The 230,686-nt window shown below is 67.2% G+C and carries 197 protein-coding genes, 1 tRNA gene, 1 other RNA gene and 1 riboswitch (2 of these 200 only partly in view); of the genes, 95 read left to right on the top strand and 104 right to left on the bottom strand.

Going from position 1 to position 230,686, the window contains the following annotated elements; all coding sequences use genetic code 11:
* From recG to gmk, 5 genes are all read right to left on the bottom strand, one after another.
* Positions 1-137: the start of an ATP-dependent DNA helicase RecG gene (gene recG, locus E5790_RS14015; protein ID WP_111206033.1), read on the bottom strand. It extends 1,975 nt beyond the left edge of the window; the window shows 137 of its 2,112 coding nt (coding positions 1-137); it begins with the start codon at positions 135-137; the stop codon falls past the left edge of the window.
* Positions 138-144: 7 nt separating this feature from the next.
* Positions 145-531 carry a RidA family protein gene (locus tag E5790_RS14010; protein WP_005418954.1) on the bottom strand — a complete coding sequence of 129 codons (387 nt, stop codon included), beginning with the start codon at positions 529-531 and terminating at the stop codon, positions 145-147.
* A gap of 149 nt (positions 532-680) precedes the next feature.
* Positions 681-2,843: a bifunctional (p)ppGpp synthetase/guanosine-3',5'-bis(diphosphate) 3'-pyrophosphohydrolase gene (locus E5790_RS14005; protein ID WP_005418955.1), complete on the bottom strand. Its 2,163-nt coding sequence runs from the start codon at positions 2,841-2,843 to the stop codon at positions 681-683.
* A gap of 106 nt (positions 2,844-2,949) precedes the next feature.
* The gene (gene rpoZ, locus E5790_RS14000) at positions 2,950-3,249 is read right to left on the bottom strand and encodes a DNA-directed RNA polymerase subunit omega (protein ID WP_005410877.1); all 300 of its coding nucleotides are present in this window, start codon (positions 3,247-3,249) and stop codon (positions 2,950-2,952) included.
* A 110-nt stretch (positions 3,250-3,359) separates the two neighbouring features.
* Positions 3,360-4,025, bottom strand: coding sequence for a guanylate kinase (gmk, locus tag E5790_RS13995; RefSeq protein WP_014648271.1), 666 nt, complete (start codon positions 4,023-4,025; stop codon positions 3,360-3,362).
* A gap of 290 nt (positions 4,026-4,315) precedes the next feature.
* On the opposite strand from gmk, the gene fdnG reads away from it, so the two are divergent.
* From fdnG to selD, 8 genes are all read left to right on the top strand, one after another.
* Positions 4,316-7,384 carry a formate dehydrogenase-N subunit alpha gene (gene fdnG / locus E5790_RS13990; RefSeq protein WP_136191769.1) on the top strand — a complete coding sequence of 1,023 codons (3,069 nt, stop codon included), beginning with the start codon at positions 4,316-4,318 and terminating at the stop codon, positions 7,382-7,384.
* A gap of 10 nt (positions 7,385-7,394) precedes the next feature.
* Positions 7,395-8,312, top strand: a complete 918-nt coding sequence (gene fdxH, locus E5790_RS13985) for a formate dehydrogenase subunit beta (RefSeq protein ID WP_014648273.1) — start codon at positions 7,395-7,397, stop codon at positions 8,310-8,312.
* Positions 8,309-8,956: a formate dehydrogenase subunit gamma gene (locus tag E5790_RS13980; protein WP_049440476.1), complete on the top strand. Its 648-nt coding sequence runs from the start codon at positions 8,309-8,311 to the stop codon at positions 8,954-8,956. Before fdxH ends, E5790_RS13980 begins: the two co-directional genes overlap by 4 nt.
* A 231-nt stretch (positions 8,957-9,187) precedes the next feature.
* Entirely contained in the window at positions 9,188-10,171 is a 984-nt protein-coding gene (fdhE, locus tag E5790_RS13975) for a formate dehydrogenase accessory protein FdhE (RefSeq protein ID WP_032956068.1), read from the top strand.
* A gap of 4 nt (positions 10,172-10,175) precedes the next feature.
* On the top strand, positions 10,176-11,600 hold the full coding sequence (gene selA / locus E5790_RS13970; RefSeq protein WP_111206031.1) for an L-seryl-tRNA(Sec) selenium transferase: 1,425 nt from the start codon (positions 10,176-10,178) through the stop codon (positions 11,598-11,600).
* On the top strand, positions 11,597-13,528 hold the full coding sequence (gene selB / locus E5790_RS13965; protein ID WP_111206030.1) for a selenocysteine-specific translation elongation factor: 1,932 nt from the start codon (positions 11,597-11,599) through the stop codon (positions 13,526-13,528). Before selA ends, selB begins: the two co-directional genes overlap by 4 nt.
* Positions 13,529-13,552: 24 nt before the next feature.
* Positions 13,553-13,648, top strand: a tRNA-Sec gene (locus E5790_RS13960).
* A 26-nt stretch (positions 13,649-13,674) separates the two neighbouring features.
* Positions 13,675-14,754, top strand: coding sequence for a selenide, water dikinase SelD (gene selD, locus E5790_RS13955; RefSeq protein ID WP_014648278.1), 1,080 nt, complete (start codon positions 13,675-13,677; stop codon positions 14,752-14,754).
* 57 nt (positions 14,755-14,811) lie between these two features.
* On the opposite strand, the gene E5790_RS13950 is transcribed toward selD, so the two are convergent.
* Positions 14,812-15,672, bottom strand: coding sequence for a YicC/YloC family endoribonuclease (locus E5790_RS13950; RefSeq protein WP_005410888.1), 861 nt, complete (start codon positions 15,670-15,672; stop codon positions 14,812-14,814).
* A 124-nt stretch (positions 15,673-15,796) separates the two neighbouring features.
* Here E5790_RS13950 and rph point away from each other — a divergent pair, with 124 nt between their 5' ends.
* From rph to pepQ, 7 genes are all read left to right on the top strand, one after another.
* On the top strand, positions 15,797-16,522 hold the full coding sequence (rph, locus tag E5790_RS13945; protein ID WP_014648280.1) for a ribonuclease PH: 726 nt from the start codon (positions 15,797-15,799) through the stop codon (positions 16,520-16,522).
* A complete protein-coding gene (locus E5790_RS13940) occupies positions 16,519-16,908 on the top strand; it encodes a VOC family protein (protein ID WP_111206029.1) in 390 nt (129 codons plus the stop codon). The genes rph and E5790_RS13940 overlap by 4 nt, the downstream gene beginning before the upstream one ends.
* A complete protein-coding gene (gene rdgB / locus E5790_RS13935) occupies positions 16,905-17,501 on the top strand; it encodes an RdgB/HAM1 family non-canonical purine NTP pyrophosphatase (RefSeq protein ID WP_032956061.1) in 597 nt (198 codons plus the stop codon). Before E5790_RS13940 ends, rdgB begins: the two co-directional genes overlap by 4 nt.
* A gap of 58 nt (positions 17,502-17,559) precedes the next feature.
* A complete protein-coding gene (gene hemW / locus E5790_RS13930) occupies positions 17,560-18,786 on the top strand; it encodes a radical SAM family heme chaperone HemW (RefSeq protein ID WP_014648283.1) in 1,227 nt (408 codons plus the stop codon).
* Positions 18,787-18,987: 201 nt separating this feature from the next.
* Complete coding sequence (locus E5790_RS13925) at positions 18,988-21,267, top strand: DUF1631 family protein (RefSeq protein WP_046432332.1); 2,280 nt, start codon at positions 18,988-18,990, stop codon at positions 21,265-21,267.
* Positions 21,264-21,638 carry a PilZ domain-containing protein gene (locus E5790_RS13920; protein ID WP_111206028.1) on the top strand — a complete coding sequence of 125 codons (375 nt, stop codon included), beginning with the start codon at positions 21,264-21,266 and terminating at the stop codon, positions 21,636-21,638. Before E5790_RS13925 ends, E5790_RS13920 begins: the two co-directional genes overlap by 4 nt.
* A 75-nt stretch (positions 21,639-21,713) precedes the next feature.
* Positions 21,714-23,045 carry a Xaa-Pro dipeptidase gene (pepQ, locus tag E5790_RS13915; protein ID WP_111206027.1) on the top strand — a complete coding sequence of 444 codons (1,332 nt, stop codon included), beginning with the start codon at positions 21,714-21,716 and terminating at the stop codon, positions 23,043-23,045.
* Between the two features lie 497 nt (positions 23,046-23,542).
* On the opposite strand, the gene E5790_RS13910 is transcribed toward pepQ, so the two are convergent.
* Together E5790_RS13910 and E5790_RS13905 are read right to left on the bottom strand one after the other, a co-directional pair.
* Positions 23,543-24,865, bottom strand: coding sequence for an aminopeptidase P N-terminal domain-containing protein (locus tag E5790_RS13910; RefSeq protein WP_087786593.1), 1,323 nt, complete (start codon positions 24,863-24,865; stop codon positions 23,543-23,545).
* Positions 24,866-24,870: 5 nt separating this feature from the next.
* The gene (locus E5790_RS13905; RefSeq protein WP_014648288.1) at positions 24,871-25,419 is read right to left on the bottom strand and encodes a YecA family protein; all 549 of its coding nucleotides are present in this window, start codon (positions 25,417-25,419) and stop codon (positions 24,871-24,873) included.
* Positions 25,420-25,573: 154 nt separating this feature from the next.
* On the opposite strand from E5790_RS13905, the gene E5790_RS13900 reads away from it, so the two are divergent.
* The 8 genes from E5790_RS13900 to E5790_RS13865 all read left to right on the top strand — a co-directional run bounded on the left by E5790_RS13900 (position 25,574) and on the right by E5790_RS13865 (position 29,722).
* Positions 25,574-25,795 (top strand): TIGR02449 family protein, encoded by a 222-nt coding sequence (locus tag E5790_RS13900; RefSeq protein ID WP_005410898.1) that lies wholly within the window; start codon positions 25,574-25,576, stop codon positions 25,793-25,795.
* Positions 25,792-26,088: a cell division protein ZapA gene (locus E5790_RS13895; RefSeq protein WP_005410899.1), complete on the top strand. Its 297-nt coding sequence runs from the start codon at positions 25,792-25,794 to the stop codon at positions 26,086-26,088. The genes E5790_RS13900 and E5790_RS13895 overlap by 4 nt, the downstream gene beginning before the upstream one ends.
* A 153-nt stretch (positions 26,089-26,241) precedes the next feature.
* Positions 26,242-26,427, top strand: a non-coding RNA gene (gene ssrS / locus E5790_RS13890) — 6S RNA.
* An 83-nt stretch (positions 26,428-26,510) separates the two neighbouring features.
* A complete protein-coding gene (locus E5790_RS13885; RefSeq protein WP_014648289.1) occupies positions 26,511-27,104 on the top strand; it encodes a 5-formyltetrahydrofolate cyclo-ligase in 594 nt (197 codons plus the stop codon).
* A complete protein-coding gene (locus E5790_RS13880; RefSeq protein WP_014648290.1) occupies positions 27,101-27,580 on the top strand; it encodes an EVE domain-containing protein in 480 nt (159 codons plus the stop codon). Before E5790_RS13885 ends, E5790_RS13880 begins: the two co-directional genes overlap by 4 nt.
* A gap of 22 nt (positions 27,581-27,602) precedes the next feature.
* Positions 27,603-28,250: a ribose-5-phosphate isomerase RpiA gene (gene rpiA, locus E5790_RS13875; RefSeq protein WP_014648291.1), complete on the top strand. Its 648-nt coding sequence runs from the start codon at positions 27,603-27,605 to the stop codon at positions 28,248-28,250.
* Positions 28,251-28,271: 21 nt separating this feature from the next.
* Positions 28,272-28,718 (top strand): DUF192 domain-containing protein, encoded by a 447-nt coding sequence (locus E5790_RS13870; RefSeq protein WP_014648292.1) that lies wholly within the window; start codon positions 28,272-28,274, stop codon positions 28,716-28,718.
* A gap of 158 nt (positions 28,719-28,876) precedes the next feature.
* The gene (locus E5790_RS13865) at positions 28,877-29,722 is read left to right on the top strand and encodes a SirB1 family protein (RefSeq protein ID WP_024957828.1); all 846 of its coding nucleotides are present in this window, start codon (positions 28,877-28,879) and stop codon (positions 29,720-29,722) included.
* Positions 29,723-29,762: 40 nt separating this feature from the next.
* On the opposite strand, the gene E5790_RS13860 is transcribed toward E5790_RS13865, so the two are convergent.
* On the bottom strand, positions 29,763-29,987 hold the full coding sequence (locus E5790_RS13860; RefSeq protein WP_075076014.1) for a rubredoxin: 225 nt from the start codon (positions 29,985-29,987) through the stop codon (positions 29,763-29,765).
* Between the two features lie 34 nt (positions 29,988-30,021).
* Between E5790_RS13860 and thiE the strand changes: the two genes are divergently transcribed.
* Positions 30,022-30,648, top strand: a complete 627-nt coding sequence (gene thiE, locus E5790_RS13855; protein WP_014648295.1) for a thiamine phosphate synthase — start codon at positions 30,022-30,024, stop codon at positions 30,646-30,648.
* 16 nt (positions 30,649-30,664) lie between these two features.
* The gene (gene hemL, locus E5790_RS13850; protein WP_049407023.1) at positions 30,665-31,954 is read left to right on the top strand and encodes a glutamate-1-semialdehyde 2,1-aminomutase; all 1,290 of its coding nucleotides are present in this window, start codon (positions 30,665-30,667) and stop codon (positions 31,952-31,954) included.
* Between the two features lie 72 nt (positions 31,955-32,026).
* On the opposite strand, the gene azu is transcribed toward hemL, so the two are convergent.
* Positions 32,027-32,476, bottom strand: a complete 450-nt coding sequence (gene azu, locus E5790_RS13845) for an azurin (protein ID WP_032956045.1) — start codon at positions 32,474-32,476, stop codon at positions 32,027-32,029.
* A gap of 123 nt (positions 32,477-32,599) precedes the next feature.
* On the opposite strand from azu, the gene E5790_RS13840 reads away from it, so the two are divergent.
* Positions 32,600-33,202 carry an HAD-IA family hydrolase gene (locus E5790_RS13840; protein WP_014648298.1) on the top strand — a complete coding sequence of 201 codons (603 nt, stop codon included), beginning with the start codon at positions 32,600-32,602 and terminating at the stop codon, positions 33,200-33,202.
* 144 nt (positions 33,203-33,346) lie between these two features.
* Here E5790_RS13840 and E5790_RS13835 read toward each other — a convergent pair whose 3' ends face one another.
* On the bottom strand, positions 33,347-34,573 hold the full coding sequence (locus E5790_RS13835) for an acetylornithine transaminase (RefSeq protein ID WP_049440495.1): 1,227 nt from the start codon (positions 34,571-34,573) through the stop codon (positions 33,347-33,349).
* Between the two features lie 63 nt (positions 34,574-34,636).
* On the opposite strand from E5790_RS13835, the gene E5790_RS13830 reads away from it, so the two are divergent.
* Entirely contained in the window at positions 34,637-35,509 is an 873-nt protein-coding gene (locus tag E5790_RS13830) for an ion transporter (RefSeq protein WP_014648300.1), read from the top strand.
* 102 nt (positions 35,510-35,611) lie between these two features.
* On the opposite strand, the gene E5790_RS13825 is transcribed toward E5790_RS13830, so the two are convergent.
* From E5790_RS13825 to E5790_RS13815, 3 genes are all read right to left on the bottom strand, one after another.
* Entirely contained in the window at positions 35,612-36,553 is a 942-nt protein-coding gene (locus E5790_RS13825; RefSeq protein ID WP_111206092.1) for a YiiG family protein, read from the bottom strand.
* A gap of 155 nt (positions 36,554-36,708) precedes the next feature.
* On the bottom strand, positions 36,709-37,701 hold the full coding sequence (locus tag E5790_RS13820) for a YiiG family protein (protein WP_014648302.1): 993 nt from the start codon (positions 37,699-37,701) through the stop codon (positions 36,709-36,711).
* Between the two features lie 93 nt (positions 37,702-37,794).
* A complete protein-coding gene (locus tag E5790_RS13815; protein WP_088375448.1) occupies positions 37,795-38,613 on the bottom strand; it encodes an NAD(P)-dependent oxidoreductase in 819 nt (272 codons plus the stop codon).
* 108 nt (positions 38,614-38,721) lie between these two features.
* Here E5790_RS13815 and E5790_RS13810 point away from each other — a divergent pair, with 108 nt between their 5' ends.
* Complete coding sequence (locus tag E5790_RS13810; protein WP_032956036.1) at positions 38,722-39,405, top strand: hypothetical protein; 684 nt, start codon at positions 38,722-38,724, stop codon at positions 39,403-39,405.
* Between the two features lie 155 nt (positions 39,406-39,560).
* On the opposite strand, the gene E5790_RS13805 is transcribed toward E5790_RS13810, so the two are convergent.
* The 5 genes from E5790_RS13805 to E5790_RS13785 all read right to left on the bottom strand — a co-directional run bounded on the left by E5790_RS13805 (position 39,561) and on the right by E5790_RS13785 (position 47,671).
* Positions 39,561-40,067: a hypothetical protein gene (locus E5790_RS13805; protein ID WP_041863781.1), complete on the bottom strand. Its 507-nt coding sequence runs from the start codon at positions 40,065-40,067 to the stop codon at positions 39,561-39,563.
* Positions 40,064-41,080: an RHS repeat-associated core domain-containing protein gene (locus tag E5790_RS13800; RefSeq protein ID WP_080053011.1), complete on the bottom strand. Its 1,017-nt coding sequence runs from the start codon at positions 41,078-41,080 to the stop codon at positions 40,064-40,066. Before E5790_RS13800 ends, E5790_RS13805 begins: the two co-directional genes overlap by 4 nt.
* Before the next feature lie 7 nt (positions 41,081-41,087).
* Positions 41,088-46,322 (bottom strand): RHS repeat domain-containing protein, encoded by a 5,235-nt coding sequence (locus E5790_RS13795; RefSeq protein WP_136191768.1) that lies wholly within the window; start codon positions 46,320-46,322, stop codon positions 41,088-41,090.
* Positions 46,323-46,505: 183 nt separating this feature from the next.
* The gene (locus E5790_RS13790) at positions 46,506-47,012 is read right to left on the bottom strand and encodes a DUF2867 domain-containing protein (RefSeq protein ID WP_041863783.1); all 507 of its coding nucleotides are present in this window, start codon (positions 47,010-47,012) and stop codon (positions 46,506-46,508) included.
* Positions 47,009-47,671, bottom strand: coding sequence for a serine/threonine-protein kinase (locus tag E5790_RS13785; RefSeq protein ID WP_014648307.1), 663 nt, complete (start codon positions 47,669-47,671; stop codon positions 47,009-47,011). The genes E5790_RS13790 and E5790_RS13785 overlap by 4 nt, the downstream gene beginning before the upstream one ends.
* Positions 47,672-47,756: 85 nt before the next feature.
* Between E5790_RS13785 and E5790_RS13780 the strand changes: the two genes are divergently transcribed.
* Positions 47,757-49,754 (top strand): bifunctional DedA family/phosphatase PAP2 family protein, encoded by a 1,998-nt coding sequence (locus E5790_RS13780; protein ID WP_046432354.1) that lies wholly within the window; start codon positions 47,757-47,759, stop codon positions 49,752-49,754.
* 185 nt (positions 49,755-49,939) lie between these two features.
* On the opposite strand, the gene E5790_RS13775 is transcribed toward E5790_RS13780, so the two are convergent.
* The 3 genes from E5790_RS13775 to E5790_RS13765 form a co-directional block, all read right to left on the bottom strand.
* Complete coding sequence (locus tag E5790_RS13775) at positions 49,940-50,518, bottom strand: LON peptidase substrate-binding domain-containing protein (protein WP_111206094.1); 579 nt, start codon at positions 50,516-50,518, stop codon at positions 49,940-49,942.
* Positions 50,515-51,879 (bottom strand): UDP-N-acetylmuramate:L-alanyl-gamma-D-glutamyl-meso-diaminopimelate ligase, encoded by a 1,365-nt coding sequence (gene mpl, locus E5790_RS13770; RefSeq protein WP_049440504.1) that lies wholly within the window; start codon positions 51,877-51,879, stop codon positions 50,515-50,517. Before mpl ends, E5790_RS13775 begins: the two co-directional genes overlap by 4 nt.
* Before the next feature lie 331 nt (positions 51,880-52,210).
* Entirely contained in the window at positions 52,211-52,774 is a 564-nt protein-coding gene (locus E5790_RS13765; protein WP_032956019.1) for an adenylate kinase, read from the bottom strand.
* A gap of 136 nt (positions 52,775-52,910) precedes the next feature.
* Here E5790_RS13765 and E5790_RS13760 point away from each other — a divergent pair, with 136 nt between their 5' ends.
* From E5790_RS13760 to E5790_RS13750, 3 genes are all read left to right on the top strand, one after another.
* A complete protein-coding gene (locus E5790_RS13760; RefSeq protein ID WP_014648312.1) occupies positions 52,911-54,167 on the top strand; it encodes a 6-phosphofructokinase in 1,257 nt (418 codons plus the stop codon).
* Positions 54,168-54,332: 165 nt separating this feature from the next.
* Complete coding sequence (locus tag E5790_RS13755) at positions 54,333-55,127, top strand: hypothetical protein (protein WP_046432358.1); 795 nt, start codon at positions 54,333-54,335, stop codon at positions 55,125-55,127.
* A 120-nt stretch (positions 55,128-55,247) separates the two neighbouring features.
* Positions 55,248-55,637: a DUF488 family protein gene (locus tag E5790_RS13750; RefSeq protein ID WP_014648313.1), complete on the top strand. Its 390-nt coding sequence runs from the start codon at positions 55,248-55,250 to the stop codon at positions 55,635-55,637.
* 74 nt (positions 55,638-55,711) lie between these two features.
* Here the strand turns inward: E5790_RS13750 and E5790_RS13745 are convergent, their stop codons facing one another.
* Positions 55,712-56,215, bottom strand: a complete 504-nt coding sequence (locus tag E5790_RS13745) for a hypothetical protein (RefSeq protein ID WP_111206095.1) — start codon at positions 56,213-56,215, stop codon at positions 55,712-55,714.
* 355 nt (positions 56,216-56,570) lie between these two features.
* Between E5790_RS13745 and E5790_RS13740 the strand changes: the two genes are divergently transcribed.
* Positions 56,571-58,598, top strand: a complete 2,028-nt coding sequence (locus E5790_RS13740; RefSeq protein ID WP_111206096.1) for a sodium-translocating pyrophosphatase — start codon at positions 56,571-56,573, stop codon at positions 58,596-58,598.
* 21 nt (positions 58,599-58,619) lie between these two features.
* Here E5790_RS13740 and E5790_RS13735 read toward each other — a convergent pair whose 3' ends face one another.
* The 3 genes from E5790_RS13735 to E5790_RS13725 all read right to left on the bottom strand — a co-directional run bounded on the left by E5790_RS13735 (position 58,620) and on the right by E5790_RS13725 (position 60,343).
* Positions 58,620-59,111, bottom strand: a complete 492-nt coding sequence (locus E5790_RS13735) for a hypothetical protein (protein ID WP_136191767.1) — start codon at positions 59,109-59,111, stop codon at positions 58,620-58,622.
* Entirely contained in the window at positions 59,108-59,593 is a 486-nt protein-coding gene (locus tag E5790_RS13730) for a hypothetical protein (RefSeq protein ID WP_136191766.1), read from the bottom strand. The genes E5790_RS13735 and E5790_RS13730 overlap by 4 nt, the downstream gene beginning before the upstream one ends.
* Positions 59,594-59,755: 162 nt before the next feature.
* Complete coding sequence (locus E5790_RS13725; RefSeq protein WP_111206098.1) at positions 59,756-60,343, bottom strand: biliverdin-producing heme oxygenase; 588 nt, start codon at positions 60,341-60,343, stop codon at positions 59,756-59,758.
* A 108-nt stretch (positions 60,344-60,451) separates the two neighbouring features.
* On the opposite strand from E5790_RS13725, the gene E5790_RS13720 reads away from it, so the two are divergent.
* Positions 60,452-60,709, top strand: a complete 258-nt coding sequence (locus E5790_RS13720; RefSeq protein ID WP_049440608.1) for a DUF2789 domain-containing protein — start codon at positions 60,452-60,454, stop codon at positions 60,707-60,709.
* A 294-nt stretch (positions 60,710-61,003) separates the two neighbouring features.
* Here the strand turns inward: E5790_RS13720 and E5790_RS13715 are convergent, their stop codons facing one another.
* From E5790_RS13715 to E5790_RS13705, 3 genes are read right to left on the bottom strand one after another with little or no spacing between them, the layout of a single operon-like run.
* Entirely contained in the window at positions 61,004-61,483 is a 480-nt protein-coding gene (locus E5790_RS13715; protein WP_049440576.1) for a hypothetical protein, read from the bottom strand.
* Positions 61,480-61,971: a hypothetical protein gene (locus E5790_RS13710; RefSeq protein WP_049440578.1), complete on the bottom strand. Its 492-nt coding sequence runs from the start codon at positions 61,969-61,971 to the stop codon at positions 61,480-61,482. The genes E5790_RS13715 and E5790_RS13710 overlap by 4 nt, the downstream gene beginning before the upstream one ends.
* Positions 61,968-62,471 carry a hypothetical protein gene (locus E5790_RS13705; protein ID WP_049440579.1) on the bottom strand — a complete coding sequence of 168 codons (504 nt, stop codon included), beginning with the start codon at positions 62,469-62,471 and terminating at the stop codon, positions 61,968-61,970. Before E5790_RS13705 ends, E5790_RS13710 begins: the two co-directional genes overlap by 4 nt.
* A gap of 186 nt (positions 62,472-62,657) precedes the next feature.
* Between E5790_RS13705 and ppa the strand changes: the two genes are divergently transcribed.
* Positions 62,658-63,194 (top strand): inorganic diphosphatase, encoded by a 537-nt coding sequence (ppa, locus tag E5790_RS13700; protein WP_005410935.1) that lies wholly within the window; start codon positions 62,658-62,660, stop codon positions 63,192-63,194.
* Between the two features lie 152 nt (positions 63,195-63,346).
* Positions 63,347-64,468 (top strand): HDOD domain-containing protein, encoded by a 1,122-nt coding sequence (locus E5790_RS13695; RefSeq protein ID WP_014038392.1) that lies wholly within the window; start codon positions 63,347-63,349, stop codon positions 64,466-64,468.
* A gap of 59 nt (positions 64,469-64,527) precedes the next feature.
* On the opposite strand, the gene E5790_RS13690 is transcribed toward E5790_RS13695, so the two are convergent.
* From E5790_RS13690 to thiC, 6 genes are all read right to left on the bottom strand, one after another.
* Complete coding sequence (locus E5790_RS13690; protein ID WP_014648325.1) at positions 64,528-64,737, bottom strand: hypothetical protein; 210 nt, start codon at positions 64,735-64,737, stop codon at positions 64,528-64,530.
* A gap of 169 nt (positions 64,738-64,906) precedes the next feature.
* Complete coding sequence (locus tag E5790_RS13685) at positions 64,907-67,756, bottom strand: TonB-dependent receptor (RefSeq protein ID WP_014648326.1); 2,850 nt, start codon at positions 67,754-67,756, stop codon at positions 64,907-64,909.
* A 49-nt stretch (positions 67,757-67,805) separates the two neighbouring features.
* Entirely contained in the window at positions 67,806-68,705 is a 900-nt protein-coding gene (locus tag E5790_RS13680) for a helix-turn-helix transcriptional regulator (RefSeq protein ID WP_032955994.1), read from the bottom strand.
* A 115-nt stretch (positions 68,706-68,820) separates the two neighbouring features.
* Positions 68,821-71,145, bottom strand: coding sequence for a winged helix-turn-helix domain-containing protein (locus E5790_RS13675; protein ID WP_111206099.1), 2,325 nt, complete (start codon positions 71,143-71,145; stop codon positions 68,821-68,823).
* A 259-nt stretch (positions 71,146-71,404) separates the two neighbouring features.
* Positions 71,405-72,076 (bottom strand): ion channel, encoded by a 672-nt coding sequence (locus tag E5790_RS13670; protein ID WP_111206100.1) that lies wholly within the window; start codon positions 72,074-72,076, stop codon positions 71,405-71,407.
* A gap of 93 nt (positions 72,077-72,169) precedes the next feature.
* On the bottom strand, positions 72,170-74,014 hold the full coding sequence (thiC, locus tag E5790_RS13665) for a phosphomethylpyrimidine synthase ThiC (protein WP_032955989.1): 1,845 nt from the start codon (positions 74,012-74,014) through the stop codon (positions 72,170-72,172).
* Positions 74,015-74,096: 82 nt separating this feature from the next.
* Positions 74,097-74,198: riboswitch (TPP riboswitch) on the bottom strand.
* Positions 74,199-74,463: 265 nt separating this feature from the next.
* Between thiC and E5790_RS13660 the strand changes: the two genes are divergently transcribed.
* Positions 74,464-76,041, top strand: a complete 1,578-nt coding sequence (locus tag E5790_RS13660; RefSeq protein WP_075076028.1) for a BCCT family transporter — start codon at positions 74,464-74,466, stop codon at positions 76,039-76,041.
* A gap of 549 nt (positions 76,042-76,590) precedes the next feature.
* On the opposite strand, the gene ggt is transcribed toward E5790_RS13660, so the two are convergent.
* Positions 76,591-78,309, bottom strand: coding sequence for a gamma-glutamyltransferase (ggt, locus tag E5790_RS13655; protein ID WP_111206946.1), 1,719 nt, complete (start codon positions 78,307-78,309; stop codon positions 76,591-76,593).
* A 688-nt stretch (positions 78,310-78,997) separates the two neighbouring features.
* Here ggt and ilvC point away from each other — a divergent pair.
* The 9 genes from ilvC (at position 78,998) to leuB (ending at position 88,652) form a co-directional block, all read left to right on the top strand.
* Complete coding sequence (gene ilvC / locus E5790_RS13650) at positions 78,998-79,972, top strand: ketol-acid reductoisomerase (protein WP_014648333.1); 975 nt, start codon at positions 78,998-79,000, stop codon at positions 79,970-79,972.
* Between the two features lie 39 nt (positions 79,973-80,011).
* On the top strand, positions 80,012-81,748 hold the full coding sequence (gene ilvG / locus E5790_RS13645) for an acetolactate synthase 2 catalytic subunit (RefSeq protein WP_014648334.1): 1,737 nt from the start codon (positions 80,012-80,014) through the stop codon (positions 81,746-81,748).
* Positions 81,732-81,983 (top strand): ACT domain-containing protein, encoded by a 252-nt coding sequence (locus tag E5790_RS13640; RefSeq protein ID WP_111206939.1) that lies wholly within the window; start codon positions 81,732-81,734, stop codon positions 81,981-81,983. Before ilvG ends, E5790_RS13640 begins: the two co-directional genes overlap by 17 nt.
* Positions 81,984-82,079: 96 nt before the next feature.
* Positions 82,080-83,171 carry a threonine dehydratase gene (locus E5790_RS13635; RefSeq protein ID WP_049420878.1) on the top strand — a complete coding sequence of 364 codons (1,092 nt, stop codon included), beginning with the start codon at positions 82,080-82,082 and terminating at the stop codon, positions 83,169-83,171.
* On the top strand, positions 83,168-84,754 hold the full coding sequence (locus E5790_RS13630) for a 2-isopropylmalate synthase (RefSeq protein WP_111206940.1): 1,587 nt from the start codon (positions 83,168-83,170) through the stop codon (positions 84,752-84,754). Before E5790_RS13635 ends, E5790_RS13630 begins: the two co-directional genes overlap by 4 nt.
* Before the next feature lie 10 nt (positions 84,755-84,764).
* A complete protein-coding gene (locus E5790_RS13625) occupies positions 84,765-85,544 on the top strand; it encodes a class I SAM-dependent methyltransferase (protein ID WP_032958187.1) in 780 nt (259 codons plus the stop codon).
* Between the two features lie 60 nt (positions 85,545-85,604).
* Positions 85,605-87,023, top strand: a complete 1,419-nt coding sequence (gene leuC / locus E5790_RS13620) for a 3-isopropylmalate dehydratase large subunit (RefSeq protein WP_111206941.1) — start codon at positions 85,605-85,607, stop codon at positions 87,021-87,023.
* Positions 87,023-87,601 carry a 3-isopropylmalate dehydratase small subunit gene (gene leuD, locus E5790_RS13615; protein ID WP_005410953.1) on the top strand — a complete coding sequence of 193 codons (579 nt, stop codon included), beginning with the start codon at positions 87,023-87,025 and terminating at the stop codon, positions 87,599-87,601. The genes leuC and leuD overlap by 1 nt, the downstream gene beginning before the upstream one ends.
* Entirely contained in the window at positions 87,591-88,652 is a 1,062-nt protein-coding gene (leuB, locus tag E5790_RS13610) for a 3-isopropylmalate dehydrogenase (RefSeq protein ID WP_111206942.1), read from the top strand. The genes leuD and leuB overlap by 11 nt, the downstream gene beginning before the upstream one ends.
* Before the next feature lie 141 nt (positions 88,653-88,793).
* Here the strand turns inward: leuB and E5790_RS13605 are convergent, their stop codons facing one another.
* A complete protein-coding gene (locus tag E5790_RS13605) occupies positions 88,794-89,567 on the bottom strand; it encodes an SDR family oxidoreductase (protein WP_111206943.1) in 774 nt (257 codons plus the stop codon).
* Positions 89,568-89,684: 117 nt separating this feature from the next.
* Here E5790_RS13605 and E5790_RS13600 point away from each other — a divergent pair, with 117 nt between their 5' ends.
* Positions 89,685-90,590, top strand: a complete 906-nt coding sequence (locus E5790_RS13600; protein ID WP_014648342.1) for a LysR family transcriptional regulator — start codon at positions 89,685-89,687, stop codon at positions 90,588-90,590.
* Positions 90,591-90,965: 375 nt separating this feature from the next.
* Here the strand turns inward: E5790_RS13600 and E5790_RS13595 are convergent, their stop codons facing one another.
* The gene (locus tag E5790_RS13595) at positions 90,966-94,127 is read right to left on the bottom strand and encodes an efflux RND transporter permease subunit (RefSeq protein WP_111206944.1); all 3,162 of its coding nucleotides are present in this window, start codon (positions 94,125-94,127) and stop codon (positions 90,966-90,968) included.
* A gap of 4 nt (positions 94,128-94,131) precedes the next feature.
* The gene (locus E5790_RS13590) at positions 94,132-95,262 is read right to left on the bottom strand and encodes an efflux RND transporter periplasmic adaptor subunit (protein ID WP_032958176.1); all 1,131 of its coding nucleotides are present in this window, start codon (positions 95,260-95,262) and stop codon (positions 94,132-94,134) included.
* A 119-nt stretch (positions 95,263-95,381) separates the two neighbouring features.
* Here E5790_RS13590 and E5790_RS13585 point away from each other — a divergent pair, with 119 nt between their 5' ends.
* The 3 genes from E5790_RS13585 to E5790_RS13575 all read left to right on the top strand — a co-directional run bounded on the left by E5790_RS13585 (position 95,382) and on the right by E5790_RS13575 (position 98,221).
* On the top strand, positions 95,382-96,062 hold the full coding sequence (locus tag E5790_RS13585; protein WP_111206945.1) for a TetR/AcrR family transcriptional regulator: 681 nt from the start codon (positions 95,382-95,384) through the stop codon (positions 96,060-96,062).
* A gap of 136 nt (positions 96,063-96,198) precedes the next feature.
* Complete coding sequence (locus E5790_RS13580) at positions 96,199-96,846, top strand: protein-L-isoaspartate O-methyltransferase (RefSeq protein WP_014648346.1); 648 nt, start codon at positions 96,199-96,201, stop codon at positions 96,844-96,846.
* Between the two features lie 16 nt (positions 96,847-96,862).
* The gene (locus E5790_RS13575; protein WP_014648347.1) at positions 96,863-98,221 is read left to right on the top strand and encodes a TolC family outer membrane protein; all 1,359 of its coding nucleotides are present in this window, start codon (positions 96,863-96,865) and stop codon (positions 98,219-98,221) included.
* A gap of 100 nt (positions 98,222-98,321) precedes the next feature.
* On the opposite strand, the gene E5790_RS13570 is transcribed toward E5790_RS13575, so the two are convergent.
* Together E5790_RS13570 and waaA are read right to left on the bottom strand one after the other, a co-directional pair.
* A complete protein-coding gene (locus tag E5790_RS13570) occupies positions 98,322-99,566 on the bottom strand; it encodes an amino acid transporter (protein ID WP_136191765.1) in 1,245 nt (414 codons plus the stop codon).
* Between the two features lie 223 nt (positions 99,567-99,789).
* Entirely contained in the window at positions 99,790-101,088 is a 1,299-nt protein-coding gene (gene waaA, locus E5790_RS13565; protein WP_014648349.1) for a lipid IV(A) 3-deoxy-D-manno-octulosonic acid transferase, read from the bottom strand.
* 60 nt (positions 101,089-101,148) lie between these two features.
* On the opposite strand from waaA, the gene E5790_RS13560 reads away from it, so the two are divergent.
* The gene (locus E5790_RS13560; protein WP_014648350.1) at positions 101,149-102,066 is read left to right on the top strand and encodes an LpxL/LpxP family Kdo(2)-lipid IV(A) lauroyl/palmitoleoyl acyltransferase; all 918 of its coding nucleotides are present in this window, start codon (positions 101,149-101,151) and stop codon (positions 102,064-102,066) included.
* A 97-nt stretch (positions 102,067-102,163) separates the two neighbouring features.
* Here E5790_RS13560 and E5790_RS13555 read toward each other — a convergent pair whose 3' ends face one another.
* Genes E5790_RS13555 through E5790_RS13545 form a run of 3 tightly spaced genes read right to left on the bottom strand, consistent with a single transcriptional unit; the run spans position 102,164 to position 104,804 of the window.
* A complete protein-coding gene (locus E5790_RS13555) occupies positions 102,164-103,495 on the bottom strand; it encodes an O-antigen ligase family protein (RefSeq protein ID WP_111205472.1) in 1,332 nt (443 codons plus the stop codon).
* Complete coding sequence (locus E5790_RS13550) at positions 103,476-104,591, bottom strand: glycosyltransferase (protein ID WP_014648352.1); 1,116 nt, start codon at positions 104,589-104,591, stop codon at positions 103,476-103,478. The genes E5790_RS13555 and E5790_RS13550 overlap by 20 nt, the downstream gene beginning before the upstream one ends.
* 15 nt (positions 104,592-104,606) lie before the next feature.
* Positions 104,607-104,804 (bottom strand): zinc-finger domain-containing protein, encoded by a 198-nt coding sequence (locus E5790_RS13545; protein WP_005410967.1) that lies wholly within the window; start codon positions 104,802-104,804, stop codon positions 104,607-104,609.
* A gap of 420 nt (positions 104,805-105,224) precedes the next feature.
* Here E5790_RS13545 and E5790_RS13540 point away from each other — a divergent pair, with 420 nt between their 5' ends.
* Entirely contained in the window at positions 105,225-108,569 is a 3,345-nt protein-coding gene (locus E5790_RS13540) for a GH92 family glycosyl hydrolase (RefSeq protein ID WP_111205471.1), read from the top strand.
* Positions 108,566-109,309: a basic secretory protein-like protein gene (locus E5790_RS13535; protein WP_032959489.1), complete on the top strand. Its 744-nt coding sequence runs from the start codon at positions 108,566-108,568 to the stop codon at positions 109,307-109,309. Before E5790_RS13540 ends, E5790_RS13535 begins: the two co-directional genes overlap by 4 nt.
* A 531-nt stretch (positions 109,310-109,840) precedes the next feature.
* On the opposite strand, the gene E5790_RS13530 is transcribed toward E5790_RS13535, so the two are convergent.
* Both E5790_RS13530 and E5790_RS13525 read right to left on the bottom strand, forming a co-directional pair.
* Positions 109,841-112,132, bottom strand: coding sequence for an NADP-dependent malic enzyme (locus E5790_RS13530; protein ID WP_014648356.1), 2,292 nt, complete (start codon positions 112,130-112,132; stop codon positions 109,841-109,843).
* Positions 112,133-112,362: 230 nt separating this feature from the next.
* Entirely contained in the window at positions 112,363-113,706 is a 1,344-nt protein-coding gene (locus tag E5790_RS13525) for a dicarboxylate/amino acid:cation symporter (protein ID WP_014648357.1), read from the bottom strand.
* A 332-nt stretch (positions 113,707-114,038) separates the two neighbouring features.
* Between E5790_RS13525 and E5790_RS13520 the strand changes: the two genes are divergently transcribed.
* Entirely contained in the window at positions 114,039-115,208 is a 1,170-nt protein-coding gene (locus tag E5790_RS13520) for a porin (protein WP_111205470.1), read from the top strand.
* Between the two features lie 66 nt (positions 115,209-115,274).
* Positions 115,275-117,917: a PAS-domain containing protein gene (locus tag E5790_RS13515; RefSeq protein ID WP_049408085.1), complete on the top strand. Its 2,643-nt coding sequence runs from the start codon at positions 115,275-115,277 to the stop codon at positions 117,915-117,917.
* A 636-nt stretch (positions 117,918-118,553) separates the two neighbouring features.
* On the opposite strand, the gene E5790_RS13510 is transcribed toward E5790_RS13515, so the two are convergent.
* From E5790_RS13510 to E5790_RS13495, 4 genes are read right to left on the bottom strand one after another with little or no spacing between them, the layout of a single operon-like run.
* On the bottom strand, positions 118,554-119,204 hold the full coding sequence (locus E5790_RS13510) for a response regulator transcription factor (RefSeq protein WP_014648360.1): 651 nt from the start codon (positions 119,202-119,204) through the stop codon (positions 118,554-118,556).
* Between the two features lie 28 nt (positions 119,205-119,232).
* Complete coding sequence (locus E5790_RS13505) at positions 119,233-120,288, bottom strand: ABC transporter substrate-binding protein (RefSeq protein ID WP_014648361.1); 1,056 nt, start codon at positions 120,286-120,288, stop codon at positions 119,233-119,235.
* Positions 120,285-121,676 (bottom strand): sensor histidine kinase, encoded by a 1,392-nt coding sequence (locus E5790_RS13500; protein WP_014648362.1) that lies wholly within the window; start codon positions 121,674-121,676, stop codon positions 120,285-120,287. Before E5790_RS13500 ends, E5790_RS13505 begins: the two co-directional genes overlap by 4 nt.
* Positions 121,669-122,358, bottom strand: coding sequence for a response regulator transcription factor (locus tag E5790_RS13495; RefSeq protein ID WP_005419188.1), 690 nt, complete (start codon positions 122,356-122,358; stop codon positions 121,669-121,671). Before E5790_RS13495 ends, E5790_RS13500 begins: the two co-directional genes overlap by 8 nt.
* 244 nt (positions 122,359-122,602) lie before the next feature.
* Between E5790_RS13495 and E5790_RS13490 the strand changes: the two genes are divergently transcribed.
* The 4 genes from E5790_RS13490 to E5790_RS13475 all read left to right on the top strand — a co-directional run bounded on the left by E5790_RS13490 (position 122,603) and on the right by E5790_RS13475 (position 128,440).
* Positions 122,603-123,742, top strand: a complete 1,140-nt coding sequence (locus tag E5790_RS13490) for a porin (protein ID WP_053496099.1) — start codon at positions 122,603-122,605, stop codon at positions 123,740-123,742.
* A gap of 75 nt (positions 123,743-123,817) precedes the next feature.
* Complete coding sequence (locus tag E5790_RS13485) at positions 123,818-125,146, top strand: CitMHS family transporter (RefSeq protein WP_005419191.1); 1,329 nt, start codon at positions 123,818-123,820, stop codon at positions 125,144-125,146.
* Between the two features lie 24 nt (positions 125,147-125,170).
* Positions 125,171-125,911, top strand: a complete 741-nt coding sequence (phbB, locus tag E5790_RS13480) for an acetoacetyl-CoA reductase (RefSeq protein ID WP_005419193.1) — start codon at positions 125,171-125,173, stop codon at positions 125,909-125,911.
* Between the two features lie 228 nt (positions 125,912-126,139).
* Positions 126,140-128,440 (top strand): TonB-dependent receptor, encoded by a 2,301-nt coding sequence (locus E5790_RS13475; RefSeq protein WP_111205469.1) that lies wholly within the window; start codon positions 126,140-126,142, stop codon positions 128,438-128,440.
* Between the two features lie 524 nt (positions 128,441-128,964).
* On the opposite strand, the gene E5790_RS13470 is transcribed toward E5790_RS13475, so the two are convergent.
* Together E5790_RS13470 and rsgA are read right to left on the bottom strand one after the other, a co-directional pair.
* Positions 128,965-130,218, bottom strand: a complete 1,254-nt coding sequence (locus E5790_RS13470) for a flavohemoglobin expression-modulating QEGLA motif protein (RefSeq protein WP_014648365.1) — start codon at positions 130,216-130,218, stop codon at positions 128,965-128,967.
* Between the two features lie 126 nt (positions 130,219-130,344).
* The gene (rsgA, locus tag E5790_RS13465; RefSeq protein ID WP_075076346.1) at positions 130,345-131,454 is read right to left on the bottom strand and encodes a ribosome small subunit-dependent GTPase A; all 1,110 of its coding nucleotides are present in this window, start codon (positions 131,452-131,454) and stop codon (positions 130,345-130,347) included.
* A gap of 114 nt (positions 131,455-131,568) precedes the next feature.
* Here rsgA and E5790_RS13460 point away from each other — a divergent pair, with 114 nt between their 5' ends.
* The 3 genes from E5790_RS13460 to E5790_RS13450 are packed head-to-tail and all read left to right on the top strand — an operon-like array spanning position 131,569 to position 134,188.
* Positions 131,569-132,843, top strand: a complete 1,275-nt coding sequence (locus E5790_RS13460; protein WP_046432453.1) for a pyridoxal phosphate-dependent aminotransferase — start codon at positions 131,569-131,571, stop codon at positions 132,841-132,843.
* Positions 132,844-132,846: 3 nt separating this feature from the next.
* On the top strand, positions 132,847-133,464 hold the full coding sequence (locus tag E5790_RS13455; protein ID WP_136191764.1) for an SGNH/GDSL hydrolase family protein: 618 nt from the start codon (positions 132,847-132,849) through the stop codon (positions 133,462-133,464).
* A gap of 4 nt (positions 133,465-133,468) precedes the next feature.
* Positions 133,469-134,188, top strand: a complete 720-nt coding sequence (locus tag E5790_RS13450; protein WP_111205467.1) for a class I SAM-dependent methyltransferase — start codon at positions 133,469-133,471, stop codon at positions 134,186-134,188.
* A 100-nt stretch (positions 134,189-134,288) separates the two neighbouring features.
* Here the strand turns inward: E5790_RS13450 and E5790_RS13445 are convergent, their stop codons facing one another.
* Entirely contained in the window at positions 134,289-135,068 is a 780-nt protein-coding gene (locus tag E5790_RS13445) for a polysaccharide deacetylase family protein (protein ID WP_049440647.1), read from the bottom strand.
* A gap of 59 nt (positions 135,069-135,127) precedes the next feature.
* Here E5790_RS13445 and grxD point away from each other — a divergent pair, with 59 nt between their 5' ends.
* Positions 135,128-136,054, top strand: a complete 927-nt coding sequence (gene grxD / locus E5790_RS13440) for a Grx4 family monothiol glutaredoxin (RefSeq protein WP_049440649.1) — start codon at positions 135,128-135,130, stop codon at positions 136,052-136,054.
* A gap of 119 nt (positions 136,055-136,173) precedes the next feature.
* On the opposite strand, the gene E5790_RS13435 is transcribed toward grxD, so the two are convergent.
* From E5790_RS13435 to E5790_RS13425, 3 genes are all read right to left on the bottom strand, one after another.
* Positions 136,174-136,713, bottom strand: a complete 540-nt coding sequence (locus E5790_RS13435) for a DUF924 family protein (protein ID WP_014648372.1) — start codon at positions 136,711-136,713, stop codon at positions 136,174-136,176.
* 43 nt (positions 136,714-136,756) lie between these two features.
* Entirely contained in the window at positions 136,757-137,533 is a 777-nt protein-coding gene (locus E5790_RS13430) for an AMP nucleosidase (RefSeq protein WP_005419211.1), read from the bottom strand.
* A gap of 117 nt (positions 137,534-137,650) precedes the next feature.
* On the bottom strand, positions 137,651-141,037 hold the full coding sequence (locus E5790_RS13425; protein WP_111205466.1) for an autotransporter serine protease: 3,387 nt from the start codon (positions 141,035-141,037) through the stop codon (positions 137,651-137,653).
* Between the two features lie 255 nt (positions 141,038-141,292).
* Here E5790_RS13425 and E5790_RS13420 point away from each other — a divergent pair, with 255 nt between their 5' ends.
* The 5 genes from E5790_RS13420 to E5790_RS13400 all read left to right on the top strand — a co-directional run bounded on the left by E5790_RS13420 (position 141,293) and on the right by E5790_RS13400 (position 146,070).
* Positions 141,293-142,702 (top strand): amidohydrolase, encoded by a 1,410-nt coding sequence (locus tag E5790_RS13420; RefSeq protein WP_111205465.1) that lies wholly within the window; start codon positions 141,293-141,295, stop codon positions 142,700-142,702.
* Positions 142,702-143,964, top strand: a complete 1,263-nt coding sequence (locus E5790_RS13415) for an amidohydrolase family protein (RefSeq protein ID WP_111205464.1) — start codon at positions 142,702-142,704, stop codon at positions 143,962-143,964. The genes E5790_RS13420 and E5790_RS13415 overlap by 1 nt, the downstream gene beginning before the upstream one ends.
* Before the next feature lie 20 nt (positions 143,965-143,984).
* Positions 143,985-144,617, top strand: coding sequence for a 2-hydroxychromene-2-carboxylate isomerase (locus tag E5790_RS13410; RefSeq protein ID WP_032956588.1), 633 nt, complete (start codon positions 143,985-143,987; stop codon positions 144,615-144,617).
* A 95-nt stretch (positions 144,618-144,712) separates the two neighbouring features.
* Positions 144,713-145,654: a DegV family protein gene (locus E5790_RS13405; RefSeq protein WP_032956590.1), complete on the top strand. Its 942-nt coding sequence runs from the start codon at positions 144,713-144,715 to the stop codon at positions 145,652-145,654.
* 77 nt (positions 145,655-145,731) lie between these two features.
* Complete coding sequence (locus E5790_RS13400) at positions 145,732-146,070, top strand: hypothetical protein (protein WP_005410998.1); 339 nt, start codon at positions 145,732-145,734, stop codon at positions 146,068-146,070.
* A gap of 175 nt (positions 146,071-146,245) precedes the next feature.
* Here the strand turns inward: E5790_RS13400 and E5790_RS13395 are convergent, their stop codons facing one another.
* From E5790_RS13395 to E5790_RS13380, 4 genes are all read right to left on the bottom strand, one after another.
* The gene (locus E5790_RS13395; protein WP_111205463.1) at positions 146,246-147,658 is read right to left on the bottom strand and encodes an efflux transporter outer membrane subunit; all 1,413 of its coding nucleotides are present in this window, start codon (positions 147,656-147,658) and stop codon (positions 146,246-146,248) included.
* Positions 147,655-148,737: an HlyD family secretion protein gene (locus tag E5790_RS13390; RefSeq protein WP_049440654.1), complete on the bottom strand. Its 1,083-nt coding sequence runs from the start codon at positions 148,735-148,737 to the stop codon at positions 147,655-147,657. Before E5790_RS13390 ends, E5790_RS13395 begins: the two co-directional genes overlap by 4 nt.
* Positions 148,738-148,757: 20 nt before the next feature.
* Complete coding sequence (locus E5790_RS13385) at positions 148,758-150,287, bottom strand: MFS transporter (RefSeq protein WP_111205462.1); 1,530 nt, start codon at positions 150,285-150,287, stop codon at positions 148,758-148,760.
* A 153-nt stretch (positions 150,288-150,440) separates the two neighbouring features.
* Entirely contained in the window at positions 150,441-151,358 is a 918-nt protein-coding gene (locus E5790_RS13380) for a LysR family transcriptional regulator (RefSeq protein ID WP_014648381.1), read from the bottom strand.
* Between the two features lie 141 nt (positions 151,359-151,499).
* Between E5790_RS13380 and E5790_RS13375 the strand changes: the two genes are divergently transcribed.
* Together E5790_RS13375 and E5790_RS13370 are read left to right on the top strand one after the other, a co-directional pair.
* Positions 151,500-151,946: a universal stress protein gene (locus E5790_RS13375; RefSeq protein ID WP_046432504.1), complete on the top strand. Its 447-nt coding sequence runs from the start codon at positions 151,500-151,502 to the stop codon at positions 151,944-151,946.
* A 5-nt stretch (positions 151,947-151,951) separates the two neighbouring features.
* Entirely contained in the window at positions 151,952-152,422 is a 471-nt protein-coding gene (locus tag E5790_RS13370; RefSeq protein ID WP_111205461.1) for a hypothetical protein, read from the top strand.
* A 39-nt stretch (positions 152,423-152,461) separates the two neighbouring features.
* On the opposite strand, the gene E5790_RS13365 is transcribed toward E5790_RS13370, so the two are convergent.
* From E5790_RS13365 to E5790_RS13340, 6 genes are all read right to left on the bottom strand, one after another.
* On the bottom strand, positions 152,462-153,907 hold the full coding sequence (locus tag E5790_RS13365; protein WP_049408786.1) for a GGDEF domain-containing protein: 1,446 nt from the start codon (positions 153,905-153,907) through the stop codon (positions 152,462-152,464).
* A 159-nt stretch (positions 153,908-154,066) separates the two neighbouring features.
* On the bottom strand, positions 154,067-154,897 hold the full coding sequence (gene fghA / locus E5790_RS13360; RefSeq protein WP_111205460.1) for an S-formylglutathione hydrolase: 831 nt from the start codon (positions 154,895-154,897) through the stop codon (positions 154,067-154,069).
* Between the two features lie 63 nt (positions 154,898-154,960).
* Positions 154,961-155,317, bottom strand: coding sequence for a YqcC family protein (locus E5790_RS13355; protein WP_049440658.1), 357 nt, complete (start codon positions 155,315-155,317; stop codon positions 154,961-154,963).
* A gap of 8 nt (positions 155,318-155,325) precedes the next feature.
* Entirely contained in the window at positions 155,326-156,435 is a 1,110-nt protein-coding gene (locus E5790_RS13350; protein ID WP_049440659.1) for an S-(hydroxymethyl)glutathione dehydrogenase/class III alcohol dehydrogenase, read from the bottom strand.
* Positions 156,436-156,493: 58 nt separating this feature from the next.
* Positions 156,494-156,769, bottom strand: a complete 276-nt coding sequence (gene frmR / locus E5790_RS13345; RefSeq protein ID WP_005411009.1) for a formaldehyde-responsive transcriptional repressor FrmR — start codon at positions 156,767-156,769, stop codon at positions 156,494-156,496.
* Positions 156,770-156,839: 70 nt separating this feature from the next.
* Positions 156,840-157,745 (bottom strand): LysR family transcriptional regulator, encoded by a 906-nt coding sequence (locus E5790_RS13340; RefSeq protein WP_111205459.1) that lies wholly within the window; start codon positions 157,743-157,745, stop codon positions 156,840-156,842.
* A gap of 129 nt (positions 157,746-157,874) precedes the next feature.
* Here E5790_RS13340 and E5790_RS13335 point away from each other — a divergent pair, with 129 nt between their 5' ends.
* On the top strand, positions 157,875-158,978 hold the full coding sequence (locus E5790_RS13335; protein ID WP_111205474.1) for an alkene reductase: 1,104 nt from the start codon (positions 157,875-157,877) through the stop codon (positions 158,976-158,978).
* A 112-nt stretch (positions 158,979-159,090) separates the two neighbouring features.
* On the opposite strand, the gene E5790_RS13330 is transcribed toward E5790_RS13335, so the two are convergent.
* Positions 159,091-159,768, bottom strand: a complete 678-nt coding sequence (locus tag E5790_RS13330; RefSeq protein WP_111205458.1) for an SMI1/KNR4 family protein — start codon at positions 159,766-159,768, stop codon at positions 159,091-159,093.
* A 114-nt stretch (positions 159,769-159,882) separates the two neighbouring features.
* On the opposite strand from E5790_RS13330, the gene E5790_RS13325 reads away from it, so the two are divergent.
* Positions 159,883-160,299: a VOC family protein gene (locus E5790_RS13325; protein WP_111205473.1), complete on the top strand. Its 417-nt coding sequence runs from the start codon at positions 159,883-159,885 to the stop codon at positions 160,297-160,299.
* A gap of 12 nt (positions 160,300-160,311) precedes the next feature.
* On the opposite strand, the gene E5790_RS13320 is transcribed toward E5790_RS13325, so the two are convergent.
* Positions 160,312-161,007, bottom strand: a complete 696-nt coding sequence (locus tag E5790_RS13320) for a hypothetical protein (RefSeq protein WP_049440661.1) — start codon at positions 161,005-161,007, stop codon at positions 160,312-160,314.
* A gap of 75 nt (positions 161,008-161,082) precedes the next feature.
* Between E5790_RS13320 and E5790_RS13315 the strand changes: the two genes are divergently transcribed.
* On the top strand, positions 161,083-161,745 hold the full coding sequence (locus tag E5790_RS13315; RefSeq protein WP_049440662.1) for a TetR/AcrR family transcriptional regulator: 663 nt from the start codon (positions 161,083-161,085) through the stop codon (positions 161,743-161,745).
* Positions 161,746-161,897: 152 nt separating this feature from the next.
* Here E5790_RS13315 and E5790_RS13310 read toward each other — a convergent pair whose 3' ends face one another.
* Complete coding sequence (locus E5790_RS13310; RefSeq protein WP_014648394.1) at positions 161,898-162,782, bottom strand: LysR family transcriptional regulator; 885 nt, start codon at positions 162,780-162,782, stop codon at positions 161,898-161,900.
* Between the two features lie 107 nt (positions 162,783-162,889).
* Between E5790_RS13310 and E5790_RS13305 the strand changes: the two genes are divergently transcribed.
* Positions 162,890-163,948: an NAD(P)-dependent alcohol dehydrogenase gene (locus E5790_RS13305; protein ID WP_014648395.1), complete on the top strand. Its 1,059-nt coding sequence runs from the start codon at positions 162,890-162,892 to the stop codon at positions 163,946-163,948.
* A gap of 122 nt (positions 163,949-164,070) precedes the next feature.
* On the opposite strand, the gene E5790_RS13300 is transcribed toward E5790_RS13305, so the two are convergent.
* The gene (locus E5790_RS13300) at positions 164,071-165,435 is read right to left on the bottom strand and encodes a glutamate--cysteine ligase (protein WP_111205457.1); all 1,365 of its coding nucleotides are present in this window, start codon (positions 165,433-165,435) and stop codon (positions 164,071-164,073) included.
* A gap of 152 nt (positions 165,436-165,587) precedes the next feature.
* Here E5790_RS13300 and E5790_RS13295 point away from each other — a divergent pair, with 152 nt between their 5' ends.
* The 3 genes from E5790_RS13295 (at position 165,588) to E5790_RS13285 (ending at position 168,777) form a co-directional block, all read left to right on the top strand.
* Entirely contained in the window at positions 165,588-166,292 is a 705-nt protein-coding gene (locus E5790_RS13295; RefSeq protein ID WP_014648397.1) for a VIT family protein, read from the top strand.
* Positions 166,289-167,113: an AraC family transcriptional regulator gene (locus E5790_RS13290; protein WP_069117884.1), complete on the top strand. Its 825-nt coding sequence runs from the start codon at positions 166,289-166,291 to the stop codon at positions 167,111-167,113. Before E5790_RS13295 ends, E5790_RS13290 begins: the two co-directional genes overlap by 4 nt.
* Positions 167,114-167,805: 692 nt before the next feature.
* Positions 167,806-168,777 carry an MBL fold metallo-hydrolase gene (locus E5790_RS13285; RefSeq protein ID WP_111205680.1) on the top strand — a complete coding sequence of 324 codons (972 nt, stop codon included), beginning with the start codon at positions 167,806-167,808 and terminating at the stop codon, positions 168,775-168,777.
* A 72-nt stretch (positions 168,778-168,849) separates the two neighbouring features.
* Here the strand turns inward: E5790_RS13285 and yihA are convergent, their stop codons facing one another.
* The gene (gene yihA / locus E5790_RS13280; RefSeq protein WP_005411022.1) at positions 168,850-169,452 is read right to left on the bottom strand and encodes a ribosome biogenesis GTP-binding protein YihA/YsxC; all 603 of its coding nucleotides are present in this window, start codon (positions 169,450-169,452) and stop codon (positions 168,850-168,852) included.
* 156 nt (positions 169,453-169,608) lie between these two features.
* Here yihA and E5790_RS13275 point away from each other — a divergent pair, with 156 nt between their 5' ends.
* From E5790_RS13275 to E5790_RS13260, 4 genes are all read left to right on the top strand, one after another.
* Positions 169,609-170,409, top strand: a complete 801-nt coding sequence (locus tag E5790_RS13275) for a c-type cytochrome (RefSeq protein WP_014648400.1) — start codon at positions 169,609-169,611, stop codon at positions 170,407-170,409.
* Positions 170,410-170,515: 106 nt separating this feature from the next.
* Positions 170,516-171,166 (top strand): thiol:disulfide interchange protein DsbA/DsbL, encoded by a 651-nt coding sequence (locus E5790_RS13270; RefSeq protein ID WP_032960695.1) that lies wholly within the window; start codon positions 170,516-170,518, stop codon positions 171,164-171,166.
* A 107-nt stretch (positions 171,167-171,273) separates the two neighbouring features.
* Complete coding sequence (locus E5790_RS13265) at positions 171,274-172,107, top strand: thiol:disulfide interchange protein DsbA/DsbL (RefSeq protein WP_049440671.1); 834 nt, start codon at positions 171,274-171,276, stop codon at positions 172,105-172,107.
* 53 nt (positions 172,108-172,160) lie between these two features.
* The gene (locus tag E5790_RS13260; protein WP_021202520.1) at positions 172,161-172,898 is read left to right on the top strand and encodes an endonuclease/exonuclease/phosphatase family protein; all 738 of its coding nucleotides are present in this window, start codon (positions 172,161-172,163) and stop codon (positions 172,896-172,898) included.
* Positions 172,899-173,010: 112 nt separating this feature from the next.
* Here the strand turns inward: E5790_RS13260 and E5790_RS13255 are convergent, their stop codons facing one another.
* On the bottom strand, positions 173,011-173,880 hold the full coding sequence (locus E5790_RS13255; RefSeq protein ID WP_046432514.1) for an EamA family transporter: 870 nt from the start codon (positions 173,878-173,880) through the stop codon (positions 173,011-173,013).
* A gap of 72 nt (positions 173,881-173,952) precedes the next feature.
* Between E5790_RS13255 and E5790_RS13250 the strand changes: the two genes are divergently transcribed.
* The 3 genes from E5790_RS13250 to fhuE all read left to right on the top strand — a co-directional run bounded on the left by E5790_RS13250 (position 173,953) and on the right by fhuE (position 177,409).
* Complete coding sequence (locus E5790_RS13250) at positions 173,953-174,435, top strand: Lrp/AsnC family transcriptional regulator (protein WP_111205679.1); 483 nt, start codon at positions 173,953-173,955, stop codon at positions 174,433-174,435.
* 77 nt (positions 174,436-174,512) lie between these two features.
* The gene (locus tag E5790_RS13245; RefSeq protein WP_111205678.1) at positions 174,513-175,064 is read left to right on the top strand and encodes a M23 family metallopeptidase; all 552 of its coding nucleotides are present in this window, start codon (positions 174,513-174,515) and stop codon (positions 175,062-175,064) included.
* A gap of 185 nt (positions 175,065-175,249) precedes the next feature.
* On the top strand, positions 175,250-177,409 hold the full coding sequence (fhuE, locus tag E5790_RS13240; RefSeq protein ID WP_111205677.1) for a ferric-rhodotorulic acid/ferric-coprogen receptor FhuE: 2,160 nt from the start codon (positions 175,250-175,252) through the stop codon (positions 177,407-177,409).
* A 132-nt stretch (positions 177,410-177,541) separates the two neighbouring features.
* Here the strand turns inward: fhuE and E5790_RS13235 are convergent, their stop codons facing one another.
* The 3 genes from E5790_RS13235 to E5790_RS13225 all read right to left on the bottom strand — a co-directional run bounded on the left by E5790_RS13235 (position 177,542) and on the right by E5790_RS13225 (position 181,561).
* Entirely contained in the window at positions 177,542-180,403 is a 2,862-nt protein-coding gene (locus E5790_RS13235) for a TonB-dependent receptor (RefSeq protein WP_032957323.1), read from the bottom strand.
* 271 nt (positions 180,404-180,674) lie between these two features.
* Complete coding sequence (locus tag E5790_RS13230) at positions 180,675-181,049, bottom strand: biopolymer transporter ExbD (RefSeq protein ID WP_014648409.1); 375 nt, start codon at positions 181,047-181,049, stop codon at positions 180,675-180,677.
* Positions 181,050-181,153: 104 nt separating this feature from the next.
* The gene (locus E5790_RS13225; protein WP_014648410.1) at positions 181,154-181,561 is read right to left on the bottom strand and encodes a biopolymer transporter ExbD; all 408 of its coding nucleotides are present in this window, start codon (positions 181,559-181,561) and stop codon (positions 181,154-181,156) included.
* A gap of 151 nt (positions 181,562-181,712) precedes the next feature.
* On the opposite strand from E5790_RS13225, the gene E5790_RS13220 reads away from it, so the two are divergent.
* Entirely contained in the window at positions 181,713-183,698 is a 1,986-nt protein-coding gene (locus tag E5790_RS13220; RefSeq protein WP_111205675.1) for a transglycosylase SLT domain-containing protein, read from the top strand.
* A gap of 206 nt (positions 183,699-183,904) precedes the next feature.
* Positions 183,905-185,125 carry a multifunctional CCA addition/repair protein gene (locus E5790_RS13215; RefSeq protein WP_053495110.1) on the top strand — a complete coding sequence of 407 codons (1,221 nt, stop codon included), beginning with the start codon at positions 183,905-183,907 and terminating at the stop codon, positions 185,123-185,125.
* Between the two features lie 79 nt (positions 185,126-185,204).
* On the opposite strand, the gene E5790_RS13210 is transcribed toward E5790_RS13215, so the two are convergent.
* The 3 genes from E5790_RS13210 to E5790_RS13200 are packed head-to-tail and all read right to left on the bottom strand — an operon-like array spanning position 185,205 to position 187,040.
* Positions 185,205-185,639 (bottom strand): SseB family protein, encoded by a 435-nt coding sequence (locus E5790_RS13210; RefSeq protein WP_005419309.1) that lies wholly within the window; start codon positions 185,637-185,639, stop codon positions 185,205-185,207.
* Positions 185,640-185,688: 49 nt separating this feature from the next.
* Positions 185,689-186,024 (bottom strand): hypothetical protein, encoded by a 336-nt coding sequence (locus E5790_RS13205; RefSeq protein WP_014648413.1) that lies wholly within the window; start codon positions 186,022-186,024, stop codon positions 185,689-185,691.
* Positions 186,021-187,040, bottom strand: a complete 1,020-nt coding sequence (locus E5790_RS13200) for a S41 family peptidase (RefSeq protein WP_229653786.1) — start codon at positions 187,038-187,040, stop codon at positions 186,021-186,023. The genes E5790_RS13205 and E5790_RS13200 overlap by 4 nt, the downstream gene beginning before the upstream one ends.
* A 393-nt stretch (positions 187,041-187,433) precedes the next feature.
* Between E5790_RS13200 and E5790_RS13195 the strand changes: the two genes are divergently transcribed.
* Both E5790_RS13195 and E5790_RS13190 read left to right on the top strand, forming a co-directional pair.
* Complete coding sequence (locus tag E5790_RS13195; protein WP_111205673.1) at positions 187,434-187,868, top strand: hypothetical protein; 435 nt, start codon at positions 187,434-187,436, stop codon at positions 187,866-187,868.
* A 31-nt stretch (positions 187,869-187,899) separates the two neighbouring features.
* A complete protein-coding gene (locus tag E5790_RS13190; RefSeq protein ID WP_136191763.1) occupies positions 187,900-188,322 on the top strand; it encodes a hypothetical protein in 423 nt (140 codons plus the stop codon).
* On the opposite strand, the gene E5790_RS13185 is transcribed toward E5790_RS13190, so the two are convergent.
* The 6 genes from E5790_RS13185 to E5790_RS13160 form a co-directional block, all read right to left on the bottom strand.
* Complete coding sequence (locus tag E5790_RS13185; RefSeq protein ID WP_111205671.1) at positions 188,241-191,267, bottom strand: autotransporter outer membrane beta-barrel domain-containing protein; 3,027 nt, start codon at positions 191,265-191,267, stop codon at positions 188,241-188,243. The two genes, E5790_RS13190 and E5790_RS13185, sit on opposite strands and share 82 nt — an antisense overlap.
* A gap of 257 nt (positions 191,268-191,524) precedes the next feature.
* Positions 191,525-192,592, bottom strand: a complete 1,068-nt coding sequence (locus E5790_RS13180; RefSeq protein ID WP_111205670.1) for a heparan-alpha-glucosaminide N-acetyltransferase domain-containing protein — start codon at positions 192,590-192,592, stop codon at positions 191,525-191,527.
* A complete protein-coding gene (nagA, locus tag E5790_RS13175; RefSeq protein WP_111205669.1) occupies positions 192,592-193,740 on the bottom strand; it encodes an N-acetylglucosamine-6-phosphate deacetylase in 1,149 nt (382 codons plus the stop codon). The genes E5790_RS13180 and nagA overlap by 1 nt, the downstream gene beginning before the upstream one ends.
* Positions 193,740-194,768, bottom strand: coding sequence for an SIS domain-containing protein (locus tag E5790_RS13170; RefSeq protein WP_049439950.1), 1,029 nt, complete (start codon positions 194,766-194,768; stop codon positions 193,740-193,742). Before E5790_RS13170 ends, nagA begins: the two co-directional genes overlap by 1 nt.
* Before the next feature lie 7 nt (positions 194,769-194,775).
* Entirely contained in the window at positions 194,776-195,843 is a 1,068-nt protein-coding gene (locus E5790_RS13165; RefSeq protein WP_005411045.1) for a LacI family DNA-binding transcriptional regulator, read from the bottom strand.
* A 39-nt stretch (positions 195,844-195,882) separates the two neighbouring features.
* Positions 195,883-197,172, bottom strand: coding sequence for a sugar MFS transporter (locus E5790_RS13160; protein ID WP_136191762.1), 1,290 nt, complete (start codon positions 197,170-197,172; stop codon positions 195,883-195,885).
* A 375-nt stretch (positions 197,173-197,547) separates the two neighbouring features.
* Between E5790_RS13160 and E5790_RS13155 the strand changes: the two genes are divergently transcribed.
* The 3 genes from E5790_RS13155 to E5790_RS13145 all read left to right on the top strand — a co-directional run bounded on the left by E5790_RS13155 (position 197,548) and on the right by E5790_RS13145 (position 203,843).
* Positions 197,548-198,567 carry a glucokinase family protein gene (locus tag E5790_RS13155; RefSeq protein ID WP_111205667.1) on the top strand — a complete coding sequence of 340 codons (1,020 nt, stop codon included), beginning with the start codon at positions 197,548-197,550 and terminating at the stop codon, positions 198,565-198,567.
* Positions 198,568-198,710: 143 nt separating this feature from the next.
* On the top strand, positions 198,711-201,374 hold the full coding sequence (locus E5790_RS13150) for a TonB-dependent receptor (protein ID WP_111205666.1): 2,664 nt from the start codon (positions 198,711-198,713) through the stop codon (positions 201,372-201,374).
* 111 nt (positions 201,375-201,485) lie between these two features.
* Positions 201,486-203,843 carry a family 20 glycosylhydrolase gene (locus tag E5790_RS13145; RefSeq protein WP_111205665.1) on the top strand — a complete coding sequence of 786 codons (2,358 nt, stop codon included), beginning with the start codon at positions 201,486-201,488 and terminating at the stop codon, positions 203,841-203,843.
* A gap of 117 nt (positions 203,844-203,960) precedes the next feature.
* Here E5790_RS13145 and E5790_RS13140 read toward each other — a convergent pair whose 3' ends face one another.
* On the bottom strand, positions 203,961-204,353 hold the full coding sequence (locus E5790_RS13140; protein WP_111205664.1) for a VanZ family protein: 393 nt from the start codon (positions 204,351-204,353) through the stop codon (positions 203,961-203,963).
* Positions 204,350-205,534 (bottom strand): SAM-dependent methyltransferase, encoded by a 1,185-nt coding sequence (locus E5790_RS13135; RefSeq protein WP_014648426.1) that lies wholly within the window; start codon positions 205,532-205,534, stop codon positions 204,350-204,352. Before E5790_RS13135 ends, E5790_RS13140 begins: the two co-directional genes overlap by 4 nt.
* A 59-nt stretch (positions 205,535-205,593) precedes the next feature.
* On the opposite strand from E5790_RS13135, the gene E5790_RS13130 reads away from it, so the two are divergent.
* Positions 205,594-206,331 (top strand): pteridine reductase, encoded by a 738-nt coding sequence (locus E5790_RS13130; protein WP_014648427.1) that lies wholly within the window; start codon positions 205,594-205,596, stop codon positions 206,329-206,331.
* 65 nt (positions 206,332-206,396) lie between these two features.
* Here the strand turns inward: E5790_RS13130 and folK are convergent, their stop codons facing one another.
* Positions 206,397-206,882: a 2-amino-4-hydroxy-6-hydroxymethyldihydropteridine diphosphokinase gene (gene folK, locus E5790_RS13125; protein WP_014648428.1), complete on the bottom strand. Its 486-nt coding sequence runs from the start codon at positions 206,880-206,882 to the stop codon at positions 206,397-206,399.
* 89 nt (positions 206,883-206,971) lie between these two features.
* Between folK and E5790_RS13120 the strand changes: the two genes are divergently transcribed.
* Positions 206,972-207,715 carry a 20S proteasome subunits A/B gene (locus tag E5790_RS13120; protein WP_046432549.1) on the top strand — a complete coding sequence of 248 codons (744 nt, stop codon included), beginning with the start codon at positions 206,972-206,974 and terminating at the stop codon, positions 207,713-207,715.
* Between the two features lie 75 nt (positions 207,716-207,790).
* Here E5790_RS13120 and E5790_RS13115 read toward each other — a convergent pair whose 3' ends face one another.
* The 4 genes from E5790_RS13115 to E5790_RS13100 all read right to left on the bottom strand — a co-directional run bounded on the left by E5790_RS13115 (position 207,791) and on the right by E5790_RS13100 (position 212,138).
* Positions 207,791-209,302: an ATP-binding protein gene (locus E5790_RS13115; protein ID WP_046432552.1), complete on the bottom strand. Its 1,512-nt coding sequence runs from the start codon at positions 209,300-209,302 to the stop codon at positions 207,791-207,793.
* A 4-nt stretch (positions 209,303-209,306) separates the two neighbouring features.
* Complete coding sequence (locus E5790_RS13110; RefSeq protein ID WP_005411057.1) at positions 209,307-209,747, bottom strand: response regulator; 441 nt, start codon at positions 209,745-209,747, stop codon at positions 209,307-209,309.
* Entirely contained in the window at positions 209,744-211,561 is a 1,818-nt protein-coding gene (locus E5790_RS13105) for an ATP-binding protein (protein WP_046432554.1), read from the bottom strand. Before E5790_RS13105 ends, E5790_RS13110 begins: the two co-directional genes overlap by 4 nt.
* Positions 211,562-211,754: 193 nt before the next feature.
* A complete protein-coding gene (locus tag E5790_RS13100; protein ID WP_014648433.1) occupies positions 211,755-212,138 on the bottom strand; it encodes a BON domain-containing protein in 384 nt (127 codons plus the stop codon).
* Between the two features lie 170 nt (positions 212,139-212,308).
* Here E5790_RS13100 and E5790_RS13095 point away from each other — a divergent pair, with 170 nt between their 5' ends.
* Positions 212,309-213,352 carry an oxidoreductase gene (locus E5790_RS13095; RefSeq protein ID WP_111205663.1) on the top strand — a complete coding sequence of 348 codons (1,044 nt, stop codon included), beginning with the start codon at positions 212,309-212,311 and terminating at the stop codon, positions 213,350-213,352.
* A 289-nt stretch (positions 213,353-213,641) separates the two neighbouring features.
* Here the strand turns inward: E5790_RS13095 and gnd are convergent, their stop codons facing one another.
* The 7 genes from gnd to E5790_RS13060 all read right to left on the bottom strand — a co-directional run bounded on the left by gnd (position 213,642) and on the right by E5790_RS13060 (position 221,055).
* Positions 213,642-214,547: a phosphogluconate dehydrogenase (NAD(+)-dependent, decarboxylating) gene (gene gnd / locus E5790_RS13090; RefSeq protein ID WP_014648435.1), complete on the bottom strand. Its 906-nt coding sequence runs from the start codon at positions 214,545-214,547 to the stop codon at positions 213,642-213,644.
* A 10-nt stretch (positions 214,548-214,557) separates the two neighbouring features.
* Positions 214,558-215,811 carry a hypothetical protein gene (locus E5790_RS13085; protein WP_111205662.1) on the bottom strand — a complete coding sequence of 418 codons (1,254 nt, stop codon included), beginning with the start codon at positions 215,809-215,811 and terminating at the stop codon, positions 214,558-214,560.
* Between the two features lie 2 nt (positions 215,812-215,813).
* Positions 215,814-216,410: a DUF2242 domain-containing protein gene (locus E5790_RS13080; protein WP_032960208.1), complete on the bottom strand. Its 597-nt coding sequence runs from the start codon at positions 216,408-216,410 to the stop codon at positions 215,814-215,816.
* 214 nt (positions 216,411-216,624) lie between these two features.
* Complete coding sequence (locus E5790_RS13075) at positions 216,625-218,802, bottom strand: carboxy terminal-processing peptidase (RefSeq protein ID WP_014648438.1); 2,178 nt, start codon at positions 218,800-218,802, stop codon at positions 216,625-216,627.
* A 247-nt stretch (positions 218,803-219,049) separates the two neighbouring features.
* A complete protein-coding gene (lipA, locus tag E5790_RS13070; protein ID WP_111205661.1) occupies positions 219,050-220,060 on the bottom strand; it encodes a lipoyl synthase in 1,011 nt (336 codons plus the stop codon).
* Positions 220,061-220,078: 18 nt separating this feature from the next.
* Positions 220,079-220,789, bottom strand: coding sequence for a lipoyl(octanoyl) transferase LipB (lipB, locus tag E5790_RS13065; protein WP_049439965.1), 711 nt, complete (start codon positions 220,787-220,789; stop codon positions 220,079-220,081).
* On the bottom strand, positions 220,777-221,055 hold the full coding sequence (locus E5790_RS13060) for a YbeD family protein (RefSeq protein WP_005411067.1): 279 nt from the start codon (positions 221,053-221,055) through the stop codon (positions 220,777-220,779). The genes lipB and E5790_RS13060 overlap by 13 nt, the downstream gene beginning before the upstream one ends.
* Positions 221,056-221,407: 352 nt before the next feature.
* Between E5790_RS13060 and E5790_RS13055 the strand changes: the two genes are divergently transcribed.
* Positions 221,408-222,466, top strand: a complete 1,059-nt coding sequence (locus tag E5790_RS13055) for a lipid A deacylase LpxR family protein (RefSeq protein ID WP_168708239.1) — start codon at positions 221,408-221,410, stop codon at positions 222,464-222,466.
* Between the two features lie 281 nt (positions 222,467-222,747).
* Here the strand turns inward: E5790_RS13055 and E5790_RS13050 are convergent, their stop codons facing one another.
* From E5790_RS13050 to mrdA, 6 genes are all read right to left on the bottom strand, one after another.
* Positions 222,748-223,968 (bottom strand): D-alanyl-D-alanine carboxypeptidase family protein, encoded by a 1,221-nt coding sequence (locus E5790_RS13050; RefSeq protein WP_014648443.1) that lies wholly within the window; start codon positions 223,966-223,968, stop codon positions 222,748-222,750.
* Positions 223,969-224,068: 100 nt separating this feature from the next.
* Positions 224,069-225,337: a septal ring lytic transglycosylase RlpA family protein gene (locus E5790_RS13045; protein ID WP_014648444.1), complete on the bottom strand. Its 1,269-nt coding sequence runs from the start codon at positions 225,335-225,337 to the stop codon at positions 224,069-224,071.
* Positions 225,334-226,479 (bottom strand): lytic murein transglycosylase B, encoded by a 1,146-nt coding sequence (gene mltB, locus E5790_RS13040; protein ID WP_032957863.1) that lies wholly within the window; start codon positions 226,477-226,479, stop codon positions 225,334-225,336. Before mltB ends, E5790_RS13045 begins: the two co-directional genes overlap by 4 nt.
* Positions 226,480-227,468: 989 nt before the next feature.
* The gene (rodA, locus tag E5790_RS13035; RefSeq protein WP_049406772.1) at positions 227,469-228,563 is read right to left on the bottom strand and encodes a rod shape-determining protein RodA; all 1,095 of its coding nucleotides are present in this window, start codon (positions 228,561-228,563) and stop codon (positions 227,469-227,471) included.
* A gap of 123 nt (positions 228,564-228,686) precedes the next feature.
* The gene (rodA, locus tag E5790_RS13030) at positions 228,687-229,799 is read right to left on the bottom strand and encodes a rod shape-determining protein RodA (RefSeq protein ID WP_014648447.1); all 1,113 of its coding nucleotides are present in this window, start codon (positions 229,797-229,799) and stop codon (positions 228,687-228,689) included.
* Positions 229,796-230,686, bottom strand: the final stretch of a protein-coding gene (gene mrdA / locus E5790_RS13025) for a penicillin-binding protein 2 (RefSeq protein WP_053496216.1). Its footprint extends 1,185 nt past the window's final position; only the last 891 of its 2,076 coding nucleotides appear in the window; its start codon lies off the right edge, out of view — the gene reads right to left on this strand; the stop codon is at positions 229,796-229,798. The genes rodA (E5790_RS13030) and mrdA overlap by 4 nt, the downstream gene beginning before the upstream one ends.

Here is a 230,686-nt window from a genome sequence, read left to right as displayed (position 1 = left end):
AGCCAGAGATCCTGCAGGGTGGCCAGGCCACGCGCCTGCAGTTTGGCGGCCACGGCCGGACCGACGCCGGCGAGCATCGCCAGGGATGCTTCGCCGGACGGTGACAGGACCGGAGTGACCGCCGCCTTGCGTGCCACGTGGCGGTCAGTCGATGACCATCACCGCATCGACCTCGAAGCTGGCGCCCTTCGGCAGGCCGGAGACTTCGATGGTGGAACGGGCCGGGTACGGGGCCTGGAAGTAGTCCTGCATGACCGCGTTGACCTTGGCGAACTCGCCCAGGTCGGTCAGGTACAGGCCCAGACGCACGACCTTGTCCAGCGAGCCGCCGGCGGCTTCGGCCACGGCCTTGAGGTTGTCGAAGGCGCGACGGGCCTGCGCTTCGACGTCGCCAGCGCCGACGATGTCGCCGGTGGCCGGGTCAAGCGGGATCTGGCCGGAGAAGTACACGGTGTTGCCGGCGCGCACGGCCTGCGAGTACGGGCCGATGGCGGCGGGGGCCTTTTCGGTGTTGATGATCTGGCGGGACATGGGTCGCTCCGGTGCTTTGGGGGAAAACAGAGCGGTGATTGTACCGGGTGGGCGCGGCATCGGCTGGGGGTCGGATCCGTTTCCCGGCGGGAAACGGATCCGACCCCGTATGTCGTGTGCGCGGAACGTCATCCACGCATGGCGTGGACCTACTGGCGGCGTACCGACTGCACGACCGACAGGCGGCGCAGGCGGCGCATCACTTCGGCCAGGTGGTTGCGGTCGCGCACCTGGATGTTGAACGCCAGCACGGCGGCGTTGAAATCGCGATCCAGGTAGTCCACGCGCTCGATGTTGGAGTGGCTCTGCGCGATGGCAGCGGCCAGCTGTGCCAGCACGCCGGTGCCGTTCTCCACTTCCACCACCAGCGAGGTGTCGTAGTCGCCGGAGACGGTGGTGTCCCAGCCGATCGGCACCCAGCGCTCGGGCGACTTGCGCAGCTCGGCCAGGTTCGGGCAGTCCATGCGGTGCACCACGATGCCCTTGCCGGCGGTGTGGTAGCCCATGATCTCGTCGCCGGGAATCGGCTGGCAGCAGCCGGCGAAGGTGACCACGCCACGCTCGCTGCCGTTGATCAGGATCTTTTCCTGCGAGTGGTGGCGCGAATGCGGGCCACCACGCAGTTCGGCGTAGGCCATCAGCGCCTGCGCGGCCTGGGTCGGCATCCAGTTGCCCAGTGCGACCTCGGCCAGCAGGGCTTCCAGGCGCGGGAAGCGGTGTTCGGCCAGGAACGCATCCAGGCGCCCCTTCGGCAGCCGCTCCAGCGACGAATCCATCGCTTCCAGCGCACGGTCGAGCATGCGGTGGCCCAGCTGCACGGCATCCTCGTGCTCCAGCTGCTTGAGCTGGTGGCGGATGGCGGTGCGCGCCTTGCTGGTAACCACGAATTCCAGCCACTGCGGTTTCGGCGTGGCCGAGCGTGCGGTGATGATCTCCACCGACTGGCCCGACACCAGCTTGGTGCGCAGTGGCACCAGTTTCTTGTCCACGCGCGAGGCCACCGCCATGTTGCCGACGTCGGTATGCACGGCGTAGGCGAAATCGAGCGCGGTGGAATTGCGCGGCAGGGCCAGGATCTTGCCCTTCGGGGTGAACAGGTAGACCTCGTCCGGGAACAGGTCGACCTTGACGTTGTCCAGGAACTCCAGCGAGGAACCGGCGGCACGCTGCGAGTCGATCAGCTCGACGATCCACGCGTGGGCACGGCTCTGTGCGCTGTTGGGCGAATCGCCGCCGAACTTGTAGGTCCAGTGCGCGGCCACGCCGCGTTCGGCGATCAGGTCCATTTCCTCGGTACGGATCTGCACTTCGATCGGCGAGCCATACGGCCCGAACAGCACCGTGTGCAGCGACTGGTAACCGTTGGCCTTGGGAATGGCGATGAAGTCGCGGAAACGGCCATCCAGCGGCTTGAAGGTGGCATGCACCGAACCCAGCGCGTGGTAGCAGCTGGGCACGCTGCGCACGACCAGGCGGAAGCCGAACACATCCATCACCTGGTCGAAGGATTTGTTCTCGTCGCGCATCTTGTTGTAGATGCTCCACGGGGTCTTGATGCGGCTGATCAGCCGATGCTCGATCCCCTCCTTGGCCAGGCGCTGCGACAGCTGCACTTCCACCTGCGCCATCGCTTCGCGGCGCACCACCGGCTGGCTGCGGATGTGCTTCTCGATGATGGCGTGGCGCCACGGGTACAGCGCCTTGAAACCGAGGTTCTGCAGCTCGCTCTTGACCAGGCTCATGCCCAGGCGCTGGGCGATCGGCGCGTAGATCTCCAGCGTCTCGCGGGCGATGCGGCCGCGCGCTTCGCGGCTCTGCGCACCCAGCGTGCGCATGTTGTGCAGGCGGTCGGCCAGCTTGATCATGATCACGCGCAGGTCGCGCGACATCGCCAGCAGCATCTTGCGGAAGCTCTCGGCGGCCGCCTCCTGGCGGTCGCGGAACTTCAGCTTGTCCAGCTTGGTAACGCCGTCGACCAGTTCGGCCACGGCTTCGCCGAACTCGGCGGCCAGCGCCTCGCGGGTCAGCGGCGTGTCTTCGATGGTGTCGTGCAGGATCGCGGCGATCAGCGCTTCCACGTCCAGGCCGAGCTCGGCCAGCACCTGGGCCACCGCCACCGGGTGGGTGATATAGGGCTCACCCGACTTGCGCGTCTGCCCAGCGTGCGCGGAGGCTCCGACTTCCCAGGCACGGCGCAACAGCGGCAGCTGTTCCGGCGGCAGGTAATGGGCGGCGCGTTCAAGCTGGAGGACGTAGTCGGGTACGGCGGCAGTGGGGGCTGCGGCGACCTTGGCAGTGGGGCCTGGGTTCATGCCCGCAGCCTATTCCAGCGCGACGTTTACGGCAAATCCTGAATGCGAAACAGCCCGCACGGGGCGGGCTGTTCGGTGTATCCAACGATTACGTTGATCGATGCGATCAATCGTCGTTCTTGGACATGTCTTCGTCAGCGACCACTTCGGCGGCAGCCCACTCCAGCGCTTCGCGCTCGGCGCGCTCACGCTCGGCCTTCTCGACTTCGTCGATCAGCGCGTTGTCGATCTTGCGGGCGGCGATTTCGCGCAGCGCCAGCACGGTCGGCTTGTCCTCGGTCTCGCTGTTGTCCAGCGTGGCCTGCACGCCGTTGGCGAGCTGGCGGGCACGCTTGGATGCCATCATGACCAGTTCGAAACGGTTGTTAACGACTTCCAGGCAATCTTCTACGGTGATGCGGGCCATACGGGCTCCCGGCGACCGGTCGGCCGCTCAGTCGAATGAGGGAAAGGGGACGGAGTGTACTGGCAGGAGCTGGACAAAATCAAGCCAACCCCTACCCGATTCTTTTGGAATCAGTCAGTTGCGCCCGGATCGGGAGTCAGCAGGGCCTGGATCAGGCCGGCGTGGCGGACCTTCTGGGCCTCCCGGCGCAGGCGGCTGGCGGTGAAGATGGCGCACAACTCGTCCACGGCGGTGTCGAACACCTCGTTGACGATGACGTAGTCGAACTCGTTGAAGTGCAGCATTTCATCGCGCGCCGCGCCCAGGCGCTGGGCGATGACCGCCTCGCTGTCCTGGCCGCGCTTGCGCATGCGATCCTGCAGGGCCTGCCTGGACGGCGGCAGGATGAACACGGTGACCGTGCCCGGCACCAGCTGGCGCACCTGCTGCGCGCCCTGCCAATCGATTTCCAGCAGCACGTCCTGGCCGGCGGCCAGCTGCGGCTCCACCGACTGCCGGGCCGTGCCCTTCCAGTCGCCGTGCACCCACGCATGCTCGAAGAAGTCGCCGGCGGCGATCATTTCTTCGAACCTTTCCGCAGAGACGAAATGGTAGTGCTGGCCGTTCACTTCCCCCGGGCGCATCGCGCGCGAGGTGAAGGAGATCGACAGCGCGATCTGCGGGTCACGCGCCAGGGTGGCATTGACGATGCTGCTCTTGCCGGCGCCGGAGGGGGCGGCAACGATGTACAGCGTGCCGCGCGCAACGGCGTCCGACGGCTTCGACGGGGCGCTCATGCGCGGAACCCAACTGGTTGATTTCGCAAAATTTTTCCTCGGTGTTCCAGATCCGGCGCGGAGGATCGCGCCAGGACGGCGGGGGCTGCGCGGAACATCCTGGAACCAGGCCCGGCAGACGCTTCCCCGGGGGGCGGGCACGCAACTTTACCAGAGCGGCCCCGTTGCGCGCCCGCCCCGCCGGCGCCGGGCCTTGTGCCACATGGGCGTGCGGGGGCCTGTGCTATAACCGGGCCGTACCCAACGACAGCCCGGAGGCCTGTGCCTCCCCGCCATCCCAGGAGAACGGCATGCCATCGATGAGCCGCCGCCAGTTCCTGAAAGTGACCGGGACAACCCTGGTCGGCTCCAGCCTGGCATTGATGGGCTTCGCGCCCGGCATCGCGCTCGCGGAGGTCAGGCAGTACAAGCTGACCCGCGCGACCGAGACCCGCAACACCTGTACCTACTGTTCGGTGGCCTGCGGCATCCTGATGTACAGCCTCGGCGACGGCGCCAAGAACGCCGAGCCGAGCATCTTCCATATCGAGGGTGACCCGGACCATCCGGTCAACCGCGGCACGCTGTGCCCGAAGGGCGCCGGCCTGGCCGACATCATCCACAGCAAGTCGCGCCTGCTCTACCCCGAGTACCGGGCACCGGGCTCCAACGAGTGGAAGCGGCTGAGCTGGGACGATGCGCTGGACCGCATCGCGCGGCTGATGAAGGAAGACCGCGATGCCAACTTCGTGCAGAAGAACGAAGCCGGGCAGACGGTCAACCGCTGGCTGACCACCGGCATGCTGGCGGCCTCGGCCACCAGCAATGAAACCGCGGTGGTGACCCACAAGGTCGTCCGCTCCCTTGGCATGCTGGCATTCGACAACCAGGCACGTGTCTGACACGGCCCGACGGTGGCAGGTCTTGCCCCGACGCTAGGCCGTGGTGCGATGACGAACCACTGGGTCGACATCAAGAATGCCGACCTGATCCTGATCATGGGTGGCAATGCCGCCGAGGCACACCCGTGCGGATTCAAATGGGTGACCGAGGCCAAGGCCCACAACAAGGCCCGGCTGATCGTGGTCGATCCGCGCTTCAACCGCTCGGCCGCGGTGGCCGACGTGTACGCGCCGATCCGCACCGGTACCGATATCGTGTTCCTGGGCGGCCTGATCAACTACCTGCTGACCGAGGACCGCATCCAGCACGAGTACGTGCTGAACTACACCGACATGCCGTTCCTGGTGAAGGACGAATTCGCCTTCAAGGACGGCCTGTATTCGGGTTACAACGAAGAGAAGCGCAGCTACGACCGTTCCAGCTGGGACTACGCCTACGGTGACGACGGCTACGTACGCAGCGACCCGACGCTGAAGGACCCGCGCTGCGTCTACAACCTGCTGAAACAACACTACGCGCGCTACACCGTGGAGATGGTCGAGCGCATCTGCGGCACGCCGGCCGACAGCATCCGCCAGATCTGGGACATGATCGCGTCCACCGCCGGCAAGGACAAGGCGATGACCATCCTGTACGCGCTGGGATGGACGCAGCACTCGATCGGCGCACAGAACGTGCGTGCCGGCACCATGGTGCAGCTGCTGCTGGGCAACATCGGCGTGGCCGGTGGCGGCATGAACGCGCTGCGCGGGCATTCCAACATCCAGGGCCTGACCGACATCGGCCTGATGTCCGACCTGCTGCCCGGCTACCTGACGCTGCCGAGGCAGGACGAGCAGGACTACGACGCCTACATCGCCAAGCGCACGCAGAAGCCGCTGCGCGCCAACCAGATGTCGTTCTGGCAGAACTATCCGAAGTTCCACGTCAGCCTGATGAAATCGTGGTGGGGCGATGCCGCCACCGCCGACAACAACTGGTGCTTCGATTACCTGCCCAAGCTCGACAAGCCGTACGACATGCTGCAGGCGTACGAGCTGATGAACGAGGGCAAGATCCACGGCTACATCTGCCAGGGTTTCAACCCGCTGGCCTCGGCGCCTAACAAGGGCAAGCTGATCAGCGCGTTCTCCAAGCTGAAGTTCATGGTCAGCATGGACCCGCTGGAAACCGAGACCATCGCCTTCTGGCAGAACCACGGCGCGTTGAACGACGTCGACCCGAGCACGATCCAGACCGAAGTATTCCGCCTGCCCACCACGTCCTTCGCCGAGGAGAACGGCGCGGTGGTGAACTCCTCGCGCTGGCTGCAGTGGCACTGGAAGGGCGCCAATCCGCCGGGTGAAGCGCGCAGCGACATCGAGATCATGTCCGAGCTGTTCCATCGCATCAAGGCGATGTACGAGAAGGACGGCGGTGCGTGGTGGGAGCCGGTGCGCGACCTGGCCTGGAAGTATTCCAACCCGGAGCTGCCGACGCCGGAAGAGCTGGCGATGGAATACAACGGCAAGGCGCTGGCCGACGTGTTCGATCCGAAGGATCCGACCAGGCTGGTGCGCAAGGCCGGCGAGCAGCTGGCCGCATTCGGCGACCTGCGCGACGATGGCAGCACCGCGTCGGGCTGCTGGATCTACATCGGTGCCTGGGGCCCGACCGGCAACATGATGGCGCGGCGTGACAACAGCGACCCCACCGGCATCGGCAACACGCTGGGCTGGGCCTGGGCGTGGCCGGCCAATCGCCGCGTGATGTACAACCGCGCGTCGTGCGACGTGGCCGGCCAGCCGTTCGACCCGCGCCGCACGCTGCTGGCCTGGAACGGCAAGAACTGGGGCAGCGTGGACGTACCGGACTTCAAGGCCGATGAAGATCCCGCCGGCGGGATGGGCCCGTTCATCATGAACCCGGAAGGCATCGCCCGCTTCTTCGCCAAGGCCGGCATGGCCGAAGGGCCGTTCCCGGAGCACTACGAGCCATTCGACACGCCACTGCGCAGCAATCCGCTCAGCCCCGGCCAGGCACTGACGCTGAACAACCCGGCCGCCCGCGTATTCGCCAGCGATCGCGCACAGATCGGTTCGCCGGACGAGTTCCCGCATGTGGCCACCACCTACCGCCTGACCGAGCACTTCCACTTCTGGACCAAGCACGGCAAGTTGAACGCCATCATCCAGCCCGAGCAGTTCGTCGAGATCGGCGCGGCCTTGGCCGACGAGCTGGGCATCAGCAACGGCAGCCGCGTGCGGGTCAGTTCCAAGCGTGGCCACATCGAAGCGGTGGCGATGGTGACCAAGCGCATCAAGGCCCTGCAGATCGATGGCCGGACCGTGCACCAGGTGGGCGTGCCGATCCACTGGGGCTTCCTCGGTGCGGCCAAGCCCGGATACATCGCCAATACGCTGACCAACGCCATCGGTGACGGCAACTCGCAGACGCCCGAATCGAAGTGCATCCTGGTCAAGGTCGAGAAGGTGTAGGAGACACGCCATGTCACTGCAATCGCTGGACATCATCCGCCGCTCGGCCACCACCACGCCCTCGCCGGAAGCGCGCGGTGCGCACACCGGCCAGGTCGCCAAGCTGATCGATGTGAGCAAATGCATCGGCTGCAAGGCCTGCCAGGTCGCCTGCATGGAATGGAACGACCTGCGCGACGAGGTCGGCAGCTGCGTTGGCAGCTATGACAACCCGCCCGACCTGAGCGACCAGTCGTGGACGGTGATGAAGTTCCGCGAATACGAGGACGAGAAGGGCAAGCTGGAGTGGCTGATCCGCAAGGAGGGCTGCATGCACTGCAGCGACCCGGGCTGCCTGAAGGCCTGCCCGTCGCCGGGCGCGATCATCCAGTACGCCAACGGCATCGTCGACTTCCAGGAAGAGAACTGCATCGGCTGCGGCTACTGCGTGACCGGTTGCCCGTTCGACGTGCCGCGCATTTCCAAGAAGGACCACAAGGCCTACAAGTGCACACTGTGTTCGGACCGGGTGGCGGTAGGCCAAGAACCGGCCTGCGTGAAGACCTGCCCGACCGGGGCGATCACCTTCGGCAGCAAGCAGGCGATGACCGAGCACGCGGCCGGCCGCGTGGAAGACCTGAAATCGCGCGGCTACGGGAACGCCGGCCTGTACGACCCGCAGGGCGTGGGTGGCACCCACGTGATGTACGTGCTGCAGCATGTGGACAAGCCGGAGCTGTACGCCGACCTGCCCAAGGACCCGCGGATCAGCCCGATGGTGGAAGTCTGGAAGGGCGTGGCCAAGCCGCTGGGCGTGCTGGCGATCGCCGCCACCGCCTTCGCCGGCTTCCTGCATTACATCGGCATCGGCCGCAACACGGTCAATGACGAGGAAGAAGAGGAAGCCGAACACGAGGCGAAGAAGATCGAAGAGGAGCAGCGGCCATGAAGTACGCCCCGCACCCGCGGCAGATCATCCGCTACCGCGCGCCGACCCGCATCAATCACTGGATCGTGGCGATCTGCTTCGTGCTGACGGCGCTGTCCGGGCTGGCACTGTTCCATCCCGCCCTGTTCCCGCTGACCCAGCTGTTCGGTGGCGGCCCGTGGACGCGCATCCTGCATCCATTCATCGGGCTGGCCATGGTGGTCGGCTTTGCGTTTCTGGCGTTCCGCATGTGGCGCGACAATCTGCCGACGGCCGACGATCGCGCATGGATGCGCGGCATGCGCGATGTGCTGCGCAACGAGGATGAGAAGCTGCCGCCGGTGGGCCGCTTCAATGCCGGCCAGAAGCTCCTGTTCTGGGCGATCATTGGTTGCCTGTCGGCACTGCTGCTGACCGGCTTCGTGATCTGGCGGCAATACTTCAGCCATCTCTTCCCGATCGGGCTGATCCGCTTCTCGGTGCTGGCCCATGCGTTGTTCGGTTGGGTGCTGGTGTGCGCGATCGTGGTGCACATCTATGCGGCGCTCTGGATCAAGGGCTCGGTGCGGGCGATGACCCAGGGCAAGGTGACCTATGGGTGGGCGTACAAGCATCACCGGCAATGGTTCCGGGACATCCTGCGCGGACGTCGGGAAGAGGGGTAACGGCAGGGCCTGCGGCCCTGCACCTGCAGAGGCGCCTTCGACAGTTCCCCGGTGCTTTTGGTAGGTGTCGACCTTGGTCGACACGATGAACACGGCAACAACCGATGGGGTCAGATCCGTTTTCCTGTGGAAAACGGATCTGACCCCGACCATTTCAAATGGCCTACAGTGCGCTGGACGCCAGCGCTGACAACGGCGAGGATGGAGGCTGGTTCTTCTGGCTGGCCCTGCATGGCGCAACGCATCCTTGAACCCGGTGAGATCGAGACGCTCGCCTCGCGCGACGTGCCGCGCATCATCCTGCCTGATACCGGGTCGCTGTTCGCCACACGCGCGGCGCGCCTGCGCAGCCTGGCCGCGCACAGCGCCATCGGCGGTTACCTGCAGCTGCTGGCGGCATTGGCCGATGCACAGCAGGCGCTGCTGGAGGAATTGACACCCCAGCAACGCGAGGCGCTGCAGGACCACGCGCGCGCGCAGCAGTCCAGCGCGGCCGCCAGTGCCGGCATGCCGTTGCGGCCCGCCAACACACTTCATCTGGACGGGCGCTGGCGCGACTGGCTGCGCACGCTGTGCCGGCACTGCGCCGACGAAGCGGGGCTACCGGCGGAAACACGGCAGGAATTGCTGCGCGTCGCCGCCGCCGACGACACCTGGCTGGATGCGCAGGCCCACGCCGTGCTGGAACGCGCTGACGCGCCCCCGGTCGACGCGGTCGCTGCGCTGCTGGTGATGAATGCGTTGCAGGTGTATTGGGCAGTACTGGCGGCCAGCTTCCGCCCCAGCGACCTGAAGCCGCTGGCCGATGCGCCAGGGCTGTGCCCGCTGTGCGGCACCCTGCCGGTGACCAGCATGGTGCAGGCCCGCCCGCCCTATGCCTCCTACCGCTACCTGTCGTGCTCGTTGTGCGCCTGCCAGTGGCACTACGTGCGCGTGCAGTGCAGCCAGTGTGGCGCCGCTGGCAAGGACATCGCCTATCGCGCCCTGGCTGATGCCGACGGCGATACCGGCCAGGCGGTGCGCGAGAGCGCGGTACGTGCAGAAACCTGCGACCACTGCCACAGCTACCGCAAGATCCTGTATCTGGAAAAAGATCCGTCGCTGGAACCGGTGGCTGATGACCTTGGCACGCTGGCGCTGGACCTGCTGCTGGGCGAGGAAGGCTATGCACGCGCCAGCCAGAATCCGCTGCTGTGGCAATCCGACGGCGAGTGAGGCGATGACAGCCACGCCCCCCACCCCGGCATCGGCTTCCGCGCTGCCCTCGCTGGACCGGTTGCTGCGCCTGCCTGCCTTGGCAACACTGATCGAGGGCCACGGCCGCAGCCGCATCACCCAGTTGCTGCGCGTACATCTGCAGGCGCTGCGTGAGCGCATCAGTGCCACGCAGCTCTCGGCCGAGCAGTTGCATCAGGCCATTGAAGGCCCGGCACTGGTCGCGGCGCTTGATGCCGCACTCATCGCCGATGCACGGCTGAACCTGCAGCCGATGTTCAACCTGACCGGCACCGTGCTGCATACCAACCTGGGTCGCGCCCTGCTGCCCGAGTCCGCGGTGCAGGCCGTCACCCGCGCGATGGCCGCACCGGTTGACCTGGAATTCGACATCACCCGCGGCCGCCGCGGCGACCGCGATGCACGGGTGCAGGCGCTGGTCTGCGAGCTGACCGGCGCCGAAGCCGCCACCGTGGTCAACAACAATGCGGCGGCGGTCCTGCTGCTGCTCAACAGCCTGGCCAACCGCCGCGAGGTGGTGGTGTCGCGCGGCGAACTGGTGGAAATCGGCGGTGCCTTCCGCATTCCCGATGTGATGCGCAGTGCCGGCGCGCGGCTGCTGGAAGTGGGCACCACCAACCGCACCCACCCGGCCGACTTCGCCCATGCCATCGGCGCGCGCACCGCACTGCTGATGGAGGTGCACGCCAGCAACTACGCGATCACCGGCTTCACCGCCAAGGTCGACACCGCGGCGATGGCAGCGATCGCGCACGACCATGGCCTGCCGTTGGTGGTGGACCTGGGCAGCGGCAGCCTGTGCGACCTGGCGGCCTTCGGCCTGCCACACGAGCCGACCGTGCAGGAAACACTGGCGGCCGGTGCCGACCTGGTCTCGTTCAGTGGCGACAAGCTGCTGGGTGGGCCGCAGGCCGGCATCATCGCCGGCCGCGCCGACCTGATCGCGCGGATCAACCGCAACCCGCTCAAGCGTGCGCTGCGCATGGACAAGATGGGCCTGGCCGCGCTGGAGGCGGTACTGGCGCTGTACCGCGAGCCGGAGCTGCTGGCGCAACGGCTGCCGACACTGCGTACGCTCTCGCGCACGCAGCAGGACATGGATGCGCAGGCCCAGCGCCTGCTGCCGCCGCTGCGCTCGGCGCTGCCGACCGGCTACATGCTTGAACAGGCACGGATGCACAGCCAGATCGGCAGTGGTGCGCAGCCACAGGCGCAGCTCGGCAGTGCCGGCCTGCGCATCACCACTGCGCAACGTGGCGGCCTGGACCGCCTGGCCAAGCGCCTGCGCCAGCTGCCGCGACCGGTGCTGGGCCGCATCGGCGAGGACGCATTGTGGCTGGACCTGCGTTGCCTGGAACCGGCCGACGAAGCGGACTTCCTCGCCCAATGGAGCATGCTGCAACCATGATCGTCGGCACCGCCGGGCATATCGACCATGGCAAGACGCGCCTGGTGCGGGCACTGACCGGCATCGAAACCGATCGCCTGCAGGAAGAACGCACGCGCGGCATCTCCATTGAACTGGGCTATGCCTATGTCCCGGTGGAAAACGCGAACGGCACGGGCCCCGCCGCGATGCTGGGTTTCGTCGATGTGCCGGGTCATGAGCGCTTCGTCCACACGATGGTGGCCGGCGCCACCGGTATCGATGTCGCCCTGCTGGTCGTCGCCGCCGACGACGGCGTGATGCCGCAGACCCGCGAGCATCTGGCGATCCTGCAGCTGCTGGGCGTGGATCGCGGCGCGGTGGCGCTGACCAAGATCGACCGCGTGGACGCCGCGCGCATCGCCCGGGTCGAGATCGAGATTGCCGCTTTGCTGGCCGGAATGCCGCTGCAGGGTTCCCCCGTGTTCGCCTGCAACAGCACGTCCCCCGATGACGCAGGCATCAACGCCTTGCGCGCCCACCTGCACGCATGGGCCGCCGGCGATGCCAACGCGCGCCAGGCCGCGCTGCGCAGCGAGCTGTTCCGCATGCCGGTGGACCGCGTGTTCTCGCTGGCCGGCCACGGCACATTGGTGACCGGCGCGGTACATGGCGGCGGCGTCACGGTGGGCGAGCACCTGCAACTGATGCCCGCCGCCACCGATGTGCGCATACGCAGCATCCACGCGCAGAACCAGCCCAGCGATCACGCCATGGCCGGACAGCGCTGCGCGTTGAACCTGGCCGCCATCGCCCGCGACGAGATTCATCGTGGCGACTGGATTGCCGACCCGCGCGCGCTGCTGGCCACCACCCGCGTCGATGTGCGCCTGCGCTTGTCCGCACGGGCAGCACCACTGCGCGACTGGGCACCCCTGCACATCCACTGGGGCACGATGCACCGGCAGGCCCATGTGGTGCTGCTGGAGGACCGTGACCAAGGTGATGGGCAGTTGGTGCAGCTGGTGTTCGATGCACCGGTCTGTGCGATGTGTGGTGAACGCTTCATCGCCCGCGATTCCGCCGCGACCCACACGCTGGGCGGTGGCGTCGTGCTCGACCCGGACCCGCCACAGCGGCGCCGGCGCAGCCCGGCACGGCTCGCTTGGCTGGGCGCACTGGAGCAGCTGGCCACAGGTGCGGGAATCGGCCCGCTGTTGCAGCAGGCGCCCTTCGGCATTGCCATGGCCGCGCTGCAACGCTACTGCCGGCGCGCGGCCGACCGGATCGATCTTCCTGCAGACGCACAGCGCATCATCACCCGCGAGGACACGGTGGTCATCCTTGCCTCGCACTGGCAGGTGCTGCACGAGCAGGTGATCACATCGCTGCGTAGCTGGCATGAGCGACGCCCGGACGAACCCGGTGTCGACAGCGGGCGCCTGCAACGCAGCACCCTGCCCGCGCTTGCGACGGGGCTCTGGAATGCGCTGCTGCAGGACCTGCTGGACGACGGCAGCGTGCAACGCGTGGGCGCCTGGTGGCGCCTGCCCGGCCATGACCATGCGCCACCGGAACGCGAGCGCCTGCTGCTGGAACGCGTGCTGCCGCAACTGCACGCCGGTGGCTTCGATCCGCCGTGGGTGCGTACTCTAGCCGCCGACTTCGGACTGACCGAAGACGATGTCCGCGCCGTCCTGCGCCGCGCCGCCGCACGTGGCGAACTGTTCCAGGTGGTGCCGGACCTGTTCTATGCACCCGCACGCATTGCGGAACTCGCCGCGATCGTCGCGCAGCAGTCACAGGCCAGCGGCGCGGTGGATGCGGCGGCCTTCCGCGATGCCATCGGCCTGGGCCGCAAACGCAGCATCCAGATCTTGGAGTTCTTCAATCGCGTTGGCTACACTCGACGCGTCGGTGACCAGCATCGGCCGCGCGGCGACCTGCAGTGGAACGCAGCCCGCGACTGAGCCCACCGGTACCGCCGTACTTTCGGAAGGCATGCGCATCCGGGCATGCGGCTGGGCTTCAAACCCAGTAGGGGGCGTCGATCGTTCCCTGGTAGGTTCGACTCCTGCTGCCTTCCGCCATTCGTGTTTCCGCAGGAGATGTCGGCATGGCCACGCACGCGCAGTCACCCGCCCCATCCACGGCCGATGCCACGCGACGACTGACCTCTCTCGCTCATGGCGGCGGCTGCGGCTGCAAGATCGCGCCGGGCGTGCTGAGCGAACTGCTGCGCGGCGTTCCAGCACTTCCCGCACCGACCGAACTGCTGGTTGGCCGCGAGACCAGCGACGACGCCGCGGTGTACCGCCTCGATGACCGGCAGGCAATCGTGGCCACCACCGATTTCTTCATGCCCATTGTCGACGACCCGTTCGACTTCGGCCGCATCGCCGCCACCAACGCGTTGTCGGACCTGTACGCGATGGGCGCGCGGCCGCTGTTCGCGCTGGCCATCGTCGGCATGCCGATCAACACCCTGCCGCAGGACACCATCCGCGGCATCCTGCAAGGTGGCGAACGCGCCTGCGCCGATGCCGGCATCGTGGTGGCCGGCGGCCACAGCATCGATTCGGTGGAACCGATCTACGGCCTGGCCGCGATCGGCGTGCTCGATCCTCAGCGGCTCAAGCGCAATGCCGATGCCCGCGCCGGCGATGTGCTGGTGCTGGGCAAGCCGTTGGGCGTGGGCGTGTACTCGTCGGCGCTGAAGAAAGAAGTGCTGGATGCAGAGGGCTACCGGCAGATGATCGCGTCGACTACCCGCCTGAACAGCGTGGGCGTGCCGCTGGCCGCGCTGGACGGCGTGCACGCGATGACCGACGTCACCGGCTTCGGCCTGCTCGGCCACCTGCTGGAAGTGTGCCGCGCCAGCGGCGTCGCTGCCGAAGTGGACAGTGCACAGGTGCCGCTGCTGCCGCAGGCGCTGGAGCTGCTGCAGCGCGGCTGCGTGACCGGCGCCTCCGCCCGCAACTGGGCCTCGTATGGCGCCGAAGTGCGCTTCGCCGAACGCTTGGCCGGCCACTGGCAGCCACTGCTGACCGATCCGCAGACCAGTGGCGGGCTGTTGGTGTCCTGCGCCCCGGAGGCAGTGAATGCGGTGCTGGCCTGCTTCCACGACGCAGGGTTCGGCCAGGCGGCCGTGGTCGGGCGATTGGGTGAAGGGGCGCCGGGCGTCAGCGTGCGCTGATGCGCTGGAACGACAAGGGCGCCCGAAGGCGCCCCTGCTGTATCGCTGCACGCAACATCATTCGATGTTCTGCACCTGCTCGCGGATCTGGTCGATCAGCACCTTCAGCTCCACCGCGGCATTGGACGTGCGGCTGTCCACCGACTTCGAGCCCAGCGTATTGGCTTCGCGGTTGAACTCCTGCAGCAGGAAGTCCAGGCGGCGGCCGACCGGCTCGCGCTGCTTGAGCACGCGGCGGATCTCGACGATATGGCTGCCGAGCCGGTCCAGCTCTTCATCCACGTCCAGCTTCTGCAGCCACAGGACCAGCTCCTGCTCCGCACGGCCCGGGTCGACCGGGTGCGGCAGGTCAGCCAGACGGGCGGCCAGCTTGGCGCGCTGGCCGTCGCGAATGGCCGGAATCAAGGTGCGCACTTCGGTGGCGATGCGTTCGATGCCGTCCACGCGTTCGCTGATGGCCGCAGCCAGCTTGCCGCCTTCGCGCTCACGCGCTTCGACGAAGCCGTCCAGCACCTGGTCCAGCAGGGCAAGCGCCTCGACCTGCAGGGCGGCGGCATCCGTTGCCTCGCCGCGGGTCACGCCCGGCAACTGCAGCAGATCGGTGAAGCTGACCTGCAGGTTCGGGAAATCGGAGGTCAGGCGGTGGGCCAGGCGGCCCAGCTGGCCCAGCAGGGCCTCGTCCACCTGCAGGTTGGCAGCCGCCTCCGGCGCGCGCAGGCGCATCACCAGATCCAGCTTGCCGCGGCTCAGGCGCGCGGCGATACGCTCGCGCAGCTGCGGTTCGAGCGCCCGCAGTTCCTCGGGCAGGCGGGTGCCGACCTCCAGGAAGCGGTGGTTGACCGAGCGCAGCTCGCAGCCCAGCGTGCCCCACGGGGTGACCCGCTCGCCGCCGGCATAGGCGGTCATGCTTCGAATCATGGAATGTGTCCGGTGCGTGCAAAGGGGGAATGGTACCCTAGCGCCCTCACCAGAGCCCCCTTGCCCGCCCCGTGAAGGCCGCGGGCGTGGCGGCGTACTCCCTCGCCATTACGGAACCCGCACCATGTCCGACTCCCGCCCCAGCGGCCGCCAGCCCGACCAGCTCCGCCCGGTCGTCATCCAACGCGGCTTCACCCGCCACGCCGAAGGTTCGGTGCTGGTGTGCTTCGGCGAAACCCGCGTGCTGTGCACCGCCAGCGTCGAGAACCGCGTGCCGGGCTTCCTGCGCGGCAAGGGCGAAGGCTGGGTCACCGCCGAGTACGGCATGCTGCCGCGCGCCACCCATACCCGCAGCGACCGCGAAGCGGCCCGTGGCAAGCAGGGCGGTCGCACGCTGGAGATCCAGCGCCTGATCGGCCGCAGCCTGCGTGCCTGCGTGGACCGCAATGCGCTGGGCGAACGCACCATCACCCTCGACTGCGACGTGCTGCAGGCCGACGGTGGCACCCGCACCGCCGCCATCACCGGCGCCTATGTGGCCCTGGTCGATGCGGTGAACGTGCTGATGAAGCGTGGCGACATCAAGCGCAACCCGGTCCTGGGCGCAGTTGCAGCAGTGTCGGTGGGCGTGTACCGCGGCACCCCGGTGCTGGACCTGGACTACGCCGAAGACAGCGACTGCGACACCGACATGAACGTGGTGATGAACGACGGTGGCGGCTTCATCGAGCTGCAGGGCACCGCCGAAGGCCACGCCTTCCGTCGCGATGAACTGGACGCGCTGCTGGGCCTGGCCGAGAAGGGCGTGGCCGAGCTGCTGGCCGCGCAGCAGGCGGCGCTGTCGGCATGAACCGGCGCATCGCCCTGACCACCCTGGTGGTTGCCGACTATGACGAAGCCATTGCCTGGTACACCGACAAGCTCGGCTTCGCATTGCTCGAAGACATCGACCAGGGGCACAAGCGCTGGGTGGTGGTCGGCCCGACCGACGGCAGCGCCGCCGCCCTGCTGCTGGCCCGTGCCAGCGACGAGGAACAGCGCAGCCGCATCGGCAACCAGACCGGTGGCCGCGTTGCCTTCTTCCTCAACACCGACGACTTCCACCGCGACCACGCGGCGATGCTGGCCGCCGGCGTCGAGTTCCCGGAAGCACCGCGCGAAGAACCCTATGCAACGGTCGCGGTATTCCGCGACCTGTATGGCAACACCTGGGACCTGTTGGAGCCCCGTCAATGAAGAAACTGGTATTGGCCAGCCACAATGCCGGCAAGCTGGTGGAGATGCAGGAGATCCTCGCCGACCTGCCGCTGCAGATCACCTCGGCCGCCGAGCTGGGCCTGGGCGACGTGGAAGAGACCGGCCTGACCTTCGTCGAGAACGCGCTGCTGAAGGCACGCGCCGCCTGCGAAGCGACCGGCCTGCCGGCGCTGGCCGATGATTCCGGCCTGATCGTCGATGCCCTGGGTGGTGCACCGGGCCTGTACAGCGCGCGCTATGCCGGCCACCCGACCAACGCCGCTGCCAACAACGCCAAGCTGCTGGACGCGATGGCCGGTGTTCCCGATGGTCAGCGCAGTGCCCGCTTCTATGCGGTGATCGTGCTGCTGCGCCACGCCACCGACCCGCAGCCGCTGATCTGCGAAGGCCGCTGGGAAGGGCAGATCATCCGTGAGCTGCGTGGCACGAATGGTTTCGGCTACAACCCGGTGTTCCTGGACACCACCCACGGCCTGACCGCCGCGGAAATGGAGCCGGCGCTGAAGAACGCCATCAGCCACCGTGCCGTTGCCCTGCAGCAGCTCAAGCAACAGCTGGCGACGCTGTACTGACGCCCGACCTGATCGAACCAGGGAAGCCGGCCAACGGCCGGCACTACCGATGAAGCCCATGCCGCACGCCCACGACCACTGCAACCACCTGCCCGGCGAAGCCTGCTCCGCTGACCACGACAGCGCACCGCGGCTGGTGCCGCCACCGCTGTCGCTGTACGTGCACCTGCCGTGGTGCGTGCGCAAATGCCCGTACTGCGATTTCAATTCGCACCAGGCCAAGGGCGAGTTGCCGTTCGAGGCCTACATCGATGCACTGCTGCGCGACCTGGACCAGGACCTGCCGCTGGTCTGGGGCCGGGTGGTGCACAGCGTGTTCTTCGGCGGCGGTACGCCCAGCCTGTTCCCGCCGGAGGCGATCGACCGCTTCCTGCAGCAGGCCAGCGCGCGCCTGCGCTTTGCCCCCAATGCCGAGATCACCCTGGAAACCAACCCGGGCACCGCCGAGCATGGCCGTTTCGACCGCTACCGCGCGGCAGGCGTGAACCGCCTCAGCTTCGGCATCCAGAGTTTCGACGACGCCATGCTCAAGCGCCTCGGCCGCATCCACGACAGTGGCGAAGCCGAGCGCGCGGTGAAGATGGCGCAGGACGCGGGCTACGACAATTTCAACATCGACCTGATGTATGCGCTGCCGGAACAGACCCTGGCCGGCGCCGAGGCCGACCTGGAGCGTGCATTTGCACTGCAACCGGCGCACATCTCGCACTACCAGCTGACCCTGGAACCGAACACGGTGTTCTTCGCGCGGCCGCCGCAGGGCATTCCCGATGAAGACAACGCCTGGGACATGCAGGAACACTGCCAGGCATTGCTGGCACAGGCTGGTTTCGGCCAGTACGAGGTCAGCGCCTATGCGCGCCCCGGCCGGCAAAGCGCGCACAACCTGAACTACTGGCGTTTTGGCGATTACCTGGGCATCGGTGCCGGTGCGCACGGCAAGATCAGCTCGGGCGCCGAAGAACACGTGCTGCGCCGCTGGAAGCTGAAGCATCCGCAGGCCTACCTGGACAGCGCTGGCACGCCGGCCTCTTTCGGGGGTGACGATGTGATCGCAGCCGAGCGCCTGCCGTTCGAGTACATGCTCAACCTGCTGCGCCTGCACGAAGGGTTCGGCCTTCGCGATTTCGAGTCGCGCACCGGGCTGCCGCGCGGCGTGCTGGACGCTCCGTTGGCCGAGGCCGTCCAGCGCGGCTGGCTGGAGGTGGCGGAGGGTCATGTGCAGCCGACCGAGCTGGGCCGCCGGTTCACCAACGATGTGGTGAGCCTGTTCCTGGAGGAATAAGCCTTCCGCCATACCGGGTAGTGCCGGCCGCTGGCCGGCACTCTGGTAAAGACAGCGCTGCCGGCCAGCGGCAGGCACTACCGTTCATCCGTCGGCCCTGCCCGATGAACGTGAGACACGTTCAGCCTAAAGTAGCGCCGACTGCGGCCGACACGGTAGATTCACAGGATCGATCCGCGGGAATCCGGGTACCGCTCGCCGATGTCAGCTGTCTTTTCCATCACCTCTGCCGACAAAGCACGCCTGGCCGCCAGCGACCTGCCATCGCGGGTGCGTGAACTGCTGGGTGCGTTGATCGGCCTGTGCCGGCAAACGCTGGCCGCGCCCCTGATCCTGACCGTCGAAGCGCTGGAGCAGACGCTGCTGCACGACGCCGACCGTGCACGCAATCCGATGCAGCAGGCGGACCTGATGGCCCAGCGTGGCCAGCTGCACGCCTTCGCCGGCCATTTCGCCGACCGCATGCTCGATGCCGTGGCCGAAGCGCTGGCGGGCCTGCGCGAGCCGTCCATCGCCGCTGCGGCCCCTGCTTCGCCGCCGCCGCTACCGGGCGCGCTCGGCCTGTCGCTGGTCGATGAGCACGAGGTGGATCGCGACCTGCTGCTGACCGAAATGATCCGGCGCGAGACCCTGCGTTCAACCAATACGTTGAACCTGCTGGGACAGCGCCTGGGCGTGCTCGCGGCGGCGCCGGCGTTCGAGGCCGACACCCTGCCACTGGCACCGCAGGCCCTGTGCGCGATGGTGCGCCGGATCGCCGAACAGGACGCCCTTGGCGTGGAGGTGCAGCTTGCGCTGTACCGCAGCTTCGAGCGGCAGGTGCTGGAACGCCTGGGCGATGTGCTGGACCGCGCCAATGCGCTGCTGGCCCAGCATGGCGTGCTGCCGGGCCTGGTCTACACCCCGTACCTGGCACGCTCGTCGAGCACCCGGCGGATCATCACCCAGTCGGTGGGCGGCGGCCGCACGACCCAGCCTGCCAAGCGTTCCGCCGCGCCGTTGACCGGCTGGAACGGCTCCGCTCCGGCCGGTTCCTGGTCGAACCTGGTGCAGGACGCATTCAACGACGCGGGTACGCCGGGCGCAGCCACCGCTGGCGTGACCACGTCCACCGGCAGTGCGCTGCATGAATTGCTGCAGCAGGCCCGCCATGCCACTGCCCCTCCTGCGGACACCGCTGCCGTGCCCAGTGCGGCCGTCGATGCGGTCCTCGCGCGGCTGCAGGCCCAGTCCAGCGCGGCCACCGGCGTCGCCGACCTGCAGGCTGCGGTGGTCGCCCAGCTGCGCAGCGAGCACGGCGCGCAGGCCCAGCTGGGCAGCCACGACCGCGACAACCTCGACCTGCTGCGCCTGCTGATGCAGCAGGTGCAGCAACAGCAGCGCCCCGACCCGGTGCCGGCCGCCCTGCTGGCGCGCCTGCAGGTACCACTGGCGCGTGCGGCGATGGCCGACCCCGGCTTCTTCGTGCGCGATGAACACCCTGCACGCGAACTGCTCAACCAGATTGCCGAAGTCGGCGCCAACTGGCTGGGCGACGATGACGTGGACCCCCAGCTGCTGCAGCGCATGGCGCAGAGCGTGCAGGGTCTGCTCGGCCAGGATGCACGCTCGCCCGAGGCCTTCGCCGCCGCCAACGAAGACGTACAGCAGCATCAGCGCGCGGCGGCCCATCGCGCCGAACTGGCCGAGCGCCGCCACGTCGAGGCCGCGCGTGGCAAGGAACGGCTGGAACTGGCGCGTCGCCAGGCCAATGCGCAGATCGACCAGTGCTGCGACACACAGGCGCCGCCGCGCTTCGTGCAGACCCTGCTGCGCCAGGCCTGGGCCGATGCACTCACCCTCACCCGCCTGCGCCATGGCGAAGATTCGCCGCAGTGGCAGGAACGCCTGCTACAGACCGAGCGCATCGCCGCGGTGACCGCGCAGGCCGTCGATGCCAACGGTGGCACCGATGCAGTGCTGGCCAACGAGGTGGAATCGGCGCTCGTGCAGGTCGGCTATCACGCCGAGGAAGCCGCCGCCGTTGCGCGCCGCCTGGCCACGCCAGGAGGCGAGGATGAAAGCACCTCGCGCACCGAGCTCAGTGCGCGCCTGAAGGCACGTGCACGACTGGGCGAACATGCTGCCAGCGGCAGCGCCGACGCCCCGCGCACGCCGCGCAGCAGCGCCGAAGAGGCGGCCTACCAGCAGCTCGTGACCCTGCCCTTTGGCAGCTGGTTCGACATCGACAACGGTGACGGCACCCTGCGCCGCCAGCGCCTGTCCTGGTACAGCCTGCTGACCGGCCACGCCCTGTTCGTCAATCCGCGCGGGCAGAAGATCGCCGATACCGACCTTGATACGCTGGCCCGGCAGCTCAGCGCCGGACGCGCGCAGCTGGTCACCGAAGACAAAGGGCGGCTGGTCGATCGCGCATGGCAGGCCAGCCTCGGTGCGCTGCGTGCGCTGGCCGGCGGCCGTTACAGGGAGGCGTCCGTTTGAACGTGCAACCGCCGCAGGACACCCGCCGCGCGCCGCGTCGCCAGGTCTCGGACCTGGTACCGGTCACCGACCAGATGCGCGAATGCGTGGTGGGCCGGCTCGGCAATGTCTCCGAGACTGGCATGTTGATGCTGGCCAGCACCCCGCTGCGCGAGGACGCGCTGTACCAGTTCCGCTTCCCGTTGCCGATCGGTGACGGCCGCCACGAGGCCATTGACGTGGGCGTGCACCTGCTGTGGAGCGAGCCGGCGCATGTGCCCGGCCAGAGCTGGACCGGCTTCCGCTTCCTCACCCTGTCACGCGAACATCGGCAGCTGCTGCGCCGGTGGATAGGCGAAGACAGCGACGAGGCACCGGTTTCGACGGCCTGAGTGCCGGTTCCAGCACAGCGGTTTTTCCCGGTATGCGGCAGAATCTAGGGCCGTTTTCCGTGTCGAGCCACCGCAATGATCCAGCAAGACCCCGGCGCCCTGTACCCCGACCACCTGGCCGTGCTGTGCCGACGTGCCGAACAGGCGTTGGCCCGCGGCGGCTTCGACCATCTGGTCGTGCCCAGCGGCACCCTGCACTACCAGGTGTTCGACGATCGCGACTACCCGTACGCGGTCAATCCGCAGTTCAAGGCCTGGCTGCCGCTGACCCGGGTGCCCAACAGCTGGATCGTGTTCACCCCGGGCAAGCGCCCGGCGGTGATCTTCCACCAGCCCTTCGATTACTGGCACGTGGTACCGGACGCACCGAGTGGCTGGTGGGTGGAGCACTTCGACATCCACATCATCCGCAAGCCCGAAGAGGCGCTGGCCCTGCTGCCGGCCGACCCGTCGCGCTGCGCGATCCTCGGCGAGCCGCAGAGCGCGCTGGGCAGCTACGTGCCGAACAACCCGGCACCGGTGGTGAACTACCTGGAATGGTACCGCGGCAGCAAGACGCCGTATGAGATCGCGCTGATGCGCCAGGCGCAGGTGCTGGGCGTGCGCGGCCACCGCGCCGCCGAAGCCGCGTTCCGCACCGGCGCCGACGAATTCAGCATCCACATGGCGTACTGCCAGGCAGTGGGCCAGGATGCCAACGAGCTGCCCTACGGCAACATCGTGGCGCTCAATGAACATGCCGCCGTGCTGCATTACACCGAGCTGGGCCGCAAGGCGCCGCAGCCGCTGCGCAGCTTCCTGATCGATGCAGGCGCCAGCGCGCACGGCTACGCCAGCGACATCACCCGTACCTACGCCGCGCAGGGCCACGACGAATTCGCTGCGATGATTGCTGCCGTCGACGCCGCCCAGCAGCAGATGTGCGCAGCGGTGCGCCCGGGCTTCGACTACAGGCAGCTGCACGTGGACGCACATCTTTCGCTGATGGGCGTGCTGAAGGACTTCGGCGTGATCAAGGTCTCGCCGCAGACCGCGCTGGAGACCGGCGTCAGCGCCGCGTTCTTCCCGCACGGCATCGGCCACCTGATCGGCCTGCAGGTGCACGACGTGGCCGGTTTCGCGGCCAGCGACGAGGGCGGCCGCATCGAGCGCCCGGCGGGCCACCCGTACCTGCGCCTGACCCGCGTACTGCAACCGGGCATGGTGGTGACCATTGAACCGGGCCTGTACTTCATCGACATGCTGTTGAACGAAGTAAAGGACGCCGGCCATGGTGATGCGATCAACTGGGACCGCGTGGATTTCTTCCGTCCGTATGGTGGCATCCGCATTGAAGACGAAGTGCTGTGCACCGAGGGCGAGGCGGACAACCTGACGCGGCCGGCGTTTGCGGCGGCGAACGGCTGAGCCCCTCGTGGTTGGGCGCTGATATCAAAGGCCGCGCTTGGCCGGGCGGGGTGGGTTTGCAGGACACGCCGTAAACCCATCCATGGGGGCTCGATGGCGCCATCCATGGCGCCAACGGTCCTGCAAACCCACCCCGCCCGTCCTTTGACAGTTTCCTGCTGCGTCCAACCACGGAAAAAGAAGAAAGAAAAGCAGAAGCGGGTCGCTCGCTGCGCTCGCTCCGTGTCGACCAAGGTCGACACCTACCAACAGCCGCGCGTGCCAATAACCGCGGTTGCCAACAGCCGCGTGAACCTGTCGAAGGCGGGGTACTGTGGGTTTGCGGGGTGTGAGCGGCATGGATGCCGCGACCAAGCCCCCATGGATGGGTTCACGGCGTCCCCGCACACCCACAGTGCCCCGCCATCCCACGGAATGCGCGCTGTTGCTGTTGCTGTTGCTGTTGCTCTTGCTGTTGCCTCTGCGGGTGCAGGGCTGCAAGCCCTGCAGAACACCCCTTACCCCGCCATCACCGCTTCAATCTCGTCGGCGCTGCGCGCCAGACCTTCGGTCAGCACGCGATGACCGTCGTCGGTGATCAGCACATCATCCTCGGTACGGATGCCGATGCCGCGCCAGCGCGGTTCCACCGTCGTATCGTCCACGCCGATGTACAGCCCCGGCTCGATGGTGAATGCCATGCCCGGCTCCAGCAGCCGCGAATCGCCCGCCAGGCGGTAATCGCCCACATCGTGCACGTCCAGCCCGATCCAGTGCCCGGTCTTGTGCCGGTAGAAACGCTGGTACAGGCCTTCGGACAGGTTCTTTTCCAGCGTCCCCTTCAGCAGGCCCAGCCGCAGCAGGCCCTCGGTCAGGGTCTGCACCGCGGCCAGGTGACCGGCCTCGTACGGCACGCCCGGCCTGGCCTGGGCCAGCGCGGCGGCCTGCGCATCGCCGACCAGGTCGTGCAGTGCACGCTGCTCGGCGCTGAAGCGGCCATTCACCGGAAACGTGCGGGTGATGTCGCTGGCGTAGCCACGGTACTCGGCACCGGCGTCGATCAGCACCAGCTCGCCGTCGCGCGAACGCGCGTTGTTGTCCCGGTAATGCAGGATGCAACCGTTGCGGCCCGCACCGACGATGCTGCAATACGCCGGCACTGCATCGCTGGCGCGGAACACGCGTTCCAGCTCGGCCTGCAGCTCGTATTCGTGGATGCCGGCCCTGGCAGCCTTCATCGCCGCCAGATGTGCACGCACGCTGATCTGCGCAGCGTGGTGCATCAGCGCCACTTCCGCACCGGACTTGAACAGGCGCTGCTCGTGCAGCAGATGGCCCAGTTCAAGGAATTCATGCGGCGGCTGCGCGCCGTGGCGCACCTGCGAACGCACGCGGTTGACCCAGCCGATCAGCTTCAGGTCGAAATCGGCGTCGCGACCGAAGTGGTAGTAGACGCGCGAACGGCCTTCCAACAGGCCCGGCAGGATGTCGTCCAGATCATCGATCGGGTACGCATCGTCCATGCCGTACTGCGCCACCGCGCCTTCCTGGCCGGCACGGCTGCCGTCCCAGGCTTCGCGCTCGGCATCACGTTCGCGGCAGAACAGGATGGCCTCGCCGTGGCGCCGGCCCGGGATCAGCACCAATACCGCCTCCGGCTCCGGGAAACCGCTCAGGTACTGGAAGTCCGAGTCCTGGCGGAACGGGTAATGGGTATCGAGGCTGCGCACCTTCTCGGCCGCGGCCGGCAGCACCAGGATCGCGTCCTCGCCGGCCATGTCCATCAGCTGGCGGCGCCGACGCTTGTATTCGCCGGCCGCGATGCCGGTGCGCTGCTTGATGTCCATCAGTTCAGGCGCTGCCGATGGCGCGAGGCCAGCACCACGTCACCGTGCAGCAGCAGTACCGCCACGCGGATGAACTCCTCGATCTCCGACAGGGCTTCGTCGTCATCATCGCCACCCGCTTCGAAATCCTCGCTGGAGGCGCGTGCCAGGCTGGCCATGTCGGTCAGCGCTTCTTCACCCTCTTCGGACAAGGTCGGGCGACGGCCGCCGCTGCCCAGGCCGAAACCACCCAGGAACGAGCGGGTCCAGCTGAACATGGCATCGGCCTGCGCGGACACATCGTCGCCGTCTGTCAGCAGCAGTTCGAAGGCGAAGTCGCGGTCTTCCAGCTGCTTGATGGTCGCCTGCAGCAGCTGCCCCAGCACGCTGTCGGCAGCCACCGGCGGCAGGTTGTCGTCGGCCAGCACCCGTGCCGGCCAGTCGTTGCCGGGGGCGCCACCGGCGGCCAGCCAGCCACACAGCGCACCGTGCAGCTCGGCAGCGGTAGCGCCCAGGCCCAGTTCCTGGCTGGCGCGGGTAACGTCGTCGACGGAGGGAAGTTCGGTCATCGTGCGGCTCGTTCGGAGAAGGAAACCCGGGGCGCGCACGCGCGCGCCCGTGAGACCCCGTAGTGTAGCAACCCGGCGGCGTCCTCTCTGCGGCCGCCAGGCCTTGCTGCGACAACGCTTGACCGCCCTTGCCCGGCTTGCCTATCGTGCCCGCATGGAACCCGCCGATCCCCTTGCCCAGCTGCAGGACTTCGCCGCCCGCGTGGAAGCGTTGCTCGAACGCAACCAGCGCCTGGCCGAGGAGAACCGCAGCCTGCGCCACCAGCAGGAACAGCTGGTGGCCGAGCGTTCCACGCTGCTGGCCAAGAACGAGCAGGCACGCTCGCGGGTGGAAGCAATGATCAGCCGGCTCAAATCCCTGGAGCAGCACACATGAGCGCCGAACCGGTCAGTGTCCGCATCCTCGATCGTGAATACACGGTGGGTGTCGGCGGCGATGAACGCGACAGCCTGATGGCCGCCGCGCGCCTGCTCGATGCGCGCATGCGCGAAATCCGCGGCAGCAACCGCATGGCCGCCGTCGACCGCGTCGCCGTGCTGGCCGCACTGAACCTGGCCCACGAACTGCAGCTGCTGCGCGACGAGAACGCCCGCCAGGCCGTGGCCCTGCAGCAGACGCTGGCCGACCTGAACAGGCGCCTCGACCGCGCGATCGACGGCACCCCCTAGAAAAAGGGGACGGAGGGGATTAAGGCGCATTCGCCCCATCCGTGCCGGAAACGTCTTAATCCCCTCCGTCCCCTTTTCGCATATCTGAATTGGCACGGACTGTTGCCGACGAACGGCCTATCCAGATCCTGCACGCTGGCTATAATGGCCACGCGTTCTCTGCGGTACTCGACGGCATGTGCAAACATTCGCCTTGTCCCTTAAGAACGACACCGGGAGCGCGACAGCGCCGGGAGTGCAGGTCCGCCTTGTAGCGGGAAGCCCGATGGTTCTCCAGCGTTCCCACTTGAGCCCCCGGGTTCAAGGTCGTTTCGCATGCATCGACATTGCGGAGAATGCAATATTCCAGCAAGGGCGGCGTCTTCGGGCGTCGCCCTTGTTCTTTCCGGCACAATGGCGGCTGATCCTTGCCGCACGCTGCCATGACCGACCCGCGCCAGGCCCTGCGCCACGACCTGCGGCAACGCCGCCGCGACCTTTCCGCCGGTGAGCGCATCGCTGCCGCCGAATCCCTTGCCGATGCCCTGCTCGCCCTGCCGTTCACCCCACGCGAAGGCGCCGTGGCCGGCTACTGGGCGCTGGATGGCGAAATCGCCCTGCACCGCTGGCAGCTGCAACTGCCCGAAGGCCTCACCTACTGCCTGCCGGTGCTGGCCGGCGAGGTGCTGCGCTTCGCGCCGTGGCGGCCGGGACAGGCGCTGACCAGCAACCGCTACGGCATTCCCGAACCGGACGTAGCGCTGGACGATACGCTGGAACCGGCGCAGATGGCGCTGGTGGTGGCCCCGCTGGTGGGCTTCGACGCACAGTGCCGGCGGCTGGGCATGGGGGGCGGCTGGTATGATCGCAGCTTCGCCTTCCGCCATGACCGGCCGGCGCCGCCCTGGCTGGTCGGTGCTGCGTTCGCGGTGCAGCAGGTCGAGTCCTTGCCGGTGGCGTCGTGGGACGTGCCGGTGGATGCGATCTGCACCGAAGACGGCACCCTGTTCCCCTCCGCTGCCCCCGTGAACGCATGACCGCCCGCAAGCGCTACTGGCTGATGAAGTCCGAACCGGACGCCTTCTCCATCGATGACCTGGCCAAGGTCAAGGTCGAACCCTGGAACGGGGTGCGCAACTACCAGGCGCGCAACTTCATGCGCGATGGCATGCAGGTGGGCGACGGCATCCTGTTCTACCACTCCAATACCAAGGTGCCGGGCATCGTCGGCCTGGCCACGGTGGCCAGCACCGCCTATCCGGACGACACCCAGTTCGATCCAAAATCCGACTACTACGACCCCAAGAGCACGCGCGAGAACCCGCGCTGGATGCTGGTGGACGTGGCCTTCGACCGCAAGCTGAAGCAGGTGATCGCGCTGGACGAGATCAAGCTGCACGCCGAGGAACTGGGCGAAGGCTTCCCGCTGGTTGCCAAGGGCAACCGCCTGTCGGTGTTCCCGGTGACCGCCGCGCAGTGGAAGCTGCTGCTGTCGCTGGAAAAGAAATCCTGATTCCCTGCCTGAGAGTTCTCCCATGTCCGAAGCCAAGCGCCTGGCCGCCGAGAAAGCCATCGAATACGTCGAAGACGGCATGATCGTCGGTGTCGGCACCGGTTCCACCGTGGCCTATTTCATCGATGCCCTGGCCCGCATCCAGCACCGCATCAAGGGCGCCGTGTCCAGCTCCGAGCAGAGCACCGCGCGCCTGAAGCAGCACGGCATCGAAGTGATCGAGCTGAACCACAGCGGCAACCTGTCGCTGTACGTGGACGGCGCCGATGAGTGCGATCCGAACAAGTGCCTGATCAAGGGCGGCGGGGCCGCACTGACCCGCGAGAAGATCATCGCCGAGGCCAGCGAGCGCTTCATCTGCATCGTCGACCCGAGCAAGCAGGTGCCGGTGCTGGGCAGGTTCCCGCTGCCGGTGGAAGTGATCCCGATGGCGCGCAGCCTGGTCGCCCGCCAGATCCGCGACATGACCGGCGGCCAGCCGACCTGGCGCGAAGGCGTGGTCACCGACAATGGCAACCAGATCCTGGACATCCACAACCTGCAGATCACCGATCCGGAAAAGCTGGAGCGCGAGCTCAACCAACTGCCGGGCGTGGTCTGCGTGGGCCTGTTCGCGCGCCGTCGCGCCGACGTGGTGATCGTCGGCGGCGAGCCGCCGGTCGTGCTCTGACCCTTCCGAAGGATCCTGACGATGTCGCTGTTGCGTTCGCTGCTGATGCTTCCGCTGCTGGCCCTGGCCGGCTGTGCCACCGACGCGGCCCGCCATTGGGTCGAACTGGATGGCGCCCGCTACCAGGTGGAGCTGGCCACCAACGATGAAACCCGCGCGCGCGGGCTGATGTTCCGCGACCAGATGGCGGCCGACCACGGCATGCTGTTCATCCACGACCGCGAAGAAATGCAGGCGTACTGGATGAAGAACACCAGGATCGCGCTGGACATCCTGTACTTCGACAGCCAGCGCAGGCTGGTCAGCCAGCAGCGCGACGTACCGCCGTGCTCGGCCGGCGACATGTGCCCGCCCTACCCCAGCGGTGGCCCGGCGCGCTACGTGCTGGAACTCAACGCCGGCCAGGCCGAGAAGCTGCAGTTGAAGGACGGCACGGAGCTGAAATTCGGCCCGGGCATCGAAAAGTAAGGTACGGCCGGGCTGCGCCCGGCACCCGCAGTAGTGCCGGCCGCTGGCCGGCAACCCTGCAGGGGTCAGATCCCTTTCGCGTGCGAAAGGGATCTGACCCCTGCATTTTTCACGCGGCACCGCTTGAAACGGCCAGCGAATGACGCCAGTCTGTGGCCATGCAGGACCGGATCACACTCCCCGACTGGGATGCACTGGCCGACCTCGAAGACGAGGCGCTGCCACTGTTGCCGACCGCGCTGCTGATCGCGCGCGATGAATACCCCGATCTGCAGCCGTCGACCTACGATGCGCTGATCCAGAGCCACGTCGACCACCTCCGCTCGGAAGTGGAGAGCATCGACAACAGTCCATTGAAGATGGCGGCGATCAACCGCCACCTGTTCGACGAGCTGGGCTACAGCGGCGACCACGACGAGTATTACGACCCGCGCAACAGCTACCTCAACCAGGTATTCGAGCGCCGGCTGGGCAACCCGATCTCGCTGGCGCTGGTGCAGATGGAAGTCGCGCGGCGGCTGGGCATTCCGCTCGACGGCGTGTCCTTCCCCGGCCACTTCCTGGTGCGCCTGCCGGTGGACGACGGCGTGCTGGTGATGGACCCGTTCAATGGTGGTCGCCCGCTGGACGTGGACGAACTGCGCGAACGCGCCAAGTCACACCTGGGCGGGCAGATGCCCGACGACCAGGTGCTGGCGCAGATTCTGGACCCGGCGCCGGCGCGCGCGATCCTGATGCGCATGCTGCGCAACCTGCACGGCGTGTATGCCGAGGCCGGCGAATGGGACCGCGCCGCGCGCAGTGCCGACCGCCTGCTGAAGCTCGCCCCGGAGCAGGACGATGCGCTGCGTGACCGCGGCCTGGCCTACCTGCAACTGGAGTACCTGGCCGGTGCCCGCCACGACCTGGGGCAGTACCTGAAGCGCAACCCGGAAGCCAGTGATGCGCAGTGGCTGCGCGAGAAGCTGATCGACCTCGGCGGACCGATGCCGCGGCTGCATTGAGGGTGCCGGGGTGTGGACCAACAGTCCACACCTACCCTCATCAATCGACCTCGACCATCTCGAAATCGGCCTTGGTGACCCCGCAGTCCGGGCAGGTCCAGGTCTCCGGAATGTCCTCCCAGCGCGTCCCCGGCGCGATGCCCTCCTCCGGCAGGCCCTCCGCTTCGTTGTACAGGAAGCCGCAGACCACGCACATCCAAGTGCGCAAGGTGGTGGGGGTGGCATCGCTCATCGGATAATCAGGGCTGGATTCACGGGCCGCCATTGTCCCATCGCGGTCCACTCACCGGTAGCCATCGATGACTTCTGCTTCCCCGGCGCCCCGCGGCGTCTACCTGATCACCCCGGACGAGCCCGATACCGCATGCCTGCTGGCCCGTACCGCGCCGCTGCTGGCCGCTGGCGCCACCTGGCTGCAGTACCGCAACAAGACCGCCAGTGACGCGCTGCGGCGGGAGCAGGCCACCGCCCTGCAGGCGCTGTGCGCGGAACACGGCGTGCCGCTGATCGTCAACGACGACCCGGCGCTGGCCAAAGCCGTTGGCGCGGCGGGGGTGCACCTGGGCGGCACCGACGGTGACATCCCCAGCGCACGCGCCCTGCTCGGTGCCGAGGCCATCATCGGCGCCTCCTGCTACGACCAGCTGGCCAATGCAGAGAAGGCCGTGGCCGCCGGCGCCAGCTACGTGGCCTTCGGCGCGTTCTTCCCCACCACGACCAAGGTCACCAGCAGCCGCGCGCATACCGGCCTGCTGCGGCAAAGCGCCGCACTGGGCGTGCCGCGGGTGGCGATCGGCGGCCTGACGCCGGACAATGTCGGTCCCATCATCGACGCCGGCGCCGATCTGGTCGCCGTGGTCAGCAGCGTGTTCGCCGCCGAAGACCCGGTCGCGACCCAGCGCGCCTACCTCGCCCAGTTCGCGTAACGCCCAGGAAAGCCCCATGAACCACGACCAGTCCCACGCCCTGTTCTCCCGCGCCCAGCAACTGCTGCCGGGCGGCGTCAATTCGCCGGTACGCGCGTTCAAATCGGTCGGTGGCGAACCGTTCTTCGTCGAGCGCGCCGACGGCGCCTACCTGTACGACGTCGACGGCAACCGCTACATCGACTACGTCGGTTCCTGGGGCCCGATGATCGTCGGCCACAACCACCCGGCCGTGCGCCAGGCGGTGAAGAAGGCGATCGACAACGGCCTGTCCTTCGGCGCGCCGTGCGCAGCCGAAGTGACCATGGCCGAGACCATCACCCGCCTGGTGCCGTCGTGCGAGATGGTGCGCATGGTCAACTCCGGCACCGAGGCCACGCTGTCGGCGATCCGCCTGGCGCGTGGTGCGACCGGCCGCAACCGCATCGTGAAGTTCGAAGGCTGCTATCACGGCCATGGCGACTCGTTCCTGGTCAAGGCCGGCAGCGGCATGCTGACCCTGGGCGTGCCGACCTCGCCGGGCGTCCCTGCCGGCCTGAGCGAACTGACCCTGACCCTGCCCTACAACGATTTCGAAGCGGCCACTGCGCTGTTCGCGCAGCAGGGTGACGACATTGCCGGCCTGATCATCGAGCCGGTGGTCGGCAACGCCAACTGCATCCCGCCGCGCGAGGGCTACCTGCAGCACCTGCGCGAACTGTGCACGAAGCATGGCGCGCTGCTGATCTTCGACGAGGTGATGACCGGCTTCCGCGTCGCCCTCGGCGGTGCGCAGGCGCACTACGGCATCACCCCGGACCTGACCACCTTCGGCAAGATCATTGGCGGCGGCATGCCGGTCGGGGCCTACGGCGGCCGCCGCGAGCTGATGCAGCAGATCGCCCCGGCCGGCCCGATCTACCAGGCAGGTACGCTGAGCGGCAACCCGGTGGCGATGGCCGCCGGTCTGGCGATGCTGGAACTGATCCAGCAGCCGGGCTTCCACGCCGACCTGGCCGAGCGCACCGCGCGCCTGTGTGCCGGCCTGGAAGCGGCCGCCGCCGAAGCCGGCGTGGCCGTGACCACCACCCGCGTGGGCGCGATGTTCGGGCTGTTCTTCACCAGCGAGAAGGTGGAGACCTATGCGCAGGCCACTGCCTGTGACATCCCGGCGTTCAACCGCTTCTTCCATGCGATGCTGGACCAGGGCGTGTTCCTGGCGCCGTCGGCGTACGAAGCCGGTTTCCTGTCCAGCGCGCACGACGATGCGGTGATCGAGGCCACCCTCGCCGCTGCACGCGTGGCGTTCAAGGCCACCAAGGGCTGATCGCAAAAAGGGGACGGAGGGGATTAAGTCGTTTGTGCACAAACGACTTAATCCCCTCCGTCCCCTTTTTTTCTAACCGAAGAGGAACTTGCCCTTCATCATCGCGAAGTGGCCGGGGAACGAACAGAAGAAGGTGTAGTCGCCACCTTTCTGCAGGCCCTGGGTAGAGAAACGCACGCGCGTGGTCTCGCCGCCGCCGATCACCTTGGTGTGCGCCAGCACGCGCTTGTCGGCCTTCGGCAGGTAGCTGTCAGCCAGGGTCATGCGCATGCCCGCCATCGCCACCGGCTGGTAATCAGCGCTGCGGGTGAGCACCCAGTTGTGGCCCATCGCGGTGACCGCCAGCTTGCCGGTATGGCGCAGAGTCAGGTCCACGGCGGTGCAATCAGCGGCAACCTTGATCTCGCGGCTGCTGAAGCTCATCTGGTCGGTGCTGTCGATGCTCACCGCACACACCCGCGCCATCGCCGACGGCGCCAGCATCAGCGCACCCAGTCCCACTGCCACCCTCCAAGCCTTCATCATTGCATCTCCTGCGGATTCAAGCGCCATTCTAGGCAGCCCCCTGCGGCGCCGTCTGCGACCGTCTGTCGCATGCCAGCTCCAGGGTTTCCCGCGCACTCATCGCAATGGCATGCTCAGCCGATGCGGATCGACCTGTTGCTGCTGGATGTGGATGGCGTGCTGGTGCAGTACCAGCGCGGGCAACGCGTGCTGCATCTGGCCCGGACACTGCAGGTTCCGACGCACGCCGTACAGGCCGCGCTGTACGACAGCGGTCTGGAAGCAGCGCATGACAATGGCACGCTGGATGGCCCGGCCTATCTGGCGCAGCTGGGAGAGCTTCTGGGCACGACTGTCGATGTGGCTGCATGGACCGCGGCGCGACGGGCCGCCAGCCATCCTCAGGCGGCCGTGTTGCAACGATTGCAGGCCCTGCAACTGCCAATCGCGGTGCTGACCAACAACGGCGCGCTGATGCAGCAGGCATTGCCCACCCTGCTGCCGGAACTGTTTCCTGCCCTGCAGGCGCGCGTGTTCTGCAGTGCGGATTTCGGCCTGCGCAAACCTGCGCCGGCGGTGTTTCTGCGCACGCTGGAAGCGCTGGGCGTGGCACCTTCGCGCACGCTGTTCGTCGATGACCTGTTCGCCAATGTGCGTGGCGCGCGCGCTGCCGGCCTGCACGCGGAAACCGTGCGCGATGGCCGGGGATTGGGCAAGGTGTTGAAGCGCTACCGGATTGCGTGAACTACTGTAGAGCCGAGCCCATGCTCGGCTGCTGTGGCCTGGCATCGCGATGAACCGAGCATGGGCTCGGCTCTACGGGCATTCCTCAGCAACGGGGTCAGAGCCCTCTCCGCAGGAGAGGGGTCCGACCCCGGCATGATGGCCTCAGCGCGCGGCGATGAACGCGGCAATCGCCGCGCGCAGGCGCTTCAGGCCTTCGGCCACTTCTTCGTCGGTGATGTTCAGCGACGGCACGAAGCGCAGCACGTCCGGGCCGGCCTGCAGGGTCAGCAGGCCCTGCTCGGCGGCGTGGTCGAGGATCGCACCGGCCTGGCCGGCGAAGTCCTTGCTCAGCACCGCGCCCAGCATCAGGCCACGACCACGCACGTCGCTGAACACACCGAACTCGTCGTTGATGCGGGCGAAGCCATCGCGCAGCGCCTTGGACTGGCGGCTGACGTTGGCGGCGATCTCCGCCGAGGCCAGCTTGCGCAGCGCCACGCGGGCCACCGCAGCAGCCAGCGGGTTGCCACCAAAGGTGGTGCCGTGCGCGCCGAACTGCATGGTCTCGGCCACCTTCGGGCCGGCCAGCATCGCGCCGATCGGGAAGCCGCCACCGAGTGCCTTGGCCAGGGTAACCATGTCCGGCACCACGTCGTCCTGCCAGTGCGCGAACAGCGTGCCGGTGCGGCCCATGCCGGCCTGGATCTCATCCAGCACCAGCAGTGCGTTGTGCTGGTCGCACAGTTCGCGCACGCGCTTGAGGAAACCGGACTTGGCCGGCATCACGCCGCCCTCGCCCTGGATCGGCTCCAGCATCACCGCCGCCACGTCGCCGGCGGCCATCGCGGTTTCCAGCTGTACTTCATCGTTGAAATCGATGTAGCGGAAGCCGCCGGGCAGCGGCTCGTAGCCTTCCTGGTACTTCGGCTGGGCAGTGGCGGTCACCGCGCCCAGGGTGCGGCCGTGGAAACTGCCACGGAAGGTGATGATCACCCGCTTGTCGGCCGGGCGGCCCTGGCTGGAGGCCCACTTGCGGACCATCTTGATCGCCACTTCGTTGGCTTCGGCGCCGGAGTTGCACAGGAACACGCGCTCGGCGAAGCGGCTGGCCTTCACCAGCTCCTCGGCCAGGTGCAGCGGCGGCGCACTGTAGAACACGTTGCTGGTGTGCCAGAGCTTGCCGGCCTGCTCGACCAGTGCGGCCACCAGGTCCGGATCGTTGTGGCCCAGCCCGCACACGGCGATGCCGGCAGCCAGGTCGATGAACTCACGGCCCTGGCTGTCCCACACGCGGGCGCCTTGGCCTCGCTCCAGTACCACCTGGCGGGGCTTGTAGACCGGCAGGTAATAGTGCGAAAGGGAGATCAGCGGATCGGTAGCGGCGGTCATGGCAGTCGGCAGGGTTCAGGAATCCCCATTCTCGCGCCGGAACCCCTGCGGCACAATGCGCCCATGCGACCGTTTTCTGCCCCCCAGCTGAACCCCGCCACCGAGACCGGCTGGCGCCGCCGGTGGTTCGACATCATCTACCGCCACGACTCGCGGCCCTCGCGCAATTTCGACCTGATCCTGGTAGTGGCGATCGTCGCCAGCATCCTGGTGGTGATGATCGACAGCGTGCAGCACCTGCATGCCGAATGGTCTACCGGGCTGTACATCCTGGAATGGGCTTTCACGATCATCTTCACCGCCGAGTACCTGCTGCGGCTGGCCGTGGTCAAGCGCCCGCTGCGTTACGCGGTGAGCATCTGGGGCATCATCGACCTGCTGTCGATCCTGCCCGCCTACCTGTCGATGTTCATTCCTGGCGCGCAGAGCCTGCTGGTGGTACGCGCGCTGCGCATCCTGCGCGTGTTCCGCATCCTCAAGCTGACCCGCTACATCGAGGAAAGCGGCGTGCTGATGACGTCGCTGTGGCGCAGCAGGCGCAAGGTGCTGGTGTTCCTGTTCACGGTGATCACCATCACCATCATCGCCGGCGCGCTGATGTACGTGATCGAGGGCCCCGAACACGGCTTCACCAACATCCCGGCCAGCATGTACTGGGCGGTGGTGACCATGGCCACGGTCGGCTTCGGCGACATCGTGCCGCAGACCGTGCTTGGCCGCTTCGTCACGTCGGTGCTGATCCTGATCGGCTACAGCATCATCGCCGTGCCCACCGGCATCTACACCGCGGAGCTGGCCAGCACCATGCGTGAAGCCGAGCTGGCCGCGCGCCGTGATGCGCGTGGCTGCCCGCACTGCGGGCTGGAAGGCCACGAGCCGGATGCCCGGCATTGCCGCAAGTGCGGGGGTGAACTACCGGATGCATTCAGCCATTGAGGCACATGCCGGCCAGCGGCCGGCACTACCAAACCCGCAGGGTGCGTGCCGGGCGTGACCCGGCACTACCCTCGGTAGCTCCACGCCATGCGTGGATCCTCCTCAACGCATGCGGTTGCTGGTGGTCACCAGGTCGTTGTAGGCATCCAGGATCGTCGACTGCGCGCCCTCAGGATCGGTGGTGAGCCAGCTGCCCGACGCCTTGCGCTCGGCGGCCAACGCATCGGCGGTGATCGGCTTGCCCTGCTCCAGACGTTCGACACCGCGACCGGCGGTACGCACCAGCTTGTCGGCCGAACGCTGCACATGACCCCACATCGGGTCGTCCTTGCCGACACCACTGTTCTGGATTTCCGTCACCAGCGCCTGATAGTCGGCCAGCTCGCCGCGCAACGCCGCAACGTCCGGTGCGTCGCTCTGGAACGCCATCGCCAGCTGCTTGCCATCGCCGACAAGGCGCAGGTGGTAATAGGCCAGCGAGCGGCCTTCGCTTTCCTCGATCTGCTTCAGCTGGGCGGCGCGGCGATCGTTCTCGTTCTTTTCCAGCGCAGCATCCATCGCTTCGCTGGCCTTGAAGAAATCAGCATAGGCCTGCATCAGCGGGGTATGCTGGCTGCGCATCCCTTCGCCACCATCGCGACGATAGTCCTCGCGGGTGAAGTACCCATCGGCACGCTCGATCAGGGTGTTCAGTGCCTGGAATGCCCGCTGGTACTGTCGCGCTGGTGCATCCAGCGGCGTGGCAGGGGTCTTTGCCAGCGCATCGGTCAGCGGCTGGCCGCAATGGTCGACCCGGTGCGACAACAGCTTGCCGGGTGAACGCGGCTGCGCTTCCTTGCCGGTCGGGCCGGCCTCGGGATCCTTCATCCAGCCCGTATAGGTCTGGAAACCCTCGCGGATGGGCTGTTCAACGCCGTTGTAACACTCGATGTAGGCGTTCACCTTCCCCAGCCCGGGGTCGGCGACCGCCAGCCCCGCCGGGTTGTTGCAGCCGGCCAGCGCGCCAAGCAGGAGAACGGGAATCAGGCGTGTGGATGCGTTCAAATCAGTTCCTTGCACCAGTGAAAACTGCAGGCATCTTCATGCATGGCGCGGGCGCGCGCTCCAGCACCTCGGGAAGGTGCTGGCATTCGGGGCTGCGGGGCGCGTCATGTCGCAATCATCCTGCTCGATCGCGACAAAAATAACGTTGAGCTTCGCTACTGGCGGTTGCTCTGGAAAACCAGCGAGTTGTATTCCTGCATCAGCTTGTTGGCGGAGCCACGCGGCGCCATCGAGGGCGAATCCAGCATGCGTCGTTCGAAATCGCTGTAAGGCTTTTTCTCGCCGACGCGCTGCAGCCGCTCCTTGCCTTCGCGACGGAAGTTCTCGGCTTCACGCTCGAAGCTGTTCCAGTCCAGCTTGCCCGGCTCCTGATCAGCCACCTTCGCATGCGCTTCGTCGGAAATGCGGTTGAACGCATCCAGGCGCTCGCGCGCCTTGGCCTGATCGAAGTCATCCTCACTCATCAGATCCATGATGGCCTTGGCTTCCAGCATCATTGCCAGACGGTAGTACTCGCGCGTGCGTCCCTCGGCCTGTTCCAATACCTTGAGCTGCTCGCGCTGGGCGGCGTCGTTCTGGCGCTCCAGCTCGGCGTTGAACGTTTCGCTGGCAGTCACGAACTCCTTGAAGGCGGCCATCAAGGGCGCGTGCAGCTGCTTTCCCTTGGCGAACTGGTCGTCTTCGTAGTCCTGGCGATCGTAATAGTCGTGCGCGTCCTTGCTGAGCGGCACCAGTGCCTTCAGCGCCTGCTGGTAATGGCCAGCAGCGGCATCGAGCTCAGCCAGCGCCGGCTTGGCAGCCATCGCCTCGGTCACGGGGCCATCGCACTGCTTCATGTCGTAATCGCTGATCTCGAACGGACCGTACACCTGGGTCTCGCGCCCGCTCGGGCCGGCCTCGACGTCCTTGATCCAGCGCGTATAGGACTCGATGCTGCCGTGGGTCTTCGAATCAAGCGTGTTGAAGCAGCCGATGTAGGCGTTGAGCTTGGCGGTCAATTGCTGCTGTGCGTCGGACGGCGCCGCGCTGGCGTCGGGCGTGCTGGAAGGGCCGGCGTCGCCAGTGGTTGCGGGTGCCTTGCCGCCGCAGGCAGCCAGGACAATCGACAGCGAAGCGGCCAGCGCCGCGACGGAAAGAGTGCGTGACATGGGTTCACGTCCTTGTTGAAAACGATTACAGCCGCGCATTCTAGCGCAGCAGGCCGAAGGTCGCAGCCCTCGGCCTCTGCCGGCGACGCGCGATCACTCCAGGAACAGATCCGGCAACAACGGACGCGATGGATCCACCGCATAGCCGGACAGATCGGTGATACCCGCCTGTGCCAGCACGTCATCGTCGATCAGGAACTGGCCGTGGAAACCCGCCGCCTCGCGCACCAGCACCGCGTGCGCAGCATCGGCCATGATCTGCGGCGTGCGGCAGCCGGCCGCATCGACGCCCGGAATCATGTTGATCGCATCGGTGGCGATCACCGTGCGCGGCCACAGCGCGTTCACCGCCACACCCTGCGGGCCGAATTCCGCGGCCAGGCCGAGCGTGACGAAGCTCATGCCCATCTTCGCCAGCGTGTAGCCGGTATGCGCGCCCCACCACTGCGGTTCCAGGCTTGGCGGCGGCGCGAGAGTGAGGATGTGCGGGTTCGGCGCCTGCAGCAGGTACGGCAGGCAGGCCTGCGCGCACAGGAAGCTGCCGCGCGAATTGACCTGCTGCATCAGGTCGAAGCGCTTCATCGGCGTATCCAGCGTGCCACGCAGCCAGATCGCGCTGGCATTGTTGACCAGGATGTCGATGCCACCGAAGGTATCGACCGTGGCCGCAACCGCCGCGTGCACCTGCTCTTCCTCGCGGATGTCGCACTTCAGGGCCAGGCCCTGCCCGCCTGCCGCCGTCACCGCTTCGGCCGCGGTGTGGATGGTGCCCGGCAGCTTCGGATTCGGCACCGACGACTTGGCCGCAATGGCCACGTTGGCGCCGTCGCGCGCAGCGCGCAGTGCGATGGCCAGGCCGATGCCACGCGAGGCACCGGTGATGAAAAGCGTTTTGCCCTGCAGACTGCCCACGTCCCACACTCCAGCGTATGCAATGAGCCGCTAGTATGCCGCGCCGACGTGGAGTTCACCCGGCCTTGACGATACTTGGGCCTCCAGACAACGCACGAGGTCCACGCCATGCGCCGTTCCCGCCTGTTGCTGCCTGCCCTGGGGCTTGCCCTGCTGACCGCCTGCCAGGGCCGTTCGCCGGAACCGGGCAAGGAGCCACCTGCCGGTGACACGCCCAGCGCGGAGAAGGCCGCCGCCGACGGCAAGCTGCGCTGGAGCGAGGCCGTGGTGTGGGATGGCGACCTCAACGCCTGCCGCCAGGGTGAGAACGCCGCCACGCGTGATTGCCTGCGCGATGCGATGCGCGCCGGCGGCGCCAGCGCCGACGCGATCACCGCCGCCGAACAGCTGTCCACCGGGGGCGAGCTGGCCTACGTGACGGCCTGGCACGAGAACGAAGGCCTGGGCATTGCGACGGTCGAGTATCCGTTCCGCGCCAACACCAACGAGGGCACCCGCCTGGTCGACGCCACCGGCAAGCGCATCGATGTGGATGCCGTGCAGCTGGACGACACCCTGCGTGCCGACCCCGCCGTGCAGGCCCTGCTGAAGGACCACCCGCAGGCCACGCCGTTCGCACCGGCGCAGTCGGCCGGGGCCACGCCGCTGGAGAACGGCGGCGTCCGCCTGCTGTACCGCACGCCGCTGCGCGACTGCCACGCCTGCCCGGATGTGGGCCAGCTGCAGATCGCGTACGACTTCGACGCCAAGCGCAACTTCATTGGCCAGCAGGTGGTGCCGGCGACGCCGTAAGGCATTAAGCGTTAGCGTTAAGCGCCGAGATGCTCTGTGGACCGGGCCATGCCCGGCGACATCGACCGCGCGAAGCATACATATCGGCTTTGCCCTGACCACAAAGCCGAACGACGACCGCAGCAGCAGTTTCTCGCATCTCGCGACAGAGAGAATCAACGGGATCGCTGATAGAAGGAGTCAGTCGTCAGCCGACTTTCAATTACCGATCGAACATAGGCAGCCCGCGCCTTGCGGGACTGCGAGTATTCGGCAAAAATCGTCATTGCTTCGGACCTCATCTCAGTGCCGCCGGTGGTCGTAAATACGAAAAATGAAGGCTCAAGATAACCAACAGTCTCTCGCATAAACCGCTTGCACTCATCAAGCGGAAAATCTGCGGCGTAGTCCGCCCAATCGATATAGCGCCTCCAGAAAGCAGGCGCCCCCCATTCCCCGCATCTCTCATCAACAAAGAGCTTCAACTCAGAGAGCATGTCGGCGCATGCATCTACAGTTTCATCATCTAAATCCAGCGAAGCAACGCGACCGGGATCAACCGCCTGCCAACAAAAAACCATAAAATCCGCAACAAAGCTCTCTTCACAGCCCTCGAAGAAATTACTCTTGTACCAGGCAAGAGTTTTCGCCACATCAGTCAATTCATCAGAATCAATCATCATCTTACCTTTCCCGCGGCATTAACACCTGCGTTGACTATCTCACCATTCCGCACATGAACCCAAACCTGCGCCCCTCCCCTCATCGTCTGAGTGTACGTACTGACACCGGCAGAGGCTGCATCTTGCGTCATTAGCCGCGCGGCAACCGCATCCACCCTTAGGTTCGCCGGGTTTGAGCTGACACGCTGGAAAAGACCAACAAATCTCATTTGTGAAGCAACCGTAGTGGGATTCACATGCCCTGCGGCGCTTCTAAATACATGCTCTGCTCGTACCGCAAAATTGAATCGAGCAAGCATTGGAATTGCAGCAGGAACAGAAGCCAGCCCTCCGCCGCCCCGCGAGTACATTGCGGGTATCGCGATATCATGAAAAAGGGCACCGACGTCAAAGATGTTTCCATTCTTTGTCAAATCTCCCGACAAGCCAAGACGCGACTTTATCTCTTGCCAGTTGGAGTTTGATTCTCCGCCAGATGCCACGCTCGGAGATGAGCCAGAGGATGGCGCCCTCGGAATCGCGGAGTCAGATGATGTCGGCCCAGTGGCCGTCGTGTTCCCACCGGTACTCTTACAAGTACCGTCACTATTCGTGATTCTAGAGCCAGTGCAGCGGCCATCTGGATCAACGAAAGTATAGGGGTTCAGTGCCGAATACATGTATCGATTAAATAGGGCTCCGTTGTCCAAGCCCACGTCGACCGGATCTGTCGATAGGAATATCCCGACCAACGGATCGTAGTACCGCTGCTGCATGTACGTCAGACCCGTCGCCGAGTCCGACACATGCCCGGTGAATCCCGGGCGATCCCCCTTCGCATCACCTACGGTCGCACCATAGGGCTCATAAACGGTGCGCTCGACGATCGCGCCGTTGGCATCAGAGATGGCAACCGGGGAACCCAGCGCGTCGGTATGCACATACTGGACGATCTCCTGCGCCGAAACACTCACTGTGCCCAGCAACAGTCCCAACAGAACAGCGACACCAACCAGAATTTTCTTGATCTTCATTTTCAGGTCACCGAGGGTTGGTCAGGTCGCCGTAATCCACAACGCTCTGCGGATACGGGTTGGACCAGGCTGAACAACCGCTGGCATTGCAGGCGCGCACAATCTGTACTTCCGCGCAGTAGACCGCGCCCTGAGCTTCGATTGAGCTCTCCGGACCGGAATACTCGAGCCGTCCGCCGTAGGCCATCATCTCGTAGTTGGTTGCACCCGGCATGCTGGTCCACTTCACCTCGCAGGAGATTTTGGTGGCGCGCCCTTCCTTCCATTGCGACTTGATGGAATGAATGAACTGCGGCGTACCCGGGGGCGGATTGGAAGCGACGACCACCGTGTTGGAGAAGTCACTGCAGCCAGAGATGTTGCATGCCCTTACGCGATAGGCGTAGTTGCCGAACACCAGACCATTGCGCTGCGACTGGGTCGAACCGTCGTTCTGGACCGCCGTCCAGGTTCCGCCATTGACACTCTCATCCAGCAGGTAGCTGGCCGCCATGGCAACGCCCGTCCAATTCAACGTGACACTGCCCGACGAGGTTCCTGCGGGCGCACTCAGGCTGGGCGGTGCCGGTGGCCGGATCACTGAAACAACACTCGTCGCCGAGTACACGCCCCACCCCGCATCGTTGCCGGCCCGGACGCGGTAGGCATAGTTGCCGGTCCCCTTGCCACCGAATGCCTGACTGGTGCTGGCCAGTGAGGCAACCTGTGCCCATGCACCATTGTTGAAGCTCTCCTCCAGTGCATAGCGCAATGCGCCGTCGACGCTGCTCCACGCAATCGTATAGTTGCCATCGAGACTCTGCCCCGGCACGTTGAGCGAAGGTGCCGCTGCAGGCGGATAGATCACCTGGGTCCGGGCAACATCTGATTCAGGACCACAGCCCGCTGGGTTACAGCCAAAGACCCGGTACCCATACGTCCCGGCCGGCTTGCCGGAGACCGCGAGACTGCGCGCCGCGCTCTCCTGCACCGTCTGCCAGGCGCCCGCTCCCACCTGCTCCTGCAGGCGATAGGTTGCCGCGCCCGCCGCTTCCGTCCAAGTAATGCTGTAGCTGCCATTGAATGCCGTTGCGGGCGCGCTTACAGCAGCCTTTGCCGCAGGAGGACGCTGCACCACGACACTGGCCGTCGCCGACCAGCCACTGCAGCTGTCCTGTTGGCAAGCGCGGACAGCATAGCCAAACGTTCCTTCCGCCTTCGCGGACGTGTTCCAGCTACGTTCGGCGCCGTTGTAGATCGTGGCCCAAGCTCCGCCAGCTGCCTGCTCTCGCAGTTCATAACGGCTGGCGTAAGACACCGCCGTCCACTGCAGTGCATAGGCACCGTTGTTGCTGAACGCGGGCGCGGTCAGGACCGGCGTAACCGGCGCGACGACCTGGATGGCCTGCGCCACCAGGCTGCCATTGAGGTGGATGTACTCGGTATTGCGGCCCTCCCGGGCATTTTCCTGCCGGCGCAGCACACCGTCGTTGCCGTACAGCGATCGAATGGTGGCACCGTCATTGGCGCCCGCCGACAGGATGCGCCGGCCATGTGCGTCGTATCGGTATCGCTCCGCGCTGGCCACACTGCGCAGGCGATTGCCGAAGTCGAAGCTGTAGCCGACGCCGTTGCGGCTGGAGAGGTTGCCCTGTGCGTCGTAGCTCAAGCCCAGAGTGGTGGCGCCTCCACTGTTCTGTACGTTGGTAAGCCGGTTATGGGTGTCGTACCAATAGACGTGATCCTTGACACCGGTCAGCGCGGCCGAACGCAGGTTGTCCACAGCATCGTAGGTGTAGCGGTACACGCCATCTCCGCCAAACGAAGGCGAGGTGGCCTGAATCAGACGATCCAGTCCGTCGTAGGCCATGGTGCGCGTGCGCTGCCCGTCCAGATTGTCGACGATACGCGCGACGTTGCCATTGGCGTCGTACTCATAGGTCGTGTCCAGCGCTCCGGCACTGTCGACCACCCGGGTAGGCAACTGGCGCTGGTTCTGCGCCATCGTGTGCACGATGCCATTGCCATAGGTGAATTGCTTCATGCCCCCATTGGCGTAGTAAGTCACCCCTGAGGCGTAGCCTCCCGCCTTGGTCGGCTGGCCCAGCGCGTTGGGCGCATAGTCAACGAAGCGCCCACTCGGATAGGTCAGGCCTGAAAGTGCGCCATTGGCGTTGTAGGCATATCCCAGCGACTGGATGCCGAGGGTACTGTCACTGGAGGTTTCGGCCGTCAACAACCCACGCTTGTTGTAGGTATAGGTGTTGATCGCCTGCGTCGTCCCCGCATCGTTTGCCGTGGTCACCGTGGCCGGCTTGCCGTCCCTTGTATACGTCCAGCCCTGGTTGCCATTCCCATCCGGGAACGCAAGTGTCGACAGCCGATTGCGCGCATCGTAGCCACGAACGATCCTGCGGGCCGCAACCGGTCCAGCATCAGCGTCGCATGCCGTGGTGCTGGAAAGGTCCAGGCCAGCTGCGCTCCAGGCAAGATTGCCCGCTGCGTCGTAACCCATCAGCGTTGCGCCGGTCTCCGGCTCCACACTCTTGCAGAGCTGCTGATGACCGTCATACACATAATTGCGGGCAATCCGGGCGCTGCCGTCCTGGTTGCGGCGCACGATCGAGCGCGGCTTGCCGAAGATGTCGCGATCGATATCGGTGAACGCGCCCGCCGGGTGAATGATCGACACCGGGGATTCCGTCGACGGCGCACCGAACGCCTGGAAAGTGGTCAGCGTCGTATTGCCCTTGGGGTCGACCACTTTCAAGCCGCCACCCGCCAGATAACTGGTCAGCGATGTCAGCAGACCGGCCTCGCTGTCGACGGACACCGAGGTCTGTCGCCCCAGCGCGTCGTAGCCGGTCCATGTACCTGTACTCAGCACAGCAGACTCGCCAGGGTGCGAGGCGAACACCTGCCGACCCGCTTCGTCGTAGGCAAACCTCTGGTAGCGCTGGGTCACGCCACGCGAGGACTCGTCATATTCCTCAGTCAGCAGCGGACGCCAGAAGGCATCGAAATAGACGTTGCGCCGCGCGTTTCCGGTTGCGACGGTCTGCCGCCAATGACCCGCTCCGATACCGTACTCGTCGCCGTTGATGGCGGTGAAACTCTGTGTCGTACGTGCCCAAGCCACACTGTCGCCCGCCGGCCAGTCGATGGTGGCCATGCGTCCCATTGCGTCATAGCCGTACTGGGTGGTTGCACCGTTCTCATCGGTAACGCTGCTGACCCAGCCATTGTCGTCCACCACCGCCGACTGCACAGCGCCGTCGGCAAACTGGATCTGCTGTGGCGTGCCGCGCTTCCAGCCGGAAAGCGTAGTGCGATTGCCACGACCGTCATCCACCATGGCCACGGTTCCGTCAGGGTTGTAGCCCAGTACCTGCTTCAACAACCCGTACGAACGCACTTCCGTGGGGCGCATCAGGCCATCGAACGTCGTCTGCTCGACCACCACGCCGGTATTCTCGTTGGTGACCTTCGCGGTCGCGCCCAGAATCCATCTACTTCGGTCGTCCGCATACTGAGTGGCATCGGTGCGGCTGCCCAAAGGACTGGCGCTATTGACACGCAACGGGCGAGCCAGATCATCGAACAACAATATGCTGGTCTGGTAGGTCACGCCATCCTGCTGGATGGCCTCGGCCACGACCGGCCGCACCTGAGCTGTGCTCGGCTCGTCGCCACTGTAGATCATCCCGTGAAGCGGGGCGAATGGCTGTGATTTCACTTCGTCTTCGGTCATGTAGACCGAGGTGCTGCTCTTGACCACATTCCCGGCCGCGTCAATGACGCTGCTACCCAGCAGCCGCCCTTCATTCAGCGCGTACTGCGAGCCATAGCGGTAGGCCGTGCGGGTTCCGTCGGGATTTGAGATCGTGACCTGCTTTTCCTTCTTGCAGGTCGTGCAGGGGTAGATGGCTGCACCGCCCACGCCGCCCCAGAGCGGCTCGTAGCCGCTGCCATAGTCATAGCTCCACTGCAGCACCTTCGGCAGGCCCGGTCCCCAGATCTTCTTGGCTCTCAGCGAGACTACGTCGTAGAAAAACGGGGTGACGATTTCGTAGTAGTACGCCGACTGTGCGATCCGGCGGATGCACTCGCTGGCATGGACGCCACTGCGGTACTGGCGACCATTCGAAAACTGGAACTCACCCATCGCACCGGACGGATGCTTGATGGTCATGACCAGCGTACCGTCACGCTCCGGCGGCTGCTCCTGACAGGTCTCGTTGCTGTTGCCGTCCCAGTTCACCTTCTCCCAGGCGCGCAGCGCGCTGGAGTAGGCGTAGGACCAAGTGCTTCCATCGGGCTGGGTAACTGCGGTGAGGCGGTTCTGGCCTTCGACCTGACCGTAGCCATAGTTCCAGGTACGGCCCGCGGCAGTCACCGACACCAGAAGCGTGCCGTTGTAGGCCAGCGTGATCTCGCGGCCATCGCTGGACCAGATCCGGGTCGGGTGACCGTTGCCGTTGTACTCGTACTGTACCCAGTTGCCCGACCGGTCCTCTACACGGCTGGCCATGAGGTAGATGCGCGTGCGAGCGATCTTGGTCCTGTCTCCTTCGCCGCCCGAGCGCTCCAGCGTGCCGCCAAAGCGCGTGAACGCGGTATCGAAGAAGTACGACTCGCCCGAGGTGGTCCTGACCCGATAGCCCTCGCCAGCCAGACCCGACTTCATTGGAATACAGTCGATGGCATCGCGATGCGAGGTGCTCCACTTGCGTGCAACGCCGTCTGTCGGCATCGGCGTGTTGTTCCAGGCCCCCAACATGGTGCGATCACCACCACCCGGGACATGGATCATGTTGCCCTGCCAGACTTCGTTGAGCCGGAAGGAAATGGGCCACTGAGGCACCATGTCGCCACTGCAACGATTGTTCAGCCAGGCGCTCGCGCCGGGGAACATGCCGGTGATGTACGGCGTGTCGACCTCCCAGCCGCCCACACCATCGAGACTGGCGTTGAAGCTGCCACTCCCGACCAGGTCCATCTCGACACTGAACCGGCGCCGCATCTGCACCGGCAGGGCGTTGTTGCCTGGCAGGCTGACGTCGGTGACGGCAAACTCAGTCTTGCCGTTGTAGAGGCTGACGCTCTCGCCGAAAAGATCATCCTTCAGCGCCGTCAGGTTCTGGGCGGACTCAATGAGCTTGCGGTATTCCTGGTAGGGCTCGACTGCCGAGACCGAACCTGCGACCACGCACAGCGTCAGTGCCGTAGCAACACGGCACTGCCAAGCAGCAACTCGCTTCACAATTTTCCCCTCGCGTCCGCATGCGTAGCCGCGCCAGGACGGCGCGACGTTGCTTCCATGCGACTCTCTCGTTCCTGATTCTAGGCGAGCGCTGCGAACAGATGGAAGGGGTCGTCAACGGCAATCATCTGGCACTTGCACGCGGCCATTGAATTGCTTAATGCACCCACGCATGGCGTGGATCTACCGGTACGCCTGCACCTGCTTCCTCAGCAGATGCGGCACGATCAGCCGATGCACGGGTGCAACCGGCAGCATGTACACGCGCCCGAACGCGTTGTGCGTATGGACCACCGTCGCCACTTCCAGCACATCGCCCTGCCACTGCAGGGCCAGCTGCACACGCAGGTGGCGGTCGTCGTCTTCCAGCACGATGGCATCGTCATCCAGCGACTGCAGGGTGAAGATGCCCAGCCGTTGCCCCGGACGCGGCTGCGCGATGTCCTGTACCGCACGCAACGAGCCCAGGTGCTTCATGCCGAGCAGGCGCATGCCGCGATTGCGCAGTGCCATCAGCCCATCGAACCAGCCGGGAATGGTCGCCGCCATGTCGCGATAGGCCTGCAAGGCCGAGCGCCCATCACGACGGGTCGTCGCCTGGCAGGCGTGCACGAAGTCGGCGCCAGCCAGCTGTGGGCGCAGGATGCTGCCTGCACTCGGCGGGCCGGTCACCACCTGCGTACGGCTCACGGCTTCGGCCCCTGCCCCTCGTTGTCTTCCCAATGCAGGATGCGGCGGGTGACGAAGCGGTAGACCGGCTTGCCGGTGGCGAACCACAGCTCGCGCACCCAGGAGGTGCGCTTGAGCACCCGCTTTTCCACCGGGGTGAGCGACTCGCGGCAGTACATGCGCTTGTGCTTGAGCAGGTGGCGCAGGTCCTCACGGGCCAGCAGGCGCATCCAGCGCGAGCGCGGGTTGCCGATCACCGCCAGCTGGAAGTCGATCAGCGCCGGGCGGCCATCGTCGGTGACCAGCCAGTTGGCTTCCTTGGCCAGATCGTTGTGGGCCACGCCATTGCGATGCAGCTGCTGCAGCAGGCGACGCGCGGCGCGGAACCAGGCCAGGTCACCGCGAGGCGGACGCTGGTACATGGCGTCGCCGGCCATGAAGCTGCGGTCGAGATGACGTCCATCCCACGCCAGCAGCTGCGGCACATCGGCCATGCCGTGGATGTGGCGCAGTGCGCGTGCTTCACGGCGGGCCAGCCACCAGGCCGGCAGCCGCAACCACAGTGGTGTGGCGCCCAGATCACGGCGTACAAAGGAGCCGGCCGGCCCTTCCACAAGGAGGATGCGACCGAAGCTGTCGGCCTTCAGGGCGTGCGAGGGCGTGTCTGACGAATGCGGCATGTGCCCATTCTAGGCGATGGCGCCCGTTGCAAACGGTCACCAAGCGGCTGGGAACCAGTCACCTTCACGCCCCTATAATCGGGCAATGGACTCTTCATGGATCGACGCCACCCTCGCGTGGATTGCCGCTCACCCCGTGCTGGCGGGTGCCGTTATCTTCCTCATCGCCTTCTGCGATGCGGTGATCATTCTCGGCGCCATCGTGCCGGCCCTGCCGCTGCTGTTCGCGGTGGGCGTGTTCATCGGGCTGGGCCAGATCTCCGGGCCGTATGCGGTGGCGGCAGCCGCACTGGGCGCATTCGCCGGTGATGGCATCAGTTACTGGATCGGGCGCCGCTGGGGTGACCGCCTGCGTGGCGTGTGGCCCTTCAGCCGTTACCCGCAGCTGCTCGACCGCGGCGAAAACCTGTTCCGCCGCAATGCTTTCAAGAGCATCCTGGTAGCACGCTACGTGGGCGCGATCCGGCCGTTCGTGCCGGCCATCGCCGGCATGATGAAAATGCCGGCCAGCCGCTACATGCAGGCCAGTGGCATCGCCAGCATTTCGTGGGCGGTGCTGTTCCTGGCACCGGGCTGGGTGCTCGGCGAGGCCTACGACGCGGTGGCCGCCGTCGCAGGGCGCCTGGTGGTGGTGGTCGGCCTGCTGGCAGTGATCCTCGGCCTGGTCTGGGCCATCGTGCTGTACGGCTACCGCTGGTCGGCCGCGCGCATGGACAACTGGCTGGCGCGGCTGCTGGACTGGTCCAACCGGCACCCGACGCTGGGCCGCTACACCGTCGGTGTGCTGGACCCGAAGCGCCGCGAGTCGGTGCCGCTGGCGATGCTGGCGCTGATGCTGCTGGTGCTGGGCTGGGGCTGGTTCGCGCTGCTGACCGTGGTGGTCGCCCATGGCGAGCCGCTGGCGATCGACCTGCTGGTGCACCAGGCCATGCTGGCGCTGCGCAATCCGCTGGCCGATTACCCGATGGCCGCGCTGGCATCGCTGGGCGCCTGGCAGGTGTTGTTGCCGGCCACCGCTGCAGCGATGGGCTACCTGATCTGGCGCCGCCGCTGGATGGCAGCCGCGCACTGGCTGGCCGCGCTTGCCTTCGGCCTGGCGTTGACCATGCTGCTCGGCGCAACGGTGGATGTGGTGCGACCGGTCGATGCCAGCAGTGGCTTTGGCTTCCCGTCGGTGTCGGTGACCATGGCCACCATCACCTTCGGCTTCTTCGCGGTGCTGATCGCCCGCGAGATGCCTGGCCGCACCCGTGTCTGGCCGTACCTGGTGTCGGGCATCGTGGTCAGCCTGATCGGCTTCTCGCGCCTGTACCTGGGCGCGCACTGGCTGAGCGATGTGATCGGCGGCATGCTGTTCGGTACGTTCTGGCTGCTGGTGCTGGGCATCGCCTACCGCCGCCGCTTCAACCGCTCGTTCTGGGTGAAGCCGGTGGCGTGGCTGTTCTACGGTGTCTTCGCCGTGGCGGCGATGTGGTACGCGCCGCGCCACATTCCGGTGAAGCTGGAACGCTTCGAGCCGACCCTGCCGGCGGCGCAGGCGATGGACATGCAGGCCTGGTGGCAGCACGACTGGGCGACACTGCCGGCGCGCCGCAACGAGTTCGACGACGACCAGCGCTGGCCGCTGGACGTGCAGGTGGCGGGCCCGCTGGCCCCGCTGCAGGCGCAGCTGGAAGCACGCGGCTGGAAGCGGCAGGAACAGGCCGGCTGGCAGGAGGCGCTGCTGATGCTGGACAAGAACACGGGTGCCGACGAACTGCCGGTGCTGCCAGCCACGCTGGACACGCGCGTGGAAGCGCTGTTGATGGTGCGCCCGGGTACACACCGCGATGAGCGCTACGTACTGCGCCTGTGGCCAGCCCCTGCGCAGTTGCAACCGGGCAATACGCCGCTATGGCTGGGCAGTGCGCAGACCCTGCGCTACGAGCGTCATTTCGAGTGGATCGGCATGTGGCACCCGCTGCGTGGCGTCGACCCGGCGCTCAACGCAGTGAAGGACGCCGTGCAGGACCTGCCGCAGCGCGAGGATGTGCACAGCGAAACCGGGTTGCCGGTGCTGCGGTTGAAGACCACGGCGCCCTGACCGGCACCGGTGCGCGATCACCCACTGTAGAGCCGAGCCCATGCTCGGCTGCTCTTCGCGGGAACCATCAAGCCGAGCATAGGCTCGGCTCTACAGTAGATCAGTAGATCCACGCCGTGCGTGGATGGCATTCCACGCATGCCCCAGCGTGTGCACCAAGGTGCACACCCACCCAAGGCAGGCTGCTACGGCATCCAGCCCAGCAACTGCTGCAATCGCTGGTGCGGGTCGTCCATCTGCAGCAGCTGCAGGCGCTGCTGCTCGCTCAGCAGCAACAGCTCGGCCAGCCGCCAGCCGACCCAGCTGGCCTGGTCCAGCAACGCCGGGTTGGACGGCGCATAAGCCTCGCCGGCCTGTTCGATGATGTGCCCCAGCACCGTGGCCAGCAGCGCGTGCTGTGGTCGCAGTTCGTCGTCCGGGTCTTCCTCGCACCAGCGCACGTCGGCCACCACCAGGCCGTTGTCGCGCACGCGGGTACGCTCCACATGGAAACGGCGGGTGCCGCGCAGGCGAAGCTGCAGCACGCCATCGGCACCGACATCGAAGTCTTCGATGCGCACCTGCACACCGTAGGCCGCCGGCGTCGCCGGTGCGCCGACTTCCTCGCCATCGAGGATCAGGCAGACACCGAACCCCTCACCACTGCGGCCGCTGTCGCGGACCAGGTCCAGATAGCGGCGCTCGAAAACACGCAGGCCCACCGCCGCACCCGGCACCAGCGTGGTGTGCAGCGGAAACAGCGGCAGCGGGCTGTCGACGCTCATCGGGCCTGCAACGCGGCGAGGAAGCGGCGCGGGGCGCCGTCGAAGCCACCGTTGGACATGAACACCACGTGGTCGCCACTGCGCACGCTGGACTGCAGCTGCGCCAGCAATGCGTCGGTATCCGGCACCGCGTGGGCGTCACCACGTACCGCAGCGATCACCGCAGCGGCATCCCAGGCCAGTTCCGGGCGATGCAGGAACACCACTTCATCAGCCAGCGCCAGCGACGGTGCCAGTGCCTGCGCATGTGCGCCCAACCGCATCGAGTTGCTGCGCGGTTCCATCGCAACCACGATGCGCGCATCGCCGACCCTGGCACGCAGGCCCTCCAGCGTGGTGGCGATCGCGGTGGGGTGATGGGCGAAATCGTCGTAGACGGTGATGCCGCCATGGCTGCCGATCACTTCCATGCGGCGCTTGACGCTGCGGAAGCGCGCCAGCGCCGGGATCACCGTGGCCGGCGCCACGCCCACTGCATGCGCAGCGGCCAGCGCGGCCAGCCCGTTGAGCACGTTGTGGCGGCCCAGCAGCGACCACTGCACGTCGCCCAGCGCCTGCCCACGATGGTGCACGCGGAACGCGCTGCCATCGGCGGCCAGCAGCTCGGCATGCCACTCCAGCGACGGATCGAAACCAAACCGCTCGACCGGAGTCCAGCAGCCCATCGCCAGCACTTCGGCCAGGTGCTGATCCTCGCCGTTGACGATCAGCCGCCCACGTGCGGGCACGGTACGCACTAGGTGGTGGAACTGGCGCTGGATCGCCGCCACGTCCGGGAAGATGTCGGCGTGGTCGTATTCAAGATTGTTGAGGATGGCCACCAGCGGCCGGTAGTGCACGAACTTGCTGCGCTTGTCGAAGAAGGCCGTGTCGTACTCATCGGCTTCGACCACGAACTCGCGGCCCTGGCCCAGGCGCGCGGAGACTCCGAAATCCTCGGCGACGCCGCCGATCAGGAAGCCGGGCGAGCGCCCTGCACTTTCCAGCAGCCAGGTGAGGATGGTGGTGGTGGTGGTCTTGCCATGGGTACCGGCCACGGCCAGCGTGTCGCGGCCCGGCAGCACCTGCTCGGACAGCCACTGCGCGCCGGATATATAGCGCTGGCCGGCATCGAGCACGGCTTCCACGGCGGCATTGCCGCGCGACAGCGCGTTGCCGATCACCACCTCGTCGGTGCCGGCCGGCACACTGTCGGCACGGTAGCCCTGGTCCAGGGTGATGCCCAGCTGTTCGAGCTGGGTCGACATCGGCGGGTAGATGGCCTGGTCGCTGCCGCTGACGGAATGCCCGAGTTCCCGCGCCAGGGCGGCCACGCCGCCCATGAAGGTGCCGGCAATTGCAAGGATATGTACGCTGCTCATGACCGAGGATTGTGACCGATGACGGCTGTATAGGGCCAATGTCCGCTATCGGGTAAGACAACCCCTACACGGGATGTGAGAAAACTCCAATCAGCTGTCAGGGAATTCCCGATAGCGATGTTCTGTGAACCCGGACACAATTCGAACTGCCAGCCGCAGTACCCGAACCGGTCCTACTCCCCAAGAGGCCATCCCCAAGGGAGCTCATGCTGCGGGGCCCTGAGCAAGCCCTTCGCTGGCGCCTGTCAAACGACACAGGCCTGATCCTCGCGGACCAGGCCTGTGTTTTTTTGCGCCCGGGGAGCCGGCAATTCGCGCCGGCCCGGCCGGATCAGGCCTTGATCGCCGCCAGGATGCGGGCTTCGATCTCGTCCAGCTCACCGACGCCATCGACGCGGGCCAGGGTGCCACGGCCGGCGTAGAAATCGACCACCGGGGCGGTCTGCTCGTTGTAGACCTGCAGGCGCTGGCGCACCGCTTCCGGATTGTCATCGGCGCGGCCCTGCTCCTTGGCACGACCGGCGATGCGATCCACCAGCAGCTCGGTGGCCACGTCCAGCTGCACCACGGCGTCCAGCGGCTGGCCGATCTTGGCCAGCAGGCCGTCCATCGCATTGGCCTGGGCCACGTTGCGCGGGTAGCCATCGAGGATGAAGCCCTTGGCGACATCAGCCTGGGTCAGGCGCGACTCCAGCATGCCCAGCAGGATGTCGTCCGACACCAGGTTGCCGGCATCCATCACCGTCTTGGCCTGCTTGCCCAGCTCGGTGCCGGCGGCGATTTCCGCGCGCAGCATGTCACCGGTCGAAATGTGGGCGATGCCCAGCTTTTCCTTCAGGCGCGTCGCCTGTGTCCCCTTGCCCGAACCGGGCGGTCCCAACAGAACCAATCGCATTGACCTGACTCCAACGTGTTGAAAACAAAGAAGGTTCGCGTCCCGGACGGTCCGGTATCGCTGCACCGCAATAGCGCCACTTTACCGCATCCGGGTAATGTCCCTGCAATGTCCCCTCCCCCGAGCAGGTAGAAGCATGCGCAACGGTACTCTCCTTTATGCCCAGTCCGGCGGTGTCACCGCCGTCATCAACGCCACGGCGGCGGCGGTGATCGAGCAGGCGCGGGCCAAGGGCATCAAGGTCCTGGCCGCCCGCAACGGCATCCTCGGCGCCCTGCGCGAGGAGCTGATCGACACCAGCAAGGAGAGTGCCGCGGCCATCCGCGCGCTGGCCCATACCCCGGGCGGTGCCTTCGGCTCGTGCCGGGTCAAGCTGAAATCACTGGACGCCGACCGTGCCCGCTACGACCGCCTGCTGGAGGTGCTGCGCGCGCACGACGTGCGCTGGTTCCTCTACAACGGCGGCAACGACTCGGCCGATACCGCGCTGAAGGTCTCGCAGCTGGCCAAGGCCTCCGGCTACGACCTGACCTGCATTGGCGTGCCCAAGACCATCGACAACGATCTGGCGGTGACCGACACCTGCCCCGGCTTCGGCTCGGCGGCCAAGTACACCGCCGTCTCGGTGCGCGAGGCGGCGCTGGACGTTGCGGCGATGGCCGAGACCTCCACCCGCGTCTTCATCTACGAGGCGATGGGCCGCCACGCCGGCTGGCTGGCCGCGGCCGCCGGCCTGGCTGGCAACGGTGATGACGAAGCACCGCACATCATCCTGCTGCCCGAGCGCGCCTACGACGAGGCCGCATTCCTGGCCAAGGTGAAGGCCGTGGTCGAGCGCGTCGGCTACTGCGTGGTGGTGGCGTCGGAAGGTATCGCGACCGCAGATGGCCGCTTCGTCGCCGACGCAGGCGGCGGCAAGGACTCGTTCGGTCACTCGCAGCTGGGCGGCGTGGCCGCGCACCTTGCTGCACGGGTCAAGGACCAGCTGGGCCTGAAGGTGCACTGGGCGCTGCCCGACTACCTGCAGCGCTCGGCCCGCCACCTGGCCAGCAGGACCGACTGGGAGCAGGCACAGGCGGTCGGCAAGGCCGCCGTGCAGCTGGCACTGAAGGGCCAGAACGGCGTGATGCCGGTGATCGTGCGCAGCAGCGATGCGCCCTATCGCTGGAAGATCGAAGCAGCCCCGCTGTCGAAGATCGCCAACCACGAGAAGAAGATGCCAGCCGGCTTCATCCGCCGCGATGGCTTCGGCATCACCGCCAAGGCGCGCGCCTACCTGTCGCCGCTGATCAAGGGCGAAGCGCCGCTTCCCTATGGCACCGACGGCCTGCCGAAGTACGTGACACTGAAGAACGTGGCGGTGAAGCAGAAGCTGCCGGCCTTCGAGGGCTGAAGTGTGCCTGCGTCCTGTGCGGCGCACAGGGCGCATTGCGGCGGCCGCCGAAGCGCCCCACAATCGGGCTCCGGCCCGGGGCAAAGGGGCCGCTGCAAGCCAGATTCGACGCTGCCCGGCCCTCAAGGCCCGGGCCCGTGCTGCCATTCCACAAGGACTGTAACCATGAAGCACCCGATCCTGATCGCCGCGCTGCTGTGCGGTGCTGCCGCGCCGGCCTTCGCTGCGACCTGCGAAAGCAACTTCCAGAAGAAGGGCAATCCCTTCGTCGGCACTACCTTCACTTCATCGGTCACCCATCCGGACCTGACCGTGGCCAGCGCCATTGGCCAGATGCGGGTGATCGCCAAGAACGCCAACATGGACGTCCTCAGCGAGGACGTGGAAGGCGGCTCGATGCTGATCGAAGAGCCGGAATCCATGGCCCACAAGCCGATTCCGATGATCATCAGTGCCACCTCCGAAGGCGGCCAGGGCACCGTCGGCATGGTGGTGAAGGTCAACAAGGGCGCCATCGCCCCGGCCGACGGCGTGCGCGAAGAAATGTGCAAGCTGCTCAACCAGATCAAGCCAGGCAAGGCGGGCGAACAGGCGGCCAAGGCCACTCCGCAGGCCTCGGTGGTGACCATTGCCGCCGACCGCTTCGGCTTCCAGCTGCGCAACCAGAACAAGGACAACCCGGCCGCGGTCGAGCCGCGCTACAAGGGCAAGACCTACGCCATCACCGGTCGCATCACCACCGTGCTGCGCAGTGGCGGCACCTACAACACCAGCTTCGACCTGCCCAGCGATGGCAGCATCGATTTTGAGCGTGTGGCCATTTCCTGCTCGTTCGCAGCCAACCAGGCCGCGTATGCGCTGGCCCTGCGCCCGCGCGAGAAAGTAACGCTGACCGGCGTGGTCGACAGCTACGACCAGATCGGTCGGGTGTTGTGGCTGAAGGACTGCCGCGGCAACTGACCGCTGCCGGCATGGGAAAAGGCCCGGGTGCGCAGGCGCCCGGGCCTTTTCGTTTCCCCAGCGGTTCACGCCTGGCGCACGTGCATCGCAGGATGATGGACGCCCCGCCTGGAGGTCATCATGGCACTGCGTGTTGTTCGTCTCGGCAGCCCGCGCCAACCCGGTGAGGGCCTGCGCATCGGCACCGTGCGGCGACCACCGCGCGGCGTGCCCCGCAGCGAATTCGCGAAACGGGACTGGTACGACGTCTGGTTCCCGACTCTGTCACCCAGCGCGGAGCTGGTGAAACAGGCCCATGAGGCGAAGACCGCCGCCGACTGGACTGCGTTCTTCCGCCACTACAAGGCCGAGATGAAAGCGCCCGATGCCGCGCACGCGCTGGACCTGCTGGCCGCGATGTCGCAGCACAGCGACCTCAGCGTGGGCTGCTACTGCGAGGACGAAGCGCATTGCCATCGCAGGGCGTTGCGCGAGCTGCTGGTGGCGCGCGGGGCGACGCTGGCGGAGTGAGATCAGCCGGATGCCGGCCAGCGGCCGGCACTACCACCCGTGGACGACTGCGTGGGCGCAGCGCACGCATCATCTCAATTGCAGGCCCTGCCTTCCATCTGCAGCTGCGCGGCGAACATCGTCACCTGCGGAATCTGGCCGGCTGCCGCCTGCTTCTTGGCCTCTTCCAGATAGATGCGCGACTGGCCCTGCCCATCCAGCTCGACCTTGTTGCTCGACGGCAGGCGCCACACCCGCACCACCGCCTGCTGCGCCGGGCATGCCGCGTTGGGCACGCGGATCACATCGTTGAGCTTCCAGCCCTTGTCGGCACTCGGCTGTGCCTTGGTGTAGTCGACGAAGCGCGCACGTGGCTGGCACTGCTCGCTGGTACGCACGGCGGAGAAGCGGTACGGGGCGGCGGCATCGCCAGTGAACGCACCTTCCAGGCGTGCGCAGGCCTCGGGAATCTGCCGCAGCGTATGCACCGCGCCCACCGCCTGGGGTGCGCCAACGGCACGCTGCAGCTCCGGGGTTTCCGCAGCGAGTGCCGGCACGGCCGGGGCCAGGGCGGCGAGCATCAACAGGGACAGGCGCATGGGGGATCTCCATCGGGACTCCGCGCAGGCTTGCAGAGGCTGGCTTAACGGGGTGCAAAGGCCGGTGGCTCGCAAATCATGCCCTTGCCTGGCGGCGGGTCCGCGCGCATGTCGACGCGTTCATTGGCAGGGCGCCCACGGGTCATGCGGCGCGGCTCCCACGGGCCAGTCGAGCATGGCTCGACTCTACAAACAGCGGCACGCATACTGCGGGCACCAGGGAATGCTGAACACCGCCATACGTCGGACGACCACCAAGGTCGGTACGGGTTGGTTCCAGGCTGCAGCCCGTCGTCCCCCTCGTGGTGCCGTTCATCGCCACTGGATGCCTACATCCATTCTGCGGAGGGGTCTAATGCTGGAACGTCACGGGCTGTCACTGGCGCTGGGCTGCGCCATTCTCGCGATCCTGTTCGGAATCGTCTCGGCGCGCTGGATCCTGCGCCAACCCACCGGCAATGAGCGCATGGTTGCGATCGCCACCGCGATCCAGGAAGGTGCGCGTGCCTACCTCAACCGTCAGTACCTGACCATCGGCATCGCCGGCATGGTGCTGTTCGTGCTGGTCGGGGTGTTCCTCAGCTGGTACACCGCGATTGGTTTCGCGGTCGGTGCGGTGCTGTCCGGCGCCGCCGGCTACATCGGCATGAACGTGTCGGTGCGCGCCAACGTGCGCACCGCGGAGGCGGCGCGCCAGGGCATCAGCGCGGCGATGGACGTCGCCTTCCGCGGCGGCGCGATCACCGGCATGCTGGTGGTCGGGCTGGGCCTGCTGGGCGTGGCAGGCTACTACGCACTGCTGCTGCGCATGGGCCTGCCGATGGAGCAGGCGCTGCACGCGCTGGTCGGGCTGGCGTTCGGTTCGTCGCTGATCTCGATCTTCGCGCGGTTGGGCGGCGGCATCTTCACCAAAGGAGCCGACGTCGGCGCCGACCTGGTCGGCAAGGTCGAAGCCGGTATTCCCGAAGATGATCCGCGCAACCCGGCGGTGATCGCCGACAACGTCGGTGACAACGTCGGTGACTGCGCCGGCATGGCCGCCGACCTGTTCGAGACCTACGCGGTGACCGTGATCGCCACCATGCTGCTGGGCAGCCTGATGCTGGCCGAGGCCGGCGCCAACGCGGTGCTCTACCCGCTGGTGCTGGGCGGCGTATCGATCATCGCCTCGATCATCGGTGCGCTGTTCGTCAAGGTGAAGCCGGGCGGCTCGATCATGGGTGCGCTGTACAAGGGCGTGATCGTCTCCGGCGTGCTGGCGGCGATTGCGTTCTATCCGATCACCACCGGGCTGATGTCCGACAACGTGCATGGGCCGATGGCGCTGTATGGCTGCGCGTTGATCGGGTTGGTGCTGACCGGGCTGATCGTGTGGATCACCGAGTACTACACCGGCACCCAGTACAAGCCGGTGCAGCACGTGGCGCAGGCCTCGACCACCGGCCATGGCACCAACATCATCGCCGGCCTAGGCATTTCGATGAAGTCCACCGCGCTGCCGGTGGTGGCGGTGTGTGCGGCGATCTGGGGAGCCTTCGCGCTGGGCGGCCTGTACGGCATCGCCATCGCCGCTACTGCGATGCTGTCGATGGCCGGCATGATCGTCGCCCTCGATGCCTACGGCCCGATCACCGACAACGCCGGTGGCATCGCCGAAATGGCCGAGCTGCCCTCGGAGATCCGCGACATCACCGATCCGCTGGATGCAGTGGGCAACACCACCAAGGCAGTGACCAAGGGCTACGCGATCGGATCGGCGGCGCTGGCCGCACTGGTGCTGTTCGCCGACTACACCCACAACCTGCAGGCGGCCAATCCCGGCCAGGAGTTCCGCTTCGATCTCAGCGACCACACGGTGATCATCGGCCTGCTGATCGGCGGCCTGATTCCCTACCTGTTCGGTGCGATGGCGATGGAAGCGGTCGGCCGCGCCGCCGGTGCGGTGGTGGAGGAAGTGCGCCGCCAGTTCCGCGAGATCCCCGGCATCATGCAGGGCACCGGCAAGCCCCAGTACGACAAGGCGGTGGACATGCTGACCCGCTCGGCGATCCGCGAAATGATCGTGCCGTCATTGCTGCCGGTGGCGGTGCCGGTGGTGGTCGGCTTGCTGCTGGGGCCACGCGCGCTGGGCGGCCTGCTGATCGGCACCATCGTGACCGGCCTGTTCGTGGCCATTTCGATGACCACCGGCGGCGGTGCCTGGGACAACGCCAAGAAGTACATCGAGGACGGCCACTTCGGCGGCAAGGGCAGCGAGGCGCACAAGGCCGCGGTGACCGGCGATACCGTCGGTGACCCGTACAAGGACACCGCCGGCCCGGCGATCAATCCGCTGATCAAGATCATCAACATCGTGGCGCTGCTGCTGGTGCCGCTGTTGTGAATTTCGCAGGACTGACGACCTTCAATGGTCGTCAGTCCTGGCGCTCAGACAATCGGAAATGCTGGAGTAGACACTCGTCCCTGCGCCCGGCAGCGGATCATCAAAGGGATCTTTGGTGGCTGCCGTCGCCAGCAGGATCGCAAGCGGCGTATCTGCAGCCAGGGGAATTTCACAAACCGCTGTCCGGATCTCGTACTCCCCTCTTCCTGTCCCGGGATGGATGCTCCGAGCACTTCCCGCGATGGCCCAATGGCAGCTCTTCAAAATTCCATCGTCTGCACGCACTGCGCAACTCAGATGCACAGGAAGATAGTTGTTGTAGCCGGTATCGCAGATCGCGTCCATGCACGCGATCGTGAACCCCTCGCGCCACTTCGCTTCCAGGGCTTCAAATGCAGCGCGTCCGGCACCCTGCGTGGGGTAGTCCCGTGCGTCCACATAGATAGGCTTCGCCTGCACCATTGAGGCCAGCATCAATCCGCCCACAAGAACCACCCAGTATGCGCGCGTCATGCGAAGCGCCCCGGCAGGCATTCCCTGCTCAGACTCAGCAGGGAACGATTGATTCCCGGCAGCGGAACGTTCAGCGGATCAGTATCCAACAGCGCGCTTGCCAACTCCAACGCCCCCAGGTTCTCGGGCAGGGGCAATTCACATCCGGATGTCGTGGTCGTCCCATGCACCACGCCGCTCTGCGGATCCAACTCAAGATGCATGGCTACGAACACCCAATGACACGCGCCGATGAGGCCGCTTCGCGTATCCGCAGAGCACTCGAAATGAAGTGGGCGGTACTGCCCCAACCAGTTCACACAAGCGCTCTGTTCGCACTGTCTGATCAGATCGGAGCGGATTTTCCATGCAGATTCGTGAAAATACGAAGTCTGTTTCGAGTAGGCGCCCAGATCGACATACCCGTGCTCTGAAGCCGTTGCTCCAACGACGAAAGACATGCTCGCAATGCCCGAAATCAACGCGACGATGACCGCTCGCATCTCAAGCTCCAACGATGGATGGGATTCCAGTCTGCGCGCTCGACGCCAACCCGTGCAGCAAGGAACTCCAGAACTCCCTGTCAGGGTTTACCGCATTGAAGCAGACTCATCAGGCAGACTGGAGCCATATCCAGACAGCCCTCCGTACGCAGCAGCAGAGCTTCAGGCGAATTCCAGCTTGACGTAGCCTTGCACGCTGCGGAACGCGGCATCAGCTGCGTCGACCACCTGCTGTTCCTGTTCGGCGTTCAGCGTCACCGCGTCCAGCACGGCGGTGAACTTGCGCCATTGGCCTGCCGCTCCATCGGGGTGCGCGGCCAAGTGGCGGGCGCCGAAGCCACGATCGAGACCGAGCGTGGCGGCCATCTTGTAAAGAACGGCTCCGCCCAGTTTGGAACCTTCGGCCACGTACAACCAGCCCAGGAGGGCCGGCAGCGCCAGATCGCACGGCAATGGCACCCTGTCTACCTCCGGTAGCCTCTGCTCCAGGTCCTGCAGATCACGCGCGATCTGCGCCAGACGACGACGCTCGTCCAGGTCGGGCAGCAGCGCGACCACTGCAGGATGGGCGTACAGCCCATCGATGCTGTGATGAAAGCGGTACTGCACGCGCAGGAAACGGGAAAAATTGCTGCGACTGGCGAAGATGTCGCCGGCCATGATGTGCTTGTCCAGCGCGCCGTGGCTGTCACGGGTGGCGGCCTTGAGCCGAAGGCTGCGGCTCTCTTCAGGAGCAGGGGGTACGTTCACGGGGAAAATGCCAGGAGATGGTGGTGCTATGGACGTTCGCCACAGGGCTTACCCCAAGGCTGTGAACACCGATAATGGACCATCCCTTCTCCCAGCAGGAAACCGATGATGATCACCACCGAACCGCGCATGACAAACCTGTTCCTGCAGCTGGGCCTGGATGCCAGTGCCGAGGGCATCGCCGGCTTCATTCGTGGGCACCAGTTGCCCGCAGGCGTGGAGGTGGCCGAGGCACCGTACTGGAATGACGCCCAGCGCCAGTTCCTGTCTGAATCGCTGCAGGCCGATGCGGCGTGGACCACCGTGGTGGATGAGCTGAACGAATCCCTGCACGAAGATGCGGTGAAGGCGGCAACCGGTCGATGATTGCCGGGTCATGTGTCGCCAGGTTCGACCTGGCGCTACCGGGTGTCCGGGAGATGCAGATCACGACCTGAACTTCCAGGGGGTCCTTCTCGCGGTCGATCAATAGTGCCGATCACAGCCCACCGCACCCTGCGGTCCGGTGGGATTCCATGCAGCCCCCAGTGCTCCGGGCAATGCCGTGGGCAAGCATCCGGCCCGCGTCGACCGACAGCGGGCCGGGAATCCCAGGCCCGCGCACGCCCTCCAATGCTGGTATGACCCGCTTGCAGTTGTGGACGAGGGCGAGGGCGATACTCAAATGCACTCGCGTAACCCCTCATAGACAGTTGCCGAAGTGCCGGGCAGCGCAACGTTGATCGCATCGTGGGCGGGAGCGGCCTCGAGGGTGTGCAGGAATGCCGCCAGCGACGTGTCAGCAGCCAGTGGCAGCGGACAAGCAAAGCTGCGCACATCCACCTCTATGTGGCCGTCCCTGCGTACCGAGGTGTTGCTGCCGGCGAAGGTCCAGATGCAACCCGCCAGCAGTCCAGTATCCTGATTCACCGAGCAACGCAGGCGCATCGCCTGCAGGTTGTAGTACTCGCCTTCGCAGAAGGTATCTCCGCAGATATCGTCGAATCCGCGCACCAAGGCCCGCTCGATGGCCAGAAAGCGCTGCCAGCCTTCGGCCTGATTCGGATACAGCCGCGCGTCTACATAGGCGGGACCGGCGTGGGCGAGGCCCGTTGCCAGCAGAAGTCCGCAGATGACCCCCAACCGCAGCGCGCCCATCATGCTTCCCTCCCGTGGTGTCCTGGACGGCGCAGGCACTCGGGCAGCACATCGAAAAGACCGGTTCCAGTTCCCGGCAGGGGCCTGAAAATCCCTTCAGGCTGCTGCAGCGCAGCAAAGAAGGTGTCGACCGGGACGCCTGGCCGCAAACCCACTTGGCACACCCAGCGGCCGTTATCGACCCGCACCTGGCCGGTCTGCGGCACGATACCGAGCTCGCTGGCCACGATAACCCAGCTGCAGCCCTGTACGGTTCCGCGCGGCGCCAGTACCGAACAGCGAACCTCCAGCACCCGGTAGTTGCTGTACTCCCCTTCGCAGAACGTATCTGAACAGACGCGGTCGAAGCCCTGTACCAGGGCGCCCTGCAGCGCAAAGAAGCGATCCCAGCTGCCTTCACTGAGCGGGAAGTCGATCAGATCCACATGGGGCCCGTGCGCCAGCGCGGGCGAAGCGGCCGCCAGCAGAGTCGCCAACAGCAGACCATTCATGGCAGGCACTCCTGCAGCAGCTCGAACAGTGAGGACTGCTGGCCTGGCCATGGATTGAACAGTCTGCCGGAGCGGCCTGGCCTCACGTCCATATGATCGAACCAGGTCTGCACTCCCAAACCAGGCGGGAGCGGCAGCTCGCAGACCCAGCTCGACCGGGTTGCCGAGAGGTCTCCCGTCAGCGGATGCACGTCGTGCGAGCTGGCAGCAACGTAGAAGGCGCACTGGCTCACGGTGTCCGAGGCGATCTCGACAGCACACTGCAACCGCAGCGGCGCGTAGTTGTCGAACAGGCCCTGGCAGAAGAATTCGGGACAGAGCTCGCGGAACTCCTCCAGCAGTTCGCGCTCCAGATCGTAAAAGGGTGAATCCCCCGGTGCCAGCCCCGGCCACGGGCGTTCGCCCAGCGGGACAAATCGTGGGCCGGCGCCCGCTGGCGCCGCCGGCAGCAACAGACAAACCAGAAGGGAGGCAGAGCAGCACCAAGCTTTCCAGGTCATGACGGGACTCCTCGGGATGGGGTGCCAGCGTGCGCCCGCTACCTGTCCGGGCCTATCAGGCAAGGCCGGTGCGGTCCGTCAGGTCTGGCTGCGGCAGCGCGTCGGCCCCCCACCCCCTGCACAGCGCCCGGCAAAGGCATAAAATGGTGAGCTATCCGTCTATATCCCCCCCACCTGGAGCACACCATGGGTCTGGAACTCGTCTCGCCCGGCAAGAACCCGCCGGAAGAAATCAACGTCATCATCGAGATCCCGAAGGACTCGGAGCCGGTGAAGTACGAAGTGGACAAGGAAACCGGCGCGATCTTCGTCGACCGCATCCTCTCCACCCCGATGCGCTACCCGTGCAACTACGGCTACGTGCCGAGCACGCTGTGTGGCGACGGCGATCCGGCCGACGTGCTGGTGGTGCTGCCGCTGCCGCTGGTGCCGGGCTCGGTCGTGCGCTGCCGTCCGGTCGGCGTGCTGAAGATGAGCGATGAGGCGGGCAGCGACGAGAAGATCCTGGCCGTGCCGGTCTCGAAGATCTTCAGCGGCTACGCCCACGTCGAAGACATCGCCCAGGTCTCGAGCCACTGGCTGGAGCGCATCGGCCACTTCTTCGAGCACTACAAGGACCTGGAGAAGGGCAAGTGGGTCAAGCTGGACGGTTGGGGCGGCGCCGCTGAGGCCAAGCAGATCCTGATCGAGGCGCACCAGCGCCATCTCGACAGCAAGGCCTGAGCCTGAACCGGATCGCTCCGGCGGTACCCTGCCGGAGCGATGCGGGTCACGTTTCATGACGACGGCACATCACTCTTGCTGCCGTATTAGGTAAATTGCGTCACTTCACACGTCATCGACATCCATCGTCGAGACAGCCAGGGGAATGTGTCGTGCGTATTCTGCTTGTTGGGGATGCAGCCAGCCTGCCGGCCGAGCTGACCGAATTCATTGCCGATCTTGGGGAAGACTGGCAGCCGTTGACCGCCACCGATGGCCAGGCCGCGATGACCGCGGTGGCCACGCAGGGCGTGGACGCGGTGATCGTCTGCCCGCAATTGCCGGATCTCAATGCCACCACGCTGCTGGGGCAGATCCGGACCTTGCGCCCGGAGACCATCCGCATCGCGCTGGTCGATGCGCAGCATGGCAACCGGCCGCCGCCGGCGCGCCTCATTGGTGTCGCCCACCGCTTCCTGCCGCTGCCGCTGGCGCCGGAAGTGCTGCTGGAGGCACTGACCAGCCTGGAAGAACTGCGCGAAGTGCTGGACAGCCCGCGCCTGCGCGATGCCATCGGCCGTATCGAGAAACTGCCCTCGCCGCCGCACCTGTACCTGAGCCTGACCCAGGCCCTGGAACATGACGACGACGCCGACAGTGCCGATGTCGCCAAGCTGGTCGCCGCCGATCCGGCGATCGCCGCCAAGGTGCTGCAACTGTCGAACTCGGCCTTCTTCAGCCAGGGCCGCACCATTGCCGACCTGCGCACCGCCGTGACCCGGCTGGGCCTGGCCACGCTGCGTGACCTGGTGCTGGCCAGCGAAGTGTTCTCCGCACCGACGCTGTCGGCCGCCGAGCGCAACTCGCTGCAACAGCGCGCACTGCTGGCCTCGCGGCTCGCCGCACGCCTGCTGCCCGAATCCAGTGCCGAACTGGGAGCGACTGCCGCGCTGCTGGCCGACATCGGCCTGCTGCTGCCGGGTGTGCGCAACGAGCGCAGCGAGCCCTCGCTGGCCGGCGACACCCGCCCTGGCCACGCCGAGGCCGGCGCCTACCTGCTGGGCCTGTGGGGCTTGCCGATGCCGATCATCGAAGCGGTGGCCTTCCACCTGCAGCCGCAGCGCGCCAACACCCGCAGCTTCTGGGTGACCGGTGCGGTGCACGTGGCCCTGGCGCTGGTCAATGGCGATCCGGTGGACGAGGACTACCTGCAGCGCGCAGGCGTGCTGAACAAACTGCCGCAATGGCGCGAACACGCCAATGCGCTGATGGGACTGGTGCCCAGCGACGCCTGAGCGCGTTGCATGATGTCCGGATGACAGAGGGCGCACCCACAAGGTGCGCCCTTTCCATGTCAGCGGGTACCGCAGGCGTCCTGCACGCAGCGACGGTACTGCGACTCGCAGATGACCGGTGACTTGCCACTGGCCAGGCACTGCTGGCGGAACTCCTCACAGTAGAGCCCACCGCCGCAGACCCCGAGGCCCTGCGCGAACACTGCGCCCACCAGCGTTGCGTAGATCAATGCAGCGGCGGATGCCTGCCGCAGCAACGTGTTCTTCATATCCCTCTCCACATGCAAGCGTCCGGTAGTGGACCTCCTGACTGTGTTGATTACGACACGACGGGACCGTGACTGCGCTCACCTTCCAACAATTTCCGGAATTCCCCTACAAGAAAAAGGGCGGACCTTGCGGTCCGCCCTCCTTCTGTTGCTACCGCACTTCGATGGATCAGAAGCGCTGGGTGTACTTCATGTACAGGAAGCGACCCACGTCGAAGCCGCCGTAGTAGGCGAACGCCGAGTTCGGAGCCGAGTACTGCAGGGCACCCTTGTGGTCGAACACATTGTTCGCGCCCAGGGCGATGGTCGCATCCCACGGCGCCTTCCAGCTGACCTGCAGGTCGTGGAAGGTGTTGGAACCGGTGTGACGCAGCGGATCGGTCTCACCGTTGGCCATGTGGTTCGGAGCATCGCACCAGCCGTCAGCCAGCGAGATGCAGCTTTCCTTCATGCCCGAGTAGTAGCGCGCGGTGTAGTTCACACCGAAATCGCCGTACTGCCAGTTGACGCCCAGGTTCGAACGCACGCGGAACAGGCCCGGCTCGCTGACGCGGCCGACCATGATGTTGTCGCCCGCGCTGTTCTGGCGCTGCTCGTCGTACTTGGCGGTGTAGCTGGTCTGCCAGTCGATGCTGAACTGACCAATGGCCAGTTCCGGCAGGCGGTACTTGATGCCCAGATCGTAGCCCTGGGTTTCCATCTTGCCGAGGTTGGCGGTGCCGTAGGTGATCGCACTGACGTGGCCGTCAGCCGCACGGGTCACGCTCGAGCAGCGCGAAGCGTTACCCAGCACGTAGCAGTCACGCAGGATGCGGTCGACGCTGTCAGCGATGATCATGTCGCTGATTTCGTACTTGTACCAATCCAGCGACACGTCCAGGCCCTGCACCCAACGCGGGCTCCACACCAGGCCGAAGGTGGTGCTCTTGGAGGTTTCCGGCTTCAGGTTCGGATTGGCACCCGAGATGAACTGGTCACCCGACTGGCACGGCAGGGTCGAACATTCCTTGCCTGCCTGGCCCAGCTGCACGTAGTTGGCCGGCACGCCTGCGCCGGAGCACGCGGCATTGCCTGCAACGCTGCCCGGAGCCTTCACGCCGCACGGATCGATGTAGGACTCGAAGCTCGAGCTCAGGCCACCGTACAGGTCGCTGATGGTCGGAGCGCGGAAGCCCTCGGCGTAGGTGCCGCGGACCAGCAGTTCATCCAGCGGACGCCAGGTCAGGCCGAACTTGCTGTTGGTGGTGCCACCGAAGTTGCTGTAGTCCGAATAACGGCTGGCAACGTTCAGGGTCAGTTCCTTGGCGAAGGCCATGTCGGCCAGCAGCGGCACGTTCAGTTCGAGGTAGACCTCGTTCAGATCGTACTGGCCGCGGGTCGGCTTCTGGCCCAGGCCGGTGGACTGGCCCGACTGTGCGAAGGCGTCCGGCACGTAGCTGCCTTCTTCCTTGCGGTGCTCGACACCCAGGGCGAAGCCCAGGTCGCCGGCCGGCAGGGTCACGATGGCGCCCGACAGGTTGGCGGTGAAGCTGGTGGTCTTGGTGACGCCACGGGTGGTGAAGGTCGGGAACAGGAAGTCCTGCAGCTCCTGGTTCGCCAGCGAGCCCTGACCCTCAACGCCGTACGGCAGCAGCGGGTTCCACGGACGGCAATCGCCCAGGATCGGGTTGGCGGCGGTGCCGCAGCGGGCAACGCCACCGGCATCGATGAACGACGGGCCCAGCGCCTGACGCGCGCCGATCAGGCTCATGTCACCGCGGTTGCTCTTGATCGACTCGTTGCGGTTCCACAGCGCGCCGACATCCCAGTCGAAGGTCTTGCCACCCAGCTCGAAGAAGCCGGTCAGGGTCGGAGCGAAGCGCAGGGTCTTCAGCTGGCTGTCAGTGGTACGCGGCACTTCCCACAGGCGGCGGCGGAAGCTGACGTCCTGGCCAACCGGGTTGAAGGCGCTGTCTGCCGACAGCGGGGTGTTGATCGACTTGGAAGCGGACTGGTACGGATAGCCGGCGATCTGCTGGAAGGTCTGGCGCTCGTTGTAGAGCACGTCGGTGTTCAGGCTGATCGAATCGGTGAAGTCGTAGGTGCCGTTGATGTAGACCGACTTGCGCTTCACACCGGTCAGCAGGGTCATCTGCTCGTTCGAGTTGGCGAACTCGTCTTCGGTGATCGCGTGGTAGTCGTTCGGGTTCTTCGGATTGCCACCCGGGTTCAGGGTCTGCCACACCGCGCTCGACTTGCTGCAGTCGTACAGCTTCGGGTTGCACCAGCTGCCGTTCTGGCTGATCGGGCTCCAATCAGCCGAGGTGGAGTTCGGACCCAGCGAGCCGTCACGGCTGTACCAGCGGTCCTTGGCCCACACCGGATCCTGCTTCGAGTACTCGGCCGAAAGGGTCAGGCTGCCGCGCTCACCGCGGGCACCGAGGGTCATCGAATAGGTTTCGCTGTCGCCGTCGCCCTTGCCGTACTGGCCGACGTAGACATTGGCTTCGCCGCCGTCGAAGTTCTTGCGGGTGATCACGTTGACCACGCCGGCAATGGCGTCGGAACCGTAGATCGACGAGGCGCCGTCCTTCAGGATCTCGATGCGCTCAACGGCCGACATCGGGATCTGGCTCAGGTCCTGCAGACCCGAGGTCGAAGCGCCCAGGCGCTTGCCGTTCATCAGCACCAGGGTGCGCTCGGCGCCCAGGTTGCGGATGTCGACGTAGTAGCCGCCCACGTTCTCGCCCGAAGCCAGCGACTCCGAACGCGAAATGGCCGGGGAACCGGCCGAGGTCAGGTTGTTCAGCACGTCGGCGACGCTCGAGAAGCCCTGCTTTTCCAGGGATTCGCGGGTCATCGTCAGGATCGGCTGCTGGGTCTCCACCGAGGCGCCGCGGATGCGCGAGCCGGTGACCGAAATGCGGTCCAGGTCGGTGGTGCCCTTTGCTTCCTGAGCCGAAGCAAAGGCCGGCGCCAGCGCCAGCGCAATGCCGGCCGGCAGCAAGCCGAACCGCACTGCGGGATTACGAACGTTCATCTATCTCTCCAAGGTACGTGTTAGCAGCGTGTTAAAACACCCCAGCACGTTACGATTGCGTTGCAGCGCTGTATTTGCGCGAACCAACCGGAGACTTTGCGGATTGTGGCGGGAGCAAGCCGCCGTTCTCCCTGAAGCGCGATGCGGACTGGCCGTAGCGGGCGCGGAACGCACGCGCGAAGCTGCAGCAGTTGTCGAAGCCGCTGGCGGCGGCGACCTCGCCCACCATCATGTCGGTGTCGCGCAGCAGATCAGCGGCGCGTTCGAGGCGCAGTCGTGCCGAAAGCGACTGCGGGCTTTCCTCGTACAGGCTCTGGAAGGTCTTGGAGAGGTACCAGCTGGAGAAGTTGGTCAGTTCGGCCAGTTCGCCGATGCGCACCACCCGGTGGCTGTTGCCTTCCAGATAGAGGCGCGCACGCTGCATGCGGCCGAACACCTGGCGCTTGCGGCTGCGCGAGCGGCCTGGGCAGCGCTGCACGTTGTCGGCCAGGCCACGCTGCAGGCCAGCAAGGTGCAGCAGCAGCGGACGCAAGGCCTGGGCCGGCTGGCCGCTGGCCAGCGCATCGCGCCACAAGCGCAGCGCAACGCGGGCGTCACTGCGGTTCATGCGGCCACGACCGGCATACAGGCCACAGTCGGCCATCTCGGTCAGCACGCGAAGCGCTTCAACGTTCAGGTTCAGGCCAACGCACAACCCGTTGCGACCGGCCTGCACCAACGGCCGCGATTCCTTTTCGAAGGCGATCCACTCGCCCTGGCGCAGGCGGAATCGTCCTTCCTTGGCCTCCACCCACGAACTGCCACGCACCTGCATCCAGACAGTGAAGCTGGAGCCGGCGGTCTGCAGGCTGCCCAGCCGGGCCACGCCCAGGCAGGTCGGCGTGACATCGTCGAGCGACCGGTCCAGGGAGACGGTTTGGCCGCGATCGGCCAGCGAGAGTTGACGCATGGGGGCACCACGGATTTGCCTAGTACAGGACTCCGTTTTGCCTAATCAGGCGGCACCGCGTCAGGAAAGTCCGACGAGATCGCCACGAATTCGCGACGAGATCCAGACGAAGAAATTACGAAGGCCCATTTCCACTGAAAAACAACAACTTGGAGAACGCCGGGAACAGCGCGGGGGGGCGTTCGGGCAACCGCATCACACCGATGTCGGCACCATCGCTGACCGCCATCGCCACGAACAGGTCACGCCCGTCAGCGCTGGCGCTGAGTCCGTTGCCGGCGCTGAGCCGTTCCGCATCCAGGCAGCGTTCCGGCTCCGCGCGGCCGGGCAGGATGCGCACGAAGGTGGTGCCACACGTGCTCGAAGTGCCGAGGTAACCGACGCCAGTGTTGCCGGCCACGGTCCAGGCCCGGTATCGCCAGCGGCTGGGCCGGTCATCGCTGATCTGCTGCACGCTGCCCGACGACAACGCGGCATCGGCCGACCACAGGCCACCGGCGGCCAGGCGGGTGAACAACACGCGGCCACTGCTGCGGTCGAAGCGCGCCTGCGACACCCCTTCGATGCTGGCCAACCGGCGCCAGGGCTGGGTGCTGCGGTCGAACAGACTCAACCGGGTGCGCTGGTCGGCATCGCGCTCGACCACAAACAACTGCTCCGGCGACGCGCCATACAGGGCCTGCAGCGGCTGTTCGGCCGGGACCGGCAAAGGTTGCAGGCGTTCATCGCGTGGCGCGATCTCGTAGACCACCGTGCGCCCATGCGCGTCGCGGCCGACCACGAGCAGCTGGCGGCTGTCGGCCGACCAGTCCGGTGCCTGCCGCGCTTCCGGCCGCAGCCCTTCAATGGGGCGCAGCGAATCCGGCCGCTGCATGTCCGCCCACCACAGGGCGAAGCTGCCGGAGCGATCCGAGGTGAAGACCAGCTGACGGCCATCCGGCGCTGCCATCGGCTGCCCATCGCGGCCACTGGATGCAAACAGGCGCTCGGGCGCGCCGCTGCCCTGCACCGGCACCTTGAACACGCCGAACTGCGCGCGCCGGTGGACGAAGGCCAGCATCCCGCCACGTCGCGACACGGCGGGCCACTGCGCATCATCCAGGCCGGCATCGCGCAGCGTGGGCCGCTCGACGTCCAGATAATAGAGCCGCGCCTCGCTGTCGACGCGGCGACCGAACACGATGGTGCGGCCATCGTCCAGCCAGGCCCATCCGCGCAGCTCTGCCGCCTCGTTGGTCAGCTGCTCGGGCGTACCGCCCGCGGCCGGCACCCGCCACAGATCGCCCAGCTGCGGATTGCGCACGAACACCAGCCATTGCCCATCGGGCGAGTAACGCGGTGCGTAGTCGAAGTCGTCCTGGTCGACGCTGTACGCCAGCGCGCGCCACTGACCACTGGCCAGGTCCAGCACGCGGATGCCACGGTGCGCGTAGCGCCCGACCATGCTGCCGAACACCAGGCCGCGACCATCGGGCGTCCAGTCGAAGCTGAGCAGCTCGGTGCCATCGCAGCGCGTGGCCTGGCGCAGGGCGCCACCGGTTGCGCTGGCGATCAGCACCTGGCAGCCACCGTCGGCGGAGAACCGTGCGAAGGCAATTTCGCGACCATCCGGCGACCAGTTCGGGAATCGATCGACGGCACCGGCCGGCGGCGCCAGCAACTGGCGCGCCGGCGCGTTGCCGGAGGTCTGTACCTTGATCGCACCACCGCCGTTGCCATCTTCGTTGGCGCCTTCATAGGCCACCAGCGAACCATCCGGTGACAGCGTGGGATAGGTTTCAAAGCCGCTGGTTGCGGTGATCAACCGATAGGGGCGCTGGGGGCTGCCGATCACCCGCGTGCCGTTCTCCACGGCGGCCTCCACCGGCGAACTGCTGGCCGGTGCGCGGCGCAGCAGCAGCGTGGTCATCACCAGCAGCGTGGCCAGCATCAACACGCCCAGCGCCAGCAGCACACGGCGGCGGACATGGCGCCAGCGGCGGCGCGATTCCTGCGCGCGCGCGGGCAGCGCCGCAGCGGCGGCGAGTGCGGGCTGCACGTCCACATCTTCGTCGTCAGGCAAGCCCGCAGCCGACGGCTCCGCATCGTCCAGCGCCTGTACCGGTACCAGAAGCCGATAGCCGGTCTTGGCAATGGTCTCGATGTAGGCCTGGCCGCTGTCGTCGTCGTTGCTGAACGCCTTGCGCAGCTGGGTAACGGCCTGGGTCAGCACATCGTTGGTCGGCAGCGTGTCCGGCCACACCTCGGCGAACAACTCGTCGCGGGTGACCACACGGCCCGGCTGCCGCAGCAGCACGCGCAGAACGCCCAGCGCCTTCGGCGTCAGCCGGCGCGGACGACGCGCACCGACGACCTCGACTTCGCGCGAGGACAGAGTGACGATGCACTCTCCTATCCGTATCCGATCGGACACGGGTGGCTGTATTTCGCTGCTGTTCATTTTCTGCTACACAGTAGAGACAGGTCCCGGGCAGTGTTTGCCTTCGTTACGGTCCCGTCCTGGGAACAGCGAAAAGCCAGACTCCGCACAAAGCATCGGCGCATACCGCAAAAACAATCGAGCGCGCGAATACTAGCCTATGCAAGTTACCTCGCCTATCGCGTGGTCGACATCAGGCTCTCTCTCGCCGACGCATTCACATAATTCGCGACATCATTCGCGCCCTCTTGGGCGCGAAATTTTTATCTGGCGTTCATTTTCACATGCGCCGCAGCATGGTCAATCCGACCAGCCGCGAGACCACCAAAGCCACGTACATCACGCCGGAAAACTGCTCCAGCATGACCAGTGCTCGTGCCTGTGGATGAAGCGGCACGACATCACTCAAGCCGACTCCAGACAGCAAGCTGAAGCTGAGATAAAGCAGCTCCATCCAACTGCGCTGCGCCTGCCCGCCGGTGCCCTGGAAACTGCCCGGATACCACTGCTGGCACACCGCGAACGCGAAGGCGAACGCCCACGCCAGCAGGGTGAAGGTTGCGCCAGCTGCGAACAGTTCGTCGCGGGTGACCTTGTAGTCCTGGAGCATGTAGGCAATCAGGGCGCCAGCCGTGTAGAAGTACAGCAGGCTCTCCAGCACCTGCGCGGTGGTCAGCAATGCGGTGCGCTCGAGCAATGCGCCTGCCAACGAGAACACCACCGAGGGAATGGCCAGCAACAGCGCCAGCCAGGTGCCCAGCGGGCTGCGCTGGACCACCCACAGCGCCAGGCCGAGTACCGCCATGCCGAACATGCCCAGTGCCGCGCGGCCGGCGGCGGTGTCATCCAGCGCGGGATACAGCAGCACCGCCAGCAGCTGCGCGCCCAGCAACCAGGCCGAAGGATGCCGGCGGGCAATGGCCAGCCAACGGGTGGTCATGGCAACAGGCATGGTGTCCTTTCCCCGGGATGATGGGCGGAGGATAGCCGGGAGCGGCGTGATGAGCGGTAGTGCCGGCCGCGGGCCGGCACCACCGTCTGCGCATCACCCCTGGTGGTAGACCTCGGCACCCGCGGCGCGGAACTCCTCCGACTTCTCCTTCATGCCGGCCTCGGCGTAGTCACGCACATCCTGGGTGATCTTCATCGAACAGAAGTGCGGGCCGCACATCGAGCAGAAGTGCGACAGCTTGTGCGCATCCTTCGGCAGCGTTTCGTCATGGAACTCCCTGGCCTTCTCCGGATCCAGGCCAAGGTGGAACTGGTCTTCCCAGCGGAACTCGAAGCGCGCCTTGCTCAGTGCGTTGTCGCGTACCTGCGCGCCCGGATGGCCCTTGGCCAGGTCGGCCGCATGCGCGGCGATGCGGTAGGCCATGATGCCGTCACGCACGTCCTGGCGATTGGGCAGGCCGAGGTGTTCCTTCGGCGTCACGTAGCAGAGCATCGCCGTGCCGAACCAACCGATCATCGCCGCACCGATCGCACTGGTGATGTGGTCGTAGCCCGGCGCGATGTCGGTGGTCAGCGGCCCCAGCGTGTAGAACGGCGCTTCGCCGCATTCACGCAGCTGCTTGTCCATGTTCTCCTTGATCAGCTGCATCGGCACGTGGCCGGGGCCTTCGATCATGGTCTGCACATCATGCTTCCAGGCGATCTTGGTCAGCTCACCCAGCGTCTCCAGCTCACCGAACTGGGCCGCGTCGTTGGCATCGGCGATGCAGCCCGGGCGCAGGCCGTCACCCAGCGAGAAGGTCACGTCATAGGCCTTCATGATCTCGCAGATGTCTTCGAAGTGCGTGTAGAGGAAATTCTCCCTGTGGTGCGCCAGGCACCACTTGGCCATGATCGAACCACCACGGCTGACGATCCCGGTCACGCGCTTGGCGGTGAGCGGCACGTAGCGCAGCAGCACGCCGGCGTGGATGGTGAAGTAGTCCACGCCCTGCTCGGCCTGCTCGATCAGCGTGTCGCGGAAGATCTCCCAGGTGAGCGCTTCGGCGCGGCCGTCGACCTTCTCCAGCGCCTGGTAGATCGGCACGGTACCGATCGCCACCGGCGAGTTGCGGATGATCCACTCGCGGGTTTCGTGGATGTGCTTGCCGGTGGACAGGTCCATCACGGTGTCACCACCCCAGCGGATCGCCCACACCAGTTTCTCCACCTCTTCGGCAATGCCCGAGGACACCGCGCTGTTGCCGATGTTGGCGTTGATCTTGGTCAGGAAGTTGCGGCCGATGATCATCGGCTCGCTTTCCGGATGGTTGATGTTGTTGGGCAGCACCGCGCGGCCGCGCGCGATTTCATCGCGCACGAACTCCGGCGTGATGATCTTCTGGATCGAGGCGCCGAACGCCTCGCCCGGGTGCTGCTGCAGCAGGCCGGCATCGCGGATCGCGTCCAGTCGCTGGTTTTCGCGGATGGCGACGAATTCCATTTCCGGCGTGATGATGCCGCGGCGCGCATAGTGCATCTGGGTGACGTTCGCGCCTGCACGTGCACGTCGCGGCAGGCTGCGTGTGGGGAAGCGCACAGCATCGAGCTTCGGATCGTGCTCGCGGTCGCGGCCGAACGACGAACTCAGGCCGTCGAGCTGTTCGGTATCGCCGCGCTCCTCCACCCAGCCACGACGCAGCGCCGGCAGGCCCGCGGACAGATCGATACGCGCGTCCGGATCGGTGTACGGGCCCGACGTATCGTAGACCGTGACCGGTGCATTCTCCTCGCCGCCGAACAGCGTCGGCGTGCGGGTCAACGCGATCTCGCGCATCGGCACCTGCAGATCCGGACGCGAACCGGGTACGTGGATCTTGCGCGAGCCGGGAATGGGCCGGGTCACGGATTCGGAGAGTTGCTGGGCCTGTTGCTGCAGGGCGGAGAGCTGTGCGTTCATCGGGCATCGTCCAGGAAGGTCAGGGACGAAGCGGCGGCGCACTGCGACCGCGCACGGACGGTCCTTGGGCGGTGTCCGGGCACGGCTGCACTGCAAAGCTTCCCTACGCCGGTATGAGCCGGATCAGGTTCCAAGGGACTGTCTCAACCGTGGCCACATGGCCGCGGTACCCCCGCTTCTTGGCGTGCATTAGAGCATAGACCGCCCGCTCCGGGAGTTGCCCCCGCGGTCAGATCCGCTTTCCTGTGGAAAGCGGATCTGATCCGGATCGTTGTTCGTTAACAGAACCATGACGTCGCGTTCAGTAACGTGCACGTCCGTCGCCCTCCAGCGACCGATGCGTCCTTCGCCGCCGACGCGGCCCCTGCCCGGTTCGCGCTGCATGCCGCCGGTCCTTCGCTGCAAGCTCTGCTCGCTCCCCTCAATCCCTTGATCGGAGAAGCTCCTTCATGGTGTTTCGCGTTTCCATCGCACTGGTTCTCCTGCTGGTGCTGCTTGCCGGTATTGCACCAGGCCCCTTCAATGCCGTGGTGCAGTCGATGCTGGCAGAAGTCATCCGCAGCGTCGGCTGGCTGTACCTGCTGGTGGTATTCCTGGCCCTGGTGTTCCTGATGTACCTGGCTTTCGGTCGCTTCGGCAACCTGCGCATCGGTGGCGAAGACGCCGAGCCCGAGTTCTCGCGAGCCAGCTGGATGTCGATGCTGTTCGCCGCCGGCATGGGCATCGGCCTGGTGTTCTGGGGCGCCGCCGAGCCCATTTCGCACTTCAGCAAGCCACCGGAAGGGCTTGCTCCGCAGAGCCTGGATGCGGCACGCGCCTCGATGCGCTATGCATTCTTCCACTGGGGCCTGCACCCGTGGGCCATCTATGCGCTGATCGGGCTGGCAATGGCCTGGTTCCAGTTCAACCGCAACGGCCGCGGCCTGGTCAGCGACATGCTGCAGCCGATCATCGGCCGCCACCATCGCGGCTGGATCGGTAGGGCGGTCAACATCGCTGCAGTGGTCGCCACCGCGATCGGTGTCGCGACTACGCTGGGCTTCGGCACCATCCAGATCGCCGCCGGCATCGAGCGCGTGTTCGGCGTGCAGGCTACCGTCGCAGTGCAGATGACCATCATTGCCGTCGCCTTCGTGCTGTACATGGCGTCCACCGCCAGTGGCGTGGAGCGAGGTGTGAAGTGGCTGTCCAATTTCAACCTGGCGTTGGCTGCCCTGCTGGCCGCCATCCTGCTGGTGCTGGGGCCGACCGGCTTCATCTTCGATACCTTCACCACCACGCTGGGCTCCTACCTCAACCAGCTGGTGACGATGAGCCTGCGCATGTCACCGTTCTCCGGCAGCACCTGGGTGGCGGACTGGACAATCTTCTACTGGGCCTGGTGGATCTCGTGGGCACCGTTCGTGGGGTCGTTCATCGCACGCATCTCGCGCGGCCGCAGCGTGCGCGAGTTCGTGATCGGCGTAGTGCTCGCGCCGACGCTGCTGGGCTTCTTCTGGTTCGCGGTATTCGGCGGCACCGCGCTGTGGGCACAGATCTTCGGCCATGCCGACTTGGTGCAGGCGCTGGGCAATGGCTACGAGACCGTGCTGTTCACGCTGTTCGACAGCATGCCGCTGCCGCTGCTGCTGTCGTGCATCGCACTGGTACTGCTGATGATCTTCTTCGTGACCTCGGCCGACTCGGCGGTACTGGTGCTGGCCAGCATGTCCACTGACGAAGCAGGCGATCCTCCGTTGAAGCGCAAGCTGGCCTGGGGCATTGCGGTGGCGTTGATCGCAGCGGCCTTGCTGCTGGCCGGTGGCCTGGATGCACTGCAGGGCATGATCACGATTGCGGCGTTGCCATTCGCGCTGCTGATGGTGCTGGTGATGGTGTCGCTGTACCGCGTGCTCGACCAGGAGTACACGCGTGAGCGGCGGCAGGCGCAGCGCCAGCGGCACATGATCGATGCGTGGATCGCGCGCGAGATGGCGGCGCAGGAGGAGACCCAGGCCGAGGCCGCACGCGCGCACGATCAGGATTGAGTGTGTTTTGCAGCCTGCGGCTGCACCGCTTTTCCAGGCAAGGGCCAAGGTCAAATTCAAAGGCGGCTCCGGGTTGCTGCTGGTTGGGTGGGGCGGTGTGGGTGGGCAGGACACGCCGTGAACCCATCCTTGGGGGCTCGATGGCGCCATCCATGGCGCCAACGGTCCTGCCCACCCACACCGCCCCACGCCCGACAGATTTTCGGTGACGGTTGGTTTTCCACGCTTTGCGTGGAAGATGTGTATCGGAAAACAAGAAGGGGTCGGATCCGTTTTCCTGCGGAAAACGGATCCGACCCCAACCCAAAGCCCGCGGCTGTTGCCGTTGCCTTTGCTCTTGCTCTTCTTTTTCTTTTCCTGCGGTGACGGACACGGAAACTGTCCGTGGCCGGGCGGGTGGGTTGGCTGGGGGCGTGAGCCGCATGGATGCGGCGACCGAGCCTACAGGGACGTATTCACGGCGTCCCCCAGACAATCCACCCGCCCGGCCAAGCCAAGCATCGCTGAACCATCACCGCAGAGGGGGCTGCGCCCGGTGGCCGGGAACCCTCAATACCCCGCCGCCTGCCCGTCCTTGCGACTCTCCGAAGCTCCGTAATAAACCCCGCTCTCGGGGTCGCGCATGATCGCCTGGTACCCGCCATAAGGCCCATCGGCGAACACGATGCGATGCCCCTTGCGCATCAGCGCACGCACCGTCTCGTACGGGAAGCCGGTTTCCAGATTCACTTCACCACCGTCGGTCATCGCCGTGGCCTGTCCGGTCGGTTCGGTCGAGCCCTCGTGCTGGATGCGCGGTGCGTCACCGGCTTCCTGCAGGTTCATACCGAAATCCACCAGGTTCATCACAATCTGCGCGTGGCCCTGCGGCTGCATCGCGCCGCCCATCACGCCGAAGCTGGCATACGGCTTGCCGCCCTTGGTGATGAACCCCGGAATGATGGTCTGGAATGGACGCTTGCCCGGCGCGTAGCCGTTGGGATGGTTCTTCTGCAGCACGAACATCTCGCCACGGTCCTGCAGGATGAAACCCAGACCGGGCGGTGCCATGCCGCTGCCCATGCCACGGTAGTTGGACTGGATCAGCGAAACCATCATGCCGTCGGCGTCGGCCACGGTCATGTAGATCGTGTCGCCCTCCTCCAGCTGCTTCGGCGTGCCCGGCTGCACTTCCTTCAACGCCTTGTCCATCGAAATCAGCGCGCGGCGCTGCGCGGCGTACTCCTTGGAGATGAGCTTCTGCACCGGCGCCGGCTGGAAGGCCATGTCGGCGTAGAAGCGTGCACGGTCGGCGAAGGCCAGCTTCTTCGCTTCGACGAACAGGTGCACGTGCTCGGGTGAACCGAACGGGATCTTCGAGAAATCGTAGCCTTCCAGCACGTTGAGGATCTGCAGGGCGGCGATGCCCTGGCTGTTCGGCGGCAGCTCCCACACGTCGTAGCCACGGTAGTTGCTGCTGACCGGTTCGACCCACTCACCCTGGTGGTCGGCCATGTCCTGGTAGCTCAGGTAGCCACCATTGGCCTTGAAGTAGTCGCCGATGGTGTGGGCAATGGCGCCCTTATAGAAGGCATCGCGTCCGCCGTCGGCAATCTGCTGCAGGGTGCTGGCCAGGTTCGGGTTCTTCCACATCTCGCCCTTGCGCGGGGCGTGGCCGTTGATCGTGAACTGCTCCTTGAAGCCCGGGTACTGCGACAGCTTGGGCACCGAGCGGTCCCAGTAGTAGGCGATCACCTCGGCGACGGGATGGCCCTCGCGCGCGTAGCGGATGGCCGGCGCCAGGTTGTCGGCCATCGGCTTGCGGCCGAAGCGGTCGTGCAGCGCGAACCAGCCGTCGACCGCGCCGGGCACGGAGACCGGCAGCGGGCCGGTAGCCGGGATGTCCTTCAGGCCACGTCGCTGGAACTCGGCCAGGGTCAGCGACTTCGGCGAGCGCCCCGAACCGTTGTAGCCGTAGAGCTTCTGCGTCTTCGGGTCCCAGACGATGGCGAACAGGTCGCCACCGATGCCGTTGCCGGTCGGCTCCATCAGGCCAAGCGCGGCGTTGGCGGCGATCGCCGCGTCCACCGCCGAGCCTCCCCCTTTCATCACGTCCAGTGCAATCTGGGTGGCCAGCGGCTGCGAGGTAGCGGCCATCGCATGCGGGGCGATCACCTCCGAACGGGTGGCAAAGGTGTGGCCGGTGATGCGGTCGGCGGCCGAAGACAGTGCGGGCACAGCGGCCAGTACAGCGGCGGCCAGCAGGGAACGGGCAAGGCGTCGGGACACGGTCGGGTTCCGATGGAAGGGTGGTCCCCCGATCTTCGCCGCTGCGGCCATCCTGGGGTATCGGGCAGAGGTCATGGACGTTGATCCTGGGGCGGGTGTGCAAGGTCCGCACCCAGCAAGGCGAGGATCCGCCGGATTCCGCGCAAAAACCGCCCTGAAAGGAGTGAATTCCGGTTCACCGAAACACTTTCAGCGGCAACCATCCTTGTGCCACAGGCGATTGCGCCGGATGCAACGGAAACCAACAAGAATTCCGTCGCGAGGGTTGACATCGCCAAAACGGCTGTGTTTCTCTCGATCACATGTTGCATCACAACACGCCACCGCGAACCCACAACGAAGCCGACGACATCGGCGCCGCCTCGCTGCGTTCGATTCTTGTGCTCGTACTTATTACCCAACCAACAGGTGCGGGACGAGCCAGCGTGTAAGCAACGAATACACCGGAACTCTTCAAAAACCCGCACCCGCCCCGGTGCGGGTTTTTTCATTTCAGAACCTGGTTTCAGACGCAACCACCATGCACAACGCCCAACGCAAAACCCGGACCCACACCGCCGCCACGCCTCGTGGTGGCTGTGCCTGCGCGGCGCATGGTGCCTCCTCCACCGCTTTCCCCTGACCGGCCGGTACGTCACCTCGACGACCGGCCGTTCTTTTTTTCTTCCCACCGCAAGGAACCTCCCCCATGAGCACCAACGACCTGCCCCAGACCAAGATCGCCGTCATCGGCTACGGCAGCCAGGGCCGCGCCCACGCACTGAACCTGCGCGAATCCGGCTTCGACGTGGTGGTAGGCCTGCGTCCGGGCGGCCCGACCGAAGTCAAGGCACAGGCCGACGGCTTCACCGTGAAAGCACCGGCCGACGCGGTGAAGGATGCGGACCTGGTCGCCGTGCTGACCCCGGACATGGTGCAGAAGAAGCTCTACGACGACGTGCTGGCGCCGAACATGAAGCAGGGTGCGGTGCTGCTGTTCGCGCACGGCCTGAACGTGCACTTCGACATGATCAGGCCGCGCGACGACCTGGACGTGGTGCTGGTTGCGCCCAAGGGCCCGGGCGCGCTGGTGCGCCGCGAGTACGAGATCGGCCGTGGCGTGCCCTGCATCTGGGCGGTCTACCAGGACAAGAGCGGCAAGGCGGCCGAGTACGCACTGGCCTATGCGGCCGGCCTCGGCGGTGCACGCGCCAACCTGATCCAGACCACCTTCAAGGAAGAGACCGAGACCGACCTGTTCGGCGAGCAGGCGGTGCTGTGCGGCGGTGCCTCGGCACTGGTGCAGGCCGGTTTCGAGACCCTGGTCGAAGCGGGCTACCAGCCGGAGATCGCCTACTACGAAGTGCTGCACGAACTGAAGCTGATCGTCGACCTGTTCTATGAAGGCGGTATCTCGCGCATGCTGGAATTCATCTCCGAGACCGCGCAGTACGGCGACTACGTCAGCGGCCCGCGGGTGATCGACGCCGGCACCAAGGCACGCATGAAGGAAGTGCTGAAGGACATCCAGGACGGCACCTTCACCAAGAACTGGGTGGCCGAGTACGAAGCGGGCCTGCCGAACTACAACCGGTTCAAGCAGGCCGACCTGGAGCACCCGATCGAGAAGGTGGGCAAGGAACTGCGCGCCAAGATGGTCTGGTTGCAAGGACAGGCCGCGTAACCGCGCGGCCCTCCCCCACCCGCTTTGCAAGGTTCCCCCATGAACTCTTCCACACACCGCAGCGCGCCGCCCAACGGCGCGCGCTGGCTGACCCAGGCGCTGGAAGCCGAAGGCATCCGCACGCTGTTCGGCTATCCCGGCGGCACCATCATGCCGTTCTACGACGCGCTGGTGGATTCGTCGCTGAAGCACATCCTGGTGCGCCACGAGCAGGGTGCCGCACTGGCGGCGAATGGATTCGCCCGCGCCAGCGGCCAGGTCGGCGTCTGCGTGGCCACCTCCGGCCCGGGCGCCTCCAACCTGGTCACCGGCATTGCCGATGCGATGCTGGATTCGGTGCCGATGGTCTGCATCACCGGCCAGGTCGCCACGCCGCTGCTGGGTACTGACGCTTTCCAGGAACTGGATGTGTTCGGCCTGACCATGCCGATCGTCAAGCACAGCTGGCTGGTGCGCAGCGTCGACGACCTGCCGCGCGTGGTCGCCGATGCCTTCCGCGTCGCCCGCGAGGGCCGGCCCGGCCCGGTGCTGATCGACCTGCCCAAGGACGTGCAGCTGGCCGATGCCAGCCACCTGCCGGCGCACGTGCCGAGCAGCGTCGAGCCGCCACCTGCGCCGGCCGAAGCGGCCATCGCCGAAGCCATCGCCGCACTGGCGGCCGCCGAGAAGCCGGTGGTCTACGCCGGTGGCGGCATCGCGCTGGGCGATGCGGTGCAGGACCTGCGCGACTTCGTCGAAGCCAGCGCCATCCCCACCGTGATGACCCTGCGTGGCCTGGGCGCGCTGCCGGCCAGCCATCCGCAGTCACTGGGCATGCTGGGCATGCACGGTACCCGCGCGGCCAACATGGCGGTGCAGGAAAGCGACCTGCTGCTGGTGCTGGGTGCACGCTTCGACGACCGCGCCACCGGCAAGCTGGCCGAGTTCGCACCGTTCGCCCGCGTCGTCCATATCGATGCCGACGCCTACGAGATCTCCAAGCTGCGCAGCGCCGATGTCGCCGTGCCTGGCAACGTCGGCCATGCCATCCGTGCCCTGCGTGCGGCCTTCCCCTCCCCCAAGGCCCATCAGGACGCGTGGCGCAGGCGTTGCGCGCAGCACCGCGACCGCTTCTCGGCACGCTACGACGCACCGGGCCAGCACATCTACGCCCCGGCGCTGCTGAAGCGCCTGAGCGAGCTGGCCCCGGCCGATGCGGTGATCGCCTGCGATGTCGGCCAGCACCAGATGTGGGTGGCGCAGCACTGCCGCTTCAACCACCCGCGCAACCACCTGACCAGTGGCGCGCTGGGCACCATGGGCTTCGGCCTGCCGGCGGCGATGGGTGCGCAGTTCGCATGCCCGGAGCGCACCGTGGTGCTGGTGTCCGGCGACGGCAGCTTCATGATGAACGTGCAGGAGCTGGCGACCATCGCGCGTTGCCGCCTGCCGGTGAAGATCGTGCTGCTGGACAACAGTTCGCTGGGCATGGTGCGGCAGTGGCAGGAACTGTTCTTCGCCGAGCGTTACAGCGAGATCGACCTGTCCGACAACCCGGACTTCGTGGCGCTGGCACAGGTGTTCGGCATCGCCGCCACCCGCATCGACAACCGCGACGACGTGGAAGGCGGCCTGGCCGCGCTGCTGGCCGAACCGGGCCCGGCCCTGCTGCACGTGGCCATCGATGCACGTGCCAACGTGTGGCCACTGGTGCCGCCGAACACCGCCAACAGCACGATGCTGGAAAGCAACCCCGCCCATGCCCGCCAGGAGACCCCCAATGCAATACCGGCTTGACCTGGTGCTGCACCCGGCCGAAGGCGCGCTGCTGCGCGTGATCGGCATGGCCGAACGCCGCGGCTTCGCACCGCGCGCGATCAGCGGTGCGCCGGTGGCCGACGACGATGGCCGCTGGCACCTGCAGCTGGTGGTGGATGGCCAGCGCCCGGCGGAAACGCTGTGCCGGCAGATCGAGAAGATCTACGACTGCGTGTCCGTGCAGGTCACTGCCATGGAAGGAGCATCCGTATGAACACCCGTACCGTAGTGACCACGGTGCCGGTACGGAGGCGTCTTCTTCGCCGCCCGTGCCCGCATGCGGCGGTCGCCCGCACCGCGCTGGTGGCCCATGCCGGCCGCTGATGCCAGCCAGGAAAGCGATGTCGGCGACGTAAGCGTCGCCGACGTACTGGCGGCGCAGGCCCGGCTGCGGCGCTTCCTGCCGCCTACCCCGCTGCACCATGCCGAGCGCTTCGGCACCTGGCTGAAGCTGGAGAACCTGCAGCGCACCGGGTCCTACAAGGTCCGCGGCGCGTTGAACGCGCTGCTGGCCGGCCGCGAGCGCGGCGATACCCGGCCGGTGATCTGCGCCTCGGCCGGCAACCATGCCCAGGGCGTGGCGTGGGCGGCCTACCGCCTGGACGTGCCGGCCATCACCGTGATGCCGCATGGCGCACCGGCCACCAAGATCGCCGGCGTCGCCCACTGGGGCGCGACCGTTCGCCAGCACGGCACCAGCTACGACGAGGCCTACGCCTTCGCGGTCGAACTGGCACAGCGACACGGCTACCGCTTCCTGTCCGCGTTCGACGACGCCGATGTGATCGCGGGCCAGGGCACGGTCGGCATCGAGCTGGCCGCACACGCGCCGGACGTGGTGATCGTGCCGATCGGCGGCGGTGGACTGGCCTCCGGCGTTGCACTGGCGCTGAAATCGCAGGGCGTTCGCGTGATTGGCGCGCAGGTGGAAGGCGTCGATTCGATGGCACGTGCGATCCGCGGCGACGTGCGCGAGATCGCCCCGGTTGCCTCTCTGGCCGACGGCGTGCGGGTGAAGATTCCCGGCTTCCTGACCCGCCGCCTGTGCACCTCGCTGCTGGACGATGTGGTGATCGTGCGCGAGGCCGAACTGCGCGAAACGCTGGTCCGGCTGGCGCTGGAGGAACACATCATCGCCGAGGGCGCGGGTGCGTTGGCGCTGGCGGCCGGCCGCCGCGTCGCCGGCCGCCGCAAGTGTGCGGTGGTGTCCGGCGGCAACATCGATGCCGGTGTCCTGGCCGGCCTGCTCACCGACATCCGTCCGCGCCCGCCACGCAAACCGCGGCGACGGCGCAGCGAAACCCCGCGCTCGCCGACCAAGGCCAGCGCCCTCGCCTCCCCCGCCTCTTCCCCTTCCCCCCTGCAAGCCGTCGCACCCGCTGTCGAGGAGATTTCCCTGTGACCACCATCGAACGAATTACCACCCCGCGCATCCGCATCTTCGACACCACCCTGCGTGACGGCGAGCAGTCCCCCGGCTGCAGCATGAGCCCGCCGCAGAAGCTGGTGATGGCGCGTGCGCTGGACGAACTGGGCGTGGACATCATCGAGACCGGCTTCCCGGCCAGCTCGCAATCCGACCGCGAGGCGATGGCGATGATCGGCCGCGAGCTGCGCCGCCCGAGCCTGAGCCTGGCGGTGCTGTCGCGCTGCCTGCAGGCCGATATCGAGACCTCCGCACGTGCACTGGAAGCGGCAGCCAACCCGCGCCTGCACGTGTTCCTGTCGACCAGCCCGCTGCACCGCGAGCACAAGCTGCGGATGACCCGCGAGCAGGTGCTGGAGTCGGTACGCAAGCACGTCTCGTTGGCCCGTTCCTACATCGACGACGTCGAGTTCTCGGCCGAGGATGCCACCCGCACCGAGCTGGACTACCTGATCGAGGTTTCGCGCGTGGCCATTGCCGCCGGCGCCACCACCATCAACCTGCCCGACACCGTCGGCTTCACCACGCCGGAAGAAATCCGCGCGATGTTCCAGCAGGTCATCGCCGGCGTCGCCGACGTGCCGAACGCGGCCAACGTGATCTTCAGCGCGCACTGCCACAACGACCTGGGCCTGGCGGTGGCCAACTCGCTGGCCGCCATCGAAGGCGGTGCACGCCAGGTCGAGTGCACCATCAACGGCATCGGCGAGCGCGCCGGCAACTGTTCGCTGGAAGAGATCGCGATGGTGCTGAAGGTCCGCCAGGCCTTCTACGAACAGGACAGTTCGATCAACACCCCACGCATCGTCGGCACTTCGCAGCTGCTGCAGCGTCTGGTCGGCATGCCGGTACAGCGCAACAAGGCCATCGTCGGTGCCAACGCGTTCGCCCATGAATCGGGCATCCACCAGCACGGCATGCTGCGCCACCGCGGCACCTACGAAATCATGCGTCCGGAAGACGTGGGCTGGGAAGATTCGCAGATGGTGCTGGGCCGCCACAGTGGCCGCGCCGCCGTCGAAGCGCGCCTGCGTGCGTTGGGCTTCTGGCTGGACGAAGACGAACTGAAGCTGGTGTTCGAGCAGTTCAAGGGCCTGTGCGAACAGCAGCGCGTGGTCACCGATGCCGACCTGCAGACGTTGATGCAGGGCGGCTCCAACGCGCAGGGCTACCGCCTGGCCTCGATGACCATCAGCGACGTCGGCAGCCGCGCCAACGCGCTGGTCGAACTGTCCGACCCGGATGGCAACCGTGTGGCCGAGACCGCGCAGGGCGACGGCCCGGTCGATGCGCTGTTCGGCGCGCTGTCGGCCGCCACCGGCGTGCAGCTGATGCTGGACAGCTATCACGTGCACAGCGTCGGCATCGGTGCCGATGCGCGTGGCGAAGCCAACCTGAGTGTGCGCCATGACGGCGTGGAGTACGACGGCACCGGCACCAGCAAGGACATCATCGAAGCCTCCGCGCTGGCCTGGCTGGATGTGGCCAACCGCCTGCTGCGCCAGCGTCAGGCCGCCGTCCACAGCAGCACCGACGTTCCCGCTTCCGCCACCGCCTGAGGATCCCACCATGAGCGCCTTCGACACCCCCACCCCGGCCAGCGCCGCTGGCCAGCAGTGGAACGCCCAGGACTATGCGATCGATGCCGGCTTCGTGCCGCTGCTCGGCGGTGCGGTATCGCGCCTGCTCGACCCGCGCGCCGGTGAGCGCATCCTCGACCTGGGCTGTGGCGATGGCGTACTCAGCACCGAACTGGCCCTGAGCGGTGCGCGCATCCACGGCGTGGATGCCTCGCCGGAACTGGTGATCGCCGCCCGTGCGCGCGGCGTCGACGCCCAGCTGATGGACGGCCACGCACTGTCGTTCGACAGCGAGTTCGATGCGGTGTTCAGCAATGCGGCACTGCATTGGATGACGACTCCGGACCGCGTGCTGGAAGGCGTGCGCCGCGCCCTGCGCCCCGGTGGCCGCTTCGTCGCGGAGTTCGGCGGCCACGGCAACGTGGCCACGATCGTCGCGGCCGTGCAGGCCGCGCGCGTGGCCCACGGGCATGGCGCCAGCACCTTCCGGTGGTACTTCCCGACGGCCGACGCCTACGCCGATCGCCTGCGCCAGCATGGCTTCCAGGTGCAACTGATCGAGTGCACGCCGCGCCCGACCGCACTGCCGACCGGCGTGGCCGGCTGGCTGCGGGTATTCGCCGCACCGCTGCTGGACGACCTGCCGGCCGAGGCCCGCGCCACCGTGCGCGAGGCGGCCACCGCACTGCTGGCCGAGCTGCCGCGTGACGCATCTGGCCAGCCGCTGGCCGACTACGTGCGCCTGCGTGTGCTCGCCCGCCGTCGCTGACTTGACCGTTCCGCTTTCCTTACTGATGTTCGCTATTTCGTACTTCTGCCAGGCATACGCATGACTTCCGCACCCCGCACCCTGTACGACAAACTGTGGGACGCCCACGTGGTGGTTCCCGAATCCGACAGCGCGCCCGCCGTGCTGTACATCGACCTGCACCTGATCCACGAGGTGACCTCGCCGCAGGCCTTCACCGAACTGCGCGAACGCGGCTTGTCGCCGCGCCGGCCGGACCGCACCAAGGCGACGATGGACCACTCCACGCCGACCCTGCCGGCCGCCGCGGACGGCACGCTGCCCTATGCCAGCGCCGCCTCCGAGGCACAGGTCGCCACGCTGGCGCGCAACTGCGCCGATCACGGCATCGAGCTGTTCGACATGGCCTCGGACAACCGCGGCATCGTCCACGTGATCGCGCCCGAGCAGGGCTTCACCCAGCCGGGCATGACCATCGTCTGCGGCGACAGCCACACCTCCACCCACGGTGCCTTCGGTTCGCTGGCGTTCGGCATCGGCACCAGCGAGGTCGGCCACGTGCTGGCCACGCAATGCCTGCTGCAGCGCAAGGCGAAGACGCTGGCGATCACCGTCGATGGGCCGCTGGCGCCGGGTGTCGGCGCCAAGGACGTGGTTCTGCACATCATCGGCGTGATCGGCGTCAATGGCGGCACCGGCCACGTGATCGAGTTCCGCGGCAGCACCATCGAAGCGATGGACATGGAACAGCGCATGACCCTGTGCAACATGTCGATCGAAGCGGGTGCGCGTGCCGGTATGGTGGCGCCGGACCAGGTCACCTTCGACTTCGTCGCCAACACCCCGCGCGGCCCAAAGGGCGCCGATTTCGAGGCTGCGGTGGCGCGCTGGCAGCAGCTGCGCAGTGATGACGGCGCGCGCTTCGACAGCGAAGTGCACATCGACGCCGCCGATATCCGCCCGACCCTGACCTGGGGCACTCACCCGGGTACCGCCATCGCGGTGGATGCGCCGATCCCGGCCGCCAACGATGCCGCCGCACAGAAGGGCCTGGACTACATGCATTTCCAGGCCGGCAAGGCGCTGGCCGGAACGCCGGTGGACGTGGTGTTCGTCGGTTCCTGCACCAACGGCCGCCTGAGTGACATGCGTGAGGTGGCGCAGGTGCTGCGCGGTCGTCGCGTCGCCGACCGGGTGCGCATGCTGGTGGTGCCGGGCTCGGAGATCGTCAAGCGAGAGGCCGAGGCCGAAGGCATCCATGAGATCGTGCGCGCGGCCGGTGCCGAATGGCGCGAGCCGGGCTGCTCGATGTGCATCGCCATGAATGGTGATCTGGTCGCGCCCGGGCAGCTGGCCGTGAGCACCAGCAACCGTAATTTCGAAGGCCGCCAGGGTCCCGGTTCGCGCACCCTGCTGGCCTCACCGATGAGCGCGGCGTGGGCCGCGGTGAACGGGCATGTCGCCGACACCCGCGAGCTGTTCGCACAGGAGGTGGCGTGATGGCCGGTTTCCGTACCTTGACCTCGGCCAGCGTGGTGCTGCGCCAGACCAACATCGACACCGACCAGATCATCCCGGCGCGGTTCCTGTCCACCACCGAACGCGCCGGCCTGGGCCGCAACGCCTTCAATGACTGGCGCTGGCAGGCCGACGGTTCACCGGTGGCCGACTTCGCCTTCAACCAGCCGCACAACGCCGGCCGCAGCATCCTGCTGGCGGGTCGCAACTTCGGCTGCGGCTCGTCGCGCGAACATGCACCGTGGGCGCTGACCGACCTGGGCCTGCGCGCCATCGTCAGCAGCGAGATCGCCGACATCTTCCGTGGCAACTCGCTGAAGAACGGCCTGCTGCCGATCGTGCTGGACGAGGCCGACGTGCAGGCGCTGATGCAGCGCCCGGATGATGAGCTGACCATCGACGTGGCTGCGCGCGAACTGCGCACGCCGGACGGCCGCGTCTATTCCTTCCCGCTGGACGGCTTCTCGCAGACCTGCCTGCTGGAAGGTGTCGACCAGTTGGGGTATCTGTTGGGCCGTGTCCCTGAAATCGAACGTTACGAGAGTGAGCATGCACGCTGAAATTGTTGTCCTTCCCGGTGATGGCATCGGCCCGGAAGTGGCCGCCGCGGCAGTCGCCGTCCTGAAGGCCGTCGCCGAACGCTTCAACCACAGCTTCACCTTCAGCGAGCACGACATCGGCGGCATCGCCATTGACCGCCACGGCGAACCGCTGCCGGCGTCGACCCTGGCCGCCTGCCAGGCCGCCAGCGCGGTACTGCTGGGCGCAGTCGGTGGCCCGAAGTGGTCCGACCCGAACGCCAAGGTGCGTCCGGAACAGGGCCTGCTGGCGATCCGCAGGGCGCTCGGCCTGTACGCCAACCTGCGCCCGGTGCGCACCCATGAGGCCGCGCTGCACGCCTCGCCGATCAAGGCCGAGCTGCTGCAGGGTGTGGACTTCGTGGTGGTGCGCGAACTGACCGGCGGCATCTACTTCGGCGACAAGACCCGCGATGCCGACAGTGCCAGCGACCTGTGCCGCTACACCGTGGCCGAGATCGAGCGCGTGCTGCGCAGTGCCTTCCGCCTGGCCCGGCAGCGGCGTGGCAAGGTCACCTCGGTGGACAAGGCCAACGTGTTGGAAACCTCGCGCCTGTGGCGCGACGTGGCCGCGCGCATCGGCCGCGAGGAGTTCCCGGAGGTGGCGCTGGAGCACCAACTGGTCGATTCGATGGCCATGCACCTGCTGGCCAAGCCGCGCGAGTACGACGTGATCGTCACCGAGAACATGTTCGGCGACATCCTCACCGACGAAGCCTCGATGCTGGCCGGCTCACTCGGCCTGCTGCCCTCGGCCTCGCTGGGTGAACCGGGTGCGGTCGGCATCTACGAACCGATCCACGGTTCGGCCCCGGACATCGCCGGCAAGGGCATCGCCAATCCCTACGCGACGATCTTCAGCGCGGCGATGCTGCTGCGCCATTCGCTGGGGCTGGAAGACGAAGCCGCAGCAGTGGAAGCGGCGGTGCACGCGGTGCTGGATGATGGGGTGTTCACTGCCGACCTGGCCGCCAAGGGCCAGGCCGTGAGTACCCCCGCCGCCACGGATGCGGTGCTGGCCAAACTCAACTGATCCGATGGCGCCACTCCATGCGTGGCGCCTCTGCCTTTGGTCATTGTGCGCAGCCACCCATGGGGTGGCTCTACTGTAGATCCACGCCATGCGTGGATCATTCGAATTTCGCGCAGCAGATCCACGCCATGCGCGGCTGCATTATTTGGTGGTGTACCCACCATTGACCAGGATGGTCTGCCCGGTCATCCACCAGCCATCGGTGACCAGGAAGCGGATCCACGGCACGATGTCGGCGATGTCGGTCAGGCCGGTACGGGTGAACGCCGAGAGCGCGGCCGCGGTCTTGTGGTACGCCTGTGCATCGGCACTCTCGGCCGGGTAGAAGAACGGCGTGTCCATCGGGCCCGGCCCGATCGCAGTCACCGAGATGCCGCGCTCACCGAACTCCTTTGACGCCGCGCGGGTGAAATGCTCGACCGGCGCCTTGGTGCCGGCATAGCTGGAATAGAACGGCGTGAACGCACCCAGCAGTGAGGTGACCAGGGTGCAGATGCGACCGCCGTCGTTGACGTGGCGGCCGGCCTCCTTGAGGAAGAAGAATGCGGCCTTGGCGTTGACCGCGCTCATCTCGTCATACTCCGCTTCGCTGATCTCCAGCAGCGGCTTCTTCAGCACCTTGCCGACCGTATTGATGGCGATGTCGGGACGGCCGACTGCGGCCACGGCATCGGCGAACAAGCGCTCCATCGCTGCCGCCGACGTCAGGTCGCCCTGCAGGGCTACCGCCCTGCTGCCGGCCGCCTGCACGGCGGCAACGGTTGCTTCTGCATCGGCCTGGGTGGCGGCACTGTTGTAGTGGATGACGACGGCGCTGGCACCCTGGCGGGCGAAGTCGCGGGCGATCAGGCCGCCCAGGTTCTTGGCACCACCGGCAATCAGCACAGTCTTGCCCTTGAGGGAATGGTCGGTCATGGCTTCGGTCTCAGGAGGGGGCTGCCCGGGGTGGCAACCCTGCCCTGACGACGATATCGTGCAGAAAATGCGGATAAAGCCCGCCACATTGACTTAACTTTCCAGGACCAGCGAACAATGGACCGGATCGATCGCTTCCGCATCTTCACCCGGGTCGTGGAATGCGCCAGCTTCACCCGTGCTGCCGACCAGCTCGGCCTGCCCCGCTCGACCGTCTCGGCGGCGATTGCCGAGCTGGAACAGCGGCTTGGCACCCGCCTGCTGCAGCGCTCGACCCGACGGGTATCCACCACCCATGACGGCGACGTGTTCCATGCCCGCTGCCTGCGCCTGATCGCGGAGGTTGAAGACGCCGAGTCGCTGTTCCGGCAGGACGACGCGCAACCGGCCGGTTTGCTGAAGATCGACGTACCCAGCCGCATCGGCCGTCGCATCATCGCCCCGGCGTTGCCGGATTTCTTCGCGCGCTACCCGCAGGTGGAACTGGACCTGGGCATGACCGACCGCGCGGTGAACCTGATCGAAGACGGCTGCGATGCGGTGCTGCGGGTCGGCCAGCTGGGCGATTCCAGCCTGGTGGCGCGCACGCTGGGCCAGCTCGACTTCGTCAACGTGGCCGCGCCGGCCTACCTGCGCGAGCACGGCATGCCGCAGCACCCTGCCGACCTGCAGCAGCACCGCGCGGTGAACTACGCATCGCCGACCACGGCACGGGTGGAACCGTGGGAATGGCAGGATGGCGGCCAGCTGCGCACGCTGCCGATGCCCGGCTGGGTACGCGTGAACAGCGCCGAGGCCTCGATCGCGTGCTGCGTGGCGGGATTGGGGCTGTTGCAGATTCCGCGCTACGACGTGCAGGCCGAGCTGCAGTCAGGCGCATTGGTGGAGGTGATGCCGCAGTACGCGGCGCAGCCGCTGCCGGTGACCCTGCTGCAACCGCATCGGCAACACCGTGCACTGCGCGTGCAGGTGTTCGTCGAGTGGCTGCTGCCAGTGCTGCGGATCGGCCTGCAGCTGCAGTAGATCCACGCCATGCGTGGGTGCTTCTGTAGAGTCGAGCCATGCTCGACTCATCCCATCATCGCGCGAAGAGCGAAGAGCAGCCGAGCATGGCTCGGCTCTACAGAAAGCAGATCCCGCGAGCAGATCAGTCCACGCCATGCGTGGATGCATGCTGCAGTGCCAACCAAGGTTGGCACCTACCATGGCAACGATCCGCTGCTGTAGATGCACGTCATGCGTGGGTGCTTCTGTAGAGTCGAGCCATGCTCGACTCATCCCATCATCGCGCATAGCGCATAGCGCAGCCGAGCATGGCTCGGCTCTACAGAAGGCAGATTCCGCGAGCAGATCCATCCACGCCATGCGTGGATGGGTGCAGCCGCAGAACCCGGGGCATTACGCCCCGGATTCGTCCGGCTTCACCCGGAACCACGCCGCGTACAACGCCGGCAGGAACACCAGCGTCAGCACCGTACCCACGATCAGACCACCCATGATCGAGATCGCCATCGAGCCATAGAACGCGCTGCGCGACAGCGGAATCATCGCCAGCACGGCCGCCAGCGCGGTCAGCACGATCGGGCGGAAGCGGCGCACCGTGGCATCGATGATCGAATGCCAGCGATCATGCCCGGCATCGATGTCCTGCTGGATCTGGTCGATCAGGATCACCGAGTTGCGCATGATCATGCCCGCCAGCGCGATCGTGCCCAGCAGCGCGACGAAGCCGAACGGCGCACGGAACAGCAGCAGGAACAGGGTCGCACCGATGATGCCCAGCGGCGCGGTCACCAGCACCATCGCCGCACGCGAGAAGCTGCGCAGCTGCAGCATCAGCAGCGTCGCCACCACCACCAGGAACAGCGGCATGCCGGCCTTGATCGAGTTCTGCCCGCGCGCCGAGTCCTCCACGGTGCCGCCGGTTTCCAGCAGGTAGCCGCTGGGCAGCTCGGCACGGATGCCATCCAGCGTGGGCACGATCTGGTGCACCACGTCCAGCGCCTGCATGCCATCGCTGATGTCGGCGCGCACGGTCACGGTCGGCAACCGGTTGCGGTGCCAGATGATGCCGTCCTCGAAGCCGTACTCCATCGTCGCCACCTGCGACAGCGTGATGCTGCCGCCGTTGGCGGTCGGCATCGACAGGCTGGACAGCAGCTCCAGCTGGTTGCGCTCATCGGCCGGCCCGCGCAGCAGCATCTCGATCTGGCGGTTGCCTTCGCGATACACGCTCACCGACTGGCCGGCCAGCGAACTGGCCAGGAACTGGCTGACCTGGGCGCTGCTCACGCCCAGCGCGCGGGCACGCTCCTGGTCGATCACCAGCCGCACCACCTTGCTCGGCTCGCTCCAGTCCAGGTTGACGTTCATCACGTGCGGGTTCTCACGCACCTTGGCCTCGACCTGGCGCGCGATCGCCTGCACCTTCTCGATGTGCTCGCCGGAGATGCGCATCTGCACCGGATAACCGACCGGCGGGCCGTTCTCCAGGCGGGTCACGCGCATCTGCACGTCCGGGAACTTCGGAATCACCTCGTGCAGCAGCCAGTCACGGGTGCTTTCGCGCGATTTGATGTCCTTGGCCAGCACCACGAACTGGGCGAAGTTGGTCGCCGGCAGCTGCTGGTCCAGCGGCAGGTAGAAGCGCGGCGAACCGGTACCCACATAGGACACATAGTTGGCGATGCCCTCGCGGCTGGACAGCAGCTTCTCCAGCTTCTCGGCCTGGGCCTGGGTCGAGCGCAGCGACGCCCCCTCGGCCAGCTCGATGTCCACCATCAGTTCCGGCCGGGTCGAGTCCGGGAAGAACTGCTGCGGCACGAAGCGGAACATCACCAGTGAGAACACGAACAGGGCGACGGTCGCGGCGATCACCCACCAGCGGAGGCGCAGGCAGGCGTCGAGGAAGCGCCGGAAGCTGCGGTAGAACGGGCGCTGGTAGGGATCGTGGTCGTGCCCATGCTGCGGCGGTGCGATCAGGTTGGCCAGCGCCGGATAGCGGTCGGCCCACTGCTGGCGCTTGGCCAGCCAACGCGCGGACAGGCTGCCGGGCTTCGGCGGCTGCGGATTGAACAGGTCCGGCAGCATCTTGTCGCCCAGGTACGGGATGAACAGCACCGCTGCGATCCACGACACCACCAGTGCAATGGTCACCACCTGGAACAGCGAACGGGTGTATTCACCGGTGCTCGATGCCGCCGTGGCGATCGGCAGGAAGCCAGCTGCCGTGATCAATGTGCCGGTCAGCATCGGGAACGCGGTCGATTCCCAGGCGAAGCTGGCCGCGCGCAGGCGATCGAAGCCCTGCTCCATCTTGGTGGCCATCATCTCCACCGCGATGATCGCATCGTCCACCAGCAGGCCCAGCGCCAGCACCAGTGCGCCCAGCGAAATCTTGTGCAGGCCGATGTCGAAGTAATGCATGACGAAGAAGGTCATCGCCAGCACCAGCGGAATGGTCACGCCCACCACCAGGCCGGTGCGCAGGCCCAGCGAGAAGAAACTGACCAGCAGCACGATCACCACCGCTTCGGTCAGCACCTGCACGAACTCGCCAACCGACTCCTCCACCGACTGCGGCTGGTCGGACACCTTGCGCAGCTGCATGCCGGCCGGCAGGGTCTTCTGCAGCCGCTCGAACTCGGCGTCGAGGTTGGCGCCCAGCTTGAGGATGTCACCGCCATCCTTCATCGCCACCGCCAGGCCGATCGCCTCTTCGCCCATGAAGCGCATCTTCGGCGACGCCGGATCGGCGAAGCCACGCTTGACCTCGGCGATGTCGCCCAGGTGCACGGTGCGGTCGCCAGCACGGATCGGGAACTGGCGGATGGCGTCGATGTCGTTGAACTGGCCCGTCACGCGCAGCTGCACGCGATCGGTGGCGGTCTCGAAGAAGCTGGTGCCGGTGATCGCATTCTGGTCGGCCAGCGCCTGCTGCACCTGCTGCATCGACACACCCAGCGTTGCCAGCCGGGTGTTGGACAGTTCGATCCACACCTTCTCGTCCTGCAGGCCGACCAGGTCGATCTTGCCGACATCGGGTACGCGCTGCAGTTCCAGCTGGATGCGGTCGGCGTAGTCGCGCATCACCGCGTAGTCGAAGCCCTTGCCGGTCAACGCATAGATGTTCCCGTAGGTGTCGCCGAACTCATCGTTGAAGAACGGGCCGACAATCTCGCGCGGCAGCGTCGCACGGATGTCGCCCACGCGCTTGCGAACCTGGTACCACAGGTCCGGGATCTGCTTGGAACGCAGGCTGTCGCGCGCCATGAAGATGACCTGCGATTCGCCGGGGCGCGAATAGGAGCGGATGAACTCGTACTCGCCGGTGTTCATCAGCGCCTTCTCGATCGGCTCGGTCACCTGCCGCGAGACCTGTTCGGCGGTGGCGCCCGGCCAAAGCGTGCGCACCACCATCGCCTTGAAGGTGAATGGCGGATCCTCGGACTGGCCCAGATGCTTGTACGACCATGCGCCGATCAGCGCGAAGGCAAGCATCGCGAACAGCACCAGCGGGCGGTTGGACAACGCCCACTCGGAAAGATTGAAGCGGCGCACCGGCTTACTCCTTGGCCTTGGCGGCAGCGGCCGGCGTGGCCGGCTTCAGCACCGGGCGGTTCTGGCGGTCCACGGCGATCACCGGCTGGCCGGCACGCAACAGGTGTCCGCCGGCAGCGACCACCCAGTCACCCGCATTCACGCCGGACAGCACCGGCACCGATTCGCTGCCATAGGCACCGGTGGTGACCGACGCGGCCTTCAGCGTGCTGTTGGCCGGATCGACCACCCACACGCTGGCGGCACCGTTGGCACCGCGCTGCAGCGCACCGAGCGGCAGCTGCAGGGTGCCGTGGCGGCCGGCGCTGCTGTAGACGCGCGCGCTCTGGCCCAGTTCGACATCGGCCAGCGCATCGGCGGGCAGGCTGACCCGGGTTGCATAGGTGCGTGCCTGTGGATCGGCGGCAGCGGCGATCTCGCGGATCGTGCCTGGCAGGCGCTGGCCAGGACGGTTCCACAGCTCCACCTCGACCGGCTGGCCCACCGCATAGTCGCGGATGGTGGCCTCGGGCAGGTCGATCAGCACTTCGCGCCCGCCATCGGCGGCCAGGTTGAAGATGGTCTGGCCGGCCGACACCACCTGCCCGGCTTCGGCCTCGCGGCTGGCGATCACGCCATCGGACGGCGCGCGCAGCTGTGCGTAGTCGGCCTGGTTGCGCAGCACATCGAGGTTGGCGCGGGCGGCGTTGGCCTGGCCCTGCGCGGCCTTGAAGGCGGCGGACTGCTGGTCCAGCTGCGAGCGGCTGACCAGCTGCTGGTCGGCCAGCACCTGGTAGCGCTTGAGGTCATCACGGGCACGCACCAGATCGGCTTCGGCCGCAGCAAGCTGCGCCTGCGAGGCGCGGGCCTGCAGCGCGAAGTCGGCCACGTCCAGCTCGGCCAGCACGTCGCCCTTCTTCACCCGTTGCCCGGCATCGACGTGGCGCTTGACCAGGTTGCCGCCAACGCGGAACGACAGTGGACTTTCCTGCCGCGCACGCACCGTGCCCGGGAACGCCGCCGGCGCCTGCCCGGCCTGCTCGCCAGGGTGAACCACCAGCACCGGAACGGCCGCCTGGGGCGCCTGTTCCTGTCCCGAACAGGCTGCCAGCGCAGCCATCCACACCATACCGCCCATCCAGCGCACGATCTTCATCGGTCAACGTCCTGAAAACGCAGGGTTGCAACTAAGGGGGGAGCCGCGACTGCCGGCCCAATTTAATAAACCGGCCGGTATAGTATAAATATCGAACCGCTTGGTCTAGTATTGTGGTGATGAGTTCTCACACTTCCCGCAAGCCGTCGGCCAAGCCCGCTGCCAAGGCCGCCGGACCCGGGCGCCCCAAGGACCTCGGCAAGCGCGCGGCGATCCTTGAAGCAGCCAAGACACTGTTCATCGAACAGGGCTATACCGGCGTGAGCATGGACACCATCGCCGCTCAGGCCGGCGTCTCGAAACTGACTGTGTACAGCCACTTCGGCGACAAGGAGACCCTGTTCTCCGAGGCCGTGCAGTCGAAGTGCATTGAAATGCTGCCCGATGCCCTGTTCGTGGCCGACGCGGACGGCCCGCTGCGCGACCAGCTGATCGGCATCGGTCTGGCCTTCTTCGAACTGATCACGTCCGATGCGGCGATCTCGATCCAGCGCATGATGATGGCGCCGGAGACCGACGAACGCCTGCGCGAGCTGTTCTGGAAGGCAGGACCGGAACGTACCTGCGAGGCCCTGGCTGACTTCCTGCGGGCACGCGCCGAGCGCGGCGAGCTGGAAATCACCGACTATTCGCTGGCTGGCGAGCAGTTCCTGACCCTGGTCAAGGGTGAAGTGCACATGCATATGATGTGCGGCATGCCACTGTCACCGGTGGAATGCGACCCTCTTGCCCACGTGACTGCCAGCATCGACTTCTTCCTGCGCGCCTATGCGCCGCGAGGGGCCGGGACGTCTGAATAACCAAAACTGAACGAACCGGAGGTCGCGATGACTTCCGGCACTGCGACCCCGGCCACCCGGCAGCTGATGCTCTGGGCGCGCCGCCGGCCTCCGGCACCGGTAAAATGGCCGGCCCACTGCGCTGGATTTGAACCTCATGACGATTGATTACGCCCACGCCCGCGAACTGATGGTGGAACAGCAGATCCGTCCCTGGGACGTGCTGGACATCAAGGTGCTCGACGTCCTGGCCCGCCTGCCGCGCGAGGCTTTTGTCGCCGATGCACACCGGGCACTGGCCTACGCCGACGTCGAACTGCCGATCGGCCATGGCCAGAAGATGATGAAGCCGGTCATCGAGGGCCGTACCCTGCAGGCGCTGGACCTGCAGCCGGGTGACGAAGTGCTGGAAATCGGCACCGGCAGCGGCTTCCTGTCGGCCTGCATCGGCGCGCTGGCGCGCGACGTGCTGAGCCTGGAAATCGACCCGGAGCTGGCCGCCGCCGCGCGCGCCCGCCTGGACGCGTCCGGCCTGGGCACCAACGTCCGCGTGGAAGTGGCCGACGCCCTGTCCTGGCAGACCGAACGCCGCTTTGACGTGATCTGTGTCACTGGTGCGGTCGACGTGGTGCCGTCACAGTTCGCCTCGTGGCTGCGTCCGGGTGGTCGCCTGTTCGTGATCCACGGCCGCTCGCCGGCGATGGAGGCCCTGCTGGTCAAGGCCGACGGCAGCAGCGAGTCCCTGTTCGAGACCGATATCGATTATCTGCGTGGTGCCGCCCCGGCCCCCCAGTTCCACCTCTGAGTCCAAGGAAGCCGCAATGATCCGCCGATCCCTCGCTGTTGCGCTGGCCACTGCCCTGCTGCCGTTGTCCGCCCATGCCGCCGACCTGCTGCAGGTCTACGAAATGGCGCGCAATGGCGATCCGCAGCTGTCCGCCGCCGAATCGACCCGGCTGTATGACAAGGAAGGCGCCGTGCAGGCGCGCGCCGCCCTGCTGCCGCAGATCAACGGCCAGGCCCAGCTGAACCGCACGCGCAGTGAGCCGAACGCCGACGCCAACTCCGGCTCGTTCACCAACAAGCGCCGCACCTACACGATCGACGGCAGCCAGACGCTGTTCAACTGGACCCAGATCAACAACCTGCGTTCGCAGCGCGAGCTGAGCAAGGCGGCGGACTTCACCCTCGATTCGGCCAACGACAGCCTGATCGTTCGCACCTCGGCGGCCTACTTCAACGTGCTGGTGGCGATCGAATCGCTGAATGCCGCACAGACCAATGAAGCGGCCGCGAAGAAGCAGTTCGACTTCGCCGACAAGCGCCTGGAAGTGGGCCTGGCGCCGATCACCGACGTGCACGAAGCACGCGCCCAGTACGACCAGGCGCGTGCCAACACCATCGTTGCGCAGAACACCCTGGCCGATAACTACCAGGCCCTGACCGAACTGACCGGCCAGCCGGTGACCAACCTGCGTGGGCTGCCGGCCGACTTCCGCCCGGAAGTGCCGGCCAACCGTGGCAACATCGATGAGCTGGTGCAGCAGGCCACCACCCAGAATCCGGCGCTGAAGGCGCAGGAACTGAAGGTCAGCGCCGCCGAGGCTGGCGTGCAGGCCGCCCGTGGCGGCCATTACCCGACCCTGTCGCTGGGCGGCAGCTGGGGCAAGAGCGCGACCTGGGGTGACAGCACTGGTTCCGGTTCGCTGTCGCCGGACGCCCGCACCAACAGCATCGGCCTGACCCTGAGCGTGCCGATCTTCTCCGGTGGTGCCACCCAGTCCGGCGTACGCCAGGCGCTGGCCCAGCGTGACATCGCCCAGGACGGCTACGAGCAGCAGAAGCGCGCCCTGGACCGCAACACCCGCAATGCCTACCAGACCCTGGTACAGGGCATCAGCGAAGTGGAGGCCCGTCGCCTGGCCGTGGTCTCGGCACAGAGCGCGTACGACGCCTCGCAGGTCGGCCTGGAAGTCGGTACCCGTACCGTGCTGGACGTGATCCAGAACCAGCGCATCCTGTTCTCGGCGCAGCTGGACTACGCCCAGGCCCGCTACACCTTCCTGCAGAACCGCCTGCTGCTGAGCCAGTCGCTGGGTGCGCTGGACGTGGCCGAGCTGCAGGACGTCAACCGCCTGCTGACCCAGGACGCGGGCAATCCGGCAACGACCACGCACTGATCCGTCGCCCTGCCGGCAACAAAGAAGCCACCCGCAAGGGTGGCTTTTTTGCAGGCGGTGCATCCGCCCGCAGCTACCCGTTGCGTGGCCCCGCGAACCCTCAGCCCGGCCATGCCCGCAGGCGTTCCAACGCCGCAAGGACGCACAGCGCGGCCGCCAAGGGCGCCAGCATCGGCAGCACCAGTTCGCGACCGGTTGCGCCCTGCCTCATGTCATTCCGCCGCCGCAGCACCGCCAGGCACAGCGCCGCCATCACCAGCAGGGTTGCCGGACCCGGCAGCGCCGGCAGGGTGCCCAACGGCAGCCACAGCACCAGCATCACCGCCGGCAGTCCGACCGCCGCCACGATCACACCGCTGGAGCGTCCCACTGCATCACCCGCCCCTGGCCACAGCGATGTTGCCAGCCGCAAGGCCAGCATCAGCAGCACCAGCTGCAGGGCGGCCAGGCCCGTAGCCCCCGCCAGCGGCAACAACGGCAGCATCCACTCCAATTGCGGATGCATCTCCAGCGCCACCGACAGTGGCCGGGTACTGGCAAGCGCGGAAAACTCGACCAGCCCTGCCTGCAGTGCTGCCAGCACGATCAGCAGCAGCATCGCCAGCAACGAGACCAGCGCCAGCACTGCCGGTTGCCACATCGCGCCCTGGCGGCGCAACGCAGGAAAGCCCAGTGCCAAGCCGACGCTGGCAAATACCCCCAGCAGCGGCACCGCAGCCGCCAGCACCCCGCCCAGCCCGAAGCGATACGGCGCGGTCGCCGGTGGCAGCCAGGGGATCCAGTGCGCGTAATGCACATGACGTGCCGCCAGCGCCAGCAGCAACACCCCCGCACCGATCTTCACCGTCAACAGGGCGCAGGCCACCAGCACCACACGCCGTGGCGGCAGCAATGCCAGCGCGCCCAGCATCAGCAGGCCCACCGCCGCCGTGACCTGTTCCGGCAGCCAGTCGCAGGGCTGGAGGCCTTCGGCGGCCAGCACCGTGTGCAGATGGAGGGCCATGGACTGCGCCACGCCCGCCGTGGTCGCCACCAGCTCCAGCAGCAGGGCCATGCCCAACACGCCCGCCACCCGCGGCCCCCAGCTGGCAGCCAGCAGCCCGTGCAGGCCCTCGCCCGCCGGCAACCGCAGCACCAGATCCTGCAGGCAGCACAGCACCAGGCCGGCCCCCAGTGCAGCCAGCAACAGGCTCAGCACGATGGCGGGGCCTGCCTGTGCCGCCGTGTGCTGGCCCACCAGTGCGATCACGCTACCGCCCACCAACAGTGTCAACGCCACCACCGCCAGATGGTCCGTCCCCAGTCCGGCCCCACCCGTGCCGTCCCCGCCCCTGTCGCCGTCCATCGCAAGTTCCCTTGATATCCGCCCAAGCGCGGTCGACAGCAGGCTGGCAGCCTGCGTCGTCCTGCGGAATCAGAATCGGTGGAATGTGCGCAACGATGTGATGGCAGGCACGCTGCCAGCGGCAGGGTCGGTCCAGCAACGACAGAAAAATCGTCGCTAAGCAGAATTGATGAAGTTGATCACGACAATGCTCGTCAGCGCCGCTGACTCCGCGCTGCCGCGATCACTCGCGCGGTGGTGGCAGGTGCGGCGCCACCAGGGCAAGCGTGCGTTGCAGCGCGCCGCGGCCATTGCTGACCAGCGTGCATCCCGCCCGCGCCATGTCTTCGCGGGCCTGGGCATCGTCGAGCAGGTGCTGCAGCAGATCGCCCACCGCCTGCGCGTCCTCGCCGATCAGCAGCGCTCCGGCCTCGCGCATGCGCCGGGAAATTTCCGCGAAGTTGTGCAGGTGCGGGCCGGTCACCGCCGCCGTTCCCATCGCGGCCGGCTCCAGCAGGTTGTGACCACCGATGGCCTGCAGGCTGCCGCCGACGAAGGCGACCTGGGCGCAGGCATAGAACGGCATCAGCTCGCCAAGGGTGTCGATGACGAACACGTCTGTGGCCGCGTGTGGCCACTGGTCCACGCGGCGGGTCGCCACGCTCCAGCCCTGTTCGCGCGCCAGCGCTTCCACCTTCGGGAAACGCTCGGGATGTCGCGGTGCCCACAGCAGCAGCAGCTCCGGATGCCGCTGGCGCAGGCGCCGGTGCAGGTCGATCACCGCCTGCTCCTCGCCATCATGGGTACTGGCGGCGATCCATACCGGACGAGCGGCCGGTACCCGCGCGTGGAACTGTTCGACGAAACCCTGCACATCCGGCGTGGCGATGTCGAATTTCAGGTTGCCCAGCGCCTGCACCTGGCCGGGATCCGCCCCCAGCTGCACGAAGCGCTCGGCATCGTCCTGCGACTGCGCGGCCACGCAGGTGACGGTGCGCAGCGCGCGGCGGATCAGTGCCGCCAGCAACCGGTAGCCGCGCAGCGAACGCGCCGACAACCGGGCGTTGAGGATGTACACCGGAATGCCGCGGTCACGGCAGCCGAACAGCATGTTCGGCCACAGCTCGGTTTCCAGGATCAGCGCCAGGCTGGGCTGGAAATGGCCGAGGAAACGGTTGACGCTGCCCGGCACGTCATACGGCAGGTAGACATGGTCCAGGGCGTCGCCCCACAGCGCGCGTACGCGCTCGGAGCCGGTCGGGGTGATGGTGGTGATCACCCAGCGGATGTCCGGGCGCTGCTGGCGCAGGGCATTGACCAGCGGCGCGGCGGCATTGACCTCGCCCACCGAGACCGCGTGCAGCCAGACCCGCGGCTGCCCGGTCGGCTGCGGATAGGAGGCATAGCGTTCATCCCAGCGCCGGAAGTATTCACGAACCCGGAAACCGCGCCAGACCAGGTGGTACACGGTGATCGGCAGCAGGATGTAGAGCACGACCGAATACAGGCCGCGCAGGATCCATTCGACAGGGTCTTTGCGCATGCGGCAAGGATACGGGAGCCCCCGGGGAAAGACACGCGGCCGCCTTGGTAGAATGGCCCCATGTCAGATGCCTCCACCGCCGTCCGCCCATCGCTGCGCGATCCGCGCAACTGGCCGATGTTCGCCGCCATGTTCGGCGCCTTCGCCATCGCCCGCCTGCCGTGGATGCTGCAGCGCGCGCTGGGCCGGGGCGTCGGCTGGATCACCTGGCGCCTGCTCGGCAGCCGCCGCCGCGCCGCCGAAGTCAACCTGCAGCTGTGCTTCCCCGAGAAGGACGAAGCCTGGCGCCAGCGCCTGGTGCGCGACAGTTTCGATGCGCTGGGCGTGGGCGTGTTCGAGTGCATCCGCGCCTGGTGGGGCAGCATCGACCGCATCCGCCCGCAGGTACGGATCGAAGGCCTGGAACACCTGCGGCAGATGGAGGCTGAAGGCCGCGGCGTGCTGCTGGTCTCAGGCCACTTCATGACCCTGGAAATGTGCGGACGCCTGCTGTGCGACTACGTCGACCTGTCCGGCATGTACCGCAAGCACAAGAACCCGGTGTACGAGTGGGCGGTGAAGTTCGGCCGCCTGCGCTATGCCAAGGCGATGTTCGCCAACGAGGACATCCGCGCGACCGTGCGCCACCTGAAGAAGGGCGGCTTCCTCTGGTACGCGCCGGACCAGGACATGCGTGGCAAGGACACCGTGTTCGTGCCGTTCTTCGGCCACACCGCTTCGACCATCACCGCCACCCACCAGCTGGCAAGGATGACCGGTTGTGCAGTGATCCCGTACTTCCACCGCCGCGAAGGCGGGAAGTACGTGCTGAAGATCGGCGCACCGCTGGAGAATTTCCCCAGCGAGGACGTGGAAGCCGATACCACGCGGGTCAACCAGGCCATCGAAGAGATGGTGCGCGAAGCCCCCGACCAGTACCTGTGGATCCACCGCCGCTTCAAGCGCCAGCCCGGCGGCCGGAGTGATTTCTACAAATAGCCGGATGCGGTGGAAGGGCCGGCGTCCTCGTGGCGCCAACCTTGGTTGGCGCCGGATGAACCGAGGCCGGTCCCGGGGAGCCCACCAAGGTTGGCAACTACTGCATCGGCGGAGATTCGTCCGATTCGCGGGCCAGCAGACTGCCGGCGAACAGGGCCGCCAGCAGCACGGTCAGGCCGCCCCAGAACGCAGAATAGAACGCCAGGTGCGTATTGAGCGGGAACACGGTAACCGCCAGCGCCAGCATCGCCGGGCGGGCGCGGTCACGCGCCGCCGGCGGTGCATAGCGCCAGGCCCGCCAGGCCTGCGCCACCGCCGCCAGCCACAGCAGCAGGCCCAGCACGCCGGTCTCGGCCAGGATTTCCAGCACGATCTGGTGGGCGTGCAATGCCGGTTGATTGCCCCACACGGCGGGGCCCTCGTCTGACACGCAGGCCGGATACGCATCACGGAAGCCGCGCGCACCGACACCGTTGACCGGATGTTCCTCGATCATGCACACCGCCGCCGTCCAGATGCGCGCGCGCCCCGAAAGCGCCTCGTCAACGCCCTGCCCGTCTTCGTTCCATGCCTGTGCCGTGCGCGCAACACGCTCGCGCAGCTGCGGCACGCCCGCTGTCAGTGCGGCCGTACCCAGCGCTGCCACAAGGGCCAGCAGCAGCAGCCGCTTCCAGCCGAACTGGCGCAGGCCGCTGTAGGCCAGCACCAGCACAAAGGTGATCCACGAGGCGCGCGAACCGGCCAGCAGCAGCACGCCTCCCAGTGCGGCGGCGGCCAGCAACCACCCCGCACTGCCGAAACGCCGCGCCATCGGCAGCAGCAGGAAGGGTGACAGGCTGGCCAGTACCTGGCCGAATTTCAGGTTGCAGGGCCCGAGCGCGCCACTGAGGCGGTCGGCCAGTGCGGCTTCGTCGGCCGGGCACAGCGCGTGGCCACTTACGGCCAGCTTCAGGTGCTGCAGCGACCAGAACCATGGGCTGGTGCCGGCCAGCGCCTGTACCAACGCGTCCAGCGTCCACGCGCCGGTGATCAGCGCCAGGCCACCGAAGGTCAGCCGCCGCCGTTCCGGCGTGGCTACCGCGATCGCCACCAGCCACATGAAGGGCAGGTAGCGCAGTCCGGCGGCAGCCTTGGTCCACGAGGCCGCCGGATCGATCGCATCGATGGCCGAGAACGCCTGTGGCAGCCAGTAGCCGAGGAACAGGATCGAGGTCAGGGCCCACGCCGCCGTGCTCAACAGGTGCGGGCGGCGCTGCAGCCGGCGCATGACCATGCGCACGGCAGCATAGAGCGCGCCAAGGCCGAGCACGGTTTCGGCGATGCCTGGCAACGGCCACATCGCCACGTACGCCAGCACCCACCAGGGCGCCCAGCGCCCAGCGCGGTCGTCGCGCACGATGGCAGCGGGGTCAGCCGGCGAGATCGGCATAGAGGCGGAGGGTATCGCGCTGCATGGCCTGCAGGGTAAACGGGATGCGGGTCGGCAAGGATGGCGGCTGCGCCAGCAGGGCCAGCGCACGTTCACCCAGCGCGCGCGCGTCGCCGAGCGGCACCGCGCCGCCGGGCTGCAACTGCTGCAGCAGTTCGCCGACGCCACCGTGGTCCCAGCCCAGCACCGGGCGGCCGACCGACAGCGCCTCGACCACGGTGCGGCCAAAGGCTTCCGGCTTGTCCGACAGCTGCAGCACCAGATCGCTGGCGGCGTAGGCCAGGGCGATGCGTGCGGTAGGCGTGCTGATCTGTACGGCCTCGGCCACGCCCAGTGCCGCAGCCTGGCGGCGCAGATCGGCCACGTAGGCCTCACGCCCGGGTTCCTCGGTACCCAGCATCCACAGCTGCGCAGGCACGCCGGCGGCACGCACGTCGGCCAGCAGCTGCAGCGCGTGGGCGTGGCCCTTCAGCCGGGTACCGCGCCCGGGCAACAGCAGCAGCGGGCCATCAACCTGCGCCAGCCAGGGATAATCGGCGGCCAGGGCCAGCCGCGGGCGACGGTCGGCACGTGCTACGCGTGGGAACTGGCCGACATCGACACCGCGGGGAATGACCTGCAGTTTTTCTTCCGGCACCGTCGGGTAGTGGCGTTGCACGAAGGCGCGCACGGTATTGGACACGCAGATCACGCGTTCGCCACTGGTCATCACCGCACTGTAGCGGCTGGGCGAATTCAACCCGTGCACGGTGGTCACCCAGTGCGGGCGCTGTGCGGCGGGCATGGCGCGGATCGCGTACAGGCCCAGCCAGGCCGGCAGCCGCGAACGGGCGTGCACGATGTCCGCACCGACCTCGGCAAACAGGCGGCGCAGGGTCGGCAGATGGCGCAGGGTCAGCAGCGACTTGCGGCCGATGTCCAGGGTGAGGTGCTCGGCACCGCTGTCCAGCAGCGGCTGCACCAGGCGGCCACCGGCGGACACCACCAGTGCACGATGGCCGGCCGCGACCAGGGCAGCAGCGATTTCCAGGGTCGAGCGCTCGACACCGCCGGAGTGCAGCGCCGGCAGCAACTGCACCACGGTCAATCGGCGCATCGAAGGGGCCGCCGTTTAGTCGGCCAGCACGAACACGGAACCGCAGTACGGGCACTGCGCTTCACCGTTGGGCTCGTCTTCGATCGGCAGGTACACGCGCGGATGCGAGTTCCACAGCGCCATTTCCGGGGTCGGGCAGCTCAACGGCAGATCGCTGCGGTGCACGGTGTAGCGCTTCTCGGCGTTGGCGGGCGCGGTGGCGGTATGGCTCATGGCGGATGTCGGTGAACGGGTTGCGAGGCCTGTGATTCTAGCATCTGGGCCGCACCGACATTGCGCCACGACGGGCCTTTGCGCGCTCCCGCCGATGCCTCGCATCTCCCCGCCGCACGCCGGGCGGCGGCGGCGCCGGGGATTTCGCGGTCGTTCCGGCAGGTTCGCTCGCCAGAATCGACTCCAGCGATATTTCCCGCATTTGGATCGAACTAAATGGCACTTGCCAGCGCGCGACGGCTGTTGCAGGATCGGGCCAGGTCGCACCCCGACCCACCCAATCCAACCCGATCGCATGGCCCGCCCCCACCGGACCGGCATCGCCTCTTCCACTGCCAGCCTGGCGGGCGGAGCGATGCTGTCCGTGGTGTCCGCCGATGCGGGTTCTGCCCGCCGCCAGCCCTTCCGGGAGACCCTTGCATGACCCTGTCCGATCCGCGCCGCGCCCTGCTTCCACTGGCCCTGGCCCTGGCCTGTGCGACCACTGCGATGCCGGTGCTGGCACAGGGGCTGCAGACCTCGTTCGAGCCCGGCGAACCTGCCCCGACGCAGGCCGCGGGTGCACTTCAGGTCACGATCGGCAACGGCCCTGCGGCGCCTTACGCGGCCAAGCGCAACGCCGGCTACAGCGGCCTGCATGCACTGCGCTACAGCAGCGAAGGCGGCAGCGCGCGGCGCGAACTGTTCAAGGCCGACCTGCCCATCGAGGCCGATACCACGCTGTCGTGGCTGGTGCTGCCGGAGATCGTCGGCAAGGACACCGTCGCTTCGACCTATGTCTCGCTGGACCTGCTGCTGGACGATGGCAGCCGCGTGTCGGCCGGTGCGGCGCGCGACCAGCATGGGGTGGCGATCGGCGCACGCGCGCAGGGCGAATCGAAGACGCTGTACCCGCAACAGTGGGCGCGCAAGGCAGTGCGGCTGGGCGACGTACCCACGCTGAAGGGCCGCCGCGTGGTGGCGATCGAGCTGGAGGTGGCCAGTGCCGAGGGCGTGCCGGTCTCTGGCTGGATTGATGACGTGCGCCTGGACGCACAGCCGCGGCAGCAGCCACAGCGCGTCTCCGACTGGGTGCTGACCACCCGCGGCACCCAGGCCAACGGCACCTTCTCGCGCGGCAACAATTTCCCGGCCACGGCGGTGCCGCACGGCTTCAACTTCTGGACCCCGGTGACCGATGCCGGCGCACTGAACTGGCTGTACCGCTGGAACGAACAGAACGACGCACAGAACCGCCCGCAGCTGCAGGCGCTTGCGCTGAGCCACCAGCCCAGCCCGTGGATGGGTGACCGCCAGACCTTCCAGGTGATGCCCTCGGCCAGCCGTGGCGTGCCGGAGGCCGACCGCCGCAAGCGCGCGCTGTCGTTCGATCGCCGCCATGAAAGCGCGCGCCCCTACCGCTACGACGTGCGCTTCGACAACGGCATCGCTGCCGCCATCGCGCCGACCGATCATGCCGCGTTGTTCCGCTTCGACTTCCCCGAAGGCGGTGACGCCAACCTGCTGTTCGACAACGTCGATGCACGTGGTGGCCTGACTCTGGATGCCGCCACACAGACGCTGTCGGGCTACACCGATACGCGCAGCGGCCTCTCCAACGGCGCCAGCCGCATGTACGTGGTGGCCAGCTTCGACAAGCCCTGGCGCAGCAGCGGCCGCCTCGACACCGGGCGCCCGACCGGCTACATCAAGTTCGATGCCGGCAGCGAGCGGCGGGTGACGATGCGCATCGCCACCTCGCTGATCTCGGTGGAGCAGGCGCGGCACAACCTCGCACTGGAAATCGCCGCCGCCGATACGCTGGAGAGCGTGGCCGGCCGCGCACAGGACGCGTGGGACGCGCGCCTGGCCCGCTTCGACATCGGCGATGCCAGCGACGACCAGAAGACCACGCTGTACTCCAGCCTGTACCGGCTGTACCTGTACCCGAATTCCGGCCACGAGAACGTGGGCAGCGCCGCCGCACCGGAGTGGCGCTACGCCAACCAGGCCAGCGCCAGCGATGACAACACCGAAGGCAGCGCGACCCGCAGTTACGCCGGCGTGCGCGATGGCAAGGTGTTCGTCAACAACGGCTTCTGGGACACCTTCCGCACCACCTGGCCGGCCTATGCACTGTTCACGCCCGACGATGCCGGCCAGCTAGTGCAGGGCTTCATCGAGCAGTACCGCGCCGGCGGCTGGATCGCACGCTGGTCGTCGCCGGGCTATGCGGACCTGATGGTCGGTACCAGCTCGGACGTGGCCTTCGCCGATGCGTGGCTGAAGGGCATCGGCGGTTTCGATCCGGCCGAGGCCTACGCCGCCGCGCTGAAGAACGCGAGCGTGGTCCCGCCCGACCGCCATGTCGGCCGCAAGGGCATGGACCGTTCGACCTTCCGTGGCTACGCCAGCGCGGACGTGCATGAAGGCATGTCGTGGACGATGGAAGGCGCACTCAATGATTTCGGCATCGCCAACATGGCCGACGCGCTGGCCAAGCGTGCGACCACGCCGGCCGCACGCGAGCGCTACAGCACCGAGGCCGACTACTTCCGCTATCGCGCCGCCAGCTACACGACGATGTTCGATCCGGCCGCCGGCTTCTTCCAGGGCCGCACTGCCGATGGCCAGTGGCGCGTGGACGCGAAGGACTACGACCCGCGCGTGTGGGGCCACGACTACACCGAGTCCAATGGCTGGACCTTCGCCTTCACCGCTGCCCACGATGGCGAAGGCCTGGCCGCGCTGTACGGTGGCCGCGACAAGCTGGCGGCGAAACTGGATGCCTTCTTCGCCACGCCGGAAACCGCAGACCCGGCACTGGCCGGTTCCTACGGCGGCACCATCCACGAGATGACCGAGGCGCGCGACGTGCGCATGGGCATGTACGCGCACAGCAACCAGCCGGCGCACCACATCCCGTGGATGTACCTGTACGCCGGGCAGCCGTGGAAGACCCAGCAGCACGTGCGCGAGATCCTGTCGCGGCTGTACGTCGGCAGCGAGATCGGCCAGGGCTATCCGGGCGACGAGGACAATGGCGAGACCTCGGCGTGGTACGTGCTGGCCTCGCTGGGCCTGTACCCGCTGCGCATGGGCGCCCCGGAGTATGTGATCGGTTCGCCGGCCTTCCGCCACGCGCGGGTGGAACTGCAGGGCGGCGCGGTGCTGACCGTGAACGCGGCCAACAATTCGCGAGAGAACGTCTACGTGCAGTCGCTGAAGATCAACGGCACGCCCTGGACGAAGACCTGGGTGCCGCACGAGCTGATCGCCAGGGGCGCGACGCTGGACTTCGTGATGGGCCCGCAGCCGTCGCGCTGGGGCAGCGGCGTGGATGACGTGCCGCGCTCGCTGACCGCCCGTGGCCAGCGCCCGCAGCTGCTGCACGACCTGCTCGGCAGCGGCGCGAAGGCAACACTGGCCGATGGCCGCGCCCTGCCGGCGCTGGTCGATGACGATGCGGCCACCACCGTCGGCCTGGGTGGCGGCGCGACCATCGCACTGACCGGCCTGAGCAATGGCACGCCGACGATGTATACGCTGACCAGCGGTGACGGCCGCATCCAGGGCGGCGAATGGACGCTGGAAGCGCGCAATGGCAACGGCCACTGGACCGTGCTCGACCAGCGCAGCGGCGAAGCCTTCGAGTCTGCCCGCCAGACCCGTCCGTTCCGCATCGCCAGACCCGGTCGTTACAGCGAGTACCGGCTGCGCCTGGCCGCGCCGGGCCGGCTGCCGCTGGCGGAGATCGAACTGTTGGCGCCCAGCGCCGTACAATGAGCCCTATGCGCTACCGTCTGTTGCCTCTGGCCCTTGTTGCCCTTTCCTTCTCCAGCTTCGGCCAGACCCAGGCCTTTGATGCGCAGCTGACCCGCGACGGCGTGACGCTGAACTACCAGGACGCCCGTGGCGCCCTGGCCGCGCCGCAGCGCAAGCGGGTGATCGATACGTTCTACTTCGCCTACCTGCGCGAACGTGCGGACTTCCACCCGGCCGCGCCATCGATGGTGCGCATCGTGATCGATCCGGCCTACACCGGGATCGCCTTCGTCGGTGACAAGGACCAGGCGGCAACGATCACCATCAATCCGGGTTGGCTGGCGCAGCACCCCAACGACATCGACCTGGTCACCCATGAGGCCATGCACATCGTGCAGGGCTATCCGGGCCATGGCGACGCACGGGTGCCGGGTTGGCTGGTGGAGGGCATCGCCGACTACGCACGCGACCGCTACGGCATGGACAATGCCGCCGCGGGCTGGTCGCTGCCGGGCAAGGTCGAGAAGGGCCAGAACTTCGACAGCGGCTACCGGGTCACCGGTGCGTTCCTGAAATGGGCCGACGCCGAACACCCGGGCCTGGTGCTGGCACTGGACACGGCCCTGCGCGATGGCCGCTATGCACCGGCGCTGTGGCAGAAGCACACCGGCAAGGCACTGCCCGCACTGTGGGCCCAGTACGCCAAGCCGCGTTCGGATGCACCGCCGCCGGCCCCTGCACGCCGCGGCAAGCGGCGCTGACTGGCTGGTCAACTGGGAATTGGGGCGACTGGGTAGAGTCGACTGTTAGTCGACTGACTTTCGTACAGCCCCCGAAAACCCCGCGCTTCGCGCGATAGTCGACCAACGGTCGACTCTACCTCGCTGCTTTCTACGCCTCAGCGCGACTGCACGAAACCGGCGTACAGCGCGAACAGCTGCTGGAAATATCGCCGCGTGACTCGATTACGCATGACACCCTCGCCCATGAAAGTTGGTCGGGCCCAGGGTGGGAAGGCCGGTCCGGTCCCTTCCCACGGCCGGGCCGCGTGGGCGTATTGGGCCGCAACGGCGTTGCAGGGAAATGACCGGGCGGCGTAGCGCGTGTGGCAGGTTCGGCGGCCGTTGCGGCAAATGAAAACACCGGGCAATGCCCGGTGTTTTCACTTGCGCCGACGTCCAGCCGCGCCAGCGCCATCATTCTTCCGACCAGGAGCCCCTTCTTGTTGAAGGGGCTCGCCGAAGGCGGGGGTAGAGGAAGAATGCGTGGGCAGCGGAAGTGGGAAAGAAGGCTTATGCCTTCTTTTCCGCTTCCAGCTGCTTGCGGATCTGCGCATCGACCGCCGCGATCGCGGTCATGTTCAGGATCCGGCGCGAAGTGGCGCTGGTGGTCAGGATGTGCACCGGCTTGTTCACGCCCATCAGGATCGGGCCGATCGCCACGCCATCGGTGAACACGCGCACCAGGTTGTAGGCGATGTTGGCCGCTTCCAGGTTCGGCAGCACGAACAGGTTGGCGCGGCCCTGCAGGGTCGAGCCCGGCAGCAGCTTCTGGCGCAGCGCTTCATCCCATGCGGTGTCGCCCTGCATTTCGCCGTCCACGTTCAGGCGCGGGTTGCGCTTGAGCAGCAGCTCGCGCACCTGGCGCATCTTCAGCGCGTCCTTCGAATCGTGGCTGCCGAAGTTGGAGTGCGACAGCAGCGCCACCTTCGGCTCGATGCCGAACAACTTCATGCGGTAGGCCGCCTGCAGGGTCGCTTCGCACAGCTGCTCGGCGGTCGGGTCTTCCTGCACGTGGGTATCGACGAAGAAGAACACGCCCTGCTGGTTGATCACGCCGGTCATCGCCGAGGTCGAGGTGACCTTCGGCTCCAGCGGCAGCACGCTGCGCACGTAGCCTAGCTTCTTGTGGAAGCGGCCGACGATGCCGGTCAGCATCGCATCGGCTTCGCCACGCGCCACCATCACTGCTGCGATCAGGGTCGGGCGCGAACGCATCAGGTTCTTCGCCGCGGCCACGGTCACGCCACGACGGCCGGTCAGGCCATGGTAGTACTGCCAGTATTCGTTGAAGCGCGGGTCATCGTTGATGTTGGTGACTTCAACGTTCTCGCCGATCTTCAGGCGCAGGCCGAGGCGTTCGATGCGCGACTCGATCACTTCCGGGCGGCCGATCAGGATCGGGTGCGCCAGGCCGTCATCGACCACGTTCTGCACCGCCTGCAGCACCACTTCCTCTTCGCCTTCGGCGTACACCACGCGCTGCTTGTCGCTGCGCGCGCGGTCGTAGACCGGCTTCATCATCAGGCTGGTGCGGTAGACGAACTGGGCCAGCTTGTCGCGGTAGGCGCCCATGTCGTCGATCGGGCGCGAGGCCACGCCCGAATCCATTGCGGCCTGGGCCACGGCGGCCGACAGCTCCACCAGCAGGCGACGGTCGAACGGACGCGGGATCAGGTATTCACGGCCGAAGCTCGGGGTGTCACCGCCATAGGCCGAGCCCATGTCGGTGGCGGCGCGGCGGGCCAGTGCAGCGATGGCACGCACGCAGGCGATCTTCATTTCCTCGTTGATCGCGGTGGCGCCCACGTCCAGCGCACCACGGAACAGGTACGGGAAGCACAGCACATTGTTGACCTGGTTCGGGTAGTCCGAACGGCCGGTGCCGATGATCGCGTCCGGACGGGCGGCGCGCGCCAGTTCCGGCATGATTTCCGGGGTCGGGTTGGCCAGTGCGAAGATCACCGGATCCGGCGCCATGGTCTTGACCATGTCGGCGGTCAGGATGCCCGGCGCCGACAGGCCCAGGAAAATGTCCGCGCCGTCGACGATCTCGGCCAGGGTGCGCTTGTCGGTGTCGCGCGCATAGCGCTGCTTTTCCGGATCCAGGTCGGTACGACCGGTGTGGATCACGCCCTCGCGGTCGAAGGCCAGGATGTTTTCCGGCTTCAGGCCCAGCTGCACCAGCATGTTCACGCAGGAAATGCCGGCCGCGCCCATGCCCGTGGTCGCCAGCTTCACGTCCTCGATCTTCTTGCCGGTGATCGCCATGGCGTTGAGCACCGCCGCGCCGACGATGATCGCCGTGCCGTGCTGGTCGTCATGGAACACCGGGATCTTCATGCGCTCGCGCAGCTTGCGCTCGACCACGAAGCATTCCGGCGCCTTGATGTCTTCCAGGTTGATGCCGCCGAAGGTCGGTTCCAGCGAGGCGATGATGTCGACCAGCTTGTCCGGGTCGGTCTCGTCGACTTCGATGTCGAACACATCGATGCCGGCGAACTTCTGGAACAGCACGCCCTTGCCTTCCATCACCGGCTTGCCGGCCAGCGCGCCGATGTTGCCCAGGCCCAGCACCGCGGTGCCGTTGGAGATCACCGCCACCAGGTTGCCGCGGGCAGTCAGCTCGCTGGCCTGCTGCGGGTCGGCCTTGATCGCTTCACAGGCGTACGCCACGCCCGGCGAATACGCCAGCGACAGGTCGCGCTGGGTCAGCATGGGCTTGGTAGCGGAAACCTTGATCTTTCCCGGCGGGGACATCCGGTGGTAATCGAGGGCGGCCTGTTTGAAATCTTCGTTGGACATCGATGTGGGTTACATGAATGGGCAGAAGGGACAGGGGATGATACCCCCGTTGGAGCGTCTGGACCTGTCGCTATCCTGTCGCAAGCATGCTGCGACCGCACAATTCCGTGCCGTATGCGACGGTACCGGGATGTCAGCTTCGGCGTTGCCCATGACAGCCATGGGACGCCCTGAAACGCCGCGGGGCCGTACCACTGTCGTGACCGGCCCCGCGGTACCACACACCTGGATCAGCCCTTGGCCGGCAGTGCCTCGGGCAGCGCATCGACCGGCGGCGGCAGTTCGCTTTCGCGGCCATCCAGCGCCAGCTTCAGGCGGTTGCGGTCCAGCGCGCCTTCCCAGCGCGAGACCACCACGGTGGCCACGGCATTGCCGATGAAGTTGGTCAGCGAGCGGCATTCGCTCATGAAGCGGTCCACGCCCAGGATCAGCGCCATGCCGGCAACCGGCACTTCCGGCACGACGGCCAGGGTGGCGGCCAGGGTGATGAAGCCCGCGCCGGTGACGCCGGCCGCGCCCTTGGAGCTGAGCATGGCGACCAGCAGCAGGGCGATCTGGTGGCCCAGGGTCAGTTCGGTGTTGGTGGCCTGGGCGATGAACAGCGCCGCCAGGGTCATGTAGATGTTGGTGCCGTCCAGGTTGAACGAGTAGCCGGTCGGGACCACCAGGCCCACCACCGACTTGCTGCAGCCGGCGCGTTCCATCTTCTCCATCAGCGACGGCAGCGCCGACTCCGACGACGAGGTGCCGAGCACCAGCAGCAGTTCGGCCTTCAGGTAGCGCGCCAGCTTGAACACCGAGAAGCCGCACAGGCGGCAGACCACGCCGAGGATCACCGCCACGAACAGGAAGGCGGTGAGGTAGAACGAGCCCACCAGCCAGGCCAGGTTGATCAGCGAGCCGACGCCGTACTTGCCGATGGTGAAGGCGATCGCACCGAAGGCGCCGATCGGGGCGGCCTTCATCAGGATGTGCACCAGCTTGAACACCGGAGCGACCAGCGCCTCCAGGAAGTTCAGCACCGGCTTGCCCTTCTCCCCCACCATCGCCAGCGCGATGCCGAACAGCACGGCCACGAACAGCACCTGCAGGATGTTGCCGTCGACGAAGGCGCTGAGCAGCGTCTTCGGGATGATGTCCATCAGGAAGCCGACCAGGGTCAGGTCGTGCGACTTCTCGACGTAGCTGTGCACCGCGGTCTGGTCCAGCTCGGCCGGGTTGATGTTCATGCCGGCGCCGGGCTGCACCACGTGCGCCACGATCATGCCGACGATCAGCGCCAGCGTGGAGAAGAACAGGAAGTACGCCATCGCCTTGGCAAAGACCCGGCCCACCGTACGCAGGTGGGTCATGCTGGCGATGCCGGTGACGATGGTGAGGAAGATCACCGGCGCGATGATCATCTTCACCAGGTTGATGAAGGCATCACCGAGCGGCTTCATCTTCTCGCCGATCAACGGCTCGTAATGGCCGAGGATGGCGCCCAGGACGATCGCCACGATCACCTGGAAGTACAGCTGGCGATAGATCGGCAACGGCTTTGCAGGCACCGGTGCTGCGGTCGGGATGTGCATGGCGGACTCCGGAAGGGGCGTTTTCAGGCACGTACGGCCCCGGAGCTGCACGGGAACCGTTACCGTGGAAACTGATCGCAGGCCCTGTGCAGCACGCACAGGAGGTGCGACCAATGGACGCCTTTGTACGCGCCAGGCACGCCAGCGCAGATAACCTATTGGTACTAGCCTCCCGGTTCAGGTGGCACAGGTGCCTACACTGGCGCCGCACCGCCCGATCCTGGGGAGGCTGGTGGCCCGGGCTGAACGGCTGGGTGAGTCTTTGCGAAAGTTCCGGCCCTTCCGGCCGTTGATGTCCTGTCCACACGCAATCTGAGAGAGCCGCACCCAACATGCGCCCGAATCCCATCTTGCTGGCCCTGTCGCTGGCCGCCCTTCCCGCCTTCGCCTCGGCCGCCGATTTCGACAACTGGCCGACCAAGTACACCTTCGGTGATGGCACCGAGCTGGCGGCCACCGCCAACATCGCCTACGACTACAACGACTTCTCCTCGGCCAGTGGCCTCGAGGACGACGATGCCGTGCGCCGCAAGGAATTCGGCGCGACGCTGAAAAAGAAGGGCGTCTACGATGCGATGGTCTACTACGACTTCCAGGCCGATACCTGGCTGGACGTGTTCGTGCGCTTCGAGAGCAAGGCCTTCTTCGGCCGTGACGTCGGCCGCTTCCGCTTCGGCTACATGAAGACCCCGGTCGGCCTGGATGCGAACACCTCTTCGCGTGCCGGCAGCTTCCTGGAAACCTCGCTGCCGGTGCAGGCCTTCTACGAAGGCCGCCGCACCGGCGTGGAGTGGGTGCTGGAGCGCCCGCAGTACCTGCTGCAGGCCGGGGCCTATGGCGGCAAGGACCTGCAGGGCGACAACCCCGGCACCACCCAGGCGGTGCGTGCGGTGTGGACGCCGGTGAAGGCACCGGGCGATGTGATCCACCTGGGCCTGGCCTACTCGCAGGAAAACCCGCGTGGCTACAGCGATGGCCGCGACGTGCATCACGAGGCCAGCGCCCGCCTGCGCGCGCGCCCGGAAGCCGGCCTGACCGACATCCGCTACGTCGATTCCGGTGCGCTGGTCACCGCCGACCAGATCCGCCGCACCGGCGTGGAAGGCATCTGGATCCGGGGCCCGTTCTCGCTGCAGGCCGAAGCGCTGCGCGCTACGGTCACCCGTCATGACGGCAAGCCCGACTACACCGGCAGTGGCCAGTACGCGATGGCCAGCTGGGTGCTGACCGGCGAATCGCGCCCGTACAACGCCGGCGCGGTGGCCAACATCAAGCCGGCGCACAATTACGGCGCGGTCGAACTGCTGGCCCGATACAGCCGTCTCGACCTGGACGATGGCAGCATCCTCGGCGGCCGCCAGCACGACCTGACGCTGGGCGCGAACTGGTACCTGACCAGCCACTTCAAGTTCCAGGCCAACTACGTGAAGGTCGACGCCAGCCGTCGTGGCGTGCACAGCACGCCGGAGATCTTCGAACTGCGCGCGCAGATGCACTTCTGACCCCTTCCACGTCAGACCCCGGCGGGCGTGCACGCCACGCCCGCCGGCCCTGCGTAGACTGCCGCCATGTACTGGCTCAGCCGCCACCGGATGCTGTTGCTGACCCTGCTGGTGATGGTCGGCGGTACCGTGCTGTGCGCGGTCGCCGCCGGTCATTACGCCTGGCGGCGCGCGCTCGGCGAGGAAAGCAGCCAGGTGCAACGCCAGCTGCAGCTGTATGGCCAGGGCCTGCAACAGCGCATCGACCGCTTCGGCACCTTGCCGCAGGTGCTGGCACTTGACCCGGATCTGCTGCATGCACTGCGCGTGCCGCCCTCGCCCAGCGAACGGCAGCGGCTGAACCTCAAGCTGCAACGCGCCAACGAAGTCACCCGTGCCTCGACCCTGACCCTGGTCGGCCACGACGGTGTGGCGGTGGCGGCCAGCAACTGGGACCAGCCGACCACCAATGTCGGCGAGAACTACAGCTACCGCCCCTACTACCGCCAGGCGCTGGCGCAGGGCCGTGGCCGCTTCTACGGCATCGGCATGACCACCGGCGTGCCCGGCTATTACCTTTCGCAGGCCATCGAAGAAGACGGCAAGCGGCTGGGCGTGGTGGTGATCAAGGTCGAGTTGTCCGCGCTGGAGCAGGAATGGCTGAGCAGCCCGGACGTGGTGCTGGCCAGCGACGACCACGACGTGGTGTTCCTGGCCAACCGGGACAGCTGGCGCTACCGGCTGCTGCGCCCGCTGGGGGCCGATGAGCGCCGCGAGATGCTGGACGCCCGCCAGTACGCCGACCGCGCATTGCAGCCCCTGCGCGCACGCACCGAAGACGTGCTGGCCGATGGCGGCCGCATGGTGCGCCTGCTGGACCCGGCGCTGCCGCAGCCGATGCTGTGGCAGAGCCTGCCGCTGCCCGCCGAAGGCTGGAACCTGCACCTGCTGCACGATGCCGGTGCCGCCACCGGCGCCGGCCGCGCCGCAGCACTCACCGGTGGCGCTGCATGGCTGGCGCTGGGCTTCCTGGTGCTGTTCGTGCAGCAGCGCCGGCGACTGGCCAAGCATCGCCTGCGCAGCCGCCGCGAGCTGGAAACCCTGCTCAAGCAGCATGCACAGGAACTGCGTACCGCGCAGGATGGCCTGCTGCAGGCCGCCACCGATGCCGACAGCGGCCTCAGCCGCAGCCTCGAACACCTGCCGCAGGGCGTGGTGGTGATCGACCGCGAACTGCGCCTGGTCGCGTGGAATTCGCGCTATCTGGAACTGTTCCGCTTCCCGCAGGACCTGGTTCGCGTCGGCCGGCCGATCGAGGAACTGTTCCGCTTCAACGCACGCCGTGGCCTGCTTGGTCCGGGCCCGGTCGATGAAGCCATCGAGCGCCGCCTGAACCACCTGCGCAGCGGCCGCCCGCACATGCGCGAAAGCGAAAAAGACGATGGCACCGTGCTGGAAATCCGCGGCAACCCGCTGCCCGACGGCGGCTTCGTCACCAGCTATGCCGACATCACCAGCTACAAGAACGCCGCGCGCGAACTGCGCTCGCTGGCCGATGCGCTGGAACACCGCATCGCCGAGCGCACCCATGACCTGGAAGAAGCACGCCGCGAAGCCGAGCAGGCCAACCGCTACAAGACGCGATTCGTCGCCTCGGCCGTGCACGACCTGCTGCAGCCGCTCAACGCGGCGCGCATGTTCGTCTCGGTGCTGCGCGGCAAGCTGGGCGACCCGGCGCAGCAGCAGACTGCGGACCACATCGATGCTGCGCTGGCCGCGCAGGATGCGATCCTCAACAGCCTGCTGGATATCGCGCGCCTGGAATCCGGCAGCCTGCCGACCCGAGTGCAGGCGTTCCGGCTCGGGCCTTTGCTGCAGACGCTGGCGCGCGAATTCGGCATCGCCGCACAGTCGCGTGGCCTGGTGGTCGACTGGGTCGATACCGATGCGGTGGTGGTCAGCGATGAAGCCCTGCTGCGCCGAATCCTGCAGAACTTCCTGTCCAACGCGCTGCGCTACAGCGAACGCGGCCGCGTGCTGCTCGGCTGCCGTCGCCGTGAAGGCATGCTGTGGATCGAGGTGCACGACCAGGGCCCCGGCATTCCCGACGCATTGCAGGGCGAGATCTTCGAGGAGTTCCGCCGCCTGCACGACGGCCAGCAGCGCGGCGCCGGCCTTGGCCTGGCCATCGTCGATCGCATCGGCCGCCTGCTTGGGCATCCGATCCGGCTGCGCTCGCAGCTGGGCCAGGGCAGCGTGTTCGCGGTGGGCGTGCCGTTCGGCGAAGCCAGCGCGATTCCCGCTACTGCTCCTGTGCCGGTGCTGGTGCAGGAACCGGCGGCGGACAACCCGCTTCGCGGTCGCCGGGTGTGGGTGATCGACGACGATCCGCACGTGTGCGCGGCCAGCCGCGCGCTGCTGGAGCGCTGGGGCTGCGAGGTGGCGCTGGCCGATGGCCCACAGGCGGCGCTGCAGCTGGCAGCAACAGGCGCAGTACCGGAGCTGGTGCTGCTGGATGTGCGCATGGGCGATCACCATGGGCCGGTGCTGTACGAGACATTGGCCGAATTGTGGCAGGCCCGCCCGCCGGTAGTGCTGGTTACTGCCGAGCGCGATGCGGGATTGCGTGAGATGGCCGCCGAACGCGGCTGGGGGATGATGGCCAAGCCGGTGAAGCCGCCGGCGCTGCGGGCACTGATGAGTCAGTTGCTGATCCGCCATCGTGGGTAGTTTCCAGCCAACGGCGCAGCCCCTCGTGGGTGGTGTCTGGGTGGTCGCGGAAAGCAGAAGCCGCGGGTGGGCCGGTCGGGTTGGGTACGCGGGGGACGCCGTGAATCCGTCCATGGAGGCTTGCAGCCGCTTGCTCGTGTGCGCTGTCCTGCGCACACGGCAAGACCCGGGTTGGGCGTCCTGCCCAACCCGCCCGAGGCATGCCTCGGGCCCATGCGGCTGACACCCCCGCGCACCCAACCCGACCGGCCTCCGACAGATTTCGGTGGCCTGCACCCACGGAGAAGAAAATAAGATCAAAAGCGGGTCGCGCGCTGCGCTTGCTCGTGTAGAGCCGAGCCCATGCTCGGCTTCACGGACCGGCCAGAAAGCAGCCGAGCGTGGGCTCGGCTCTACAAAAAGCGGCCTGTCAGGCTGCCTTTGCTTTGGATCTTCTTTTCTCTTCCGTGGATGGATGCGCACGGAACCTGTCCGTGGCCGGGTAGGTGGGCTGCGCAGGGGCGTGAGCCGCATGGATGCGGCGACCGAGCTTACATGGATGTACTTGCAGCGGCCCCTGTGCAGTCCACCTGCCCGGCCTCACCCATGAACTGCTCTACGTGTCCACCCACGAGGGGCTGCGCCGTTTGCTGGAAACTACAGCCCGATGCCGGCGTCGCCCTCGGGCTCCAGCGCCTTCACCAGCACCGCCGCCTGTGTGCGGCTGTGGCACTCGAGCTTCTTCAGGATGGCGGTGACGTGCACCTTCACCGTGTTCTCGGCCAGCCCCAGGGTGTAGGCGATCTGCTTGTTGAGCAGGCCATCGGCCAGGCAGAGCAGCACGCGGAACTGCTGCGGGGTCAGCTGGGCCAGGCGGCTGGCCAGTAGTGCATCGGCCTCGGAACGCTCGGCGGCCATCGCCGGGAACCACAGGCCGCCATCGAGTACTGCCTGCACGGCCTCGCCGATGGTCTCGGCCGGCGCGGACTTCGGGATGAAACCGGCGGCGCCGAACTGCTGGGCACGGCGGATCACCCGCGGATGGTCGTTGGAGGAAAGGATCACCACCGGGATGTCCGGATGCGAGCCGCGCACGTGCAGCAGCGCGGAAAAACCGTGCGCGCCGGGCATGGTCAGGTCGAGCAGCACCAGGTCCACGTCCGGCTGTGCGTCGAGCGCCTCGGCCAGCGCATCGGCACTGGCCACCTCGCGCACCTGCGCCAGCGGCAGGCTCTGCCGCAAGGACTGCACCACCGCCGAACGCAGCAGCGGGTGGTCGTCGGCGATCAGGATGGTGTATTCGCTCATGCCGCCATTGTACGGGCAGGCCGGAGCCTCAGCGCCCCGCCGGCTCGACGCTGCTGCGCCAGGCATCGAGGAACTGGCGGCGCTTGAGCGCATCCAGGTACACCAGCAGGCCCGGGCCGAGCTGGATCGGACGCCGGCTGCGGCCGGGCGCATCGTCGCCACGTGCGTTGCCGGTCACGATCGGCATCAGCCGCGCCTCGCGCGACAGCACCTGCTGGCCACGGGGCGACAGCAGGTAGTCGAGGAAGCGCCGCGCTTCTTCCGGGTGTGGGCCGGTACGCGGAATCACCGCGGTGCGCAGCACCACCAGCGTGTAGTCCTCAGGCTCGACGATGGCCAGTGGCGCGCCGGCATCGACCCGTGCCTGCGCGTAGGAACCAAGCACGTTGTAGACCAGCGACAGCTCGCCGCTGGCCACCTTGTCCAGCAGCACGCCGGTGCGCTCTTCGCGCACTACGTCGTTGTCGCCGAGCGCCCCCAGCAGCGCGCCGGCGATGCTGCCGCGCTGCGCATCCTGGGTTGCCAGCAGGTAGCCGACACTGCTGCGCTCGATGTCATAGGTGCCGACCCTGCCGCGCAGCGGTGCACCTTCGGCACGCAGCCGGTCCAGCAGCTGGCGGCGCGTGTGCGGCACCTTTGCCGAAGGCATTGCGCGGGTGTTGTAGACCATCACCACCGGCTCGTAGCTGATGCCGAAGGCCTCGTTGCGCCACTGCGCCCAGGCTGGCAGCGCAGCGGTCAGCGCCGAGCGATGTGGCAGCGCGTGGCCATCGTTGACCAGCTTGGTCTGCAGGTCCATGCCGCTGGAGATCAGCAGGTCCGGCGATGCCGGTCCACCGCGGTCGTGCAGGTAACGCGCGTACAGGTCCTGGGTGATGATGTCCTCGTACACCACCTCGGTGCCCGGGTGCAGCCGCTGGTAATCGGCAATCACCACCGCGAACACTTCGATGTCGGTAGTGCCGTGAATGCGCAGCTGCGCGGTGGCCGCCCCCTGTGCGGGAAAACGACGCACATCGCCGGGCGCGGCCAGCACCGGCAGGGCCAGCAGCAGGGCAACGGCCGTGGCAAACAGGCGGATCATGGACTGCTCCGTGGCAGGCGGATGGTGGCGATCAGCCCGCCCTGCGGGCGGTTGCTGAGGTCGATGCGGCCGCCGTGGCTGTCGACCACCCGCTTGACGATGGCCAGGCCCAGCCCGGCACCGCCGGATGGCGCGCCTTCGCCACGCGCGAAGCGCTCGAATACGCGTTCGGCATCGGCAGCCGCGATGCCTGCGCCATGGTCGGCGATGGTCAGCACGGCCTGCCCGCTTTCCACGGTCAGCGCGATCTGCAACGGGCCGTCGCCGCCGTACTTCAACGCGTTGTCGACCAGGTTCTTGATTGCCTCGCGCAGCAGCAGCGCGTCGCCATGCACCTGCACCGGCTCGGCAGTCATCGCCAGTTGCACGCGCGGTGCAGGGCTTGCCTGCGGCAGTGCTTCATGCAACGCCTGGTGCACGGTCTCGGCCAGATCCACCGCCGCAAAGCGTTGCAGGTGCGAACGATGGATCACGCTGGCATCGCTGAGCAGCTGGTTGAGCAGCCGGCTCATATGCGTGGCGTTGCGCTCGATCGCCTGCAGGCTGCGTCGCATGTCCTCCGGATCGTCATCATCCAGCGCCAACTGCGCCTGAGCTCGCAATGCCGCCAGTGGCGTGCGCATCTGGTGTGCGGCCTCGGCCATGAACGCGCGCAGTGTCTCGTTGCTGCTGGACAGGCGTTCCATGAAGCGGTTCAACGCGGCCACCATCTGGTCCATCTCGCGCGGCACGCGGGCATCGAGCGGCTTCAGGTCGGACGGCTCGCGGCGCGACAGCTCGCGCTCCACCCGCACCAGCGGCCGGAACGCACGATGCACGCCGAACGCCACCAGCGCCAGCAGCAGCCCGGACAACACACCGATCGCCAGCAATGCACGATTGACCATGTCCTGCGCAACGGCTTCGCGCGCGCGCCGGGTCTGGCCCACCTGCACCTGCACCTCGCCCTGCGCGGAGGCCGCGGCGAAACTGCGGCCGACCACCACGAAGCGCACGGTTTCGCCGCTGTAGGGGGCGTCGAACAGCTGCGGCTGGGTACCGGGCCTGCGCGGCGGTGTCGGCAGATCACCGTAGCCGGTGATCAGCGTGCCGCGGCTGTCGGCCACCCGGTAGAACACGCGGTCCTCCGGCGCCATCGCCAGCAGGTCCAGCGCCGCATAGGGCAGATCGACCTGCCACTGGCCGTCGACCAGGGCCACCGAATCGGCGATGGACAGCGCCGAGGACACCAGCAGGTGATCGTAGGATCGGTTGGCGGCGCGCTGGCCGTAATCGCGTGCGGCGAACAGCAGGGCCACCGCGAACACCGCCAGCAGCACGCCGAGGTAGAGCAGCAGCGTGCGCCGCAGCGAACCCGGCGCCGCAGTCGCAGCACGCGTGTCAGCCATCGGCGTCGGCATGGGTATCGCTGGCTTCCAGCAGGTAACCGACGCCACGCACCGTGGTGATGCGCAGCGGCGCGCCCGCCAGCTTCTTTCTCAGGCGACCAACGTACAACTCGATGGCATTCGGGCCCGCTTCGTCATCGAAACCAAACAGGCCGTTGCCGATCTCGTCCTTGCCGACCACCTGGCCAAGACGGCCGACCAGGATCTCCAGCAGGCGGTACTCGCGATTGGGCAGTTCGATCGGCTCCCCGTCGAGGCTGACCCGGTGCGCCGCGTTGTCGAACTGGAAGCCGCCAATCTGCACCACTTCGCTGGCCTGGCCGCGCGCACGCCGCAGCAGCACGCGGCAGCGCGCTTCGAACTCGCGGAAATCAAACGGCTTGCCCAGGTAGTCGTCGGCCCCCACATCCAGCGCCTGCACGCGATCTTCGATGCCGTCACGCGCGGTCAGCATCAGCACCGGCGTGCTGTCACCGCGCTCGCGCATGCCGGCCAGCACGCGCAGGCCATCGAGCTTGGGCAGGCCGATGTCCAGCACCACCAGGTCGAAGCTCTGGTAGCGCAGCACGCTGGCAGCGGCCAGGCCATCGGCCTGCCAGTCCACGGCGTGCCCGCTGCGGCGCATCCGGCGGATGATCGCATCGGCCAGATCCGGATTGTCTTCGACCAGCAGCAGGCGCATGGGCACTCGGGTGGGAGGGGAACCGAATGCTACCGCATGCCGCCGCTGGGCTCGCCGGGCGCGGCACGGCGAGCCCAGCCGCCTGTGCTTTTCGCTGCACCGCACAATCCGTTGACAGGACGATGACAGCTTGCCCGACCCAGACTGCGGCCGCGCACCGTCCGGTGCCCACGATTGCCGCGCGCCTGGCGCGCACCTGGGAGGGTTTGTGGAATTCACGTTTGCCTGGCGGCGTCCTGCCGCCATGATGGCGCTGGCTGTCCTGTCGGTGCCGGCCTTCGCCGCCGAAGACGACCGTCCGGTCACCGCCACCCTGGGGGGCCGCCTGCACCTGGACTTCGCCACCTTCGACAACGACAACCGCGGAACGCCGAACAAGGATGACACCGAGATCCGCCGTGCATGGGTCGATGTGTCCGGCAAGTTCTTCGTGGTCGACTACAAGCTGGAAGCCGACTTCTCCGGCGACCGCGTCGAGGCCAAGGATGTCTACCTGGCCCGCAGCTTCGGCAAGGCGGGCAAGCTGACCGTGGGCCAGTTCAAGCAGTATTTCTCGCTGGATGACCGTACCAGCTCCAACTACGGCAGCTTCCTGGAGCGCGGCAACGCCGGCACCACGCTGGCGCCGCTGTACCGCCTGGGTGCGTCCTGGCAGGCCAACCCGGGCGACTTCACCTGGGCGGCCAGCCTCTACAGCCTGGAGAGCATCGACGCCTGGCAGGTGAAGGGTCGCGCGGCGGGTGGTCGCATCACCTGGGCGCCCTCGCCCAGCGACGGCGACGTGCTGCACCTGGGCCTGTCGCTGGCCCGCGAGGCGTACGACAACCCCGGCGCCAATGGCGTGCCCGGCCTGCGCATCCGTCCGCGCCCGGCCGGCCACCTGTCCGACGAGAGCCGCCTGACCCTGGTCGACTTCTCCGCCGGCCGCGATACCGACGTCAACAAGTGGTCGCTGGAATACGCGCAGGTGCGCGGCCCGCTGTCGTGGCAGGGCGAGTTCAGTGGCGCCACCTTCGATGACGGCGCCCAGCGCGGCGACGTGATGGCCGCCTACGGCATGCTCAGCTGGTTCGTCACCGGCGAAAGCCGCGCCTATGACCGCAAGACCGGACGCTTCGCGCGGGTGAAGGACATCCGCCACAAGGCCGGTGCATTCGAAGTGGCGCTGCGCTACGACCAGATGTGGGGCGCGCAGCACCTTGATGGCGCGCCGGACCTGCGCCGCGGCAGCACCGAAGCCTGGACGCTGGGCGGCAACTGGTACCTGCGCGACAACCTGCGCTTCATGCTCAACGTGATCGAAAGCCGCAACCGCGACCGCCTGGCCGGGGTCACGGTGGACCGCACCCGCGCGGTCACCGGCCGCCTGCAGTACGACTTCTAGGCCTGACATTCCGGGCGCGCGGCGCCCGGCCCCTTCCACTCCCCACGTCCTGTTTTCGCAAGGAGTCCGCAGATGATGCTGAGCATCCTCGGCTTTGGCATGGTCATTACGTTCATGTACTTGATCATGAGCAAGCGCCTGTCGCCGCTCGTCGCCCTGATCACCATTCCCATCCTGTTCGCGCTGATCGGTGGCTTCGGTGCCGGCATCGACGAGATGATGCTGGAGGGCATCAAGAAGATCGCGCCGACCGGCGTGATGCTGATGTTCGCCATCCTCTACTTCGGGGTGATGATCGATGCCGGCCTGTTCGATCCACTGGTGCGGGTGATCCTGCGCTTCGTCAAGGGCGATCCGATGAAGATCGTGCTTGGCACCGCCGTGCTGGCGATGCTGATCTCGCTCGATGGCGACGGTTCGACCACCTACATGATCACCGTCTCGGCGATGCTGCCGCTGTACCAGCGGCTGGGCATGAACGCGCTGAACATGACCTGCGTGACCATCCTCGCCGGCGGCGTGATGAACCTGACCCCGTGGGGCGGCCCGACCGCACGCGCGGCCACTGCGCTGCACGTGGACCCGGCCGATGTGTTCGTGCCGCTGATCCCGTCGATGGTGATCGCCTGTGCCGGCGTGCTGCTGCTGGCCTGGTACCTGGGCTTGAAGGAACGCCGTCGCCTCGGCGTGGTGACCCTGCCCAAGGGCGGCAGCTGGATGGACAACAGCGTGTCCGATGACAGCAATCCGCTGCCGACCGTGGAAGACGCCGAGGACATCAAGCGGCCGAAGCTGCTGTGGGTGAACCTGGCCCTCACCGTGGCGCTGATGACCGCGCTGATCATCGGCGTGCTGCCGATGCCGGTGCTGTTCATGGTCGGCTTCGCCATCGCCCTGGTGATCAACTACCCGAACCTGGCCGAGCAGCGCCGCCGCGTGGTCAACCACGCCGGCAACGTGCTGTCGGTGGTGTCGCTGATCTTCGCCGCAGGCATCTTCACCGGTATCCTCAACAACACCGGCATGGTCGAAGCGATGTCGCACAGCTTCCTGGCGGTCATTCCGGAGTCGTGGGGCCCGTACCTGGCGGTGATCACCGCGGTGGCGTCGATGCCGTTCACCTTCTTCATGTCCAACGACGCGTTCTACTTCGGCGTGCTGCCGATCCTGTCCGAGGCCGCCGGCAACTACGGCATCACTCCGGTGGAAATGGCGCGCGCCTCGCTGGCTGGCCAGCCGGTGCACCTGCTCAGCCCGCTGGTGCCGTCCACCTACCTGCTGGTGGGCCTGGCCAAGGTCGAATTCGCCGACCACCAGAAGTTCACCCTGAAGTGGGCCATCGCCATCTCGATGCTGCTGATGATCGGCAGCCTGCTGTTCGGCCTGTATCCCCTCGCCGCCTGACCCTTTGCCAAGGAGCCTTCTGCAATGACGCTTCGAATCGCTTACGTCACCAGTGGAATGGGCAGTGTCGGCACTGCCATCTGCCAGAGCCTGGCCCGCAGCGGCCACACCGTGGTTGCCGGCTGCGCGCCGAACTCGCCGCGCAAGGCCAACTGGCTGCGCGAGCAGCGCGAACAGGGCTTCGACTTCATCGCCTCCGAAGGCAACGCGACCGACTGGGCCTCGACCAGCGCCGCGTTCGCCAAGGTCCGCGCCGAAGTGGGTGAGGTCGATGTACTGGTCAACAACTCCGGCGGCAGCCGCGACCTGCTGTTCCGGCAGATGACGGTGGAGGACTGGAACGCGGTGATCGCTTCCAACCTCAACGCGCTGTTCAACCTGACCAAGCAGGTGGTCGACGGCATGGCCACGCGGGGCTGGGGCCGCATCATCAACATCGGCTCGGTCAGCGCCCACAAGGGCCAGATCGGCCAGGTGAACTACGCCACCGCCAAGGCCGCGATGCATGGCTTCAGCCGTGCGCTGGCCGCCGAAGTGGCTTCGCGCGGCGTCACCGTCAACACGCTGTCGCCGGGCTACATCGCCAGCCAGGCGATCAGCAGCTTCCCGCCGGATGTACTGGACCGGCTGGCGGCCTCGGTGCCGGTGCGCCGCCTGGGTCGCCCCGAGGAAGTGGCCGGCCTGTGCGCGTGGCTGGCCTCGGATGAAGCCTCGTACGTGACCGGCGCCGACTATCCGGTCAACGGTGGCCTGTACATGGGTTGAGCCTTTCTCCACGCTGCGCGTGGACCGCCTCCCCCACGGAGTGCGCGGGGCCGGTGAACCTTTGCTTGCGAAGGGAATCCGGCCCCTTTTTTCATCCGGCTGCGGGACCTGCGCGGGTGCCCTGCACCATTCGTTGGTTTTCCGTAAAGAAGGTTTCATGTTCCGTTCGCATAGTGGCCCTGCACCGCGCACGCGTGCCGGTGATCACCCCCCATGCAACGGACCACCATGCAGACCCGACACCTGACGATCGCCGTAGCGATCGTGCTCTCCGCCGCTGCCAGCGCCCATGCCGCCGCCACCACCGCCGATACCGGCGCCAGCACCGATGCCGCGCTGAGCGCGCAGACGCTGGATACCGTCTCTGTGATCGGTCAGGGCGAGACCCGCCAGGTGCAGCGCATCACTGCCGTGGACAAGCAGGTGCTGCCGCCGGGCACCAGTGGCCAGAAGATCCTCGATCGCCTTCCGGGCGTGTCGGTGCAGTCCAACGACGCCTTTGGCGCCAACGAGGAATCGCAGACCATCAGCCTGCGTGGCTTCGACAAGAGCCGCCTGGGCTACACGCTGGACGGCATCCCGCTGGGCGACAACAGCTACGGCAATTACAACGGCCTGAGCATCGCCCGCGCGATCATCGCCGAGAACCTGGCCGGCGCCGAACTGTCGCAGGGCATTGGTTCGCTGGGCGTGGCCTCGACCAGCAACCTGGGCGGCACCATCCAGTATTTCTCGATGGATCCGTCCACCGAATTCGGTGGCCGCGCCAGCGTCACCGTCGGCGACAACCACCAGCGCCGCGGCTACCTGCGCGTGGACACCGGCGACCTCAACGGCTTCTCGGCCTATGTGTCCGGCGTGCACCAGGACCAGGACATGTGGGCCGCGCCGTACCAGAACCAGACCACCCGCCAGTTCAATGCCAAGGCAGTGTGGAACGTTGGCGACCACCGTTTCGGTGCGTTCGTGGCGACCTCGCGCGCCAGCCAGGCCAACTATGCCTACCTGTCCAAGGACATGCTGGCACGCGGACTGGGGTATGACTGGAACATCTACGCGCCGGACTGGGATCGCGCCGTCGCCGCCGCGTACTGCGCGCCTGGCACCTACAACAAGGCGCGCTGCAAGTTCAGCGGCGGCGTCAACAGCATCGACGATGCGTACTATCAGAGCCGTGCGCTGCGCGACGACAACCTGTACTCGGTCGATGCCGACCTGCGCCTGGGCGAGCAGGGCCGCCTGAAGCTGCTGGCCTACCACCACGACAACCGTGGCCAGGGCCACTGGTGGGCACCGGGCCAGCCGTCCTACCCGGGTACCGACAGGATGCTGCCGATCTCGATCCGCAGCACCAACTACACGATCAACCGCGATGGCCTGACCGCCGCGCTGTCGTGGACGGTGGGCATCCACGAGCTGGAAGCCGGCCTGTGGTACGAGCAGAACGACCATAACGTGTCGCGCAACTTCTACTACATCAGCGGCCCGTTCCTGGACGACCTGTACCTGAAGAACCCCGACCGCTTGCTGTTCAACCAGGACTTCGACATCCGCACGCGCCAGTTCTACGTGCAGGACCGCATGCGCTTCCTGGACCAGCGCCTGACCGTGGACGTGGGCATCAAGAGTCCCAACACCCGCATGCGCGCCACCGCGCAGCCCGGCGTTGAAACCCGCATTGCGTCGGGCACACTGACCGCCAAGGAATCGGTGCTGCCGCAGGTAGGCCTGGGCCTCAAGCTCAACGCCAACAACGAGCTGTTCGCCTCCTACGCCGAGAACATCGCCGCCTTCGTCGGCGGTGGCAGCGGCGGCCCGCTGCAGGTGTCGCCGGAATCGTTCGCGGCCAGCGCCGGGCTGGAGCCGGAGAAGTCCAAGAGCCTGGAAGCCGGCTTCCGCACTTTCGGTGAGAAGTACCAGGCCTCGATGGCTGCATACAACGTCAAGTTCGACAACCGCCTGCTGTCGCTGAACCCGTGTTCGAGCATCGAAGTCGGCACGCGCCCGGAGTGCGTGACGCGCTTCATCAACGTCGGTTCGGTGAAGAGCCACGGCGCGGAACTGACTTTCATCCTCAAGCCGATTGATGGCCTGCAGTGGTACAACGCGCTGTCCTGGAACAAGACCACCTACGAGGATGACTACACCTCGGGCGGTGCGATCGTTCCGGTGGCCGGCAAGATCACGGTGGATACGCCGCAGCGCATGGCCTCCAGCGAGATCAGCTGGAACCGCGACGGCTTCTTCGCCAGCCTGCGTGCGAAGTACACCGGCAAGCGCTACTACACCTACACCAACGACCAGTCGGTGCCGGGCGTGACCACCTTCGACGCCGGTGCGGGCTACGATTTCGGCCCGGGCCTGGGCCTGCGCAACGTGCGGGTGTCGTTGAACGCGACCAACCTGACCAACAAGCGCTACGCCGGCCAGCTGAGTTCGTTCGCACCGACTGATCCGAAGGGCACGCGCTATGCGATCCATGCGAGTGCGCCGCGGCAGCTGTTCATGACGGTGGCGGCGGAGTTCTAGGTCAGAAGCGGGCGCTGCGGCGCATTGAGTGTGCCTGCATGGCGCGGGTAGGCAGGCCCATGCAGGACACGCCGTAAACCCGTCCTTGGAGGCTCGATGGCGCCTTGCTCGTGTGCGCTGTCCTGCGCACACGGCAAGACCGGGGTTGGGCGTCCTGCCCAACCCGCCCGAGGCATGCCTCGGGCCCATGGCGCCAACGGTCCTGCATGGGCCTGCCTACCCGCGCTCGACAATTCCCTGCGCCGGCGCGGAGGCAATGGAAAGCAAGAGCAACAGCAAAAGCAAAGAGCCGGGCATTGCCCGGCGCTTTGCTTTTCAAGCTTTTCAAACGCAATCCCTCTGGTGGACCTGCTGCCGCGCCCGCAGGAAATTGTCTGGAGGAGGCGGGGCACCCTGGTCAGGACCGTTGGCGCCATGGATGGCGCCATCGAGCACCATGGAGGGGCTTTTGCGTGTCCTGACCAGGGTGCCCCGCCTCCTCCCAGCCGATAGCAGGCAGGCGCAGGAGGATCCGCCAACGCATTTCATTCCGGCGCCAGCTGGTCCATCCGTATCCGGTTGGCGAACAGCGAGAACGCCAGCATGCCGGCCAGGCCGTTCGCCCGGCTCACCCAATGCGGCAGCCAGCGCGGCGGCTTCAGCACCCCCGCCTCGAACAGCGGCGCGAACGCGATCGCATCGGCCAGGCTCATCTTGCCGGCGAACAACCAGCGGCAGACCTGCAGGCGGTCCTCGGCCAGCATGTGCCGGAAGAAGGTGTGCACCGATACCAGGCCGCGCAGGTACACCGTGTCCTTGGTGAAGGCCAGGCCGCCACTCGGCGGCACGCCACGGAACACGCGCTGGGCCGAGGCGAAACTCTCTTCCGCGTTCTGCCCGGCATCGCAGAAATAGCGGAACACTTCGATGAAATCAGCGCCTTCGCGTGCCATCGCAATCGCTTCGGTACGCAGGCTGATGCGTTTCAGGCGCTCGATGTCGATGCTGCCGGTGATCTGCTCGGCGAAGGTCGCCAACCCTTCCTGGGTCGCCGTTACCCGTGGCGAGGACAACGCCAGGCTCGGCAGTACCGGCTGGCCGCGGCCATTCAATGCGGTCAGCGAATGCACCAGCGCTTCGTGGTGGAACAACTGCGCGCGGTCGTAGGCGCTGAAGCGCGCGCTGGTGCGCAGGCGGATGCGGGTCGGGCCGGCGGCGGCCTTGGACACCAGCTCCGGATCCAGCTGCACCTGGATGATGCGCGATTCGAAGAACGCATCCAGATCATTCTGCAGCTGCAGCTGCAGGGCGATGGCCGAGACCGGCACCTGCTCTTCCGGCGCCAGCAGTTCGTGGTCCAGTTCGGCGGCAATCTGTATGAAGTGGCGCGCCGCGTCGCGCGTGCTCGGGCCATTGCCCGGCAGCGGCTGCTCGGGGGCGCCGAACAGCTGCACCGAACAGGTATCAACGGCGGCGGTGCCCAGCCCTTCCAGCAGCTGCGCGGCCAGGTCCCAGCTCTGCGCTGACTGCTGCACGTAGTGGCCGAGTGGATGGCTGTCGTCGCAGTCGGCAGCGATCGCGGCCAGCGCGCGACGTTCTTCGCTGAAGTCCAGCCGTGGGTAATCCACCTTCGGCAGCACCGGCTGGCCACGCGCCACGCTGTCCAGGAACGGTGCCTGCAGCGTGGCCGGCCAGCTGGTCAGGCCCAGCAGGCGGATGCCTCCCACGGCCTCGACCAGGCGCGCATCGAGCGCTGCATGGTGGGCCACATCACGGTCCAGCGTCGCAGTCGGTTCCATGCGCGGACTATAACGCCCTGCCGTGCCCGGCGCGGTGCGCCGCCGCCCGAGCATTGGCTCGGGCGCTACATGAAATGACTCCACCGCGGACCAGCTGTAGAGCCGAGCCCATGCTCGACTGCCTTGTTACCGCCTACGCGGCTTGCCTGCCGGGCGGAACTGCTGGCCCTTGCCTTTCCTGCCGCCGCGCTCCTGCGCGGTCTCGGCCTGGCGTACCGCCAGCTTGGCGGCAGCGGCAGCGACTTCTTCCTTCAGCTTGAAGTAGTTCAGCAACCGGCTCTCTTCGATCTCGCCCGCCTCGATCGCCGCCCGCACCGCACAGCCTGGTTCCTGCTGGTGCTTGCAGTCGTTGAAACGGCACTGTGCGGCCAGCGCCTCGATGTCGGCGAAGCCACCTTCGGACAGCGTCTCTTCGCCGGTCGGCTTCAGCTCGCGCATGCCCGGGGTGTCGATCAGGCAGGCGCCCGTCGGCAACGGCATCAGCGCGCGGTGGGTGGTGGTATGGCGGCCACGCGAATCGTTGGCGCGCACCGCGTTGGTCTTCATCCGCTGCTCGCCAAGCAGGGTGTTGGTCAACGTGGATTTGCCGGCACCGGAGGAACCGACCAGCACCACCGTGCGGCCCGGGCCCAGCCACGGTTGCAGCACCGCCACACTGTCGGCATCCAGGCCGTTGATCGCATGCAGCGCGATGCCCTGCATCTCCAGCTCTTCCAGCACCGCCAGCGCATCCTCGCTGTACTCGGTCTGGTCGGCCTTGGTCAGCACCACCACCGGTTCTGCACCACCACCGCCGACCAGCAGCAGGTAGCGCTCGATGCGGCGCGGATTGAAGTCGGCATCCAGGCCGCAGACGATGAACACCGTGTCGATGTTGGCCGCGATCACCTGCTGGTGGTAGTGCTCGCCGGCGGCGCCACGCTTGATCGCGGTGCGGCGTGGCAGCAGCGCGACAATGCGGATGCCGTCCAGCAGCACCCAGTCGCCCACTGCAGGCCGCTCGTGGCTGGGGAAGCGCGGGCGCTGCCATTCCGGCAGCGATTCGGCCTTGATCGACGCATCCGGGCCATCGGCCACCACGTAGTGGGTGCGGTGCTGTTCGATCACCCGCGCCGGGCGGGCCTGCGGATGTGCGGCCATCGCGGCCTGCCAGTCGGCCTGCTGCGCCGGGCCCGGCCAGGGCCAGCCAATGGTCTGCAGGGCGATGAAATCGGGGGTCTGGGTCATCGCCGCCATTCTACCTGCGCCGGCGCCCTGCCAGCCCAGCAATGACAAGCCCGGCACCCTTGCCATGCACTGCAGCAATTCCGGTAGGATGGAATCCCCATGCCTTTTGACGGCCCAGCCCCCATGTCCACCAACTCGCCCAAGCCGCTGGCCATCCGCGAGCGCCTTTCCGAAGTGCGCTACGAAATCCGCGGAGAACTGGCGCGGCGAGCCCGGGAGCTGGAGGCGCAGGGCCGCAAGCTGATCAAGCTCAACATCGGCAACCCGGGCAACTTCGGTTTCCGCGCGCCCGAGCACCTGCAGCGCGCGATCGCCGATGACATGGGCCGCACCGATCCATACACCCACCAGCAGGGCCTGCCGGTCGCACGCGAAGCCATCGCGGCGTACTACGCCCGCCGTGGCGCACCGGATGCGCACCCCGACCGTGTGTTCGTCGGCAACGGCGTCAGCGAACTGATCGACCTGTCGCTGCGCGCATTGCTCAACCCGGGCGACGAAGTGCTGGTGCCCTCACCCGACTACCCGCTGTGGTCGGCCTCGACCATCCTCAACGATGGCCGCCCGGTGTACTACCGCTGCGCCGCCGAGAACGGCTTCCAGCCGGACCCGAGCGAGATCGAGACGCTGGTGTCCTCGCGCACCCGCGCCATCGTGCTGATCAACCCGAACAACCCCAGCGGCGCCAGCTACCCGCGTGAACTGCTCGAGCGCGTGGTCGAGATCGCGCGCCGCCACAACCTGCTGCTGCTGGTCGATGAGATCTACGACCAGATCCTGTACGACGATGCGGTATTCCAGCCGGTCGCGCCGCTGGCCGGCGACCACCCGTGCCTGACCTTCAGTGGCCTGAGCAAGGTGCACCGTGCCTGCGGCTGGCGCGTGGGCTGGGCCCACCTCAGCGGCGACGACGCGCGCCTCGGCGACTTCCGCGCTGCGCTGGACCTGCTCGGCGCGCTGCGCCTGTGCGCCAACGTGCCGGGCCAGTACGCCATCGAGGCCGCAGTGAACGGCCCGGACACCATCTCCGAACTGTGCACCCCGGGCGGCCGCCTGTATGAAACCCGCCGCGCGGTGATCGAAGCCTGCGAAGCCAGTGAGCACCTGTCGCTGGTCGCGCCGGCCGGTGCGCTGTACGCGTTCCCGGCCGTGGTCGGTGCCGCTGCCAAGGGCTTCGACGACCACAACTTCGCGCTGGATCTGATGAACAATGAAGGCGTGCTGGTGGTACCGGGTTCCAGCTTCAACGTGCCCTACCGCCATCATTTCCGCGTGACCCTGCTGCCGGAAGCCTCGGTGATGCGCGATGTGTTCGCCCGCATCGACCGCGTGCTGGCCCGCCGTGCCGAGGACGCGACCAAGGTCGTACCGTTGAAGCCGCGCCGTTCGGTGGCCTGAGCCGTGGCGCTGTCCTACCTGGCGCTGGGCGATTCGTACACCATCGGAGAAGCCGTTGCCGTTGAAGGCCGCTGGCCACACCAGCTGGCCGCCGCCCTGCATGCGCAGGATGTGGCGCTGGCCGACCCGCAGACCATCGCCACCACCGGCTGGACCACCGACGAGCTGGACGCCGGCATCGATGCGGCCGCGCCGCAGGGCCCGTTCGATTTCGTCAGCCTGCTGATCGGCGTCAACAACCAGTACCGCGGCCGGCCGCTGGACGAGTACCGCGTACAGTTCCACGCCCTGCTGCAGCGGGCGATCGGCTTTGCCGGTGGCCGCCCCGGGCGTGTGCTGGTGCTGTCCTTCCCCGACTGGGGCGCGACGCCGTTCGGTATCGGCAGCGGCCGTGACCTGGCCGCGATCGAGATCGAGACCGACGAATTCAACGCGGCCGCTGAAGTGATCTGCGCCCAGCAGGGCGTGGCCTTCGTCGACATCACCGACATCAGCCGTGACCACGGTGGCGACCCGGCGATGATCGCCGACGACGGCCTGCACCCTTCAGCACGGATGTACGCGCTGTGGAGCGCGCGCGCGCTGCCGGTCGCCGCCCACCTGCTCGGCGGAACGGACTGACCCGATGGATGGCACGCCACGGAACGGCCAGCCCCTGCCCTGCACACCCTTGAGCGCCGCGCAGGCCCGCGCGATCGCCGAGGCATTCCGCCCCGCACACGCCTGGGCCAGCCGCCGCGACTACTACTACACCCGCAGCAAGCTGGGCAGCGACCCGCTGTATGACGGCGTGCTGCAGCACCTGCCTGGCGACGGGCAACCCGTGCTGGACCTGGGCTGCGGGCTGGGCCTGTTCGCCCACGTGCTGCGCCAGCGCGGTGGCTGCCAGCCCTACCTGGGCGTGGACGTGGATGCCGGCAAGATCGCCCGTGCCCAGCGTGCCGCCATCGGCCTGCCCGCTGTGCGCTTCGACTGTCTGGACGTGCAGGCGCCGCTGCCGGCGCAGGCCGGGCATGTGCTGCTGCTGGATGTGCTGCAGTACCTGGACGCGGGCCCACAGCAGGCACTGCTGCGTGAGGCCAGTATGCGGGTCGCTCCCGGCGGCCGCCTGCTGCTGCGCACGCCACTGGCCACCGGCGATGGCCGCGACCGCACCACGCGGGTGGCGGACCGGCTGGCCTGGCTGGTCGGCTGGATGGGCACGCGGCCGCGCCACTACCCCGACCCGCAGGTGCTGCAGGCGACACTGGCCGAGGCCGGATTGAAAGTGACGGCGCCGCGCCCCCTGCACGGGCGCACGCCGTTCAACAGCTGGTTGCTGGTGGCCGAACGCCCCGCGTTGTAGCGCCGAGTGCAGCATGTGCCGGCGCTACGCTACAGGATGATCGCCAACCCTTGTAGCGCCGAGCCCATGCTCGGCTGCTCCACACCACCAGGGCCCGGCGTTACGGAACCGGCAGCCGCGCCTTCAGCCCCCGCTCGTCCAGCGCCTGCAGCACGCGTTCGATGATCGCCAGGTTGTGGCCGTGGGCGGCCCCCTCATGCAGCAGCACGATGGCGCCCGGGCGCAGGTCCGGCAGCAGCCGCGACAGCACGCCCTCCGGCGTGCAGCCGACACCGTCGTAGCCACGGGCGCTCCAGCCCACGCGCACCAGTCCCAGCGCCTTCAGCACCGGCGCCACGAACGGATTGGTCATGCCCACCACCGAACGGTACCAGCGCACCGGGCGGCCGCTTACCGCCTGCAGCGCATGCTGGCAGCCCTCGATCTCGGCACGCATCGCTGCCGGGCCCAGCCGCCAGAAGCGCGCCTGCGGATGGCTGTGGCTGTGGTTGCCCAGGTCGTGGCCGCGGCGCAGGATCTCCTGCACCAGGTCCGGCTGTGCCAGCGCACGCTCGCCCACCAGGAAGAAGGTGGCGCGGGCCTGGTAGCGGTCCAGCAGGTCGAGCACCGCACGGGTCTCCGGGCCGGGACCGTCATCGATGGTCAACCAGACGCTGTTTCCGGCCTCTCCCATCCGGCTCAGCACCGGCGCGTAGAAGCGGCTGTTGGGCAGGAATACCGGCACCAGGAACAGTGCGTGGCTGGCCACCATCACGGGCAGCCCCCAGTGCCAGCCGGCCAGGGCCCAGACCAGGATCACGGCCAGCTGCGACGCCACCAGCCAGGGCAGCCAGCGCCAGGGCCGGGTCGGGATGCGATGCAATGTTCCTGCGTTGCTCATCCCCCATGATGCCATGAGGGGTAGAATTAATGATTCGAATTCCCGGAACCCCGACGTCCATGTCCCTCGATCCCGCCCTGCGTTCGCGCATCGAATCCATCCTCAACGCCAACCGCGTCGTGCTGTTCATGAAGGGCCAGCCGTCGATGCCGCAGTGCGGTTTCTCGGCCAAGGCCGTGGGCGCCCTGCAGGACCTCGGCGTCGAGTTCGCCCACGTCAACGTGCTGGCCGACCAGGAAATCCGTGAAGGCATCAAGGCCTATGGCGACTGGCCGACCATTCCGCAGCTGTACATCGACGGCGAACTGATCGGCGGCAGCGACATCGTGCTGCAGATGGCTGCCAGCGGCGAGCTGAGCAGCGTGCTGGGCCTGGCCGCGCCGGACCGTACCCCGCCGAGCATCACCGTCACCCCGGCGGCCGTGGAAATGCTCAAGGGCGCGCTGGCCGATGCCCCGGGCGCTGCTCTGCAGCTGTCCATCGACGCCGGTTTCCAGCCGAACTTCCAGCTGGCCCCGCACGACGAAGGTGCCATCGCCGCCGAGTCCAACGGCCTGCGCGTGCAGTTCGACCTGGCCAGCGCCCGTCGCGCCAACGGCATCACCATCGACTGGGTGGACGACATCCGCGGCAAGGGCCTGGCCATCGACAACCCGAATGCGCCCAAGCCGGTGCAGGAAATCAGCGTGCGCGATGCCGACGACCTGGTGCGTGCCGGCAACATCACCCTGGTGGACGTGCGCCCGGCCGACGAGCGTGAAATCGCCGCCGTGGGCGTGCCGTTCAAGACCTTCGACGGCAACGGCCGCGCCGCGCTGGAAGCCCTGCCCAAGGACACCGCGCTGGCCTTCATGTGCCACCACGGTGGCCGCAGCGCGCAGGCCGCCGAGCAGTTCCGCGCCCTGGGCTTCACCAAGGTGTTCAACGTCACCGGCGGCATCAACGCCTGGTCGGAAGACGTCGACAACGGCGTGCCGAAGTACTGATTGAAGGCCCGGGGTCAGAGCCCTTTCCTGCGGAAAGGCGATCTGCCCCCTAAAAAGGGGACGGAGGGAATTAAGTCGTTTGTGGCAAAAACGACTTAATTCCCTCCGTCCCCTTTTTCTTAGCCGGCGAAACCGCCTTCGGCCAGGTAGTCCAGTTCTTCCGGTGAGGGAATGCGACCCAGCACGGCGTTGCGGTGGGGGAAGCGACCGAAGCGGCGGATGATGTCGCGGTGCAGCTCGGCGTACTGCAGGTATTCCTTGTCGCCCAGCACGTCGAACATCGCCACCGAGCGGTCCTGGTCCAGCGGATCCTCGGAGTGCTCGAACGGCAGGTAGATGAAGGCGCGCAGCTTGGGCACCAGCTGCAGGTCCAGGCCTTCCTCGATGGCGCGCATGGCGTAGTGCCGGGCCAGGCCATCGGTGGCGTAGGAATGGGCGCTACCGCGGAAGCAGTTGCGCGGGAACTGGTCCAGCAGCAGCATCAGCGCCAGTGCGCCCTCGGCACTGCCCAGCCAGTGTTCGCGCGCGCGCGAGGCGGCTGCGAAATGCTCATCCAGGAACAACTGGCGGAACTGCGCGTCGAACGCATCATCGCGGGCGAACCACTTCGCAGGGCCCGCCTCTTTCCAGAATTCCACCACGTGCGCGGCAACGTCCATCACCTACTCCCCAGGGCCGGCGCGCCGCGCCAGGCCATCATCATCATTCGTCGAAGCGCAGGTGGCGGACCGACTTGCCGTTGCGCCGGATAAGCTTAAGCGCCTCGATACCGATCTGGATATGGTTTTCCACGAACTGGGAGCTGACCTTGGCATCGGAGGCCTCGGTCTTGACCCCATCGGGGATCATCGGCTGGTCCGACACCAACAGCAGTGCGCCGCTGGGAATGTGGTTGGCGAAGCCAGCGGCGAACACGGTGGCGGTTTCCATGTCGATGGCCATGCAGCGCATCGCCCGCAGCCGCTCCTTGAACGCCTCGTCGTGCTCCCAGACCCGGCGGTTGGTGGTGTAGACGGTACCGGTCCAGTAGTCGTGGCCGAGATCACGGATCATGGTCGAGACCGCACGCTGCAGCGCGAACGCCGGCAAGGCCGGCACTTCCGGCGGCAGGTAGTCGCCCGAAGTGCCCTCACCGCGGATCGCTGCGATCGGCAGCACCAGGTCACCCAGCTGGTTCTTGCGCTTCAGGCCACCGCACTTGCCCAGGAACAGCACCGCCTTGGGCATCACCGCCGACAGCAGGTCCATGATGATCGCGGCATTGGGGCTGCCCATGCCGAAGTTGATCATGGTGATGCCATCGATGGTGGCGCTGGCCATCGGCCGGTCCAGGCCGATGACCGGGGCGCCGGTCAGCGCGGAGAAGGTGTGCAGGTAGCCGCCGAAATTGGTCAGCAGGATATGCTGGCCGAACTGGTCCAGCGGAACGCCGGTATAACGCGGCAGCCAGTTGTCGACGATTTCCTGTTTGCTCTTCATGCCCGGTCCGGTTCTGCAGGGGCGCCATTGTAGGCAACGCTGCGCCTGCCCTGCCACACAAAGAGAAGGGGCGGCCCAACGGCCGCCCCTCCTGGTTTCCCTGCGGGAGCCGGTGGCTTAGAAACGCACCGACCAGCGCAGGTTGGCACCGTGGTCGCGGCTTTCGTCGCCGAACTGGCCGCTGTAGCCCAGTTCCAGTTGCTGCCTGGCGGTCAGCCAGGCCGAGAGGCCCAGTTCGGCCACCACCGCGCTGTCGGCGATGGGTGCACCGTTGACCACGAAGCTGTCACCGCCGGTGGCAAAGCCCAGGCGGGCCGACGGGTTGCGGTCGCCGCTGGCGTGGCGGTACGCCACCGCGCCGCGCACGTGCAACCAGCTGTCCTGCTGGAACGAGGCCTTCAGGCCCTTGTCGAAGCGCACGCCGGCCGTGGCCAGGGTGGTGCGCACGTCGTCCACCGAACCCTGCAGGGCCGCAGCACCGCCACGCTCGTTCACGTGCTTGGTGTCCACTTCCACGCGGGCCACCTGCACGTACGGCTCCAGGCCAGCCTCGCGGCCACCGAAGCTGTAGGCCGCTTCGATGAAGGCCTGGCGGGTACGCGCGTCGTAGCGGGCGCTCAGGGTGTCGCTGTAACCGGCGAACGCCAGCTCACGGGTACTGTCCACATCGTGTTCGCTCCATGCCAGGCCGCCACGCAGGCCGAAACCGCCCCAGTTGTGGCTGGCGTAGGCGCCGAAGTGGGTGTTGTCCACCTTCGACCTCGCACGGCGCCCTTCGCCCTGCTTCACGTCGGTGCGGCCGGTACCGGCCAGCACGCCCACCTGCCAGCCGCCGAACTCGCGGTCGGCACCGACCAGCAGGCCGTTGCTGTTGGCTTCGGTGCGGGCGGTGTTGGTGTTGCCATCCAGCGTGGTGCTGCCGGCCAGGGCCTGCACCCACACACCGGTGGCGTCGCCGCCTTCGGCACCCGGTGCAGCGGCACCGGCACGGCGGGCCAGCGCGGCATCACGCACGTAGCGGCTGCCTTCCAGCAGGGCCGCGCTGGTGGCGGCATGCAGTTCGCCGCTGAGGCTGTCCAGTGCGCTGCCCACCTGTTCCGGGAACAGCATGGTCAGCGGACGCGGCAGGCCCTGGTTGACCGCCAGACCGTCGACCACGGTGGCCACGGCCAACTGGTTGGCGGTGGTGGCCGCGGTAGCCAGCGCGTTGCCGCGGGTCACTTCAATGCGCGCGCCGGCGGCGGAGTAGGCCAGGCCGAACTGCAGGAAGGGCGAGAAGGCGCTGAAATCGGTGCTGGCGAACCGACCGTTCACGCCGCCGTCGGCCTGGATGAAGTTGAACTGCTCGCCCAGGTAGTAGGTGCCCGGTTCCGGCAGCGCCACCAAGGTGCCGCCCAGGGTGGCGGTGCCGGTCACGTGCAGCTGGTCGCTGCGGCTGCCCGGGGCCACCTCGGCCTGGTACACGCCAGTGGCGGTCTGCACATAGTCACCGTTGATGGTGAGCGTGCCGATGGAGTTGCCCGGAGCGATGATGCCGGCCACGGTGGTGTTTCCCAGCTGGCCCACGCCCTTCAGCGTGCCCTTTTCACCCACGAAGGTGCTGCCGCCGGTCTGCACGCCGTTGAAGGACACCACGCCGCCGGTGACGGTCAGGTCCGAGCCGTCCAGCACACCGGTGGCGGTGATGCGGCTGCTGCCGCCCAGGCTGTTCAGCGCTGTGTTCTGCAGGGTGCCGTTCAGCAGGAAGGTTCCGCCGGTCACGTCCACGGCGCTGGTCAGCGTGTTCACGCCGTCCAGTTCCAGCACGCCTTCGCGCACCACCGCGCCGTTGAAGCTGTTGTCGCCGCTCAGGCGCAGCCAGCCGATGCCGCTCTTGGTCAGTTTGCCCGGGCCGCCGATGTCATTGGTCCAGTCGTCCCATGCATCACCTTCCCACACCTTCAGGCCGCCGGCCTTCTGGTTCATCACCACATCGGTGTCCACGCGCAGCGAGCCGTAGCCTTCGACGGCCGCAGCCAGGTTCATCAGGCCCCAGCCGTAGACATCGTCCACGCCTGCAGCACCCAGGTCGGTGGCGGTGGTCAGCAGCACGTCGCGCACCTGCGCGCTGTCCAGGTACGGGAAGCGCTCGAACAGCAGGCCCAGCGCGCCGGTGACGTGCGGGGCGGCCATGGACGTGCCGCTCAGTTCCTCGTAATCGGACGACGGGGTCTGGCTGATGATGTCCACCACCAGGTTGCCATTGTCATCGTAGAAATCACCTTCGATCACCGAATCGGGACCGTACACGGTCGAGTTGATGTTCGAGCCGGGCGCGGCGAGGCACCAGTTCGCCGCCAGGCCACAGCGCATCGAGCGGTTGCTCAGCTCCAGGTCCTGATTGACGTTGACCACGGCCAGCCAGTACGGCTCGACGTCGGCGACGGCGCGCGGCAGCGAGGCATACATGCCGGCAATCGGCGCTTCTTCCGGCGAAGTGTTGGGCGAATCGGTGTTGCCAGCGGCCCATACCTGGATCAGTCCGCTGCTGCGCGAACCTTCGGCCATCGCAGCCAGACTGGCGGCGAACACCGGGTGCGACTGGTACATGTCCAGGTCTTCCGCTGTGGTCGGCTCGTTGGCCAGGCCCCAGCTGTGGTTGATGGCGCGCACACCCTGCTCGTTCATCTGCGCATACAGCTGCGGGTAGATCGAATCGTCGGCCTGGATGGCGGCGATGGTCTGTTCGTCCAGATACAGGGAACCGCCGATATTCACCACCGACAGGTAGGTGGCGCTGTTGGAGAACAGGCGGGCCACGCTCAGGTCGGCGCCGAAGGCAACACCGTGGGTGCCGTTGCCATCACGGTTGGCGGCGATGGTGCCCGACACGTGGGTACCGTGCACGTTGTAGCTCAGGCCTTCGTAGAAGCCATTGCGCTCCAGCAGATCGGCATAGTCCGGGTCGAGCAGCTGGTAGGACACGGCCACCTGGTCACCGTCGCTGGCGAAGCAGGCGTCCGGGCCACTCAGCACTTCGCGCGCGCACAGGCTGCCATCGGCCAGCACGTCGGCCAGATGGATGCTGCGGTGGTCCTTGCCGGCGAACTCGTCGTGGTCCAGGCCGGTGCCGCTGTCGAACACGCCCAGGCGGATGCCGGTGCCGGTCAGGCCGCGTGCGTAGGCCACATCGGCGTTGATCGCCTGCAGGCCCCAGTCGCTGTTGAATTCGGTGGTGCGCCAGCTGGCGGCATCACCCGGCTTGCCCATGATGGGTTCCGGATCGACTTCCACATCGGCGGCGGCGACGGCCAGCGACGGCGAAGCGGTGAGGACCGGTGCGGCAGACGCGGCCTGCAGGCTGCGCTGGAACTGGTAACGCGACAAGGCGTCTGCGTTGCTGTCCTGGGCCAGCGCCGGCAGAGCGGCGGCCATCAGCAGCGAGCCAACAATGGCCGAGGCCAGGGGTGAGGGGAGGATCGAGCGGCGGGAAGCGGTGGAGCGATACGACGGGAAGACAATCATCTGCAGTTACGTCCTTGATTCCTTGAAATATTTCAGGTGCAGCTCCGTCATGGAGCAATGGAAAGCACACCTCACGGCGGGTCAGCGCTCGCTGTCCCACCCGTTGGTAGCGGCAGGTGTCACAAAAAATTAATGCTTCGTTCAGAATTTTTGTATAGGAAAATCCCCACCCCTGCCCCTGCCCAAGGTCACTTGGCAAGTGGTATCGACGACGGATAGCGTCGGCGGATTCACGCGTGGGTTGGGGATCTCTGCATGGCATCGATGGTGTTGCGCGCCGCTCTTGGGCTGGCGCTGGTTTCGTTGAGCACGGCACCGGCAGTGGGCGCCTCGCGCTTCGTCGCCGATCCCTACCCCAGCACCTACCGGGCGCATCCCGATGCGCCGGTGCTGATCCAGAACGCCACCGTGCTCACCGGCACCGGCCAGCGCCTGGACAACGCCGACGTGCTGCTGCGCGAGGGCCGCATCGTCGCCGTGGGCCGCCAGCTGCAGGCCGATGCCGGGGTAACCCGCATCGATGCGCGGGGCAAGTGGGTCACCCCGGGCCTGATCGACGTGCACTCGCACCTGGGCGTGTACCCCAGCCCGGGCGTCGGCGCGCACAGCGACGGCAACGAGATGACCGCACCGGTCACCGCCAATGTCTGGGCCGAGCACTCGGTGTGGCCGCAGGACCCGGGCTTCGCTACAGCCCTGGCCGGAGGCGTGACCAGCATGCAGGTGCTGCCTGGCTCGGCCAACCTGGTCGGTGGCCGTGGCGTGACCCTGAAGAACGTGCCGGCCATCACCTACCAGGCCATGAAATTCCCGGGTGCTCCGTGGGGGCTGAAAATGGCCTGCGGCGAGAACCCGAAACGGGTTTACGGCGAAGGCAAGGGCGTCGCCCCAGCCACGCGGATGGGCAACGTTGCCGGCTACCGCGCCGCCTTCATCGATGCTGCCGACTACATCGCCAAGAACAAACCCAAGCCGGCCAAGCGCAAGGGCTGGTTCGGCAGCGACAAGGGCGACAGCGCCGGTGATGCCGGCGGCAAGCGCGATCTCAAGCTGGACACGCTGGCCGGCGCGATCGAAGGCGACATCCGCGTGCACATCCACTGCTACCGCGCCGACGAGATGGCCACCATGCTCGACCTGGCCAAGGAATTTGGCTTCAAGGTGGCGGCCTTCCACCACGGCGTAGAGGCCTACAAGCTGGCCGACCGGCTGGCCGCCGACGGCGTCTGCGGTGCGCTGTGGGCCGACTGGTGGGGCTTCAAGATGGAAGCCTTCGATGGCATTCCGGAGAACATCGCACTGGTCGACCGGCCGAAGAACAGCTGCGCCATCGTCCATTCCGATTCGCCCGAAGGCATCCAGCGCCTGAACCAGGAAGCGGCCAAGGTGATCGCCGCCGCGCGCCGCGCGCACATGCCGGAGATCACGCCCGAACATGCCATCACCTGGATGACGGCCAATGCCGCCAGAGCGCTGGGCATTGAAGGCCAGACCGGCACCCTGGAGGCCGGCAAGATGGCCGACGTAGTGGTGTGGAACGGCAACCCCTTCGGTTCCTACGCGCTGGCCGAACAGGTCTTCATCGACGGCCGCCGCCTGTACGACCGCAGTGCGCCGGCGGCGACGCCGCGTTCCGATTTCCAGCTCGGCCAGGAGGTGCACTGATGGGCGCGTTGAACAAGCGTCGCCGGGCTTCGCTCGGCGCTACGGTCATGGTGCTGGCCTGCCTCTCCGCAGCTGCGCAGGCGCAGGACCTGCTGGTCCGCAACGCCACCGTACATACGGCCAGCGCGCGCGGCAGCCTGCAGCACGCCGATGTACTGGTGCAGGGCGGCATCATCCGCGCAGTCGGCAACGGGCTGTCCACACCGGCCGGGGCCAACGTCGTCGAGGCCGATGGCCGCCCGCTGACACCCGCGCTGTTCGGGGGCATCACCGAGATCGGCATCGAAGAAGTCTCCGGTGAAGCGAGCACGGTCGACAGCACGCTGAAGATCGGCGAACAACCTTTGCGCCCCGAATTCGATGTCACCCTGGCCTACAACCCGGCCTCGGTGCTGATCCCGGTGGCGCGCCTGGACGGCATCGGCTTCACCGCCCTGGGGGCCGCCACCGGTGGCGGCTTCGTCGCTGGCCAGGGCGGTGTGATGCGGCTGGACGGCAGCGCCGATCCCCTCGGGCCGCGCGCGCTGTTCCTGCGCCTGGGGTCGGCCGCAGTGGAACTGACCGGGCATTCGCGTGCGGCGCAATGGATGCTGCTGCAGCAGATGGTGGACGAGGCGCGTGGCCAGGTCGCCGCGGACTCACCGCATGCGCTGCTGACCCCGGCCGGGCGCCGCACGCTGGGCCGCTACCTGGCCGGCCAGGGCCGCATCGTGGTGGAGGTGGACCGTGCGGCGGACATCCGCCAGCTGCTGCGCTGGGCCGCCCGCGAGAAGGTGAAGATCGCCATTGCCGGTGGCAGCGAAGCCTGGCAGCTGGCACCGGAGCTGGCCGCCGCGCAGGTGCCGGTGTTCGTCGACGTGCTGTCCAACCTGCCGGCCAGCTTCGACCAGATCGGTGCAACCCTGGAAAATGCGGCACGCCTGCAACGGGCCGGCGTGGCGGTCTCGTTCGTGCAGCGTGGCGACGCCTCGCACAACGCCCGCAAGATGCGCCAGCTGGCCGGCAATGCCGTGGCCAATGGACTGCCCTGGGCCGACGGCCTGGCCGGCCTGACCCGGGTGCCGGCGCAGGCGTTCGGTGTGGCCGACCAGATCGGCAGCATCGAGCCGGGCAAGCGTGCCGACCTGGTGCTGTGGGAGGGCGACCCGCTGGACGTGGCGCACTATGCCGAACAGGTCTGGCTGGGCGGGCGGGCGATGCCGATGCGCTCGCGCCAGACCGAGCTGCGCGATCGCTACCTGCTGCGCAACGCGCAGCCCTGACCGCATTGAAGGACACCACCATGGCCACCCTGCGCTGGTATTTCGACTTCGTTTCGCCGTACTCCTACCTGCATTGGCAGAAGCTGAAGCAGCTGCCCGAGTTCCCGCGGATCCAGCCGGTGCCGATCGCCTTTGGTGCCGTGCTGCATCACCTGGGCAACCTCGGGCCGGCCGAGATTCCGGCCAAGCGCCGCTTCATCTACCGCCAGCTGCTGTGGACCGCGCAGGCCGAAGGCACACCGCTGCGGTTCCCGCCGGGCCACCCGTTCAATCCGCTGTCTGCCCTGCGCCTGTGCCTGGCCGCGGGTGGCAGCGCACAGGCGGTGGACGTGCTGTTCGACTGGATCTGGCGCGACGGCAATGCCGCCGACAGCGCCGAGGCCCTGCGCGAACCAGCCGCGCGGCTGGGGATCGAGGATGTCGCCAGCGCCATCGCGACTCCCGCGGTCAAGGAGCAGCTGCGGAGGAACACCGAGGCCGCCATTGCAACCGGCGTGTTCGGCGTGCCGACCCTGGCCATCGATGGCGAACTGTTCTGGGGCAACGACGCCCACCCACTGATGGCGGCGGTGCTGGCCGACCCGGATCTGCTGCGGCAGCCCGAATGGCAGCGCCTGGCCGAGCTTCCGGTGGCCGTGCAGCGCAGTCGCTGAACAGGGCGTGCCGCGTTTCCCTCGCGCGCCACGCCGGAATTTGAGATAGATTTCACATTTCCGAACCTACAACCGCCCTGGAGGGGGAGCCGCGGATGCGCATCGGAATCGTCGTCGACTCGGCCTGCGACCTGCCGCAGGACTTCATTGCCGAGCACAACATCGTGCTGCTGCCGATCACCGTACGGATCGGCGAAGCCGTGCTGGCCGATCATCGCGATGAGCAGGCCACCCTGAGCTTCCTGCACGCGCATGTGGCGGAACATGGCGCTGAAGCGGAAACCATCCCCTTCAGCGTCAACCAGATCCGCGACCTGTTCCTGCAGCAGCTGGTGATCGATTACGACCACGTGTTCTGCATGACCATCACCAAGACCCGCAGCCCGATCCACGACAACGCGCTGCAGGCGAGCTTCGCCATCCTCAACGATTACAAGCCGGTGCGGCAGGCAGCGGGCTACAACTCGCCGTTCGCGCTGCGCGTACTTGATACCCAGAACCTGTTCGCCGCGCAGGCCGTGACCGCGGTGGAGGCTGTCCGCCTGCGTGACAGTGGCGCCAGCGTGCAGCAGATCCGCGAACGGCTGGAAGAACTGGCCGGCAACGTGCACGGCTACATGATCACCCGCGACCTGTACTACATGCGCGCACGCGCGCGGCACAAGGGCGACCGCAGTGTCGGCCTGCTCAGCGCGGCACTGGGCAGTGCACTGGACATCAAGCCGGTGCTGCACGGCTACCGTGGCGAGACCGGGCCGGTGGCCAAGATCAAGGGCTTCGACAGCGCCGTGCAGAAGCTGTTCGCGGTGGTCGGCCAGCGCGTGCGTGCCGGGCTGATGACGCCGACGGTGTGCGTCAGCTACGGCGGCGAACTGGACGAGCTGCGCAGCCTGCCCGGCTATGCACAGATGAAAGAGGTCTGCGCCGGCCATGGCGTGACCGTGTACGAATCGGTGATGAGCCTGACCGGCATGGTCAACGTCGGCAAGGGCGCGGTCACCGTGGGATTTGCCGATGGGCCGCATCGGTTCGAATGAGCGCTGGCCACGGCAGGAATCTGCACATCGATTCCACCCCGACTGTGCCAGCCTTGCCGCACTTCAAGGAGAACTCCATGCCTGCGCAGTACCACATCAGCCTGCCCGATCCGTCCAAGGCCCGCGGCAACGACCCTGACCTGTCCTTCCATTCCCAGGGCGCCGCCGGTTTCGCCGAAGAGCTGCAGGATGCCCTGCGCAGCGGCACGCTGTTCGAACGCTGGAAGGCCAAGCAGCCCGACCCGGATGCGGTGGAACCGCAGTGGGGCGTGACCGACCCGGAGGCCACCGTGACCGGCGAGCAGAAGGACCTGCGCATCAACCTGGTCGCCACCACCCGCATCGACAGTGACGTGTTCAAGCAGCGCCTGCGCCTGCTGGCCGGCAGCCACTGGGAACTGCGCGACGTGCGTTGAGGCACCCGCCCGCCGGTCATGGCCCGGCGCTACCGTGCCCGTGTCGTGATCGAACCGGTGCCGATGACCATGCTCTGGTAGACGCCAACCTTGGTTGGCGCTTGCACAAACGGCTGCCAACCAAGGTTGGCCACTACTGACGCGCCGCCGGACATGGCCCGGCGCTTCCCTATCGCTACCAGCCGCCACCGAGCGCGCGGTACAGCTCCACCCGCGCGATCGCGGCGGCGGCCTGGCTGTTGGCCAGCGCGGCCTGGTTGTCCAGCGCGATGCGCTGGGTGGTCAGCACGTCCAGCATGTCGACCACGCCGGCCTGGTACTGCCGGCGCGCCGCCCCCAGTGCCGTCTCGCTCTCATCCACCGCCACGTGCAGCTGCACCGTGCGCTGCTGCTCGGCACTGTAGCCGTCCATGGCGTCGTCCACCTCATGCCAGGCCTGCAACACGGTACGGCGGAACTGCAGGGCCGACTGTTGCTGCTGCAGCCTGCTCAGCGCGAGGTTCGCCTTCAGCCGCCCGCCCTGGAAGATCGGCAGGCTGATCGACGGCCCGTTGCTGAAACGGTGCGCGTTCCAGCCATCCAGGTCATCCAGCTGCTTGGCCTGGAAGCCTGCGTCACCATTCAAGGTGATGCGCGGCAGGAAACTGGCCTTGGCCACGCCGATGCCGGCCGTTGCCGCATGCAGTGCCGCCTCGGCACGACGGATGTCCGGGCGACGCTCGGCCAGTTCACTCGGCAGACCCACCGCCACCGCTGGTAACGCCGGCCAGTCACGGCGTGCATCCTGCAGCTGCGCGTCCAGTGCCTGCGGCGGCTGTGCCAGCAGGAACGCCAGCGCATTGCGCAGCTGCGATTCGCGATGCCGCAGCGGCGCGATGCGCGCCTGCAGCGAAGCCACCTGCGCGGCCGCGCTGGACACCTGCAGCGTGCTGGCCACGCCCTGCTTCTGGCGCGCCTCGGTCAGCCGTTTGATGTCATGCGCGATGCTGAGGTTGTCCTCGGTGATCGCCAGCAGCTGCCGCGTCGCACGCAGCTGCAGGTAATCACGCGCGGTTTCCGCCAGAAGCGCGATGCGCACGGCGTGTGCATCCTCTTCGGCCATCTGCACGCGCGCGTCGGCCGCTTCCACCTGGCGCCGCACGCGGCCCCACAGGTCCAGTTCCCAGCCCAGGCCGATACCGGCCTGGAACAGCCCGTAGTCATCACGGCCGCCGTTGCCGGACGGATCATTCAGGCCCACCTCGCTGTTGCGTGCACGCACGCCACTGGCGCTCGCGCTGACGCTGGGCAGGCGATCGGCGGCGGTGATGCCGCGCGCGGTGCGGCTCTGCTGCACGCGGTTGGCGGCCAGCTGCAGGTCCAGGTTGGCCGCCAGCACCTGGTGGGCCAGCTGCCCCAGCAGCGGATCGTCGAAGCCGGCCCACCAGGCGGCGTCCTGATCGATGGCGTTGCCGGCGACAGCCCCACCCCGCCAGTGGCCGGGCAGTTCCGCCTGCGGGCGTACGAAGTCCGGGCCCATCGCGCAGGCAGCCAGGGCCGTGCACAGGGTGGCCGCAACGAAGGTGCGGAACACGGTGATGGCACTCATGCGCCCTCCCCGCGCTTGTGGCCCGGTCCGTGCTGCACGCTCTGCGCACGCGCGCGGCTGCCCAAGTCAACGCTGGCTTCCACCGACATGCCGGCACGCAGCTGGTCCAGCAGCGGCTGGCCCGGCTCCAGCACGATCTTCACCGGAATGCGCTGCACCACCTTGGTGAAGTTGCCGGTGGCGTTCTCTGGTGCGACTGCAGCAAAGGTGACGCCGGTGGCTGGTGCAATGCTGTCGATGTGCCCGCGCAGCGGCGTGCCCGGGAATACGTCCACCTTCAGTTCGACCTGCTGGCCGGCCTGCATGCGGGTCATCTGCGTTTCCTGGAAGTTGGCGACCACGAAGGCGCGCTTCAGCGGGACCACCGCAGCCACCGGCGTACCCGGGGTCAGGTAGGCACCGACGCGCACTGCGCGGCGACCGACCATGCCATCGATCGGCGCGCGCAGCACGGTGTGCGACAGATCCAGTTCGGCGCGTGCCTGTGCCGCTTCTGCACGCTGCACCGCCGCCTGTGCAGCCTGCACGCCCGCGCTGAGGATGTCGGTGCGCTGGCGTGCGGTCGACAGTGCGGCCTGGCCCTGCTGCAGATGCGCACTGGCCACGGCCTGCTTCGACTGCGCCTGCTGCGCGTTCTGCACGGTACCGGCGCCATCACGGGCCAGTTCGCGGTAACGCTGCTGGTCGGCACTGGCCAGGGTCAGTTCAGAACGGCTGACATCGACGCTGGCCCTGGCCTGCGCGATCAGCGAGTCCTGCTGGGCCAGTGCGGCCTGCGCATTGGCCAGCTGCGCACGGGCATTGGCAAGGTCGGCACGCGCAGCCTGCAGTGCCACCTGGTAGTCGCGGTCGTCGATGCGGGCAAGCACGTCACCGGCCTTCACCGACTGGTTGTCCTCTACCTCCACGGAACTGACGAAGCCGGCAATCTTCGGCGCTACCAGGGTGTAGTCGGCCACCACGTACGCATTGTTGGTGGTCTGGTGACCGCCATCGCGCAGCAGCAGCCACGCGCCGATGGCAAGGGCCAGCACGCCCAGGCCCAGGCCGGTGTTGAGAGGGGTTCGATTGATCGTCATGAGGGGTTCCTGCGAAAGGTTCAGGCCACGGCGCGTGGCGGATGGATGCGGGTGGGCATCCAGGCAATGAGGGGAATGAAGGCCAACGCCACCAGTGCGACCACCCAGTACAGGTCGGCCGAAGTCAGCGCCTGTACCTGTGCATGCAGGCGCGCGCCCAGCTGCGGGCCATCGGCCAGCCACGGTTGCTCGCCAAGGCGGTCGACCAGCACGGTGGAATGGAAATGACGGCGGCCCTGGGCGATGGCATCCAGTACGCCACCGGCGAGCACCGCAGCGAAGCCCTTGACCGTGTTGAACCAGGCCGAGGCAAACGGGCCATCCTGTGGCGCCAGGCCGCCGGTGGCCAGCATCAGCAGCGGCAGCACCGCCATCGGCTGGGCAAACACCTGCAGCAGCTGCACCCACAGGAAGTTGTCGCGGATCCAGGCCACGTCCAGGTGCGAGCCCAGCCAGCAGGCCAGTGCCAGCATCGCCAGGCCGGTGGCCTGCACCCAGCGGCAGTCCACCGCGCGGATGTTCAACAGGGCCGCCACCAGCGGCAGCGCGATCACCTGTGGCAGTGCCACCCACAGCAGCATCGGTGCGGTCTGCAGCGGCCGGTAGCCCTGCACGCTGGCCAGGAAGCCGGACGGGATCGAGATCACCGCCAGCAGCACGAACAGCACGCCACCCAGCGTGACCAGCGAGTAGCTGAGATTGCGATTGGCCAACAACTGCAGCTTGAAGAACGGCAGCGGGTGGAACCATTCGTTGATCATGAACAGCACCATCAGGCCGGCACCGCCACCGATCATCAGCGTGATCATCGGCGAATCGAACCAGTTCAGCCGCGGGCCCTGCACCAGGCCCAGCACCAGCAGCACCAGCGCCGGCAGGCCGAGCAGCAGCCCAACGCCATCGAACTGGGCGAAGCGTTCCAGCCGCAGCGGGTCCTGTGGCAGGCCCCAGCCGACCATCGCCATGGCGGCCAGGCAGTACGGCACGATCTGCCAGAACGCCCAGTGCCAGCCCACCTGCTCGACCCAGAACGCGGCCAGCGGCGTGCCCATGCTCGGGCCGAACGTCGCCGTCAACGCGTAGCCGGCCAGGCCGTACAGCTTGATGCCAGGCGGCAGGAAGCGCAGCGCCACGCTCATCAGCAACGGCGGCAGTGCACCGCCGCACAGGCCCTGCAATGCACGCAGCAGCAGGAACACCTGCAGGTCCGGGGCGAGCGGGCACAGCACGCCCAGCACCATGAAGCCACCGATCATCGCCAGCGCGAAACGGCGCAGCGAGAACGTGGCGGCACACCACGGCGCGAAGGCCATCGCGCTGACCGACATCGCGCTGTAGAGGGCGACGATCCAGCTGCCGTCGTCGACGCTGAAACCCATCGCGCCACGGATGTCGGCCAGCGCGACCTTGGTGATGTTCTCGTTGAAGCCGGACACCAGCACCGCCAGCAGCACGCCACACAGGCCGACCAGAATGCGGCGATCGAGCCCGGGGGCGGCGGCAGGACGGGGCGCTGCGGCGGCCGGGACAGCGGCGGCCGGCGCACTCATCGCCAGGCGCCGATCCGTGCAGTGCACGGCATGTTGAGGGTCATTGGAATGCGCTCAGTGAAACTCCGGGGAGCGCAGTCTAGGGAGCCGGTACCCTGTGAAAAATGGCGTCGCCGGCATCCCAGGCGTGCGTCCAGCGCACGCCTGCGGGTCTCAGCGGTGGGCGTCCTCGACGCGCTCGCACATGGTCTTGATGGAACGGCGAAGCCACTGGTGCGCGGCATCGTTGTCCAGCCGCGGATGCCAGGCCTGCACGATGGCCGCGGTACGCACCGGGATCGGCAGCGGGAACAGGCGCAGCGGCAGGCGCATGCTGACGATCCGCTCCAGCATCACGCTTGGCATCTGCGGCAGGATCAGGTCTGATTCGGCCGCCGCGAAGATCGCACCGTGGAAGGTCGGGCTGATCAGCGCCACGCGGCGCTGCAGGCCGAGCGTGGCCAGGTCATCATCGATCGGCCCACGCGGCAGGCCACGGCGCGACACCGCGATGTGGTCGCACGCGGCAAAGCGCTCTGCACTGATCTCCTCGTCGAACAGTGGGTGGTCCTCGCGCGCGGCGCCCATGAACGAGGTACTGAACAGGTTCTGCACCTTGGTATCGGGCGCATGCTTGCCGGCGGTGCTGATGTACAGGTCGATCCGGCCCTGCGCCATCGCATCATCGTCGGTATCGCCCTCGGGCACGAAGCGCAGCACCGCGCGCGGTGCCTGCTGGCGGAAGATCTCGCGCAGCCGACCGCCAAATCCACCGATGAAGACATCATTGGCGCGCACGCTGAAGGTTCGCTCGAGCACGCGCATGTCCACTTCACGACCAGCGTTGAAGACGCGGTGGGCCTGCTCGATCACATCGCGGACCTGCTCGCGCAGCTGCAGCGCGCGGGGCGTGGGCGCCAGACCGCGGCCGGCACGCACCAGCACCGGGTCACCCAGCGCAGTGCGGATCCGGCCCAGGGTGCGGCTCATCGCCGGCGCGCTCAGGTTCATGCGGCGCGCGGCGGCGGCCACGCTGCATTCGTCAATCAGCACGTCCAGTGCCAGCAACAGGTTCAGGTCCGGCAGGGGCATGACAGTCTCCAGCAAATCAGATGACTCTACGGCACTTGCGACCACCGTGGATTGCGTTCGACGCATTCATTGACTGCCGCGCACGGCATGGGTGCGCGCGGTGACATCGGCGACCATCCCCGTCCCGCCAAGGAGACATCCATGTTCACTACCCTGCTGGTCGCCCTGGATGGTGGCCCCCAGCACGCACGCGTGCTGGACCTGGCCGCCGCCATCGCCGGCCCCCACAGCCGCCTGCACCTGCTGTGCGTGCTCGACCCCGAATTCGCGCTGGCGGCCGATGCCAGCGAAGCCGATCGCACCGAGTATCCGGAAGCCGCCCGCCAGCGCTCCCGCGCCGAGGCAGTATTGGCCGAAGCCCTGGCCGAACTGCGCGAGCGCGGCGTCGATGCCATCGCGCAGATCCCCTCCGGCGATCCCGGCGAAGTGATCAGCGAGCAGGCCCGGCGCCTGGAGTGCGACCTGATCGTGATCGGCCATCGCCACCTGTCCCGGCTGGAACGCCTGTTCGAGCCCTCGATCGGGCAATGGACCATCGACCACGCGCCCTGTCCGGTGCTGGTGGAAACCCGCGACCCACAGCCCTAGCCACCATGGCCTCCCGTTCCCCGTTGTTTCCCACCCGGGTCAACTACCGCGCCTTCGGTCGACAGTTCGGCCGGGGCGAACAGGCGCTGCTGGGCGCGATACGCCAGCTGCGCGACCCCGATCTGCAGGCCGATGGCCTTGCCCAGCTGAGCGGACTCGGGCTTGGCCGGGAGGGCTGCGACGCCTTCATCGGCCTGCTGCCGCTGCTGGCCGCGCCGGCGGCATCGATCGACCTGTTGCCCGCCGGCTCCCCCTTCATTGCCGCCAGCGAACTGGACCTGCTGGTCTGCCTGCTGCGCATCGCACAATGGCGGCATGCGCGGCCCCGCGAAGACGACACGCTGGCACCGTTGCGCCGGCAGCTGGCGCGCTGTGCAATGGCCGTGCAGGCGGCACGCCTGCCGTTGCGGCAGCGCTCATTGTCCCCGGTCGGGCTGAGGCTGCTCGAACCGACCGGCTGGTTGCGGCAGCGATAAGCCGTCGCGCCCCCCGTGTGATCGCATGCAGAGAGCTGCTCAGCAGTCCATCGTTCCGTGCGTGCTGCCCTCGTCATCCAGCACGTGCGCATGCAGGATCACCTGGTTGCGGCCAGCCCGCTTGGCGGCATACAGGCCGGCATCGGCGTCTGCCAGCAACTGATCGGCACTGGCCAGAGCCGGCGGATGCAGGTAACCCACGCCGATGCTGATACTGACCGATCCTTCCGGCAACGGCAGCGCTTCCACCGCCTGGCGCAGGCGCTCGGCCAGCGCCAGAACGCCCGACAGCGCGCTTCCGGGCACGATCACCGCAAATTCCTCGCCGCCATAACGTGCGACGCTGTCACCGGCGCGACCGGCGCTCGCCTTCAGTACCGCTGCCACGGCCTGCAGGCAGCGGTCGCCGGCGGGATGGCCGTGGCGGTCGTTGAAGGCCTTGAAATGATCGATATCCAACAGCAGCAGGCCCAGCTCGGTCCCACTGCGCCGTGCGCGATTCCACTCGGCCAGCAGCAGCGCGTCGAACTCGCGCCGGTTGGCCACGCCTGTCAGGCCATCCTGGCGCGCCAGCTGGTCCAGCGAGGCCTGCCGTTCCATCAGGTCCACCTGCAGCAGGATGCTGCGCAGGCCGAACCCCAGCGTCGCCACCACGAAACCGCTCACGGCCAGGGGCCGGGCATGGTCGACCACCAGGGTGCCCACCACCAGCAGCAGCAGCGGCAGGATCATCGGGCCCGCCGCCTGCACCGTGCGCGCCATCCGCGGATGCGGCGTCAGGACCCGCGCCGGTGCCTGGCTGAGTGCGAGCAGCGCCAGCAGCAGGAACGGCAGGTCGATCAGCAGATCGGCATAGGCACCGAACGCATCACCGGAGGTGTAGTGGTTGATGTAATACGCCACCAACAGGTAGGTCGCCGCATACATCGCCAGCGCGCGGAAAAAGGTACGCCGCTCGGGAACGTCGCCGGCCAGCCAGCGCACCACCGCGAACACGGCGATGCACAGGTTCTGGATATCGAACATGCGTTGCATGTTGGACAACGCGTGGTCGTCGATGTCAACGCGGGCGGCGAACGACTGCGCGTGCACGAAGAACAGCACGCCCAGCAGCGCCGCCATGGCCGCATCGATCAGGCTGATGCTGACCCGTTCCCGGCGCGCCCTGGCCAGGATGAACACCAGGGGCACACCGTAGAGCACGTAAAGGAACAGGCTTGCGCGCGGGGTGAAATCGGCACGCCCGGCGCCCAGGGCGTCGATCATGTTGAACGCCATGCCGCCGGCCCACAGCAGCAGCGCCAATGCCGTGGCGCGCCACCCCAGTGCCGCGCGGTCGCGGCGGGCCCGCCACAGGCAGGCGGCCGCCGCCAGCAACGGGGCACCGGTCAGGAAAACGAAGGAGCCTACCCCGGCCGGACCAGGCCACAAGGCCAGCACCAGGCCATGGCACAGCACATACAGCAGCGCCAGCACTACCGGCATGCATCCCCCGATCCGCAAGGCCGTCTACGCGCACGATAGCGCGGGGCGGCGCCACGAGGGTGTGATCCATCGCTGAAAAAGGGGACGGAGGGGATTAAGTCGTTTGCGGCACAGCGGCAAATGCGACTTAATCCCCTCCGTCCCCTTTTTCCCGGGGGCTCAGCCGTGCAGGGCGCGGGCGTGGTGGGCGATGTGCTCGCCGATGAAGCTGCCAATGAAGTAGTAGCTGTGGTCGTAGCCGGGCTGCAGGCGCAGGGTCAGCGGATGGCCGGCAGCGGCGCAGGCCTCCTGCAGGCGCTGCGGCTGCAGCTGGGTCTGCAGGAACTCGTCCGCCTCGCCCTGGTCGACCAGCAACGGCAGGCGCTCGCTGGCCGCGGCAATCAATGCGCAGGCGTCCCATTGCGCCCAGTCGGCCGGGTTGTCGCCAAGGTAGGCGTGGAAGGCCTTCTGCCCCCACGGAACATGGCTGGGCGCGACGATCGGCGAGAACGCCGACACGCTGCGGTAGCGCCCCGGATTGCGCAGCGCGATCACCAGCGCACCGTGGCCGCCCATCGAGTGCCCACTGATGCCGCGTGCGCCGGTCGCCGGGAACTCCGCTTCGATCAGCGCCGGCAACTCGTGCACTGCATAGTCATGCATGCGGAAGTGCTTCGCCCACGGTGCACGGGTGGCGTTGAGGTAGAACCCTGCGCCCTTGCCCAGGTCGTAGCCTTCGGCATCGGCCACGTCATCACCGCGCGGGCTGGTATCAGGCGCGACAATGATCACGCCGTGTTCGGCCGCATAGCGCTGCGCGCCCGCCTTGGTGATGAAATTCTGCTCGGTGCAGGTCAGTCCGCTCAGCCAGTACAGCACCGGCAGCGTCTGCGTTTCCGCCTGCGGCGGCAGGTACACGGCGAACTGCATGTCGCAGCCCAGCGTGGTCGAATGATGGCGGTAGACGTCCTGCCAGCCGCCGAAACAGGCGCGGTGTTCAATGCGTTCCATGGTGCTCTCCTGCGCGGCGCGTCAGCGCACGCGTGCTTCTGGTAGATGCCGACCTTGGTCGGCTTATCCACGCCCGGCGTGGACGCCTTGGTTGATCAGTTCATCCAGCTGTGCCAGCAGGCGCAGCAACGATTCGACGCCAGGCTGGCCGTCCAGGTTGCGGTACGCCGCCACCGCCACGTCGCTGCGCGGTGGCCACTGGCCGTCGGCGCGGGCTTCGTGCAGGCGCGGCAGGAATACCTGTGCCAGCCAGTGCTCGAACGGCATTTCATCAATGCCGAAGGGCGAGTCCACCACGCGCGGTGGACCCACGCCGCCCTCGACCCAGCCCAGCGCGCGCAGCGCCTGCTCGATCGGGTCGACCAGGGCCGCGCGTGGGTCCTCCGCACGCGGCCTGCGCAGGGCGTCGAACCAGCCCACGCCGCGGCTCAGTAGTGGACCACCGAACGGATCGACTTGCCTTCATGCATCAGGTCGAAGGCGTCGTTGATCTTGTCCAGTTCCATGGTGTGGGTGACGAACGGGGCCAGTTCGATATCGCCCTTCATCGCATCCTCGACCATGCCCGGCAGCTGGCTGCGGCCCTTCACGCCACCGAAGGCGGTGCCCATCCACTTGCGGCCGGTCACCAGCTGGAACGGACGGGTGGAGATCTCCTGGCCCGAACCGGCCACGCCGATCACCACGCTCTGGCCCCAGCCACGGTGCGCGCATTCCAGCGCCGCGCGCATCACGTTGACGTTGCCGATGCACTCGAAGCTGTGGTCCACGCCCCAGGTCGTCATCTCGACGATGACCTGCTGGATCGGCTTATCGAAATCCTTCGGGTTGATGCAGTCGGTGGCGCCGAATTCGCGCGCCAGTTCGAACTTGGACGGATTGGTGTCCACCGCGATGATGCGGCCAGCCTTGGCCTGGCGCGCGCCCTGGATCACCGCCAGGCCGATGCCGCCGAGGCCGAACACCGCCACGCTGTCGCCTTCCTGCACCTTGGCGGTGTTGTGCACCGCGCCGATGCCGGTGGTGACGCCGCAGCCGAGCAGGCAGACGTGTTCCGGGTTTGCTTCCGGATTGATCTTCGCCAGCGACACTTCGGCCACCACGGTGTACTCGCTGAAGGTCGAGCAACCCATGTAGTGGTACAGCGGCTCACCGTTGTAGCTGAAGCGGCTGGTGCCATCGGGCATCACGCCCTTGCCCTGGGTCGCGCGCACGGCCACGCACAGGTTGGTCTTGCCGCTCTTGCAGAACAGGCACTCGCCGCACTCGGCGGTGTACAGCGGAATCACGTGGTCGCCCGGCTTGACGCTGGTCACGCCCTCGCCCACTTCAACCACGATGCCGGCGCCTTCATGGCCCAGCACCACCGGGAACAGGCCTTCCGGATCATCGCCGGACAGCGTGAACGCATCGGTGTGGCAGACACCGGTGTGGGTGATCTTCACCAGCACTTCGCCCTTCTTCGGCGGGGCGACGTCGATCTCGACGATCTGCAGCGGCTGGCCGGGACCAAAGGCGACGGCGGCACGGGACTTCATGGTGGACTCTCCAGAGACAGGCAATGACAGGATGGGCGGCGCCATGTTGCGCCGTCGTTTATTTCAGGTATGAACGGATCAACGCGCTCATGTCGCGCACGCGTTCGGCGCGTTGTTCATCGGAGGCGGCGGGTTGCCCGAACTCCTCGCGCAGATGGGCCTCCATCACCTCGGACATCAGGCCGTTGACCGCGCCACGGATGGCGGCGATCTGCTGCAGCACCGGCCCGCAGTCGGCGCCAGCTTCCAGCGCGCGGTCCAGCGCATCGCACTGGCCACGGATGCGGCGCACGCGGGCCAGGACCTTCTTCTTCTCTTCGGGGGAGTGCGGCATGACCAGGCCACCTCGAAACTATACTGGGGGATAGTATACACGGGCAACCATCCCGCTCAATCGCGCCGGTTCAATCGAACAAGCCCTCACCCGCCAGCCGCGCCAGCTCATCCACCACATAGCGCACCTTCGGCCGCAGGTGCCGGGTCGGTGGCCACAACGCATGGATGTCGATATGCCGCTGCATGTGCGCATCCAGCACCGAGCGCAGCGCGCCGGATTCCAGATGTCGGCGTACCAGTGACACGGGCATCTGGCAGATGCCCAGTCCTGCGATGGCCGCATCGATCACTGCGTCACCATCGTTGAGCTGGTAGGCCGCGTTCGGGATGAACGTTCCCTCGGCGTCATCACTGCCAATCCGCCACGCCACCGGTTGCCCATGGCGGAAGCCGACGATGCTGCGATGCTGCGCCAGTTCCTCCACGGTCGCTGGCACGCCATGCGCCTGCAGGTACTCCGGCGATGCGCAGGTGACCAGGCGCTGGCGACCCAGCCGGCGCGCGACCAGGTGCTCGGCCTGGTGCAACCCGCCGAAGCGGATCAGCAGGTCGATGCCCTCTTCGACCGGATCGACGAAGTGATCGGTGAAGGTCATCGTCAGTTGCAGGTCCGGGTACTGCCGGCACAGGCGCAGCAGCACGGGCAGCACCACCAGCCGCCCGAACGAGGACGGCATGTCGATGCGCAGCCGTCCGCTGGGCAGGCCGGCCGACCCCAGGCAGGCTTCGGCGGCGGAGATTTCTTCCAGCGCCGCCGCACACGATGCGTAGTACGCCTCGCCATCGGTGGTCAGCGCGATGCGCCGCGTGGTGCGGTGGAACAGGCGCACGCCCAGCCGCGCTTCCAGCCGGGCGATGGCCTTGCCCACTGCCGAGCGCGAGATGCCCAGCGCGTCGGCAGCCTCGGTGAAGCTGCCTGAGCGGGCCGTGGTAACGAAGGTCACCAGGCCATTCAACGATTCCAGCGGCAGCATCTATCGCGCTCCATTGGGGACAAATAGTCCCGCGCCCAGGGAGATCGAAGCGCTTTATGCGTCCGCATGTCAACTCCATCCTGTGTGCATCGCGCCGCTGGCGCCTTCCCCCACACCGAGATGACCGACATGATCGCCGCCCTGTTCCGCCCCTTCGATCTGGCAGGCACCGCCCTGCGCAACCGCATCGCGATGGCCCCGATGACCCGCGCCCGCAACCCCGGTGCGGTCGCCAACGAACTCACCGCGCAGTACTACCGGCAGCGCGCCAGCGCCGGCCTGATCATCAGTGAAGGCACCCCGGTCTCGCCGCAGGGCCAGGGCTACATCGACGTCCCGGGTATCTGGTCGGCCGAGCAGGTGGCCGGGTGGAAGCTCGTCACCGAGGCGGTGCATGCCGCACAGGGCACGATCTTCGCCCAGCTCTGGCACGTCGGCCGCATGTCGCATTCCTCGCTGCAGCCCGACGGTGGGCAACCGGTCAGCGCCGGTACCCGCCCGGTGGCCAGCGCACCGAAGAACACCTCGTTCGTGTACCTGGGCGATGGCAGCCGCGGCCACGCCGATCCCACCCCGGCACGTGCACTGGAGACCGCAGAGATCCCCGGCATCGTCGACGACTTCGTGCGCGGCGCAGAGAACGCCATCGCCGCCGGCTTCGACGGCATCGAACTGCATGCCGCCAACGGCTACCTGTTCGAACAGTTCCTCAATCCGGTCATCAACCAGCGCGAAGATCACTACGGCGGCTCGCTGCCCAACCGCGCGCGCTTGATCCTGGACACCGTCGATGCGATGGCCCAGCGCATCGGTGCGCAGCGCATCGGCGTGCGCCTGGCACCGAACAATCTCACCTTCGACATGCCGTTCTACCCCGACAACGAAGCTACCTATCTGTACCTGGCCGAGGAACTGGGCAAGCGCGGCCTGGCCTATGTGCATCTCAACGACAACCAGCAGGCGGGCCAGTCGGTGCTGGGCGAGGCCTTCCTGCAGCAGTTCAAGCAGGCCTACGGTGGCACCGTGATCCTGGCCGGCGGCATGACCCGCGAACGCGCCCTGCAGCTGGTCGAGGCCGGCACCATCGACCTTGCCGCGTTCGGCCAGCCGTTCATCGCCAACCCGGATCTGGTCGAACGCCTGCAGCGCAACATCGCGTTGGCCACGCCCGACCGCAGCACCTATTACGGGGGCGGCGAGGCGGGCTATCTCGATTACCCGGCCGCAGGCTGATCCCGCACGGGGCCCGCACGGGGTCGGATCCCCTTCCAACGGAAAGGGCTCTGACCCCTGTTCGGCGAACAAGGAGTCAGAGCCACGCTGCGCCCGGATCCGACCCCAGCCCTCAGGCGTCCTCGCGCACGTAGGCGAACGACTCGTCCAACCGCTCGAAGCCGATCACTTCAGCGACGATGGCCTGTGCCTCGTCTTCGCTGAAGTTCCCTTCTTCAATATCGTCAACGCGGGCGAACAGCCGCTGCAATGCCGCGTACTGGTCGCCGCGCAGGAAGGAATGGTGAGTCTGCAGCCAGCGCTGCAGATTCCCGGCCAGCTCGCCCTGCGACAGCAGTGTGTACGGCCGCTGGTAGTCGGCAACCGCTTCGACCATCTTGCGGAACACGAAATCCTGGTAGCTGGCGGCCAGCACGTCGGCACGGTCGTCGTCATGCCACACCATCACCACCGGCGGTTCGCTGAAACCGGGCGCGTTGCTCCAGAAACAGTAACTGTCACCCGCGCCGGTCCGCGCAAAGGGCAGCAACTGCAGGTCAGTGCGCAGGGGATTGTAATGATCCTCCGCGGTCAGCTCCTGCCACGCCTCGAGCAGTTCATCGTGTTCCAACGGCTCATAGTCCTGGGCGTACAGCAGCACCGGCGGTTCTGCCTGCAGCGCCGGGAATACCACCTCGGACCATTCCGGATGGGGAGCACCCCAGCTCAACCGACCCGCTGCATGCAACTGCTTGAACAGGGGCGGGAAGGTCTGGCCGGTGGCCTGTTCGATGCTGGATAGCGCGCTCATGGATGTCCTTGTCGATCGAGACCGCCCAGCTTGCCCGAATCCGCGCAGGAGATGAACCGGCAGCACCACGCGGCAGGACTAGACTGCGACCACCGGATGCCGCCCATCGCTACCATGAACGCCACTGCCCACAGCTTCATCGTCAACATGGACGTGCCCGACCTGGCCGCCGCCGAAGACTTCTACCTCCGGGCCTTCGGCCTGCGCATCGGCCGCCGTCTCGGCCCGGGCGCCGTGGAGCTGCTCGGTGGGCCAACGCCGCTCTACCTGCTGCACAACGACGCCGGCAGCGCCGCCACGGAAGACGGCGACGTGCGCGACTACGAGCGTCATTGGACGCCGCTGCACCTGGACTGGGTGGTGGATGACATTGAAGCCGCGCTGGCACGTGCAGTTGCGGCCGGGGCGACACTCGAGCAGTCCGTGCGCGAGCGTCGCTGGGGACGCATCGCCGTACTGGCCGATCCGTTCGGGCATGGCTTCTGCCTGATCCAGTTCAGTGGCGAAGGCTACGATGCGCTGGTTGAATGACCGGCGCGCCGTTCACCACGGCAACGGCACTGCTTCGCCGTTGGCGCGCTCGCCGTAGTACAGCGAAGGCAGCAGCCGCGACAGGAAACTGAACTCCGTATAGCAGTGCCTGAGCAGGCCCAGGCCGACCGCGTCGCCGGCATCGCGACGCGGATCGGCGCTGTCCAGGCCGAGCACGAAGCGGCTGCGCAGCACGCAGCCAAACGGCGTATCGCGCGCCACATGCAGCATCTGCCCATCGCAGGGATCGCCCTGTACATCCAGACGCACGTGATCACCGAAGCCGATGCGCGCGGCGATCACCGCCGATACATGGCCTGCATCCTGTGCCGCCTGCAGGCGTTCGGGCACCAGCAAGGTGCGCGGGTCATGGAACTTCAGGCGCGCCGCCACCGGCGGAATGTCAGCGAGCGATTCCACCGCATGGATGCTGGCGCCGTGGTAGCTGCGCCCGCGCTGCCAGGCCGCGTCCCAGCCGCGATGCTCGACATGATCGACCGGATGCCACCAGCGGATGTGCTGGGTGGTCTCGAAGAAGGTGAACCACCAGTCCAGCATGCGGCCCTTGCAGCCGTGCAGATCGGTGCGCACCGCCACCAGCAGCGTGCCGTCTTCGCGGCGCTGGATGCCGGTTTCCAGATGCATCGGCGCCGGGTCCAGCAGATCGTGGTGGTCCAGCCAGGGGCGAGCGTTCACAGCGGTATCCATGGGGGTCTCCTACGGGTTGGGAGACCCGAAAATACGGAAACGCTTTCCGTTTCGCAATTAACCGGATGCGGTAAGATGGGCGCAATGAACAGCACCACCCTGCCCGCGCCCACATCACCGACCCGCCGCCGTGGCCGCCCTGCGCGACCGGAAGCCGAAGTCCGCCACGCGGTGCTGCAGGCGACGCTGGAGCTGCTGCTGGCACAGGGTTACGAGGCCACCACCATTGAAGCGGTGGCGGCGCACGCCGGGGTGGCGAAGAAGACCGTGTACCGCCATGCCAGCAACCGCGAGGAGCTGGTCGGGTTGGCGGTGCGTGAGTGGACCGACGGCTTCGCGCCACAGCTGCAGCGTGATGCGCGCAATGCCCAAGAGGTCGTGCCGTTGCTGCAGGACATCCTGCACGCGGTGTGCACGCAGGCGCTATCGGCGCAGGCGGTGCAGGTGTTCCGCCTGCTGGCCACCGATTTCCCCGGCAAGGACGCGCTGCTGCAGGCCTACCTCGACAACGGCATCGAACGCGGCCGTGCGCTGCTGGCCGACTGGCTGGCACGTCAGCAGCAGCGTGGACTGCTGCGCGAGGGAGATTCCGCATGCATGGCGCGGCTGATCCTCGCGATGGCCGTGGCCGAGCCGCTGCGCGAACGCGTGATCGGCGTGGTGGCCGAGGATGCGCCGGTGGAGATGCATCTGCGTGAGTGCGTGGCGTTGTTGGCGCCGGTGTTGCAAGGGCCGTAGCGTGGTGCCATCCACGCATGGCGTGGATCTACCGGCCGATGTCGATTCGTTGATCGGCAACGCCCTGCCCCGGCAGGTGCCGACCGTTGGTTGGCAATGGCCTGCCCCGGTGGGTGCCGACCGTTGGTCGGCACCACGTCATCCATCGCAACTCACTCGCGCAACATATCCACGAACGCACGCAACGCGCCCGGCATCTGCCGCTGCTTCGGGTAGTACAGCGCGAAGCCGGCAAACGGCTCGCTCCAGTCTTCCAGCACCGCCACCATCTGCCCCGATTCGATGTACGGCCTTGCCGTGTCTTCCAGCACGTACGCCAGGCCGATGCCATCCAGAACGGCGCGCACGATCGTGCCCTGCTCGCACAGGGTCAACCGCCCGGGCACGTCGATCTCCAGCGCCTGCCCATCGCGCTCGAACTGCCACTTGTACAGGTGCCCACTGGCGAAGCGGAAGCGGATGCATTCGTGCGCGGCCAGGTCGCGCGGATGCTGCGGTGCCGGCCGACGCCGCAGGTAGTCCGGCGAGCCGACGATCAGCCCGCGCAGTGGCGGCCCCATCGGCACCGCCACCATGTCCTCCGGCACGAACTCATGCAGGCGCACGCCGGCGTCGTAGCCCTCGGCGACGATGTCGACCAGGCCGTCATTTTCGGTCAGCTCCACCCGCACGTCGGGATGGGCGTGCAGGAAGCGCGCCAGCCTCGGCCCCAACTGGGTCGGTACCGCCGCGCGGGTGGCGTTGATGCGCAGCAGGCCGGCCGGGGCTGCGCGGAAGTGGTTCATTTCTTCCAGTGCGTCGTGCACCTGCCCCAACGCCGGCTGCAGGCGCTCCAGCAGGCGCTGCCCGGCCTCGGTCAGGGCCACGCTGCGGGTGGTGCGATGGAACAGGCCCACCCCCAACCGTTCCTCCAGCGCGCGGATCGCGTAGCTCACCGCCGAGGTCGACAGCGCCAGCTCGGCGCCGGCACGGCGGAAGCTGCGGTGGCGGGCGACCGCGGCGAACGCGGCCAGGTGGGAGAGGTTGTCAGTGGCCACGATTGTGCAGTTTCACTTGATGAATCATGCCGATATCCGCGCTTCTTGCTGCTGGTTGCGGGGCGTATTGTAAAACGCCTTTCGATAAACCCTGCCAAGGATTCCCCATGTCCCTCGCCCGTGGTTACGCCGCCCATTCCCATACCGACCCGCTGGTCCCGTACGAGTTCGAACGCCGCGCGGTCGGCCCGGACGACGTGCGCATCGAGATCCTCTACAGCGGCATCTGCCATTCCGACCTGCACCAGGCCCGCGATGACTGGGGTGGCTCGATCTACCCGATGGTGCCGGGCCACGAGATCATCGGCCGGGTGACCGAAGTCGGCAGCAACGTCACCCGCTTCAAGGTCGGCGACCACGCCGGCGTCGGCTGCATGGTCGACTCGTGCCGCCACTGCGACGCCTGTGAGCACGATCTGGAGCAATATTGCGCCGAAGGCGCGACCTGGACCTACAACGGCCGTGAACGCGAAACCGGCGCGCCGACCTACGGCGGCTATTCCGACCACGTGGTGGTCGAGCAGCGCTTCGTGGTGAAGGTGTCCGACACCCTCGACCTGAAGGCGGCCGCCCCGCTGCTGTGCGCCGGCATCACCACCTGGTCGCCGCTACGCCACTGGAAGGTCGGCCCGGGGCAGAAGGTGGGCGTGATCGGTCTCGGTGGCCTTGGCCACATGGGCGTGAAGTTCGCCAAGGCACTGGGCGCGCACGTCGTGATGATCACCACCACGCCGGAAAAGGGTGCCGATGCCAAGCGCCTGGGCGCCGATGAGGTACTGGTCTCGCGCGATGCCGCGCAGATGAAGGCGCACGCCGGCAGCTTCGACTTCCTGCTCAACACCATCCCGGTCGGCCATGACACCAACCCGTACATGGGCCTGCTCAAGCGCGAGGCCACCATGTGCCTGGTCGGCGTGCTGACCGAACTGGACCCGCCGCTGACCGGCGGCAGCGTGATCTTCGGCCGCAAGCACCTGACCGGCTCGGCAATCGGCGGCATGGCCGAAACCCAGGAAATGATGGACTTCTGTGCCGAGCACGGCATCGTCAGCGACGTCGAGATCATCGACATCAAGAACGTCAACGAAGCCTGGGAACGCATGGCGAAGAACGATGTGCGCTACCGCTTCGTGATCGACATGGCGACGATGCAGAACGCCGCCTGATCCAGGGCAGATGCGAAAAAGAAAAACCCCGGCAATGCCGGGGTTTTTCTTCTGGTAGTGCCGGCCGCTGGCCGGCAACCCCATACATCTGCCGGCCAGCGGCCGGCACTACCGCAATCCACTCAGTACGCGAACTCGCGGAACACCGGATCGACGTCGCCGTGCCAGCGGCCATGGAACAGCGCCAGCTTGCGCTCGGCCGGGGTCAGGCCGGATTCGACGATCTCCTGCAGCACGTCCAGGAACTTGCTCTCGTCCTGGCCGTCGGCATTGCGCGCCGCACGGCGCCTGAGGCCTTCGACGGAAATCTTCACCGCTTCGCGGGCCAGGTCGCGCACCGTGCCATTGCGGAACGGCAGGTTCATCGCATGCTTCGGCACGCCGTCGCGCAGTGCATGGCGCTCGGCCAAGGTGAAATCGCGTACCAGGTCCCAGGCGGCATCCAGTGCGGTGTCGTCATACAACAGGCCCACCCAGAATGCCGGCAGCGCACACAGGCGGCTCCACGGGCCACCATCGGCACCGCGCATTTCCAGGTACTTCTTCAGGCGCACTTCCGGGAACGCGGTGGTCATGTGGTCCGACCAGTCGCGCAGCGTCGGCAGCACACCCGGCAGCACCGGCAGCCTGGCCTGCATGAAATCGCGGAAGCTCTGCCCGCTGGCGTCGTGGTAGATGCCATCGCGGTAGGAGAAATACATCGGCACGTCGAGCAGGTAGTCGACATAGCGCTCGTAACCAAAACCATCCTCGAACACGAAGTCGAGCATGCCGGTGCGGTCGGCGTCGGTGTCGGTCCAGATGTGCGAGCGGTAGCTCAGGTAACCGTTCGGCTTGCCTTCGGTGAACGGCGAATCGGCGAACAGCGCGGTGGCGATCGGCTGCAGCGCCAGCGACACGCGGAACTTCTTCACCATGTCCGCTTCGGTGGCGTAGTCCAGGTTCACCTGCACCGTGCAGGTGCGGGTCATCATGTCCAGGCCCAGCGAACCGACCTTGGGCATGTACGAGCGCATGATCTTGTAGCGCCCCTTCGGCATCCAGGGCATTTCATCGCGCTTCCACTTCGGCTGGAAGCCCATGCCGAGGAAACCCAGCTGCAGTTCGCCGGCCACCTGTGCCACTTCGTTGAGGTGGGTGCCGGTCTCCACGCAGGTCTGGTGGATGGTCTCCAGCGCCGCGCCGGACAGTTCCAGCTGTCCAGCCGGTTCCAGCGTCACCGAGGCACCGTCGCGCAGCAGCGCGATCGTGTTGCCGTTTTCCTGCACCGGCTCCCAGCCGAAGCGGACCAGGCCGTTGAGCAACGCTTCGATGCCGCGCTCGCCCTCGAAGGTCGGCGGGCGCAGGTCATCCAGGCGGAACCCGAACTTCTCGTGCTCGGTGCCGATGCGCCACTGCGCGCGGGGCTTCTCGCCGGAGGCGATCACCTCCACCAGCTGCGAGCGGTCGGTAATGGGGGTATCGGCGACGTGGCTGGGGCTCGACAAGGGGAAGGCTCGCTGGACGGTGGCGGGGGATGTGGGGCTCGCGGCCTTCCATCGCAAGGGCGCACTATAGCGTGGCACCCCGTTGCGTCATGCGACGGTGACGGGTTTCAGCATCCTACCGACGCCCTCTTGACCCTCGTACACTTGGCGTCATGAACCGTCATTCGCGACACCCCGAACTGCACCGCTCCGAGCGCGTCGGCTGGTTGCGTGCCGCCGTGCTGGGGGCCAACGATGGCATCGTCTCGGTGGCCGGCCTGGTGGTCGGCGTGGCGGCCAGCGGCGCCTCCGCCACCACTATCCTTGCCACCGGCGTGGCCGGCACCGTGGCCGGCGCGATGTCGATGGCCGCCGGCGAGTATGTGTCGGTGCAGACCCAGGCCGACACCGAAGCGGCCGACCTGGCAATGGAAAAGCGCGAGCTGCGCGAAGACCCGCACAGCGAACTGGAGGAGCTGGCCGCGATCTACCGCCACCGCGGCCTGGAGCCTGCATTGGCCCGGCAGGTGGCCGAACAGCTTACCGCCCACGATGCACTGGGTGCCCACGCCCGCGATGAGCTGGGCATCACTGACACCCTGCGCGCGCGCCCGCTGCAGGCGGCGCTGGCCTCGGCCGGTGCGTTCACCTGCGGTGCGGCGCTGCCGGTGCTGACCGCCCTGCTCGCGCCGACCGACAAGGTTGCGTTGATGACCACGGCCAGCACCCTGCTCGGCCTGTGCCTGACCGGCGCGGTGGCGGCCCAGGCCGGGGGCGCACCGCCTGTACGCGGCGCGGTCCGGGTGATGTTCTGGGGCGCGCTGGCGATGGCTGCGGCGGCCGGCGTCGGTCGCCTGTTCGGTGCCCAGGTGTCATGACCGGCATGCTGCCAGCGGCCACTGCGTTGCTGGCCGAGATGGCCAGCCTGGCCGGCTGCGGGCGCGCCGAGGGCTATGCCTGCATCACCGCACGCCGCGAGCATGGCGCCAGCTCGGTGGAGGTTCCGCAACCGCAGTTCGCGATCCTGCTGGAAGGCCGCAAGCAGGTACGTACCGCACACCAGTCGCTGACGTTCGTTCCCGGCGACATCCTGCTGCTGACCCAGCGGTGCCGCATCGACGTGGTCAACACCCCCGATCCCTGCAGCGGCCGCTACCTCAGTGCCATCGTGCCGCTCTGCACCGAAGTGCTGGCGGCGGCGCGTACGCTCTGGAATGAAGAGCTTCCCGCCCCCGGCCAGGCGATGGCGCGACTGCCGTTGATCGACCATGGCGCGGTGCTGCGCCAGTGGCGGCAATCGCTGCAGGACGGCCGTTACAGCGACGCGCGGCTGGCCCTGGCCTCGCTGGTGCTGACCCTGTGCCGACAGGGCCACGGCAACCTGCTGCTGCCGCAGGCGCCAAGCCTGGGCGAACAGATCCGCGACCGCATCGCCGCCGAACCAGCACGCGACTGGCAATCACGCGATGTGGAAGAACAGTTCGCGCTGAGCGGCGCGACCCTGCGCCGTCGCCTGGCGGCCGAGGACACCAGCCTGCGCCAGCTGCTCACCGAGGCCCGGCTGGCGCATGGCATGCAGCTGCTCTACACCACCGACCTGCCGTTGAAGACCGTGGCCGCACGCGCGGGCTACCGGTCTGCGGCCAGTTTCAGCAAGCGCTTCGCCGAGCAGTACGGGCTGGCTCCGACAGACATTTGAGGGGGTTCGGCAGGGCTGCGCCCTGCACCTGCCGAAGCAAGAGCAAGAGCAACAGCAATAGCGTGCATCCCGTGGGATGGCGGGGCACTGTGGGTTTGCGGGGACGCCGTAAACCCGTCCATGGGGGCTTGGTCGCCGCATCCATGCGGCTCACACCCCGCCAACCCACAGTGCCCCGCCTTCGACAGATTCCGGCGGCTGTTGGTAGGTGTCGACCTTGGTCGACACATCTGTCAGATATCGAAATCGATCTGGGGTCAGATCCGTTTTCCTGCGGAAAACGGATCTGACCCCGCGAGCTGACAGATCGCGGAAAACTGTCGAAGGCGGGGTGGGTCCGGTTGCGGGAGTGTCCGCGGCATGGATGCCGCGGCCAAGCCCCCATGGGTGAGGGCGCTTTGCTTGCGAAGCACTGCTTCGCAAGCGCCCGAACGCCCAGCCGCCAGCGACTGGGCCGGACCGCGGAGCGGGGTTTACGGCGTCTCCCGCAACCGGACCCACCCCGCCATCCCAGATAGCCCGCTGTCGCTGTTGCTGTTGCTTCGGCCGTTGCCGTTGCCTCTGCGGGTGCAGGGCGCAGCCCTGCAGCCCCCCTTCCCTGAGCATTCCGCGCAGTGGTTTGAGCGCCGTGCACACGCCGGCCACGGCACGCTGGGCACAACGGAACCGCCCGTCATCCACCGAGAACCGCCATGATCCTGCGTCCCCTGCCGCTGCGCGGCGCCCTGCTGCTGGCCCTGTCGTCCCTGCCGCTGGCTGCACTGGCCGAAGCCACCTCGCCCGCTCCCACCCAGCAGGTGCCCGGCGTCTACCACCAGCGCGTTGGTGCGCTGCAGGTCACCGCCCTGTTCGACGGCGTGGTCGCGCTGGGCCGGCAGGAAGTGGTCGACGTGCCGCCGACACTGGTCAGCCGCCTGTTGGAAGGCCGCTACGTACCGGAAGACAAGAAGGGCCTGCAGACCGCGATCAACGCCTTCCTGGTGCGCCAGGGCAACCACCTGACCCTGGTCGATACCGGCACCGCGCAGTGCTTCGGCCCCGGCCTGGGCCAGGTGCTGGGCAACCTGCGCGCCTCCGGCGTGGACCCGGCCGAGGTGGACGAGGTGCTGCTGACCCACGCCCACCCGGACCATCTGTGCGGCGTGCTCGACGCGCAGGGCAAGCCGGCCTACCCGAATGCCACGGTGTGGCTGTCCAAGGCCGATGCCGATTACTGGCTCAGCCCGGCCAGCGAGCCCACGGCGCCGAAGGGCGTGCGCTTCGCCTTCCCGCTGGCACGCAACGCGGTCGCGCCCTACCAGGCCAGCGGCCACCTGGGCACGTTCAGCCCCGGCGATGCCCTGCCCGGTGGCGCGGTGGCGATGGACACCCACGGCCATACCCCCGGCCATGTCTCCTACCGGTTCGACAGCCAGGGCCAGTCACTGCTGGTGTGGGGTGATGTGCTGCACTTCCATGCGGTGCAGTTCGCGCACCCGGAAGCGGCATTCGAGGCCGATTCGGACCGCAAGGCGGCCATCGCCAGCCGTCGCGGGCTGCTGCAGCAGGCCACCGCCAACGGTTGGTGGGTGGCCGGTGCGCACCTGCCGTTCCCGGGCCTGGGCCATGTGCGTGGCGAGGGCCAGGCCTATGCGTGGGTGCCGGCGGAGTATTCGCCGTTGTGAGGGTGTGCCGACCAAGGTCGGCACCCACCCGATCGGGTAGCGCCCGGCTGCCAGCCGGGCGACCGGAGAGCCTTATTCCAGCCCCAGCCAGCCGCCGATCACGCCGCGGGCTTCGTCCACGCCGGTACGGTCTTCGCCGGAGAACACCTGCACGCTGACGCTGTCACCGTAAGCCGATTGCAGCTCCTTGCGCACCTTCTGCAGGGACTGCATCTGCTGGCTGCGGCTGAGCTTGTCGGCCTTGGTCAGCAACGCGTGCGCCGGCAGGCCACGCTGCACGGCATAGGACAGCATCTGCCGGTCGTAGTCCTTCAGGGGGTGGCGGATGTCCATCACCACCACCAGGCCCTTGAGGGCCTCGCGGGTGCGGAAATACTTGTCAATGAAGGCCTGCCAGTGCGCCTGCAGGTCCAGCGGCACCTTGGCGTAGCCGTAACCGGGCAGGTCGACCAGATGCGCTTCCGGGGTGACCTGGAAGAACACCAGCTGCTGGGTGCGGCCGGGGGTCTTGGAGACACGGGCCAGGGCGTTCTGGCGGGTCAGCGCGTTGAGCGCGCTGGACTTGCCGGCGTTGGAGCGGCCGGCGAAGGCCACTTCAGCCCCTTCGTCGGGCGGCAGCTGCCGCACGTTGTGGGCCGAAAGGTGGTAACGGGCGCGTTCGATGAGCAATGACATGTGCCTAGGATCGCATGTTGCGGCGCCGCGCGCCCGTGCCGGCGGCCGCTGCGGCCATTTTGCTGCACTGCTGCGTTGACCGTGCGCGGAAACGCCGTTGATAATCCGGGCGATGCCGGCGGCCACCGTCCGGCCCGGTCCATACGGAGCTTCAGCATGCGCCACGCTCGCGTTCTTGCCGTATCCGCCCTTGCCACTGCTGTAGTCGTTGCCGCTGCTGCGTTCGCGCAGACCACGTTGACCCCGCTGCCCGACAACGGGCCGATCAATACCGCCTCGCTGGAGGTGGACTTCAGCAAGACCCACTGGGGCGATGCCAAGGCCGGCCAGACCAAGGCGACGGCCTGCGCGGCCTGCCATGGTGCCGACGGCAACTCCACGGTGGAGATGTACCCGTCCATTGCCGGCCAGAGCGAGCGCTACGTGGCCCAGCAGATGGCCCTGATCGCCAACGGCCAGCGCAGTTCCGGCGCGGCGGTGGCGATGGTGCCGTTCGTGCAGAACCTCACCCCGCAGGACATGCGCGATATCGGCGCCTACTTCGCCACGCAGAAGGCCAACGCCGGCATCGCCGATGACACGGCAGTGACCGATGGCCCCTACAAGGGCATGAAGTTCTACGAGATCGGCCAGCAGCTGTACCGCGGCGGCGATGCCAAGCGCGGCCTGCCGGCCTGCATGGCCTGCCACGGCCCCAGCGGTGCCGGCAATCCCGGCCCGGCCTATCCGCACCTCGGTGGGCAGCACGCCAGCTATGTCGCGCGCCGCCTGCAGGAGTACCAGGCCGGCCAGACCAACGAGACCGACAAGGCGCACTTCCAGATCATGGCCACGGTCGCGCAGAAGCTCAGCGAGCAGGAGGTGCAGGCGCTGTCGAGCTACCTGCAGGGCCTGCACAACAAGGCCGACGATGTAGCCGCTGCGGCCACGCCGACGCAACCGGCTGCCGCCCCCTGACCACCACTGGTCGGCCCGGGCCGCGACGCCGGCCCACGGCTGCGGTATGTTTCCTTCACGCCGGCGACCGCGCCGGCGTTGCTTTTTTCAACGGAGATGCGTGTCGATGAGGTTGATTTCCCGCCTGCTGTTGTCCGTGCTGGTGCTGCTGCCGCTGGCAGCCTGCGCCGCCACCCCCGCCAATGCCCCGCTGGTCGAGGGCAAAGACTACGAGCGCATCGCCCAGCCGGGCCCGTTCCAGCCGCTGGCCGGCAAGATCGAGGTGGTCGAGGTCTTCGGCTACACCTGCCCGCACTGCGCCCATTTCGAACCACAACTGGAAGCCTGGGCGGCCAAGCTGCCGGCCGACGTGCGCTTCACCCCGGTCCCGGCCGCCTTCGGTGGCGCCTGGGATGCCTGGGCACTGGCCTACTACGCCGCCGACGAAGTCGGCGTGGCCAAGCGCAGCCACGCTGCCGTGTTCAAGGCCCTGCACGAGCAGGGATCGCTGCCGATGCAGAACGTCTCGGCCGATGAGCTCGCCACGTTCTACAAGGCCTACGGCGTGACCCCGGACCGCTACCTCCAGGCGCTGCGCGGCGATGCCGTGCAGAAGAAGGTCGAGGCCGCGCGCGCGTTCGCCCAGCGCACCAAGATCCCGGGCACCCCGGCCATCATCATCAACGGCCAGTACCTGGTGCGGGGCAACAGCTTCGACGACCAGCTGCGCATCGCCTCGGCGCTGATCGCGCAGGCCCGCGCCGCCCGCGGCCGCTGAACCAACGCCCACCCTCGACACGGCGCTGTCGCCGCCGCATGTCATCATTTCCCCCTGGCTGGCGCCTGGCGCCGGCCCCCACCTTTCCAGATGCTGGAGACGTTTCCATGAAGATCCGTTACGCCCTCGCCCTCGCAGCGCTGCTGCCGATCCTGGCTGCCTGCAAGGCTGATGACGGCAGCACCAACACCACCGCGGCCCCGGCCGCACCGGCAGCCGCCCCGGCCACCGCCGAACCGGCCGCTGCGCCGGCCACGGGCAGCGAAGGCACCGCTCCGGCTGCCGCCGAAGGCGAAAAGGCCCCGGCCGAAGCCGCCCCCGCCGCGGCGCCGGCCCCGACCACCGCCGCGCTGACCGGCCCGGCCCCGGTGGAAGGCGCCGATTACCAGGTGATCCCGAACGGCCAGCCGTTCCAGCCGGCTGCCGGCAAGATCGAAGTGACCGAGATCTTCGGCTACGTCTGCCCGGCCTGCGCCGCATTCCAGCCGCTGGTCGGCCCGTGGAAGGCCGGCCTGCCCAGCGACGTGAACTTCGTCTACGTGCCGGCCATGTTCGGCGGCACCTGGGATGACTACGCCCGTGCCTTCTACGCCGCGCAGACCCTGGGCGTGCAGGAGAAGACCCACGAAGCGCTGTACGCCGCCATCCACTCGCAGAAGACCCTGAAGGGCGAGCGCGGCCGTGACTCGGTGGAAGACATCGCCAAGTTCTACGCCACCTATGGCGTGGATCCGAAGCAGTTCGCCGCCACCATGGGCAGCTTCGCGGTGAACGCCAAGACCAACTCGGCCAAGCAGTTCGCCCAGCGCAGCCAGATCAGCGGCACCCCGTCGATCATCGTCAACGGCAAGTACCTGGTGAAGGGCAAGAGCTTCCCGGACATGCTGCGCATCGCCGACCACCTGATCGCCCGCGAACGCGGTGCGGCCCAGGCTCACTGATCCAAGAGAAGCATTTCCCGGCCGTGAATTCCCCCCGTACACGGACCCTGCGCTTGCTGACGGCCAACATCCAGGCCGGCTCAAGTACTCGCCGCTACAGCGACTATGTGACCCGCAGCTGGTCACATGCGCTGCCGGCGGGGCGCAAGCGCAGCAGCCTGGACGCGATCGCCACCCTGGCGCGCGACCATGACATCGTCGGCCTGCAGGAGGCCGATCCGGGCAGCCTGCGCTCGGGCTTCACCAACCAGACCCACTACCTGGCCCAGCGCGCCGGCTTCAACTACTGGAGCCACCAGCCGAACCGGCGCATGGGCGGCGTGGCATCCAGTGCCAATGGCCTGCTGAGCAAGCTGGAACCGGTGGAAGTGCAGGACCATGCCCTGCCCGGCCGCATCGGCGGGCGCGGCGTGCTGCTGGCCAAGTTCGGCGATGGTACCGATGGCCTGGCGGTGGCGGTGGCGCATCTGTCATTGGGCGCGGGCTCGCGGATGTCGCAGCTGGGCTTCATCGCCGAGCTGCTGTCCGACCACCCCAACGCGGTGCTGATGGGCGACTTCAACTGCCTGGCCGAACGCCCGGAAATGCAGGTGCTGTACCAGAAGACCCGGCTGCAGCCCCCGGGCTGCATCGTGCCGACCTTCCCCAGCTGGCGCCCCGACCGCGCCATCGACCACATCCTGGTCAGCAGTGGCCTGCAGACTCGTACCGTGGAAGCCGTACCAGCCGCGTTCTCCGATCACCTCGCCCTGGCGATGCAGATCGACGTCCCGGCCGACGCCCTGCGCTGACCCGCCGTTACGGTAGGTGCGGACCGTTGGTCCGCACGCTCTGCGCCGGGCGCCGCCCGGCGCTCCCCTAAATCGGGGCATAAACGACTTAATCCCCTCCGTCCCCTTTTTTTCAGGCGGTGACGGGTGCCTTCAGGCGCCGCGCGGTCGTCGTGCTGCCCACCGAGGCCAGCACCGTGCAGCCGATCGCCAGCCACTGCAGCCCATGCAGGTGCTCGTGCAGCAGCAGCATCGCCCACAGCGCGGCCACCGCCGGTTCCATGCTGATCAGGATGCCGAAGGTCTCCTTCGGCAGCCGCTTGAGCGCCATCATCTCCAGTGACATCGGGATCGCGCTGGACACCAGCGCCACCAGCAGCCCGGCGGCCAGGATCTTCGGATCGAGCAGCGCGGCGCCGGCGTGCACCACGCCCACCGGCACCACCACCAGCGACGCCGCCAGCAGCCCCAGCGACACCGAATGCCCGGCATGCAGGTGGCCGGCACGCTTGCCGAACACGATGTACAGGCCCCAGCACGCCGCAGCCCCCATCGCATACAGCACGCCAGCGGGATCCAGCGCCGGACCACCGCCGATCGGCAGCAGCAACAGCAGCCCCACCGCCGCACAGCCCACCCAGAGGAAATCGATCGGCCGTCGCGACGACAGCATGGCCACCGTCAGCGGCCCGGTGAATTCGATGGCCACCGCGATGCCGAAGGGAATGGTGCGCAGGGCCATGTAGAACAGCAGGTTCATCAGGCCCAGGGTGAGGCCGTAGCGCAGGATGGTGATCGCATCCGGGCGGCTGGTCTTCCAGCGCCATGGCCGCCAGAACAGCAGCAGCAACAGGGCCGAGAAGCCCACGCGCAGCGCGCTGGTGCCCTGCGCGCCGATCAGCGGGAACAGGTGTTTTGCATAGGAGGTGCCGATGGCCAGCGAGGTGACCGAGCCGAGCACCGCCAGCGCCGGCAACATCGGCGCGAGTCGTGAGGTCTGCATGGGCAAAGTCTATTGCGCCAGCGCCGAGCACTTGGCTCAATTGACGGCCCGTTCGTGCAACTTCTGCTCGCCATGGCCACCGCCCCCGTGCTCGACAGCTTCGACCGCGCCATCCTCGACCTGCTGCAACGGGACAACACCCTGCCGCAGCGCGAAATCGCCGAGGCCGTGCACCTGTCCACACCGGCCGTGCAGCGCCGCATCAAGCGCCTGCAGGACAGCGGCGTGATCGCGGCCAATGTGGCGGTGATCGCCGCCGCCCAGGTCGGGCGGCCACTGACCATCATCGTCGAGGTGCGCGTGGTCAGCGAGCAGCGTGAACGCGTAGCGCCGTTCAAGCGCCGCGTACAGGACGACCCGGCCGTGCAGCAGTGCTACTCGATCACTGGCGACGGCGATTTCCTGCTGCTGCTTTCGGCGGCGTCGATGGAAGAGTACGAGGCCATTACCGAGCGGTTGTTCGGCGGCGATGACAACATCGAACGCTTCAGAACGTCGGTGGCACTGGGGACGTTGAAGCGGAGTTTCGAAGTGCCGCTGCTGCCAGGCCTGTAGAGTCGAGCCATGCTCGACTGCCTTCTGATCGCAACGCAACAGCAGTCGAGCATGGCTCGACTCTACACTTTGAAACCATGAGTACACCGCCCTCCCCCGCCCGTCGCCAGCGCCGCTGGCTGCTGCGTGGCCTAGGGCTGGCCATCGCCATCGTCGCCGCTATGGCGCTGTGGAACAGCCCATGGGCCGCTGCACCGAAGCTGCTGTGGACACTCTCGCGGATGTCTCCGGCCACCGAACTTCCGGTGCCGGTGGAGGGCGTCCGTCCCCGGCAGATCGCCGATACCTTCGGCGCGCCACGTGGCCGTGACCGCTCCCACGCCGGCATCGACATCTTCGCCAAGCGCGGCACCGCGGTGCGCAGCGTCACTGCCGGCGTCATCGCGGACGTCAGCGAGCGCGGCCTCGGTGGCCGCCAGGTCTGGGTGATCGGGCCCGGGCGCGAACGTTACTACTACGCCCATCTGGACGACTGGGCCGAGGGCCTGGCGCGCGGCCAGGTGGTCCAGGCCGGCGACCTGCTCGGGCATGTAGGCGACAGCGGCAATGCCAAGGGCACGCCGCCCCACCTGCACTGGGGCATCTACGGCGCCGATGGCGCGCGCGATCCGCTGCCGCTGCTGCGCTGAACCCCATGCGCTGCGTCGCGGCCCGCGTGAGTGCCTACCTCGTTCATGATTTGTAAATAGGAATAGTTCGTATTACCATTTCTTTCGTTTCCGGTGGTGCCAGGACGGCCTGCCCGCCCGTTTCCCACCCGTAGCGCCTCGCCTTCTGGATGCCGGCCGAGCGCGCGTGCTCGTCCAGGACCCCCATGACCTGTTCCGCCTTCCGTATCCCGCAGCCGCAGCGGCTGTCCGTTGCCGTACTCGTTGCACTCTGCGCCCTGGCCCCGGCCGCCTTCGCCGACACCGCCGCCGACCCGACCACGCTGGACAAGGTCGTGGTCAAGGGCGAACGCGCCGAAGGCTATTCGGTGCGCCGCACCTCGGCCGGTACCCGCTTCGACCTGGCACCGCGCGAGATCCCGCAGTCGGTCAGCATCATCAGCCACCAGCGCATCGAAGATCAGAAGCTCGACGACATCATCGACGTGCTGGCCAACACCACCGGCGTGACCAGCACCCAGTCCGACAGCGAGCGCACCGAGTTCTACGCGCGTGGGTTCTACATCGACGCCTACCAGTTCGACGGCCTGCCGACGCAGATGGTGCAGAACTGGAGCTACGGTGACTCCGGCCTGGATCTGGCGCTGTACGACCGCGTGGAAGTGGTGCGCGGCGCCACCGGCCTGCTCAGCGGCGCCGGCAACCCGTCCGCTTCGGTGAACCTGATCCGCAAGCATGCCGACAGCGCCGAGCTGACCGGCAGCGTGTCGGTGAACGTCGGCAGCTGGGGCCGCACCCGCACCACGGTGGATGTGGGCAGCGCGCTCAACGCCAGCGGCAGCGTGCGCGGTCGCGTGATCGGCAGCTACCTGGATACCGACGGCCAGATGGACCGCTACAACCAGCGCAAGACGCTGGGCTACGCCGTCATTGATGCCGACCTGACCCCGGGCACCCAGCTGAGCGTGGGCTACGACTACCAGCAGAAGCGCGCCAATGGTGCGACCTGGGGCGGCTTCCCGATGCTGTATTCGGATGGCTCGCGCACCGGCTACGACGGATCGTTCAACGCCAGCCCGGAGTGGACCTATTGGGACACCACCAGCAAGCGGGCCTTCGCCACCCTGCAACACGCCTTCAGCAACGGCTGGAAGTTCAAGGTGGGTGCCACGCACGATGAGACCAGGGCCGACGACAAGCTGTTCTACCCCGCCTACAACGACTGGACCACGGGCGCCTCGAACTTCGACCGGACCACTGGCGCGGGCATCTCGCCGTCCGCAGGCCTGTACAACACCGAGCGCAAGATCACTGGCGTCGACGGCTACGTGGATGGCCCGTTCCAGCTGTTTGGCCGCGAGCACCAGCTGATGGCCGGCCTCAGCTACAACAGGCGCGAGTACGCCAACTACGGCGACTACCAGGTCGGTGGCCCGGGCCAGCCCTGGGATCCGTTCGCCAGCTATCTGAACTGGACGGGCAAGATCGGTGAGCCGAACTGGAACCCGCTGGCCCTGGCCAGCGAGGGCACCATCACGCAGAAGGCCGGTTACGCGGCCGCTCGCCTGTCGCTGGCCGATCCGCTGAAGCTGATCATCGGCGCACGCTACACCGACTGGAAGAGCGAGGGTGAAGGCGCCGACCGCGCGCACAAGGTGACCACGCCGTACGCTGGCCTGGTCTTCGACATCAACGGGACGTACTCGACCTACGCCAGCTACACCGAGATTTTCCAGCCGCAGACGCTGAAGGACCGCAATGGCGGCTACCTCGATCCGGTCGATGGAAAGAGCTACGAAGTGGGCGTCAAGAGCGCGTGGTTCGACAACCGCCTGAACGCCTCGCTGGCCGTGTTCCGCATCGAACAGGACAACGTCGGCCAGGCCACCGGTGAACCCGTGCAGGGCAGCCAGAACGAGTTCGCCTATCGCGCTGCACGCGGCACCGTCAGCCGCGGCTTCGAGTTCGAGCTGAACGGCGAACTCGCCCCGGGCTGGAATGCGACCTTCGGTGCGTCGCGCTATGTGGCCAAGGACATCAACGGCGCCGACATCAACACCAACCTGCCGCAGACCGCATTGAAGCTGTTCACCAGCTACACCCCGCAGTCGCTGCAGGCACTGACCGTCGGCGGCGGCGCCAACTGGCAGAACCGCATCTACTACCCGGTGCCGGCCTACGGCCGCATCGAACAGAGCGGCTACGCGCTGGTCAGCGCCTTCGTGCGTTACCGCATCTCGCCGGAGTTCAGCGTGCAGGCCAACCTCAACAACCTGCTGGACAAGAAGTACCTGTCGCAGATCAACGGCTACGGTGCCTACGGCGATGGCCGCAATGGCTCGCTGACGTTCACCTGGGCGTTCTGATCAGACGCGGGGTTCGCACGCCCCGCACCTGTAGAGCCGAGCCCATGCTCGGCTCAGAGAATCAGCCGAGCGCGGGCTCGGCTCTACACCCGCAAGGCAGCGCCGGAACTGACCGGCGCTGCCACCGTCACATCAGAAGCGCAGGTCCGCGCGCAGGTACCAGTAACGGCCACGCGGGATGTCGTAGGTCGAAGCGTCGTAGCCGTTCAACGAGCACGACAGGCAGATCGGCGGATCCTTGTCGAACACGTTGTTCAGGCCCGCGGTCAGCTGCAGCCCCTTCATCCAGTCGATCTTGTAGCCCACCTGCATGTCGTGGAAGGTGGTGGCCGACAGCGTGTTGGTGCCCGCAGCCTGGTTGCTGCACACCGGGAAGGCCGCCGCATCGCCGCAGTTCTCGGTCAGCTCGGAGATGTGGCGCACCGTCCAGTTGGCGCTCCAGCGATCCATCGTCCAGCCGAGGCTGGCATTGCTGGTCCACTCCGGGATCGAGCTGTCGGCCACTTCCACGCCCGGCTTCTGCGGCTGCTTCTGCCCGGCCGCGCCAGTGGCCTCGTAACGGCCGACGAAGGTGTTCTTCCACCCCAGCTTGAACTGGCCGATGGAGGTCTGCGGCAGCGTCCAGAACAGATCCACGTCCCAACCGTCGGTCTTGATCGAACCCAGGTTGGTCAGGCGGTTGTTGAAGCTGCTGACCGCACCGGTGCTGGCACGGGTGATGCCGTTGCAGTAGATCGGGTCCAGTGTATCCACGCACAGGTCCAGCTGGGTCTGCGCGTTGATGGCCTGGATCGCACCATCGATGGCATGGCGGTAGAAAGTGACTTCCACATCGAAGCGCTCCGACCACGAGGCGTTGTTGCCGAACCACGGGCTCCACACGAAGCCCGCGCTGAAGCTGCGCGAGCGTTCCGGGTCCAGCTCGCGGTTGCCGCCGGTGGTCACCGAGATCTGCGAGTTGGCCTGCTGGAAGCCGGCCGGGACGCCCAGTGCAGCACAGTTGGCCGCGCTGCCACGCGGCGGCGTGCCGCCCAGGCCCACCGAGCACGGATCGAACAGCTGCAGGTCGGCACGTGCGGCAGAGCCGTACAGCTCACCGATGGACGGTGCGCGGAAGCCCTCGGCGTACGTGGTGCGCAGCACGAAGTCATCGGTCACCTGCCAGCGCAGGCCGTACTTGGGCGTGAACTCGCCGCCGAAGGTGGAGTAGTCCGAATAGCGGCCGGCCAGGCTCAGGTCCAGCTTCTTGCCGAACGAGGAGTCGGCGAAGATCGGCACGCTCAACTCCAGGTAGGCCTCGTTGACGTCGTAGGAACCGGAGGTCGGTTGCGACGGCACGCCGTTGTAGTGGCCGATCACCGTCAGCGGATCGGGCTGGTAGGCGCCCTTGTACTTGCGGTACTCGAAGCCGGTGGCGAAGGACACCGGACCGGCCGGCAGCGAGAACAGCTCGCTGGACAGGTTGGCGGTGAACAGGCTCAGTTCGTTCTGGCTGCGGTCGCGCACCACCGGCTGGATCCACTTCAGCATGTCCGGGGTGATCGAACCGGCGCCACCGAAGATGTTCAACGGCACGCAGCCAGGCGTGGCCGCGCACACCGCGGGATCGCCCAGCGCCATGTTCACCTTGTAGATGTCATAGCTGCCGTAGTTGGTCTGCTCGGCCTTGTTCTTGCTGTACATGCCGTTGACGTCCCAGTACCAGCTGCGGTCGGCGGCATGGAAGTCACCGACCAGGCCGGTGGCGAAGTAGGTGGTGTCCACTTTCTGCTTGAACACGCGCGCACCGCCCTCCACCGGGCGACGACCGATCAGGCTCATGTTGTCGCCGGAGACGAGATCGAAGCCGAACGGGTTGTACGGGTTCAGGCGCGAGACCACGATGTTGTCGGCCAACGGATTGCCGGTGGCGCCATCGGGGCCGAAGAACAGCGGCTCGGGGCCGGCCTGGTTGGTCGACTCGCGGCGGTTGCCCAGCGCCTTGATGTACCACTGCACGTTGTCGGTGATGTCAAAGCGGAACTGGCCGAACAGGCCTTTGCGCTCCGACGGCGTCAGCACCATGTTGTATTCGGCGAAGTTGAAGCGGTCGGCGGTGGTGAAGCAGTGATAGTCATCCGTGCGGCTGCAGCCGGCACTGCCGTCGTACCGCGGATTGCTCACGCCGGTATTGGGCACGATGTTCTGCACCGCACCGGTGTTCGGGTCGGTGAACATGAAACGGCCCTGCGGAATACCACCGCTGCCGAACGCCAGGCCGGTACCGGGAATGGGGAAGCGCGACTGCTCGCGATCCTTGGCGAATACCGGGTCCTGCTTGGTCCAGCTGGCGCCCAGGAACAGGCTGAAGCGATCGCCACTCTTGCCCCAGGCCAGGTCCACGCCCTTCTGCGTGCCGTCGCCCTTGCTGTACTCGCCGTAGTTCAGCGTCACCTGCCCACCATCGAAATCGCGGCGGGTGATGATGTTGACCACGCCGGCGATGGCATCGGAGCCGTACAGCGACGAAGCACCGTCCTCCAGCACCTCGATGCGCTCGACGATGGCCAGCGGAATGGTGTTGAGGTCGGTGGCCGAGCCCACACCGGACGCCGACGATTCATTGACCCAGCGGATGCCGTCGACCAGCACCAGCACGCGCTTGGCACCCAGGTGGCGCAGATCGACCTGCGCCGAGCCGGCACCCACGCCACTGCCATCGGGCGGGAAACCGAAGTTGCCGGACGAGTTGAACTTGGCGTTGAGCGCAGAGCCGGAACCGGTGAGCTGCTGCAGCACTTCGCCGATCGAGGTCAGGCCGGTGCGTTCGATGTCGCCACGGGTCAGGGTCTGGATCGGGACCTGGCCCTCTACTTCAGCGCGCTTGATGCGGGTACCGGTGACTTCCACCGCGTCGAGGTTGGTGGTGGATTGTGCAGCGGCACCCAGGGGTGCCAAGGCCATCACGCACAGCGTGACGGCAACCGCCAACGGGCGGTGGTGCAGGTGCTTCATTCGCTCTCTCTCCAAAGGAATGTCGGGACATGGACTGCCGCGCTCCCCCCTGCATGGCGGCAGCGTCTCCTTTGTAAACAAGCGGTAAAAATCACGGCGTGATGATCGACACTCTTTCACGCGGAATTGACGCAATTGACAGCCATTTACGTCAGATGAGGACCGTTTAGAACCGGACGGTACTGTTCACCGCCCTCCACTTTGATGCCGGCTGCGTCAGCGCGCGCCGAGATCCGCCACAACTCATCAAGGGGACTTGTCGGTGCAGGCGCTAGTGACCGGGCGCGTCGACGCGCAGCCCATGCTGGCTCACGGCCAGCAGCACGCGTGCCATGTCTTCGTAGTCGGTGTCGTCGGCGGTCGCCAGGTGCACCCAGGGGCGATGCTGCTGCGGCATCTGCTGCGCCTGCACCAGGTGCCGCTGCAACGCGACAGCGTCGAGCGGCTGGCCATTCCAGAACATCGCCCCCGCCGCGTCGATGCGCAGGTGGATCGGCTGGGGTGAGGACGCCGGCCAGGGTGGGCACGAGGTGCGCTGCTGGAGCGCCAGGAGGCCGGTCGCCTGCGCCATCGGCAGCGCGGTGATCACCAGCGCCAGCAACACCAGCAACACATCCACCAGCGGTGCCAGATTGGGGGCGGCCATCAGTGAGGCCGCGTGCTGTATCCCGTATCGCATGCCACGTTCCCTCGCAGGAAGAGCGGCCTGCCGATGGCAGGCCGCCCGTTGCCGGACTCACCGCACGAAACTCACCGCACGAAGGCAATGCGCTCCATGCCAGTGGCTTCGGCCGCAGCCAATATCCGCGCCATGCCTTCGTACTCGGCCGCCGGATCGGTGGCGATGCGCAGCTCCGGCAGGTTGCCGGCATGCTCGCCGGCCTGCGCCTGCAGGCGCCCCTGCAGATCGCCGATCGCCATCGGCTGGCCATCCCAGCTCAGCTGGTTCGACGCATCCAGTCGCAGCTCGATCGGCGGCGGCGGTTCGGGGCGATCGATCGTGCGATCGGTGGCCTGTGGCAACTGCACGGGAATCGGCCGGGCCACGATCGGCGCGGTTACGATGAAGATGATCAACAGCACCAGCATCACATCCACCAGTGGCGTGACATTGATGTCCGCCAGCGGGCCGCTTCTTCCTGCGCTACTGAACGCCATGTGCCGCTCCCTGCAGCCGGGCCGTTCGCCCAAGGCCGACGTTACGACGCCTGCGCCCGCCTGCGGCAGGGGCCTGTGCGGAGTCATTCAGCTATCGTTGCCCACGCATTGCGTGCACGCAATGCGAAACTGAATTCAGCCACTGCCCGCTATGCTGCATGCCATGACCCGACGCTCTTCGACCGCCCTGTCCCTGCTGCCCTTGGCCACCACGCTGCTGATCGGCTGCGCCAATGCCCAGTCCCTCGATGCCCAGAACGCGCAGTTGAAAGCCGCGATCGCGGCCGCCGAACGCGGCCAGTTCGATCCTGGCCAGGCCGCTGCGCTCAGCCGCCATCCGGCGTATGGCTGGCTGGAGTACGCCAACCTGCGCCGCAACATCGACACCGTCGATACCGCGCAGGCACAGGCCTTCCTCAAGCGCTATGAGGGCCAGGCCGTGGCCAGCACGTTCCGCAGCGTGTGGCTGCCCTCGCTCGCCCGCCGCCAGGACTGGCCGACCCTGCTGGCCAACTGGGCGCCCACCGACAACGCCGGCCTGCGCTGTGCGCAGCTGACCGCGCGCCAGGTGACCGGCAAGGCCGATCCGCAGTGGATCAGCGAAGCACAGGAGCTGTGGCGCAAGAACGGCAAGCCGCTGCCGGACAGCTGCGATGCGGTGTTCACCGTGCTGCAGGCACAAGGCGGCCTGAGCGACGCCCTGCGCTGGGAACGGATCGATGCTGCCGCCGACGCGCGGCAGCCCGCCGTGATGCGCAGCGCGGCCCGCGGCCTGCCTGCCACTGACCTGGCACTGGCCAACACTTACGCCGCCTTCGTCGACAAGCCCAACGCCAGCGCCCTGAACTGGCCCCGCAACGAGCGCAGCCGGCGCATCGCCACCGATGGCCTGGCCAAGCTGGCCAAGGCCGACCCGGCCGCCACCGAACAGCAGCTGCCGCAGTACGCGCAGGCACTGGGGCTGAGTGCCGCCCAGCAGGGCCAGGTGCTGTACCAGATCGCGCTGTGGACGGTGGCGTCCTACCTGCCCGATTCGGCACGCCGCCTCAACGCGGTGCCGGAGTCGGCCTATGACGAACGCCTGCACGAGTGGCGCGTGCGCGAAGCGATGTCCCGCGGCGACTGGACCGCGGCGCTGACCGCCATCCGCAAGATGGGCAGCAAGCAGCGCAGCGACCCGCGCTGGCGCTACTTCGAAGGCCGCATGCTGGAGAAGACCGGCCAGGCCCAGCAGGCGCAGCCGCTGTTCCGCGAGGCCGCGCGTGCATCGACCTTCCACGGCTTCCTCGCCGCCGACAAGCTGCAGCAGGGCTACACGCTGTGCCCGTGGCAGCCCAACGACAGCGCGCAGGCTCAGGCGGTGATCGCGCGCGACCCGGCCATCCAGCGCGCAATGGCGTTGTACCAGATCGATCGCGCTGGCTGGGCCGTGGCCGAATGGAACAGTGCACTGTCGCGCTTCGATGACACCCAGCGTCGCCTCGCCGTGCGCGTGGCGCAGGACAACGGCTGGTTCGACCGCGCCGTGTTCGCGCTCGGCAAGCAGCCGCAGGAGCAGCGCCTGTACGACCTGCGCTTCCCGCTGCACCACGACGCCACCATCCGCCGCGAATCGGCACGCAACGCAATCGACCCGGCCTGGGTGGCGGCGGAGATCCGCGCCGAGAGCACCTTCACCCCGCGTGCGCGCTCGCCTGCCAACGCCATGGGCCTGATGCAGGTGCTGCCAGCCACCGGTGCCGGCGTGGCCAAGTCGATCGGCCTGACCGGCTACGGCGGCGCCGACAGCCTGTACGACCCGGACACCAACATCGCCATCGGCACCGCCTACCTGCGCCAGTTGATGAACAAGTACGACGGCCTGCCCTACGTGACCATCGCCGCGTACAACGCCGGCCCGACCCCGACCGCACGCTGGCAGAGCCAGCGCCCGGGCTTTGATCCGGACCTGTGGATCGAGACCATCAGCTACAAGGAAACCCGCGAGTACGTGGCCCGCGTGCTGGCCTTCAGCGTGATCTACGACTGGCGCCTCAATGGTGATGCGCTGCCGCTGAGCGATCGCCTGATGGGCCGCCTGGTGGACAAGCGCAAGCGCTTCAGCTGCGCCGCCAACGCCGACCAGGGCGGCGATTGATCGCACTGCGGTCGTGCCGGCCGCTGGCCGGCACGACCCGGTATCCACTCCTTGGGGAGGGAAACGATGAGCCTGCTGGCCTGGATCGGGCTGGACGCTGTATCGATAGTGCAGGCCGCTGGCCGGCAGCTTCGGGGTGACTGCGGTTGCCGGCCAGCGGCCGGCACTACCGGTGCGTCTGCGCCGGGCATGCGATGATTCCAGCCATGAAGATCTATCTTGTCGGCGGCGCCGTGCGTGACCGCCTGCTGCAGCGACCTGCCGGCGACCATGACTGGGTGGTGGTCGGCGCCACGCCCGCGCAGATGGAAGCGCAGGGCTTCACCGCCGTCGGCCGCGATTTCCCGGTGTTCCTGCACCCGAAGACCGCTGAGGAATACGCGCTGGCGCGCACCGAGCGCAAATCCGGCCGTGGCTACCGCGGCTTCGTGGTCGATGCCGACCCGGCAGTGACGCTGGAAGAAGACCTGCAGCGCCGCGACTTCACCATCAACGCGATTGCCTGCGACGAAGACACCGGCACGCTGGTCGATCCCTACGGCGGTGTGCGCGATATCGAGCAACGCGTGCTGCGCCATGTCGGCCCCGCGTTCGTGGAAGATCCATTGCGCGTGCTGCGCGCGGCCCGGTTCATGGCGCGCTTCGCACCGCTGGGCTTCACCGTCGCCGAAGAGACCATGGCGCTGATGCGCGAGGTCGCCGCCAGCGGCGAGCTGGACGCGCTGGTGCCCGAGCGCGTCTGGCAGGAGCTGCGCAAGGCGCTGGTCAGTGAACGGCCCTCCGCCTTCCTGCGCACGCTGCACGATGCGCAGGCACTGGGTCCGATCCTGCCCGAGCTGGAAGCGCTGTATGGCGTGCCGCAACGTGCTGAGTTCCACCCCGAGGTCGATACCGGCATCCATCAGGAAATGGTCAGCGACACCGCCGCGAAACTGGCGCCGGGCGATGACCTGGTCGGCTTTGCCGCGCTTACCCATGACCTGGGCAAGGGCCTGACCCCGCCGGAGGAGTGGCCGCGCCACATCATGCACGAGCAGCGCGGCATCAAGCCCTTGAAGGCACTGTGTGCGCGGTTGAAGATTCCCGCCGAACACCAGCAGCTGGCCGAAGCGGTGTGTCGCGAGCACTTGAACGTGCACCGCATCGACGAACTGCGCGATGCCACCGTGCTGGAACTGCTGGGCCGCTGTGATGCGCTGCGCCGGCCGGAACGCGTGGCCCGCATCGCACTGTGCTGCGAGGCCGACAAGCGCGGCCGGCTCGGCTTCGAGGACGCCGACTACCCCCAGGGCGAAACGCTCAAGCGCCTGCACCAAGCGGCGCTGTCAGTGCAGGCGCGGGATCTGGATACCACGCATCTGAAGGGCCCGGCCATCGGCGAAGCGCTGGCCAAGGCGCGGGTGAAAGCCATCGCCGCCGCCCGCTGATCCGCAACCGCCGTGGCGGCCGCGCACCCACTCCCATGGGTAGTGCCGGCCGCTGGCCGGCACCCCTATATCACTGGCTTCAGTGCGCCATCCCACGGGTAATCGCCGCCGCACGCTGCTTCAGCTGGGCCACGGCATCGGGAATCATCTCCATGCCCACGTCCAGGCCCGGGTTCAGCACCAGGCCGACGCCGTCGCCGATACCGGCCAGCAGCGCGTGCACCGCGATCGGCATGGCATGGGCAAACTGCGGCAGCTGCTCGTGCCACAAGCCAGCGCGCTCGGGCGCGGTGAACACCGCGAACATCGGCTCGCCGCTCTCGCTGGTCAGCACCAGCGGCGAGATGCTCTCGTCCCAGGCGCCATCCTCACCAATGGCCTTGTCCAGCAGCACGAACGCCGTCGAGGTCAGCAGGCCGTCGAGGAACTGCGCTGCGGTCAGCGTGCCGTCCTGGGCCTGCAGCAGGCGCACCTCGAGGTCGTTGAGGGGTTCGAACGGGGTGTCGTGGTCCATGGTCGGTTCCGGTACGTGGTTGCAGGGCAGACTTTAACAGGCCCGGTCCTCAACCGATGTATCCGTGCCGCCACATCCAACCGGCCACCGCCAGCGCGGCGACCCCCACCAGCATCAACGGCAGGCCGAAGCGGTGCCGCCACGGGATCGGCACCCCGCCCAGCTGCTGGTCCATGGTCTCGGTATCGAGCACCCAGCCGTGCTCGCACCGGGTGCAGGCCAGCTCGTAGCGGCGCTGGTAGGTGAAGCCGAACAGCAGGTCGATGCGCGCCATCTTGTAGCGCAGCTGCGGCGCGAACTCGGTTTCCGTCTGGCAGCGCAGGCAGTGGTGCGCTTCGGTGGGGCCGACGATCAGCACCCGTTCCTGTTGGCCGATCAGGATCATGTCCGGTTGCCCTGGCAGGCGGGCTGGGCCAGCAGCCAGGCCTGGGCGGCGGCCACAGTGGCGGCATCACCCTCGACGCGCTGGTCGGGTTCGATCTTCAAGCCATCGCCACGATCATTGCGGTCCCGCATCACGCTGGTGGTCAGCAGCAGCGCGCTGCCATCAGCCAGCGGCCGCATCACGTTAGCGGTGGACAGCCCCGAGGTGGGCTGGCCGAAACTGCGCGTCTGCGGCCGGCCGCGGAAGGAAAGTACGGTGGCCTCTCCGGAGCTGGCAGTGCGCGGGCCGGTCAGCACGGCGACCGGCGCGCCCGGATGTTTGAGCAGATAGCCGGGCCCACCAAGATCGATCCGCACGCGATCGCCAAGACGCACACTGGATGAGGTCAGCTGCCAGAGCGACGGACCATCTGCGGCAGCGAAGGAACCCACGTTCTCGTCGGCGCTGGGCGTGACCCGCAACAGCGGTGCCACGCCCAGCAGCATCGGCCACATGTTGCCACCGGTGTTGTCGCGCAGATCGACAATCCAGCCGCAGCGGCTGCCGTTGTCCTGGTCATCGATGATCGCCTGCCAGCGCTTGGCACGCTCCTTCATCTGCTGGTGCGCCGTCGGGCCCTGCATGACACCGTAGCCCTCGATCTCCACCCAGCCGATGCGCGGGTCCGGTGCTCCGGCCAGGGCCGTCGTTGCTTTCGGAGCCGCTGTCGCTGCGCCATTGGCGCGCTCCAAGCGTTCTGCCTTCGCCTGCAGCTGCTTTGCGCTGATCCAAGCGCCGTGCCCGCCGGAACTGCGACCGATGGCCTGCCGGAGCACTGCGCGGACCTCAGCCGGGTCGTTCTGCGCCGCCTTCAGGCGCGTGCGGATGGCCCGCCAGTCCACCCGGTCGCGGTACAGCGATTCCTTCTCCAGCATGTCCAGCAACTGGACCTGTGCCTGTGCTGTCGGCAGGTCGATGGCGTCTGGTGCCACGGCCTGTGCGGTGGTGCAGAACAGGGCGCCCAGTGCAGTGGCCATCACGCGGAGATCAATAGACATTCGACGTTCCTTCGTCGTGAGCAAGTACCGCAGCATACGCGCTTGCCGCCGCCGTTGCGTGTCGGCTTTGGCACTCCCATGCAGGGCATGATTTACAACTTTGCTCATGTCGTTGTTCGAGTGAAAGCGCGAAGTTGGCTGTGCCAACGTACGTTGCGCTGGCCGGGATTGGCGTCCCGAATCAAACATCGAAGCGATCGATTTGCCGCATCAGCGGCAATCGCGACAATGCACCGGCTTGCCCATGGTGGGCGGTGCGTGGGGATCCTCGTGATCCGTCGGCTTTTTCGCTTTGATTTTGACCGGCACGCCAACCCGCACCGCCCGCCACCTTGCGCTTCGCAGGTGGCCTCGCCTCGTGAGGTTGCCGCCATGAACACGCCCCACCCCACCTACCCACGCCTGCAGGCCCTGCTCGGCGCTGCACTTCCCGGCCTGCAGCTGTCCACTGCCGTCGCCGAAGCGTTGGAAGACGCACTCGCCGAAGCCAACGAACAGGCGCCGCCGTCGGCGTTCTTCGCCCGGTTGCGCGGCATCGCTCACAGCCACGCGGCCGACGGCCAGGCGTGGCGCGAACGGCAACTCAGCGAGGCGCGCGGCCGGCACCTGGCCGAGGCGACGCGCTGCCTGGCGGCGGTGTCTGCGTGTGGGGGCATCTTGTTGGCGGCGCAGTCGGCACGCGAGATGGATGATGCGCAGGCGCAGTGTCCGCCGCAGGTGGAGGAAGGCCTGCTGCATGCGGTGGTGGTGCTGGCCGATCATGCCGGGGCGCTGGTGGAACCGGATGCGTGCGCACCGCTGCTGTAGAGCCGAGCCTATGCTCAGCTGCGCGGAGGTCATGGCGCCGGTGGGATTCGTGCCGACCAAGGTCGGCACCTACCAGAGCAGTGTCATGGCGCCGGTGGGATTCGTGCCGACCAAGGTCGGCACCTACCTGAGCAACGTCATGGCGCCGGTGGGATTCGTGCCGACCAAGGTCGGCACCTGCCAGAGCAGCGTCATGGCGCCGGTGGGATTCGTGCCGACCAAGGTCGGCACCTACCAGAGCAGCGTCATGGCGCCGGCGGGATTCGTGCCGACCAAGATCGGCACCTACCTGAGCAACGTCATGGCGCCGGTGGGATTCGTGCCGACCAAGGTCGGCACCTACCAGAGCGGGTCGGACATCTGCACCGGGCGCTACCAGTCCGCGCGCAGGCCGATGTTGCCTTCGATGATGCGGCGCTTCTCGTTGCGGTCGCCGCCCAGTTCGCGCGTGTAGTCGGCCACGGCATAGGCGCTGATCGTTCGGTTGAAACGCCCGACCACACCCACGCCGGCTTCCAGCGCGCGTGAGCGCTGCGAATTGATGATCACGTCGTCGTCGAAACGGATGCGGTCTTCACCAGAACGGCCATGCCAGTAATTGAGCTTGAAATACGGCTGCCAGCCGTTGTCAGCCAGCTGGTAATCGCCGGCAAGACGCAGGCCGATGCGGCCGGTCCAGGCGTTGTCGTTGTCGAAGCGCACACTCGATACTTCATCGCGACGGTCATCCAGCGAAGTGCGCTGCCAGATCACCTGCACCTGCGGTTCCAGCCACCATGCGGACTGCCCGAAGTGCAGCAGCGGCTTGCCCGCCTCCACCGACACGCTGGTACCGTCGCCGCTCAGGCCGAAGCCGAGCCCACGCGAGGAACGCACGCGGCCGTCGTAGCGGCTCTGCATCGCCACGGCGTCGATGTAACCCCCACTGCTATCGGTGAAGGTCCAGTACAGGCCCACGTGCTTGTCATCCAGGCGGTTCTGGCCTACCTGCACGTTCTCCCAGCCCAGTGCCAGACCCGTGGTCTTGCCCTGCGCGCGGGTGCGGCCAACGAATACGCCGATCTGGTTGCGGTGGTTGTCAGACGCCGCAGCCCACACGTCGAGACCGGCCTGCAGGCCCATCACATCGCCATCGAAGCCCGGCTGCGCATCACCCTTCCAGTGGATCTCGCTGCCGTGCCCCACCAACCGGCCCCAGGCGGTGCGGAATATGCCCTGGTTGTACAGCAGGCGCTGTTCGCCCTGCCGCTCGTGGAAGGTACCGAGGCTGGCCAGCGAGGTCTCGCGCAGCAGCGGTGGCACCACGGCGTAGGCGGCGGTCTCCACGCGGTACAGCGGCACCACCGCGCCTTCGGCCGGGCGTGCACCCGGCGTTGGTGGGGTGCCGGTACCGGGCAACGCACCGCCGGCCACCGGCACGTCCGGCACCGCCGGGTCGCTGGGCGGCGCCACCGGCGCCGGTTCCGGTGGCGGCGGTGGCGGCGCGGCCTCGCCGGCGGTCAGGTTCGGATCGGTAGCGCCTTCAGGCGGCGGCGGCGGTGCCGGGGTGATCGCCGGCGGCGGTGCGACCGGCGGCGTCAGGGGCGGTGGCGTGGCAGTGCCGCCGCCGTTGGGTGCCGGCGTTGGTCCGGTCACCAGCGTCGATCGCAGGTACCAGTTCTCGCTGGTGCCGGCGCTGACACCACCCTTGAACAGGAAGTACTCGTAGGCACCGGCTGCAACCGGTGCGAACAGCGAGAACGCGCCCGGCGCAGTGCGGCCACCATTCAAGGCCTGCACCACCAGGATGCCATCGGCCAGCGTGGCGGCGCCGCTGCCGCCGGCATTGAGCACGCCGATGCCGGTGGTACCGGTGGCGGTTCCGCCATCGATCACCAGGCGGTCGCTGCTGGAATTGTCCGCACCCAGCACGGTACGCAGGTACAGGCCACCGCCGTCACCACGGTAGTTGCCACGCACGGTGAACACGTCGCCTGCGCCGGTGCCGGTCAGGTCGATGCGCCCGGCATTGACCATCTCCACCAGTGCACCACTGTTGAACGGACGGACTGCATGGCCGCCACTGCCCGCGTAGACGGTGCTGGTGTCGTCCACGGTGAACGTGCCGGTGCCGGTTCCGCTGTCGCCCAGCACCAGGTCGCCATCAAAGGTCAGCTCGGTGCTGTTGGCCAGGCTGATCGCCTCCCAGTTCTGGAAGCGGCCCACGCCGGCAGTCTTGACGTTGTGGAAGTTGAGCTGGTCGATGCCACCGCCACCGTCGAACATCGGCACCGCCCCCAGGTTGCCCTGGTTGAGGTTGCCGAGGTTGGCGACGTCGCTGTCCGGCCCCATGTCGATCGCGCCGTAGACGATGCCGCCGCCATTCCAGTTGAAGGTGTCGTTGCCGGTACTGAGCAGTACCTGCCCGCGCACGGTGCCGTCGGTGATGGTCACGCTGTCGTTGCCGCCGCTGACGCTGATGTTGCCGCCGATGTAGGCGGTACCCGAGATGATGATGGTGTCGGTATCGAAGCCGGTCACCACGTTGCCGTCCACGGTGCCGCCGGACTGGTCCCACAGGTTCTTGTCCAGCTTCATGTTGACCCGGCCGATGCGGCCAGCGGTCATCCACGCCTGGTCACCATCCTCGAACGCACCGATGATGCGGCCACCGCTCATGCGGAAGGTATCGATGTTGTCGCCCTGCTGCAGCGCGCCGACCGTGCCGCCACTCATGACGAAATCATCGCGGCCACTGCCCTGCGCCACCACGCCGGTGACGGTGCCGCCGGTGACGGTCATCTGGTCATCGCCGCTGCCCTGGTCGACGCTGTCGATCGTACCGTTGCCCAGCAGCAGCGCATCATTGCCATCGCCCTGCAGCACACTGCCGCTGATGCTGCCAGCCTGCATGTCCAGGCGATCATTTCCGGCACCGAACTGCACGCCGGTGCGCCCGCTGATCGTTCCGCGGTTGACCAGCACGCTGTCGCCCGCGCCGACGAACTGCAGGGCGGTGTTGTTGCCGGTGCTGATGCTGCCCGAGTTCTCGACGCGGCTGCCGCCACCGAGCTGCACCGCCACGCCGCCCACCGAACTGATCGTGCCCAGGTTGGACAACAGGTGCCCACCGGCCCCGACAAGCGAAATCGCGCTGCTGCCACCGCTTTGCTGCAGCTGCGCCGTGCTGGCGACAGTGACGGTGATGCCGGCGGCGCCATTGGCGGTGACGGGAACGGTCTGCGGGTTCGGCGCATTGGCATCGCAGGTGACCGTCTGGCCGGCGACGGGGGCGACGCTGTCACAGCCGGCCCAGGCGGCGCTGGCGGTCAACAGCATGACGGAGGGAACAGCCAAAGCCTGCAGTACGGAAACAGTGAGGCGGCGCATACGCACTGCGCGCGGGACGGCACGGGACATACAGCACTCCTGGACAGGGGATCAGGAACTGCGGATATGCGGTACTGCGAGCGAAGTCTGCGCCATGGTGAACGGTTTCGGCAGGTGAATTTGCGTGCCGATCATCACAGTTCAGATGCGAACTTGATCGGGCATCACCTGGCCTCTACGTGCCTGAAATCGTTCATCTTTGCGGGGTCATGCCCTGCCTGGATGAGGTGGCCTCCCGGGGTTGGGTCAGAGCCCTTTCCTGCGGAAAGGGATCCGACCCGGAGCCGTCAGATCTTCAGATAGATCTTCCGCCGGTCCAGCCACCACGCCACGCCCCACCACAGCGCGACGAACGCCAGCGCCTGCAGCATCGACGCCAGCTCGAGCGCGTGCGGCATCGCGGCGGCCAGTTGCTGCCAGATCCAGCCCCACGCGCCGGTCGCCATCAGCGCCACCGACATCACCGACGCGCCAAGATATGCGGTAATTGCGTTGACCCCGAAACGGCGGCCCAGCGGCGGCCATCGCTTCTGGTCGATCAACACGTGGCCCAGCCACAGCGCCAGCGCGGCCAGGCCGCCGGTCCACAGCACATAGCTGGGCGTCCACAGCTGCTTGTTCAACGGCAGCACCGTGGCCAGCAGCAGCCCCAGCACGGCGGTTGCCACACCCAGGCCAGCCAATGCCGCCGCACGACCGTTGCGCAGCAGGCCACCGGCAATCAGGCCGAGCACGGTACTGGCCAGCGCACCCAGCGTGCTCAGCAATCCTTCCGGGTCATGGCCCAGTCCGGTATCGGCGTGCCACTGGTAGATCCACGGTGCGAACAGCGTGGTGTCCAGGCGGCTGGCCGGGTTGGTCCATGGCGCCAGATCACCGATGCCCAGCAGCAGCACGGTGTAGCCCACCAGCAGCGTGACCAGCACGCCAGCCTGCACGCGCGGCCGCGCATACACCGCCAGAACACCCACCAACGCTGCGCATACCGCAATCCGCTGCAGCACGCCCCAGATGCGGAAGTGATGGGTATGCAGCGCCCACCAGATCAACAGGTGCAGCAACGCGCCGGCGAGCAGGATGCGCAGTGCACGCTCCAGCACCCCGCGCGCCAATGCTGGCCGTGCAGCGGCATCCAGCGCGCGCGGTGCCACGCTGAAGGCCATCGACATACCCACCAGGAACAGGAAGAACGGGAACACCAGGTCGGTGGGCGTGCAGCCATGCCATTCCGAGTGACGCAGCGGCGCGAACACCGCACTCCAGTCGCCCGGATTGTTGACCAGCAGCATCGCCGCCACGGTGATGCCGCGCAGGGCATCGATCGAGCCCAGACGGCGTGGCGGCGTACTGTTCATCAGGCGGCCTCGTACTGTCCGGCAATCCAGGTACCACGCACCTGCAGGGCGTCATCCAGCAGCACCAGGTCGGCCTGGTAGCCCTCGGCGATGTGGCCAAGGCGGTCGTCGACGTTGAGGAACTGCGCCGGATAGGTCGACGCCATGCGCGCCGCTTCGGCCAGCGGTTGGCCGAGCAGCTGCACGGTATTGCGCACGGCGGTGGCCATGTCCAGCGCCGAGCCGGCCAACGAACCGGCGGCATTGCGCACCACGCCATCGATGGCGGTGATGGTTTCGCCATACAGCACGTAGCTGGGATCGTCGGCTCCAACCGGCGGCATCGCATCGGTCACCAGCAGCAGGCGACCGCACGGCTTGGCCGCCAACGCCACGCGCAGGCTGGCCGGGTGCACATGCACGCCATCGACGATGATGCCGATCCAGCTGTCGCGGTCTTCCAGCGCAGCGCCCACCGCGCCGGGCTCACGCCCCTGCAGCGGCGACATCGCGTTGTACAGATGGGTGAAGCCGCGCACGCCGGCATCCAGGCCGGCGCGGATCTCTTCGTAGGTGCCTGCAGTGTGCCCAGCAGCGACGATCACGCCGCGCTCGACCAGCGCACGGATGGTCTCCAGCGGCACGCGCTCCGGCGCCAGCGTCAGCAGGGTCACGCCATTGTCCAGCGACGCGGCCAGTGCGATCTCTTCTTCATCCGGCACGCGGAACTTGCTGGCATCGTGCGTGCCCTTGCGCGCCGGCGCGATGTACGGGCCTTCCAGGTGGATGCCGATCACGCCCGGCACGCCCTGCGTGATGGCCTCGCGCATCGCGCCGATGGCTTCGCGCATCACCGCCACGTCATCGCTGATCAGCGTCGGCAGCATCGCGGTGGTACCGAAGCGGCGGTGCGCCTGCGCGATGGTGCGCAGTGCCGCCACGTCCGGCGTGTTGTTGAACAGCGCGCCGCCGCCGCCATTGACCTGCACATCGATGAAGCCGGGCAGCAGCCAGCCGCCCCCCAGGTCCACCTGCTCGGCCGCGTGACCCAGCTGCGGTGCTGCGTCGGGCAGCAGCGCGCTGATGCGACCGTCCTCGATCACCACCGCCAGGTCGTCGCGGAACTCATCGCCGGCCAGGATGCGGGCATTGCGCAGCACCGTCACCATCACACCGTCTCCGTAACCTTGTTCAGATGCGGCGGCAGGTCCGGGTTGAAGCCACGGCGCAGCGCCAGCGCATTGATGGCGCGATAGAAGCTCTGCACGGTCAATAGCGGTGCGCACAGCGGATGCGGTGCGGCCGCCACCGGCAGGTTGCCGCCAGCACCGGCCAACCATACCTGCGCGCCGCGTGCGGTGAACTCATCGACCACCGCACGGGTACCGGCGCCGGTTTCGTCCGGCTGGGCGAAGGCCAGCACCGGGAAACCACGATCAACCAGCGCCATCGGACCGTGCTTCACTTCAGCCGAGCTGTAGGCTTCGGCGTGCAGGCTGCAGGTTTCCTTGAACTTCAGCGCCGCTTCCTGCGCCGCACCCAGGCCCAGGCCGCGGCCGAGCACGAACAGGTTGGTGGCCTCGACCAGGCCCTCGGTCACCGCGCTCCAGTCGCACTGCCAGGCTTCACGCATCGCGTCCGGCAGCAGGTCCAGCGCCGCACGCAGGCTGCTGTCCTGCTTCCAGTACGCGGCCAGCTGCAGCAATGCGGCCAGCGAGGCCAGGTAGCTCTTGGTCGCTGCAACGCTCTTCTCGGGGCCGGCATGCAGCGGGATGACCGTGTCGGCCAACTGCGCCAGCGGTGAATCCTCGACGTTGACCAGCGCGATCACGCGCGCGCCGGCGGCCTTGGCCGCCTCGGCGTTGCGCAGCAGGTCCGGGCTCTTGCCCGACTGCGAAATGACGATGAACAGTGCGCCGCGCAGCTGCAATGGTGCGGCGTAGACCGAGCCCACCGATGGCGAGGCCGACGCGACCACCAGCCCCAGCTGGGTTTCCAGCAGGTACTTGCCATAGGTGGCGGCGTGGTCGGAGCTGCCGCGTGCACAGGTGACCACGAACGGCGGCGGCGCGGCACGCAGGCTGGCGGCCAGGGTTTCCAGGGTGGCGTGGTTTCGCGAGAACTGGCGCGCGACCACGTCGGCCGCTTCAGCGGCCTCGGCGAACATCAGGGTAGCGGTGGGGTCTGACAGCGACATGGCAGGCTCAGGCAGGATCGGAAGGAAGGGGGCGTGCGCCGGCCGGGCGCATCGGCGCGGTCGAACCGCGCACCACCAGCTGCGGCACGAAGCCCTGGTTGTGCAGCGGTGCCGGCGCATCGTCGTAGGCGTCGCTGCGCAGCTGCGCGATCAGCAGGCGCGCGGCATGGCGGGCGATGTCTTCGGTGGCCTGCTTGGCGGTGGTCAGCGGCGGCCACGACTGGCGCGAGAACGGGCTGTCCTCGAAACCGGCAATGGACAGGTCGTAGGGCACGTTCATGCCGGCCGACTTGGCGGCGGCCAGCACGCCGGCAGCGATTTCGTCGTTGGAACCGAAGATGGCGGTAGGCGGTTCGCGCAGCGCCAGCAGGCGGCGCGCGCCACGGAAACCGTCGTCGAAGGTGTAGTCGCCCTGCACCACCAAGTGCTTGTCCACGGTCATGCCGTAGTCCTTCAGCGCGGCCTCATAACCGGCATAGCGTTCGCCCGAGGAGCGGTGCGAGCTGCCGCCCCAGAGGAAGCCGATGCGCTGGTGCCCCAGCTGGATCAGGTGTTCGGTGATCTCGTAGGCGGCCTCGCGGTCGTCGACAAACACGCAGGCACCGTCGGCCGGATCTTCGGTGGCCGCAATGATGCGCACCAGCTTGATGCCACGCGCGGTCAGCGCCTGGATCAGGTCGCGGCGCTCGGACATCGGTGCGGTCAGCACCAGCCCGGCCAGGCGCGAACGCTGCACCCAGTCAGCCAGTTCATCGGCCAGCAGCGGCGAACTGGAATCGCAGGGATGGATCTGCAGGCCGAACCCGGTCTCGCGGCAGGCGGCGAGCACGCCGTTCTGCACGCCGATGATGTGGTACGGGTTCGGGTTGTCGTAGACCAGCCCGATCACGAAGGTGGTGCCGCTGCGCAGGTTGCGCGCGGACGGATCGGGTTCGTAATCGAGCTCGGCGATGGCACGCAGCACCCGCGCGCGGGTGGCCTGCATCACCGAGGGCTCGTTGTTGATCACCCGCGATACCGTCTTCAGCGAGACCTTGGCCTTTTCGGCAACGTCCTTGATGGTCGCTCTGCGCATCGGTTTTTCCTGGGGTTGGCTGCCGTCCATCATCGCCGATCAGCTCCGGTCCTGCGGCAGGCCCACGCGGTGGCCCACCACCGAATAGAACAGGATGTACAGGTAGCAGGGCACCATCAGCAGCACGAACACCAGCTGGAAATCGATGTGCTGCTTGAGCAGGGCGAACAGCTGCGGAATGATCGCGCCACCGGCGATGCCCATCACCAGCAGCGCCGAACCGGTTTCGGTGAAGCGCCCCAGGCCGCGGATGGCCAGCGGGAAGATGGCCGGCCACATCATGGCGTTGGCAAAGCCCAGCAGGGCCACGAAGGCCACCGACACATAGCCGTGCGTTGCCCACGCGCCCAGGCAGAACACCACGCCCAGCACCGCCGAAATGGTCAGGTAGCGCGACTGCGACACCACCCGCGGAATCACCAGCAGGCCGACCACGTAACCGACCAGCATCGCGCCCAGGGTGAAGGCGGTGAACATCTTGGTCTCGTCCAGCGGCAGGTTGAAGCCATGGCCGTAGGTGCCGATGGCATCACCGGCCATCACTTCCACGCCCACGTACACGAACAGGCACAGCACGCCCAGCCACAGGTGCGGGAACTGGAAGATGCTGCGGCGCTCGACCGCACCGGCGGCCACCGGCGTAGCGTTGGCTTCGGACGATCTGATTTCCGGCAGCGGCGAGAACAGGATCGCCACCGCCAACACCACCAGCAGCGCCGCCATGGCCAGGTACGGGGCATGGATCTTGGCGGCGAACTGGTTCAGCAGCACGGCTTTGGTCGCGGCATCGGCCGCCTGCACCTGCACGTCCAGATCGCCAATGCCATGCAGCACCACCGTGCCGATCAGGATCGGCGCCAGGATGCCGGCGATCTTGTTGCAGATGCCCATCAACGCGATGCGCCGCGCCGCCGTTTCGATCGGCCCAAGGATCGAGATGTACGGGTTGATGGCCGTCTGCAGCAGGGCCAGGCCGCTGCCGATCACGAACAGGCCGCCCAGTGCGCCGGGGTACCAGCGCTGGGTGGCGAATTCGCCGAACAGTGCCGCGCCACCGGCCATCACCAGCAGGCTCAGGCTCAGGCCCTTCTTCATGCCGGTACGGCGCAGGATCCACGACGAGGGCAGCGCCAGGAAGAAGTAGGACAGGTAGAACACCATCAGCACCAGGAAGGCGCCGACCTCGCTGAGCTCGAAGGCGAGCTTGACGAAGGTGATCAACGGGCCGTTGAGCCAGGTGAAGAAGCCGATCAGGAAGAACAGCACGCCGACGATGGCGATGGAGGTGGCCACGTTCGGGCGCGCGCTTGCAGCGGGGACGGCGGACATCAGGAGGGCTCCTGCGGCGACAGCCGCAGAACGCGGCGTCGGAGAGTGGCTGGGAACAACGTTGTCACATTCTTTCGGTGGACAACGGCGGTTTGTCAACTTCCATGCACGCCCCTTCATCCTCGTGCTGCACTGCGCAAGTCGATTGCGGTGCTCCGCGCTGAATGCGCGCCAGCCCTAGAGCCCCATGCAGCAACGGTTCCCACGTGAAACCCGCACTCACGCCATGTAAACGTTTACTGCCTGTCGCATTCGTTGCGGCGCAGCAACGAAAGTGTCACGAACTCGTTGACATCGTTGTCAGCGCGGTTACAGACTCCGCCCCAATCGCTGCCCCCGATCCCGGGGCCAGCCCCACCTGCAGCAGGAGCCCGCGTGACCGCCAGCCACCCCGCCCCGTCGCATGTCCTGTCCCGCGTCGCGCCCTCGTTCCTGGCCGCGGACGTCGGTGGCACCCATGTGCGCGTGGCCCGGGTCCAGGCCAGCGGTGACACCGCCCATCCGGTGCAGGTGCTGGAATACCGCAAGTACCGCAACGCCGACCATGCCGGCCTCAGCGCGATCCTGTCCGACTTCCTCGGCGAAGGCCCGCGGCCCACGCATTGCGTGGTTGCCAGCGCCGGCTACGCCCGCGAGGACGGCACGGTGATCACCGCCAACCTGCCGTGGCCACTGTCGGCGCGCCAGGTGGAGGCCGACGTCGGCCTGCAGCGGGTCTACATCGTCAACGACTTCGAAGCGGTGGCCTATGCCGCTGCGCAGGTGGACGCCAGCGGGGTGCTGCACCTGTGCGGGCCGGACACCGGCACGCGTGGCCCGACCCTGGTGGTCGGCCCCGGCACCGGCCTCGGCGCCGCGCTGTGGATCCCCACTGCGCATGGTCCGGTGGTCCTGCCGACCGAAGCCGGCCAGCCGACCCTGGCGGCCAGCACCGAACTGGAAATGGCCATCGTCCGCCACATGCAGCGCGACCGCGCCCACGTGTCGATCGAACATGCGATCTCCGGCCCCGGCCTGATGAACCTGTACCGCGCGGTCTGCGCGCTGCAGGGGCAGGCGCCGACCCTGGCCAGCCCCGATGCGGTCACCGCCGCCGCCATGGCCGACACCGATGCGCATGCGCGCCAGGCGCTGGATGTGTTCTGCGGCCTGCTCGGCAGCACCATCGGCGACATGGCCCTGTTCTATGGTGCCCACGGTGGCGTCTACCTGGCCGGCGGCATCCTGCCGCAGATCCGCGAATACCTGCACGCCAGCACCTTCGTCGAACGCTACCTGCAGAAGGGGCCGATGGGCGAAGCACTGGCACGCATCCCGGTGAAGGTCGTCGAACACGGCCAGCTGGGCGTGGTCGGCGCTGCCAGCTGGTACCTGCAGCAGCAGTCGGCCGCCTGACACCGCAACAGGCTTCAACGCAATCGCAGCACGCAGTACGTGGCACGCCAACGCACGGGACTTCGCCGCCGCCCCGCGCATGTCATCGCAACCGTTATCGAACACCGCCGCCGGCATCCAATCGAGTGATGAGGAGAGACATCATGAATACCCGCAAGACCCTGCTTTCGGCCGCCATCGTCAGCTGCATCGCCTTCAGTGCGCACGCGCAGCAGGCTGCCCCGACCGCCACCGACCTGGACACCGTGACCGTTACCGGCATCCGTGGTTCGATGGAAAAATCGCTGGACACCAAGCGCGAAGCCAATGCGCGCGTGGAAGTGGTCACCGCCGAGGACGTGGGCAAGCTGCCGGCGCACAACGTCGCCGACACCCTGCAGCGCCTGCCGGGCGTCAACATCAGCTCGTCCAGCGCCGATGAAGGCGGTTTCGACGAAGCCGACCGTGTCAGCCTGCGCGGCACCAGCCCGAGCCTGACCCAGACCCTGATCAACGGCCACACCGTCGGTTCGGCCGACTGGTTCGTGCTCAGCCAGGGCAACAACGTCGGCCGCAGCGTCAGCTACTCGCTGCTGCCGTCCGAACTGGTCAGCTCGGTGGAAGTGAACAAGTCCTCGCAGGCCAAGCTGCAGGACGGCGGCACCACCGGTACCGTCAACATCATCACCCGCAAGCCACTGGAATTCTCCAAGCCGTTCACCGCGGAAGGCTCGATCGGCCTGGTGCGCTCGGACCAGGCCAAGTCGAACGACCCGCAATATTCGGCGCTGTTCAACTACAAGAACGACGAAGGCACCTTCGGCGTGATGGTGCAGGGCTTCAGCCAGAAGCGCGAACTGCGCCGTGAAGCGCAGGAAATCCCGGGTGGCTTCTTCAAGATCGGCGCAAACGATCCGGTCGCCAGGACCAATCCGGACCTGATCGGCGTCAACGTTCCGGGCCTGCTGGGTTCGACCCTGTTCGAACAGACCCGCGAGCGCAAGGGCGGCCTGGTCTCGCTGCAGTTCAAGCCGAGCGACAGCCTCACCCTCGGCCTCAATGGTTTCAGCTCCGAGCTGAAGGCGAACAACTACAACCGCAACTTCATGATGTTCGGCAACAGCTTCGCCAAGTCGCAGGCGCCGGATCCGGGCTATGTGGTCAAGGACGGCGTGCTGACCAACGCCAACTACAAGGGCGTGCCCGGCACCGACTATGCGGTGTACGACATGATCTACCGCGAGTCGAAGGCCAAGTCGAGCTATGTCACCTTCGATGCCGACTGGCAGATCAGCGACAGCCTGACCGCCAAGTTCCAGGCCGGCAGCACCAAGGGTACCGGCGAGACGCCGCGCCAGTACATCGCCGAGGTCACCCTGGCCAACGGCGGCGGCGCCAGCTGGGCTACCCACGGCAATGGCTCGCCGATCGACTGGAACGTCGGCGGCGACATCTCGCCCAACGGCGTGACCAGCTTCGGCACCTGGGGCAACCAGCAGGTCACCGCTGAAGACAAGGAGAATTGGGCCACGCTCGATTTCAACCAGTACTTCAACGATGGCGGCGTGCTGAGCTCGATCGACTTCGGCCTGCGTTTCGCCGACCACAAGCGCGAAGCGCTGTCGCCGGAAGGTGCAACCCCGGGTGACATCTGGAGCGCGCTGAAGAACGGCGCGACGGCCAACTATCCCAGCGGCTTTGCCGGTGACATCGGCGGCACCTTCCCGCGCAACCTCTGGTACTTCACCCCGGGCGCGCTGAAGGACGCGGTGACCAACAACTCCACCTGGCTGGCCGGCAATGATGGCCCGACCGGTCGCCACAACTATGGCGCCGAGTGGAAGGTGAAGGAAAAGAACTTCGCCGGCTACGTGCAGGCCAACTTCCGCGGCGACTGGTGGAGCGGCAACGTCGGCCTGCGCTACGTCAACATCAAGCAGGACATCGACACCTACAACGCCGTCAGCAAGGCCGCCGATGCCGATGTCAGCAGCCTGTTCGGCATGTGGGAGCGCCTGGCCTTCCAGAGCAAGCGCAACCGCGTATTGCCCAGCGCCAACATCAAGTTCGACCTGGACGACTCGCTGGTGCTGCGCGTCGCCGCCTCGCAGACCCAGACCCTGCCGGACTACTCGGCACTGGGTGCCTCCTCGTACGGTTCGGACCTGAACCGCACCGGCGGCGGTGGCAATCCGAACCTCAAGCCGACCCTGTCGACCAACCTGGACGCCAACCTGGAGTGGTACTTCATGCCGCGCGGCCTGCTGTCGGTGGGCGCGTACCACATGAACCTGAAGGACTACATCGCCTTCGACGTGGTCTCGCGCCAGCTGTACAGCGAACTGACCAACCAGCTTGAGACCTACCAGATCTCCACCCCGATCAATGCCGACGGCAAGGTCACCGGCGTGGAAGTGGCCTACGAACAGCCGATCGGCGAGTACTTCGGCGTCAATGCCAATTACACCTACGCCAACGGCACCACCTCGCACACCTGGTCGGACGGCTCGCACAATCTGCTGGGCACCTCGAAGAACACCTACAACGTGGGTGCCTACTTCGAGAACGAGCGCTTTGGCGCCCGCGTCAGCTATACCCGCCGTTCCTCGTTCCTGATCAGCCTGTCGGGCACCAATCCGTACTACCAGGATGACTTCGGCACGCTGTCGGCGTCGCTGAGCTACAAGGCCACCGACTGGCTGAGCATCACCCTGGATGGCCTGAACCTCAACAACCCGACCTACAAGTACTACCAGACCGCGGCCATCCCGACCTCGTTCTACAGCAACGGTCGCCAGTACTACCTCAACTTCCGCTTCAAGTACTGATCCAGCGGCGGCAACATCGCCGAGTCGTGCACGCACGCCGGGCCTGGGTCATTCCGGGCCCGGCGTTTTTCATGTATAGCGTTCATCGCACCGTTCCAAGGAGTCGTACCGATGGTCAAGCCTTCCCGCGCCCGGATGCGCAGCGCAGTGCTGCTGGGCAGCCTGCTCGCCCTGTTGCCGGCACTGCCGGCACTTGCCGCCGACCCCATGCCGGCCGCTGAGGCACCCGGCCCGCAGCTGCGTGCCGGCAGCCTGATGCTGATTCCCGCCCCCAGCAATGTGCAGCCTGGCCAGGGCAGCGGCATCACCGTGCGCGCCGATACCGTGCTGCAGGCCGAAGGCGAGGCCGCACAGCGCGTCGCCAGCCAGTTCGCCGACCTGCTGGCGCGCAGTGGCGGCCCGCGCCTGGGGCTGGCCAAGGGCAAGGCGGCGGCCAGGACCGGTGGCATCCGCTTCCAGATCGTGCCCACCTTCCGCGACAGCGGCGAGGGCTACACGCTGGAAAGCACCGCACAGGGCGTAGTGGTACAGGCCGGCAACGAAACCGGCCTGTTCTACGGCGCAACCACCCTCGCCCAGCTCGCCACCGGCGGCAGCAACGGCGTGCTGCCAGCGGTGCAGATCCAGGACGCGCCACGCTTCAGCTGGCGCGGTTTCATGCTCGACTCGGCGCGGCATTTCCAGAGCCTGGACGAGATCAAGCGCGTGCTCGACGCGATGGCCGCGCACAAGCTCAACACCTTCCATTGGCACCTGACCGATGACCAGGGTTGGCGCATGGAGATCAAGCGCTATCCGAAGCTGACCGGAGTGGGCAGCTGCCGCCTGCCGGCCGGCGACGGTGGCACCGATCCGGGCACTGGCAAGGAGCATCCGTATTGCGGCTTCTACACGCAGGACCAGATCCGCGAAGTGATTGCCTATGCCGCGAAGCTGCATATCCAGGTGATTCCGGAAATCGATGTGCCGGGGCACGCGACCGCGGCGATTGCCGCGTACCCGGAACTGGGTTCGATCAATACCCCGCTGAAGCCGCTCAGCGAATGGGGCGTGTTCCCGAACCTGTTCAACGTGGAAGACAGTACTGTCACCTTCCTCGAGAACGTACTGGAGGAAGTGATCGAACTGTTCCCGGCCAAGTACGTGCACGTCGGCGGCGACGAGGCGGTCAAGGACCAGTGGGAAGCCTCCAGGCAGGTCCAGCAGCGCATGCGTGCGCTGGGCATCAAGGATGAAATGGCCATGCAGAGCCACATCATCAAGCGCCTGGAGACCTTCCTGGAGGAGCACGACCGGCGCCTGATCGGCTGGGATGAAATCCTCGAAGGCGGGCTGCCGCCGCAGGCCACGGTGATGTCCTGGCAGGGCACCGAAGGTGGCCTGGCCGCGGCCAGTGCTGGCCATGACGTGGTCATGTCGCCCGTGGGCTACCTCTATCTGGATTACCTGCAGACGGCCTCGCCGAACGAACCGCCGGGCCGCCCGGCCCAGGTCAACCTCGGCAAGCTGTACAACTTCGAGCCCGTGCCGGCCGAGCTGGCCGCTGACAAGCGCGGGCACATCCTCGGCCTGCAGGCCAACATGTTCACCGAACACACGCGCACCTATGCGCGCCTGCAGCACAACCTGTTCCCGCGCCTGGCCGCGGTGGCCGAGACCGGCTGGAGCACGCCGGAACATCGCGACTTCCGCGATTTCCTCGCGCGCCTGCCCGCGCAGCTGCAACGCTACCGCGCTTGGGGCCTGGCCTACGCGCAGACCCCGTTCGAAGTGGGCGTGGACTACACCGACAACCGCGCCGCCAACACGGTGACCGTGTCGCTGGCCAACCCGCTGGGCTATGAAGTGCGCTACAGCACCGATGGCCAGCCGGTGACGGCGCAGTCGCCGCTGTACCGGCAGCCGCTGACCAGTACGCTGCCGACCACGGTGCAGGCCGCCGCGTTCTACCAGGGCCAGATGCTGGCGGCGAAGCCGACGGTCGCGGACTTCAGTGCGCAATCGCTGCTCAGCCGCCGCAGTGACGAACTGCTCAGCTGCGTAGGCAAGAAGGGGCTGGTGCTGCGCCTGGAAGACGATGGCCCGCGCGAGGGAAACCGCGCAGTGTTCAACGTGGACATCTTCCAGCCATGCTGGCGCTGGCCACAGGCACAGCTGGACGGCATCGGCAGCGTGGAAGTCCGCGCGGGGCGTATTCCGTACTACTTCCAGCTGGCCCACGACGAGCCCAAGCGTCGCTTCGAGAAGGCCAAGCGTGCGCATGGCGAGATGCTGGTGCGTCGCGGCGACTGCAGCGGCAAGGTGCTGGCCGAAGTGCCGCTGCCGGCCACGCCGGATGCCGATGGCTTCGTGACGCTGCGTGCGACGCTGCCGAAGGGCTCCCAGGGCACCGGTGACCTGTGCATCAACTTCACCGGCGACACGCGCCCGGCGATGTGGGTGCTGGATGAGGTCACGCTGGGGAAGTGACCCCAAGCCTGTCCTGGCGCAATCGATCCACGCATGGCGTGGATCTACTGTAGAGCCGAGCCCATGCTCGGCTGCCTTTGGGAGGAAGCCGAGCATGGGCTCGGCTCTACAGGAACTTTACCCGCGCCAGCGCAGCAGCAGATCGCGCTGCGGGGTCAGTGCCGTAGCCAGGCCGGCCAGCACGCCGATCGTGTTGGCCAGCGCGTCCATCGGATCGGCCATGCGGTCATCGGTCAATGCGCCCTGCGCGAACTCGATGCCGATCCCCATCAGCACCAGGCCCACGCCCACCCACAGCAGCGGACGTCCGCGCCGGAACAGCTGTACCGCGCTGCCAGCCAGGATGAAATAGGCGAGGAAGTGCTCACCCTTGTCGCCGTTTTCCGGCAACGGAATCGGTGGCGGTGGGATCAGGCAGACCACGATCACCAGCAACACCGCGCTGAACCACAGTGCGGTCCACAGCCGCGGCCGCCGCAGCGGCTTGATCAGCGGCAGCGCATCGCTCACAGGCGCCAGCTCAGGTCACCCAGCTCGAAGGCGGGCTCGAAGTCGACGCCGCGCTGCAGGCCGATCGCCTGGAAGCGCTCCCCCATCTCGGTCGGCAGGGTCAGCTTCTTCACCTGGTCGCGCAGCTGGATGCGGCCGACTTCATCGGTGCGCTCCTCGGCCAGCGACAGCACCTGGTCCAGGCCGTTGCCGAGCAGGAAGCTGGCCTGGCTGCAGTAGCCCGCCAGCTCGAAACCGCCGTGCATGCCGGCCTCGGCCATCGCGGTGAAATCCACCGACGCGGTGATGTCCTGCAGCCCCGGCCAGCGGTGCACGTCGTTGTGCACGTGGTGGCGGTAGAACGCGCGTACGGTGCCCTCATCGCGGTCGTGCTGGTAGAACTCGCCACGGTTGTAACCGTAGTCGATGAACAGCATCGCACCGCGCTGCAGGCCGCCCGCCACCGCCTGCAACCAGTACGGCAGCTGCGGCAGCACCTCGGAACGGTAGCCCTCGGCGAAGGGGCGCTCCAGGTAGCGCTCGATGTGGCGCACCGCACCGTTGAGCAGGATGTCGGCCGGCTGCGCACCACGGATGAAGTTGCCTTCGGCGTCCAGTTCCACGGTTTCCTCGTAGACCTCGCCATCCCGGATCAGGAAGCGCGGCGTCGGCAGCGCGTCGATCACTTCGTTGGCAAACACCACGCCCTCCCAGTCCTCTTCGAACGGGCGATCGACCCAGTCCACGCGTGCGGCCAGCTCGGCCGGCAGGTTCTGCTGCAGGCGCTGTTGCTGGCGCTCGCGCAGGTCGGCGCTGGGTTCGAGGATGGCGTAGCGCGACGGCAGCGCGTCCAGCTCGGCCAGGCGCAGCAGCACCGCTTCGGCGAAGGCGCCGGTACCACCGCCCAGTTCCAGCATCCGCGCCTGCGTACCCAGCTGGGCGAACACCGGCGCCAGCGCGTTGGCCACGCTGCCGGCGAACAGGCTGCCGAGCTCGGGCGCGGTGGTGAAGTCGCCACTGCCGCCGAATTTGCTGGCGCCGGCGCTGTAATAGCCCCAGCCGGGGGTGTACAGGCACAGCTCCATGAAGCGGGAGAACGGCATTGCCCCGCCCTGCGCAAGGATTTCGGCGCGCAGGGCAGCGGCCAGCTGGTCGCTGTGGGCCAGGGCATCGGCTTCGGGCAGGGGGAAGGTGGGCTGCATGGCGTCTTCGAATGCGGTGACAATGGTGCACAGGATAGCCGAGCCTTGGAGGACCCTCGATGAGCGATACCCACCCCGTGGTCCTGATCACCGGCAGCGCGCGCCGGATCGGTGCGGCCATCGCCCGCCAGTTCCACGCCTGTGGCTGGTCGGTGGTGCTGCACGCCAACACCTCCAGCGCCGAGCTGCAGCAGGCTGCGTTCGATTTCGACAACGTGCGCCCGGGCAGCGTGCTGGCCCTGCAGGCCGACCTGCGTGACGCCGACGCCCTGGCCGATCTGGTCGAACAGGCCGTCACCCACTTCGGCCGCCTGGACGCGCTGGTCAACAACGCCTCCAACTTCTTCCCCACCCCGCTCGGCCAGGTCACCGCCGAGGCGATGGACGCGCTGTATGCGGTCAATGCACGCGCGCCGCTGCTGCTGTCACAGGCGGCAGCGCCCTACCTGCGCCGCCAGCAGGGCTGCATCGTCAACCTCACCGACCTGCACGGCACCGACCCGATGCGTGACCACATCGCCTACACCATGGCCAAGGCCGCGCTGGAGATGGCAACGCGCGCGCTGGCGCTGGAGCTGGCGCCGAAGGTGCGGGTCAATGCAGTAGCGCCGGGTGCGATCCTGTGGCCGGAACAGGGCAAGGATGATTTCGCCCGCGAGGCGCTGCTGGCACGCACGCCTTTGGCGCGGATCGGCACCGTCGAGGAGATCGCCGAGGCGGTGTACTGGCTGGTGGCCGAGGCCAGCTTCGTCACCGGCCACACCCTGCGCGTGGATGGCGGGCGTACGGTCAGCTGAAAGGTTGCCGGGGTCCACAACGGGGTCAGATCCCATTTCCCGGCGGGAAAAGGGATCTGACCCCGTCACTCCAGATCCACCACCTCGAATGCCTCGCCAAACTGCGGGTGCGCGCGCCACAGCGTGGCCAGGTCCTGGCCGCTGACCGGGTCGATGAAGCCCGGCGCGATGTCGGCCAGCGGCTTCAGCACGAACGCGTGCTTCAGCTCCGGCCGCGGGATGCGCAGGTGCCCCGGGCCTTCCAGCACCAGGTCGCCATAGAACACCACGTCGATGTCCAGGGTCCGGTCGGAGAAGCGCGGCCCGCTGCGGTCGCGACCGTGCGCGTCTTCCAGCGCGTGCAGCCAGTCGTCCAGTTCCTGCAGCGGCAGGTCGGTCTCGATCGCCACCGCATTGTTGAGGAAGGCCGGGCCATCGAAGCCGACCGCGGCGGTACGGTAGGCCGGCGATACCTGCAGCGCGCCGAAGCGCTCGCGCAGGGCCGCCACCGCGGCGTGGAGGTAGCGGCGGGGCTGGACATTGCTGCCCAGGCTCAGGAGCACGGTCGTCATGCGGTTCAGGTGGCAGCAATGGGGGCGTGGACATGCCGTCGTCACGGCGGCCTGCCTACAATCCGGGATGCACATGATAGGGCACCGACATGACCTATTGCGTTGGAATCGAGGTGGACGAGGGCCTGGTCTTCGCTGCCGACACCCGGACCAATGCCTCGCTGGACGATGTGCGCGTGCATCGCAAGCTGCACGTGTTCGAGTATCCCGGCCAGGCAGCCTACGTGCTGATGGCGGCTGGCAACCTGGCCACCACCCAGCTGCTGGTGTCGCGTCTGGGCCGCGACGCCGCAGAGCGGCGCGTGCCCAACCTGCGCGACATGCCCCACCTGTTCGAAGCCGCCGAGTACGTCGGCCAGCTGCTGGTGGACAGCCAGGTGCACACCAACCACAGCGAACATGGCCACGATGGGGTCAATACCCAGGCCACGCTGATCTTCGGCGGGCAGATCGCCGGCGAGCGCCCCGGGCTGTACATGATCTATCCGCTCGGCAACGCCATCGCCGCCTCGCCGGAGACGCCCTACCTGCAGATCGGTGAATCCAAGTACGGCAAGCCGATCCTCGACCGCATCCTCAGCCCGGCCACGCGCCTGGAGGATGCCGCACGCACGGCGATCGTCTCGTTGGACTCCACCATCCGTTCCAACCTGTCGGTGGGCCTGCCGATCGACCTGGCGCTGCTGCGCGACGGCGAACTGCGCATCGGCCAGCAGCTGCGGCTGGGTGCGGATTCCACGCTGTATGCGGACATCCACCAGAACTGGTCGCGGCGGCTGGAACAGGCAGTGGACGCCCTGCCGCGCTTCCCCTGGGAAACCAACGGACGGTAGTGCCGGCCGCTGGCCGGCAACCGCGTTGATCCCACCACACAGGGATGCCGGCCAGCGGCCGGCACTACCGCGACATCAGCCCAGCGCTTCGGACACCGCGCGGAACACCTGCTGCATCTGCAGCGGCTTGCGCAGCACGTGCACCTGCACGCCAGCGGGAAATGCATCGGCCGCCACCTCCACCGCTGCGTCTTCCAGCACCAGCGCCGGGCCGCGATAGCCCAGCGTGGCCATCTCGCCCAGCAGCTGGCTGGCCGGCAACAACTTCGAGCCGGCGTCGGCAATCACCAGCGCCGGCATTGCCTCCTGCTGCATCCAGCGCAGCGCCGCCGGGCCATCGGAGGCCAGCTGCAGCTGATATCCCTGGCTTGACAGCGCATTGCCGAGCAACGACAGGCGCGTGGCCTCGCCATCGACCACCAGGATCGACTGGCCACTGCCCAGGGCCACCAGCTGCTCGATCGGCTCACTGCCGTCGCTGGCTTCGTGCATCGGCAAGTGCAGTTCGAAGCAGGTGCCCTGCCCCGGCTGGCTGCTGACATGGATGCTGCCGCCGGCACCTTCGACGATGCGCTTGCAGGAAATCAGGCCCAGGCCGGTGCCGTCGGCCTTGGTGGTGAAGAACGGATTGAACAGGTGCGACAGCGTGTCTGCATCCATGCCGATGCCTTCATCGGCCACGCAGATCCGCATCCAGTCCACGCCATCGCGCTGGCCGGCATGGCTGGCGGTCAGGCTCAGGCGACCGCCGTTGGGCATCGCCTGGATCGCGTTGAGCGCCAGGTTCAACATCACCTGCTGCAGCTCGGTGTAATTGGCATCGACCACCAGGCCTTCGTCCTGCACCTGCAGTTCCAGGCGCACGGCATCGGGCACGTTGCTGCGCAACAGCAGTGCAACCGCATCGAACAGGCCATCGATCTCGATGCGCTCGCTCGGCTTGCGCGAACCGCGCACGAACGACAGCATCGATTCGGCCATCTCATGGCCACGGCGACCGCACTCGGCGATGACATCGGCCAGGTGGTGCAGCTGCGGATCCTCGGTGCGCGCCTTCAGCAGGTCCGGCATGATCAGCAATGGCTGCAGGATGTTGCGCAGGTCATGGCTGAGGCCGGCAGCAAGCAGCGACAGGCTTTCCAGGCGCTGCGCGCGCATCAGCTCGGTTTCCACCCGTGCACGCTCCACCGCGCTGCGTGCATCGCGGATCGCACGCGCCACCGCCGACGGCAGGCGCGCCGGCAGATGCTTGATGATGTAGTCATTGGCGCCCTTCTGCAGCGCCGCCACCGCGTTCTCCTCACCCATCGTGCCGGAGACGAAGATGAAGGGCACGTCCGGCGAGGTCTCGCGCACGATGCGCAGCGCGTCATCACCGGAGAACCCCGGCATGCTCAGGTCGGACAGCACGATGTCCGGCTGGAACGCAGCCAGTGCCTGGCGCAGTTCCGCCTCGCTCTCGACACGCTCGAAGCGGGCGTCCAGGCCCGCGTCGAGCATCTGTTCGGACATCAGCTCGGCATCCTCTGGTGAGTCTTCCACCAGCAGGATGCGCAGCGCCCCCAGGGCGGGACCGGTCAGGGGCATGGGCTCACTCGAGTTCCGGTGCCTGGTTGATCAACGCCCAGAACTTGCCCAGGGTCTGCACCGCGCCGAAGAACTGGTCCACGTCCACCGGCTTGACCACGTAGGCGTTCACGCCCATGTCCCAGCTGCGGGCCAGATCGCTTTCCTCGCGCGAGGACGACAGGATCACCACCGGCAGGCGCTTGAGTTCTTCATGCTCGCGGATCTGCCGAAGCACTTCCAGGCCATCCATGCGCGGCATCTTGATGTCCAGCAGCAGCACCGCCGGCAGGCCTTCCTCGCGATTGGCGAAGGCGCCGCGGCGCAGCAGGTAGTCCATCACTTCCACGCCGTCTTCGACGTGCACGATGGGATTGGCCAGACGCGCCTCTTCCAGGGCATCGATCGCCATTTCGGCATCCGCCGGGCTGTCTTCGGCGAGAAGAATGGTGCGCAGAGTGGTCATGCAGAAGGCCCTTGTTTGTCCGCGTCGATCGCGGGAGGCAGGTAGAAGTGGAAGGTGGCGCCGACGTCCGGTTCGGCCTCGGCCCAGATACGGCCGCCATGGCGGGTCAGCACGCGGCGCACGCTGGCCAGGCCGATGCCGGTACCCGGGTAGTCGCTGGCCTTGTGCAGGCGCTGGAATACACCAAACAGCTTGCCGGCGTAGGCCATGTCAAAGCCTGCACCATTGTCGCTGACCGTGAACTGATGGCCGCCATCGGGCTGCGGCTGGTAGTCCACGCGGATCTTCGCCGGCTCGCGGTTGCCCGAGTACTTCACCGCGTTACCGAGCAGGTTCAGCCAGACTTGGCGGATCATGTTCTCGTCGCCCACCACGATCGGCAGCGGCGCGATGCTCCACTCCACGTGGTGCGCATGGCCGCTGTTCTCGGCCTCGGCCTGCAGGTTGGCATCGAGCATGGCGCGGGTATCGGCCACCAGCGACTGCATGTCCACCGCCTGCTGGCGCATCGCTGCGCGGCCCAGCCGCGAATAGACCAGCAGGTCGTCGATCAGCGCCGCCATGCGCCGGGCCGAACTGGAGATCACCTCCAGGTAATGCCGGCTCTTGTCATCGGCGGCGTCGCCGAGGTGGCGCGACAGCTTGTCGGAGAATCCGGCCACGTGGCGAAGCGGCGCACGCAGGTCATGCGAAACCGAGTAGCTGAAGGCTTCCAGCTCGCGGTTGACCTCGGACACCTGCGCGACCTTGCCCTCCAGCTGGCGGTTCAGCTCTTCCACGCGCAGCTGCACTGCGCGCTGCATGGTTACGTCGCTGATGGTCAGCAGCACCACTTCGTCATCGGTGTCGGGCAGCGGCATGCGCCGTGCGTTGAGCAGCATGTAGCGCACCATGCCATCGGCGGTACGCTGCTCATGCTCGAAGTCCCAGAGTTCGCGGCCACGCGACAGCACATCGGCCAGGCGCTGGCGCACCACCGGATCCCGCCAGGCGCCGTCGCCGATGTTTTCCAGCAGCAGGCCATCGGCGCGCTCGTCCTGCAGGTCATACAGTTCGGCGAACGCCGGGTTGTGCAGCTGCACGCGCAGGTCGCGGTCGAGCAGCACAATCGGTTCGCGCACGGTCTGCAGCACCGACGCCGCGCGTGCGGCCGAGCGCAGCGATTGCCGTTCCGCATGCAGGCGGCGGCCGATCTGCCGCTGCAGCAGCCACAGCACCAGGCCGAGCAGGGCCAGCTGGATCGCCAGCGAACTCCACGACACCAGTTCGGTCTGCTTGCGCTGGCGCGCGGCCTGCTGGGCGCGCAGTGCCAGCAGATTCTGCTCGCTGGCCTGCAGCTCCTCCACCAGGCCACGGATCGGATAACGCGTGCTCAGGTCCTGCACCAGCTCACGCTGGTCGGAGTTCGGTTCGGACCGGGCCAGCTCGCGGGCAAGCGCCATGCGGCCTTCGAGCATCGATTCGATCCGACCAATGCGGATCAGCTGATCAGGATTGTCGCGGGTCATCCGGCCAAGTTCGGCCAGGCGCCCGGGGATCTCGTTGGCCTTGGCCATCCGCTCGCGCAGGCCGGGCGCATCCACGCCCTTGGACAGGGTCAGCGCGGCGGATTCGACGTCGCGCACATCGGCCTGCAGCTGTTGCAGCGCCACGCCAACGGACTGGGTATGGTTGACCCAGGCCATCGCCTCTTCGCTGTCCTGCTGCAGTTTGCGCAGGGTCAACCACGGCACCACGATGATCGCGGCAGCCGCCAGCGCCAGGGCCGGCAACCGCCAGCGGTCCCAGATGTCGTCACTGAAAACCAGCGCCATAGTTCCTCGTCAGCACGGCCGCGGAGCGGGACCCGGGACGAGCCCGGCTGCGGCGGAACCGGCAATATAGCGCAGGCGGTCACAACTCTGGAGCCCAAAGCGCGGCAGGCTGAACACCCCCCCGCAGCCGGCCCCGTACGCGAGTGGGCGCCCCCCTTCGGGGCGCCCACCCTGTTCAACGCGCGGTGGATGCTCAGCGCTTGGCAGCGGCGCTGACCTTAAGCGCGGCGGCATCGACGCGGGTCACGCCCTTGATGCCCTTGGCGGTGTTGACCGCCTTGTCCTTCTCCGCCTGCGTAGCGACGGCACCGCTCAGGCTGACCACGCCGTTCACGGTTTCCACCTTGATCTCGGTGCCCGGAACGTTGCTGCTGGCCAGCAGATCGGCCTTCACCTTGGTGGTGATCCAGGTATCGGTCACCGGCTCATTGGAGTCGTGACGATCGGCATGGGTCGTCGGATGGGTGCTGGTCGGCGGGCTCTTCGCGGCCGGGTCCTTGGCGAATGCGGCCGAGGAGGACAGCGCCAGGCCCAGGGTCAGGGCGGAAGCAATCAGCGTGCGGGTGGTATTGCTCATCGTGTCGTACTCCTTCGGAATGTGCTGCCAGTCTGGACAATCCACCGTAGAGCAGGCGTGGCGTTGCGGTCATGCCGCCGTGAATCGAAACGTTTCCAATGGCAACCGTTCAGTTTTGGACGGCCAGCACCCGTCGTTTACCCTGCCCTTCCCACTGCCGGAGCCCTGCCATGCGCCCCGACCTGCAACTGGCCCTGATCGGCTACGGCCTCGCCGGCCGCGTCTTCCATGCACCGCTGATCCAGCACACCCCCGGGCTGGCGCTGCACAGCATCGTCAGTTCACAACGCGACACCCTGCTGCGGACGTTCAGCGATGTGCACGTGCGTGCCACGCCGCAGCAGGTATTCGATGATCCGGCCGTGGATGCCGTAGTGATCGCCACGCCGAACGAACAGCACGCGCCACTGGCCATCGCGGCGCTGGCGGCAGGCAAGCATGTGCTGGTCGACAAGCCGTTCGCGCTGGATGTGGCCGAAGCGGAAACGGTGCTGGCTGCGGCACGCGATGCCGGGCGCATCGCCACCGTGTTCCAGAACCGGCGTTTCGATGCCGACTTCCTCACCCTGCAGTCGCTGCTGGCCGAAGGCAGCTTGGGCGACGTGGCCGAGTGCCACGCGCACTTCGACCGTTACCGTCCGCAGGTGCGCGACCGCTGGCGCGAACAGGACGGGCCCGGCAGTGGCCTGTGGTACGACCTCGGTCCGCACCTGCTGGACCAGATGCTGGTGCTGTTCGGCTGGCCCGAGGCGATCGATGCCGACCTGGCCGTGCAGCGCGAAGGTGGCGGCGGCATCGATTACTTCCACGCAATACTGCACTACCCACGGCATCGGGCGATCGTCCATGCCGGTTCCCTGGTGGCAGCGCAGACGCCGCACTTCAGTGTGCATGGCAGCGCCGCCAGCTGGATCAAGCACGGCCTGGACGTGCAGGAGGCGCAGCTGCGCCGCGGCGTGGCGCCGGGCGCACCAGGCTGGGGCCTCGATCCGCGGCATGGCGAGCTGGTGCGCTGCGATACCGAAGACAACGTGCAACGCAGCACCGTCGACAACCTGCCCGGCGACTATCGCCGGTTGTATGCGCAGTTCGCAGCGGCGATGCACGGCGAGGGCGAAGCCACGGTCAGCCCGGTGCAGGCGCTGCAGCTGATGCGGTTGCTGCAGGCCGGCATGGACAGCGCGCGCGAAGGGCGCCGGATCGCGTTGGGGTGATCGGCAGGGCTGCGCCCTGCACCCGCACAAGCGGTAGTGCCGGCCGCTGGCCGGCAACCTCAACAGCAACGGCAAAAAACGGCTACCCGTGAGATGGCGGACCCACCCCGCCTTCGACAGTTATCCGCGCCCGACGGTAGGTGTCGACCTTGGTCGACACATCCACGCCATGCGTGGATGACGTGGCAATGACCGAAGAAGGCTTTTGTAGAGTCGAGCCATGCTCGACTGGCTGCCTGGGGCCGGATCCCTTCGGCAACGCCGAAGGGCTCTGACGCCACCGCAGTGCTTACGACTTCTTGATGGCGTGGCCACCGAATTCATTGCGCATCGCCGACAGCAGGCGGTCGGTGAACGAATTCGATTCGCGCGAGCGCAGGCGTTCCAGCAGCGACAGCGTGATCACCGGCGCCGGCACATCCAGCGCGATGGCTTCGGCCACGGTCCAGCGGCCTTCGCCGGAATCCTCCACATACGGGGCAATGCCATCCAGCGAAGGATTGCGCTTGAGGGCTTCCGTGCTCAGGTCCAGCAGCCACGAACGCACCACGCTGCCGTGGCGCCACACCTCGGCCACCTGCGCCAGGTCCAGTTCCATCTCCTGCTTGCGCTCCATCAGCGCGAAGCCTTCGGCATAGGCCTGCATCATTCCGTACTCGATGCCGTTGTGGACCATCTTGGTGAAGTGGCCGGCACCGGACGGGCCGACGCGCCCCCAGCCACGATCTTCGGCCGGGGCCAGCGTGCGCAGCAACGGTGCGATCTGCTCCACCACCGACGCTTCGCCACCGACCATCAGGCTGTAGCCCTCCTGCAGGCCCCACACGCCACCGCTGGTGCCGCAGTCGACGTAGCCCAGATCATCCTCGGCCAGCGCCTTGGCGCGGCGGATCGAGTCCTGGTAGTTGGAGTTGCCGCCGTCGATGACGATGTCACCCTCGGCCAGGTGCGGGGTCAGCTGGCCCAGCGTCTGGTCGACGGTTTCGCCGGCCGGTACCATCAGCCACACCACGCGCGGCACCGGCAGCGCGGCCACGGCGGCGGCCAGCGAATCAACCACCTCCAGGCCGGCCTCGGCGGCGCGCTGGCGGGCGCCTTCGCCCGGGTCGTAGCCGACCACGCGGTGGCCGCCGCGATGCAGGCGCTGGGCCATGTTGGCGCCCATGCGGCCGAGGCCGATCATTGCAATATCCATTGTTTCACCTTCAGTTGGGGTCTAGGGTCAGGCTGCCTGGCCTGCCGGTAGCCGCGCAGTGGCGCAGCTGCGCCTCGCGCCAACGCCGGTAGAGCGTGGTATGCAGATTGTGCACCGCCAGGTCGATTGAAAACGGGGTTCGCGGGTTGCGATCGAGCAGGCGGGCGACGTGGTAGCCGATGGGACGTATACCGCGTGGATGCACATAGATCACGAACTGCTGGTAGAACGGATCGTCCAGCAGCTGGTCCATGCGCGCGAGCGTGTCGTGGTAGCGCGGCGCCAGCCGTGCGCGCAACTGCGGATCGCGCTCGAACAGCAGGCGCTCGAAGTAGCGCTGGCCGATGCGCGGGATGTCCTGCGCCAGGTTCCAGAGTTCGGCATTGCGCTGGTCGTACCAGGCCAGGCCGCCGTGCTGCGCCAGGGCCTGCGCAGCGCCCTCGCCCACAGTGACGACCACGAAGTTCTCGGCCTGGTTGCTCAGGTCATCCAGCGTACCGTTGTCGTACACATGTTCGATGAAGCCGGGCACACCCACGAACGCCTGCCGCCCCATCGCCGAGGTGCGCACCGCCTTGCCGTCGGCGAAGAACTCGCCCGCGTGCGCGCCAAGCAGGATGCTGTCGGTGGCGTGCAGCGCGAGGAAGGTGCCGATCGACAGTTCATCCGCTGCGAACTCCGTATCGAACGCAGCATCGCCATACAGCTCGCGCTGGGTGGCCAGCTGCGCGACCTGGCGGCCGACACCGCACTCGGCGCGCACGGCACCGCTGTAGAACGCCTGCAGCGCATGGCTGTTGCCCGCACTGGGCACGAAGCCACGGCCGAAACTGCGCGTACGCTGCCAGCCCTGTGCCGGCGCGCCGCGCAGACCAAAGCCGATCCAGCCCAGTTGCGGGCCGGAGAAACGGAACGTGGCATTGCCCTGCAATGCCGAGGTCGCGCGCCGCGTGGCCGCCCCCAGCTCGAAGGCATAGGCGCAGACCGTAGCAGGGTCTTCCAGCAGCTGCTGCAGCAGTGCCTGTCGTTCGCCTGCAGGCAGATCCGCCGGCCAGCGTACGCGCAGGTCACCCGCTGCCTGTGCCGCGGCGAGCGAGGAACGCGTACACACCGGGCCCTTGTGTACCTGCGGTGCACGCAGCTCGGCATCCTCGAAGCGCCACCCCAACCGCTGCAGCAGGCCCTGCGTACAGTCCGGGGATGGCGCTGCGACGACCCACGCGGGCGCCAGCAGCAGGGCTGCAATCAGCCACCTGCCGCGCACGCTCAGCCCTGGTCCGTGACCGCCGGTGCGGGTGCGGGCTCCGGTGCTGCCGCCGGCGATGGCGACGGCTTGCCCGCCGCGGCCGGCAGGTACTGCTGCAGGCGCTGGAAGAAGCGACGATAGAACTCGGCATCGGTGACCGTGCTGCTGGCCACCTTCACCAGCGAGTCGTCGTTGCTGCCGAAGGGCAGCGATACCGAACCCAGCGCTCCCACACCGACACTGGCCGAGGTCGGGCTCTTCTTCAGCGCGTAGCGATCCTGCACTGCGCTGACGAACACCAGCGTCTGGCCGCCACGCGGGGCGCAGGAGATGCGCAGCACCAGCTGCTCATGGTCATCCTCGCGCGGCTGGAAGTTCTTGTTGCCTTCCACCTGTGCATCGTCGGAACGGGCGATGGCATAGCCCTGGCTGAGCAGCGTGCGGCGCGCCGCTTCGCAGGCTTCGCCCGGGCGCCCATCGACCGTGCGCGAGAAGGTATCGCCGGAATCGAAGGACTCGCGCAACACGGTGCTGTCGGCGGCACGGCCACCGCAGGCCGAGAGGATCAGGGCGCTGGTGAGCGCCACGGCGGCGCTGGAAAGACGGGAGGCCCGCATGGGTACTCCTGCGAGAACGGAAGCACCAAGGGTAGTCCCACCCCCGTGTGCGGCAGGTCGACATACCCTCCCACGTTGCTCCCGGTTCATGCACGAAAAAGGGGACGGAGGGAATTAAGTCGTTTGTGCCACAAACGACTTAATTCCCTCCGTCCCCTTTTACGACGAGGGGCCGGCAATGCCGGCCCCTGAGGTGTCACATGCCGTGGCCGGCTCAGTCCGCCCAGCGCCCCGCGCCGGTGGACTGCGGCAGCACCTGGGCCGACAGCGGGCGGTCATTGGCCAGCAGATTGACCGCGTCAGCGAGGATCGAGGCCGACTCGCGCAGCAGCGGGTCCGGACGCTTTTCAGCGGCCTTCTCACGGGCGGCATCCTTGACGATGTCGCGCTCGTTGCCGGTCAGGCCATCGTCGCTGCTGTCGTCGGCCAGCGGGTCCAGGGCCAGGCCCAGTTCCTTGCGCTGCACCTGGCGCTCCTTGCGCTGGGCGTCCTGGCGCTCGCGCTCGGCACGACGGGTCGCCTCGTTGAGCGAGATGTACTTCTTCGCGGCCTCGGTGCGGAACTGCTCCACGTCCTCGTTCCACCACTGGAATTCCTTGTCAGTGGCGATGCGCGCGTCGTGGCGGGTCTCCAGCTTCGGCAGCAGCGGCGCGAAGTTGCCGTACTGGGTGTGCGGCACGGCGGCGATGCGGGTCCACGGCAGGGCGTTGTCGTAGGTGCTTTCGCCGAATTCGGTGGCATCGACGCTGGCCGGGAAGGCCAGGTCCGGCACCACACCCTTGTGCTGGGTGCTGCTGCCGCTGATGCGGAAGAACTGGGCGATGGTCAGCTTGACCTGGCCGAAGCGCTGGGTCTCGCCGCTCGGCCAGCGATCGAGGTCGACGATGTTCTGCACGGTGCCCTTGCCGAAGCTGGTTTCACCGATCACCAGGCCACGGCCGTAGTCCTGGATGGCACCGGCGAAGATCTCCGAGGCCGAGGCCGAACCGCGGTTGATCAGCACCGCCAGCGGGCCATCCCACGCCACGCCCTGGTTGCGGTCGCTGTTGACGGTAACGCGGCCACCGGACTCGCGCACCTGCACCACCGGGCCCTGTTCAATGAACAGGCCGGTCAGTTCGATCGCCTCATCCAGCGAGCCCCCCCCGTTGTTGCGCAGGTCCAGCACCACGCCATCCAGCTTGTCGTTCTTGAAGCCGGCCAGCAGCTTGGCGACGTCGCGGGTGGCCGAGGCGTAGTCAGCGGCATTGCGGCGACGGCCTTCGAAGTCCTGGTAGAAGGTCGGCAGCTTGATCACGCCGATCCTGCGCGCCGGTTCGCCGTTGGCGGCCGGGATGCTCATGGTCTCGCCCTTGGCGGCCTGTTCGGCCAGGCGCACCTTCTGGCGGGTCAGGACCAGCGTGTGGTGCTTGCCGTCCACGCCCTCGGCGGCCGGGATGAATTCCAGCTTGACCTGGGTATCCTTGGCACCGCGGATCTTGGCCACGACGTCGTCGATGCGCCAGCCGATCACATCCTCGACCAGGCCGGACTTGCCCTGGCCAACGCCGACGATGCGGTCCCCCGGCTTCAGGGTGCCGTCCACTGCGGCCGGACCACCGGCGATGATCTCGCGGATCACCACCATGTCGTCCTGCCGCTGCAGCTGCGCACCGATGCCTTCCAGCGACAGCGACATCGCCTGGTTGAAGTTCTCGGCGGTGCGCGGGGTGAAGTAGTCAGTGTGCGGATCAACCGCGCTGGTGTAGGCGTTCATGAAGAACTGGAAGACGTCTTCGCCCTTCAGCTCGTTGACCGACTTCTCCAGCGTCGCGTAGCGCTTGTCCAGCGTCTTGCGGATGTCGTCCGGCTTCTTGCCCGCCAGCTTCAGGCGCAGCCAGTCGTTCTTCACCGACTTGCGCCACAGCTCATCCAGTTCGGCACTGCTGGCCGCCCACGGAACCTTCTTGCGGTCGTATTCGAAGCGCTCGTCGGTGGTGAAGTCCGGCTCCTGCTTGAGCAGCTTGCGCGCATAGGCCACGCGCTCGCCGACGCGCTGCTTGTAGACCGCGAACACCTGGAACGCCGGCTCCAGCTCGCCGCCACGGATGGCCGAAGAGATGTTGGCTTCGAACGGCGCGAAGCGCGCCACGTCGGCCTGGGTGAAGTACTGCTTGCCGCCGTCCAGGGTCTCCAGGTAACGCTTGAACACGTCTTTGGAGGTGGCCTCGTCCAGCGCGCGCGGGCGGTAGGCGTAGCGGCTGTCGGACAACAGGCCGTACACCAGCTTGGAGGTGGTCACCTGATCGGCGGTGGCCGCCGCGGGCAATGCGGGCGAGTCGGCCTTGGCCGCCAGCGCCAGCGGCGCGACCAGCGCCAGGGCCATCAGGAATGCGGGGGCTTTGAATTTCATTGACGTGCTCGAAGGCGCCTTGCCAAGGGGGAGACTGCAGGGTGTTCAGACACCACGACAGTGCCGAAAGTTGCCGGGTTTGTCATCCGGCCGCGCTCGGTGGAAAACCAGCCTAGCCGGGCCGGTGTAGCAAATTGTGAATGCATGCAGAGCCGAGCCCATGCTCGGCTGGCCGGCAGCAAGCAGCCGAGCATGGGCTCGGCTCTGCGGCAGGCAGAGGTATGCGGACCAACGGTCCGCACCCACCTCAAGAGATGCCGGCGCCCTTGGCCTGCACGTCAGCGTGGTACGACGAGCGCACCATCGGGCCGGACGCCACGTGGCTGAAGCCCAGCGCGTAGCCGTAGTCTTCCAGCGCCTTGTAGTCCTCGGGGGTCCAGTACTTCAGTACCGGGTGGTGATGCGCGGTCGGCTGCAGGTACTGGCCGATGGTGATCATGTCCACATCGTGCGCGCGCAGGTCGCGCATCGTGGCCTTGATCTGTTCGAAGTCTTCGCCCAGGCCCAGCATGATGCCGCTCTTGGTCGGCACGTCCGGGTGCTGTGCCTTGAAGTTCTTCAGTAGGTTCAGCGACCACTGGTAGTCCGCACCCGGGCGCACGTTGCGGTACAGGTCCGGCACGGTCTCGATGTTGTGGTTGAACACATCCGGCGGGTTCTGCGCCAGGATCTCCAGCGCGCGCTCCATGCGGCCCTTGCCACGGAAGTCCGGGGTCAGCACTTCGATGCGGGTACCCGGCGACTTTTCGCGGATGGCGGTGATGCAGTCGACGAAGTGCTGGGCACCGCCGTCACGCAGGTCATCGCGGTCGACGCTGGTCACCACCACGTACTTCAGGCCCATGTCGGCCACGGTCTGGCCGAGGCTGGCCGGTTCGTTGGCATCCGGCGGCTTCGGGCGGCCATGGGCCACGTCGCAGAACGAGCAGCGGCGGGTGCAGACCTCGCCGAGGATCATGAAGGTGGCGGTGCCATGGCCGAAGCATTCGTGGATGTTCGGGCAGCTGGCTTCCTCGCACACCGTCACCAGGCGGTTCTCGCGAAGCTTGGCCTTGAGGTTCTGCACGGCGTTGCCCGAGGGAATGCGCACGCGGATCCACGACGGCTTGCGCAGCACCGGCGCGTCGGCGAACTGCACCGGCGAACGGTCGATCTTGTCACCGCCCAGCTGCTTGACCCCGGCCTGCAACGGCGCGGCGGACGGAGAGTCGCCCTGCACGATCTGCAGGGGAATGGAACGGGCGGTGGTTTCAGTCATGGCAGTTCCGGGGGGCGGTCAGGCGGCCGCAGAAAGATCGGGCAGTTCCGGCGTGTGCTGCAGCAGCAGGCCGAACTGGCGGGCCAGGTGGTCCAGCAGCACCGGCTTGACGGCATCCAGCCCGGAGGGGCCGCCCAAGTCTACCACCGAGGTCACCTGCAACCCCTGATAGCCACAGGGGTTGATGCGGTGGAAGGGTTCCAGGTCCATGGCCACGTTGAAGGCCAGGCCATGGAAGGTGCAGCCGCGGCGCACGCGGATGCCAAGCGCAGCGATCTTGGCGCCACCGACGTAGACGCCCGGGGCGCCCTCGCGGCGTTCGGCGCCGATGTTCCACTCGGCCAGGGTATCGATGAGGGCCTGCTCGATGCGGCACACGTAGTCGCGCACACCGATGCCCAGCCGCGGCAGGCGCAACAGCGGGTAGACCACGATCTGGCCGGGCCCGTGATAGGTCACCTGGCCGCCACGGTCCACGTGCAGCACGGGGATGTCACCCGGCGCCAGCACGTGCTCATCCTTGCCGGCCTGGCCCAGGGTGAACACCGGATCGTGCTCGACTACCCACAGTTCGTCGGCGTCGGCGTCGCTGCGCTGGTCGGTGAAGCGCTGCATGGCGCGCCACACCGGCTCGTACGCCTGGCGGCCGAGGTCGCGGACCACCGCAAGACGCGGTGCGCGGTCTTCCGGGGCGGCTTCGGCCGGGCAGCTGTCGGCTACAGCGTCCACTTCACTTCCGGGTGGTCGCGCAGTGCCTGGTGCGCCAGGTCGTACTGCTCGCGGCTCTCGGCCTTGAACACGATGCGGACGGACACGTACTTGCCGTTGGACGAATGCTTCCAGCTGATGCGTTCGTTCACCACATCGATGCCGGCAGCCAGCAGCAGACGGGGAAGCTCATGCTCCAGGCCGCGGTTGGCCGGGCCCATGGCGCTGAGCTCGAACTGGCCGGGGAACTGGAAGCCGTGGTCGGGGTTGTCGGACTTGATTTCCATGGCCCCATTATCGGGCCGCAGGGCAACAAACCCAAGAGTATTCACCAACGTCAAAGACAGCACTGGCGGCCTGCTGCGTTGCAGCTGGCCCAAAAGCGCGGGCGGAGAGCCCAACGGCAGCTGACTGGTTCTTTCGGCCCCTCACTGACCGGGGCATCATGCGCGCGGCCTGCAGTCGCCTTCACGCCAGGCCTGCGGCGCGTGCGCGGGTAACGAATTGTGTCCGCCGGACAATGTTGTTTTCGGAACAGACAAGTGATCCCAACGTGCTCGTTCCGGCGCGCGGGCACGAGTACCGTAGCGTTGCAGAAAACGACAGAAAACCGCCCCCTTCCCCATGAGCATTCCATCCATGCATAGTGTCGCAGCCCTCGGGCTGGCCGGCCTGCTGGCCTCTGCCCTCCCCTTTGCCGCCCAGGCGGCCGAACAATGTGGCCCGGACGCGATGCGCGATCACCCGCCGCAGGTCAATTTCCGCGTCGACAACGACCTGTTCGGCGGCCGCCACCAGGACCAGGGCTATACCAACGGTGCGCTGTTGACCCTGGTCTCGCCCAATCTGGTCGATTACACCGACGACCCGTGCCTTCCACGCATGGCGCGCTGGGTGAACCAGTACCTGGAAGGCCTGCATCCGGGCAGGTTCGAACAGCAGAACATGATCTTCAGCATCGGCCAGGGCATCTTCACCCCGACCGATTTCAGCCGCAGGGACCTGATCGAGGACGACCGCCCTTACGCGGGCGTACTGATCGCAAATTTCGGTTTCAATGCGCGCAGCGGCGACCGCCTGCAGACCACCCAGCTGACGTTGGGCGTAGTTGGCCCGTGGGCACAGGGCAAGCAGGTGCAGAATGCCGTGCACGAAGTGCTGGGCGACGAGAAATTCAAGGGCTGGGACAACCAGCTGCACAACGAGCCGCTGTTCATGCTGACCCATGAGCGCATGCGCCGCTGGCCGGGTGATGCCAGCATCAATGCCGACGGCTGGGGTTGGGACGCGATCAGCCACTACGGCGGCTCGATCGGCAACCTGGAAACCAAGGCCAACCTCGGCGGTGAAGTGCGCTTCGGCTGGAAGCTGCCGGACGACTTCGGCAGCACGCCGTTGCGCCCGGCCGGTGAGAACACGGCACCGACCCGCAGCGGCCGTCCCAATGGCTGGTCCTGGCACCTGTTCGCGACCTCGGACGCGGCCTGGGTGATCCGCGACATCACGCTGGATGGCAACACGTTCCGCAACAGTCACAGCGTGGACAAGCGCCATGTGGTGGCCTACGGCGGCTATGGCGTGGCCGTGATGTACGGACGCTGGAAGTTCGCCGCTGCGCGTTACCACAGCACGCGAGAATTCAACGGCCAGCGCCAATCGCCGGTGTTCGGCAGTTTCACCATCAGCCGCTCGCTGTAGGCGAGGGGCTGAGGGTGAAGCGGGTAGGTGCCGACCGTTGGTCGGCACACCGGTTACCGCATCGCTCGCTGCAAGTCAGGCGCTGCAGGTCGTGCCGGCCGCTGGCCGGCTGCCGGCAGTTCCGGATGAGTTGCTGGGGAGCCGGCCAGCGGCCGGCTCTACCCCCGTCCTGGATGGGTCGCTGGGGAGCCTCTACCCCCCGCGTGCGGGGGGAAGCGGCCTTCCGAAACAGAAAAGGCCGGCATTTGCCGGCCTTTTCGTTCACCACGCAAAGGCGTGGATCATTCCGATTCCCACCACATCCAGAAGCTGTCCCACAGGCGCTTGAAGAAGCCGGCCTGCTCGACGGCGGCCACGGCCACCAGCGGTGCCTCGGCGATGACCTTGCCATCCAGCGTGACCTTCACGGTGCCGATCTGCTGGCCGGCAGTGAACGGTGCTTCCAGGGTCTTGGGCACGTCGATGCTCGGCTTCAGGTCGTTGTAGCGGCCGCGCGGCACGCTCACCAGCATCGGCTGGGCCACGCCCAGCTGTACCTTGTCGGTGGTGCCCTTCCAGACCTTGTGCTCGGCCACGGCCTTGCCCGGTTCGTACAGGCGGTGGGTCTCGAAGAAGCGGAAGCCCCAGTTCAGCAGGGCCAGGCTGTCGTCGGCACGCTGCTTCTCCGACGCACCACCCAGCACTACGGCGATCAGGCGCTGGTCGCCACGCTGGGCCGAGCTCATCAGGCAGTAGCCGGCTTCGGACGTGTGGCCGGTCTTGATGCCATCCACGCTGCCATCGCGCCACAGCAGCAGGTTGCGGTTCGGCTGCTTGATGTTGCCGACCTGGAATTCCTTGATCTTGTTGTACGCGTAGGTTTCCGGGTAATCACGCACCATCGCGCGGCCCAGCAGCGCCAGGTCGTAGGCGGTGCTGTGGTGGCCCTGTGCGGTCAGGCCGTGGGCGTTGACGAAGTGCGAGTCCTTCATGCCGATCTTGGCGGCGTAGCTGTTCATCAGCGACGCAAAGGCTTCTTCGCTGCCGGCCACATGCTCGGCCAGGGCGATCGCGGCGTCATTGCCGGACTGGATCGCCATGCCCTTTTCCATGTCTTCCAGGCGTGCGGTCTGGTTGACCGGGAAGCCGCTGTAGCTGCCGTCGGTACCGGCGCCACCTTCGCGCCAGGCGCGCTCGCTCATCATCACCTGGTCATCTGCACGGACCTTGCCGTTCTTGACCTCGGCGGCAACCACGTACGACGTCATCACCTTGGTGATGCTGGCCGGGGCCAGCTGCTCGTGGATGTTCTCGCCGGCCAGCACCTGGCCGGTGGCGTAGTCCATCAGGACCCAGGCCTTGGACACGCTCGGGGCCGGGGCCGGCGGGGTCGCGACGGTGGCCGGGGCGGCAGCGGCGGCGGCAGGCGCCGGCGTGGCCGGGGTCGGCAGCGGCGTCTGGGCGGAAGCCAGGCCCACCACCAGGGTGGCGGCCAGGGCGGTGGCGGCGGAACGGAAATTCATTGGACAGCAGGCTCCAGGGGACGGCCGGGAATGGAGGGTGGAACGTAACGGCCATTGTAAGGCCGGGGGAGCCTGGGCCGGCAGCACCGGCCCGGGCGGATCAATCCTTGACGATCTGCGGCGAACCCAGGCCCAGACCGGCGATGCGGCCGGCAAGTTCCGCGGCACTGGCATGGTCGGTGGCAGGAACGCGCAGACGGAACAGGGTGCGGCCACCGGCGGCGATGTCGCTGATGGTCGCGCCGACGATGCCGGCAGCGTTGAGCTGGCCCATCGCACGGTTGGCGTTGTCGCGACTGGAGAAGCTGGCGACCTGCACCATCACCGCGCCCACCACCTGCTGCGACAGGCTGGGTGCCGCCGGCGTGGCGGCGACGGTGCGCACGGGTGCCGGCGCGACGGCGCGCGGCGCGGCGCTGGCGACTGCAACCGGCGCCGGTGCGGTGCTGCGCAGCGGTGCACTCGGCGGCAGGCTGCTGACCGCCACCTCCGGCACGGTGCTGGCCACGCCCTGGGTGGTGGCCGGCTGGCCGCGTGCCGGCATGCCATCGGCCGGCAGGCGCTTGACCAGGCGATCGATATCGCTGTCGGCAGTGGCGCGCGCGGTCGCTGCCGGGCGTGCACTGGCCACCGCAGCTGCCGCTTCGGCGGCACGACGCTCGCGGCGGGACGGCTTCTGCGCCAGCAGGTTGCTCTCGCCCGGCTGCAGCGCGCGCACTTCCACGTTGCCGGTACCGCGCTGGGTGATGCCCAGGCGCACGGCGGCGGCATAACTGAGATCGACCACGCGACCATCGTGGAACGGGCCGCGGTCGTTGACGCGCACGATCACCGACTCGCCATTGTCGAGGTTGGTCACGCGGGCGAAGCTGGGCAGCGGCAGCGTCTTGTGCGCGGCGGTGAACTGGTACATGTCGTAGACCTCGCGGTTGGAGGTCAGGCGGCCATGGAACTTGGCGCCGTAGTACGACGCGGTACCGCGCTCGACATAGTCGTGGGTATCGTCGAGCACCTTGTAGGACTTGCCCAGCACCACGTACGGCGACTTGTTGCCGATCGCCGAGCGCTCCTCGGCGGTCACTTCCGGCTCGGGAATGCAGGCCACGTTGGGAATGTAATCCGGCGTGCTGTCACGCACGCCCGGCTTGTACAGGCCACCGGCAGTGTAGTTGCCGCGGGTGCTCAGGTCTTCCTTGGCCGCCGCGTACGGTGACCCTTCCGGGCAGTGTGCCGGGCGCGAGCCACGCCCCTGCACCAGCGTGCCGCCGGACTTGCCACCATGGCCGGCCGTGGCCGGCTTCTTCGGCGCGCTGCTGCAGGCAGCCAGCGCGAGGACGATCAAGCCTGGGACCAGCCATCTGATGTTCATGCCGGGGGCAGCTCCTGTCCGGCGATGGCCTGGGACAACTGGAACACGGCCATCGCGTACATCTTCGAGAGGTTGTAGCGGGTGATCGCGTAGTAGTTCTGGAAGCCCAGCCAGTACTGCTTGCCGGTGCTGCCTTCAAGCGTGATCGGCGTGGCGGTGGCGCCCGGCTGCACCGGCGCGCCCGGCTGGTAGCCGCGCTGGGCCAGGTCGGCCATCGTCCAGGTCGGCATCCATTCGGTCGGGTTGAACTCCTCGCGGCCCGGCGCCAGCGTGGCCGGCACGGCCACCTGCCCGCCACGCACCCAGCCGCCCTTCTTCACGAAGTAGTTGGCGATGGACGAGAACACGTCGTCGTAGCTGGTGAACAGGTCGCGGCGGCCATCACCGTTTCCGTCCACGGCGTAGTCGAGATAGCTGGACGGCATGAACTGGCCCATGCCCATCGCACCGGCATAACTGCCCTTGAGCGTGGTGATATCCAGTTTCTCTTCGTGGCCCAACTCGAACAGCTTGGCCAGCTCATCGCGGAAGAACAGCTCGCGGCGCACTTCGCGTTCCAGCTTGGCCGGGTCGCCGCTGCGCGGGTAATAGAACGCCAGCGTATACAGCGCATCGAGCACGCGATGGCTGCCAGCATTCCTGCCGTAGCTGGTTTCCACACCGATGATCGCGACGATCACTTCGGCCGGCACGCCGGTGCGCTGCTGCACGCGATCCAGTTCGGCGCGGTGTTCGGCCAGGAACGCGCGGCCGCCATCGATGCGCGCCTTGCTGATGAACATCGGCCGGTACTCATTCCACGGCTTGACCCGTTCGGCCGGGCGCGACATCGCGGCGATGATCGGCTGGCGCACCTGCGCCTGGTCGAGCACGCTGCTGATCTGCTCCGGCTTCAGGCCATAGCGCTTGGCGGTATCGGCAATGAAGCGGGCCCGTGCGACCTCGAACGGCACCGGGGTGAGATCGACAGGCGCCGCGGTGGCCGCGGTGGCTTCAGGCGCGGCCTCGGCCGGGCCATGGGCCTTGGCGGCGGGCTGGCGCGGCGTACTGCTGGCCTGGGGCGAAGACGGTGGGGACTTCGGCTGGGTCGCGCAGGCGACCAGGCCGAGGGTGAGCATGCAGGCCAGAGTGCGTCGAATCATCGTCGCAGGTTAGCAGGTCATGGATGAATTAAAACCCCTAACACCATGAATCACAACGATTTGCCTGCGACCAGCGGGAAATGTGAAGGCATCGTGATCGCCCTTCCCCATTCAGATAGAGGTTGCCGGTTGCGTCCCCATCCCCGCAGACGCAACCGGCGACCGGATCCGGTCGGTACCTGCGCGGCTGCCGCTCCCCAGTGGCAGTACCCCGCGCTCCCTGTACCCGTTGGATCAGTACTGCTTCCCGCCCGACGCCCCCTCGCGCTGCAACGATTGACGGCGCGCCGTGCCGAACGGGCCGCCATTGTGCAGGCCGATTACGACAAGTCCATTGATCAAGATCAACGCGGTGTAAAAGTGTGAACCAGCTAACGTTTTTTGCGGACTTTCGTCAGCGGGCGTGCTGTCGTGCATCGGTGTGAGAACGCTTCCACAACGGGCGCTGCGCAGTCAGGAGTTTCCAGCCAACGGCGCAGCCCCTCGTGGGTGGCCGCGAAAAGCAGTTCATGGGTGGGGCCGGGTAGACGGGCTGCGCAGGGGCCGCTGCAAGTACGTCCATGTAAGCTCGGTCGCCGCATCCATGCGGCTCACGCCCCTGCGCAGCCCGTCTACCCGGCCACGGACAGGTTCCGTGCGCGTCTACCCACGGCGAAGTAAAGAGAAGATCAAAAGCAGAGGCGGCCTGGCGGGTCGCTTCATTGCCGTGTGTAGAGCCGAGCCATGCTCGGCTCACGAGCAAGCGCAGCGTCGCGATCCGCTTTTGATCTTCTTTTTCTTCTCCGTGGGTGGCAGACCTCCGAAATCTGTCAGAAGCCGGTCGGGTTGGGTACGCGGGGGTGTCAGCCGCATGGATGCGGCTGCCAAGCCTCCAGGGACGGATTCACGGCGTCCCCCGCGTACCCAACCCGACCGGCCCACCCGCGGCTTCTGCTTTCCGCAGCCACCCAGACACCACCCACGAGGGGCTGCGCCGTTGGCTGGAAACCCTATCCCCCGTGCACGGGCCGGTGCCCGCGTACCGCCATCACCAACCCGATGCCGGCCAACAGCGAAACCGCCGATGTGCCGCCGTAGCTGATCAGCGGCATCGGAATGCCCACCACCGGCAGCAGGCCGGAAATCATTCCGCCGTTCACCAGCACGTAGACGAAGAACGCCAGCCCCAGGCTGCCGGCCAGCAACCGTGCATGCGTGTCGCGCGCGTGCACGGCAATCCACAGGCAACGCCCGACCACGAACAGGTACAGCGCGAACAGCGTCGCCACGCCGATCCAGCCGAACTCTTCGGCCAGCACCGAAAACGCGAAGTCGGTGGTGTATTCGGGGAGGAAATCCAGCGTGGCCTGGGTGCCCTGCCCCCAGCCGCGTCCCTGCCATCCCCCGGAGCCGATCGCGATGCGTGACTGCAGGATGTTCCAGCCGGTGCCCAGGGGGTCGGCCGCCGGGTCGAGGAAGGTCAACACACGATCCTTCTGGTACTGACGCAGCAGACCGAACCACGCCAGCGGCGCGGCCACTGCCAGCCCCGCCGCGCCGGTCGCCACCCAGCCCCAGTGCAGGCCCGCCAGCAACAACGCGAACACGCCGCTGGCGGTGACCAGCGTGGCGGTGCCGAGGTTGGGCTGCATCAGGATCAACACCGCCGGCGCGCCGATCAGCACCGCCGCGGTCAGTACCGTGCGCGGCGACGGCGGCAGCGGTTGCCGGTGCAGGTACCAGGCCATCATCAACGGCAGGCTGAGCTTGAGCAGCTCCGACGGTTGCAGGTAGAACACGCCGAGGTTGAGCCAGCGCTGCCCATATTTGCCGGTGCCGATCACATACACCGCCATCAGCGGCAGCATCGACAGCGCGTACAACGCTGGTGTCCACGCGCGCAGGCGCAGCAGCGAAACACGTGACAGCAGCCACATCGCCAGCAGTCCACCCGCAAAGCGCGCCGCCTGCCCGGCCACCGGCCCGGACACACTGTGCAGCACCGCCAGGCCCGCGCCCATCAGGATCAGCAATGCGACCAGCAACGGCAGATCGATCGTGCGCACTGCCTCACGGCAGCCGCCAAACAGTCGTTTCCATTCCACGCGCAGCACGCTAGCAACGGGCGCTTGCGTGAAGCTGTCAGGGTGCTTCTGATCTCCGTAGCCGGGCTGTGGGGTCAGATCCCTTTTCCCTGTGGAAAAAGGGATCTGACCCCGACGCCGTACTCAGCCGTAGCCGCCGTGCACCGGGTTGTGACTGCGCACCGCCATCACCAATCCGAAGCCGGCCAGCAGTGACACCGCCGAGGTACCGCCGTAGCTGATCAGCGGCATCGGCACGCCCACCACCGGCAGCAGGCCGGAAATCATCCCGCCGTTCACCAGCACATAGACGAAGAACGCCAGGCCGGTGGCGCCGGCCAGCAGGCGCGAATACGAATCGCGCGACTGGCTGGCGATCCACAGGCAGCGCCCGATCACCACCAGGTACAGCGCCAGCACGGTGGCCACGCCGATCCAGCCGAACTCCTCGCTCAGCACCGAGAACGCGAAGTCGGTGGTCTGTTCGGGAATGAAGTTCAGGTGCGACTGCGAGCCCTCGCCCCAGCCCTTGCCATCGAAGCCGCCGGAACCGATCGCGATCTTCGACTGGATGATGTTCCACCCGGCCCCCAGCGCATCCATCTCCGGGTCCAGGAACATCATGATGCGGTCCTTCTGGTACGGCCGCAGCAACCAGAACCAGGCCACCGGCGCGACCGCGGCCACGCCACCCACGCCCAGGCCGACCCACCACCACGGCAGGCCGGCCAACAACAGCACGAACACGCCACTGGCAGCGATCAGCACACCAGTACCGAAGTCCGGCTGCAGCATCACCAGGCCGGTGGGCACGCCGATGATGACCAGGGCCACGAGCACGGTGTTGAAGCGCGGCGGCAGCGGCATCTTGTGCAGGTACCAGGCCACCATCATCGGCAGGCTGACCTTCAGCAGCTCGGCCGGCTGCAGGTAGAAGAACTTCAGGTCCAGCCACTGCCGGCCGTACTTGCCGGTGCCCAGCACGAACACCGCCAGCAACGGGATCATCGAGATCGCGTAGATCATCGGCGTAGCCGAGCGGATGCGCAGGATCGGCACCCGCGAGATGCCCCACAGCGCGGCCATGCCCACGGCGAAGCGCGCGCCCTGGGCCATCACCAGGCTGTCGCCACCGGCGCTCTTCAGGGTGGCCAGGCCGATCACCATCAGCGTCCCCAGGGCCAGGCACAGCACCCAGTCCAGCGTGCTGAAGAAGCGGCGCAGCATGTCGCCGGCCCAGCGCAGGAACACTCTCATCGTACGGGCTCCGCGACGGTCGGGCGTGGCGTGGCGGGCAACGCGGCGGCGGCCGGCGTACCCGGCTGCGGTGCGGGTACAGGTTCCGGCGCCGGCACGCCGACCAGCACCGGATGTTCACCCAGCTGCGCCGCGGCGAGGTCGCCAGCCTGGCGCGCGCCGGCATCTTCGTTGTCGAACGCGGTGGCGCCGATGGCGGTGGTGCCGCGCTCGCTGTCCAGTGGCTGCATGCCTTCGGGCATCTTGCCCAGCAGGTAGGCGTCGAACACCTTGCGTGCGATCGGCGCGGCCGCCGAACCACCATAGCCGCCGCCTTCCACGGCCACCGCGATCGCGATCACCGGGTTTTCCACCGGTGCGAAGCCGACGAACAGCGCGCGATGGCGCAGGTGCATCGGCAGGCTCTTCGGATTCACTGCCGCCGTGCCCTTTCGGCTGATGACCTGCGCGGTACCGGTCTTGCCGGCCATCACGTACGGCGCACCCACTGCCACGCGCCAGCCGCTGCCGCCGGGCCGCATGGTCGCCATCATGCCCTCGCGCACGGCCTGCACGTTGGCGGGGTTGGGGCTGACCGGCTTGCTCTCGCCAGCCGGCATCGCCGACCAGTCGCTGTCGAAACCCTCGCGCTGCTGGATCACCAGGTGCGGGGTGCGCAGCTGGCCATCGGCCAGACCGCTGACGCCGCGCGCCAGCTGCAGCGGGGTGACCTTCCAGTCACCCTGGCCGATGCTGATGTTGACCGTATCACCGGGGTACCAGGCTTCCTTGCGGCTCTTCCGCTTGTAGGCCGGCGACGGCAGGATGCCGCCGATCTCGCCGGTGAGGTCGATGCCGGTCGGCTGGCCGAAGCCGTAGTACTCCATGTAATGGTCGAAGCGCTCGAT

Origin of the sequence: Stenotrophomonas sp. PAMC25021, assembly GCF_004795795.1 — a bacterium.
GTDB classification, from domain to species: domain Bacteria; phylum Pseudomonadota; class Gammaproteobacteria; order Xanthomonadales; family Xanthomonadaceae; genus Stenotrophomonas; species Stenotrophomonas muris.
The sequence above is the reverse complement of the archived record's forward strand: the minus strand, read 5'-3'. Positions and strand labels throughout refer to the sequence as shown.

Excerpts from the sequence above, each read along its gene's own strand:
- E5790_RS13195 (WP_111205673.1), top strand. The coding sequence starts at position 187,434 with ATGAACACGCCCCACCCCACCTACCCACGCCTGCAGGCCCTGCTCGGC.
- fghA (WP_111205460.1), bottom strand. The coding sequence starts at position 154,897 with ATGGAACGCATTGAACACCGCGCCTGTTTCGGCGGCTGGCAGGACGTC.
- E5790_RS13895 (WP_005410899.1), top strand. The coding sequence starts at position 25,792 with ATGAGCGCCGAACCGGTCAGTGTCCGCATCCTCGATCGTGAATACACG.
- folK (WP_014648428.1), bottom strand. The coding sequence starts at position 206,882 with ATGACGACCGTGCTCCTGAGCCTGGGCAGCAATGTCCAGCCCCGCCGC.
- E5790_RS13230 (WP_014648409.1), bottom strand. The coding sequence starts at position 181,049 with ATGGCCGCCCCCAATCTGGCACCGCTGGTGGATGTGTTGCTGGTGTTG.
- E5790_RS13690 (WP_014648325.1), bottom strand. The coding sequence starts at position 64,737 with ATGAAGAACACGTTGCTGCGGCAGGCATCCGCCGCTGCATTGATCTAC.
- E5790_RS13095 (WP_111205663.1), top strand. The coding sequence starts at position 212,309 with ATGCGCCCCGACCTGCAACTGGCCCTGATCGGCTACGGCCTCGCCGGC.
- selB (WP_111206030.1), top strand. The coding sequence starts at position 11,597 with ATGATCGTCGGCACCGCCGGGCATATCGACCATGGCAAGACGCGCCTG.
- thiC (WP_032955989.1), bottom strand. The coding sequence starts at position 74,014 with ATGAACGCACAGCTCTCCGCCCTGCAGCAACAGGCCCAGCAACTCTCC.
- E5790_RS13600 (WP_014648342.1), top strand. The coding sequence starts at position 89,685 with ATGGACCGGATCGATCGCTTCCGCATCTTCACCCGGGTCGTGGAATGC.
- rpiA (WP_014648291.1), top strand. The coding sequence starts at position 27,603 with ATGTCCGAAGCCAAGCGCCTGGCCGCCGAGAAAGCCATCGAATACGTC.
- E5790_RS13435 (WP_014648372.1), bottom strand. The coding sequence starts at position 136,713 with ATGGACGTTGCCGCGCACGTGGTGGAATTCTGGAAAGAGGCGGGCCCT.
- E5790_RS13265 (WP_049440671.1), top strand. The coding sequence starts at position 171,274 with ATGAAGATCCGTTACGCCCTCGCCCTCGCAGCGCTGCTGCCGATCCTG.
- E5790_RS13510 (WP_014648360.1), bottom strand. The coding sequence starts at position 119,204 with ATGAGCGAATACACCATCCTGATCGCCGACGACCACCCGCTGCTGCGT.
- E5790_RS13710 (WP_049440578.1), bottom strand. The coding sequence starts at position 61,971 with ATGAATGGTCTGCTGTTGGCGACTCTGCTGGCGGCCGCTTCGCCCGCG.
- thiE (WP_014648295.1), top strand. The coding sequence starts at position 30,022 with ATGACTTCTGCTTCCCCGGCGCCCCGCGGCGTCTACCTGATCACCCCG.
- E5790_RS13800 (WP_080053011.1), bottom strand. The coding sequence starts at position 41,080 with ATGAAGATCAAGAAAATTCTGGTTGGTGTCGCTGTTCTGTTGGGACTG.
- E5790_RS13940 (WP_111206029.1), top strand. The coding sequence starts at position 16,519 with ATGAACCGGCGCATCGCCCTGACCACCCTGGTGGTTGCCGACTATGAC.
- mpl (WP_049440504.1), bottom strand. The coding sequence starts at position 51,879 with ATGAGCAGCGTACATATCCTTGCAATTGCCGGCACCTTCATGGGCGGC.
- E5790_RS13305 (WP_014648395.1), top strand. The coding sequence starts at position 162,890 with ATGTCCCTCGCCCGTGGTTACGCCGCCCATTCCCATACCGACCCGCTG.
- E5790_RS13080 (WP_032960208.1), bottom strand. The coding sequence starts at position 216,410 with ATGCGGGCCTCCCGTCTTTCCAGCGCCGCCGTGGCGCTCACCAGCGCC.
- E5790_RS13130 (WP_014648427.1), top strand. The coding sequence starts at position 205,594 with ATGAGCGATACCCACCCCGTGGTCCTGATCACCGGCAGCGCGCGCCGG.
- E5790_RS13350 (WP_049440659.1), bottom strand. The coding sequence starts at position 156,435 with ATGAAGTCCCGTGCCGCCGTCGCCTTTGGTCCCGGCCAGCCGCTGCAG.
- E5790_RS13475 (WP_111205469.1), top strand. The coding sequence starts at position 126,140 with ATGCAGACCCGACACCTGACGATCGCCGTAGCGATCGTGCTCTCCGCC.
- E5790_RS13460 (WP_046432453.1), top strand. The coding sequence starts at position 131,569 with ATGTCCACCAACTCGCCCAAGCCGCTGGCCATCCGCGAGCGCCTTTCC.
- selA (WP_111206031.1), top strand. The coding sequence starts at position 10,176 with ATGACAGCCACGCCCCCCACCCCGGCATCGGCTTCCGCGCTGCCCTCG.
- E5790_RS13585 (WP_111206945.1), top strand. The coding sequence starts at position 95,382 with ATGAGTTCTCACACTTCCCGCAAGCCGTCGGCCAAGCCCGCTGCCAAG.
- E5790_RS13215 (WP_053495110.1), top strand. The coding sequence starts at position 183,905 with ATGAAGATCTATCTTGTCGGCGGCGCCGTGCGTGACCGCCTGCTGCAG.
- E5790_RS13670 (WP_111206100.1), bottom strand. The coding sequence starts at position 72,076 with ATGCCTGTTGCCATGACCACCCGTTGGCTGGCCATTGCCCGCCGGCAT.
- E5790_RS13285 (WP_111205680.1), top strand. The coding sequence starts at position 167,806 with ATGATCCTGCGTCCCCTGCCGCTGCGCGGCGCCCTGCTGCTGGCCCTG.
- E5790_RS13880 (WP_014648290.1), top strand. The coding sequence starts at position 27,101 with ATGACCGCCCGCAAGCGCTACTGGCTGATGAAGTCCGAACCGGACGCC.
- E5790_RS13760 (WP_014648312.1), top strand. The coding sequence starts at position 52,911 with ATGCGCAACGGTACTCTCCTTTATGCCCAGTCCGGCGGTGTCACCGCC.
- E5790_RS13715 (WP_049440576.1), bottom strand. The coding sequence starts at position 61,483 with ATGATGGGCGCGCTGCGGTTGGGGGTCATCTGCGGACTTCTGCTGGCA.
- E5790_RS13535 (WP_032959489.1), top strand. The coding sequence starts at position 108,566 with ATGAGCCCTATGCGCTACCGTCTGTTGCCTCTGGCCCTTGTTGCCCTT.
- azu (WP_032956045.1), bottom strand. The coding sequence starts at position 32,476 with ATGAAGGCTTGGAGGGTGGCAGTGGGACTGGGTGCGCTGATGCTGGCG.
- E5790_RS13320 (WP_049440661.1), bottom strand. The coding sequence starts at position 161,007 with ATGGATACCGCTGTGAACGCTCGCCCCTGGCTGGACCACCACGATCTG.
- E5790_RS13425 (WP_111205466.1), bottom strand. The coding sequence starts at position 141,037 with ATGATTGTCTTCCCGTCGTATCGCTCCACCGCTTCCCGCCGCTCGATC.
- E5790_RS13145 (WP_111205665.1), top strand. The coding sequence starts at position 201,486 with ATGGTCAAGCCTTCCCGCGCCCGGATGCGCAGCGCAGTGCTGCTGGGC.
- E5790_RS13165 (WP_005411045.1), bottom strand. The coding sequence starts at position 195,843 with ATGCGCAGAGCGACCATCAAGGACGTTGCCGAAAAGGCCAAGGTCTCG.
- mltB (WP_032957863.1), bottom strand. The coding sequence starts at position 226,479 with ATGATTCGACGCACTCTGGCCTGCATGCTCACCCTCGGCCTGGTCGCC.
- E5790_RS13290 (WP_069117884.1), top strand. The coding sequence starts at position 166,289 with ATGACCGGCATGCTGCCAGCGGCCACTGCGTTGCTGGCCGAGATGGCC.
- frmR (WP_005411009.1), bottom strand. The coding sequence starts at position 156,769 with ATGCCGCACTCCCCCGAAGAGAAGAAGAAGGTCCTGGCCCGCGTGCGC.
- E5790_RS13470 (WP_014648365.1), bottom strand. The coding sequence starts at position 130,218 with ATGGAACCGACTGCGACGCTGGACCGTGATGTGGCCCACCATGCAGCG.
- E5790_RS13500 (WP_014648362.1), bottom strand. The coding sequence starts at position 121,676 with ATGGCTGACACGCGTGCTGCGACTGCGGCGCCGGGTTCGCTGCGGCGC.
- E5790_RS13055 (WP_168708239.1), top strand. The coding sequence starts at position 221,408 with ATGCATAGTGTCGCAGCCCTCGGGCTGGCCGGCCTGCTGGCCTCTGCC.
- E5790_RS14010 (WP_005418954.1), bottom strand. The coding sequence starts at position 531 with ATGTCCCGCCAGATCATCAACACCGAAAAGGCCCCCGCCGCCATCGGC.
- E5790_RS13160 (WP_136191762.1), bottom strand. The coding sequence starts at position 197,172 with ATGTCCGCCGTCCCCGCTGCAAGCGCGCGCCCGAACGTGGCCACCTCC.
- E5790_RS13335 (WP_111205474.1), top strand. The coding sequence starts at position 157,875 with ATGATCGCCGCCCTGTTCCGCCCCTTCGATCTGGCAGGCACCGCCCTG.
- E5790_RS13395 (WP_111205463.1), bottom strand. The coding sequence starts at position 147,658 with ATGAGTGCCATCACCGTGTTCCGCACCTTCGTTGCGGCCACCCTGTGC.
- leuD (WP_005410953.1), top strand. The coding sequence starts at position 87,023 with ATGGCCGGTTTCCGTACCTTGACCTCGGCCAGCGTGGTGCTGCGCCAG.
- E5790_RS13205 (WP_014648413.1), bottom strand. The coding sequence starts at position 186,024 with ATGATCCTGATCGGCCAACAGGAACGGGTGCTGATCGTCGGCCCCACC.
- E5790_RS13325 (WP_111205473.1), top strand. The coding sequence starts at position 159,883 with ATGAACGCCACTGCCCACAGCTTCATCGTCAACATGGACGTGCCCGAC.
- E5790_RS13745 (WP_111206095.1), bottom strand. The coding sequence starts at position 56,215 with ATGCGCCTGTCCCTGTTGATGCTCGCCGCCCTGGCCCCGGCCGTGCCG.
- E5790_RS13950 (WP_005410888.1), bottom strand. The coding sequence starts at position 15,672 with ATGATTCGAAGCATGACCGCCTATGCCGGCGGCGAGCGGGTCACCCCG.
- fdhE (WP_032956068.1), top strand. The coding sequence starts at position 9,188 with ATGGCGCAACGCATCCTTGAACCCGGTGAGATCGAGACGCTCGCCTCG.
- pepQ (WP_111206027.1), top strand. The coding sequence starts at position 21,714 with ATGATCCAGCAAGACCCCGGCGCCCTGTACCCCGACCACCTGGCCGTG.
- E5790_RS13135 (WP_014648426.1), bottom strand. The coding sequence starts at position 205,534 with ATGCAGCCCACCTTCCCCCTGCCCGAAGCCGATGCCCTGGCCCACAGC.
- E5790_RS13400 (WP_005410998.1), top strand. The coding sequence starts at position 145,732 with ATGCCTGCGCAGTACCACATCAGCCTGCCCGATCCGTCCAAGGCCCGC.
- E5790_RS13625 (WP_032958187.1), top strand. The coding sequence starts at position 84,765 with ATGAGCGCCTTCGACACCCCCACCCCGGCCAGCGCCGCTGGCCAGCAG.
- E5790_RS13235 (WP_032957323.1), bottom strand. The coding sequence starts at position 180,403 with ATGAAGCACCTGCACCACCGCCCGTTGGCGGTTGCCGTCACGCTGTGC.
- E5790_RS13885 (WP_014648289.1), top strand. The coding sequence starts at position 26,511 with ATGACCGACCCGCGCCAGGCCCTGCGCCACGACCTGCGGCAACGCCGC.
- E5790_RS13680 (WP_032955994.1), bottom strand. The coding sequence starts at position 68,705 with ATGCGTCAACTCTCGCTGGCCGATCGCGGCCAAACCGTCTCCCTGGAC.
- E5790_RS13810 (WP_032956036.1), top strand. The coding sequence starts at position 38,722 with ATGCGCCGTTCCCGCCTGTTGCTGCCTGCCCTGGGGCTTGCCCTGCTG.
- E5790_RS13045 (WP_014648444.1), bottom strand. The coding sequence starts at position 225,337 with ATGAACATCAGATGGCTGGTCCCAGGCTTGATCGTCCTCGCGCTGGCT.
- E5790_RS13410 (WP_032956588.1), top strand. The coding sequence starts at position 143,985 with ATGGCCACCCTGCGCTGGTATTTCGACTTCGTTTCGCCGTACTCCTAC.
- rpoZ (WP_005410877.1), bottom strand. The coding sequence starts at position 3,249 with ATGGCCCGCATCACCGTAGAAGATTGCCTGGAAGTCGTTAACAACCGT.
- E5790_RS13375 (WP_046432504.1), top strand. The coding sequence starts at position 151,500 with ATGTTCACTACCCTGCTGGTCGCCCTGGATGGTGGCCCCCAGCACGCA.
- E5790_RS13900 (WP_005410898.1), top strand. The coding sequence starts at position 25,574 with ATGGAACCCGCCGATCCCCTTGCCCAGCTGCAGGACTTCGCCGCCCGC.
- E5790_RS13200 (WP_229653786.1), bottom strand. The coding sequence starts at position 187,040 with ATGGCCACTGCACTGGGCGCCCTGTTCTGCACCACCGCACAGGCCGTG.
- E5790_RS13445 (WP_049440647.1), bottom strand. The coding sequence starts at position 135,068 with ATGAGCAACGCAGGAACATTGCATCGCATCCCGACCCGGCCCTGGCGC.
- E5790_RS13415 (WP_111205464.1), top strand. The coding sequence starts at position 142,702 with ATGGGCGCGTTGAACAAGCGTCGCCGGGCTTCGCTCGGCGCTACGGTC.
- E5790_RS13430 (WP_005419211.1), bottom strand. The coding sequence starts at position 137,533 with ATGAAGAGCAAACAGGAAATCGTCGACAACTGGCTGCCGCGTTATACC.
- E5790_RS13540 (WP_111205471.1), top strand. The coding sequence starts at position 105,225 with ATGACCCTGTCCGATCCGCGCCGCGCCCTGCTTCCACTGGCCCTGGCC.
- E5790_RS13485 (WP_005419191.1), top strand. The coding sequence starts at position 123,818 with ATGCTGAGCATCCTCGGCTTTGGCATGGTCATTACGTTCATGTACTTG.
- E5790_RS13405 (WP_032956590.1), top strand. The coding sequence starts at position 144,713 with ATGCGCATCGGAATCGTCGTCGACTCGGCCTGCGACCTGCCGCAGGAC.
- ppa (WP_005410935.1), top strand. The coding sequence starts at position 62,658 with ATGGGTCTGGAACTCGTCTCGCCCGGCAAGAACCCGCCGGAAGAAATC.
- E5790_RS13780 (WP_046432354.1), top strand. The coding sequence starts at position 47,757 with ATGGACTCTTCATGGATCGACGCCACCCTCGCGTGGATTGCCGCTCAC.
- E5790_RS13075 (WP_014648438.1), bottom strand. The coding sequence starts at position 218,802 with ATGAAATTCAAAGCCCCCGCATTCCTGATGGCCCTGGCGCTGGTCGCG.
- E5790_RS13730 (WP_136191766.1), bottom strand. The coding sequence starts at position 59,593 with ATGCGAGCGGTCATCGTCGCGTTGATTTCGGGCATTGCGAGCATGTCT.
- gnd (WP_014648435.1), bottom strand. The coding sequence starts at position 214,547 with ATGGATATTGCAATGATCGGCCTCGGCCGCATGGGCGCCAACATGGCC.
- E5790_RS13495 (WP_005419188.1), bottom strand. The coding sequence starts at position 122,358 with ATGCGCCTGCTGCTGGTCGAAGACAATCCGGATCTGGCCGATGCGATC.
- ilvG (WP_014648334.1), top strand. The coding sequence starts at position 80,012 with ATGAACTCTTCCACACACCGCAGCGCGCCGCCCAACGGCGCGCGCTGG.
- E5790_RS13550 (WP_014648352.1), bottom strand. The coding sequence starts at position 104,591 with ATGCGCCGATTGACCGTGGTGCAGTTGCTGCCGGCGCTGCACTCCGGC.
- hemL (WP_049407023.1), top strand. The coding sequence starts at position 30,665 with ATGAACCACGACCAGTCCCACGCCCTGTTCTCCCGCGCCCAGCAACTG.
- E5790_RS13605 (WP_111206943.1), bottom strand. The coding sequence starts at position 89,567 with ATGACCGACCATTCCCTCAAGGGCAAGACTGTGCTGATTGCCGGTGGT.
- nagA (WP_111205669.1), bottom strand. The coding sequence starts at position 193,740 with ATGGTGACGGTGCTGCGCAATGCCCGCATCCTGGCCGGCGATGAGTTC.
- E5790_RS13190 (WP_136191763.1), top strand. The coding sequence starts at position 187,900 with ATGGCGCCGGTGGGATTCGTGCCGACCAAGGTCGGCACCTACCAGAGC.
- rph (WP_014648280.1), top strand. The coding sequence starts at position 15,797 with ATGTCCGACTCCCGCCCCAGCGGCCGCCAGCCCGACCAGCTCCGCCCG.
- rdgB (WP_032956061.1), top strand. The coding sequence starts at position 16,905 with ATGAAGAAACTGGTATTGGCCAGCCACAATGCCGGCAAGCTGGTGGAG.
- E5790_RS13450 (WP_111205467.1), top strand. The coding sequence starts at position 133,469 with ATGGATGGCACGCCACGGAACGGCCAGCCCCTGCCCTGCACACCCTTG.
- E5790_RS13115 (WP_046432552.1), bottom strand. The coding sequence starts at position 209,302 with ATGCCCCTGACCGGTCCCGCCCTGGGGGCGCTGCGCATCCTGCTGGTG.
- E5790_RS13835 (WP_049440495.1), bottom strand. The coding sequence starts at position 34,573 with ATGACCGCCGCTACCGATCCGCTGATCTCCCTTTCGCACTATTACCTG.
- E5790_RS13575 (WP_014648347.1), top strand. The coding sequence starts at position 96,863 with ATGATCCGCCGATCCCTCGCTGTTGCGCTGGCCACTGCCCTGCTGCCG.
- E5790_RS13570 (WP_136191765.1), bottom strand. The coding sequence starts at position 99,566 with ATGGACGGCGACAGGGGCGGGGACGGCACGGGTGGGGCCGGACTGGGG.
- selD (WP_014648278.1), top strand. The coding sequence starts at position 13,675 with ATGGCCACGCACGCGCAGTCACCCGCCCCATCCACGGCCGATGCCACG.
- E5790_RS14005 (WP_005418955.1), bottom strand. The coding sequence starts at position 2,843 with ATGAACCCAGGCCCCACTGCCAAGGTCGCCGCAGCCCCCACTGCCGCC.
- E5790_RS13220 (WP_111205675.1), top strand. The coding sequence starts at position 181,713 with ATGCTGCATGCCATGACCCGACGCTCTTCGACCGCCCTGTCCCTGCTG.
- E5790_RS13545 (WP_005410967.1), bottom strand. The coding sequence starts at position 104,804 with ATGAGCCATACCGCCACCGCGCCCGCCAACGCCGAGAAGCGCTACACC.
- E5790_RS13180 (WP_111205670.1), bottom strand. The coding sequence starts at position 192,592 with ATGAACAGTACGCCGCCACGCCGTCTGGGCTCGATCGATGCCCTGCGC.
- E5790_RS13750 (WP_014648313.1), top strand. The coding sequence starts at position 55,248 with ATGGCACTGCGTGTTGTTCGTCTCGGCAGCCCGCGCCAACCCGGTGAG.
- E5790_RS13515 (WP_049408085.1), top strand. The coding sequence starts at position 115,275 with ATGTACTGGCTCAGCCGCCACCGGATGCTGTTGCTGACCCTGCTGGTG.
- E5790_RS13805 (WP_041863781.1), bottom strand. The coding sequence starts at position 40,067 with ATGATGATTGATTCTGATGAATTGACTGATGTGGCGAAAACTCTTGCC.
- E5790_RS13170 (WP_049439950.1), bottom strand. The coding sequence starts at position 194,768 with ATGTCGCTGTCAGACCCCACCGCTACCCTGATGTTCGCCGAGGCCGCT.
- grxD (WP_049440649.1), top strand. The coding sequence starts at position 135,128 with ATGTCCCTCGATCCCGCCCTGCGTTCGCGCATCGAATCCATCCTCAAC.
- E5790_RS13705 (WP_049440579.1), bottom strand. The coding sequence starts at position 62,471 with ATGACCTGGAAAGCTTGGTGCTGCTCTGCCTCCCTTCTGGTTTGTCTG.
- E5790_RS13925 (WP_046432332.1), top strand. The coding sequence starts at position 18,988 with ATGTCAGCTGTCTTTTCCATCACCTCTGCCGACAAAGCACGCCTGGCC.
- E5790_RS13785 (WP_014648307.1), bottom strand. The coding sequence starts at position 47,671 with ATGCCGCATTCGTCAGACACGCCCTCGCACGCCCTGAAGGCCGACAGC.
- E5790_RS13640 (WP_111206939.1), top strand. The coding sequence starts at position 81,732 with ATGCAATACCGGCTTGACCTGGTGCTGCACCCGGCCGAAGGCGCGCTG.
- E5790_RS13380 (WP_014648381.1), bottom strand. The coding sequence starts at position 151,358 with ATGCCCCTGCCGGACCTGAACCTGTTGCTGGCACTGGACGTGCTGATT.
- E5790_RS13525 (WP_014648357.1), bottom strand. The coding sequence starts at position 113,706 with ATGCACATCCCGACCGCAGCACCGGTGCCTGCAAAGCCGTTGCCGATC.
- E5790_RS13100 (WP_014648433.1), bottom strand. The coding sequence starts at position 212,138 with ATGAGCAATACCACCCGCACGCTGATTGCTTCCGCCCTGACCCTGGGC.
- E5790_RS13225 (WP_014648410.1), bottom strand. The coding sequence starts at position 181,561 with ATGGCGTTCAGTAGCGCAGGAAGAAGCGGCCCGCTGGCGGACATCAAT.
- E5790_RS13635 (WP_049420878.1), top strand. The coding sequence starts at position 82,080 with ATGCCGGCCGCTGATGCCAGCCAGGAAAGCGATGTCGGCGACGTAAGC.
- E5790_RS13295 (WP_014648397.1), top strand. The coding sequence starts at position 165,588 with ATGAACCGTCATTCGCGACACCCCGAACTGCACCGCTCCGAGCGCGTC.
- E5790_RS13420 (WP_111205465.1), top strand. The coding sequence starts at position 141,293 with ATGGCATCGATGGTGTTGCGCGCCGCTCTTGGGCTGGCGCTGGTTTCG.
- fdxH (WP_014648273.1), top strand. The coding sequence starts at position 7,395 with ATGTCACTGCAATCGCTGGACATCATCCGCCGCTCGGCCACCACCACG.
- E5790_RS13870 (WP_014648292.1), top strand. The coding sequence starts at position 28,272 with ATGTCGCTGTTGCGTTCGCTGCTGATGCTTCCGCTGCTGGCCCTGGCC.
- E5790_RS13720 (WP_049440608.1), top strand. The coding sequence starts at position 60,452 with ATGATCACCACCGAACCGCGCATGACAAACCTGTTCCTGCAGCTGGGC.
- E5790_RS13980 (WP_049440476.1), top strand. The coding sequence starts at position 8,309 with ATGAAGTACGCCCCGCACCCGCGGCAGATCATCCGCTACCGCGCGCCG.
- E5790_RS13530 (WP_014648356.1), bottom strand. The coding sequence starts at position 112,132 with ATGTCCAACGAAGATTTCAAACAGGCCGCCCTCGATTACCACCGGATG.
- E5790_RS13505 (WP_014648361.1), bottom strand. The coding sequence starts at position 120,288 with ATGATCCGCCTGTTTGCCACGGCCGTTGCCCTGCTGCTGGCCCTGCCG.
- E5790_RS13050 (WP_014648443.1), bottom strand. The coding sequence starts at position 223,968 with ATGAATTTCCGTTCCGCCGCCACCGCCCTGGCCGCCACCCTGGTGGTG.
- E5790_RS13580 (WP_014648346.1), top strand. The coding sequence starts at position 96,199 with ATGACGATTGATTACGCCCACGCCCGCGAACTGATGGTGGAACAGCAG.
- leuC (WP_111206941.1), top strand. The coding sequence starts at position 85,605 with ATGACTTCCGCACCCCGCACCCTGTACGACAAACTGTGGGACGCCCAC.
- E5790_RS13105 (WP_046432554.1), bottom strand. The coding sequence starts at position 211,561 with ATGGCGCTGGTTTTCAGTGACGACATCTGGGACCGCTGGCGGTTGCCG.
- E5790_RS13250 (WP_111205679.1), top strand. The coding sequence starts at position 173,953 with ATGGCCACCGCCCCCGTGCTCGACAGCTTCGACCGCGCCATCCTCGAC.
- E5790_RS13590 (WP_032958176.1), bottom strand. The coding sequence starts at position 95,262 with ATGAAGATCGTGCGCTGGATGGGCGGTATGGTGTGGATGGCTGCGCTG.
- phbB (WP_005419193.1), top strand. The coding sequence starts at position 125,171 with ATGACGCTTCGAATCGCTTACGTCACCAGTGGAATGGGCAGTGTCGGC.
- E5790_RS13675 (WP_111206099.1), bottom strand. The coding sequence starts at position 71,145 with ATGAACAGCAGCGAAATACAGCCACCCGTGTCCGATCGGATACGGATA.
- E5790_RS13340 (WP_111205459.1), bottom strand. The coding sequence starts at position 157,745 with ATGCTGCCGCTGGAATCGTTGAATGGCCTGGTGACCTTCGTTACCACG.
- E5790_RS13520 (WP_111205470.1), top strand. The coding sequence starts at position 114,039 with ATGCGCCCGAATCCCATCTTGCTGGCCCTGTCGCTGGCCGCCCTTCCC.
- hemW (WP_014648283.1), top strand. The coding sequence starts at position 17,560 with ATGCCGCACGCCCACGACCACTGCAACCACCTGCCCGGCGAAGCCTGC.
- E5790_RS13150 (WP_111205666.1), top strand. The coding sequence starts at position 198,711 with ATGAATACCCGCAAGACCCTGCTTTCGGCCGCCATCGTCAGCTGCATC.
- rodA (WP_014648447.1), bottom strand. The coding sequence starts at position 229,799 with ATGAGAGTGTTCCTGCGCTGGGCCGGCGACATGCTGCGCCGCTTCTTC.
- E5790_RS13865 (WP_024957828.1), top strand. The coding sequence starts at position 28,877 with ATGCAGGACCGGATCACACTCCCCGACTGGGATGCACTGGCCGACCTC.
- E5790_RS13330 (WP_111205458.1), bottom strand. The coding sequence starts at position 159,768 with ATGAGCGCGCTATCCAGCATCGAACAGGCCACCGGCCAGACCTTCCCG.
- E5790_RS13820 (WP_014648302.1), bottom strand. The coding sequence starts at position 37,701 with ATGTCACGCACTCTTTCCGTCGCGGCGCTGGCCGCTTCGCTGTCGATT.
- E5790_RS13660 (WP_075076028.1), top strand. The coding sequence starts at position 74,464 with ATGGTGTTTCGCGTTTCCATCGCACTGGTTCTCCTGCTGGTGCTGCTT.
- E5790_RS13365 (WP_049408786.1), bottom strand. The coding sequence starts at position 153,907 with ATGCCGGTAGTGCTGGCGCTGCTGTATGTGCTGTGCCATGGCCTGGTG.
- ilvC (WP_014648333.1), top strand. The coding sequence starts at position 78,998 with ATGAGCACCAACGACCTGCCCCAGACCAAGATCGCCGTCATCGGCTAC.
- E5790_RS13735 (WP_136191767.1), bottom strand. The coding sequence starts at position 59,111 with ATGACGCGCGCATACTGGGTGGTTCTTGTGGGCGGATTGATGCTGGCC.
- E5790_RS13685 (WP_014648326.1), bottom strand. The coding sequence starts at position 67,756 with ATGAACGTTCGTAATCCCGCAGTGCGGTTCGGCTTGCTGCCGGCCGGC.
- E5790_RS13560 (WP_014648350.1), top strand. The coding sequence starts at position 101,149 with ATGTCAGATGCCTCCACCGCCGTCCGCCCATCGCTGCGCGATCCGCGC.
- rsgA (WP_075076346.1), bottom strand. The coding sequence starts at position 131,454 with ATGGCGGCGATGACCCAGACCCCCGATTTCATCGCCCTGCAGACCATT.
- leuB (WP_111206942.1), top strand. The coding sequence starts at position 87,591 with ATGCACGCTGAAATTGTTGTCCTTCCCGGTGATGGCATCGGCCCGGAA.
- E5790_RS13210 (WP_005419309.1), bottom strand. The coding sequence starts at position 185,639 with ATGGACCACGACACCCCGTTCGAACCCCTCAACGACCTCGAGGTGCGC.
- E5790_RS13830 (WP_014648300.1), top strand. The coding sequence starts at position 34,637 with ATGCGACCGTTTTCTGCCCCCCAGCTGAACCCCGCCACCGAGACCGGC.
- E5790_RS13555 (WP_111205472.1), bottom strand. The coding sequence starts at position 103,495 with ATGCCGATCTCGCCGGCTGACCCCGCTGCCATCGTGCGCGACGACCGC.
- gmk (WP_014648271.1), bottom strand. The coding sequence starts at position 4,025 with ATGAGCGCCCCGTCGAAGCCGTCGGACGCCGTTGCGCGCGGCACGCTG.
- E5790_RS13255 (WP_046432514.1), bottom strand. The coding sequence starts at position 173,880 with ATGCAGACCTCACGACTCGCGCCGATGTTGCCGGCGCTGGCGGTGCTC.
- fhuE (WP_111205677.1), top strand. The coding sequence starts at position 175,250 with ATGACCTGTTCCGCCTTCCGTATCCCGCAGCCGCAGCGGCTGTCCGTT.
- E5790_RS13490 (WP_053496099.1), top strand. The coding sequence starts at position 122,603 with ATGATGGCGCTGGCTGTCCTGTCGGTGCCGGCCTTCGCCGCCGAAGAC.
- E5790_RS13270 (WP_032960695.1), top strand. The coding sequence starts at position 170,516 with ATGAGGTTGATTTCCCGCCTGCTGTTGTCCGTGCTGGTGCTGCTGCCG.
- E5790_RS13775 (WP_111206094.1), bottom strand. The coding sequence starts at position 50,518 with ATGAGCGTCGACAGCCCGCTGCCGCTGTTTCCGCTGCACACCACGCTG.
- waaA (WP_014648349.1), bottom strand. The coding sequence starts at position 101,088 with ATGCGCAAAGACCCTGTCGAATGGATCCTGCGCGGCCTGTATTCGGTC.
- lipA (WP_111205661.1), bottom strand. The coding sequence starts at position 220,060 with ATGACTGAAACCACCGCCCGTTCCATTCCCCTGCAGATCGTGCAGGGC.
- E5790_RS13840 (WP_014648298.1), top strand. The coding sequence starts at position 32,600 with ATGCGGATCGACCTGTTGCTGCTGGATGTGGATGGCGTGCTGGTGCAG.
- E5790_RS13185 (WP_111205671.1), bottom strand. The coding sequence starts at position 191,267 with ATGTCCCGTGCCGTCCCGCGCGCAGTGCGTATGCGCCGCCTCACTGTT.
- E5790_RS13120 (WP_046432549.1), top strand. The coding sequence starts at position 206,972 with ATGACCTATTGCGTTGGAATCGAGGTGGACGAGGGCCTGGTCTTCGCT.
- E5790_RS13385 (WP_111205462.1), bottom strand. The coding sequence starts at position 150,287 with ATGAGTGCGCCGGCCGCCGCTGTCCCGGCCGCCGCAGCGCCCCGTCCT.
- E5790_RS13905 (WP_014648288.1), bottom strand. The coding sequence starts at position 25,419 with ATGACCGAACTTCCCTCCGTCGACGACGTTACCCGCGCCAGCCAGGAA.
- E5790_RS13060 (WP_005411067.1), bottom strand. The coding sequence starts at position 221,055 with ATGGAAATCAAGTCCGACAACCCCGACCACGGCTTCCAGTTCCCCGGC.
- yihA (WP_005411022.1), bottom strand. The coding sequence starts at position 169,452 with ATGTCATTGCTCATCGAACGCGCCCGTTACCACCTTTCGGCCCACAAC.
- E5790_RS13755 (WP_046432358.1), top strand. The coding sequence starts at position 54,333 with ATGAAGCACCCGATCCTGATCGCCGCGCTGCTGTGCGGTGCTGCCGCG.
- E5790_RS13740 (WP_111206096.1), top strand. The coding sequence starts at position 56,571 with ATGCTGGAACGTCACGGGCTGTCACTGGCGCTGGGCTGCGCCATTCTC.
- E5790_RS13275 (WP_014648400.1), top strand. The coding sequence starts at position 169,609 with ATGCGCCACGCTCGCGTTCTTGCCGTATCCGCCCTTGCCACTGCTGTA.
- E5790_RS13860 (WP_075076014.1), bottom strand. The coding sequence starts at position 29,987 with ATGGCGGCCCGTGAATCCAGCCCTGATTATCCGATGAGCGATGCCACC.
- E5790_RS13245 (WP_111205678.1), top strand. The coding sequence starts at position 174,513 with ATGAGTACACCGCCCTCCCCCGCCCGTCGCCAGCGCCGCTGGCTGCTG.
- E5790_RS13315 (WP_049440662.1), top strand. The coding sequence starts at position 161,083 with ATGGGCGCAATGAACAGCACCACCCTGCCCGCGCCCACATCACCGACC.
- E5790_RS13390 (WP_049440654.1), bottom strand. The coding sequence starts at position 148,737 with ATGACGATCAATCGAACCCCTCTCAACACCGGCCTGGGCCTGGGCGTG.
- E5790_RS13370 (WP_111205461.1), top strand. The coding sequence starts at position 151,952 with ATGGCCTCCCGTTCCCCGTTGTTTCCCACCCGGGTCAACTACCGCGCC.
- E5790_RS13765 (WP_032956019.1), bottom strand. The coding sequence starts at position 52,774 with ATGCGATTGGTTCTGTTGGGACCGCCCGGTTCGGGCAAGGGGACACAG.
- E5790_RS13110 (WP_005411057.1), bottom strand. The coding sequence starts at position 209,747 with ATGACCACTCTGCGCACCATTCTTCTCGCCGAAGACAGCCCGGCGGAT.